This is a genomic window from Bradyrhizobium sp. AZCC 1719, from assembly GCF_036924525.1.
Lineage (GTDB): Bacteria > Pseudomonadota > Alphaproteobacteria > Rhizobiales > Xanthobacteraceae > Bradyrhizobium.
Genome location: NZ_JAZHRU010000001.1, coordinates 6,299,973 through 6,530,658 on the forward strand (window position 1 = coordinate 6,299,973; position 230,686 = coordinate 6,530,658).

Sequence of the window (230,686 nt, forward strand, 5' to 3'; positions counted from 1 at the left end):
CGAGGCGGTATGTCCGATCTCGCAGGTGCCGTTCTGCACAGCATCCAGAACCTGCAGACCCGGCACGATCTCACCGCCTGCAAAGGTCTGGATCTGAAACTTGTTGTCAGTAGCTTCGCCGACCAGCTTGGCCATCAATTCGGCACCGCCATAGAGCGTGTCCAAGGACTTCGGCCAGCTCGTCGGCATGCGCCACTTGATTTCGGGCAAGCCCTGCGCAATCGCGGGCGCTGCGATCGTTGCAGCACCTGCCGCACCCAAGCCGGTTACTTTGAGAAAATCTCTTCGCTTCATATTTCATCCCTTTTGGTTGTGCCGGTCAGCCTTCGTGTCGAGGCTTGGAACTAAGCATGAAGCATCCGGCCGCCAATTTCCATAAGTAATTGGATGGAAACGCGAAAAAGCCCGACCTTCCTAACGAAGGCCGGGCTTTGCCGTATCAATTTGGGATAGGTATCCGGCTCCGATCAGCCGCGCGTGCGCGAACGGATCATGAAGCTGTCATAGGTATACTCGGCGACCTGCCACCACAGATACTGATCGGAGCGATAGGCCTGCATCGCGTCGATGGCCTTCTTGAAGTCCGCGTTCTTGCCGGAGATTTCGGCCCACAATTCGTTGGTCGACTTCAGGCAAGCCTCCAGCACTTCATTGGTAAAGGGACGAAGCTGCGTGCCGCTGGCGACCAGACGCTTCAGTGCCGATGGGTTCAGCATGTCGTAGCGCTGATTCATCCAGGCGTTGGTGTTCGCCGCCGCGTTGGTGAGAATGCCCTGGTAGCTCTTCGGCAGTTCATTCCACTTCTCCAGATTGGCGAAGGCGTGGACCGTCGGGCCGCCCTCCCAGAAGCCGGGGTAGTAGTAGAACTTCGCAACCTTCTGGAAGCCGAGCTTCTCGTCGTCATACGGACCGACCCACTCGGCGGCGTCGATGGTGCCCTTTTCGAGCGCTGGATAGATATCGCCGCCGGCGATCTGCTGCGGCACTACGCCAACCTTCTGCAGCACTTGGCCGGCGATGCCGCCGATGCGCATCTTGAGGCCCGACAGATCAGCAACGGTCTTGATCTCCTTTCGGAACCAGCCGCCCATCTGCGTGCCGGTATTGCCGCAGGGAAAGCCGATCACACCGGACTTCTTGAAGAACTCGTTGGCGAGGTCGTTACCGCCGCCCTGCGCCAGCCAAGAGTTCTGCTGGCGCGCATTGAGACCGAACGGCACGGCCGAAAAGATCGCAAAGGTCGGATCCTTGCCGACGTAGTAGTACGACACAGTATGACACATCTCGACGGTGTTCTTGGAGGTCGCGTCGAGTGCCTGCAGACCCGGAACCAGCTCGCCGGCCTGGAAGACCTGGATCTGGAATTTGTTGTCGGTCATTTCGGCGACCTGCTTCGCCAGGTGCTCGGCACCGCCATAGATGGTGTCGAGCGACTTCGGGAAGCTCGATGTCAGGCGCCATTTGATCTCAGGCGACGATTGCGCGATCGCCGGCGAGGCAACGGCTGTCGCGGCAGCACCGGCCGCTGAAACCTTCAAAAAATCACGACGCTTCATTCAAGCTCTCCTTCGGGTCGTTCCCCAAATTTCCTCGAGCGTTCCTCCGGCGGGACGAATTCCACGGCATCCGGGGCGCTCTGGCGGGGGCGCTTTAACACGGAAGTTCGCGTTCGAAAACGCGACAAAGGCATGACTGCACTGATTAAACGAAAGTCGTATGGGCGAGGACAAGGCAGCTTCAGGCCGCGGCAATCGCGCCCTGAAGCTGGTCGCGAACCTTGGTCCCAATGGCCCGGTAGATCGCGGCATGCGGGCCATCAGGCTCGCTCGCGACCACTGGATTACCTTCGTCCGAGGTGGTCCGGATCGACATGTGCAGCGGGATTTCGCCCAGGAATGGGACACCCAACCGCTCCGCCTCATGGCGCGCGCCGCCATGGCCGAAAATGTCCGAGCGCGTGCCGCACTTGGGGCACTGGAAGTAGCTCATGTTCTCGACAATGCCGAGCACCGGCACGTTGACCTTCTTGAACATCGCAAGGCCCCTGCGCGCGTCGATCAGCGAGAGATCCTGCGGGGTTGAGATGATCACCGCCCCCTTCAGCGGGACGTTCTGCGCCAGCGTCAGTTGCGCGTCCCCCGTACCGGGCGGCATGTCGACGACGAGAATATCGAGCGTGCCCCACGCCACGTCGCGCAGCATCTGGGTGATCGCCGACATCACCATCGGCCCGCGCCAGATCATCGCGGTGTCTTCCTCGACCAGGAAGCCGATCGACATGATCGAAAGCCCGAAACGCTTGATCGGAATCATCTTGCGCTCGTCGTTGAGCTGCGGCTTCTCGTTGATGCCGGTGAGCCGCGGCACCGAGGGGCCGTAAATGTCGGCATCGAGCAGCCCGACGCGCAGGCCGAGGTCGCGCAGGCCAAGCGCCAGATTGAGCGCGGTGGTCGACTTGCCGACACCGCCCTTGCCCGAGGCCACAGCGATGACCGCGGCGACGCCAGGAATCTCTGCCTGCTTCGACATCGGCGACGCCGCGCCCTGCGGCGGGCGGTGGGCGGAAGCGGGTTGCACGCCATGCGCATGCCGATGTGCCGCCGGCGCAGCCTGCGGAGCACCGGGCTTGCGCTCGGCCGTGAGCGCGATCATCGCCGTGCCGACACCGGGGATCGCGCGCACTGCAGCTTCGGCTTGCGCGCGCACGCTTTCCCAGGCTCGAGCCTCGGCGGCGTCGACATTGATGGAGAAGAACACCTTGCCGTCGGTGACCGAGATCGCCGACAGGACGTTGGCATTGGTCAGTGGCACGCCGCGCGGCGAGGCCACCCGGCCAAGGGCATCGAGAACCTGTTGCTGTGTTACGCTCACTCGCGCATCTCCTGAAGCCCTTGCGGTTCCGAGGGAGAACCGGGCTCTACTCGCTTGTTTTGACGCGCATTCTTGACGCGAACCCGACCCGCTCCGGACCAAGTCCGAAAGCGGAGCCTCGTTCCAATACGCTATGCCAGTCTGATGCGACCCATAGAGCGGTTCGGCGCAAAAGGCTATCTCGCTCCTACGTCATCCTGCCGCTCCGCGGGGGCGGCAGCCGCCTGCTCCTTGGCCGCCTCGTAATTCAGTTCGATCATGACGCCATTGGGGTCATTGACGAAGATCTGCCAGAGGTCACCGCCCGGAACCTGCCGGGAGTCGTACGCCATACCCTTCTGCTCCAGCCGCCGCTTCATGCCGTCAAAGCCGTAGCTGGCAAACGCAACATGGTGGACAACGCCGGAATCGGGCTTTTGCGGTTCGTCGGTCTTGGAAATATCGACGAGGTGCACCACCGCCTTGCCTTCGCTGTACATCCAGGCCCCGGGAAATGCGAAGTTCGGCCGGGCGCCCTTTTCCAGGCCCAGAATGTCCTCATAGAACCGGACCGTATCGGCAAGGTTGCGGGTCCGGATGTTGAAATGGTCGAGCACGCCCACGCTGACGCCCATACGATGTCACTCCCTTTTTTGTGAGGCTCTTGAGGAACCTATCCTAGCACGAATCCGGCCCCGCCCATCAATGAAGGCGTTGCCCTCCCCTGCGCAGCGGTTATGGTGCGGCTCCTCCAAAAACACCGTCCGGCCGGCCCAACGTCGCCGGCGAAAACTCCAAGGTAACACACATGGCTAAAGTCGCTTTTCTCGGTCTCGGCGTAATGGGCTTCCCCATGGCAGGACATCTGGCGAAAAAAGGCGGCCACGAGGTCACCGTGTACAACCGGACCGGGGCCAAGGCGAAGGAGTGGGCGGACAAATTCGGCGGGCGCACCGCGCCGACGCCGAAGGCCGCGGCCGAAGGTCAGGATTTCGTGATGTGCTGCGTCGGCAACGACAATGACCTGCGCGCGGTCACGATCGGGACCGATGGCGCCTTCGCCGGCATGAAAAAGGGCGCGGTATTCGTCGACCACACGACCGCCTCCGCCGAAGTCGCCCGCGAGCTTGATGCTGCCGCCGTCAAGGCCGGCTTCAAGTTCATCGACGCGCCGGTGTCCGGCGGCCAGGCGGGTGCGGAAAACGGCGTACTGACGGTGATGTGCGGCGGCAAGGAAGACGCCTATGCCGCTGCCGAGCCAATCATTTCCGGCGCTTATGCGAGAATGTGCAAACTTCTCGGGCCCGCCGGCGCCGGACAGCTCACCAAGATGGTCAACCAGATCTGCATTGCAGGTCTCGTCCAGGGACTGTCCGAGGGCATTCATTTCGCCAAGAAGTCAGGGCTAGACGTCGCGGCCGTGATCGAGACCATCTCCAAGGGCGCGGCGCAGTCCTGGCAGATGGAGAACCGCTACAAGACCATGAATGACGGCAAGTTCGACTTCGGCTTCGCCGTCGAATGGATGCGCAAGGACCTCTCGATCTGCATCAGTGAGGCCCGCCGCAACGGCGCCAACCTGCCGGTGACGGCACTCGTCGATCAGTTCTACGCCGAGGTCGAGAAGATGGGCGGCAAGCGTTGGGATACGTCGAGCCTTTTGGCCCGACTGGAGCGGTGAGTTAAAGAAACAGGTTAAGACAAAGCGCAAGGCCCCCGCTTCTTATCCAGTCAGAAGCGGGGGTTCCGTCTGCCCGACAGGTTAATTTTAACTTCCTGTTTACGAGAATTTTTAGCTCTTTAAGTCATCGCTTAATGATTTAGCGGCACAGATAGACAATGCAAAAGCCCGCGCAGTTCGCGGGCAGGATTTTGTGTTGTTCAATGAGTAAGCCCGCAGAGAAGCCCGAGGTTGTCCAGCTTCCGGCAGAAGCGCCGGTCGCATCAGCGGTCAACACCCGGCGCGTGGCGGCGCAGCGGGTGCGCGAGGCGCGGGATCGGTTAACGTCGACCAGCGGAACCCGCCCCGCCTTCGATACCGAATTGCTCCGACAATACGCCCAGACCCGGGTATCGGCTTCCTTCGTGGTCATGCTGCTGGTGGTTGCGACCGGCGTGCTGTTCGGCCTGTGGAAGTACGCCGTGCCGGCCGCGGTTTGGACCGTCGGCATGCTCTGCATCCATGCCGCCATCATTCGCAACTGCAAGCGCTTCCTCAGCGAGCCGCCTACGCTCGCCGCCACGCGCAAATGGCAAACCCGCTTCGTGCTGCTCGACCTGCTCTACGGCCTGAGCTGGACGGCGATCCTGATCCACCCCGCCGGCCTCGACGTCGTCTCGAACACGATGATGATGTTCCTGATGCTGCTGGTGATCGCGGTATCAAGCATGCTGGCCGCGACGCTGCCCATTGCGGCGGTGGCGGCAACCGCTCCGGTGACGGCTGCGATCGCGCTCAACTTCGTGATGGGCGGAACCTTCGACAATTACGCGCTCGCGCTGCTGGCGGTTGCCGCCGAATGCTATTTTGCGCTGCTTGCGCACCAGCTTCATTCGACGACGCTGGATACGATCGAAGCGCGCGCCGAAAAGGACGCGCTGATCGGCGAGCTCGAACAGGCCAAGGCGATCTCGGACGAAGCGCGGCACCGTGCCGAATCCGCCAACGTCGCCAAGTCGCGCTTTCTGGCGCAGATGAGCCACGAGCTGCGTACGCCGCTGAACGCGATCCTCGGCTTCTCCGAGGTGATGAAGAGCGAAATTTTCGGCGCGCATGCGGTGCCGGTCTACAAGGAATATTCCGCCGACATCCACAATTCGGGCGTCCACCTGCTCAATCTCATCAACGAGATTCTCGATCTCTCGCGGATCGAGGCCGGCCGCTACGAACTCAACGAGGAAGCGGTGTCGCTCGTGCATGTCGTCGCCGACTGTCATCATCTGCTGAAGCTGCGCGCCACCAGCCGCGGCATCACCATTCACGAGGTGTTCGAGCACGGCATGCCGAGAATCTGGGGCGACGAGCGCGCCACGCGCCAGGTCGTGCTGAACCTCATATCCAACTCGATCAAGTTCACCCCGCCGGGCGGCGATATCTGGCTCAAGGTCGGCTGGACCGCGTCCGGTGGACAATATCTCAGCGTCAAGGACACCGGCTCCGGCATTGCCGAGGATGAAATCCCGATCGTGCTGGCGTCGTTCGGCCAGGGCTCCAACTCGATCAAATCGGCCGAACAGGGCGCGGGCCTGGGCTTGCCGATCGCCAAGAGCCTGATCGACATGCACGGCGGCACCTTCACGCTGAAATCGAAATTGCGTATCGGCACCGAAGTCATCGTCACCTTCCCGCCCGAGCGCGTGATGAGCGCGCTGGCGCCGATGGCCGAGGAGGCTCCGCCCCTACAGCCGGATCCCATTGTCACCGCAGCCGTCGAGGACAAGCGGCGGCCGCGTCACAAACCGATCATGAGTGCCGGCACGGGGTTGTAGCCGCAAGCGCTTGCGCAAAGGACACAAAGCACCTCACTATCAAGGAATGAGCAAAGAAACGCCGTGTATCGCAGTCTGTATGATGGATCCCAAAACCAAACTCTGCTTCGGCTGCGGACGAACGTTGCCGGAGATCGCGCGCTGGCACCGCATGGAAACGGCGGAACGATTGGCCGTGATGGAAGGGCTTGCGGCGCGCATGGTGGATGCGGGCCTGGTTCCGATGCCGCCGCGCACCGAACGCGGCTGATCACCGGAGGAAACGGCGGAGGCGCCCAGTGATCCGCATCATGCTCGTTCTGGCGATGCTCGCCGCCACCGCCGGCGCCGTCGTCGCCTATGGCGATCCGAACCAGATCGCGCGCGCCGGCAACTCGGTATCGAAAATGCTGTGGCAACGCAGCCTGGAGCCGGCGCCCGCCGTGGAGATCGCGCGCGGCAAGGCCGGCGAATTCGCACTGCACGCCAAGATCAACGGCGTCAAGGCGCCGATGGTGATCGACACCGGCGCGACGTCGGTGGTGCTGACCTGGGAGACGGCGAAGGCGATCGGCCTGCCAATCGAGATGCTCGAATACAATGTCGATGTCGAAACCGCCGGCGGCCACACCAAGGCAGCACGGCTGACGCTCGATCGCCTCGCCGTCGGCGGGCTCGTCGAGAAATCTATCCCGGCGCTGGTGGTGCCGCGGGGGCAGTTGAAGACCAACCTGCTCGGCATGAGCTTTCTGGACCGGCTAGAGAGCTGGGGCGTGCAGGCCGACAAGCTGAAGCTGCACGGCTATCCCGAGGTGGCGACGTCCAATCGCAAACGCACCCGGTCGGCTGCGAATTAGGGCGTGGATTCTGGTCCGCTTAGCCTCCAATCACGACGCAAAAGCGGATATGCCGATATCGGCGCGCTGGGCCAAAGCTGATATGGGCGGCAGTTTCTGATTCCGAGAAGAGTCGGAAGCTGACACCGGCCGCGACCTCAGCCTTGCCCGCTAGGGCCATTCGTGAATTTCGGCTAGGACCAACCAATAGCCAACACGGTACTGCCGCTGGCGCTCTACTTTCTTGTCCGGCTAGCGATATCCTAATCGCGATCAATCGCGAGATGCCAATTGGCCGGCGCCGCGGGCAGTACTCCGCCTCTCGAGGGCTTCGGCCCGGAAAACAGTACTATTGACAATAGGCCAGGAGCGGAACCACAATCCGTCGTTGTTTCAGTCAGTACCATTTAGTTTTTGAGTTTTAGTATATGGCTTCGGAGCCGCCACAGGCATTCCCCCATGTGCCTCCCTCGTCGAGTATTCGCGAGAAATATAGGCACCTATTCCTCCATTTTGACCTGACGGATCGACCATCCAAGGATGCATTCGATCTGGCTGTTGGCCTTATCGCGCTCTTGGCAGTCTCTCCTCTACTTCTCGCCATAGCGATTGCCCACGGCGTTATTTCGATGATTTCGCCTCGCGAACGCGGTCCTCTTTTGGTGAGCTACAAGGCGGTGAGCAGAGGGGTGATCTTTCCAAAATACAAGCTTCGGGTGGTGAGAAGAGCTCACATCAACACTGCCGCGGCGTTAGATGGCGACTGGCATGCATATGCGGCAGAGTGGGATCCAGCCTGCCGCACTCTCCTCGGCAATTTCCTGAAAAAATTCTATCTGGATGAAATCCCGCAACTCATCAATGTCGCTCTAGGACACATGAGTTTGGTAGGGCCGCGGCCGCTTGCGCTGCATCATTATCAGCGCGATTCGGCACAAGGTAACATCCAGCGACGAATGATCAAAGCCGGCTTGTTCGGCCCATCACAAGCCCTCAAGGGCACCGCCCAGTATGGCCAGCAGGATGACGAATACGAATACCTCGATGCAGTCCTGCGGATGCCAGCCGGCCAACTGCTGCTCTATGACCTGAAACTAATCTGCCTGGGTTTGTTCCGCGTAGCACAAGGCAAGGGTCTTTGATCGTCCCATGTCCCCACCGGTCCACATTCTGACATTCGATATCGAGGATTGGTTTCATGTGCTTGAGCACCGGGATACAGCCTCGGAAAGCGACTGGTGTCGTTTTGAATCCCGCGTTGAAAGGAACACCGATCGTATTCTGGAGTGTCTCGATGAAGCCAACATAAGAGCTACTTTCTTTTGCCTTGGTTGGATCGCTCGGACCCATCCGCAAGTTGTCAAGGCGATAAGCGCTGCAGGACACGAAATCGGATCGCATTCTGATCGTCATTTGCTCGTGAACCAAATGACGCAGCGGCAATTCAGGGACGATCTCCGCACTTCCATTGCATCCTTGGAAGACCTCACCGGCCATCGGGTTCGTGCTTTCCGCTCTCCCGGATTCTCCATTTCGCACCAAAGCATTTGGGCGTTTTCGGTACTGGCCGAGAACGGGGTGGAATGGGATTCTTCAGTTTTCGCGTCTCCTCACTCCCACAGCAGGGAGCCAGCCCTCGACATCACCGGTCCTGTAACCCTTGAATGGCGCGGCGTCCGGCTCAAGCAATTTCCGGTGGTGCCTGGCTGCGTACTCGGCCGGCGCATCAGCTTTTCGGGAGGGGGATACTTTCGGCTGCTGCCCTACGGTCTCATCCGGCACCTGATGAGCAAGTCGAACTACGCAATGACATACTTTCATCCGCGCGATTTCGATCCCGATCAGCCGCTGATACCGAATCTTCCGCTTCACCGCGCCTTTCGATCATATGTCGGCTTGAAATCGGCGCTTGCGAAATTCAAAGCCCTTCTCGGGCACTTTCACTTTATCGATATCAGCGAAGCGAACAAGCTGCTGGATTGGGACGCGCTTCCAAAGCTTGAGCTTGATAGCACTTCATTATCTATCCCGAATGGGAGGAAAATTTGCTTGCCAGCCTGATCAGACATGGATCTGCTCGCGTTGAACGAAGCGTCCGGGAACGAATGTTCCGCCGCTTTGGTTGGGATGTTACCAAACCAGCCTTTGTCCAGTGTATTCTCACAGAACGCTGCAACTATAAATGCCAATACTGCTCACATTGGCGCATGGAGAAATATTCTGACGAAATGTCGTTCGATGAATGGCGAGCAGCCATCAGCAGTCTCACAAAGCTGGCGAGCCCGCTGGTAATCGACTTTACAGGCGGAGAACCTACCATCCACCCGCACTTTCTTGAGATCGTCGAGTACTGCCGATCCAAGCGCGTTGACTGGTTCATGACTACCAATGGATCGACGCTTTCGAAAACCCGATTCGTAGAGCGGCTAGTTGCAACGCAGCCGCTCAAGATTGACGTTTCGGTGGATAGTGGATCGAGCATCGTGCATGACAATGCCCGTGGCGTTGCAGGGTCTTTGGCGCGAATTGAACATGGACTGCGGCATCTCGTCTCCGAGCAGGAGAGAGCAGGCCACAGATTCCCAATCAGGATCAAGGTAACCGTTCATCGACTTAACGCGCACGAGTTGACGCCTGTGGTGAGATGGGCTGAGGCCGTCGGCGCGACTTCGATCGACTTCAATCCCGTCAGCGGACTGTGGCGCAAAGAGCAGATGGAACACCTATCTATTTGCGACACGGACCTTGATGAATTGAAAAGCGAGATTCACAAACTGATTCATATGAAATCGGAAGGTGCGCCGATCGAGACCAGCAACGAGCGCCTTCTCGGGATGATCGATCATTTCTCTGGGACCACCGAGTTCGGTACCGCGCCGTGTCGGGATCCTGTTCGTAACTTCATAATCAAGGCCTGCGGTGACGTGATCGCATGCGGCTGCTCCCCTCCTATCGGAAACGTGCGCGAGCAGCCCGCAAGACAGATTTGGCGCGGGAAAGCGGCCACAAGTGCTCGCGTCAAATCCCTGGATTGTTCCCTGAAAGTCGCGAAGGCCAAGGGCGCCAGCTCTTGCATGGCGCAGAAGACAATAGGAGACGATCTCCGCCGGGCACTGCTCATTGTCGGATTTGGGTCAAGGCGTGCTCACTAGCTCGAAATCCATTTATCACAAGCTCAAATGGAGCTTGCTGCCCATCTTTCGCGCGAAGCGGATGGACCGATTTTTCCAAATTATGCGCCCGCGGCCCGGCGCCAAAATCCTAGACGTCGGCGGATTGCCGGCGCTGAACGGCGTGCCTGGACTCTGGAATGATCATACGACGACTTATAAGATTACTTTGCTTAATCTTCCGGGCTCGTTTGATAGGTTCAGCGCGAGTCAACTTGCACAGTACGAACTGATTGAGGCGGACGCCTGCAATTTCAGGTTATCACAGTCCTACGACCTCGTTTTTAGCAACGCGCTTATCGAGCACGTGGGAAACTTCCAGCGACAGAAGCTACTCGCCAACTTCATCCTTTCGGCTGGCAACAACCACTGGGTACAGACGCCATCGCCGCTCTTTCCTTTGGAAGCGCACTGTGATGTGCCGTTCTGGTGGTTCCTAACACTGTCCCAGCGGAAGAGAATGATTTCGAAATGGTATCACGGAGAAAATCCCTTCACGGCCCGACAAATGGCATCGACGAGGCCAATATGGGCTAGCCAGCTTCGTCAACTTTTTCCGGACTCGCGGCTGACAGTCGAGTACTTCCTCGGTTTCCCGAAGTCTCAGATTGTGTATCGGCGGCGGAACGACGTAGGCTAAGCCGCTCGCACCGCCCGCTGGGCTTTTGTACATTAGCCGCCGCCGTCTTTGCCCTGATCGCACTGCACTTCTGCAGTTGATCCGGATTGTGATGGGATGGTCTGTCACCTTGAATGGCGTCGATGTGCCGTTCTGGACGAGCTGGATCGCGGTCATCGTGGCCGGCGCGTTGAGCTTCGTCGGCTTTCGCGCCGCCATGCGCAGCTAAAGGCTGGTGCCGCCCGCCGCGTACTATCCGCAAGCGTCACGCTTTCGACTTCGCCGCCTTGCGTGCCTTGTTGGCTTCCTCAATTTCGGGCTCGATCGAATTCAGGCTCTCGTAGATTTCAGCGAGGACAGTCTTCAGATCCAAAACGTTCTTCGACGGAAAATTGCGGACCGCCACCTCCTCGAAATGGATGGCGATCGGGATCAGCTCCTCGACCAGCGTCCGCCCCTTCGGCGTGAGATTGATCGCAACTGTGCGCGCGTTGTCCTTCAGCCGCGTCCGCGTGACGAGACCTCGCCGCTTCATTTCCCCGATCAGGCGCGACAGCGTCGATATCTCGATCGTCGTCATGTCGGCGAGATCGCCGAGGCGCTGATCGCCTTTCTCCCAGAGCGCGGCCATCACGCGGTACATCGGTAGCGTCACGCCATAGCCCGCGATGCGCCGGGAAAACAGGTCGCCCATCCGCACGCCGACGCGGTTGAGCATGTAGGGCAAGGAATTCGTCAGCCGGTACAAGATCTTGCATCCCGCTTTGGTGCAACTTTTGCACTCATCCAATAGCCCGACGGCGATCACTTTTCAAGGCAATTGTTGCATTTGAAAGTTTCCGATTGACTTATCATTTGCAAATGCAATTATTGTTCACGAAAATTAAGCCGCCGATCAAGAGCGGATTGTTCAGTGGAGGAAACCATGTCGCTGGATTCGGCATCCGACGAATTGCGTGAAACGTTCAAGCGCGCGTTGCGGCGATTTCCCGCAGCGGTGTCGGTGATCACGTCTGCGGACCAGAACCGCCGCCACGGAATGACGGCGACCGCGGTGACGTCGCTATCGCTCGACCCGCCCTCGCTGATCGTCTGTGTCAACCAACAAACGCTGCTGCACGACATCATGCTGCTGGCGCGCCGGTTTTGCGTCAACGTGCTGCGCCGCGACCAGATCTCCCTTTCATCGGCGTTCAGCGGCGCGGTCCCCGCCGAGGAACGGTTCGGGCTCGGCCAATGGATGACCTCGCCCGAGGGCGTCACCTATCTCGCCGACGCACAGATCAACATCTTCTGCAAGAAGGCGGCCGCGATGCCGTACGGCACGCACACGATCTTCATCGGCGAAGCCGAGACCGTGAACGTCCGCGATCCGATCGAGCCCCTGATTTACCAGGACGCCACTTATTGCTTTTCGGTGCCCCACGACAGCCAGGCTGCGTGATCTGCCAAGGCGCGCCGCCTTCCAGCCCATCGAAGATACGGAGCTAACCAATGGTATCAGTCGCCCAGTTGAAGGATATACCTGCGCCGCCGGCCCCTCGTCCCGACCTTGCCGAGTTGCGGAGCCGCGTGGCGCAGATCGCGCCGCAGATCAAGGCGCGCGCCCACACCACGGAAAAGGCCGGGCGCGTGCCGGAAGAGAACATCACGGCGCTGCGCAACATCGGCTATTTCGATATCGTCAAGCCGGCAATGTTCGGCGGCTACGAGCACGAGTTCGACGTGCTGGTCGAACTGAACATTGAGCTCGCGAAAAGCTGCGCCTCGACGGCGTGGGTCGGCGGCCTGCTCGCAGCCCATCAATGGCTGATCGCGGGATTTCCGGAAATCGCCCAGCGCGACGTCTGGGATGATAATGCCGATGCACTCGCGTGTGGTTCCTACGCGCCGGCCGCCAAGGCGATCGAGGTCGTGGGCGGCTATCGCCTCACCGGGCGCTGGTCGTTTGCGAGCGGCTGCGACAACGCGCAATGGTCGTTGTGCGCAGCGCTCTTGCCGTCGAAGACGGAAGCCGGCCAGTTTGCGCCGGCCTTCCTGCTGGTTCCGGCCTCCGACTACGTCATTGACGACACCTGGAATGTCGTCGGCCTCAGCGGCACCGGCAGCAAGACGCTGGTCCTGAATGACGTATTCGTGCCGGCGCACCGCCTGCTGTCGTTCGCCGACACCACGTCCGGCAAGACGCCGGGCGCCGCGCTGTATGCCGCCAACCCCACCTTCTCGATTCCGATGCTCTCGAACATTCCTTCCTGCCTGGCGTCCACCGCAGTCGGCGCCGCCGCCGGCGCGCTGGAGGACTATCTTGCCGTTACCTCGAGGCGAATTACGCGCGGCGCGGTGGCCGGCCACAACAACCGCATGGCGGATTTCCCGACCATCCAGTTACGTGTTGCGGAAGCGACCGCTTCCGTCGATGCGGCGCGCGAAGTACTGTTGCGCGATCTCAGGGACCGTGCGGCGACGATCCGCGACGGCAGGCCCGTCTCGATCGAGGACCGCATCGTCAGCCGCCGTGGCCAGGCGTTTTCGGTTGCGCTGGCCATCCGCGCCAGTGAAGCGCTGAACGCCTCGACCGGCGGGCTCGGCCTCGATCTTTCCAATCCGGTGCAGCGCGCCTGGCGCGATGCCAATGCCGTCGGCCGCCACATCAGCATGAACTGGGACGCCGTCGGCACCATGTACGGCCAGCTCGCACTCGGGCTGACGCCCCAAGGTCAATACTAAGGGACAGTACTAACCAACATCAGACATCAGCGAGGACGACATGCAGGGCAAGATCGCATTAGAGGAACATTTCGCCATCCCGGACACGCTGATGGACTCAGCGGGCTTCGTTCCGGACTCCTATTGGCCGGAGTTGAAGAACCGCCTGCTTGATATCCAGGACAAGCGGCTGGCGCAGATGGACCGCCACGGCGTCGAGATGATGATCCTGTCGCTGAACGCGCCGGCGGTTCAGGCAATTCCCGACGTCGCCCGTGCCAACGAGATTGCGATCCGCGCCAACGATTTCCTCGCCGAACAGGTGGCAAAACGGCCGTCGCGATTCCAGGCCTTTGCCGCACTGCCGATGCAGGACCCCGATCTCGCGATCGCCGAACTCGAGCGCTGCATCAAGACGCTCGGCTTCCGTGGCGCGCTGGTCAACGGCTTCTCGCAAATCGGCGACGGCAAGCGGCCGGTCTACTATGACCTGCCGCAATACTGGCCGTTCTGGGCGGCGGTGGAGCAGACCGGCCTGCCCTTCTATCTGCATCCGCGCAATCCGCTGCCGGAAGACTGCGCGATCTATGAAGGGCATCCCTGGTTGATGGGCCCGACTTGGGCCTTTGGGCAGGAGACCGCGGTTCATGCGTTGCGGCTGATGGGATCGGGGCTGTTCGATGCCTATCCAAAACTGAAGATCATCCTCGGCCATATGGGCGAAGGCCTGCCCTACAGCATGTGGCGCGTCGATCATCGCAACGGCTGGGTCAAGGCGCCGCCGAAACACAAGGCAAAGAGGAAGATCTGCGACTACTTCAATGCCAACTTTTTCCTGACCACGTCGGGTAATTTCCGCACACAAACGCTGATCGATTCCATTCTCGAGATCGGAGCCGATCGCATCCTGTTCTCGGTCGACTGGCCGTTCGAGAACGTGGACCACGCCTCCGACTGGTTCAACAGCGCCAGCATCAGCGAGAACGATCGCCTGAAGATCGGACGGCGCAACGCCATCGACCTGTTCAAGCTCGATCTCGGCGAGCATGCCGTCGCCGAGCACGGCATTCATCAAGCCGCGGAATAGGCGGCCTCAAACGACATAATCATCATCTGGGAGGGATACGGCCATGGCCGCGCAGGCAATCGATCTTCACGAAGAACTCGCCGAAGCAAAGGTAGGAAAATTTCACTGGCGCCTCGGCGCCATCATGGGACTGCTAACGCTGTTTGACGGATATGACACGTTCAACCCGGCTTACGTCATTCACTACGTCGCCAAGCCCTGGGGCCTGCAGGCTGGCCAGGCGGGACTATTGATTTCCAGCGGCCTGGTTGGATTCCTCCTCGGGGCCGCCATCCACGGCATCATTGCCGACCGACTCGGCCGCCGCGGCACCCTGCTCGGCGGCCTGTGGATCACCAGTATCTTTACGCTGCTCACCGCGACCTCGGCGGACTCGTTCCTCTCCTTCTGCATCCTGCGGCTCCTGACCGGCATCGGCCTCGGCGTGCTGCTGCCGCTCGCGACCACCTACATCAACGAGCTGGCGCCGCGGCGCGTGGCGAACACGTTTGCGCTGTGGGGCGTCGCGCTTGGCTGGGCGCTCGGCGGCACCCTCGCCGGTGTCGCTGGCGTATTCGCGACGCCGCTATTCGGCTGGACGTCGCTGTACTGGATCGGCTCGCTGTCGTTCCTGCTGCTTCCCTTCATGCACATGATGCTGCCGGAATCGCCAAAGTTTCTTGCACTTCAGGGCCGCATCGATGAAATCCGCGACATGCTGACAAAGCTCCGGCCGGAGCGCGCCAGCGTTTACGCGTCAGCCGAAATTGCCGTCGGGCAGACCGAGAAGCCGGTCAATTCGGTGGCGGCTCTGCTGCAGTCCAAATATCGCCGGACTACGTTCGCGATCTGGGCATCGGCCTTCCTCAGCCTGTTCTGCATCTTCGGCCTGTCAGGGTGGATTCCGACCGTGATGATGCAGCGTGGAGAAACCTTTGCTGCAAGCTTCGGCTTCGGCGCGCTGATGCAGATCATGTCGTTCGTCGGCGCTCTCGTGCTTGGGCATCTCGTCGACAAGTCCGGCAGCAGCCGTGGGCTGATCGCGACCTGGTGGGCGATTGGCGGCCTCGCCGTGCTCTCGCTCGTGGTGATGAACGACCACATCGTCAACATCACATCGGTCGCCGCCGCCGGCTTCTTCATCATCGGCGCGCAGTTCGTGCTGAACAATTTCACCGCAGCTTCCTATGAGACCGGCGTGCGCGCCACCGCGGTCGGAATGGAGCTCGGGGTCGCCCGCGTCGGCGCCATTCTCGGACCGTTCGTCGCCGGCGCGCTGCAGCAATATTACCAGAGCCCGACGCCGATGTTCCTGTCGATCGGCGTCTCCGCGATCGCCGCCGGGATGATTATCTTGCTGGCCCGCCGGCCCGTGAGCGCACCATCTGGTAGCCTTGAAGAGGCTGCCGGCTTGCGCAAGGTTGCACAGCCCGCCTCTTGAGCCGGAAGACCGGCTCCGGGGCGGCCTGATCCTGGAGCCGGCCCTTTCGTCCGCAAGGAGCAACCATGCAAGACTTCACCTACCAGAGCGCGCCGATGCGGGTGGTGTTCGGCACCGGCACGCTGCGTCAGTTGCCCGATGAATTGTCCCGCCTCGGCGTTACCCGCGCCCTCGTGCTGGCGACCCCGCGGCAGAAGGATCTCGTCGCCGGCATCCGGGAGATGATCGGCGAACGCTTCGCCGGCGTCTTCACCGGAGCGGTCATGCATACGCCCGTCGAGGTGACGGAACGGGCTATGGAAGTGATGCGCGAGATTCAGGCCGATGGCGTCGTCGCGATCGGCGGCGGTTCGACAACCGGCCTCGGCAAGGCGATCGCTTTGCGCACCGATCTGCCGCAGATCGTGCTGCCGACCAGTTACGCCGGCTCGGAGATGACGCCGGTGGTCGGCCAGACCAGCGGCGGGATCAAGACCACGCAATCGAGCCCGAAAATTCTCCCCGAGATCGTGATCTATGACGTCGACCTCACCATGACGATGCCGGCAAAACTATCGGCGACATCGGGCGTCAACGCCATCGCGCACGCGGTCGAGGCGCTCTACGCGCGGGACCGCAACCCCATCATATCGCTGATGGCGCAGGAAGGCATCGGCACGCTGGCGCGGGCGCTGCCGAAAATCTGCGCTGAGCCAAGCAACAAGACGGCGCGCACCGACGCGCTCTATGGCGCCTGGCTCTGCGGCGTCTGTCTCGGCGCGGTCGGCATGGCGCTGCACCACAAGCTCTGCCATACGCTGGGCGGGCTGTTCAATCTGCCGCATGCCGAGACCCACACCGTCATTCTCCCGCACGCCCTCGCCTACAATGAGCCTGCCGCACCTGAGGCGATGACACGCATCGCCACAGCGCTTGGCGTGAGCGACCCGGCGCTCGGCCTCCACGATCTGGCGCGAAAGCTTGCCGCGCCGCTGTCGCTGCGCGAGATCGGCATGCCCGAGAGCGGCATCGATCAGGCCGCCGACCTCGCCGCGCAGAATCCGTACTGGAATCCGCGCCCGATCGAGCGAGAGGCGATCCGCGAATTGATCTCGCGCGCCTGGCGCGGAGACGCTCCGCAAACCGCCCAATGATCCATCTGAGCTACGATTTCAGCCTGAAGGCGGATTCCGAAACGCGCCGCGCCGCCGAGCGCGCCGCCTAAGCTTTACGCCGCGACCGGCTCCGCCGCGCGCTCCTCGACCAGTGCGATCGCATCGCGCAGCACGTCGACGCCGGCGCCCGGCCTGACGCCCTTCTCCGCGAGATGGCGGCGAAAGGCGCGCGCGCCGGGCACGCCGTGAAACGCGCCGACAAAGTGCCGCGCCATCGCATGCAGCTTTGTGCCTTGCGCCAACTGGCCCTCGATGTAAGGCAACATCGCTTCGAAGACGTCCTTCATCGTCGCGTGAGGTGCCACCTCGCCGAACAATTCCGGATCAACATCGAGTAGGCGCCACGGCTCCTGATAGGCCGCCCGCCCCAGCATCACGCCGTCGACATGGTCGAGGTGCCGCTTCGCCTCGGCAATACTGCCGATGCCGCCATTGATGATAATGGGCACATCCGGCAGCACGGTCTTCAGCCGGTAAACCCTGTCGTAATCGAGCGGCGGGATGTCGCGGTTTTCCTTCGGCGACAATCCGTTGAGCCAAGCCTTCCGGGCATGCACGATCAGCGCGTCGGCACCGGCCGCGACCACGCTGCGCGCCAGCACGTCGAGCGCCAGTTCGGGGTCCTGGTCGTCGATGCCGATCCGGCATTTGACTGTAACCGGAATCTTGACCGCGCGCTTCATCGCAGCGACGCCCTCGGCGACCAGCGCCGGCTCCGCCATCAGGCAGGCGCCGAAGCGGCCATCCTTCACGCGGTCGGATGGACAGCCGACATTGAGATTGATTTCGTCGTAGCCAAAATCCTCGCCGATGCTCGCAGCGGTCGCGAGATCATCCGGAACGGAACCGCCGAGCTGCAGCGCCACCGGATGCTCGCTTGGATCGAAGCCGAGCAGCCGTCTCCGGTCGCCATGAATAATGGCGCCGGTAGTCAGCATCTCCGTATAAAGCCGCGCACGCCGGCTCATCAGACGGTGGAACACGCGGCACTGCCGGTCGGTCCAATCCATCATGGGGGCAATGCAAAATCGATGCGTTAACATGTTGATGTTATTTCGCTTTATCGCCTCATCTGGAATAGCTGATTTTTGGGCCGACACAAATTAAAAGCTGACTATTGTGGCATTTTCCTTTCGTTTCAAGTGCTTGGGTCGATCGCCCGTTCGTCCTTCGATGATGCCGCACCTCGCCCGGTACAGCATTGCAGTACCGGAGGACCGCGTGCAGTACCGCGCTAGTTTGTACCCTCCTGATCAATCCCATCTACTTCGGCCACAAAGTAGCGTGCCGCTCTCCCCAGGCCCAGCGCTTCAGGACCGCGGTCGTAGTTTTGGCGATGGTAGAGTAAGAGAACTTGCGCGCTGCGGTCGCTATGACAACCGAGGTCGAGCAAATCGGCGTGTCAGCATATCCACCGGCCTGGCCGTCGCGCTTGGGGGATCTACGGAGCTAACCCCGCCCCAATCAAGCGTTGCTCGATTGATAACCGCACGACGCTCGGTTTCGTCTCAGTGTCGGGGGACCTTAGCGCAGGGTGTGCCGCTGAACGGTGAAGTTGTCCTTCACGACGAACTTCTGAGGTCGGGCAGCCCCTGACGCGTGGGACGTCAGATCGCGTCGTCGACGATCAAATGTGGCTTGCCCTGCGAGCAGGATTCGACGCGTGCCCTAATGCGAAAGGTTGCGGCAAGGTTTTCCGGCGTCAGGACGCTAGCCGCCGTGCCGAAATCGTGCAACGTTCCATCACAGAGGAGAGCGACCTTGTCGGCGAATTTCAGTGCCAGGTCGAGATGGTGCAGCGCGATCAGCACGAGCATACCGTCATCATGCGCAAGGCTGCGCACCTGCCGCATCGCCTCCAACTGGCGGCGAAAACGCTATACTGACCCATCCGAGCCGTGCGACGGACGCGGTCACAGCAGCACGCCAAATCCTGCTTGCTCTCCCTCAATCGGCTCGCCCATTGTGATTGTAGGCTCGGCGCAATGTCGATCTCGCGTCTCCTCATCATCTTCGGCTTGTCGCTCGTTGTGCTTGGGCTGCTATGGCCCGTGATCAACAAGATCGGCTTAGGCCGGTTGCCCGGCGACATCGTCATCGAGCGCGACAACCTCCGCGTTTATATCCCGCTCGCAACATCGCTGCTGGTCAGCGTGATCCTTTCCCTGATCCTTTGGCTCGCTAACCGTTAGCCGTCGGCGCCTCTTGCTCAGGGTGGACGACGCTCGGGAGCGTTCGCGGCCGGCCTGCCGGCAGCATCATCGTCTGCGCCGTGAGCAGCCACGGCATCCACATAAATCGCGTGGCCTGCGCCCAAAACGTGAAAGGGTTGGCCGCCTCGAACGAGGACCCGAGCGCTTCGAACGATGGCGTTGCCCGGAGGTTGATTGATATCTGCTCCCAATCACCAGTCGGCGATTGCCGGTGAATGATGTCGATGTCGAGGCCGGCCAAACGAGCGCTTGCTCTCGTGGCATCGATATCGCTGCCTCGACTGTACGTTCGCTCAGGCATCGGCCTTTACCATCTTCGTGCACCGATTCCGTCCGCTTGGCACTTGCCGCCGCGGCCGGCTTATTGATTATCGCTCATTATTTTCGGCAATGAAAGCTCGGAAGGTTGCTGCCACGAACCATGGCTGCACCTTGCGGGACGATGGAACCCCGCCTCCTTGAGGCGCGCGAGGAGCTACATCTGGATCGGTTGAAAGCCGGTTAGCCTAGTCGCTTCCGCGGTGGGCTACGATCGCTGGAATCCGCAGTCGAGCCTTCACCATGCCACGCGCCTTGCGTATCTTGCCGCCTTCATGTTTGCAAGTTACCGGAAGTCCCCGAAAAGGCTCGTTGGTTAAATCAGCATCACTGGATTTTCGTTCGCAGACCGGTGCGCTCGTGGCGGATACATTGCGGCCGGGCGGGCGCGTTCAGCGCGTTCTTCACCATCTGACCAAGCGCCAGGAAATCGACCTTGCGTGGAGACGTCCGGCGCCACGCCAGCCCGATACTGCGGCCGGGTTGCGGTTCGACAAAACGGAGGAGCTTCACTCGGTCGTCCCGCAACTCGGCATCGGCCGCGACTTCCGGAACTAGCGTGGCGCCGTATCCGCTTGCCACCATTTGCATGACCGTTGCAAGGCTCGTTGCACTGAGGCTCGAGGCCACGGTCCAACGCCCCTTGGCACAATAATCGAGCGCCTGATCCCGCAGACAATGGCCTTCTTCCAGCAGAATGAGCTTACGCTTCTTCACCTCGCCGGGCGTCACGCGCGCCGTTTCCGGAAGAGGGTCGTCGGCGGGTACAGCAAAGAGGAAGCGGTCTCTCATGAGATGGAAAACTTCAACCGCGGCCGCCTTGAGCGGCAACGCCAACAACAATACTTCGAGAGCGCCACGCTCGAGATCAGCGAGCAGCACCTTAGTTTGTGCTTCCACCAAATCAAGGCGCAGGTCGGGATACCCGAGCTCCAGTTGCGGCAGCAACCGCGGCAATATATACGGCGCCAGCGTGGGGATGACACCAAGACGCAACGTTCCGCTCAGCACCTTGGCTCTGTGTTGAGCCAGGTCTGTCAGATCGCGCACCGCACCAAGGATCACTCCGGCGCGTTGCGCAATCTCGATGCCAAGTTCGGTGAACATCGGCGCGCCCGGGCGCCGCTCGATCAACTCTATGCCGAGAAGCCCTTCCAGTTCGTGGATCTGCATTGAAAGAGCGGGCTGGCTGACACAACACTCCGCCGCGGCTCGTCCGAAATGCTGATGACGGGCAAGCGCATCAAGATAACATAGCTGCCGGGTCGTGATCACCCCGATAAGATATTCTTAATGCCGCGGCAAAGCAATTTGATTGGCTTTTTGGCTGCTAGCTTAAAACATTAGACTGCCTGAAATCGTGTGGGTTGAAATCAACAGCGCAAGCGCGCCGCACGTGCACGCTCCGAGGGTCGTTGTTGTACCGACAAGCAAAGGGAGGACCGCAAATTCGGACTTATACGCCCGCGAGGTCACCTGATCAAATCGGGAACCATCCATGGTAGGCAAGCAGATCGCATTTTCCGGCAGGGCGCGTGAAAGCATGCTGCGCGGTGTCGACATTCTCGCCAACGCGGTGCAGGTGACGCTCGGGCCCAAGGGCCGCAACGTGGTAATGGAAAAGTCGTTTGGCGCACCCCGCATTACAAAGGACGGTGTGACGGTCGCCGGAGATATCGAGCTCGAGAACAAATTCGAGAACATGGGGGCGCGCCTCGTGCGCGAGGTCGCGAGCAAGACCTCCTATGTCGCCGGTGACGGCACGACCACTGCAATCGTGCTGGCGGCTTCCCTCGTTCGCGAAGGCACCAAGGCAGTCGCCGCCGGCATGAATCCGATGGACCTGAAGCGCGGCATCGAACTTGCGGCCGAGGCTGTCGTCGAGGATATCAAGAGGAACTCGAAGAAGATCACTTCCAACGATGAAATCGCGCAGGTCGGCACCATCTCCGCCAATGGCGATGCCGAAATCGGCAAGTTGCTCGCCGAGGCCGTGAAGAAGGTCGGCAACGAGGGCGTGATTACGGTCGATGAGGCGAAGTCGCTCGGAACCGAGCTCGACGTGGTCGAGGGCATGCAGTTCGATCGCGGCTATGTCTCGCCCTACTTCATCACCAATTCCGACAAGATGCGAGTGGAGATGGAGAATCCCTACGTCCTTGTGTATGAGAAGAAGCTTTCAGACTTGCGTGAACTGCTGCCACTGCTGGAAGCCCTGGCGCAGACGGGCAAGCCGCTGCTTGTTATCGCCGAAGAAGTCGAAGGAGAAGCACTCGCCACCCTCGTGGTCAACAAGCTGCGCGGCAGCCTCAAGGTCGCGGCGGTGAAAGCGCCCGGCTTTGGCGATCGCCGCAAGGCGATGCTGCAAGACGTCGCCATCCTTACCGGTGGTACTGCCATCTTGGAAGATCTCGGCATGAAGCTTGAGAACGCCACGCTCGACATGCTCGGCCGCGCCAGAAAGGTAATGGTCGACAAGGAGAGCACCACGATCGTCGGCGGCGCCGGCAAGAAGGCGGACATCGAGGCCCGCATCAACCAGATCAAGCAGCACATCGCGGAGACGACCTCCGACTATGACCGCGAGAAGCTGGAGGAGCGGCTCGCCAAGCTCGCCGGCGGCGTGGCGGTGATCCATGTCGGAGGGGCCACAGAGATCGATGCGAGGGAGCGCAAGGACCGCGTCGACGACGCGATGCATGCGACGCGCGCCGCGGTTGAGGAAGGTATTTTGCCGGGCGGCGGCGTCGCGCTGCTGCGCGCCGCCACGGTGCTCGACCGGGTGAAGCCAGCGAACGAGGACCAGAAGCACGGCGTTGAGATCGTCAGGAAGGCAATCAGCTGGCCGGCGCGCCAGATAGCACTGAACGCCGGCGACGACGGATCGGTGGTGATCGGCAATATCCTGGAGAAGGAGCAGTACAACTGGGGTTATGATGCCCAGACCTGCGAGTACGGCGATCTGGTCTCCAAGGGCATCATCGATCCAACAAAGGTGGTGCGCACCGCGCTGCAGGACGCGGTCTCGGTCGCCGGCCTGCTCATCACCACTGAGGCCATGGTTGCCGAGCTACCGACGCCGCCGCCTCCACCTTTACCGGGCCATGACCACGACCACCGTCTCGGCGACATGGAGTTCTGATCTATCGCGAGGCGCACACGGCCGCCTGCAGCGCGCCTCTTCGGTTGTGACCGTCAATAGGATTAATGTCGAGCTGCGCCAATGGTCGCCGGGCCCCCGCGAGGAGCAGTCGTCTTGTGCGAGCATCCATGGTAGAATTTCGACGCACAAAGATATCGAGAACGTCGAGCGCTCGCTTCGAGAGTTCCGCCTGCCGATAGGAGGGATCTCGCGTTGGAGAAGACGAGGCTAACTGGCGTTACGCGCCGAACCGTCTTGACCGCCGCCGTTGCGGGGAGCGCCGGATTTGCGAGCGCCGCTCTCGCCTCGACACAGCCGCCCAGCGATGACGCGGTGGATATCGTTAAGCGACTGACTGGAAAAACCCCGACCGCGTCGGATCGTCTGCATCTGGTGATGCCGCGGACCTTTCCGAATGGATACACGGTGCCGCTTACGCTCGCGATCGATAGTCCCATGACGGAAGCCGATCACGTCAGGCACGTTTCTGTGCTGGCGCCACGAAACCCGCTAATTGAGGTCGCCACCTTTCATTTCCTCCCGCAACGCAGCGAGCCCCGCGTATCGACGCGCATTCGCCTTGCCGAACCGCAACATGTTCTGGCCGTTGCGGAGATGAACGACGGTACATTGCTGATGACCGAAAGCTGGGTCGAGGTCGCAACCAACGGATGCAAGTGACGGAAGGAGGTGCGGAATGTTCACTCCGGCACCCCGTGTGCAAGTGCCAAGAACCGCCGCGACCGGTGAAGTGTTTCCGGTCAAGACTCTGATCAGCCATCAGATGGAGACCGGGCTGCGGCACGATGACCGCGGCAACGCCATCCCGCGCAAGATCATCAACAAGTTTACCTGTCGCCACAATGGCGTCGTCGTATTCAGCGTCGATCTCCACGAAGCCATGGCGGCGAATCCTTTTATCGAATTCTACTTGCGCGCGACGGAGAGCGGCCGGCTCGAGTTCATTTGGGAAGAGGATGGCACCGGCCTTTACGTGTTGGAGCAACAGCTCACTGTCGCCTAATGTCGGAGTCAAGTTGCTATGCCCCTTCGCGCCATGAGCAAGGGGATCGGCGATCGCAAATACCGGGATGGAGCCGGTCTCAGCATGCGCAAAATCATCGCCGCTTCGATTGCTGCAGGTTCGTTCACTATTCTCGCCGATCGCAGCTATGCAGCGGACCGCGATGCTGGAGCCCAACTCGCCGCGATGTGCGCGTCCTGCCATCGTCTGGATGTCGGCAATGGTGGAATTCCGACGATCCTCGGCATGAGTCCGGAGATGCTCACCCGCGCGATGCTTGCGTACAGATCGCGTGAGCGCCCGAGCCATATCATGCGCGCCATCGCCCTGTCGCTCAGTGATGAAGAAATCGCGACGGTGGCGCGCTATCTTGCCGCGCTGAACAGGCAGGTTAGGCCATGAAGTCCCGGACGCGTCGAGAGTTCGGCTGCTTGACGGGAGCAATGGTCCTCGCAGGGCTCGCTCCTCGATTAGCTGCAGGTGAGGCCAAGGCGAAGGTTGTCGTCGTCGGTGGCGGCATCGGCGGTGCCACGGCCGCCAAGTACTTGGCCGCCAGCACGCGAACGATCGAGATCACGCTAGTTGAGCCAAAGCTGAACTATACGACCTGCTTTTTCAGCAACCTTTATCTCGCCGGGCTATGCTCGCTCGAGTCGCTTACGCATGGCTATAAGACGCTGGCGCAACGATATGGCATCAATGTTATTCATGACTCCGTGGCAGCGGTTGATCCGGTCGCAAAAACCGTCGGGCTCAAGAGTGGTCCAAAGTTACCTTACGACCGCGTCGTCGTTGCCCCTGGCATCGCTTTCAACTACGAGGCCCTCGCAGGGTATGACGAGGCAGCAACTCAGATCATCCCGCACGCCTGGAACGCAGGCCCACAGACGCAGCTTCTGAGACGGCAACTCGAAAGCATGGAGGACGGCGGCGTCTTCGTGCTCGTTGCGCCCCCTAACCCGTTTCGCTGCCCGCCAGCCCCATACGAACGTGCCTCTCTGGTTGCTTATTATTTCAAACAACATAAACCGCGCTCGAGGATCCTGATCCTCGATGCGAAAGATAGCTTCAATTCACAGGATCTATTTCTGGATGCCTGGGAGCGACACTATCGGGGTATGATCGAATGGTTGCCTGCCCAATTCACCGGTGGAATAAAGGCCATCGACGTGAAGGGGCGATCCGTCAAGACTGCGAGCGAGACATTCAAGGCCGCGGTCGCAAATGTCATACCCCCGCAGATTGCCGGCCAGTTCGCGCAGCAAAACGGGCTCGTAGATCAATCTGGCTGGTGCCCAGTCGATCCCATAACGTTCGAATCGAAGCTGCAGCCCGGAATCCACGTCGTGGGCGATGCGACCAGTGCCGGGGACATGCCGAAATCGGCGTTCGTTGCGAATAGCCAGGCCAAGGCTTGCGCGTTTGCCATAGCCGCGGCGCTGACCGGGTCCGAGCGCCAATCGCCTCATTTGTTCAACACTTGCTATACTTTTCTTAGTCCCGACGATGCGGTGAGCAATGCTGTCAGCTTCAAGCCCGTGGCCGGAACGATCAAGATCATCGACAACTTCGTCAGCCAGGTGCAGGAAAGCGTCGAAACCCGCCACCAGGCCGCACGCGAGGCGCAAAGCTGGTACGCTGCCTTTACGCGCGACACGTTCCGCTAGCGCTCGCCGCAACTGTGCAGAAATCGGCTGCACTATACAGGCGGGTCAACCCGCGTGGAGAACTTCACTACTGACCGGAACGGCCGTGCTGCGAGGTGCAGGAGCGCTCTCCGCCGCGGCGCATGGAACTGGTTCGGGCAGCCGCTCCAACCGCAGCGAATTCAGCACGACGACAATGCTTGAGCCGGCCATCACTGCCGCTGCCCACACCGGCAGCAGTAATCCGGCCATCGCCAGCCCCACGGCGATGAGATTATAACCGAACGCCCACGCCAGGTTGGTGAGGATGGTCGCGCGAACGGCGCGAGCGACGTCAATCACCCACGGAAGCATCCATAGCCCTCCCGGAGGGAGCACGACCGCGGCAGCCTCGCGGGCGAGGTCAGTCGCCGAACCAACCGCAATCCCCACGTCGGCGCCGGCCAACACCGGCGCGTCATTAAGGCCATCACCGACCATCGCGGCCATGCCACGGTTCCGCCGTCGCCGTTCCAGCGCCGCGCGCTTGGCCACAGGCAAAAGGCCTGCCTCAATGTCGTCGCTCGCGATCCCGACTGCTGCGGCAATTCGCTGCGCGGCCGCCGGAAGGTCGCCAGTCAACAGTATCGCGCGCACTTTGCGGCAACGCAAAGCTTCGACCGTCGCGCGCGCCTCTGGGAGCGGCGTATCGTCAAGCGACAGCACGGCACGCACCCGCTCGCCCCAGCCGACATAGATCACTGAGTGGCCGGTCGCTTCGCGCAATCGCCCGCGCTCGGCCAGATCGGACGCCAGCCACCAATTCAACTCGCGCATCAAGATCGCGCTGCCGGCCACCACGGTCTGCCCGTCCGAGTTGCCGCGGATGCCGCGCCCCGGCACGACCCGAACGTCGCGGCTGGCTACTTGCTCGAGTCCACGCGCCTCGGCCGCTGCAACGACGGCGCGGGCCAAGCCGTGCTCGGAATGGCGTTCCAGTCCCGCGGCATGCGCGAGCACTACGTCGGCGCTGGTGCCGTCGGTATCAATGGCGACAACGCGGGTCTCGCCTGAGGTAAGCGTGCCGGTCTTGTCGAAGGCGATCAATTGCATGCGCGCGAGCGCCTCGAGCGCGGCAGGGTCGCGCACGAGGCAGCCGCGCCGCGCCAGTCGTCCGATGCCCAGGGACGTGGCCATTGGCGCCGCAAGCCCCACCGCGCACGGACAGGCCACCACCAGTACCGCGAGGCCGATCAAGAAGGCGCGGTCAAACGCCAGGCGCTGTGCCCAGTACACCGACGCTCCAACCCCCAGCATGAGAATGATCGGTACGAATACGGCGACGATGCTGTCGGCAAGGCGCTGGCTTGGGCTGCGGCAGGTGAGCGCATCGCGCACCGATCGACAGATCTGCGCCCAGCGGGTCGCATTTGCCGCGCCGCTGCTTTCGATGAGGAGCGGGCCGTCAAGATTGAGACTACCGGCGATCACTTGCGATCCGACGTCCTTGGTGATCTGCCGGCTTTCGCCTGTGATCAGGGCCTCGTCGGTGTGCGATTCGCCCTCTTTGACCACGCCATCAACGGGGATGCGCTCCCCCGGCCGAATCCGCACCAACGTACCGGCGCCGACCTCGCGCACCGGCCGGCGATACTCTCCGTCGCCATCAACGACGGTTGCCCACTCGCTCTCCGCCGCCATTAGCGGCTGCAGGTCACGCGCCGCCCGTGCGCGCGCGACGGCATCGAGATAGTAGCCCACGGTGAACAGCATCAGCACCATGGTGGCTGTATCGAAGTAAACCTGCGGGCTGCCCTCGATGGTGGCAAAAGCGGAATAAAGGTAGGCGGCGCCGACGCCGAGCACGATGAGTGCCGAGGATGTCAGGCGCCCCTCCATGCCGTGGAGCCACGCCTCGCGGAGAAACGGTCCGCCGAGAATGATCATCGCGGGTGTTGCGAACAGCCAGAGCAGAAGATGAATCCAGGGAAGCATCTCGGCATCCGCGCCGCTGAAGGCGTCGCTGTACAGGAGCAGGCTGAACAGCATGATGTTCATGGAGAGAAAGCCGCCGACACCGAGCCGAATCAGCAGCCAGGCGGCCTCCCATTCCTCGGTTTTGCCGTGCTTGACCTGGTAGGCGATACGGCAGCCGTAGCAGCAGAATGCGCAAGCCTCACCGTTCACCGTGAGTCGCATCGCCCGCCGCCCGATGGGTAACAGGCAGTGGCTGCACAGCGCATGGTCCTGGGCCGTCATGCTGGTTCTGTCCAGCCATGCGCGAAGTGCACGGCGAAAGGGAGGACGCCGCGGCCGAGGGTGACGAGACCGAGCAGCAAAATGCAGCTGCCGGCCAGCAAGACGCCACGCTGCCGCCATGCCGGCGCCAGTGCCTGGCCGACGCCTCCCGTCAGCAGCAGCGCGGGGAAGGTCCCGAGCCCGAACGCGGCCATGGTAAGAAAGCCGTGCAATGCTCCGGCCGTGCTCGCCGCCTGGGCGGCAAAGGCGTAAACCAGCGGGCAAGGCAGGAAGCCGTTGAATACGCCAAACGCAAGCGGGGCGGCGCGCCCCGGCGCCGTCAACAGACTGCGTAGGGATGCCGCGAGGGTACCCGGACCCGAGTTGGTCGTGATGCGATGCAGGCGCGGCAGCAGGCCAAAGAACTGCAGCGCCATGGCGATCATCAGCAACCCGGCGAGGATCGCGAGAATCCGCTGACCGGTGTCAAGCGGACCGCTCAGCAGCGGGACCGTCGTTCCCTGCGGCGTGCATATGACCTGGCCGAGGGCGCCCGCAAGTCCGCCGAGAAAGCAGTAGGTTGTCAAACGACCTGTATTGTAGAGCAAATGGCGCAGAACTGTCGCGCCGCCTCCCTTCGGATCGCGGCCCAGCGCGCAAGCGAACCCGCCGCACATACCGATGCAGTGAAAACTGCCGGCGAACCCCGCGAAGAAGATTATCAGATAGGCGCTCATCGGCAGATTGCCCTGCCCGTCCAACGCTTGTGCAGCGACGGCACCGCTTCGCCGCCGCTACCCACGCACGAGATAGGCGACCCAAACGAAGAAGGCGACGGTGGCTATCGCGAAGCCGACTAACGCGATGATCTGGATCGCACTCGCATCGGCGAGCGAAAAAACCGGATTCTCGATCATGCGCGCCCTCCTGGTCAGCCGAAATAGACACGGACTACGTTTATGGCTAACTCGATGAACAGGAACAGCAGATTCAAGGCCACGAGGGCGAGAATGATCCTGGCTACCAGCACCTTCTGCTCCTTCAGAACCGGCAATTCCTGCTCCTTTATTTCGAATCGGAATCAGTCAGTCATCAGCTTGCACGTGGGTCGGAATCGCTAGACACGTCCCGGTCCCAGCCCACCCCAATAGACGACGAGATAATACAGCGCCCAGATGAAGAGGACGGCATAGACAACCAGCAGCCACATGGGAATGTAGCCGTGGCGGGACTGAATAGTGCCGCCGGCATACTCCTCCATCTCCTCCCTATCGGCCGGTGAGCTGTTATTCGCCGTCGTGTTTGGCGTTCGCGTCGGATCCGTCATCGCCGATCTCCCTCTGCAGGAAACGTATAGATGCATCGTTGGCGCCGCTGAAGGCGCCCGAGAGCACGCCCCAAATGAAGACGCAAAGTGCACCGAGACTCATCATCAAAGCTGCAATGTAGGGGCCGACGATCTCGAAATAGATGGTCATCGCTCATTACTCCTTGGCGGCCCGTTGTTCGGCCGCACCGTTCCCGCTGCGACCGGCAAGGACGCTGGCGCGGCTCGCGGCACGGCCGCTTGGAACGTAAGCTTTGTCGGGCGTACCGGCCTCGAGCGCGGGATCGTTGAGCGCCCTGCGATCACTGGGGGCGATCGGCAGCGGTTCACCCGACAGCGGATCCTTGTAGGCCGACAGCGCAAGCACGTAGTAGGAGAGCGCCCAACGGTCCTCTTCCGACAGCGGATCCCGGTAGGATGGCATCGGTGTGCCGCTCAACCCGGTCGTCATGGTGCGGAAGATGTCCTCAACTGTAGGACCTGACTTGAATTGGCCAGCGGTAAGGTCCGCCGGAGGGCTCGGAAAGCCCAGATCGTCCTTCAGCCCGGGAGCCTTTTCGCCATCACCCTTCCCGGTCTGACCATGACACTCCCAACACTTTGCACTCTGCCACACATCCTTGGCGCGAGTGAGCATCTGCTCAGACGGAACAGGCGGCCGCCCGATGTACAGGGGCGCGCCTGGCGGTTCTTCCTTGAAATACGCATAGGGCTTTGCGGGGTCGGAACGGTCGACCGCCAGCTCAAACTTGATGTACTGAATGACGGCGAGGCGGTCGATTATATGCAGCTCGTGCCAGGCCGGCATCGCCGTGCCCCGAACGCCGCGTGTAATGGTGCGCAGAAGGTCGCCGTCGGTTGGCAACGGCTCCTTGGTCAGCCTGAACTTGAAAACCGCCGCAGCGAAGCTTCGCGGGCGCTGCTTGTACATAAAGGTTGCAGCTGGTCCATTGCCGTCACCGCTCTCCCCGTGGCAGCCGAGGCATCGCCGCTGATAGACCTCTTTGCCGTAGGCGATCCATTCGCTCGATCGCGGCACCGTAGCATCCGTAACGTCGAGCTTTTGCGGCTCAAACAGGTCCCGCCACTTGCCGCGATTCATGCCAAGTTTTTGAAGATAAGCGATGAGCCCCTGCAGCGCTTCTGTCTCGGCGGCGATGTTGACGGTGTCGCCGGTATATTCCTTGTTCGGTGTCCAAATAATCGGAGCTTTGCCGCGCGCCGCCATGGGCACAAACAGAAGTCCATCGGCGTTCGGCGTGAGCTTAACCTGCTCCTTGCTTTCGAATGCGAAGAGCTTCTCAGTAGCTGGCGTTCGTTCCAGGCTACGATTACCAGCTCCGTCATCGACGATCTTGACTCGTTCCGCGGACGTCTCGAACAGTCCCCGAAAAGGCGCCATATTCGAATCCGGCGAGAGCATTCGGGGATTCCAGAAATGCGCGAGATGCCATTCGTCGCTGAACTTGAGCCCGACCCGCGTCAGATCCGGCCCGATACGCCGGGTGCCCCATAGGTGCGGCACGTCGAAGGTGTATTCGCCTGCTTCGGAGACCGGACCCCAACGGCGCGTCTCGCCGGTCACCGGACGCACATATTGCGAATGGCAGTACCAACACCCCTCGCGCAGATACACTTGGCGACCGAGCTGCTGCAGCGGCGTATAATCAGTGGCATCGGTCACCATCCATTTGAGCTGGCCAAAGTCGGTGCGGACCACGGCGGTCACGTCGGTCGTCCGCGCCGTTGGCTCAATAAAGGGTAGGATGCCCTGGGTGACCACGGCGAGAAAGAAGAAGAAAACCCCGGCTACCAGAGCGACAAAGCGCGCACTCATTCAGCTGGCCCTCCGGCGGGAATCGGGGCTGCACCTGGGGCTGCGATGGGCTCTCTTTCCTCGGCCGGTCGACTGAGCGCGGTCATCATAAGATTGAAGACGAGCAGAGACATCCCGATGTCCATGGTGATGCCGCTGAGCGTACGCACCAGCCAATAGGCTTTCATCCGGACCACCGTGTCGAGCCACTCGGTGCCATTCATCCATTCGAAGCCTTGCTGCAGACCTCCAGCGGTCAGCACCAGACCCATGGTCGTAATACCGACGGTGATCAGCCAGAACGACCAGTTGCCAAGGGTCCATGACCAAAGCTCGCGTTTGAACGCGCGCGGCCACACGTAGATCAGACCGCCCATCGCCCAGACCACGAACGTGCCGAAAACCGTGAGGTGCGAGTGCGAGATGACGAAGTCGGTGAAATGGGTGGGCTGCTGGATCGAGCGCAACGCCTCGGTCGAGCCCTGGAAGCAACCCGCCAGATACATCAGCGAGCCCATGATCAGGAACTTCGCGGGGAGATTCTTCCCGAAACCGTCCCAACGCCCCTTCACTGTGCCGAAGAAGTTCACCAGCACCGTCCACACGGGAATGATCAGCAACATGGAGGTGATAATCGCGAGAGTCTCGGTCCAATCGGCGATCGGGCTATACAGATAATGGTGGATGCCAACGAAGGGATAGAACAGCGCGAGCGACCAGAAGCCCACCAGCGACAACTGGTGTGCATAGAGCGGATTGCGCACACTGACCGGCAGGAAATAATAGATGAGCACGTAGCCTGCCGGCGTGATCCACAGTCCGACAATGTAATGGATATAGAGACCGTGAAACGCAGCGCTGTTAATGCCTGGAATGGTGTATGGGAGGATAAAGCTGCCCAACAGGAGATTCATCGTCGTCCATACGAAGGCCCCAATGAGATACCAGAGCGCCACATAGAGCGGTGCCTCGAGACGTTGCGCGATGGTGAAAAGGAACTGTGCCGTCGTTGCCGCGATGACGATGAAGATGGGAATCTCGGCGAAGAGCGGGAGCTCGCCCGCCTCCAGACCATGGTTCTGCGCAAAAGGCAGCGAGATCAGCCCCGCCGCCAAGCTGATGTTATACAGCCATGCCAGCGGTACGCCCCATTGTGCCCATGGTACCCGCACGCCGCAGAGGCGCGGGACCAGATAGTGACATTCGCCGATGAAGAGGGCGGAAAAGGCGCCGAAGATGACGCCGTTGACATGAACCGGCCGCAGCCGGCCAAAGGTCAGCCCTAGATTACTGGTCCCGAGATAATCCGGATAGTTGAAGAGACCCGAGATCGCCACGCCGATCGAAGGCGTAACGAGGAGCCAGAACATGCCAAAATAAAGCCAGGTTCGGACCAGCCGCCAATCGACCAGATCATCCAAGTTGACGCCGCTGAACCTGCCGCGCAGTCTCTCTGCAGGAAACACCTCCGCCATGGAGCATTCCCCCTTGCTTGTCTGTTAATGTGCTCTCTCCTGTTCTCGGATAGACGCAGCTTCGACAGCAATGATCCGCGCTAGAAGCCTTCGCTTGCAGCATCGAAATCAGAACTTGCCCGGGTTCAACACCGTGCCGCTCTGCGACCAGTAGATGTACGCTTCCAAGGCCTTCATCGCTTCCGAGTCATCGGCGATCTTCTCTCCCTGGTTGGGCTTCTCGATGCACCAGTTGATCATATCGCGCAGCGTCGCGAACTTGGCCATCTGCGCCTGGAATTTCGGGAACGTGGCGGGGTGCGTATCGGCCGTCATGGGGTGGCACATAGCGCATGCCATTCCCGTTTTGGACAACACAACACCCATCGCCTCCTCGGTTGCTGCGTCACCGTGGAACAGCAGGTCGCCTTTGCGGACCTGCTCCATGAATACTTGCTGGTAGGAGTTCAGCAGTTGCGGCGTCACCGGATCCTTGTGTGCAACCGCAGGGCCGACCAGAACGGCCAGCGCTACCGCCGGGGCAGCGCGGAACAGCGTGAAACTCCATGTAATGGGCGCGGTCATGACCATTCCTCCTAGTATGGCCAGATATTGTCGGCGATCCGAGGCCGCAAAACTTCGGGAATGCTCTTCGCATAGTCATCTGGGGACTGCGCGAATACCTGCTTGCGCCACATGACGTATTCGGCTTCGACTTTGTCCTGGGCGCCGACGTCGATCTTGGCCCAACCTACGCCGTCAAAGTGATCACCGGGGTCGACCCGTATCATCGGCTTTGTAAGCTTCGGCACTCCCTCCGGCGCGTACGGCCACGGCCATGAGGTTGCCAGCATGCCGATCGAGCGCATGGTGCCGATTTCATTGTAGAGCACCTGATGCGTGTGACCGTGGATGTTGGTGACTTTGGTGTAGGGCTTGAGTACCTCGTTCACTTCGCGCCAGTCACGCACCCAGAAGTTCCACGGCGGATAGTACTCGTAGAGCGGATTGTGACTGAAGATGACGACCGGCCGGTTCGGATCCCATGTAGCAAGCGTCTTCTGCAGCCAGTCGAGCTGATCGCGACCGACGCCCGCCCACGCGCCAGCGACCGTGCCGTCGAGCGTGGCCATGTGACCCATGCGCTCCTCGGGACTCATCTTCTTCGCCGTCCAATAGTCCGGACCCCGACTGACGGTGTCGAGCCCCACGAAGCGCACACCCTTGTGGTCGAAGGTCCAGTTGGGCTGACCGAAAAGCTCGCCCCATTTCTTGCCCATGTCGAGGTACCAGTCGTGCTCGCCCGGGATGAAGACCTTGCGGATGTTGATTTCTTTCAGGATCTCCACGCCGAGTTCGAGTTCCTCGACCTTGCCAAGCTGGGCTAGGTCGCCGCCGAAGATCAGGAAGTCGGCCGGCGGACTCATGGCCTGTACCTCCTTGGCGGCGCGCACTGTCTTCTCGACGAAGCGCGTATTGAGGGACTTCGGATAGAGATGGGTGTCGGAAATCCAGGCAAACTTAAATGGCGCCTCGGCCGCATAAGCGACGTCGAGAGTGTTGAGCAGCGGCCACCAGGCGAAGGTCTCTGCTACGGTCGCCGCCCCGACCAGACATGATTTGTGAACAAAGGTGCGCCGGGTAATCCGCAGCGAGGGGTCGGGATGCACCCCGGGCTGTTGGAGCACCGCGGCCATTTCACGCCGATCGCGCTCAAGCTCGGACATGGGTTTCCTCCCTTGCGATGGGTCGTTACAAGACGTCACTCCTCTGCCGCACGGCGAATCTGACTCTTCGCGACCTCGCTACGTTCTTATTCCTTCGGCTCGATTGTCGCGTGTCGAGCCGCGGACGTCGTTACTTACCGGAGCCACCTTGCATCGAAGCGGCACCCTTCTTCAGTTCGATGTTTAGATCGCTTGGCTTCCCCGCCGCAACGGTCACCGTCTGCTCGTTCGGGCCGGTGAAGGGGTGGTACGCGAGCAGCTTGTAGTTTCCGGCCGGAACATCGGAGATGGTGAATTTGCCGTCGGCACCGGTGATGGCGTAGTAGGGATTGTCGGCGACATAGATAAACGCTTCCATCCAGCCATGTGCGTCACAATCGATGCGCACCTCGCCCGGCCGCGGCAACTCGACGGGAATTCGCTGACCCTGGTTGGGGAGCGCGAGGTTGAACACGGTGCGCTTGCCGTAATAGCCGTGTGTGTTGTGGAGCATCGGATCACTGTTGACGACGTCCAGGCCGCCCACACGTATCACCTGGATGTTGGGTTCGAACTTGCACTTCTTGTTGTCGATCTCCGGCTTCTTGGCATCCGCCGGCCAGGCTTTTCCCTTCGCGATATCGGCCAGATACACGACGGCGTTCTGCACCGCCTTGTCCGGCCCGACCTGGATGAGCGTCTCCTCGTAGGGGCCGCCGCAGACCTCGATGTCCTTTGTCGGAATTACCTTGCGGGTGCCGGGGGGTCCGTTGAATACGACCTTGCCGGTGATCGATCCGCCGCCCGCGACCGGGCCCGCTTCGTAGGCTGGCGCCGGGAGCGGCGTTGCCACCGCCGCGACCATCGACGCCCCGATCAGCCACTTCATGGCTAAGCCAGTCATCACAGCACTCTCTTGATCTTTGATGTCCGCAGGAAATTTCGTCGAGAGCTAACCGCCATTTACAGGGACTAGGAAAATCAGAACTGCTTTGCGAGACCTTAAGCAAAGCTTATGAAGCTTGAGGGCAAAAATCGTCTAAGAAACACCTGCTGAAACGAGATGGAGATTTGTGGCGGATAAGCACCGTCGCCGGGGGGAGGCATTTGATGCGTCGCCGTCCCATATTTTCGCACCTCGGGCGGGCAATGCCTTTCGGCATTGCTGTCGCGACCGTCTTGGTGTTGAGCCAACCGCTCGTACGCGGAGCCAACTCGCCGGTAACAATCGGCGGTCCGTTCACCCTCACCTCACCTGACGGTACGACGGTCACGGATCAGACCTACCGTGGGAAATGGCTTCTGGTCTATTTCGGCTTCACTTCGTGCCCCGATAGCTGCCCGACGGCACTCCTTGAGATTGCCGCCGCGCTCGAGGAGCTCGGCCCCGACGCCGACAAGCTCCAACCGTTGTTCATCACAGTCGATCCGCAACGCGATACGTCGGCCGTCATGGGGAACTACACCCACTCATTTGATCCGAGGATCGTCGGGCTCACGGGCACGCCGCAGCAGATCGCTGCCGTTGCCCAGGAGTATGGGGTCTACTACGCACCTCATAAGAGCGGGCCGGACGCTAAGAACGTCCTCATGGACCACAGCACCTATCTCTACCTGATGGACCCTGAAGGCAAATTCGCGCGCGGGTTCGACGCCAACACGCCAGGCGACCGCATCGCCGAGGCGGTGCGCGGCGCGATGGCAAAGGCTCGCGAGAATGCAAGTCATCGGGGACGATCAACGCAATGAGAGCGTGTTTTGACCAAAGGGGTTGCGCGGGGCTCTTGAGACTGTCGCAGCCAGGGAGGCTGTCATGAATTACGACGGCTATTTCCTTGATGCCCTCGCGCGGTTACGGGACGAACGACGCTACCGCGTCTTTGCTGATCTTGAGCGCATCGCTGGGCGTTATCCCCGCGCCATCTGGAACTCGCCTGCGGGCCCGCGCAGCGTCGTGATCTGGTGCTCCAACGACTACCTTGCCATGGGGCAGCACCCGAAGGTGATCGGCGCTATGGTTGAAACCGCGACCCGCATGGGCACCGGAGCCGGCGGCACGCGTAACATCGCCGGCACCAGTCATCCGCTGGTCGAGCTTGAGCACGAGCTGGCGGACTTGCACGGCAAGGAGGCGGCGCTCGTATTTACATCCGGCTACATCTCGAACCAGACCGGTATTGCTACGATTGCCCGGCTGATGTCAGGCTGTGTAATCCTGTCCGACGAGCTCAACCACAACTCGATGATCGAGGGCGTGCGCCAGTCCGGGACGGAAAAGCATATCTGGCGCCACAACGATCTCGGACACCTCGAAGAGCTGCTCAAACGGGCCGATCCCCAACGGCCGAAGCTGATCGTGTTCGAAAGCCTCTATTCCATGGATGGTGACGTTGCCCCCATCAACGGCATTTGTGATCTTGCCCAGCGTTACGATGCAATAACCTATTGCGATGAGGTGCATGCGGTTGGCCTGTACGGTTCGCACGGCGGTGGCATCACAGAACGCGATGGCGCAGCGCACCGCGTCGATGTCATCGAGGGTACACTTGCCAAGGCGTTCGGCTGTCTTGGCGGATACATTGCGGGCGATGCCGCGCTGATCGATGCGGTGCGCTCATACGCGCCTGGCTTTATTTTCACCACAGCCCTTCCGCCGGCGATTTGTGCCGCCGCAACCGCGGCGATCCGCCACCTCAAGAGCTCCAACTGGGAGCGCGAACAGCATCATTACCGCGCGGCGCGCACGAAGGCAGTGCTTACGGCGGCCGGGCTCCCGGTCATGCCGAGCGAGACGCACATCATACCCGTCCTCGTCGGCGATCCGGAGAACTGCAAGACTGCAAGCGACCTCCTGCTCAACGAACATGGCATCTACATCCAGCCGATCAACTACCCGACCGTGCCGCGCGGTACGGAGCGGCTGCGCATCACGCCTTCGCCCCATCACGACGACGACATGATCGAAGCGCTCGCCAGGGCGCTGATCGATGTCTGGGAGCGGCTCGACCTGCCGCGCGAGGACCGGGCGCTCGTGCAGATGAGCGCGTAGATCTGGACGGCATCCTGAAGGCGCGAGTTGCCGCGAAGGATCGATCGCGAGTGGGCACAGGAAGAGTTGGCTTGTCACCTTCAAGGACTGTGATTTCGGGCATTTTCGACGATGAGGCATGTAGGCTCGCACTCCTCATCGTAGAACTGAGTAGCGGGGGAGCGACTCGAGCTCCCGTCATTAGAATTCGTCGCTCTAACGCTGAACCAGCCACCCCCTTGCCCGCCGGCAAAGACGAAGGTCGGTCCCGTTCTCCATTCCAGATGAGTGAGTTCAGCTTCTCGATCGAAAGCGGAGCATTCTGCTCCAATCAATCCGATCCGTCCGCGTCGCACGCACCCCGACGTCTACAACACGCCTCGGAGAGAGCTGCTCAGACTTGCACACGCCGCCTTCTAACTGATTGAAGAATTTGAACTCTCGCTCCCATCCATCATGGGTGCAATGCAAAATTGATGCGCTAACATACTGATGTTATTTCGCTTTATCGTCCGATCGGGAATAGCTGATTTTTGGGCCGACACAAATTCAAAGCTGACTATTGTGGCATTTTCCTTTTCGTTTCAAGTGCTTAAGTCGATCGCCTATGCGTCCCTCGAAGATGCCGCGCCTTCTCCGGTACAGCATTGCAGTACCGGATGAGCTCGTGCAGTACCGCGCTAGTTTCGACCCCTCTCTACCAATCCGTTTGCCTCGACCGCAAAGTAACGTGCTGGTCTGGCTACGCCTAGGAGAGAACAAGCACCATCGTAGTTTTGGCGGTGATAGAGCAAGGAAACCTGCGGGCGGCGATTCCGGGGTTGGCGTTTGCGCTATCAGACCGCAGGCTTGCGAAAGCTTCGGCCCATATTGGGCTCGAAGAATGAGCATCACCCTCCGAAGGCAAGGTGGCACGTTCGAATCGTGTTGGATGCGCCAAATCTCTTTGCTCTGCAGATCGATGCGTATCACCAAGGCGAAACTGCAGCTTTGACTTGTTCGCGCGAGCACGCGACCACGCTCTCAAAACCGATTTTTGAGGCATGCACGCCATAGCTGCTGTCAACTCGCCTTCGCTTTCACATATCGCCCGGGCGCAGATTCGCCGGGCGGATAGAGGTTGCTGCCGAGTTGCGTGCGCGCCGGCAGTTGCTCCTCCGCCCACGGCTTGAGCCAACCGATCCAGTCGTTCCACCAACTGCCTGGCTTCTCATCCGCACCTGCGAGCCACGTTGCCGGGTCGTCGCATCGATCGGCAGATACCCAGTAGCTTCGCTTGTTTTTCGACGCCGGATTGATCACCCCCGCAATGTGCCCGCTCGCACCGAGGACAAAGCGAATGTCGCCGCTGAACAGGCCTGTCGTGCGATAGGCGGATCGCCAGGGCACGATGTGATCCTCGACGGTAGCCAGGACATAGGCAGGTAGATCGACCCGCCCCAGATCGACTGATGTGCCGCACATCGTCAGCCGGTTCGGCTCCCGGAGATTGTTCTCCAGGTACATGTTCCTGATGTACCAGCAATACATCGGTCCCGGCAGATTGGTGACGTCGGCGTTCCAGAACAGAAGATCGAAACGCTCCGGCGGCTTTCCCTTGAGATAATTGTTGATCACGTTCGGCCATATCAGCTCTTTCGAACGTAGGGTCTGGAAGACGAAACCCAGTTCGGCGCCGCGGTAGATGCCGCCGTTTCCGATCGTCTGCTCGCGCTGCCGCACGCTCTCCTCGTCCACGAACACGCCGAGATCGCCAGGCTCTCGGAAATCCAGCATGGTCGTCAGCAACGTCACGCTAGCGACCGATTCATCGCCTCGCGTCCGGAGAATGGCGAGTGCCGATGACAGGATGGTTCCTCCGACGCACCAGCCGACCACGTTGACCTTGTCGGCGCCGGAAATCGATCGGGCGATCTCGATCGCGCGCATTGCGCCATGCTCGACATAGTCGTCCCAGCCAAAGTGCCCACAAGAAGCGTCCGGATTGCGCCAGGACACCATGAACACCGTCAAGCCGTGCTCGACCGCAAACCGGACGAACGAATTGGCCGGCTGGAGATCAAGAATGTAGAACTTGTTGATGCAGGGCGGCACGATCAGCAGAGGCCGCACAGCCACCTGCTCCGTCGCTGGTTCATACTGAATGAGCTGAAAAAGATCGTTCTCGAATACGACCGCCCCTAGGGAAGCCGCGACGTCCTTTCCAACATCGAACGCGCTCTCGTCCGTGATCGTCAGATTGCCCTTGCCCAGATCTTCGATCAGATTGTCGAAACCCGCCTTGAGGCTATGGCCTTCGCTGTCCGTCGCCAGCTTGATGACGTCGGGATTGGTGGCGACAAAGTTCGTCGGGCTCATCGCCTCGACAAGCTGGCGCGTGAAGAAGCGGAGGCGGTGTTTTTCCTTCTCCTCCAGATCCAGCGCTTCGACGAAATCGACGCAATACCGCGAGTTCAGCAGGTAGGCCTGTTTCAGCGAACTGTAGAGGGAGTTCTCCCGCCATTCCGTCGAGTTGAACCTGCGATCGCCGCGTGCGGGTTCCAGCGCGGGCTCGGCCTGAACGCCTGCGGCCAATTTGATGACGTGCTCCGTGAGTTGGTACATGCGCCTCAAATGCTCGGCCTGCAATTCGGCGATGCGTCCCGACGAACTCAAGGCCGAGTTCAACTTCGCACCTTCACTATCGGCGCCCGGTATCCACCCCAGAGACCGCCACAGGCTCGCGCCCGCCTTCATGAACCCATCAACAAATTCGTCCGGCATGTTGAATGGCCGATTCATCGGTACCCTCGCTGCAATGAGATGCTTGTTTCGTTTCCTGTCCCGGGCGCTTCTATCTGGTGCCCTTCGTCTGCTAGCCGCAATGCGCCTGGATGTCGGAGCGATCGCGTGACATCGGCCGTCAGGCCCACCGGAGTTGGTGGGCCTGGTTGGCCCATCGTCGTCAGGATCCAGAGCGAACGATTGAGCCCTCGCGGATTCCATCAACATTCACGGAGAGACGCTTGATCTTGTCGTACAATGTCTGCTTTGGGATGCCCAGGAGAGCCGCAGTTGCCTGGACGTCGCCCTGCTTGCGCCGCAACGCGTCCTCGATGATAGATCGCTCGATGTTCTCCAACTGTCGGGGCAACGACACATCCGACGTGCCAAAGCCGGATTTGTTGATCGCCTTGCCATCGAGAACGCCAAGTACGAAGCGATCGGCAACGTTGCGAAGCTCCCGCACGTTTCCTGGCCACGAATAGGCCAACAGCGCGGACATGGTCTTGTCGTCCAAAATCGGCGCGTCACGCTCGAACCTTCGGGCGGCATCCAGCGTGAAATGCTCGAACAGCAACGGAATATCCTCGCGCCGCTCCCGAAGCGGCGGCAGCTCGATAAAGGCGACGCCCAGGCGGTAGTAGAGGTCGGCGCGAAAAACCTTCTTGTCGCTCAACTCGAGCAGGTTCACCTTGCTCGCCGCTACCACGCGGCAATCCACGGCGATCGGCTTGTTCGAGCCGACGCGCTCGATAGATCGATCCTGCAGCGATCTTAACAGCTTCACCTGCACGCTCAGCGGCATGCTTTCGATTTCGTCGAGGAACAGCGTTCCGCCATTCGCGTATTCGATCTTTCCGATCCTCTGACGCGTAGCGCCGGTGAATGCGCCTACCTCGTGGCCGAACAGCTCGCTCTCGACCAGCGACTCCGGCAGACCGCCACAGTTCACCGGGACGTAGTGCCCGCCCCGTCGTGCGCTGTGATTGTGCAGGCAGCGCGCGACGACATCCTTGCCGGTTCCGGTCTCGCCATAGATCGTCACGTCAACATTCGTCGAAGCCAGCGTGGAAACCAACCTGCGCACTTCCTGTATCTGCGGCGACCGGCCCAGCAAGCTCGCCTCGATTCCCTGGCGGTCCGCCAGGACAGACCGCAACGAGCGTACTTCCAGGGTGAGCCGCCTCTTTTCGACTGCCCTGCGCACCACCGAGACAAGTTGCTCGGACGAGCATGGCTTCTCGATGAAGTCATAGGCACCGTTCCGCATCGCCTGTACGGCCATTGAAATATCGCCATGCCCGGTGATCAGGATCACTGGAAGATCCTGGTCCAGTCGGCGCAGATCGGATAGCCACTCAAGGCCGCTCTTGCCGCGCAGGCGCACGTCGCAGACCACGACGAACGGCATTTCGGAACGGACGGCTCCATTAGCGGCTTCAACCGAGACGAATCCTGAAACGGAAAATCCTGCAAGCTCGAGCGCCTGAACGCCGCCGATCCGGACATCGTCATCGTCCTCGACGTAGATCACGCCAATTGATTGGTCATCGCCCATGCGAAGCCCCTGCTACGTCGGCTAGTGGAAGGATCACAATGAATTCGGCTCCGGATGGCCCGAGGTTTCGCGCGCGCAATTCGCCGCCGAAAGAGCGCGCGATGTGGTTGGAGAGCATCAGTCCAAGGCCGAGCCCTTTTCCTGCAGGCTTGGTCGTCACAAAGGGTTCGAACATGCGCTGGAGAACATCGGGCGCAATTGCCGGACCGCTGTTACTGATGGCGATGCGGCATCGGGCGGGCTGTCCGTCTTCCCGCCTCGCCCGGATCAGGATGGTCTTCTGCTCTACACTCTCCACCGCGTCCAGCGCATTCGCCACGATGTTGCACAACAGTTGCTCAAGCCGCGTCTGATCGGCGAGGACGCAGAGACTCGCCTCGATGTCCGTCACAACTTCGACTGCTCCCTCTTTGACACGCCCGGCCAGTATCTTGAGACATTCAGCCAGCGCATGTTCGACGGAGACCGTATCGAGCGGGCTGCTCGACTTGTAGGCGAAGACCCGCAGTTGGCTGGTCAAGCGCCCGAGCCGACGCACCAATTCGCCAATCCGGGTGAGATTGCCACGGGCATCGCCGATGGAACCGCGGTCGACGTACGAGATCGCGTTGTCAGCGGCAGTCTGCAGGGCCGCCAATGGCTGGTTCAATTCATGCACGATGCCGGCGGACATCTGGCCGAGCGCAGCCAGCTTGCCGGCATGGACAAGTTCATCCTGTGCAGCCCGCAGTTCGGCGGTTCTCTCCAGCACCCTGGTCTCAAGCATGTCGTGCGCGGCCTGCAACGCAGCCTGATTGGCCAGGCGTTGCCTGATCTCTCTCCGGCGTTGCAGCACGAGCCCAGTTGCCAGCAACGCAACCATGGAGGCGAGGCCCGACATCGCACCGATGACCAGCGCGGTCTGCCGTATCGGCGCCTCGTCGTCGAGAAGGACGAGCTTCCAGAGACCTCGGTTAGTTGGAAGCTCGCTGACCGCATAAGCGGTTCCGCTCTCGGTCGTGACACGCGCGCCGCCTTTGGATTGCGCGACCACGGTCCATCCGAGCGGCGTCAGGTCGTGGTTGCCGTAAGGTTTGGATCGAGAAATGTCATCACGCATCTGAACCGACAGCGCCGCCATTGGCCGATAGCGCCACTCGTCACGGGAGGCGAGTATAGGGACCTGACGCTCGTCGAGCAGAAGAATGTCGCCTTCAGCATTGCGCCACTCACGCTCGAACGAATCCAGATTGACCTTGACTGTGGCGACCCCGCGGGTCGCCCCGCCATCCTTTAGGGCATAAGAAAGATAATAGCCGGCGCGCGCGCTCGTAATACCGATACCGAAGAACGCCCCTCGGCCGCTGGCGAGAGCTTCGCTCACATATGGGCGGTACGAAAGGTTTCGGCCAACCGGCGTGCCTGGCTGCTCGAAATCGGCCGCCGCCAAGGTGTCGCCCGAAACACCTAAAACGTAAAGGTTGTCGGCTCCTGCAAGCAGGTTGATCGATTTCAAGTGCAGGCTGACCGATTGCTGCAGCGCGGCATCTTGGGGAGTGCCGAGCAATTGGAAGACGCTCGGAGACGTCTCCAGCAATGACGGCAAATATTCAAATCTTGAGAGATGACCGTCGAGCCTGGCTGCTTCCATGGCCAGCCGCTGCTGAGCGGCAGAGTGCAAATAGTCCAGTCCACGCTGGAAAGACACTGCATATCCGACCCACGAAGCGGCCACGACCAGCGCGAGGGCGGCTGTTCCGCGAACAAGCCAACGCGTGGACTTGGGTGTCGCCGACCTGACTTCGGGCTTCCCCTTGACGTCCACCAGGGATGGAAGGTCCGTCATGCTGTGAACCAAACAAATCCGGGGAGTGTCGGCTACAACAGACGACCACTCAGGCATAGTCCAACTCTATGGTTTTGCCTCGGAATACGCGATAGGAAAATCCCGTGTAGGCGATAATGACGGGCAGCGTGATGCAAACCCCGACCAGGATGATCTTGAGCGATTCGGGGCTACTGGCGGCCTGCCAGACGGTGAGCCGGTCGATCACGATGAAGGGATAGATGCTGTAGCTGAGGCCGAGGAAGCTCAGGAAGAAGACGAGCACCAGCAGCGCGAAAGGCAGCCAGCACAGGCTGCCACTCACGGCTTGCGAGCCGAGCAGGAGCCGCACCGTCAACAGCGCAATTGCGGCCGTGATCGGGATCGACGCCACCGCAATCATCGCCGGCAGGGTGAACCACCTGACGCGAACGGTCTCGCTGATCCACGGTGTTGCCATCGAAATCAGGATCAGACCCAGCACCATGGGCGGCCAGGCGATCTTGCTCCATTGGATCGCCTTGTCCTGGAGCTGCCCATCTGTCTTCATCACCAGCCATGTGGCACCGAGCAGCGCGTAGGCCATCGGCAGCGCCACCGCGATTGCACCGGCAAAGACCGGATAATTCCAGCCTTCGCCGAAGCCGCTGATATAGCGGCCGAGCATCCATCCCTGACACACCGATGCCAGCATCGACCCGGCAATGAACAGGCGATCCCACATCGCTTTCCGGTTGGTCTTTGCCTTGACCCTGAAGTCAAAGGCCGCACCGCGCAAGATCAAGCCAACCAGCATGAGAGCGGTCGGTAGATAAAGTTCCGACAGCACCAGCCCATGCGCCTTCGGAAAGGCAACCAAAAGGAGGCCGACGCCGAGCACCAGCCAGGTTTCATTGGCGTCCCAGAACGGGCCGATGGAGGCGATCATGGTATCTCGCTCGTCAGGCGTCGCTCGATGCATCAACATGCCGACCCCAAGGTCGTATCCGTCGCTCACGACGTAGACGAGCAGCGAGACGCCCATCAGCCCGATGAAGATCAGCGGAAGCAGTTCGTCGAAAGACATCGAGGTCATGCGAATTCTCCCTCGCGCTGACACTGGCGCGGGCCGCCAGCGAGGTCCTCCGAACCGATCACGCCCTTCGGTTTGTCCGCCGTCTCCGCCATGTATTTCAGAACGCCGACATAGGCGACGAGCAAGGCGACATAGAGCGCAATATAGATACCGAGCGTCAGGGCAATGCTCGACGACGGGACACGCGAGGCGACGTCGCTCGTTCGAATGAGGCCGGAAACGATGAAGGGTTGGCGTCCGATCTCCGTGACGTACCATCCGGCAATGGTCGCGACCCAGCCGGCAAAGGTCATCGCGGCGAACAACTTGAGCATGGGCCGCGGCATCCGGCCAAAATCCCAGCCATCTCGCCAATGTCTCCACAGGCCGATCCAGCTTACCAGCAGCATCAGGATGCCGATCCCCACCATGATCCGGAAGCACCAGAACACCGGAAAGACCGGCGGATGGGCCGATGGAAACTCGTTCAGTCCCTTGAGCTCGCCATCAGTGTCATGTCGAAGGATCAGGCTGGCGAGCTTCGGCACCCCCACTTCGAAATGGTTCGCTCTCGCCGCATCATCGGGGAGCGCGAACAGCAGCAGCGGCGCGCCACGCGTTGTTTCCCAAACACCTTCCATCGCCGCGATCTTCTGCGGCTGATGCTTGAGTGTATTCAGCCCGTGAAGGTCACCGGCCACCATCTGGGCCGGCGCGGCCAGTGCCGCGAAAACCAGCCCGGTGCGCAGCACGCGTGACGCGCTGTCCGTCGCAACTCCCTTCAGGAGCTGCCAGGCGCTGATCCCGATCAGCAGGAACGCGCACGTCAGGGCAGATGCCAGCACCATGTGGACCAGACGATACGGGAAGGACGGATTGAAGATGATCTCCAGCCAGCTCCGCGCGTGAAACTGGCCATCCACGATTTCGTACCCTGCCGGCGTCTGCATCCATGAATTGAGGGCAAGGATCCAGAATGCGCTCATCAGCGTACCGAACGCGACGAGAAAGGTCGCCCCCAGGTGAACCATCTCCCCAACCCGGCGGTGGCCGAACAGCATCACGCCGAGAAAGCCCGCCTCCAGAAAGAATGCGGTCAGCACCTCATATCCGAGCAGCGGGCCGGCGATATTCCCGACGCGTTCCATGTAGCCCGGCCAGTTGGTGCCGAATTGAAAACTCATGGTGACGCCGCTGACGACCCCAAGCGCAAATGTCAGCGCGAACACCTTGGTCCACAGGCGGTAGGCGCGAAGCCAATCGAGCGTTTGCTGTGGATCAACTGCACGCAGATGCTTCAACCTGAAAAACAGCAGCACCCAGCCCAACGCGATCGAGATCGACGGAAACAGGATGTGAAACGTGATGTTGGCGGCGAACTGAATGCGCGCAAGGAACACGGCGTCCATCAACATCCCTCCAGGTTCACGCGACACCTCCTGCGTGAATCAAATGCGCGTCAATGCAGCTTCACATGCGGCTCGGTCCGCCGGGTGATCAGACGGACCAGCGTGTCGAGCGCAACCTTCACCGAGCCGTGCAGTGCGTGTTCGTGCATCTTGTAGAGAGACAGGTACATCATCCTTGCGAAGATGCCCGCAAAGACAAGGTTGCCTCCCACCAGCGCTCCCATCATCGAACCGACGGTGCTGAATTCGCCGAGCGACACCAGAGAGCCGAAGTCTTTATACTTGTAGTCCTTGATCGGCTCGCCTTGCAGATAGCGCGGAATCTGGGAATAAAGATGCGAGGCCTGCTGGTGAGCCGCCTGCGCCCGCGGCGGCACATTACCGCGCTCGCCCCATGAGCAGGCCGAGCAATCGCCGATGGCAAAAATGCCGTCGTCGCGCGTCGTCTGCAGTGTCGGCCGGACGACGAGCTGATTGATGCGATTGGTTTCGAGGCCGGCGATGTCTTTCAGGAAATCGGGCGCCTTCACCCCCGCTGCCCAGACGATCAGTTCGGCGGGGATCGTGCGGCCGTCCGTGAGGCTCACGTGGTCGGAGCCGACTTCCGAGACCTTGGCGCCGACAAGCACATTGACGCCCAGCCTGCCGAGCAACTTGTCCGTCTCTTTCGACACCCGTTCGGGCAATGCGGGAAGCACGCGGTCGGCAGCTTCGATCAGCGTGATCCTGATGTCGTTCTGAGGATCGACCTGATCGAGGCCGTACGCCACCACTTCGCGTGTCGTCCGGTGCAGCTCGGCCGCAAGTTCGACACCGGTCGCGCCGGCCCCGATGATTGCGACTTTCAACTGGTGCGCTCCCAGAGGCGCCGATTGGGCATGCGCGCGGATGCACGCATTGACCATTCGTTCGTGGAACCGCCTCGCGTCCGCCTGCGATTCAAGCTTGATCGCGTGGTCCGCGACGCCGGGCGTGCCAAAGTCGTTGTTCTGGCTGCCGACGGCGACGACCAGCACGTCGTAATCAAAGGTCCGTCTCGGCGTGACCTCGCGGCCTTCGGCATCGAAATACGCCGCCACCTGCACCTGACGGCGGTCCCGATCGATCCCGATCATGTCCCCGATGCGGTAGCGAAAGCCATGCCAGTAAGACTGAGCGAGATAGTCGACCTCGTGGGCCGAGAGATCCATGCTGCCGGCGGCAATTTCGTGCAGCTTTGGCTTCCACACATGCGTGCGGTTGCGTTCGATCAGCGTGACATCGAGCTTGCCCTTGCGTCCGTACTTGTCGCCGAGACGGGTCGCAAGCTCCAGTCCGCCGGCTCCGCCGCCGACGATCACAATCCGGGGTTTTCCCAACTGCGGCTTACCCATGATGGCCTCGATCGATCGAGTTCACTACCCGCCCAAATGCGCCTCCCGATCAGGCTCGATCGGAGACTGCGTCTGCGACCGCGACGGCCGCCATGTTCACGATCCGCCGCACAGTGGACGATGGCGTGAGAATGTGGGCCGGCTTTGCCGCTCCGAGCAGAATGCCGCCAACCGTCAGCCCCTGGCCCGCCGCCATCCTGAGCAGATTGTAGGAGATATTGGCGGCATCGAGATTAGGCATCACCAGCACGTTCGCTGGTCCCTCGAAACCGGAATCCGGAAACTCGTGGTGGAGCACGGACGGCGAAAGCGCCGCATCTCCGCGCATCTCGCCCTCGACGGCCAACTCGGGCGATCGCTCGCGAATGATCGCCCGCGCCTCCCGCATCTTGTTCGCTTCCGGCGCAGCCGAACTGCCGAAGCTCGAATGCGACAGCAAGGCCACCCTCGGCATAATGCCGAACCGCCTGACCTCCGCTGCCGCCAGCAAGGCGATGTCGGCGACCTGCTCTGCGGTCGGATTAAGGTGGCAATGGGTGTCGCAAATGAATAGCTGATGCTGTTGCAGAATGAGCATCTGCATCACCGCAAGGGTCCGCGCATCATCGCGGGTGCCGATCACATTGCGGATGGCGGTCAGATGGTCGGATGTCCTGCCGATGACACCGCACAACATCGCATCGCCAACTCCCCTTGCAAGAAGGAGCGAGGCGAGCACGGTCGCATTGCTTCGGGTCTCCGAGAGAGCGAGACCAGCCGATACGCCGTCGCGCTTTCTGCGCGCGTGGTACACTTCCGCGCATTTGGAGTAGATCTCCGCATCATGCGGATCGATGATGTCACAGTCCATGCTTGGCCTCAGCCGGAGATCGAACGACTTGATCCGCTCCTCGATCGTTGACGGCCGGCCAACCAGCAAGGGCCGCGCGATCCTCTCGTCAACGACAACCTGCGCTGCGCGCAGCACGCGCTCATCCTCGCCCTCCGCCAGAAGCAGCGACTTGCCGCTTCCCTTCGCCACCGAGAAGACCGGCTGCATCGCGTTGCCGGACTGATAGACGAAACGGCTGAGCTGCTGGCGATAGGCTTCCATGTCAGCGATCGGACGCCTGGCGACTCCGCTGTTGGCCGCAGCCTTGGCCACTGCTGGCGCGACGACCTCGATGAGTCGCGGGTCGAGGGGTTTTGGAATGAGATAGTCGCGACCAAAGCGAAGCTTCTCCCCCTTGTACGCAGCAGCGACCACCTCGGGCACTTCCGTCATCGCCAGATCCGCCAGCGCACGGACGGTCGCAAGCTTCATGTCCTCGTTGATCGTTGTAGCGCCGCAGTCGAGCGCGCCTCTGAAGATGAACGGGAAGCACAGGACGTTATTGATCTGGTTGGGGTAGTCCGACCGCCCCGTGCCGATGATCGCATCTGGACGGACCGCCAACGCGTCTTCCGGCATGATTTCCGGGATCGGGTTGGCCATGGCGAAGATCAGGGGATCCCGCGCCATCTTCTTGACCATGTCTGATGTCAGCACGTTGCCGGCCGACAGGCCGAGGAAGATATCCGCGTCCTGAATGATCTCGTCCAGCTTTCGCGCATCCGTTTTCACCGCATAGCGCGCCTTGTTGTCGTCCATACCCTCGGTGCGGCCCGCATAGACGACGCCTTTTGCGTCGGTCACGATGATACGGTCGTGCCGCAGGCCAAGGCTGACAATGAGATCAAGACAGGCCAGCGCCGCTGCGCCAGCGCCGGAGCAAACCAGCTTGACCTCGGCAATGTCCTTCTTGACCAGCTTCAGACCGTTAAGGATTGCCGCGGCGGCGATAATCGCGGTGCCGTGCTGGTCGTCGTGAAACACCGGAATCTTCATTCGGGTGCGGAGCTTCTGCTCGATGTAGAAGCATTCCGGCGCCTTGATGTCCTCCAGGTTGATGCCGCCGAAGGTCGGCTCCATCCTGGCGATGGTTTCGATCAGCGCGTCAGGATCCTCTTCGGCAAGTTCGATGTCGAATACGTCGATTCCGGCGAACTTCTTGAACAGGCACGCCTTGCCTTCCATGACCGGCTTGCCGGCCAGCGCGCCGATATTGCCGAGACCAAGCACGGCGGTGCCGTTGGTGACGACAGCCACGAGATTGCTGCGTGCGGTCAGCACATCGGCCTGCAAGGGGTCCTTGGCGATGACCAGGCAAGGCTCCGCCACGCCCGGTGAATACGCGAGCGACAGATCGCGCTGTGTCGCCATGGCCGTGGTCGGCACCACGGAAATCTTTCCCGGCCTCGGCAGGCGGTGATATTCGAGTGCGGCTTCCCTCAGATCCTGGTTCATCGTACTCCCCGATTTTACTTCTTTGTGTGGGAGGCGGATGCAACCGCCCCTCTCCTACTCTTGTGCGGTCGGCAGGCCTCAGGCACTTCCGTCACGTGTGCGCATGCTCGCCATTCCGTCCTCGAAACGCCGGCGCAATATTTCGAGCGTTTGTTTCTGTGACTCCGTCGACGCCTCGACGAGCTGGCGCATGTTGGCGATCGCTTTTTCGAACCCTTGCCTAGCGATTTCATCGCGTCGTCCCGCAACAGATTCGTCGTTCACCTCGACAGCGATGGCCTTCATGGTCTCCTGGAACACCTCGGCTTGTCGCGCCATCAGATTTCGCCAACTGTCGTATGCCGAGCGATTGACCTCGACGAGAGCGTCGATGCACTTCTTCTCCATGTCCATCGACGGCATCATGTCGATGCCGCTGATGCGGCAGGATTCGATGAGCTTGGCGAAGTCGAACTCGGCGAGGCCCCAATCAAGGTCGTTTGGCTTCGATCTGTTGTCGGACATTTCTCTCTCCTGTATTGATCGCTGCTGCGGTCTGGGGTTTGAAATTGCGATGCTTCCACTTGTCGAGCGGAGGCGATCGGTGCCGGCCGCCCCTCGGCATCCAGTGCGACGAACGTGAAGATGCCTTCGGTCACCTTGACGCGATCGCCGAGCCGTCGGCGCAGCGCCCAGGCCTCGAGGCGGATCGCCACCGAGGTACGCCCGACACGCTCGGACGCCGCGTAGACGCACAAGACATCCCCGACATGCACCGGCTTGATGAAATGCATCGCTTCGATCGCCACCGTCGCAACGCGCCGTTGCGCGCGTTGACCGGCATGGATGCCACCGGCGATGTCCATCTGCGAAAGAACCCAGCCGCCGAAGATATCGCCGCTCGGATTTGCATCCGCGGGCATGGCCAGCGTCCGTGTCGTAAGGTCCCCCTCGTGGCTGGATCGACATGGCGCGGCTCAGTTCATGTGCTGGCCGCCATTGGCTGAAATCGTCGAGCCCGTGATGAAGCCGGCATCGTCAGATGCCAGGAACACGACGGCTCGCGCGATCTCGTGCGGTTCGCCCAAACGGCCGACCGGGATCTGCGGCAGGATATTCTTGGCCACGACGTCCGGGTTGATCGCCTTGACCATTTCGGTCGCAATATAGCCGGGACAAATCGTGTTGACGGTGATGCCGGCGCGTGCCCCCTCCTGTGCCAGCGCTTTCACGAAGCCGATGTCTCCCGCCTTGGCGGCGGAATAATTGACCTGGCCCATCTGGCCTTTTTGGCCGTTGATCGAGGAGATGCAGATCACGCGGCCGAATTTGCGCTCGCGCATGCCTTCCCACACCGGCCGCGTCATGTTGAACAGCGAATTCAGGTTGGTGTTGATGACGCCGTACCACTGCTCCGGAGTCATCTTGTGGAACATGCCGTCCTTGGTGATGCCGGCGTTGTTGACCAGCACCTCCACCGGCCCCAGTTCGGCTTCGACCTGCTTCAATCCCGCGACGCAGGCGTCGTAGCTCGACACGTCCCATTTGTAGACGTTGATGCCGGTCTCCTTCTTGAACTTCGCCGCCGCCTCGTCATTGCCGGCATAGCTCGCTGCCACCTTGTAGCCGGCCGCCTTGAGCCCAACCGAGATTGCCTCACCTATGCCGCGCGTACCGCCGGTAACCACCGCAACCCTGGACATCGTTCCCTCCTGATCCTGATTGGTTCGTGTTGTATTCGCCGGCTCTTGCGAGCCTCGGTCCTCCGCGGACGGTTGGTGCCATCCGCGTTTGCTTTGTTTGGAGCCCGTAAAACGGCTGCCGGCCTAGCGCTCGACTGTCAGGGCGACACCCATGCCGCCGCCGATGCACAGCGTCGCAAGGCCCTTCTTCGCGTCACGCTTCTGCATCTCGAACAGAAGCGTCGTCAGAACGCGTGCGCCGGACGCACCGATCGGATGGCCGATGGCGATGGCGCCGCCGTTCACATTCACGATCGCGGAATCCCAGCCCATGTCCTTGTTGACGGCGATCGCCTGCGCCGCGAAGGCTTCATTGGCCTCGACGAGATCGAGATCCCTGACTTTCCAGCCGGCCTTCTCGAGCGCCTTGCGCGAAGCCGGGATTGGCCCCGACCCCATCACTGCTGGATCGACTCCCGCGGTCGCCCAGGAGACAATCTTTGCCAGCGGCGTGAGCCCGCGCTTTTTGGCTTCGTCAGCGCTCATCAGCACCAGCGCAGCCGCACCGTCGTTCAAACCGGACGCATTGCCCGCGGTCACCGAGCCTTCCTTGTTGAAGGCGGGCTTCAGCTTCGCGAGCGCGTCGAGCGTTGTGCCCGCGCGGATATACTCATCCTGGTCGACGACAACGTCGCCCTTTCTGGTTTTGACAGTGACGGAAACGATCTCGTCCTTGAACCTACCGGCCTTCTGCGCATCTTCGGCCTTGTTCTGCGAGCTGGTGGCGAACGCGTCCTGCTCCTCACGAGATATCTGCCACTTGGTGGCAATATTCTCGGCCGTCACTCCCATGTGATAGCCGTGGAATGCATCCATCAAGCCGTCCTTCAGCATGGAGTCGACGAACTTGACGTCGCCCATCTTGGTGCCGCCCCGCATGTGCGACAGATGCGGCGCCATCGACATCGATTCCATGCCGCCGGCGACGATGACCTTGGCATCGCCGTTGGCAATCTGCTGCAAGCCGAGCGCGACCGAGCGCAGGCCCGAACCGCAAAGCTGGTTCATGCCCCACGCGGTCTTCTCCTGCGGAATGCCGGCCGCCATGGCGGCCTGCCGAGCGGGATTCTGTCCCTCGCCGCCGGTCAGCACCTGGCCGAGGATCACTTCATCGACTTCTGCCGGCGAGACCTTGGCACGTTCGAGCGCTCCCTTGATCGCCACGGCCCCGAGTTCGTGGGCAGACAGCGACCCAAACGCTCCGTTGAAGGAGCCAACCGGCGTTCGCGCGGCAGACACAATTACCACTTCAGTCATGATCAACTCCTCGTTTAGCGTTCCCTGCACTTCGGTTTTCAACGTCAAGCAATGACTGGACGGGGCGCGCCCGCCTCGATCTCGTCATCCGCAATCTTCACTGACTCCGGATCATCAGCTTCGACATCGCTCTCCTGGTTCAGACGCCGATGAAGCATTTTTTCATCGAGCGCCCCTTCCCATTTGGCGACGACGACTGTCGCAACGCCATTTCCGATGAGGTTGGTGAGCGCGCGCGCCTCCGACATGAAACGGTCAATGCCAAGGATCAAGGCGATGCTCGCGACCGGAATCGTCCCGACGGATGCAAGTGTTGCGGCCAGAACGATGAAGCCGGATCCCGTGACGCCGGCGGCGCCCTTGGATGTCAGAAGCAGAACGCCAATGATGCCGAGCTCTTGCCAGATCGTCAGGGGCGTGTTGGTCGCCTGCGCCAGGAAGATCGCGGCCATTGTCAGGTAAATACAGGTGCCATCGAGGTTGAACGAGTAGCCGGTAGGAATCACTAGACCGACGACCGACTTTTCGCAGCCAAGATTTTCAGTCTTGGCGATCATGCGCGGCAGCACTGATTCCGACGACGAAGTGCCGAGCACGATCAAAAGTTCTTCCTTGATGTAACGGATGAACTTGAAGATCGAAAAGCCGCTAAGGGCAGCAACGGCGCCGAGCACGACGAAGACGAACAACAAGCACGTGACGTAAAACGCCAGCATGAAGTTGGCCAGCGAAACCAGCGTCGCCACGCCATACTTGCCGATCGTGAACGCCATTGCGCCAAACGCTCCGATCGGGGCCACTTTCATGATGTAGCCCACGATCCTGAAGAACACGTGGCTCACGACATCAATCAGCCGCAGCACGCCCTCACCGTGCTGACCGAGAGCTTGCAAGCCAAATGCAAACAGGATTGCAAAGAACAACACCTGCAAGATTTCACCTTGGGCAAAAGCGCCGACGACCGTCGACGGAATAATGTCCATCAGGAACTGGACCGTGCCCTGCTCCTTCGCTTTTGCGGTGAAGGCCGCGATCGATTTTGTGTCGACGGTCGACAGGTCGACGTTCATGCCGGCGCCGGGCTTCCACAGATTGATAACGATGAGTCCGATTATCAGCGCAGCTGTCGTCAGCACTTCGAAATAGATCAATGCCTTCAAACCAACACGTCCGACCTTCTTCATGTCGCGCATGCTGGCAATACCGTGCACAACCGTGAAGAAGATGATCGGGGCGATGATCATCTTGATGCATTTGATGAACGCGTCACCGAGCGGCTTCATCTGCTCGCCAAGATGAGGATAGAAATGGCCCAACAGTATGCCGGCCGTGATTGCAGCCAGAACCTGCACATAGAGGTGCTGATACCATTTTCCGGAATGGTGACCTTCTGTCGTTGCTGCCGCTGTTGCCATGCCTCATTCCTTCTCTGAAGATTGTTTCTCAGTCCGAATGCACAACCCCGGGCGTAAGCCTGCTGCGATACCAACTGACCGCGCCGCCATGCAGCGGAATGAAATTGTTGCGCGTGATGTTGGAGGGGATCGTTTCCGCCGCCGCCGGATGAAATTCGATCATCTGGCCGTTATGGGCGAACACCGTGTTGACGATGGCTGTGACCAGATCGTCCGGCAGATCCTTGTGCGCTACGGCAAAATTGAACAGGCCGACCGTGTCGTAACGGCGCCGCAAGGTAGGATACGAACCCGCCGCGACAACGGATGCGGAGAGTTCGGGCATCGCCAGGCGCAGCGTTGCGATCTCCTGTCGCGTGAGAGGGAGGTAGCGCACCTTCGCCCTTCGCTCGATATCAATAAGGAATGGAGCCGGTACGCCGGCGCCAACCGCGAGCGCATCGATGCTTCGCGCCACCGATTTCTCGGCGAGCACCGCCCAATCGCCGGAAACCAAGGTGGCCTCTACCTTCAGCGCCCTGAGGAACTCGGGAAAGTAGGTGGCGGTGGTGCCGCCCTCGGGCCCGACACCGATACGTTTGCCGGCGAAATCGGCAAACGATTGAATCGGCGAGTCACTTAGCACCTGAAACTGAAAAGGCGTATCGTACATCGCGAACATGGCGCGCATGTTTCGGTATTGCCGCCCACCGGTCCAGGCAGCGTTGGCGTTCCAGGCTTGCAACGCCACGCCTTGTGTGACGAAGGCCAGTTGAATTTCACCCGTCTCAAGCAGCTTGATATTATCAACCGGGCCACCCGTCGGTCGCGCCACCACCGCGATGCCGAGTTCTCGCGAGAGCAATCGAGCCAACCCTTCGCCATAGACGTAGTAAGTGCCGCCTTCCGACGCGGTGCCGAGAGTAAGCACCTGGGGCCAATGCGCCTCCGCCGCCGACGCCAGTTTGGGCGGAAGCAGAACCAATGCGAGAAGGACAAGAACTCGCCACGCTCTTGAAACCATGACTGTCTCCAGCGTCACTTTTTCTTCTGCGGCGGAAGATCCGTGCAGTGGCCCTCGAACACCTCAGCCGCCATGCCGATAGATTCTCCAAGTGTCGGATGCGGATGGATGGTCTTGCCGATATCTGCGGGCTCGCAGCCCATCTCAATCGCAAGGCAGATCTCGCTGATGAGATCGCCGGCATGCGTCCCGACGATGCCGCCGCCGATGACGCGGTGCGTCGTCGTGTCGAACAGCAGCTTGGTAAAACCCTCGTCGCGACCATTGGCGATGGCGCGGCCGGAGGCTGCCCATGGGAAGACCGCCTTGCCGACCTTGATGCCCTCAGCCTTGCACTGCTCCTCGGTCTTGCCGGCCCAGGCCACTTCGGGATCGGTGTAGGCCACCGAAGGAATCTGCCGCGCGTCGAAGAATGATTTTTCGCCGTGCGCCACTTCGGCGGCGACATGACCTTCATGCACGGCCTTGTGCGCCAGCATCGGCTGGCCAACGATGTCGCCGATCGCGAAGATGTGCGCCACATTGGTGCGCATCTGCTTGTCGACGTCGATGAAACCTCGCTCGGTCACGGCAACGCCGGCCTTCTCAGCGCCGATCTTCCTCCCGTTCGGGCTTCGGCCGACCGCCACGAGAACGAGGTCATAGATCTGCGGCTCGGCGGGCGCCTGCTCGCACTCGAACCTCACCTCGATCCCGGCCTCGGTTGCTTTCGCGCCCGCCGTCCTGGTCTTCAGCATGACTTTCTCGAAGCGGCCCGCGTTCGCCTTCTCCCAGACCTTGACCAGATCGCGGTCGGCCCCCTGCATCAGACCGTCGAGCATCTCGACCACATCTATCCGGGCACCAAGGGTCGAATAGACCGTCGCCATTTCGAGCCCAATGATGCCGCCACCGATCACCAGCATGCGCCTGGGGATCGACTTCAGCTCCAGCGCGCCGGTCGAATCGACGATGCGGGGATCGTCAGGCAGGAACGGCAGTTTCACGGCCTCGCTGCCGGCGGCGATGATCGCCTTGGCGAATTTGATCGTCTTCTTGCCGCCCGACGAGACGACTTCCAGATGATGCGGATCGAGGAAGGCTCCGACACCGGTCACGACTTCGACCTTGCGGGCCTTTGCCATGCCGGCAAGGCCACCCGTCAGCTTCTTGATAACGCCGTCTTTGAATCCGCGCAGCTTGCCAAGGTCGATCTGCGGCGCGCCAAAGGAGATGCCATGGTCAGGGAGATGACTGACCTCGTCGATCACGGACGCCGTATGCAGCAGCGCCTTGCTCGGAATACAGCCGACATTAAGACACACGCCACCGAGCGTATCGTAGCGCTCGACCAGCACAGTCTTCATGCCGAGATCGGCGGCGCGGAAGGCGGCCGAGTAGCCGCCAGGACCGGCGCCCAGCACCAGCATATCGCATTCGATATCCACCTTGCCGGAATAGGGTGCCGCGGAAGGCGCAACCTGCGGCGGAGCTGCGGCAGCCGGCTGCGATGCCGGCGCGGGCTTCGGCACAGTCGCGGCCCCTGCTGCCTCAAGCACCAGGATGGCCGACCCCTCGCTCACCTTGTCGCCGGTCTTGACCTTCACTTCCTTGACGACGCCGGCGTGCGAAGATGGGATCTCCATCGACGCCTTGTCGGATTCGACCATGATGAGGCTGGTGTCGATCGCGACGGTCTCGCCCGGCTTCACCATGACCTCGATGACAGCGACGTCCTTGAAGTCGCCGATGTCAGGAACCTTGACCTCGATCTGAGCCATGCTGCGCTCCCCAACCTCAGAACAGCACGCGCCGCAAATCGGCGAGCACATTGGCGAAATAGACGTTGAAGCGTGCGGCCGCAGCGCCATCGATGACGCGGTGATCCCAGGACAGGGACAGCGGCAGCGTCAGCCGCCAGTTGGCCGTCTTGCCGTCGGAGGAGTGCTGCTTCCAGTACCCCTTGCAGACGCCCATGATCGCAACTTCGGGCGCGTTGATGATCGGCGTGAAATAGATGCCGCCGATACCGCCGAGCGAGGAGATCGAGAACGTGCCGCCCTGCATCTGGTCGGGCTTGATCTTGCCTTCGCGCGCGAGCTTGGCGAGGGCGTTCATCTCCTTGGCGATTTCAGGCACCGATTTCTTGTCCGCGTCGCGGATCACAGGCACCATCAGGCCATTCGGCGTATCAGCGGCAAAACCGATGTGCCAGTAGTTCTTGAAGACAAGCGCGTCGCCGTCGAGGCTTGCATTGAACTCCGGGAATTTTTGCAGCGTTGCTACCGCTGCCTTCACCATGAACGGCAGGAGCGAGAGTTTTACGCCGCTCTTCTCCAACTCCTTGTTCATCTGGACCCGGAATTGTTCGAGATCGGTGATGTCGGCCTCGTCGTGCGTGGTGACGTGTGGGATGACGACCCAGTTGCGGTGCAAGTTGGCTGCGGAAATCTTCTTGATGCGGCCGAGCTCCTTGCGCTCGACCGGTCCGAACTTGGCGAAATCAATCTTCGGCCAGGGCAGAAGGTCGATGCCGCCAACGCCGCCTCCGCTTGCGGCTGCTGCTTGCGGCCTGGCAGAGGGTGCCTCGCCTTTGCCGAAGGCCTCGACGTCTTCACGCAGAATACGGCCGTGATTCCCCGAGCCCTTGACCTTGCCGAGATCGACACCCAGTTCACGCGCCAGCTTGCGCACGGCCGGACCGGCATAGGCGAGCGCGAAGCTTTTTTCGTCAAGGCCGCCGACCACCGCCGTTCCTGCGGCGGTGGCCGGCGAGGACGCAGGCAGCGACACGGGAGGGATGTCGGCCTGCAGAGGTGCCGCCCCGGTTGCGAGCGATAGGATGATCGAGCCTTCGCTGACCTTGTCACCGGTCTTGACCTTGATCTCGCGCACGGTGCCCGCGAGCGGCGCCGGCACTTCCATCGTCGCCTTGTCCGACTCGAGCGCGATCAGCGGATCCTCCGCCTTCACGCTGTCGCCGGGCTTCACGAATATCTCGATGACGGGAACATCCTTGAAGTCGCCGATATCGGGAACTCGGACTTCCGCGACACCCGCTGGTGCGCTGACAGGCGACGGCGGAGCGCTGACGACCGGGCGCGCCTCGGCCTGCTCCGCGCCCGCACCCACGAACTGCACGATCACGGTACCTTCGCTGACCTTGTCGCCAACTTTCACGACCACCGACCTCACCACGCCTTCGCGAGGCGACGGCACCTCCATGGTCGCCTTGTCGGACTCCAGCGCGACCAGCGGATCTTCGGCCTTCACCTTGTCGCCGGGCTTGACGAAGACCTCGATCACGGGGACTTCCTTGAAGTCACCAATGTCGGGCACCTTGATATCGATCAGACCACTCATCGCTCTGTCCTCGGCTCCGCTCACACGGTCCAGGGCGCAGCACGCCCGGAGTCGATTTGATATTTGGCGATGGCCTCGGCCACGAGCGCCGGCTTGATCGCGCCATCGTCGGCAAGCGCCTTGAGCGCCGCGACGGCGACGTAATGCCGGTCGACCTCGAAGAATTTTCGGAGCTTCACGCGATAGTCGCTGCGGCCAAAACCGTCCGTGCCCAGCACGACGTAGCGACGGCCGGCGGCCTGTACGTATTCCCGGATCTGGTCGGGATAGTTGCGCATGTAGTCGGTCGACGCCACGACCGGACCGGGATGTCCCTCGAGCTGCGTCTCCACCCAACTCTTGCGGCGCGGCTCGGTCGGATGCAGCAGATTCCAGCGCTCCGCGGCCATGCCGTCACGGCGCAGTTCGTTGAAGCTGGTCGCGCTCCAGACGTCGGCGGTGACGCCGAAATCGGCCTTGAGCAGGTCGGCGGCCGCGATCACCTCGCGCAGGATCGTGCCCGAGCCGACGAGCTGGACGCGCAGTCCTTTCTTCGGCGTCTCTCCGCCAATCTTCAGGAGATACAGCCCCTTGAGAATTCCCTCCTCCGCGCCCTTGCCTGCCTCGGCGAGCGAGGGATGCGGATAGTTCTCGTTCATCAGGGTGATGTAGTAGTAGACGTCCTCCTGCGCCTCATACATGCGGCGCATGCCTTCGCGCACGATCGTAACGACCTCGTAGGCAAAAGTCGGATCGTAGGAGATGCAGTTCGGGATGGTGCCGGCAAGCACGTGGCTGTGGCCGTCCTCATGCTGCAAGCCTTCGCCGTTGAGCGTGGTGCGGCCGGCGGTGCCGCCGAGCAGGAACCCGCGCGCCCGCATATCGCCCGCGAGCCAGGCGAGATCGCCGACGCGCTGCAGGCCGAACATCGAGTAGTAGATATAGAACGGGATCATCGGCACATTGTTCGTGCTGTAGGACGTCGCGGCGACGATCCAACTCGACATCGCGCCGCCTTCGTTGATGCCCTCCTGCAAAACCTGCCCGCTCTTGTCCTCGCGGTAGTACATCAACTGGTCAGCGTCCTGCGGACGGTAGAGCTGGCCGACCGATGAATAGATGCCGAGCTGCCGGAACATGCCCTCCATACCGAAGGTACGGGATTCGTCCGGCACGATCGGCACGATGTGCTTGCCGATCGCCTTGTCGCGCACGAGGGTGCCAAGCATCTGCACGAACGCCATCGTGGTCGAAATTTCACGCTCGCCCGTAGCGTCGAGCAGCCGCTGGAACGTCGACAGCGGCGGAATTTGCAAGGAAGCCGACTTGCGCCTGCGCTGCGGCAGGCTACCACCAAGCTTTTCGCGCTGGGCGCGTAGATACTTCATCTCCGGACTGTCTTCCGCCGGACGGATGAAGGGCACCTTGGTCAGTTCACCGTCGGCGACCGGCACCTGGAAGCGGTCGCGGAAGCCGCGCAGCGCGTCCTGGGTCATCTTCTTGGCCTGATGCGCGATCATCTGGCCTTCGCCTGATTCCCCCATGCCGTAGCCCTTGACGGTCTTGGGCAGAATGACCGTCGGCTGCCCCTTGTGGTTCACCGCCGCGGTATAGGCCGCAAACACCTTTTCCGGATCGTGGCCGCCTCGGGCAAGCTTCCAGATCTCGTCGTCGCTCATGTCGGCGACGAGCTGTTTCAGTTCATCGTACTTGCCGAAGAAGTGTTCGCGGATATAGGCGCCGCTCTTGCTCTTGAAATCCTGGTACTCGCCATCGACGCACTCTTCCATGCGCTTCAGCAGCAATCCGCTCTTGTCCTTTTCGAGCAGCCGATCCCAGCCCGAGCCCCACAGCACCTTGATGACGTTCCACCCGGCACCCCGGAAAACGCTTTCGAGCTCCTGGACGATCTTGCCGTTGCCGCGGACGGGCCCGTCGAGCCGCTGGAGGTTGCAGTTGATGACGAAGATCAGATTGTCGAGATTTTCGCGTCCAGCGAGCGCAATCGCGCCGAGCGATTCCGGCTCGTCCGTCTCGCCGTCGCCCATGAAGGCCCAAACTTTGCGGTTCGATGTCTCGGCCAGCTTGTGGTTCTGAAGGTACTTCAGGAACCGCGCCTGATAGATCGCCAGCAGCGGTCCCAGCCCCATCGACACCGTCGGGAACTGCCAGAAGTCCGGCATGAGCCATGGGTGCGGATAGCTCGACAAGCCCTTGCCGCCGGTCTCCTGCCTGAAGCCGAGGAGCTGCTCCTCACTCAACCGTCCCTCGAGGAAGGCGCGCGCGTAGATTCCGGGCGAGCAATGACCCTGAACAAAAATCAGATCGCCGCCATGCGCGTCCGTCGGCGCGTGCCAGAAATGGCCGAATCCGATGTCGTAGAGTGTGGCCGCTGATTGAAAGCTCGCGATATGACCGCCAAGCTCTGAGCTTTCCTTGTTGGCGCGCAGAACGATGGCGAGAGCATTCCACCGGATGATCGAGCGAAGCTTGTGCTCGATCGCGCGATCACCCGGCAGCGCCGGCTGCTGATGCGGCGGGATCGTGTTGCAGTAGGGCGTTGTCAGCGACTGCTCCACCTGAAGCCCGCCACGGCGTGCGGCGTCGAGCATCGTATTGACGACGAACTCGGCTCGTTCATTGCCGCGATGTCCTCGGACTGCCGACAAGGCATCCAGCCACTCCCGGGTCTCCTGCGGATCCAGATCTTGCGCGTCCGCGACCTTCATTACCCTCTCCCTTTGCATGCCAAGCCGAAGTCAAGCGTCAACCTCATTGCGTTCCGCATACGTGCGGAAGAGCAACGCCACACAGGCGGTACCGCCTGTCGCTCTAGGTGATGAGTTGAATACTGGCTGGCATCTGAACGCTCCCTCGCATCGTTTGTTCTTGAGCTTTTGCTTCTTTTGCAGATACCCAAGCAGCATTCGTGCCAGACCACGCAATGCGCAGCCAATCGCGCGCATGCCTTTCAATTTGCTTGAGATTGCGATGCAAGCCGTCGCATCCTCGGATGCGATCGGCCCGGATCTGTCCGAAGCTCCGGAAAACCGGGCGGAAGGATCACCCGAAATGTCGGACCGCCGCGGCGACGGGTTCCAAAATGCAAGGCTCGAAGTCGGAAACCGGCCTGCGCGCTCGAAGCCGGAGGGCCTGCGCAACGCAGCTCCGGTCACGACACGGCCGCTCGTGGAAGACAAAGAATCGAATTGACGAAGTTCGCTTAGATAGCTGAATGTCCGCGACCGCGCATTCACGGGGCTGACCAAATGACAGTCTTACTCGATCTCCTCAAGAACGATCCGCGAGAGAGGATGCAGAGGCAACGCCACCCTGAAAAGGCTAACCGACCCGACACGCCCATACAGAGCAAGCCTGCGTGGATCCGCGTGAAGGCTCCCGGCTCCGCCGAATGGGCCGAGACGAAGCGCATCGTGCGCGAGAACAAACTCGTGACCGTCTGCGAGGAAGCCAGTTGTCCCAACATTGGCGAGTGCTGGGCGAAGAAGCACGCGACCTTCATGATCATGGGCGATACGTGCACGCGCGCGTGCGCGTTCTGCAACGTGCGCACCGGCCTGCCCGGTCCGCTCGACGCCGATGAGCCGGATAAGGTCGCCGAAGCGGTGGCCAAGCTGGGACTGGAACATGTCGTCGTCACCTCGGTCGATCGCGACGACCTTGCCGACGGAGGTGCCGCGCATTTCGCTGCGACGATTGCGGCCATCCGCGTAGCAAGCCCGGGTACGACGGTCGAAATCCTGACTCCGGATTTTCTCCGCAAGAAGGGCGCGCTCGAAACCGTCGTTGCGGCGAAACCCGACGTGTTCAACCACAATCTGGAGACGGTGCCGTCGAAATATCTGACGGTGCGGCCAGGCGCACGCTATTTCCATTCGGTCCGGCTGTTGCAGCGCGTGAAGGAACTCGACCCACAGATCTTCACCAAGTCCGGGATCATGGTCGGGCTCGGCGAAGAGCGGAGCGAGGTGCTGCAATTGATGGACGATCTGCGTTCTGCCGACGTCGATTTCCTGACCATCGGCCAGTACCTCCAGCCCACGCGCAAGCACCACGCCGTCGTACGCTTCGTGCCTCCTGAAGAATTCGAAGCCTACGAGAAGGTCGCCTATGCCAAGGGCTTTCTGCTGGTATCGGCCACGCCGCTGACACGCTCCTCGCACCACGCTGATGATGACTTCCGCAGGCTGCGCGAACGCCGGCGGCAACAAGCAGCCACTGCGATCGAACCCGCTGCTCTGCCCGAGGATCGGAACTGATCCGAAGCCGAAATTATCCTTCCCCTCGCCACAGTTTGTTGCAGCGACCGCGATTACAGGAAATCGCCATTTAGCGGAGAAAATCGCAGAACTGGTAGCGGCGGAGCGCGCTACCAACAACATCTTCTCCAACCTTTGTCGTGAAGTTCACGGCAAGATCGACCGCTCAGATTCGCGGACGCGACTACAAGTCTCTGTGGCCGCCGTACGCCGCCTAACGCAGAATTGTGTCCGCTAAAGAGAAATCGTCAGTCGGACGGTACAGCATTTGGTACAGCATGACTTGCAACGCGCGTGCTTAAGTGCTGATCGCGCTTCGCTTTTTGAGATGCCCCGGTCCAATCCATCATGGGTGCAATGCAAAATCGATGCGCTAACATACTGATGTTATTTCGCTTTATCATCTCGTGCGGTGTAGCTGATTTTTTGGGCCGACAAATAGTTCAAGCTGAAAGGTGAAGCATTTTCCTTTCGTTTCAAGTGTTTAGACCAGTCCGCGTTCGTCATTTTGCGTTGCTGCGCTTCGCCCGGTACAGCTTTGCAGTACCGAATGAGGTCGTGCAGTACCGCGCTGGTTCGAACTCTCCTGACGAAATCCCATCTAGTTCGGCCGCAAAGTAGCTTGCCCCTTTCCCAAAGCCCAGTGCTTCAGGAGCGCCGTCGTAGTTTTGGCGATTATAGAGTAAGAAAACTTGCCCGCTGCGGGGCGGACGTTTGCATTCTCGCTATGACAACCGGCGTCGAATGAATCAACGTGTCAGCAAAGCCGCCAGCCTAACCATCGCTTTTGGAATTCTACAGAGGCAACCCCGTCCCATTCGAGCGTTGCGCGATTGGCGCACAGCTAGACGCAGGCGATATCGGCGCGATGCTCGGTTTCGTTTGAGTGTCGGGGGTTCGAGGCGGTGGAGTGCTACCAACCCACGCCAACATCTTCGCCAACGCTTCTCGTGAAGTTCACGGCAAGATCATGGGACGGTGCCAGCGCACCGAGCCGACGGCTTTCGTTCACCCGGCAGCGGCGCTCAGTTGCGTTCTATCAATTGCTCCCGAGCCGGAATTTTCTCGGTCTATCAAGTAGTTCACCGTCAAAAGCGGATTGACTGCAGTGCTTTCCAGCCCACTGTTGAGGTGATAAATTGGTTCTTCTTGGCTTCAAAGGGGCGAGCCAAAAATGGGACCCTCTAGCAGAGGCGACCGTGATCCTCCTTCTGTATCCGTGACGGAAGGTAACGGACGCAATCACGTAAGCGCGCCAGTCGAACTTACTTTCTCGTTTGGCCCATTCCGCCTTGTCCCGCGGCAGCAACTATTCCTTCAAGGCGATAATCCGGTTCCGCTTGGAAGTCGGGCCTTCGAAATTCTCATAGCTTTGGTTGAGCACGCCGGCGAAGTAGTCGACAAAGATGACCTCATTGCGCGCGTGTGGCCTGGCCTCACTGTCGAAGAATCGAACCTTCGAGCTCAAATCAATGCTGTGCGGCGTGCACTCGCGGAGGGTAGGACCGGCGAGAACTACATCGTCACGGTGCCTGGTCGGGGATATCGCTTCGTTGCGACGGTTTCACGGTCCATGGGCGATACAGCCCAAGCCTTCCCCGCCCCCCATAAAGGGCACAATTTGCCGGACCGTCTCACCCGACCGATCGGCCGCGCTGATATCGTTGCCATGGTGAGCAGCAGGCTACAGCGAGGCCGCTTCGTCACGATCGTCGGACCGGGCGGAATCGGCAAGACCACAGTTGCTCTGGCGGTCGCCGACCAGTTGATAGCCTCTTACAAAGATGGTGGACGGTTTGTCGATCTTGCTCCGCTCAACGATCCCCAGCTTGTGCCGAGCGCGCTCGCTTCTGTGCTTGGTGTTCCGATCCGCTCGGAGAATCCATATCCCGCATTGACGTCCTTTCTGAAGGACAAACAGATGCTGCTCCTGCTCGACAACTGCGAGCATGTCTTGCTGGCGGCCGCGGAGTTGGCTGAAGAACTTTTGAAAGGCGCACCGGCTGTTCACATCCTTGCCACCAGTCGAGAACCTCTACGTGCCGAAGATGAGCGCGTGCAGCGCCTACCCCCGCTGGAAACTGCTCCTGTCGAGGCAGGATTAACAGTCATGGAAGCGCTTAGCTACCCGGCCGTACAACTCTTTGTCGAGCGCGCGTCAGCGAGCGCCGGCGGATACGAACTCAGGGATGAAGATGTCCCAGTTGTCGCGCAAATCTGCCGTCGGCTCGATGGAATTGCGCTGGCCATCGAGCTTGCTGCGTGTCGCGTTGACGCCTTTGGGGTTCGCGGAGTGGCCAGTCGCCTGGACGATCGATTTCATCTGTTGACACGCGGTCGGCGCACTGCGCTGCCACGGCATCAGACGCTTCGTGCAGCGTTCGATTGGAGCTACGATCTGCTCTCCGAAGTCGAACGCGTCGTCATGCGCCGGTTGGGTGTTTTTGCCGGACGCTTCACGATGGAGGCTGCCAGCGCCATCGCCGGAGACGACAAAGTAATCGCGTCCGACGTCGACGGGATCGTTGCCGACCTTGTCGAGAAGTCGCTGGTCATAGCGGATGTGGCAGGCGCGACCGTATACTATCGCTTGACTGATACAGCGCGAGCCTACGCTCAGAAACGGCTGAGTGAAGAAGCTGAAACGCAAGCTGTGAGGGGGCGACACGCGCTCTACCAACTTGACCTGTTCGAGCGCGCCCTTGCCGAGTGGGAGACGTGGCCCACCACCGAATGGTTGTCCGCGTATGCTCCACAGATCGACGACCTTCGCGGCGCACTTGATTGGGCATTTTCGCCGGGCGGCGATCCTGGCGTCGGTGTAGAGCTGACGGTCGCGGCAGTGCCTGTTTGGTTCGAGATGTCGCTGATGGAGGAATGTCGCACCCGGGCCGAGCGTGCGCTGACTACGCTCGGCGAAAGCACAAAGGACGAACGCCGCCGGATGCATCTCTATGCTGCGGTTGCCTGGTCGCAGATGTACACGACAGCATCGGCCCGAGACACGGGAGCGGCGTGGGCGACCGCGTTCGAAATCGCGGACGGCCTGGACGACACTGATTACCGCTTACGAGCGCTCTGGGGAATGTGGGCTTCGCGAGTCAACCGCGGAGAGTTCGTCAAAGCTCTGGAGCTCGCGAAGCGTTTTTCTTCGGTTGCCGAGAAGACGGCGGATATCAACGATCGATTGCTCGGCGATCGATTGACAGGTGCGTCGCTGCACTTCCTGGGCAACCAATCGAGTGCAAGACAGCACATTGAGCGGATGCTTGCGCACTATGTGGCTCCCGTCCGTCGATCACATGCGGTGCGCTTCCAGTTCGACCAAGGGGTGACAGCACGCATCACGCTCGCACGAGTGCTATGGCTGCAGGGGTTCGCGACTGAGGCGCTACGCTGTGTCGAGAATAACGTCAGCGACGCTCTTTCGATCAATCACAGGCTCTCGCTCTGCAACGCGCTTGCTCAAGCAGCGTGTCCGATTGCCCTCATGGCTGGCGATCTGTTGGCCGCGGAACGCTACACAAAGATGCTGCTCGATCAGACCGCCAACGATGAGCTTGATATCTGGCGCGCTTATGGGCGCTGCTTCGAAGGAGAATTGCAGGTCAAGCGCGGCAATCTCGCCGCCGGCTTGCAGCAGCTAAAAGTTGGTATCGACGAACTTCGCCGAGCCAGATTCGTCCAGTATCTCACGACCTTCCTGGGCGCCCTGGCCGAGGGGCTGGCGATCGCCGGAGACGCCCTACTGGCAAAGACCGCGATCGATGAAGCGATCGGACGAAACGAGCAGAGCGAGGAGCGCTGGTGCAGTCCGGAACTGTTGCGGATCAAGGGTGTAGTTGCTTTGCAGCGAGACGCCAGCCAGGCCGAGGAAGATTTTCTGGCGTCGATTGAGGTGGCCCGAACGCAGGAGGCTCTCGCATGGGAGCTGCGCACCACGACTAGCCTGGCGCGACTGCGGAGGGATCAAGGGAGGGTCGGCGAAGCGTACGAGCTGCTCGCTCCGCTCTATAGCCGTTTCAGCGAGGGCTACGAAACCAACGATCTTAAGATCGCGAAGGGTCTGCTGGATGAACTCTCGGGCCAGCGCTAGCCCAGATCAACGCAGGCCGTTTCACATCCGCTGCTGAGATTTCACGGAAATTCACAATGCTTCATGGGGAGGTTTCACGCCTCCTTGCCGGATTTTGCGAGAATTCACAACGTTTGTTTAGGGTTTTATCGCACGGGCGCGCATGATGCCTGTCGAGCGGCCCCGTTCGGATGGATATCGATGCTTGAGAAAGCTGCACCAGCAAATATTCGCGACGTAGCGTTGCTTGAGCCCTTGACGCAGCAGTTTGTCGACGCGATCGCAAACGGCCCGATGATGGGTAAACTGTCTCCCGAAGACGCACGAAGATTTCTTGCGGATATCCAATCAGGCATCATCGGCAAGCCAGCCGTGCGTTTTGAGGACATGATAGCCCCTACCGGCCCTACCGGAGCGGTGCCAGTTCGCATCGTTCGACCGGAGAGGGCAAGTGAAACGCTGCCTGCATTGGTATATGTCCATGGCGGCTGGACCGTCGGCGACAAAGAGACACACGACCGCTTGATTCGCGAAATCGCGGTCGGTGCGCACGTTGCGTTGTTTTTCGTGGATTACGATCGCTCGCTGGAGGCCAAGTATCCGGTAGCAATCGAACAAGTCTATGCCGTCGCCAAGTACCTGGTAGAGCATGCGGAACGTCTAGGGATCGATTCCGCGCGCCTGGCCATCGCTGGTGACGGCGTCGGCGGCAACATGGCCGCCGCTGTCACGCTCATGGCGAAGGAACGGCGCGGCCCCAAGATCGATGCGCAGGTGCTGTTCTATCCCGCCGTCAGCTCGATGTTCGACACCGAGTCTTATGCCTCGTTCGCAAATGGCCCTTGGCTGACAAAGCGGGCGATGGAATCGTTCTGGAACGCTTATCTTCCGGACGCCGCCGCGCGCAAGCAGATCACCGCGGCACCACTCAATGCCTCGATTGACCAACTGACTGGCCTTCCGGATACGCTTATCATCGTCGCCGAGAACGACGTGCTCCGTGATGAGGGTGAGTGCTACGCGCGCAAACTGGTTCGTGCGGGGGTGCGCGTCACGTCCACAAGATACAACGGTACCATTCATGATTTCGTCATGCTCAACGCACTGGCTGATACCCCTGCGGCCAGAGGCGCTATCGCGCAGACAAACGCCCTTCTCCGGTCCATTCTTGAATGACGGATTTTGCCACGCAGGCGACAAACTTGTCAGAGGCCCATGGACCCAGGCGAACGACCGCGACAGACAACGGAGCAGAAGCGATCAGAAGGAGGCTAGCAATGGTTGGTACAACTGGCTTCGCCGGCTTATTTGCTTTACCACCCTCACCCCGCTTTCCCATGAATGTAGCTGCCGGTAATACGGACCGCCCTCTCGTCTTGATCGTGGACGATGACGAGGAGGTGCGATCCGCACTTGAAGAACTTCTTCTGTCGGTGGGGATCGACGCGTGCTGTTTTGGGTCTACGCAAGACCTATTGCACGCCAACCTTCCGGATCGCCCGGGGTGCCTCATCCTCGATGTTCGCATGCCGGGAGCAAGCGGGCTGGATCTGCAGCAGCATCTCGCCTCGAACGGCAATACCCGGCCGATCATCTTCCTTACCGGCCACGGCGACATCGCCATGACGGTGCAGGCGATGAAGGCGGGAGCCGCCGATTTCCTGACAAAGCCGGTAAGAGACCAGACGCTCCTTGATGCGGTTACGGCGGCAATCGAGAAAGATATTTCGCTGAGAACCGCAGCCCGGCATATCAAGCAGCATGTCGACCGTTACGCCAAATTGACGCCGCGCGAACGCGAGGTCCTGCGCGAAGTGGCAAAGGGCCGCCTCAACAAGCAGATCGCCTTCGATCTCGGCATCAGCGAGATCACCGTCAAGCTGCACCGCGGCAGCGTGACGAAGAAGATGCAGGCGGCGTCCGTCGGTCAGCTCATCCGCATCTGGGAATTGCTGCCTGCGGAGATCCGACAGGAAAACTCAGCCTAGACCAAAGGATGGTTACGATACGGCCGGCATTGGGTCAGATCAGGGAGATGGCCATCCGGCCATGCTAGCGAGAGTCATCGGTTTGTCCAAAGCGCCTTTAGTCGCGATCGTAGATGACGATGAAGCTGTGCGAGAAGCCCTTTCCGATCTCCTTCTGGTGCTGGAACTGTCGTGTCGCACTTTCGATCGAGCGGAGGCCTTCATGGCGGAGTACGTCCCGGGCAGGTTCGACTGCCTGATCACCGATGTGAGCATGCCGGGCCATAGCGGGCTCGACCTGTTGCAGCGGCTGCGGACCATCGGCTCCCCAATGCCGGTGATCATCGTCACGGCCGACACCACTCCGGCGACCCGATTGCGTGCCATGCGATGCGGCGCTTATGCCTTTCTGACCAAGCCGGTGAGCAGCGAAGCACTCCTTCGTCATCTGCGGTCCGCCCTGAGACACGCGGGCTCCTGCCCTGGCGCAGATGGACGGGAGACGCCCAGCGATGGCTAGCCCCGTCCACAAGACCGTGACGCGTGGACACGAACACCCCTCCGTGTCTCCTCCCGGAATGGAGTTGTCCGATTTCGCATCCGAAAGCGTGATTGTCAGCGACGAGCACGGCGTCGTGAAATACTGGAATGCGGCTTCGGAAGCCCTTTATGGATGGCCCGCCATGGCCATGATCGGGCAGAATCTTGCCGCGCTCCGCACACCCGGCCAGCACGACCCCGAACCCACTAGCGTGCTACTGCGGGAAGGCCGATGGGAGGGTTTAGTCCGCCGGCGCAACCAGGCTGGAGCAGAAGTTACAGCCACCATCAGAAAAATCGTAAGGCGGGATGCAGCCGGCATACCTCTCGATATCGTTGAATTCGGACGAGACGCTGGAGGGATGTCCGAAGCGGCAACCATACGCGTGGATGCCGAGCTGCAGGGCTATCTGGCCGCTTGCTGGGAACTCGATACCTCAGCCGCCCGCCCTGTGCTCCAAACAATCGCCGAGCTCAGAAGTCGTAGCGTAATCGACGATCTCGATGAACACCCGGAATGGGTTGAAAAGCTTCTGACCGCCACCCGCATCTCGGCCGTCAATGATCGCGCGGTACGGATGTTCGGCGCCCATGCCGGTCTGGAGCAGATGATCGGCAAGCCCGTCGGCGCATTCTGGCCGGCCGAGAGCCGCTCGGCGCTCGCTGCCCTCCTCGAAAAGGTGGCAACCGATCCCTCGCGCCTCGAGATGCGCAAAATTGTCTCCAGTGGAACCATACGCAACCCCATCATCAGGGCATGGCACTCCGCGGAGCCGAAGCCCCCCGGAACGGTGTTCGTAACCATCAACGGCGAGGCGAATGACGATCGCACGTCCTGGGAACTGCAGGCCAGCGAGGAACGCTATCGTAAACTGATCCAGTATCTGCCGACCGCACTCTGGCAGGTCGATTCCCGTCGCGCGGGCGAAGTGTTTGATCAGCTCAAGGCAAACGGCATCCGCGATATCGGAGCCTACCTTGACCGGAATCCGGACCTCATCGAACATGCCAAGGACTTTGTAAGGGTCACGGAAGTCAACCGGGATGCGGTGTTGCTGTTTCGGGCCAAGAATGCCGCTGATCTCATAAATCCGGTTCGATACATTTTTGCCGCCGCCCCCGGGCTCGCGAAGCGGGTCATGGTTGCTCACTTCGAAGGCCGGCGAAATTTCTTTGAAGAAACGAAGATCCTCGCCTTCGATGGCACGATTATCGATGTTCTGTTCACGGTCACATATCCGGTATTGCCCGAGCAACTGGATACGACCTTCATCACCATGCAGGACATCAGCGAACGATTGAATACGGAACAGCAGCTTCGAAAGCTGCAGGCCGACTTCACGCATGCAGGACGCATCGCAACGCTCGGCGAGCTCGCAACCTCGATCGCGCATGAGGTCAACCAGCCGCTTTCGGCAATCGTCACCAATGCAGAGACGAGCCTGAGGTGGCTGGCGCGCGCCGATCAAAACACTGAAAAAGTCACGCAGCTCATCTCCAGGATCGCATCAAGCGCGCGCCGCGCGGGTGAAATCATTCACCGCATTCGAGGCATGGCGGCGAAGAATGAGCCGGAGAAACGTCTCATCGACCTCAATGAAGTCGTTGAGGAGGCTCTCCTGTTTATCCGCCATGAGATCGACTCGAAGTCGATTGCTTTGTCGTCGGTATTAGAAACCGGACTTCCGCAGGTGATGGGCGATCGGATCCAGTTGCAGCAAGTAATCATCAATTTGCTGGTCAACAGCGTCCAGGCAGTCGCGCAATCGGGACAGCCAACGCGCCGGATCGACATCCAGACGTCGATCGATGACAGCGGCTCGGTCGCCTTTTCCGCCTTCGATAATGGTCCAGGCATCACCGACGGCAACATGAAGCACATTTTCGAAAGCTTCTTCAGCACCAAGGACGCGGGGATCGGTATCGGGCTGGCCATTTGCCAGTCGATCATTTCCGCGCATGGCGGCCGCATCGCGGGTTCAAACCGCCCGAACGGCGGCGCACACTTTCGCTTCACACTGCCAGTGCCAACGGCTGCCGAAATCGATTCCGCGGTCGTCGGCTTTATTCGGCCCGCTCAATGAGCTTCGTTTCATGGCGCGAATATCTGCGCGATTGCACCCATCGCGTCCACCTATCCCAAAGTGCAGGTTGATCTATCCACCGAACCAGCGCCACTAGACTCGCTGCACGATACCGTCGCGCGGCGTTTGCCATCATTGTTGTGAGCACACAGGAAGCAGCGCTCCGACTCTTTGGCCCAGCGCGGTCTGCGGAGCGCGCGCATGACCTCTCCAATGCGAGCACAACCCATGAGCAAACCGGTCTTGCACAATTCTTCGGCAGATCTGCCGGCCGCAACCGAGGCACCACGCCCGAACGATCAACCAAATGCCGATCGGCGTCTGGCCGAAGAGGAAATGGAGCGCGTGCTCGGGACCAGACCATTTCACATGGCTTTGGATCGCTCCGGCGGCGGGATCGCCCACTGGAAGCATGACCCATTGCACGACGTCGTCGCGCCCATGACCCATCACGTCATCATGGCTTACAACGGTATAATGCAGCGCATGGAGCGGCGGTCAGGAAGATCGGTTGCGATTGGAACGTTTCGTCGCGGGGCTGTGATAATCATTCCGGAAGGATCAAGCTCCCGATGGGACATTCCGAAACCTGTTGATGTCGTTCAGCTCTATCTTCCTCACACAACGCTCAAGCGCGTTGCCGACGAAGCCGAAACCGGCACACCGATCGATCTCCTGGAACGAACGGCGTATCCCGACCCCATTACATCCCGATTGCTGTTGAGCGCGGCCGACGTGCTGGAGGGCAATGGGGCCCTGGATACGCTGTTCAGGCAGCAACTGACAGACCTCCTGGCCACGCGCCTCCTGGCTGCGCACAGCGGCTCGCCAGCCCCGTTCCAGCCAACCCTCGGCGGCCTCCCGCCGATGACGCTGCGCCGCGCCATCGAACGCCTCCGTTCGGACAGCGATGCGGACGTCTCGCTCGCGGCGCTGGCTTCCGATGCCGGCCTGTCGCGCTTCCACTTCTGCCGTGCCTTCAAGCACAGCACCGGGCTTTCACCTCATGCCTGGCTGCGCCAGCACCGGCTCGAGCAGGCCATGAACATGCTGCGCGACACCGACGCCTCGGTCGTCTCGGTCGCAGCGGAGCTTGGCTATGCCTCCCAGACCGCCTTCGCCGCGGCGTTCAGGAAGCTGACCGGCGAAACGCCGAGCGATTGGCGGCGACGCATGCGCTAGCAGCAATCTCTCTACAGGTACGGCAATCGCTCTGGGGCAGTCGCAAATCAGGTTCGTTATCGTGGTGCCTACGTTGATAATGGAGGAGACAGCGATGACCTGGAAGAAATTCGTCATCCCCCTGGCAATCGCACCGCGACGAAGAGCAGTTGCGACCGCGCTCATATACGGACTTTCGCTGGCCGTTCGCTTTACTTCGGCGGCAGGCGAGGAAACGGAGGTTCCGGCACCGGCCGCTCGAAGCGCTAATCCCATGGCTTCCTTCATGATCAACGATGGCGCCCAGCTCTTGCACAGGAATTGGCCGCCAAAGCCCGTTCTGCCGATTGGCCTTAACCGCGGCTGGCCGCTGGGCCCCAGAAGCTGCCATGCGGCATGTGAAAGCCGCGTGCCGATCTCGGCAATGCCGAGCTGCCCACCATAGGTCAGCCCGTCTTCGTTTCACATCCTCGCATCCTCGTCGATCTCAGGAGGCCTTGCCGCCAATGAACAGCGGCGGCGGTGACCTTTGCCTGAACAACTCAACCCACAGGAGATAATCACATGCGACTCATCATCATTGGCGCCGGCTTCGCCGGCATGTACGCCGCACTTTCCGCTGCCCGCCTGCGCGACATCCAGGGCGTTTCTCCCGAGGAACTCGATATCGCGCTGGTCGCGCCGGAGCCGACGCTGGTGGTTCGCCCGCGGCTGTACGAACAGAAGCCCGAGACCCTGACGGCGCCCCTGCTGGATGTCCTTAACGCAATCGACGTCGTCTACGTGCAAGGCAGCGCCGAGACCATCGACACCAAATCCCGCGTGGTGCAGGTCGCGACCGCGAAGGGCACGCGAAAGACGCTGTCCTACGACCGGCTGGTCGTGGCGACCGGCAGTAGGCTGTTCCGCCCCAACATTCCCGGCCTTGCCGAGCACGGCTTCAGCGTCGACCAGCTCGACGATGCGATTGCTCTCGACCGGCACCTGCACAGCCTTCCCGACCGGCCGGCAATGAACGGGCGCGATACGGTCGTCGTTGCCGGCGGCGGCTTCACCGGCATCGAGGCGGCGACGGAAATGCCGGCGCGGCTTCGCAAAATCCTCGGCAAGGATGCCAGGCCCCGCGTCATCATCGTCGACCGGAACAGCGCGATCGCCCCCGACATGGGCGAAGGTCCTCGCCCCGTCATTGAGGAGGCCCTGCGCAAGGTCGGTGTGGAGACCAGGCTCGGCGCCGGCGTCGCCTCGCTGGACAAATCCGGCGTCACTCTCTCCAATGGCGATCACATCGAAACCGAAACCGTGATCTGGGCGGCGGGTATTCGCGCCGCGCCGTTGACCCAGCAGATCCCAGCCGAACGCGACAATTTCGGGCGGCTGCTCGTCGACCGCGACTTGCGCGTGCCGGGGGTGGCCGGCGTCTTCGCCACCGGCGATGCGGCTCGCGCGGCATGCGACGATGTCGGCAACTACGCGCTGATGTCGTGCCAACACGCCACGCGGATGGGCGCCTTCGCCGGCAACAATGCCGCGGCCGAACTGCTGGGCGTACCAACCAAGCCCTATCACCAGAAGGGATACGTCACCTGCCTCGATCTCGGCGAAGCCGGCGCGCTGTTCACCGTTGGCTGGGAACGCCAGGTCAAGATGGTCGGCGACGTCGGCAAGAAGACCAAGCAGGAGATCAACACCGTCTGGATCTATCCGCCGCAGGCCGAACGTGCTGCCGCGCTGGCCTCGGCCGATCCGGAGCGTGTGACTGACGTGAGTGGCTTCTTCTAGACCTTCACGCGAAACGGGCCGCGCTTCTCGCTGGCTGCGCGGCCTGCTTTCCGAGACCAGCCAGTAGCCTTGAACATGAAACAGGAGACAAACATGAACCTAGACACAAGCCTGGCCAACACCTCACACCCCGGTGGACCGGGCCCCAACGAGTTGGTTCCGTCGCGCTACGCGGTGCAGGTCGGCGACATTGACGTGCTGGTGGTTAGCGATGGCGTGCTACCGCTCCCAACCGCAATGTTGGCACACAACATCGACCCGGCCGTCCGGGCGACCTGGCTGAAAGACATGTTCCTGCCGCCGGACGCTTACGATTGGGCGCTGAACGTGGTCGTGGTGCGTAGCGGCGGCCGGACCATACTCGTCGATGCTGGGCTTGGGCTCGACCCGGACTTGCACTTGCCGCGGGCCGGGCAATTGATCAAGCGACTGGAGGCCGCCGGCATCGATCTTGCGTCCGTGACCGACGTGGTGCTGACCCACATGCACATGGACCACATTGGCGGGCTGCTCGTCGACGGGGTCAAGGAACGGCTACGTCCGGACCTGCGGATCCACGTGGCGGCCGCCGAGGTCAAGTTCTGGGAGGCGCCCGATTTCTCCCACGTCTCTATGCCGCCGGGGTTCCCGGACGCGCTTCGATCGACCGCCAAGCGGTTCGTGAAAGAGTACCGCAGCCAGCTGCGGCCGTTCGAGGAGGAGTACGAGGTGGCGCCGGGAGTGGTCGTCACTCGCACCGGCGGCCACACCCCCGGGCACAGCGTGGTCCGCGTGGCGTCCGGCGGCGACCGGCTGACGTTCGCCGGCGACCTCGTGTTCGCGGTCGGGTTCGAGCACCCCGAGTGGTACAACGGCTTCGAACACGACCCCGAGGAGTCGGCCCGCGTTCGTATCAGTCTTTTGCGGGAACTGGCTGAGACCGGTGGGCTGCTGGTGGCCACTCACCTGCCGTTCCCGTCCGTCGGCCATGTGGCAGTCGACGGCCACGCCTTTCGTTGGGTGCCGGTCTTCTGGGACTACTGATCGCGCTTCCCATCCGGGAAGCGCGGCCCAACCAAGATTGAGCACCAAGATCGAACGCTAACGTCGAGCACAGGAGCTTTCAAATGAATCAGATGATCCGCAACATTCGGCAAAGGACAATCAAGAGCCTCGACAACACCTCGCACTCCGGCAGAGCGGCGCCCGACGAGTTGGTTCCGTCGCGCTACGCGTTGCGGGTTGGTGATATTGATGTGTTGGTGATCAGCGATGGGGTGCTAACGCCGCCAGCCGAGTCGATGGCCACCAATGCCGACCCGGCAGCCCGGACGGCTTGGCTGGACGACATGTTCCTGTCGCGGGACGCGTTCGATTGGGCGCTGAACGAGGTCGTGGTACGTAGCGGCGACCAGACCATACTCATCGACAGTGGGCTAGGGCTGGAGTACCCGGACTTTCCACGGGCCGGGCAGTTGGGCCTGCGACTGGAGACCGCCGGCATCGATCTTGCGTCCGTGACCGATGTCGTGCTGACCCACATGCACTTTGACCATGTTGGCGGGCTGCTCGTCGACGGGGTGAAGGACCGCCTACGCCCGGACCTGCGAATCCACGTGGCCGCCGCCGAGGTCAAGTTCTGGGCGTCGCCCGATTTCTCCCGCACCGCCATGCCGCCGGCGCTCGCGGAGGTGGCCCGGTCGGCCGCCACGCGGTTCTTGAACGAGTACCACAGCCAACTGCGGCCGTTCGAGGAGGAGTACGAGGTGGCGCCGGGAGTGGTCGTCAGTCGCACCGGCGGTCACACCCCTGGACACAGTGTGGTACGCTTGGCGTCCGGCGGCGACCGGCTGATGTTCGCCGGCGATGCCATATTCCCGGTCTCGTTCGACCACCCCGACTGGCACAACGGCTTCGAACACGACCCTGAGGAAGCGACGCGTGTCCGGCTCCGACTCTTGCGGGAGCTGGCGACGACCGGCGCGTGGCTGGTAGCCACGCACATGCCGTTCCCGTCCATCGGCCGGGTGGCGGTCGCCGGCGACGTCTTTCGTTGGGTACCGGCCTGGTGGGACTACTGATCGCGGTCCGAACGAGGGCGCGTAACAAGCGCTCCGATACGGGCCGCGTTTCCAGCTCGGGAGCGCGGCCCGCTCACCCAAAACCCTCAACCTCTCGCTCGTCTTCGCCTCGCCGGCGCAACTTGGCGGCACCGTCGCTTTTCTGTGCTCGGCTGCGGCGGACGAGATCACGGGCACGGCAACCTCGGTCGACGGCGGCTGGACCGCACGTAGGCCCCGGGTGAGTGAGCGGTCGCTTCAGCGAGACAACTGTTGCAGGAGGATATCGTGGTGCATCTTACTAAGAAGAAGGTGGTCGGCTTGTCGCTGTGCCTCGGCGCCGTCGTCGTTGTAGCTGGCGGCTGGGCCTATGCCCGCACAAACGAGACGTTCACCGACAACGCCTACATTCGTGGCGACATGACGTCGCTCGCGCCGAAGGTTGCAGGCTACGTCACGGCCGTTGAGGTTCAGGATAACCAGTCCGTTCGTGCAGGCGATGTCCTGTTCCGGATTGACGACCGGGACTACCGCGCGCGGCTTGCGCAAGCAGAGGCTAACGTCGAAGCCGCCCAAGCCCGCCTCACCAATGTCGATGCGGAGACCCAGCTCCAGCACGCCCTGATACGCCAGGCCGAAGCGCAAAGACTTGCGAGCGTGGCCGAGATGAATCTGGCCCGCAAGGCCTCCGACCGTCGCCGCGAGCTGATCCGCACCAACGCCGTCAGCCAGGCCCAGGTCGATGAAAGCGATGCGGCGCTATCGAGAACCGAGGCGGGCGTGTCGGCGGCGTCGGCAACGGTAGAGGCTCAGCGGCAACGCATCGCCGTTCTTGCCAGCCAGCGCGAAGCTGCCGTTGCTGCCGTGGCGCAGGCGCACGCCGCCCGCGACCTCGCCCAGATCGATCTCGACCACACCGTGGTGCATGCGCCGGTCGACGGCGTCGTCGGCAACCGCCAGGTTCGGGTCGGCCGGCTTGTCGCACCGGGTACCTCCTTGCTCGACATCGTTCCGGTCAAGGACGTGTGGGTGGTGGCGAACTTCAAGGAAAGCCAGATCGAACATATCCGGCCAGGACAGCGTGCCCGCATCACCGTGGACGGCTATCCGAACCAGACGATTGAAGGCGTGGTGGACAGCTTTGCGCCCGGCAGCGGGTCTGCGTTCACCCTGCTCCCCACCGACAATGCGACGGGAAATTTCATTCGTGTCGTTCAACGCGTGCCTGTGAAAATCCGGTTCACCAGAAATCCATTGCCCGGCCGCGTCGTGCCCGGCCTGTCCGCGCGTGTCGAGATCGATCGAGGAAGCGGCACATGACCGCGATCGCCGACGCCACGCCAGGCTACGACAGGCGCGCGGCAGGAATCATTCTTGTCGCAGGCATCGTGCTCGCCACTCTGACGGAGGCGATCGCGAGTACCGTCCTGTCGCTCGGACGCAACGATATCATCGGCGATACCCATGCAACCCCGGATGAGTTCGCCTGGCTGGACGTCGGATACACCGCTACGAAGCTTATCGGGTTCATGGCCGCCTCCTGGCTCATGACGCGCACCAATCCGCGCAGCCTGATCATCGGCTCGACTCTGGTCATGGGCACGGCCTGCGGCATTGCCGCCATCACATATCGGCTGGACCTACTGATTGTACTCCGCATGATACAGGGTTTCTCCGGCGGCACCTTGCTTGTCGCTGGGCAGGCCATCATTTTTCTAGCCTATCCGCGATCCTGTCAGCCGATCCTGCAAGCGCTGTTTGCGATGGGATCCGTCGTCGCCCCCGCGACGATCGCTCCGGCGCTCCAGGGATGGTTGATCGACAGCCAGTCGTGGGCATGGATTTTCTTCGGCGTCGTTCCGGTGGCCCTCGCCGCTATCGGACTTTTGTTGATCGCCGACGGCCCGAGACCCGTTACGACCGCGCGCCTTCCGTTCGACTGGGCCGGCTTCTTGCTGATATCAGTCGCATTTTTCTGCCTCACCTACGTTCTCAATCAGGGCAGCCGATGGCGGTGGTTCGAGGAGCCTCGCATCGTGTGGCTGACCGTGATCGGCGCAGCCGCTTTGCTGGCGTTTCTCGGCCAACAGGTGATAGCCAAAAGCCAAGGCCTGCTGGATTTCACCCTGTTCCGGTCGAGCGATTTTTCATTCGCATTCATCGTCAGTTTTGTCGCTGGTGCCGCCTTGTTCGGCAGCGCGTATCTGATCCCGTCCTTTGCCGTTTCCGTTCTCGCGTTCACGCCTACCGATGCAGGCCAGCTCCTGTTGCCAAGCGGCGCGCTTTTCGTCGGCGCCCTCCTCGTGGCCGCCTTCCTCATGCAGGTCCGCGGCGCTCCGCCGATCGTCACCGTGCCGTTCGGCATCCTGATGATCATGGCGGCGATGTGGTTGCTGTCCGGCTCGACCAGCGAGAGTGGCGCCGACGACATGATGGCAGCCATCCTGCTGCGCGGATTTGGACTTGGCTTCCTCTTCCTGTCGATCACTCTCATCGCCTTCAGCGAGCTGAACAACCGCAATCGTGCGTCTGGCATCGGCCTCTTCAATGCGGGCCGCCAGATCGGTGGCCTCATGGGGGGAGCCGGGCTCCAGACCATGATCGACCACAATGTTACCTCCAACGCTGCAGTGCTTGGCGCCAGCGTCACCGCAGGCGTCCCTGCGGTCAGCGAGCGGCTGGCGACGGTAAGCGCCATGCTCGCGGCACGAGGGATGGACGGCGTGGCGGCCGGCCGGGCCGCGATGGGCCTGTTGGGTCGAACCGTTACCGGTCAGTCCACCGTGATCGCTTTCGATACGGCGTTCGCTGCGGTCGCTCTCCTTTTCGTCATCGCCGCGCCCGTGCTGGTCACCATCAAGATCGCGTTCGCCCTGCACGCAAAGATGCGCGGGGCGCATTTATCCCGGACCGAGGAGCCGTACATGAGACATCCCGCGCCGACGCCCGCTCGACAAGACAATGCTGCACCGACGCCAGACGCTCGCGCCGACATCGTGCTGGCTATGAGCGAGGCTCTCGCTCATCCGAGCGGCACGCCCGCTGGTCTCAACGGTATCTTGGATCGAAGCGGATACTCGAAAGAAGATATTCTTTCGGCGTTCGAGAGCGTCGACGATCTCATCGTCGCGATCGCCGAACACAAAGCCTCCCTCATATCGCAGCCATTGGTGAGAAGAGCGCGCCCTGGCACCGTAGACGATGCACGCGAAACCCTCATCGCGTTCGGACGCGTTGCCTGGAAAGAATATTCGACCACCCTGGTCGGGTTTATTCGAATGGTGATGACCGAAAGTGCACGCAACCCTGCGCTCAAGAAGCGGGTGCACGAGGCGGGCCAGGCGATTGTCACGCTCAGGCTGCGGGAGTTTCTGGCGGCGGCAAATGAAAGGGGAATCCTGTCGATATCGGACGCTCAGCTATACGCCGAGCAATTGATGGGACTGCTAAGGGAACCACTCTACCAGGCACTCATGCTGAGTCCAGCAACGAGACAGGAGGCAGCAACCGCCGACCGCGTCAGAGCCAGCATCGAAAGGTTCATTCATGGATGCGCGAGCGCGAGGAGCATTACCCAATGAGCGCGGCTAACGATATTGCCCGGTCGAGACGGTTTTGGCTGAAGCGAAACAGCGAGAGCCCTTCAAGACTGGAAGTCGTCGGCGATGTCCCGCCAGACCTGGCAAACAACATCGACGAGAATGGATCCCTGGTGACAGTCGACCCCGCCGACTGGATCGTCTGTTTCGTACCCGGGCTTCGCCGGCAATGGTGGCATCGGTTCGTCCATCACAGGCATAAGCATGTCTTTGCCATGCGACCCACGGGGACGGGGAGCTGGCTGCTTGTGGAGCCGTGGTGGACGCGAATGATGGTGACCATCCTGCCGCCGGCCGATGCCGTCAGATTTCTCCGGTGGGGTGCGACGGGCGATATTCTTCGCGTCCGCGAAGCGGTCCCGGGCAAAGCGAGCCAGCTTCGCGGTTGGTCTAACTGCGCGGTTCTCTCGGCGTTCTTGCTGGGCCGACCGAGCTGGACATGGACGCCGCACGGTCTCTACCGGCAGCTACTCCGCGAAAGATCAACGCGGCGCGAGAACGTGCAGCAACTTCTCGTCGACCAGTTCACCAAAGTCGTCAGCCATTACTCGTCTAACGCACTGAGTGTCGGTGCCGACCAGCTTTCCCTGCCGCTGAGGGAATTGCTCATCATCATTGGACGCAACCTTCTCGAGACGATGATGACGCCGTCGTTGCTGGAAGTTTGCTACACAGCCATCCTCGAAGCGGACCGCTACCCCGATGCGACGCGGGCCTACGCGCAACATGGCCCTGCGCCGGCCATCGCGGTCCTTACGAAAATTCTGGCAAAAGCGAAGCAGGCCGGAGAAATCGATCTTGCGGATTGCGAAGCCGGTGCCCGCCAGTTCCTTGGAATGCTGCACGGAAACGTCCATCTGGAGGCCGTGCTTCAGCTCGGCGACATACCAACGCTTTCCGAAATCGATTTGCGCGCCCGCACCACCGTGAAAGCCTTTCTCGACGGTGCCGCGCCTGTCGAGACGGCGCCAATCGTTGCACGAGCAGCATTAATGGCATGAGAAGAGAATCGAACATGCTCTGACGTTTTTCCATTTGGCCCGCTTTCGGAGCCGAGCTCCACTGCATCCGTCTCCAAATTGTACATCGCGCCAGTCATCTTGACGCCTTGCTTCCATTTCAGCAAGCACGGGCCGTCGCTCAGGCGCTCCCCCTCCCGAAACATCAACCCTCTAGTGACAGCGCAGCATGTTCAGTTCGGCTCCGCATACCGGATGTTGCTCGAGTTTTTTTTCTCTCGGTGCACACATCATGCACGCCGCCCTCTAGTCGCGTTCCACTCAAGCGTTGCTCGGTTGGCGCACGCTAAGCGCAAGTGACATTCGCGCGACGCTCGGTCTCGTCTCAGTATTGGGGTTCGAATCGAGGGAGCGCTACCAACCCACGCCAACACTCCTCCAAGCTTTATCGTGAAGTTCAGGGCAAGATCGACCGCTTAGATTCCGGACGCGCCTACTACTCTCTGTGGCCGCCTACGCCGCCTGACGCAAAATTTTTTTGTTCGCTAAAGAGAAATCGTCAGTCGGACGGTACAGCATTTGGTACAGCATGGCTGGCAACGACCGTGCTTAAGCGCTGATCGCGCTTCACATTTTAAGATGTCCCGGTCCAATCCATCATCGGAGCGACGGAAAATTTCCATTCCATGTCAATTGCTTACCCGCAACGCCGGTTCAATGCAACATGATGCTTTTGATAACCTTGCCCGTCTGGTCCAACTAAAATATCGAAAACAACCCCATGCAAAGTAGCACCGCAGTGCTTGCTTCAAAGCTCAGACTTCGCGATTTCACTGCACCCGGTATTTGCTCATGTAGTGTTTGCGCAGGATCTTGCGGACCTGCTCGGCAAGCCGCCTGTTAGCGCTAGCCTGCGGTTTGTCGCGGCGCTCCGGCGGCTTCGGCCGATGCGGATGTGGGCGCTGCTTGGTGGAATGTTGCCTTCGGGTCAAAACGGCAAGCCTTTGTTCATGCGACGATCTCGACCGGACTGCCGATGGCAAGACCGAGATCGCGGTCCGCCCGCCCCTGATTGACGGCAATTTCGGCAAGCCCGTTGGAGTTCTCATACCAGAAAGCCGCGCCTGGCGGCAGATCACTGAAGGTCCTGGCGCGGTCCAGAACCCGCCCCGCCGCGGTGAGCCTTGCGCCGGGCGGCAGCGTAGCCGCCCTCAGTCCGGTCATCGCATTGCCGTAGTGATCGACGTAAACGATCTCGCAGAGGTCATCCGGCCAGTCTGCCCGGCGATCTGCGCCGTCGTGACGTGGCTGGCCGGGGGGTGGATCACCGCGCGCCAGCATGGCTGCCACCGGAGCGAAGAGGTCGCGCCCGTGAAAGCTGGCCGAGAGATGCTTCGGCTTCCAGTCGATGTCCCAGCTGCGCGTCTCTTGGGCTCTGCGCTGGATCAGCTCAAGCAAGCCGTTGCCGGGACCGATATACCAGCGGCCATCGGCTTCCACAAAAATGGATGGCCGCGTCCCGCCGACGCCGGGATCGACAACGCAAAGAAAGACGGTTCGTACCGGAAACCATGCAGCATAGGCGGCCAACAGATACGCCGATGCCTTGGGATTGCTGACTGGCGCATCGGCGAAGAGGTCGACAACGGGAATGCGCGGCGCCATCTGGTGCAGCACCGCCTTCATCTGACCCGTATACGGGCCGTGCAACCCAAAATCCGTGAACAGGGCAATCATGGTGTCAGCCTGCCCAACTGTGTGTCCGCTTCGCTCGAAAACGCTATACTGACCCATCCGAGCCGTGCGACGGACCGCGGTCACAGCAGCACGCCAAATCCTGCTTGCTCTCCCTCAATCGGCTCGCCCACTGTGATCGTAGGCTCGGCGCAATGTCGATCTCGCGTCTGCTCATCATCTTCGGCTTGTCGCTCGTTGCGCTTGGGCTGCTATGGCCCGTGATCAACAAGATCGGCTTAGGCCGGTTGCCCGGCGACATCGTCATCGAGCGCGACAACTTCCGCGTTTATATCCCGCTCGCAACATCGCTGCTGGTCAGCGTGATCCTTTCCCTGATCCTTTGGCTCGCTAACCGTTAGCCGTCGGCGCCTCTTGCTCAGGGTGGACGACGCTCGGGAGCGTTCGCGGCCGGCCTGCCGGCAGCATCATCGTCTGCGCCGTGAGCAGCCACGGCATCCACATAAATCGCGTGGCCTGCGCCCAAAACGTGAAAGGGTTGGCCGCCTCGAACGAGGACCCGAGCGCTTCGAACGATGGCGTTGCCCGGAGGTTGATTGATATCTGCTCCCAATCACCAGTCGGCGATTGCCGGTGAATGATGTCGATGTCGAGGCCGGCCAAACGAGCGCTTGCTCTCGTGGCATCGATATCGCTGCCTCGACTGTACGTTCGCTCAGGCATCGGCCTTTACCATCTTCGTGCACCGATTCCGTCCGCTTGGCACTTGCCGCCGCGGCCGGCCTATTGATTATCGCTCATTATTTTCGGCAATGAAAGCTCGGAAGGTTGCCGCCACGAACCATGGCTGCACCTTGCGGAACGATGGAACCCCGCCTCCTTGAGGCGCGCGAGGAGCTACATCTGCTGAATTGGCCAAGCTTTCGGAACTCATGGCCTGCTCGCGTGCAGACCTCGCTGCTATCCATGATCGCGACGAGCAGCATCTACCGAATATTTGCCGGCACCATAATAAGCGACCAGGGCAAGTCCGCCAATCAACCCGAATGTTCAACAATACTGCTGCGCCGGCCTGAACGTAGCGTGGCGGTCCAATACATCGCCCGCGGATTCGTTAGGCCTCCTCAAAACATTGGTGGGTAGTGGTTCTGTCAACGCTTGCACTGATCCGACACCTCAGCGGCAAACGTCAGCGAGCGTGACGGGCTCCGCTGGATGCAGGACCGTGCCGTAGCCGGGATTGATCGGCGATACCTGCCCGGAGTGCCCGCCGGCCTGAGTGCGGGCCGCGCGAACCGGGTCTTCCGATTGAGGTGTTCTTCTATTGAAAGTCCGTCGGGTCGGTCCGATACTGGGTGCGGTCCTTTGGCTATCATCAATCCGAGGAGGACGATCATGGCAATCCAGATCGTGATGGACCGCACCGGCGACAGCCGTCACCCTTTCAACCCCGAAGACGTACAGGGCGTGGCGAAGGCGGAGCAGCGGTTCAATGAGCTGACGAAGGCCGGTTTCACCGCCGCGGTCCGGACGAGTTCCGGTCAGACCTCACAGATCCGAATGTTCGACCCCACTGCGGAACAAACCCTCTTCTTCCCCAGGTTGGTCGGCGGTTAGTCGCTATGTTTGGTTTTCGACCGTTACTGCCGGGCGCCCGCTCCCGCCTGAGAGCGACGCGAAGGCTCTTCATCAGGCACGGCGCCGAGGGCACGCCGGAGGGCAGGTCGCTGCTGCTATTGCAAAAATGGCTGTCGCCGAGCCAGCGGGAGCAGTTCGGCAGAAGGGGCTACTTCGAGGTCGTCGGAAGCGACAGTGGAAAGCGGTACAGGATTCACGCCGGAGCCTCGGTGAACGTGTGTGAGATTGACGAAAGAGGCCGCTTGCAGGAGGGTTTGTGTTTCATGCCGATCGGCGCGCTGCCGATCGGAGATGTCATGCTCGCCCAGAAGATCGCGCTGGAGACCTGCGAGGACAAGGCGCGCGCCGTGGCCCGCAGGTTCACTCCGAACGGCTTCCAGTTCAGACAAACCCGACCTCTCGGCTGATACCGCCGACCTCATCGCCGCTGCGGCGGAGCCGTTCTATGCCGACTTCCGCTGCGGCTTCGGCGTCGTCTTCTTTGCGGCGTTCTCCTTCGCCGGCTTCTCACGTGAGATCGCGAGCAACATCTCGCCAGATGCCAACACACACGATCACTCGAGTCCGATACGTAGGAGGGCTCGTGCCACCTCGAGCTCGCTGATGGCTGCACGTAGTGCTTTTCGCGCTGCTGTCTTGTCGCCATTTTCGCAGGCCGCAGACAACTCTTTGAGATGGTCGGCCGCCGATTCCGCGTGCGCGACAAGCTCCGCAGCACCAGCAAAACTGCTTCGGCGTTTTGTGTCCATCATAGTATCCAATTCCGATCTCGTCTGCCCGCCGTATTGGCGGCATTCGCCAACGTGCTATGCGCGCAGCATTCGTCACAGGCTGCCCGGGCCCTCGGTCCGCCTCGTTCGGTCGGCGACTTATGTTCCCCTTATCGGGTTCGCGATGGTCGGTTGCCGCAGCTCCCGTCCCGTCGATCCGCAGGAAGACACTCCGTCGCGTGCGTGGTCCGCGAGCACGCCGCGCTCCCGCTCAACTGAATGCTCGCCAGCATTACACTTATGAGCACCCCTCGACGCATTTCAAGAAGGCATCGTTCTGGCAATGAGCGTTCTGCAAAGCAGCTCAGCGAAGATCAACCGACTGGCTCATCGGTGACTGCAATGAAAGCGGTACGACCGCATCCCTTCGGTGGTTCCGAAACGGCTGCGGCCCCGACGAAGTTCCGATGCTCTCAGCCACACGGCGACGCTCAACTGAACAAAGACGGCCGAGGTGAACGATTCTGGCGCGAGCGCATTTCAATTTCGCCGCGCGTTCCAAGAAATGTCCGTTTCATGTCACCAGGCCCTGCCCTGGGCAGCGGCAATCGATCGTAGGATTGGTACGAAACTCAACGCTCGGCGACCTCAGTCCGTTCGAAAATCTGCGGCGCGCCACACAGGGGTCTCAACATCGGCTCGACGCTCGGCAGCCGCTCATGCGCTCCAATGACGAGATAGCCGTGCGGCGCAAGGCGATCCATGATGCCCCTCAGCACATGACGTTGCAGCGGTTCCGCGAAGTAGGTGAACGCGATGTTGCGGCAAAGAACGAGATCAAACGTCCATGCTGGCCCTCCTCTCCGCAAGTCCTGAGGCAGGAATTCAATCCCTTCCCGATGTTTCGGCTTGATGCAGTAGAGGTGCCCGACCAGGTCGAATGCCTGGTCAATCAACCGTGTCGGGAATTCGCCGAGGCTGGTTGGCTCAAAGCACCCTCGCCGCGCCCTTGCGAGAACGGTCTCATCGATATCGGTCGCCACGATTGACACCGATGCATCGGGATACTCACGCGCTACATCGTAGTCCCAGATGACTTTCAACGTGTATGGCTCTTCGCCAGACGCGCAGCCGGCAGACCAGATGCGGACCATTCTTCCTTCGCGAACGGCGCGCGCCGCGATCTCAGGAAGCACGCGTTCGCGCAAGGTCTCGTACACGCTCCTGTCGCGATAGAAACGGGAAATGGTCACCACGCAGCAATTATCAAAGGCCATCCACTCGGCAGGATCGGCCTCGAGGCGGCGGCGGTAGGCCGCAAAATCAGCAAGTCCGAGTTCGCGGACTCGCCGGTTCAGGCGCTTGCAGACTTGGCGGCGCACCTTACGAAAACCGGGCCAGCGGAAATCGCGCTGCGCGAGCGCCCACTGGAGAAAGCCGGTGCAATCTCGATCGTCCATGGAACTGCCGATCAAGCGTGCTCAAACTCCTTGGCGGACCGGAGCGAAGATGACCGGGGTATCCATCAGGGCCCCGCAGCGATGCGAATGCCCAGGACCAGAAGAATGCAGCCCACAAGACCGGCTATGAAAACCACACGCATCCACGGCTTGCGCAGAATGATCTCGCCCTGACGTGCCCACTCGCCGGGATAGTTCCGCGGACCATCCGAATGCAGACGTGTTGGATTTTGCTTTTCAGGCATTGGCGTATCGCCCTGACAAAGACCCGCCGGATGGTCCACGAAGCAGTTCCTGACGGAACGTCGCCCCGCGTCATCGCGTTGCGGATAAAGCTAGTGGAATAACTATCCATGCCACGATTTGATCCCCGAATCCGTATTGGTTTCGCGGTCAAAAGCTGCCGTGACGCCCTCGCGATGACCAGCACGCTCCACGTGTCCGTTCAGATCGCCACGATTACTTATCGTCGAGAGCCACCTATTGTTGAGAAAGTCGCAGCGCGTTCGTTAGTGCAGAAAGCGCGGCCGGTTGATGCTGACGACTGGGGTAATACATGAAGAAACCGGGAATTGGCGGCGTCCAGTCCTCTAACACACGAATAAGGCGCCGCTTCGCGAGATACTCTGAGACTTGCTCTTCATATGCGAGTCCTAGGCCGGCGCCAGTGAGTGCGGCCTGGATCACCAGGTGGGTATCATCGATTATGAGTGGGCCGTTCACGCCGATCGTAACCGCCTTTCGTCCTTTCTCGAATTCCCACCGATATGGACCGCCCGGAAGACGCAAACCTATGCATCGATGATCGTTTAGATCCTTGGGCTTCCGAGGAATGTTTCGTGATGCAAAATAACCAGGCGATCCGACCACCGCCAATCGCAGCTCCTTCGTGACCCGCACCGCGATCATGTCCTTTTGAATATATTCGCCGAGTTGAATACCGGCATCGAACTCGCCCGCAACGAGGTCTACAGGGCCAGTGACAGTAACAACGTCAAGAACGATGTCGGGGTAGGCCTCGGCGAATGCCGTGAGCCGGGGTAACAATACCATCACAGCAGCCGACCGGGACATTACAATTCGAAGGCGTCCGGCAGGCCGGTGCCGAACGCTTCGGGCATTGTTGATAGCACGCGTAATTTGGTCGAGTGCCGGAGACAATTCTTTCAAAAGAGCAGCCCCTGCAGCGGTTGGCGCGACGCTCTTGGTCGTCCGAGCAAGAAGCTGCAACCCGAGCCGTTGCTCAAGTCCCCGAATCGTGTGGCTCAGGGCAGACTGAGATACACCTATCTTTGCCGCAGCCCGCGTAAAGCTTCGTTCACTGGCGACGGTTGCAAACGCAGCGAGGTCGTTCAGTTCGTTTTTCATGATTTATGAATATTGCTCATAACCCCATCCTATATAACACGACTAGCTTCATAAATCACTTTGTCCTAGTTTTGGCCAACAACGAGAAGCGGCAACTTTCCGCACCTTTGTGGCTGGCTTGACGTTCGGCACAGGTAACCGGGCCTGAAAGTTTCGTTGTAACAACCTGAGCGCCTGTAGCCGGCGATTTCAGTCTTCATCTGAAGAACGCAACTTGGATTAACGCGGCTTTTAGGAGAGCAGAATGTTCAAAATGGATCGACGAGCATTTTTGAGTCGATCTGCCAGCGTAGCTTTTGGAGCTGCGCTCGTCAGCACTTCCGGTTTGATGCTTGGAGATCGAACGATCGGCCATGCACAATCTCCTACCGTTCCAAATAACAACCTTATGGATAACAACCTTATGGATACCGATGTTCGTGCCTTGCGCGCTCTAGCGCAGACGTATTTCGACGGTGCCTATGAAATGGATGCCGACAAATTTGCGTCCATATTTCACCCATCCAGTTCCGTGACCAAGGTCGGCGACGATGGCAATGTGAGCGTGACGCCAATTGCGACGTGGCTAGCAGCCGTCCGGACCCTGAAAGCTCCGAAACAACAGGGCTTGGAGCGCCACGATCAGATCCTATCGATAGACGTTGAAGGAGAGCTCGCACTCGTGAAGTTGAAATTGCAGATTCCGCCACGTTACTTCACCGACATCTTGTCATGCCTAAAGGTCAACGGAACCTGGATGATCGCTCAGAAAGTGATGACGTCGAAAACCTAACGGCTTCGGTGCCGTTTTGAAAACATGACCCGCACGCTTGGCAGGTGTCCATGGAATTTCTGTCACAAAGCGCCAACGCCTTGGGCTGCGCCTCTGGATCATGGAGGATTTGGTCACTCTCTGATGGATATGTCGACCTGCCCGCCGAATCCCTCAGATATCCCAACAAAAAAATATGTAAGCAGACCGAGGCGCCTCAGCGGGACGATTCGCTAGTTCGATTGTCGGTCAACTGCTTCCTATTTGATCGCTCTGGCATGGACCGCGTTTTGATTGATTGTGGAGCTGGCGGGAGTTGGGACCCGTCCATGGGTCACCTCATGGAGGCGATGGCGGAGGCAGGCATCGACAGGTCATCGATCACTATGATCGCCTTCACTCATGCTCATGGCGACCACATCAATGGTCTCCTAATGCCTGACGGTCGACGAGCATTTAACGGCCTGAGGAAGATTGTGATAGGGCAAGACGCGGTTGAGGAGTTTCTTGCGGAGCCAGAGCTAGAGCAGTTTCGTCCACTCCTTGCCCCAATCAACGGAGGAGACCGGCTGGCCGATCATTTACTGGCAGTGGCGATACCTGGGCATGCTCGAGGCCATATGGGTTATCTCCTCAACACTGACGAGGACGATATCCTATTCTGCGGCGACCTTATCCACGTTCCCGCTGCACAGTTTTCCTGTCCCGAGCTTACCTGGGCCTATGACGATGACGAAGGCATGGCGAGGGCTAGCCGGATCACGTTGCTCAAGGACGCAGTCAATACACATACGTGGCTAGCCGGCGCTCACCTGGGTCGGCCAGGCATCGGTAGAGTAGCCGAAGAAGGGCAAGGATATGTATTCATTCCGGCCGCGTAGCCGCCGGTGAGCCCGCCGTCGCCTTATGCAGGCTCGACAACGGCGGCCGTGGCCGCCACTGCGAGCGATCCTTCTAGGTTGGCTCTCAACCTGTTGAAGCAGCTGATACCACCAAAGAAGACGATACGGTTGTTCGGAATCTCCGTTTCGGGATTCGAGGGACCCGAAGCCGGAGACGCGGATCAATTGTCCCTCATGTAGATAGTCGTCACCTCGATCACTCGTCCAGAAGGTCGAGGAACTCTTCGACCTTCCTAAGCGGTCCCTCGCGTCCGTTGCTGATGTAGACCACCCGATCGCCATCACGTTGCAGGGATCGCGCCCTGGATTTCCGAAGTCGTCCCGGCAGGAACGTCGCGGCTACGGCATCCGTGCCGACATCAAGTCTTATGATTCCTCTTCGCCTGCACTCGATCCTGAGCCTTGCTGCGGCAAAGAAATCGCGGGCCGCCGGAGGCAATCTGCCGAAGCGACGGAAAGTCTCCTCCTCGAGATCGTTCAGTTCATCTTCACTTCGGCATCTGGCGACGCGGCCATAGATTTCCAGCCGAACCGCCTCCGATTGCACGTAACCCGCGGGCAACATATCCCCTACCGGCAGATTCAGGTCAGGCACCCACAGGTCGGCCGTTCTATCGTCAGCTTTCTCCGAGGCCAATTTCAGAAGGTGGCTGTAGAGCACGGGTCCGAACACCTGCACATGGCCTGACTGCCGTTCGGAAAGCAGGTCGCCCGCTCCCCTGAGGTCCAGATCCCGCGCACTGATCGCGAAACCCGCGCCCGGTCTGTTAAACTCCTCCAGAACGGCCAATCGCTTCTCAGATCGCTCCGAGCCCGAATCGGTCAGCAAATGCGCAAACGCGCGTATCCCGCTGCGCCCCACCCTTCCTCTGAGTTGATGAAGTTGCGCAAGACCGAACTTTTCGGGCCAACAGACCACGATCGTGTTTGCTCGTGGAATATCTAGACCGCTCTCCACGATGTTGGTGGCCAGCAGCACGTCCGCCGCGCCTTCGACGAAGCTCATCATTCGGTCGTCTATGTCGTCGGCAGGCAACTTGCCATGCAGACAGACGATGCGGAGATCCGGGGCCATCGATTGAACGCGCGCCAGCATCGGATCGAGATCCTGAATTCGCGGACAGATCAAGAAGCTTTGCCCGTGGCGCCTTTGCTCGCGCAGCAATGCCGAGGCAATAGCAGCATCCGAAAGCGGAGCGACCTTGGTGACAACCGGGAGTCGATGAATGGGCGGAGAGGCAATCACGCTGAGATCCCTGAAGCCAGCAAGACCGCCCGCGAGAGTCCGTGGAATCGGCGTGGCGCTCATCCAAAGGGCATGAATACTCTTGGCCAGCCCGGAAAGTCTCGCCTTCTCCGTCGCCCCAAAATGCTGTTCCTCATCGATGACGACAAGGCCGAGGCCGGCGAACTTCACGTCCTTCGAGGCAAGAGCCTGCGTTCCGACTACAACCTTCAATTTTCCACTCTTCAGCCCCTCCTTTACCTCTCTTGTCTCCGCGCCCGAATCGGTCCGCGACAAACTTCCCACTTCGATACCAAACGGAGCGAAGCGCTTTCGGAAAGTCGCGACATGCTGTCTTGCCAGGACCGTCGTCGGCACCGCGATCGCCACCTGCTTCCCTGACAACACGACGGCGGCCGTGGCTCGCAACGCCACCTCGGTCTTGCCGAACCCAACGTCGCCGCAAACGACCCTGTCCATGGGGTGGCCGGACGCAAGATCATCCAGGACGTCCCGAACGGCCTTCGCTTGATCGACCGTCGTGAAATACGGAAAACGCGCGACGAACCTCTCATAGGCGGGACCAGGGGGTAGAAGTTTCGGAGCTCGTCGGCGGCGTCGCTGGCTGATATGTTTGGAGAGCTGCTTGCCGGCCACTTGGATTTCGCGCTCCGCCTCGGTACGCCGAGCCCACCATGTACTTCCATCCGCTTTGTCCAGCGTCAGCTCGCCGCGCTCCGACGCGTATGGCCAGATCAGGGCGAGGTCAGCGGGCGGAGCGAGAACGGCATCATCTCCCGCAAATACCAGCCTGATCATTTCGCGCGACGACCCGCCCCCCGTTGCCACGGTCTGCAAGCCGTCGAGCAAGGCCAGTCCCCGCTGCAGATGAACGACCGCGGTGCCCTGCTCCGGCACATCTGCGTGGTCGAAAGCCGCATTCCAGCTTCTGGCCAGGGGTTGCGGATGATGAGCCCTGCTGCCGAGCACATCGGAAGCCGTCACGACGACAAGAGGTTTCCGGCCAGGTAAGACAAACCCTCTATCAAAGTCGGCCAGAAGCGCCCCTTCCCGATTACGTCCGGTCGCCGCCTCGTTCCAATCCGTAAAGCGATCCACCTTGAGCCCGCTCATCCGCTCGATCACGCGCAGGTCGTCCTCCTGCGCTGCGACGAAAACCAGTCGCGAACCGGCGCGTTGCGTCTCGTCGACGAATTCGCGGAGCGCCTTCCTCGGTGATGCGACCTGCGAAAAGTCCGGTGTGGGAGCGAAAGATGCCCTTTGCGACAGCACGTTCATATGCCTGGTCGCCTGCTTCCATTCGCGCCTCCCAAGGTACTCGCGCTCTCCGTCCGTGCGACCGGCCGCCTCCTCGATCGTGCTAAGCCAGCTATCAGCGTGCGCTGAAACTCCTGCATCCGCAATCCACTTGGATCGGCCACAATAGTCGAACAGAGTCGAGCGCTTTCCGCGTATGTTCCCGAACGCCAGCCGCTCCGACATCGGGTCGATGAGAAGCTCTTTCGTCTCAAAAACGATGTCATGTTCTATCGGATCGAACGCCACGATCCGACGTAGCACCCCACCGGAATGCTCTACTCTGAACGGACCAAGTGCGCCGGCAGGAAAAATCTCGAATGTCTTCCCGTGAAACAGCGCGCCACCGGGATAGTCCGCCTCCTCACCGAGGTCGTATCCGAGGGCCTCAAGCCGCGCCCGGAGATCTTGTTCAGAAAACGCGGCGCCCACTTTCAAACGGAGGATTACGCGGAACCAACTCGCCGGCTTCGGGAGGCGCTCCATCACGGCCTCTGCCGTGGACACGAGCAGGATCGGCTTCTCGGGCTTGGCAAGGCGCCTCAAGACCGAGCTTCGCCTGCCCGCGATCTCGTGCGACGGCTCCAGCTGATCGAACGGCAACGTATTCAGTCTTGGAAAAACAAGCACATCGCACGAAGGATCGAGGGCATGAATGACGGCACCGAGCCGCTCGGCCCTATTCTCGCTTTCAGCAAGAAAGACGACGCCTTTGCGGCCCGACTTCTTCCACTGCGTGAGCAGATGGAGAGCCATCATGCCCAGCGGGGATGAAGAAGATATTGCAGTCCGCGATGAAGATTTCTTTCGCTTCGTTGCCCTACTGGCAACGCGCGCTTTGCTAGAACGGCCCACCTTGAACCCGTCATTGATTCGCGACCAGCTGAGGCTGATGGCGAGTGTTGCTTCGAACAGGCCCGCTCCGATGTGGGAGCTGCGCCTGGGGCTGTGTACATATGCGAATTTCGTAGGAGACGCACGTTTCCAATCTAATCGTCCCGTGAAACATCGCTTGCGAGCGGAGGCGCCTCGATCATCCCCCCTTCTCCGCTCGACAGATCGCGGTCCTCAGCATCGGTTCATTTCGGTTCGCCTTTCAGATCGCCTTCGGTGGGCGCCTGTCTTCCCCTGGCCCTGGCTGAACTTTGGCTTGTGGCCGCTCTGCGCCAATATGGGCAAAACTATTGGGGATGAAGTCGGCGCATCCGGTCAAAAACTTGAGATCATTTCGATTTCATAGCAAGTCCCACCCCGGACGCAGCTGCAGGGGCCCAAATCAAGCTATGTGCGCCGATACACCGGCCCTTCCAAGAAAGGTACTCGTTGCTGCAAACTGTACGGCATGTCTGCGATTCGAGAGACGTTTTGAGGACCCATGAACGAGACTCTGATATCTGCCTGCACGATGTTTCTCGTTCCGGCAACGCTTTTGTTCGGCGCCTTAGGCGTCGCGAACTCGTCCTTCCTCAAGGTATTGGTCTGCTTGCTTGGCGTGGCCACGACGGGAATATGGCTTTACCGGGTATGGTGGTGGACAAGTCTGTCTTTGATTGATCGAAGAACGGCTCTTGGTCTTGCGGGCATGTATGTTTGCGCGTGGCTAATAACGTTCCTGGTGCAGTTGAAGAATGTGTTCTCGCCGCGCTGACTGACTCCGTTTTGCTGAATTGACTATAACAGTTGGCAGGGGTTGCTTCAGCCTTTGAGCGCGGTAACCACCACCTCAATGAGGGCACTGCCGCCAAGATCGGCGACGCCGACCGTTGCACGAGTCGGCAGGCTGTCGCCGAAAATCTTAGGCTGGCGTGCTAAATCAGCCTGACAGACACGTCCGCATTTACCTGATCCGAACCCAGGCGCCATTGCTTGCGGATGAGTTCACTGCAGCTTCAATGAACTTCACGCCGGCGAGGCCGTCCTCGACGGTCGGGAAAATCACCGCCGGATCGGGCGGTTTGCCGGCCTGTGCTGCGCGGATAGCGCGCGCTGCCTCAGTATAGATTGTTGCGAACCCCTCAAGGTAACCCTCGGGATGCCCCGATGGCACGCGGGTGAGACGACCCGCCTCGACCAAGGCGCCGGCACCGCCGCGGGTCAGGAGTTGCTTGGGCTGCCCATAGCGGGTGAACCAGAGATGGTTCGGATTTTCCTGTACCCATTCGAGACCGCCCCTGGTCCCATAGACGCGCAGCGTCAGGCCGTTCTCATTGCCGACCGCGACCTGGCTCGCCCAAAGCATGCCTCTGGCGCCTCCCTTCCACTTGAGGAGAATCTGGACGTCGTCATCGAGACGCCGGCCGCCGACGAAGGTCGAGAGCTGGGCGAGCAGTTCGTCAAGCTGAAGTCCAGTGACGAAGCAGGCGAGATTGTACGCGTGGGTGCCGATGTCGCCGATGCATCCGCCAGGGCCGGATCGGGTCGGGTCCGTGCGCCACGCGGCCTGCTTATGTCCGCTTGCTTCTAACCGCTCCGTCAGCCAATCCTGCAGGTATTCGGCCTGCACCAGTCGGATCTCGCCGAGATCGCCGTTCGCGATCATGGCGCGGGCCTGTCGGACCATGGGATAGCCCGTGTAGTTGTGGGTCACGACGAAGATCTTGCCCGTCTTCCTGACCAGTTCCACCAATTCCTCCGCCTCGGCGACAGTCGTCGTCAGCGGTTTGTCGCAGATGACGTGGATGCCGGCTTCAAGGAAGGCCCTGGCGACCGGGCCGTGCAGGTGGTTGGGGGTCACGATCGAAACCACCTCGATCCCATCGGGACGCGCGGCTTCCGCCTTCGCCATCTCTTCGAAGGAGCTATAGGCGCGGTCGTTGGCGATACCGAGCTCCCTCGCCGAGGCCTTGGCTCGGGCCGGATCCGACGCCAACGCGCCGGCTGTCAACTCGAACTGGTCGTCGATACGCGCGGCAATGCGGTGGACGGCGCCAATGAAAGATGCCTGGCCGCCGCCAACCATGCCTAGCCGGATACGACCATGACCGCCGGCTTCGCTGCTTGCCTCAATAGCCATTCTTCTTCCTCGCTCAGGAGATACCAAGCATCTTGCGGTTCATCTGATCGTCGGTGCCGGAACCTGCGAAATCGTCGAAGGCCTTCTCCGTCACCCGAATGATATGTTTTTTGATAAATTCGGCGCCCTCGCGCGCGCCTTGCTCAGGATGCTTCAGCGCGCATTCCCATTCCATCACCGCCCAACTGCCGTAATCGTACTGCGTGAGCTTGGAGAAGATCGCGCCGAAATTGACTTGACCATCGCCCAGTGAGCGGAATCGGCCAGCACGATCGACCCAACTCTGGAACCCGCCGTAGACGCCCTGGCGGCCCGTCGGGTTGAACTCCGCGTCCTTGACGTGGAAGGCCTTGATGCGTTCGTGATAGATATCGATGTAGTCGAGATAGTCGAGCTGCTGTAGCACGAAGTGCGACGGGTCGTAGAGCAGGTTCGCGCGCATGTGGCCATTCACTCGCTCGAGAAACATCTCATAAGAGACACCGTCGTGCAGGTCCTCGCCTGGATGGATTTCATAAGCGAGATCAACGCCGTGCTCCTCCGCATAATCAAGGATCGGCAGCCAGCGCCTGGCGAGCTCGTCGAAGGCGGCCTCGACGAGGCCGACCGGACGCTGCGGCCAGGGATAGACATAGGGCCACGCCAATGCGCCGGAGAAGGTCGCCTGCGCCGTAAGCCCGAGGCGCCGTGAGGCGCGGATCGCGCGCTTGACCTGGTCGACGGCCCACTCGGTGCGCGCCTTCGGATTGTCCCGCACCTCCGGCACGGCGAAGCCGTCGAATGCTGCGTCATAGGCCGGATGAACCGCGACGAGCTGCCCCTGGAGATGGGTCGAGAGTTCGGTGATGGAAAGGCCGTGACCGGCTGCGATCCCCTTCACTTCATCGACATAGTCCTGGGACTCCGAGGCCCTGCGGAGGTCGAAGAGCCGCCCATCCCAGCTCGGGATCTGAATCCCGTCGTAGCCGAGCGAGGCGGCCCATTCGCAGATCGCGTCGAAGGAGTTGAACGGCGCGGCGTCGGCGGTGAACTGAGCGAGGAATATCCCTGGTCCCTTGATCATCTTCATGAAATGCTCCTTCTCCTCTGGATGCTCCAGAGCGCTCGATATCTTACCAAAACTCTGCAGCGCTCGCATTTCGGGAGGAAATCGAGGAGATTGACCCCTGAGCCACCTTGCAGCAAGGCCCCGAGCACTTCTGATTCCTCGTGGGCTGTGCGGGCCAAACGCAGAAAGCGGGTGGAGCCTCGTTTGACCAAAAGAACGCGGAATAACGGACCAGCGATCGCGTTATTCCCGCGTGGTCATGCTTATGAGGAGCCGCCGATGCTATTCCGTTCCAATCGCCGCACGCCGGAACTCGACACCGGATCCCGCCCGCAAACAGAGGCCGAGCTGCGGGTCAACAAAGGCAGCTCGATCGAATTTCTATGCCAGGCGGACGACTTCGGCGTTATTGCCGAGCCTGCGCCGGCCAAGGCAGCGCTGCCAGAGTGGTTTCGACGCATTCCACCTGTCGATCAATCGGTGCTTTCGGCTACGAACAACGGCCTGACCATCAAGCGATGCATGCCTTTTCTCGATGCAATGACGCTTGGCTTTGTTCTGCCGATCGCTGCGACAGTACGTCTGCAAATCAGCGAGCAAGGCCGCAAGGTTGATGCCGGCTGGGAGTTCGACCGGGTGATGGTGAGCAATCACGGCAGCTACCAGATCGCCGGACACCCCCTCGCAGACAGACCGCCCATGAAATTTCATAACTACTGGACCATCAAGACGCCGCCGGGCTGGAGCTGCCTGTTCACCGCACCGCTCAACCGGCATAACCTTCCCGTCGAGATCCTGGCCGGCGTCGTCGATACCGACACCTATGCTTCGCTGATCAACTTTCCCTTCATCGCGACCGGACCCGATGGGATCCACGTCATTGAGAAGGGTACGCCGCTGGTGCAGGTCATTCCATTCAAGCGTAGTGAGGCCGACCTCGAACTACGCAAGGAAAGTGCCTCACACGAGCGCCTCGGGCCTGTCGTTGCGGCAGAGACCGCAGCCGAGGGACGCGAGCGCCAGCAGATTCTGCGGAACACCCAGGCCTCCGAGGGATGGTATCGAAAGTTTGCACGCGCGAGGCGATGAGGCGATGGCGACACTGCAGACGAGGCGCCGGAACTTTGGCGGCATTCGGAATAAGCTCTCGTCGCGCCTCGTTTCATTCTGGGGTCGAAAAGAAATCGGCCCCGTATCGCAACCAAGGAAAGAGGATCTTGCCATGAAACGAGAAGCTATCTTCACCGCCAGTGCGATTGTCCTGGCGCTCGGGACGACCGGCACGCAGGCTGCCGTCGGCGCACCGTTCGACACTGCGGTGCAAGCCGTGAAGGCCGAGCGGGGCCAGATCATTCTGGCCGGCAACAGTTCGTCGAACTCGAGCTCCAACAGTTCATCGAACTCCAGCTCCAACAGCTCTTCGAACTCAAGCTCGAACAGCTCTTCGAATTCCAACTCGAACAGCTCGTCGAACTCAAGCTCCAACAGCTCTCGCTAAGCGAGTCTTGGCCAGGTTCGGCCAGTCGACGCCAACGGAAAGGGCCCGGGCTTCCGGGCCCTTTCTGCGTGTCTCATTGCGTGCAGGCAGCCATCGACCGGCAACATGACGAGCCGCCCCTGGCCCCTCGGCGCGGCAACGTACGACTACTCGCGGGACAACGCTTCAATCGGGTCAAGCTGCGCAGCCCGCGCAGCCGGCATGTAACTGAACGCCAGTCCGATCGCGCACGATGCGGCCACCGCGATGACGACGGTTGCGGGATCCACGACGAGCGGGATCCGAAGCCAAAGGCGCGCGGCCGCTGCGAGAGCCAGCCCGGCAACAATGCCGGCCAGCCCGCCTCCAACTGCCAGCAGAACCCCTTCGGCAAGCACTTCCGCCTTGATCTGGCGCGGCAGCGCCCCGATTGCGAGGCGGATTCCGATTTCTGCAGTCCTGTCCGCGACCGAGACCAGCATGATGTTCATGATCCCTATGCCGCCCACCAGCAGGCTGATCGCTGCGATAGCGGTCAGCAACGCGGTCAGCGTCCGCGACGTGCTCGCCATAGCCTCAGCGACCTGGCGCATCTCGAGCAGATGGAAGTTATCGGCCTGCCCGGGCGCAATACCGCGACGTTCGCGCATCAGTTCCTCGATCCGCTCCTTCATGTGCGAGGTATCGACGTCATGCCGGACCAAGACATTGACTGACTGGATATCCGTGGTGCCCTGAATTCTGCGTTGATAACCGGTGAGAGGCATGACCACGATGTTGTCGTCGTCCTGCGACAGCCCCGACTGCCCTCGCCCTCGAAGCACTCCGATCACTTCGCAGGGCAACGTCTTGACGCGAATGGTTTCGCCAACTGCAGCACTGCCGCCGAACAGCCGCTCATGGATGGTCGCTCCAACAATGCAGACATTCTTGCCGGCCTGAATTTCGTGACCGGAGAAAAGCCTTCCCGCGGCGAGGCCCCATCGCTTGGCGATAAAAAAATCGTTGTCTGCACCAGTGATACTGGCGACCCAGTTTGCCTGTCGCAAAACGACGCGAACCGGTTGCGAAGCGACGGGCGCGACCGCCTGAAGTGCGCTGCGAAACTGACGGATCGCGTCAACGTCGGCGTGGGTGAATGGCTTCGCCTCGATCTGCGCGCCCTTGCCGCCGCGAGTATCCTGGCCAATGCGGAGCGACAGCAACTGCATGCCGAGTTGGTCGATCTGTTCCTTCACCTTGGCATTGCTCCCGCGCCCGATCGTCACCATCCCGACCACGGCGCTCACGCCGATAACGATACCGAGCGCGGCCAGCGTCGAACGCAGGACATTGCGCTGCAAAGCGGAAACGGCCAAGCGCAGAATCTCATGGGCCATCACTGCACTCTCCATCGAAGTGTCTTCGCCGGATGCGGCCGTCGGCGAAGCGAATGGTGCGGCGCGCATGCGCGGCGATCGAGGGGTCATGCGTCACCATGACAATCGTGGTGCCTGCTTCGCGATTGAGTTGTTTCAGCAGTTTCATGATTTCGGCACCTGTCGTGCTGTCGAGCGCGCCTGTCGGCTCGTCGGCGATCAGCAGGTCGGGCCGGACAACCAGGGCGCGGGCGATCGCGACGCGTTGCTGTTGGCCGCCGGAGAGTTGGTCCGGAGTGTGGTGCTGGTGTCCGGACAGGCCGACCGAGATCAGGGCCGCTGCGGCAGCCTCGCGGCGCACGCGCCGCGAAACGCCCTGGTACAGCAGCGGCAGTTCGACATTGTCCAAAGCGCTGGTGCGCTTGATGAGATTGAACCGCTGAAACACGAATCCCATGCTGCTTCGCCGCAGCAGCGCCCGGCGCGCGGCGTCGAGCGCGCCGGTATCGATCCCCTTGAAATGATAGCGTCCGCTGGATGGTGTATCGAGACAGCCGATGATGTTGAGAAACGTCGACTTGCCGGAACCGCTAGGCCCAACAACCGCGACGAACTCGCCCGGTGCGATCGAGAGATCAACACCTGCGAGGGCGGTCACCGAAGCAGGTCCACGACCGTGAATGCGGGCAACATTCTCCAACAGTATCAGGGGCTCGATGCCGCCATTTGAGGCGTGCTCTCTCGCCTTGCTTTCGACAGCGCCGGAGCTCATGGCTGAACCGCAGCCGTGTCGATGACGACGCTATCGCCTGCTGCAATGTCGCCATCGAGGATTTCGCTGTGCGTGCCGTCGGTCTCGCCAATCCGCACTTGAACGGATGTGAGCATGCCGCGAACCAGCTTGTAGATCTGCCGACGCCCGGGCAGAGAAGAATCAGCGGCGCGCGCCGTTGCGGGCGCCGCGGCGATGGCCGGTTGGGGCCGGGACGCCGCATTCATCGCCTGAGCGATCGCTCCAGGCACGCTCTGCGGAGCAGGCACCTGGGCCGGCGGCACGAACCGCAGCGCAGCGTTTGGCACCAGCAGCACGTTGCGGCGCTGTGCGACCGTGAGGTCCGTTGTGGTCGTCATGCCGGGCTTGAGCTGAAGCTCGTCATTGTCGAAGCCGAGAATCGCCTTGTAGGTAACGACGCCCTGCACGACCTCGGGACCAAGATAGATTTTTTCGACAACAGCCGGGATGGTTCGATCGCGCAAGGCTTGGCCCTTGAACACGGCAGGCTGTCCCGGTCGCACGGCGAGAGCATCGGCTTCATCGACATCGACCTTGACCTGCATGTGCTTGAGGTCGGCTGCAATACGAAACAACACCGGCGACTGGAACGAGGCTGCGATCACCTGGCCACGCTCGACGTTGCGCCGAAGCACCACGCCGTCGACGGGTGCGACGATCCGCGTCTTGTCGAGATTCGAAGCCGCGAGATCGACCTCCGCGGCAGCGATCCTGAGTTCTGCCTCAAATATCTCGACCTGGGCTGTTGCCCTCATGAAGGCGCCGACCGCCGCCTCCAGTTCGCGTTCGCTGACGGCTTGCCGCTCCGCGAGCCGCTGCTTGCGGTTTCGTTCGCTCTCGGCAAGCGCGAGATTGATGCGTCCTTCACGCAACCGCGCTTCGGCAAGACCGTGTGCGGCACGGGCTCGGGTGAGCTGCCTTGCGGGCACGGCGTCGTCGAGCGTCGCCAGGAGTTGCCCGGCCTTGACCCTGTCGTTGTAGTCGACAGCGATGTCCCCGATGGTCCCGGACAGTTCGGTCGAGACTTCCACGATCCTGACCGGCTCCACGGTCCCGGTTGCAGAAACCTTGGCCTCAAGATCTCCGCGAAAGGCTGCCTGTACCACGAACTGTGTGTCGATCGCCTGAGACCCATCTCCCTTGCTGAAGCCAATCACGATCGCGGCCGAAACAATGGCGATCCCCGCCAGCCCGGTTGCGATACTGCGCCTTCTGCTGCGAAGCTGCAGCTCGGCGAGGCTCCATTCGGCGACCGCGCGTCGAGAGCCGGTCCAGGCCGAGTGAAGCTGGTTGAGTTTTGGAGTTTGCCACATCAGCGCTGCTCCGTCGGGCGTTCCAGGTGAACCTCAACGCCTTCAACGAACGTCTTGGCAGCTTATTCCGGCCTTTGCTTCGCCAAGGTCTTTCACTTGCCGCGCCTTCGCCTGTAAAAGCGGATGATTCCCCGCCTCACGGACCCGCGGATGCAGGAAGCAGGGATAACCGTGCTTCCTGTCCGAGGCAGACTCAGACGATAAGGAAGTCGTTGACGCTGAGAGTCTGAACACCCTGTAGCGTTGCAATCCACTGGGCACTCTGGTCGCCGGCGCCATCGGCATCCCAGCTCAGCGTGCCGTTGTCGGTGTCAAACAGAAACGTCCCGACTCCGGAACTTGTCGCGACAGGTGCTGAAGATGCGACGAGCTGGCTTGCGTCGAGCGAACTACCACTGCGAATCCCGCCGCCGAACATGGCCGCTTCGATCTGCAGTTCGTCGCTACCGATCAGGAAATCAGTGATCGTGTCGCGGTTCGCGGCGATGTTCGACAACACGAACGAGTCCTGATCGGCTCCGCCGGTCAGGATATCGCCGCCCAGCCCGCCGATCAGCACGTCGCTGCCGATGCCGCCGATGAGATTGTCGGTTCCGATACCGCCGTCAAGCCGATCGTTGCCGCTATCGCCGATGAGCTGGTCGTTTCCGGCATCGCCGATCAGCCAGTCGCTGTCTTCGCCGCCGAACAGACGGTCGTTACCGGATCCACCCGCGACCAGGTCGTCGCCCGAACCTCCGGAAACGATGTCGACGCCGTCACCGCCGTATAGCCGATCGGCGTCCTTGCCGCCGTCGAGACGGTCGTCACCGAGACCGCCGTACATTTCGTCCTCGCCCTCCTCTCCACAAAGGATGTCGTTCGCGTCGCCGCCTTCGACCAGATCGGCGTCCTCCCCGCCATAGAGCGTATCGGCTCCGCTGCCGCCAAAGACGAAGTCCTGACCCTTGCCGCCAAGCAGGACGTCATTGCCATCGCCGCCAAACAGTTCGTCGTTGTCTTCACCGCCGTCCAGTCTATCGCCGCCGATGCCGCCATAGAGAGTGTCCTCGCCCTTGCCTGCGGCCAGCGTATCGTCTCCGTCCTCGCCTTCGAGCAAATCGTTGCCTTCGCCGCCATCAAGGACGTCATTTCCGGCCCCACCGAACAGCTCGTCATTGTCCTTGTCGCCGTAGAGCCGATCGTCACCGCCGTCGCCGTACAAAATGTCGGTGCCTTCTCCGCCATTCAACGTATCGTTGCCGTTGAATCCTTCCAGAATGTCGTTGCCCTTGAAGCCGAAAATCGTGTCGGCCAGATTCGTGCCGCGCAGCCGATCGTCAAAGTCAGTTCCATTGATCTGCATGGACCACTCCCGTTGTTCGGCCGCGATGCGGCCTATTCGTACGGCTCCAACAGGAGACGGTTCGATCCGCTCCTGCGCCACGCGAAGCTAAACGGAAGCCCGCAGTGCTTATTCCCGGATGAACCGAAAGGGCTTGCACGGCTCAGGCCATCCTGAGATGATCTCCAGGATGTTGCTGTTACCGGAACATAAATAAAGATGGTAGCTTTCGGAATATGCGAGAGAGCGCCGCGTTATTCCTTTACGACTACGGCCCCTCGACGTCGAGACGTGAGGAATGAGTTATGCCGTCGACGTCGAGACATGAAGAATGAGCGGCTTCGGTGACGAACTTGTGAGCTTGCTGCCTCGTCTGCGCCGATTCGCGCGCTCGCTGACCGGGCGAGCCGACGAGGCTGACGATCTTGTACAGGCTACGTTTGAGCGCGCGCTGCGCGCCCAAGCGCTGTGGGAGCCGGGCACACGGCTGGACGCATGGCTGTTCAGAATCATGAAGAATCTCTGGATCGATCAGATCCGGCGCCGGAAGATCGAGGGAGCTCAGACGGCGCTTGAGGATGCGGAGCACCTTTCCGGTTCCGATGGTCGAGCCGTGGCTGAAAGCCGCATTGTGCTTGCGGACGTCAAGGCGTTGCTCGCGTCGCTGCCGAGTGACCAGCAGGCCGTTGTTCAGTCCGTTTGCGTTGAGGAATTGAGTTATCGAGAGACCGCCCAACGCCTCAAAACTCCAATCGGAACGGTGATGAGCCGTCTGGCTCGCGCCAGGCTTGCTCTGTCGGCCGGACTCGATTTCGATCAACTCGCCGAAGCCCGCCACAACGCGAATAAACCCTGATGACCGCGATCACCGACGAAACCCTGATGGCTCTGGCGGACGGCGAACTTGAACCCGCAGAGGCGGCCCGCGTGCGCGAGGCGCTTGGCCGCGACAACGATCTTGCTGCGCGATTTGCATCATTCGCAGAATCGCGGGCGCTTTTTTCTGGAGCAGCCAGTCGCGCCGACGATGACGCAGTGCCCGAACATCTTGTCGGCATGGCCCGCAGGCTCGGGAATGCATTGTCGGAATTTGGCCGAGGCACCCAGCACGGCTCCACCGATGTTCCGCGGCCTGAAACGGGCGCAACCAACGAAGCCGACGACCGTGCCCGAAAAGACGATATCATCACGCCCGCCAACGCATGGCGCGAACAAGCCTCGCGCAACTTGCGTCGGTCCGATCGCTTCAAGGCCATGGCTTTGGCCGCCTCAATCGCACTTTTTGCCGGAGGCGTGCTTGGCTTTGCACTCAGCGCGCTTCGACAGCCCGACAACACGTTCGCGAACAAAGCGCCGCTGAACAGCATTGCTGTATCGCCTGCAGAAGCGGAGTTGCTGTTCCAACTCGCGAGCGGCGAGTCGCGGCAAGTCCCAAGCAGCTCGGGAACGGCGACGGCCGACATCACCATGGTATCCACGCATCGGATGGAAGACGGCTCCATCTGTCGCGAATTCACGACGGCGATCGTCGGCACGCAGCAGACACGGGTCGCCTGCCTACGGGAGCGAGCGTGGTATGTTCATCTCGTCGTGGTTTCGTCGTCGAGCGGCAGCTTCACGCCAGCGAGCGGCCACGAGACGGCGGATCAGTTCATCGAAGCGCTCGGGAGCAAGGAAATCCTGACCGGCGACGCGGAGCGCAAGGCTCTCGTGCAGCCCTAGCGCCGAGCCTGTAATTCGGCGGCCTCCTGGCGCGCTTTCAGGCATGGTGCAGGCCCGATGATGCGCCGGCTCCTGCAATCTCGGGACCGCCGCGCAGCCGTTATGGATCGCGGCCGTTGGACGCACCGTCGTCCAACGTCCTCAGATGATAGATGAAAGCCGAAGTTGTTTGTGCGCAACCGGACGCCACTGGAACTCATCCGTTCCATGAACGTTAAGCTCCTTGCCGATCAGCTGACGTGAAGTGCTTTCGTTTCCGATCGCTCCGGCGCTTTTTTACGCCGGGCGGGAATAGGCGGGCAGCATCCTCCGTTGTTGTAAGGCGACGAAGACGCAGTCAGTGTATCACCACGGATAGCGAATGTGACAAGAGGAAGCCGCCCGTATGGCCACGAGCGGGCGCGCTCCTAGCGCGCACACCCAGAGCAACAATTCTAGTGATCCGCCCATGAGAACCGTGATTGCCTGCCATTCATTCGCGACTGTCGTCGGCCTATTTCTGGGCTTCGCCGTGGTCGGTCAGTCCCCAACATACCCTGCACTGTTCCCGCCCGCATTCGCTGATGACGGTGGCGGTGATGGCGGTGGTGGTGGTGGCGGCGGTGGCGATGGTGGTGGCGGTGGAGGCCCCCCCGTCGGGAGCAATTGGAGCCCTGTCGGAAGAGGTGGACACTTCTCGCTGTTTCGCGGCTTTCGGTTGCCGTGGGATGCAAGACCGCGTCGTGCCATGAGGGCGCGTGCGAATGCACCTGAATATGTACTGTCCGGAATCGAGGCTACTCAAGCCCAGACACTGCGCGACCGCGGGTTTCGCGTCATAGCGGAACGCTCGCTGAGCGGCGGCAGGGGTTTGTTGCTGCGCGTCGCAGCGCCGGGCCGGCCATCGAAACAACGCGCGCTCGCATCATTGCGTGAGATCGCGCCGGGACGGCCTGTCGATGAGAACAGCTTATATCGCCAGCGATTTCAGATGCAGGGCAGCCGGTCAACGCTGCGCAACGCGTTCCTCAATCCATTGGAGACCGTGGGCTGGCGTTCGCTGGAAAATTGCGGTGACCTGGGTGCGGTCGGGCTGGTGGATACGGGCATCGATGCGGACCACACAGGGCTGGCGAGCAAGCGACTAGAGGTGATTACGCAACGCTCGCCCGACCGACAGGCGTCAAGCAAACGCCACGGAACAGCGATCGCGACGCTCTTGCTTGGCGACGGCGTATTCCCTGGACTGACGCCGAAGGCCCAGATTGTAGCAGTCGACGCGTTCCATTCGCAAAACGGCACGGACCAGATCGACACGTTCGATCTGGTGTCCGCGATGGACACTTTGGTGGAGCGCGGCGTTGCGGTCATCAATCTGAGTCTGGCGGGATCGTCAAACGAGGTTCTGGACGCGGAGGGAAAGCGTGCGCAAGCCCGAGGCGTCATCGTGGTCGCCGCGAGCGGCAATGACGGCGCCGCCGTCAAACCGCGTTATCCCGCAGCTTATCCATGGGCGATCGCGGCAACGGCGGTTGACAGGAATCTCGTCGTCTACAAGCGAGCGGTTCGTGGACCGCATATCCGACTTGCCGCTCCCGGCGTCGATCTTGCGCTTCGTGATGGCGACGGGAAGCTGCGACAGCACACCGGCACCTCCTTCGCCGCGCCGTTCGTCGCCGCGCGGCTGGCGATGGTTCACTTGGGAAAACAGACCCGGCGCGCCGACGCAGCAGGCCCACCCCCACCCGCCGACGATCTCGATTCCGCGCGCACTGCGGAAGCCAGCGTCGCGGCACTTAGCAGCCAGGCGATCGATCTCGGCGAACCCGGAAAGGACACCGTCTACGGAGATGGCCTCGTCCAGTTTGGCTCCGCATGTCGCTCCGCGACGAGTGCGACACGATGAACGTGTCGACACAGGTTGCAACAACAACTGCAATCATCGAGCTAGAAACGACGCGATGCTATGATCGCGCCAACTGATGAACTTGCCCAAGTAAGCGCGGGGCCGAGTTGAACCAACCATTAAAGTGGTTCTAATGTGGCCAGATGCCTTCGCTCAGGACAACGCGTTCAGGTTCTTGGTAAGAGCGTGCAACCCCGCAAGATCTGCCATGCTCGGCATCCTGTGGGCTCTGAAGATGAATAGCCCCTGATAACATCGTCGGCGGCGCTACAGTGTCCGACGAGATGAGCGGACGGCTTCGAGCTGCGTCGAGACCCGTGACGACCGTGCGCAAGCGGTGGCTATGGCAGCCCGCGGGATCAAGCAGGCGCATGCCGACCAGGACCATGCGAATCGTATCTTCGGTCGCGTGGCGGAGCAGATGAGACGCCGACGCCATCGCCTCGTCGAGCGTCCAGGGCCGCATCTGGATGCTCGCGAACGCGTCGATACCGCAATCTAGATTAGCTTTGGCGCCTTCGCCGATTGAACCGGCAAGGGCGATCACTGGAAGGCCGCGTGCCTTCGCGCGCCGCGCGACTTCCGCCGGCACCTTGCCGAACGGGGTTTGGTTATCGAGAGTGCCCTCTCCGGTGAGCACGAGATCGGTCTCGGCCAACAGGGCGTCGAAGTTGGTGTAGTGCATGACCATGTCGAAGCGCGGACGCAGCACCGCGCCGAGGAGCGCATGCAACCCCGCGCCAATGCCCCCGGACGCTCCGCCGCCCGCCACCGTCTTGACATCGACGCCGGTTGCGACGCGCACGCACGCTGCATAGTTCCCAAGCGCCGCCTCAAGCATCACAATCTGTGCGGGCGTCGCACCCTTCTGCGGACCGTAAACGCGCGTCACGCCATGTTCGCCGAGCAACACATTGTGCCAATTGACCGCCGCTTCAATCTGCACGCTGTCGAGGCGCGGATCTCGATTCGACAGGTCGATGGAGGCAAGCCGCGCCAGCGCGCCGCCGCCGCAGCCGATCGCCTTGTCGTCCGTGTCAAGTAAACGGATGCCGAGCGCTTCCGCCATGCCGGCGCCGCCGTCGTTGACGCCGCTGTCCCCACATCCGACCAGAATGTGCTCGGCTCCGGCATCGAGCGCCGCGCGGATGAGTTCGCCGACGCCGCGGCTCGTCGTCACCGCCGGATCGCGCGCTCCGCGCGGCACTAGCCGCAGGCCGGCCGCCGCCGCAATCTCGATCACGGCCGTCTTAGGCCCGGAACCGCCAAGGAAGCCGATCGGCGCGCGCACCGGCGCGTTGACGGGACCACTGACCGTCACCTGTTCAAGCGTGCCGTTCGTCGCCGCTACCAGCGCCGCCGTGAAGCCTTCGCCGCCGTCGATCATCGGCGTGGAGAGCACCCGAGCATCGGGCAGCGTGCGCCGTACGCCCGCTGCCATGGCTCCGGCTACTTCGGTGGCGCTCAGGCATTCCTTGAAACCCGAGGGAGCGATCAGAACGGTAAGGGCCATCTTGTCCTCCGTTGTGGGGCGGCAGAAGAGCGTGCGAGGATAACGGATGGGATCCAGGATTATTCCCATGCATGGAAGAGCACACTTCTGATCGCCATGTGGTGCGGCCGATGATCATGGTTGTAGCGAGATACCGAGAAGCGGCCAGACGACCAGCGCGAACGCCACCAACAGAAGGAGGTGTATCGGCAAGAGCACAGCTGAAAGGAGCATCAGATCCTTCGGCGCATAGGTCGGCTGCGTTAGCGTGGCGTAGAGTGCCACCGCTTTCGCGCTCACTGGCAGCGTCTGGCAGAAGCCAGTTCCGACTGCGACGAGCAGAATAAGTGCGGCCGGATCGTATCCGAACCCGGCGAGCGGCAACGCGAGTATCGGAATGAGAACGACCGCTCGTGCGGTCCGCGACGTCACGACCAGATGCGCGCAAAGTGCGGTCGCGGAGACAATTGTGGCGACCGCGAGCGGGCTGCCGAATGCCTGCCAGTCGATCCTCGTCACAAGATCCGCCGCAACCACGCGCGCGGCGCCGGAGACGATCAGCGCGTCGCCCATCAGCATGGTAGCAGCCAGGAACGCCAACAGCTTCCATTCGATCGTTTTCAGGGCCGTGGCCGGCAAGAGCGCGGGGGATGGTCCGATCACGAGCAGTGTGGCCGCCACCAAAACGACAAGAGCAGGCTCGATTCCGACGGCCGTCGCGCTGAGAAGCGCGACCAGCATGACGGCGACGATCATTGCGACCGCGCGCTGCCGTGGATTGAGCGGGTCTCGCGGAATGCTTGGCAGCTTGGGCGCCGCCATGCGCGTCTCGCGGTCGAGGAATAGCCAAAGGATCACACTCGTTGCCACAAAACTGCTCGCGACCGCGAACGGAAAACACAGCACGGTCCAGCGCGCGTAATCGAGGAGCGCTCCGCCGGACCGCGTGATGAACTCGGCGGCGACCAGATGCGCGCCCGCGCCAGTAAGCGAAGCGCATGCCGAGAGCAGAACGATACTCGGGATAAGAAGCGCGAGTGCACGCACGACCTGTAAATCCCGGATCGAAGCGGCGAGCGTCAGAAACACCGGCAGGAACAACACAGCGCGACCGGTCGTCGAGGGAATGACAAAAGCGGTTGCCAAGATCAAGAAGGCGAGCCGATGGAACAGGCGCGTGACCGATCGGACATTGCCAATCGTGGCGATCACCACGCGCTCCGCGAGTCCCGATCGCGTAAGTGCGGTGGCGATCACGAAGGCTCCGACCAAGAGTCCGATTAGTGGGTTTTTCAGCGTCGTCGCGATGGTGGAGAGGGGAACGGCGCCACCGACAAGCAGCGCGGCCACGGCTGCGAGCGCGACTACTGTGTCGTCGATTTTGAACAGGGTCCATCCTAGGATCGCGAGCGCAAACACGACCAGCACGAAGCGTGCCTCGGCCGGATAAGGCAACCCCACCCCGATGACAGCCACCGCGGCGAACGCGACCAAGATAGCTATCACCGACCGCGGGCTTGAGCCGCCAGCCGCAGCTGTCGGCTCCAGGGCAATTTTCTTACTGACCGACACGGTTTGTTCATGGGCCATGCCACGACAACGGATGGCGTAGGGGATTATTCCCGGATTGACATCCCGTCGCTCAGCAAAATGCGATAGGCCAGCACTATTCCTCGCGGAACGCGCGGTTGATCTGATCCCGCAGCGGCTTGACCAGATAGGAGATGACCGTTCGATCGCCGGTCTGAATAAATGCCTCGGCCGGCATCCCCGGCACCAACACGAGCTTGCCGAGACGCGCAAGCTCCCGCGGCGGCACGGCAATGCGAACGACATAGTAGGATAGTCCGCTCTTTTGATCTTGCGTCAGATCGGCGGCAATGCGGCTGACCTCGCCGTTCAACTCCGGTGTGGTTCGCTGATTGAAGGCCGACATGCGCAAAACCGCTTTCTGGCCCAGCCGAATCTGGTCGATATCCTGCGGCTGTATCTGTGCTTCCAACGCCAGCCTGTCGCTATCAGGCACTATCAGCATGATCGTATCGGCCGGTGAAATTACGCCACCAACGGTATGAACTGCGAGCTCGTGCACCAGACCGCTTTGCGGCGCGACGAGATCGATGCGTTTCAGTTGATCCTCAGCCGAAACCTTGCGTTCGACGTACTCGGCCGTTTGCGCTTCGATCTCACGCAGGCTGTTGGCCACTTCGCTGCGAAGGTCCTGATCGATCTGGATGATCTGAAGCTGTGTCTCTGCGATCTTGCCGCCGGACTGGGCCTGCGCCGCCGCAAGCCGGCCGCGCTCACCGTCCAGATTGGTGCCTTCGCGCTCCAGCGCCATCATGCGCTGGATCGGCACGAGACCCTTCTCCCAGAGCTCACGCACACCCGTGAGCTCACGCTCAATCAGCGCGATTCCCCGCACCTTCGCTTCTTCCTGGGAGACCAGGCCACGCACCTCCTTCTCGTATTGAAGGATGCGTTCGCGCAACTGCGCTTTCTGACCAAGTCGAGCTTCACGGCGAAGCTCGAAAAGCTTGCGTTCCCCTGCCAATAGCTGCGCGACATCGCTGTCGACTGCGCGCATCATCAGCGCCGCAGGGAATGAGATCGCCGGCGCCTCATCGCGCTCTGCTTCCAGCCGCGCGCGCCGCACGGCGAATTCATCCAGCCGCTTGGTGACGATGGCGAGGTTGGAACGCGTTTGCGTCGCATCCAGTCGCATTACGACGTCACCCACGGTGACGCGCTGGCCCTCGCGCACCCGGATTTCGCCGACCACACCGCCGGTTGGATGCTGCACCTTCTTCACATAGGAATCGACGACGAAATGTCCGGTCGCGACCACGGCGCCGGCCAGATTTGTCGCCGCCGCCCATCCGCCGATCCCTGCCACGAGAAACAGGCTTGCGAGGCCACCGACGAGGAGATGGCGCCGGATCGAACGCGCGAGGGCGACGTGATCAGCGTTCGGCATCGACTTCATCCGCATATTGGTCGGGCGATCTGCCTGTACCCGGGTCGGTGGCCGTCGCGACGACGCGGAACGGAGCGGCGGCGCGAAAACCGGTCAAATAGCCGGCAGCCGTCGTCATCGTAGCCGGCGGAGGATTTGCAGCTTTCAGGGCGCGAGACAGCACCTCGTCGCGTGGTCCAAAGGCCTTCATTCTTCCTGCTTCGATGACGGCCACGAGGTCCACCACGCTGAGCGCGCTGGGGCGATGAGCAACGACAACGACGATCCCCTTCCGCTCGCGCACAGACATCATTGCCTTGACGACGGCCTTCTCGCCTTCCGCATCGAGGTTCGCGTTGGGCTCGTCGAGCACGACGAGAAACGGATCTCCGTAAAGCGCGCGAGCCAGACCGATGCACTGCCGTTGCCCGGCCGACAGGGCCGAGCCCGCCTCCCCGATACGGGTCTCATAGCCGTTGTCAAAGCGAAGGATGAGATCGTGTGCGCCCGCCGCCTGGGCCGCGGCGACAATGACGCCAGCATCGGCATTCGCTTCAAAGCGGGAGATGTTCTCGGCGATGGTACCGTCGAACAGTTCGACACCCTGCGGCAGATAGCCGACGTGGCGACCCAACTCTTCCCGGTCCCATTGATCGAATCCGGCGCCATCGACGCGCACCTTGCCGCTTGCCGGCGTCCAAACGCCGACCAGCGCACGCGCGAGTGTGGACTTTCCACTGCCGCTCGGGCCGATGATGCCAAGCGCGCTTCCCGCCGGCAGCACAAAATTGACCCCTGTAAGGCTTGGCTTCCTCTCGCCGGGAGGCGTGACGCTGATCGATTCCGCGCGCAACTCGCGCTCCGGCTTCGGCAGCGCCATGATCGCCCGCGCCTCAGGCATCAGTGCGAACATCTCCTCGAGTCTGCCCCAACTCTGCCGCGCCATCAGGAACGGCTTCCAAGCGGCAATCGCGAGATCGACCGGCGCCAGCGCACGGCCCATCATGATCGAACTCGCGATCATGACGCCGGCGCTCGTCTCCTGCCTGATGACCAAATAAGCGCCGACCGCCAGCATGCCCGATTGCAGGATCATACGCAGCGATCTGGACACACCGCCGAGGCCGCCGACGATGTCGCCGGTGCGCCGGTTTGCGGCGAGATATTCCGTATTCGCCTTCTGCCAGCGTTTCGCCACTCGACCGCCCATCCCCATGGCGCAAACCACTTCGGCATTGCGCCGGCCGGCCTCCATCAGCGCGTTGCGCGCCATGCCGTGCTGCATCGCAGCACGCGTCGGCCCGCGCGACAGCGCATCTGTGACAACCGTGAGCGACACCAGGACGATCGCGCCCACAAGCGCGGTGATGCCGATCCAGAAATGGAACAGGAAGCAAATAGCGAGATAGAGCGGCATCCATGGCAGATCGAACAGTGCCGTCGGTCCCTGCCCCGACAGGAAGCTGCGAACATTGTCGAGATCGCGCAGCGGCTGCAGGCCGTCTCCCGGCATCCGGGCTTCAAGTGGCAACCGGACGATCGCCTCATGCACGCGACCGGACAGTTTACGATCGACGCTCTCACCGATCCGCAGCAATACGCGACCGCGGATCACATCCAGCATCGATTGAAACGCGAACAGAACCGCAGCCAGCACCGCAAGCCCGACCAACGTGGACAGACTGCGGCTCGCCAACACGCGATCATAGACCTGGAGCATGAACAGCGGCGACGTCAGCGCCAGGATATTGACTACGCCGCTGACCACCGCAATTCCGGCAAGCGCCGGCGCCAGAGGCGACACGACCGCCGCAGCCAAAGGCTGCGACGGCTTGCGATGCGGGATTTTGAGCACAGGCGGCTCTCAGACCAAAATATTGCCGCAGAGAATCAGGTTGGCAATGTCGGTTCCGACATAGCCGTCCAACTGAAGCGTGTTCGTGCCGTAGGTGATGGTAAGAACGCCGGTGTCGTCCCACCAGTTGCTGTGGTTGAGGAACAGATCGGCATAGCTCGAAATGCCCGTCACCGCCTGCAGATCGATAACGTCGTCATTTCCAGTATCGGTGCCGAAATCAGCGATGACGTCGTCTGCCCAACCATCGGCAAAAGTGAAGGTATCATCGCCAAGATTGCCGGTGAGCGTATCATTGCCGGCAAAACTCAGCATGACGTCGTTGCCAACGGTGCCGTTCTGGATGGTGCCCTGCTCGGCGAAATAGCCATAGAGCGCATCCAGGCTGCCGTTCTGCGACAGATCGGCAATTGCAGCATCGAAAGCCGGCGTCAGCGCTGCACCGCTGAAATCGACCGACAGGCCTTCATCTTGCACCCACTGATCGGTGGACGAGACGTAAGCGAGATTGCTGCCAAGCGTCAACGTGGTGACCGTGCCATCGACCACACCGGGCGTATAGCTGAAATCAGTTCCGTTCACGATCACGGACGACTTGTCGTTGTCCACACCGCCCACGATGCGCGTTCCAGCATACCACTGGTCCGACACGTTCCTGACGGCGTTGAAGCCGCCCGTTCCGCGATACTCGAAACTGTCGATCCAGTTGTCCAGGAAGACCGGAAGGTCGCTGCTCGCGCTCGTGTAGTTCAGTACCAATGCCATTCCTTAACTCCTTAGATTTTCTTGATGACGATAATTGGAATCATTGCCGGCTTCCGCCGCGTTCACGGATGAACGCGGCGTTGCCCCTTGCAGAATTCGGGATGTCTCTCACGCAAACTCGAAGTTCGCGGCCGTCAACCCCGTTACGCCGGCAATCGTGATGCCGTCGGTGAAATCGGAGCTGCTGATGACAGTGTCGGCTCCGATCGTGGAAATAAACAGGTCCCCCAATCCCGTTGCCCCCCACGCCGAGACATCGAGGATGTCCACAGCAAGATCGAAGCTGTTGACGGTGTCGAACGAGGACCCGTCCTGGAATACGAAAGTATCCTGGCCGCCGAAACCGAGCAGCGTATCGTCGAGACCCAGATTCCCGACCTGCATTGTGCCTTGCTCGGCAAAGTAGTCCGTCAGACCCGGGAAGGTCCCCAGACCGTCAACGGCTCCGCCGTGCGACAGGCTGTAGATCGCATAGGCGAACGTGGTCGTATCCGGCATGTAGCCGCTCACGTTCGTGATGATGAGCTCTTCATCCTGCACCCACAGATCCTGGCCGGCATCATATTCGAGGTTCCGGCCGAGCGTGAGCGAAGTGACATCGCCGTTGAACAGGCCCGGCGAATAGCTGTAGTCGTCGATCCCCATGATGACCGAGGGGATGTTGTTGTCGACGCCTTCGGTATCGACACCGGCGGACCACTGATCCTGACCGGTAGAGAATGACCGGGAGAACCAGCCGTTGTCGTTGTAGGAGAAGTTCGCGTCATAGGCTGCGAGGTAGGATGGAAGATTGCTGCTCGCTGCGGTCAGCTCAATCAACAGTGTCATTTCTTGTTTCCCTTTGCCTGTTTCATCTGTTCGTCCCAGGACGAACCTCGCATCCAGAGCCTGCGGCCGTGGAATTCCTAGAATTTGTAGTTGAGCGATACAGTTGCGGTTCGTCCGGGCGCGGCGAAGAAGTTGGCGCCAAGGGCCGGAGCGTAAGCAACGTCGGTGAGATTGGTGACCGCAAAGCGCAGCTTCGTCATCGGATCGAAGGCATAGGATCCGTAGATGTCGTAAACCCGGTAGCCAGCCATCTCGTAGCCGGTCCGAAGCGAGCCCAGCACCGGCTCCGTCTTCGAGACGTCGGTAACGCGTCCGCCCAACGTCAGCTTTTCGTCGAACAGGCGTACACCCGCATCAAGTGTGACCCGCAGCTTCGGTTGTTCGAAGATCACGGCGGCGCCCCTGCCGCTATTGATCGGGATGCTGTTTCCTGAAGGCGAGGTAAAGCTGTCGGCAAGTTCGGTATCGATGCGCGTCAGCGTGCCCCCGATGTAGATCACCCGGGCATCGTAGTTGCCCTCGATCTCGAGACCCTTCATGCGCGTCACGCCATCGAGATTCACGTATGAAGCATACTGCCGCTGGGCTTCCGAATTATAGATGTAGCCGAAACTGATATAGTCCGTGATCTCGCGATAGAAGCCGACAGCCTTGAAGCGGAAGGTGTCGCGCTCCGAAAATATTCCATTGCGAAAGATGTTCGCGCCGAGCTCATAAGTGTCGCCACGCTCCGGCCTGAGATACGGATTGGGCGCATAGCCATTGACGGCGGGCCCGTCGTGCCCGCCGTTGAGAAACGACTCCATGATGGTCGGCGGCCGGTAGCTCTTCGAGTATTTGACGAACGGCTGAAGCCAATCGACCGGCTTCACTGCGATGGTCATTGTCGGCAATAACGCTCCGCCGGAATTATCGACCTTGACGTCATGTCTCTTGTAGTATTTCGGCCCGTATATCGGCTCGGTTCGAGCGGGAATCCCAGGAGTGGGTCCAGTGCATCGGAAATTGGGCGGGAACGGCGGTGAAGGCCAGCAGACCCGCGGCGTAGGAGGTACACCAGGGATAACGACGTAACCTATGATGTCCTGCGTCTCGTTGCCGTAGATCGTCGTTGTTCCCTCCGCATGGTACCAGTCGTAACGCAAGCCACCTGAAACGGTCAGCCAATCGGTGGGCTCATATTTTGCATTGCCAAAACCACTGACGATGTCGCGCTTGCCACTCGGCGTGCCGCCCGAGAGCGTGCTTGAGTAGTCAGTGCCGTCGGCGGCTACAAAGCCACGTGTGAGAGTGGTCTTGCCGTCGTCGTTGAAAGCTTCCATGCCGTAGTTGAGAGCCAGGGCCCCCAAACCCGTGTCGAAGCGGCTGGTATTCTCGACGCTGCCGCCGAGCGTCCCCATGACGTAGTTCGACGGCCCGGTCGACAGGAGCGAGCCTTGCTCGACCTTGTTGTTCCTGAGGTTGTTGTAGTAGAGGCGAGCCTTCAGATCGATCAGCTCGCTATCGGGCTTCCAATCGAGCGCAGAGGTGAAGGTGTTATTGACAACCCCTTCCGTCGCCTTCTGCAGGTTGCCAATGCTCCCCGCGGAATCATAGTTTCCGGTGTTGAACCTGGAATCGTTCCGCACCCAGCCAAGCGTGACCTTGACGTCTTCCGTGACCTGCCCCTCGGCTTTCAGAATGCTGGAGCGGACCTCCTGACCGGAGAACAGCAACACATCCCCGGCATAGGTCGCCGCGCTACTGATGGTGCCGTTCTTGCCGATGTCATAGGCGCCGATATTCTTGTAGCTGATGCCGCCGAGAACGGAAAAGCGATCGGACAGGCGCACCGCAGCGGCCGTCGAACCGTCGAAATTGAACTGGTTGGTCCCGGTGGTGAGGTTGACCTGGCCACCGTACTGCTTGCCCGGCGCGATCAGGTCTTCCGCGAGAAGGGTTCGGAAGTTGACAGAACCGCCCAGCGCGCCGGCGCTGCCGACGCCGGATGTCGTGCTTTTCTCGATGTCGACGGCACGGATAAAGGCCGTATCGACGTAAGTGCGCTGCGTGGCGCCATGTGCGCTGCGCTGAAAGCTTTGCCGCGCGCCATCGATCATGGTGGCGATGCGATCCTGGTCCTGAAGGCCGCGGATATTGATGCTGATGCCCGGGTTCTGCGCTTCAGAGCGGTTGGCATAGACGCCGGCGACATTGTCGAGCAGGTCGCGAGCGTTGCGGGTTGGACTGCTCTCGATCGCCTCGCGCGAGATCACGCTGACGGCGGCCGGCGCCTGATAGACCCAGTCCGGCGTCCCCTGATAGCCGGACCCCGAAATGGCATTTCGGCCACCCGATATAACCAGTGGATCGAGCTGGGTTGCGCCGGGGATATATACCTCCGCCGCCGCCGACGACGTCGTCGCCCCGATAACGGCGGTGCGATCGGCCGTGACGCGAAACGTGATGCCCGTGTTTCGCAACATGAGCGCCAGCGCTTGCTCCGGTGTAAAGCTGCCGTTGACGGCATTCGATGTCAGCCCGCGCGACGTTGCGGCGGACAACGTCACCTGAAGGCCGGACTGGCGGCCAAAGGCATTGAGAGCAGCACCGAGTGGCTGCGCAGGAATGTTGAAGTTTCGTGGCGCTGCCGCGTCGCCACCCTGGACTTGAACTATTCCAGAATCGGGCGACGCCTGTGCGAATGCGCGCGAGGCGCTGTCCGCAGCAACTATCGCCGCAAGAAGACACGCAATACGCCTAGCGTTCGCAGAACTTTCATTGATTTTGTTGAAAATACTCGACTTAGAAACGCAAGCCACAACCCATACCTCAGCCCGTTGCTACGCATTCTTCTTTCGAAATGCGCTTCCCGACTAAAGACGATCGGCTCGATTATTTTTTTCAGGATTTGCCGCGCATTCGGCGCGAGAAACGACTTCGCAGTTTAGATTCGACTTAAAGTCGTGAAACGATGCGAGCGAAGCGGGAGACCTCGTGAACCTTGCCACCGTGCGGTTGCACCAGCGCACGCAGCGCACGGTCGGGATCGCGCAGGTCATACAGGCCGGTGACCGTCTGCTGCGCCAGCGTGATATCGGGAATTGCGATCCAGGCAGCGTGATAGCGCTGTATCTGTTCGACGACGGCGCCGATCGTTGCGTCGTTGACGAACAGCCTGCCCTCGCGCCATGCGCCAATATCCTCCGGTGCGATATCGCTCCTTGTCATCGCACCCGATTTGCGATCGATGACCAGCATCTGTCCCGGGGCCAGCACGGCGGGGGGCGTGCGTTGGGTCGCATTGGAGGAGACACCGACTGCCCCCCGTGCGAGCTCCACTTGCGTCGCCGATGATGAGAGACGAACATCGAAGGCCGTGCCCGTTACCTCGACCCTCACACCACTCGCCTCGACGACGAACGGCCGTCCCGGATTGCGAATCACATCGAAGAATGCTTCCCCCGCGAGCAAACGGACCTGACGCCGGTTGGCCGAAAAGTCCGTCTTTATGGCGCTGTCAGCAGCGAGATAGACGGTCGTACCATCTTCGAGTGTCACCAGCCGGCTTTGTGCAGTCGTGGTGAGATGGTCTGCCTCCAGCCGCACGAGAAGCGAGGGGACGGCAACGACAAGCAGACAGGCAGCCAGACCAATGGCTGAAACAGGCGCCGCCCACCGCCATCGCCGCCGCGGAACGCGGGACGCCTTGCCGACGCCAGAGGATGGCGCCTGCAACGATTGAGGCCGCCAGACATGCTCATATATCGGCTTCCCCTCGCCCAGCAGATGCCAGCTTTCCCGGACCCGGTGCCACGCAGCTCGGTGCTCGCTGGAGCGTGAAAGCCAGGCGTTGAAATCGTCCCGCACGCGCAAGTCGTCCGCCGCTTCCCGAAGACGCAACAGCCAATCGGCCGCTTCGTCCAGCAGGGCTTCGGGCTTGCCCCCATTCTTATTCAGCGACATCCCGTGATCCTCGTCCCGGAACCTCATCCCCAGAGCATGCGATCATGTCTCGCCTGCTCTGAATAGACGAATAGGTCGGAGCTCTTTTTCACACCGGGAGAATTATGTCACGTATGATCGCGACCAGTCCGCTTCGCGATATCCACCAGAGCCGCATGGATCATCCGGTGCACCGTTGCGACGGAGAGACCGAGATGCGCCGCAATGTCCTGAAGCTTATGCCCTCCAAAACGGTGCATTTCGACGGCAATCCTGGTTTCCGTCGGCATTTCAGCGAGCATCGCAGCGATCTGGCGGATGTCGTCGCGCAACAAGGCGCTCTGTTCCGGCGAGGCCTCAGGGCGCGGCATCGCCCAATAGGACGTCTCGTCGAGTGGATCCCGGCTTTCGAGCTTTTTGCGCCGCAGGAGATCGAGCGAGAGATTGCGGACGATGCGGTAGAGATAGGCTGCGGGTTGCTCGGGCACGTCGGCTGCTGGCCGTGGCGGCACGAATTTGAGGAACGCTTCCTGCACGATGTCCTCGGCGGTCTCGCGGGAGCCGAGAATTGGTGTCGCGTATTCGATCAGAGCTGCACGATGTGCGAGAAAGATTACGCTGCGGGTATCGCTCCCCTTCACGTCAAGCGCTCCACCGGAGGATTGGCGCAGGCCGATCGCGGGATTGCCAAAAGGTCGCGCAAATCACACCCCCACCTGCGATGTTCGTCGCATGCACGGTCGTCACACTAAGTGCTGGTCCCTCTCATCCCTGCCCGGACGTCAAAGCCTGGAATGCTCCACAGGCAGCTATCGCGAGGCCCCAACCCGCTTTCTCTCTAATGGTGCCTCAGGCGTTTCACAACTACGGATGTTTAGATAGGCTCCAAGCAGCAGATTTGGCTCGTCCTAAGATCGATCTATTGAATCTACGGGTATCGTCCCACTTCAGGGGTCGTATCGGATGGGAACGGTGAGCGTGAGGGCACTGTCTGCGACATCCGGCGGGGGTGCCGGCACGGGACTGGCACTGCGGGGCGTCGAAACAGCCTTCGCGTCCAGCACCGGATTTCCGGAGCTTCGGACGAGACGCGAACTCAATACGCCGCCCGAGCGGTTGATGACGAAAGCCACCACGGCCGTGCCCAATGCCCCGTTCGGGCTTCCACCTTTATGCCGAAGGAGGTGAGCGTTGACGCTGCTCCGCCATGTGGCGGGTGATGTCGAGGGACTGAAGGCCGAACTCGACGACGGCGCGGCCGCCCGATCCGCCCGCGGATTTGACGTCGCCAACGGCGCCGTGGTGCGATCTATCTTGCGGTCGTCCGGCTTCTTGCGCTCGGCCATCTTTTTTGGCGGTGGCTTCCTGGCGGCCTTCGGCTGCGGCGGTGGCGGCGTCAAGGTGGCTTCCGCATTCGCCACTTCCGGCAGCTTTGGCGCCTCGATTTCCGGCGGCGGTGTTGGCGGCAGCGGGACGTCCTCAACTGGCTTCTTCACCTCCATGACGACCGGCTCGGGCTTTTCCTCCGGCAGTTCGGCAGGCTTGTCGCTCTTTTCCTCCATCGGGGAAGGTTGCGCTTCAGTCATCCGTTCATCGGGCGGCAGTTGATCCGGCGGCGCTTCGGGCGCAACGGCCAGTGGCGCCAACTCCATCATCACAGCGGCTGGCGGTTCGCCCGCAGCCGAGGCTTCTTTCCGGTTGAGCACCAGCCATATCGCCCCCGCATGCAGCCCTACAACTGCGGCACCCGCCAGCGTCCATCGCAGCACGGAATGCAATGCGACACCATCTGGCCGCGCGTCGGGATCACGCCAGCCGAATCTCATGGCCGCTGCGCCGGCGCGGCCTGTTGCGCAGGGGATGACGCGCCGGACAACTGTCCGCCGATTGCGCGGCTCTGCCCGCTATCTTCCAGCCCAACCAGCGCGACCTTGAGATAGCCCGCATCGCGCAGCAGATTCATCACCCCCATCAAGTCGCGATAGGCGATCACGCCGTCGGCGCGCAGGAATATCCGCTGCTGGCGATCACTGCCCGTCTGCCTGTCGAGCGTCGCCTGCAACGCGCCACGCGGCACATCCTCGTTGCCGAGCGCCAGGGTGAGGTCCGGCTTGACGCTGAGAAAGATCGGCTTGTCCGGCCGGGCCTGCGGCGGCGCGCTGGAGACCGGCAACTCGACCGCCACATCGACGGTCGACAAGGGAGCGGCCACCATAAAGATGATAAGGAGGACAAGCATGACGTCGATAAAGGGCGTGACGTTGATCTCCGAGAGTTCGGCGAGGTCGCCGTCCTGCGGGTCCCTGAGCGAGACTGCCATGATCGCTCACTCCGCCGCCGATGCGATAGTGCTCATCTTCGGAACGGCATGGATGATCTTTGCGGGCGCAATGCCCTTCTCCTGCCGTTCCAGGTCGCGCGACATGTGCTGCAGGACTTCGCCCGAAGCGTCTGACAGCAATGCGCGGTAGCCGGCTATGGCGCGGGCAAAGACGTTATAGATGATCACCGCCGGAATAGCCGCGACAAGGCCGATGGCGGTCGCGAGCAATGCTTCGGCGATTCCGGGCGCAACGACGGCGAGGTTCGTCGTCTTCGATTGCGAGATGCCGATGAACGAATTCATGATACCCCACACCGTGCCGAACAGGCCGACGAACGGCGCCGTTGCGCCGATCGTCGCGAGAAGTCCGGTGCCCCGCGCCATGTCTCGGCTCGCTTTTGCCTCGATGCGGGACAGCGCTATCGCGAGACGCTCCTTGATCCCTTCGGCGGACAGATCGGTCGAGCGCTGCAGTTCCTGAAGCGCAGCATTGACCAGATCGGCGACGCGGCCATTCTTCGTCCATCCGGCATTGATCTCTCGTGATGCGTCTGCGAGGCTTTCGGCGCCACTCAGCTTGCGCGTGGCGCTACGGGCGTTGCGTTTGGCGCCTGTGAGTTCGACGCCCTTGGCCAACCACACCGTCCAGGTCAATAGCGATGCAAAGGCAAGGCCGACCATCACCACCTTCACGACCATGTCCGCCTGCATGAACATGCTCCACGGCGACAGATCGTGCGGAAGCGTCGCGGAGCCGGCTGCCGGGGCGACGACTGGCGCATTCGATGGTACCGGCGCAGCGGCCGGGGGTTCGGCCATTGCCGGTGACACCTGCGGCAGCGGCGCCGCCGATATCGCGGCGTCAGCGCCGACAGATGTCGCTGATGATGGCGATGTCACTGGCCGCTCCACACCGGGCGCGGGAGATGCAGGAGACGACGGCAGCGGCGATGCGGGTTGCGCCTGGGCCGTCGGCTCCCCTTCCTGGGCCGCCACTGGGCCGACAACACCGGCCGACACGACAAGCGCCATCAACGCCATCCGCCCAAACCTGCACCCTGTCTGCAGCGCTTCGGCCAGTTTCGTCATCTCGCCCATCATCGTTCAATCTTCCATTCTCGTTCAACCGCGCACGTCATGAGGCGCGTAAGCGCCTTTCACCGGCAGGGCCTGTATCAATATTATCGTCACGCCAGCCGCGGCCTTGCGGCTCCTCCAAGGTAAGACGTTTAAGGATGATGTTTTTCCCAGCGGTCGGGGTACTATTTTCGCGCAGCCGCCATTTGCCGACGGCACGCCTGCGTCAATTCTAGGCGCTGCGTACACTTATGCTTCGCACCAGCGAAATTTTAGAAACGCTCAAAATCGAGAAGGCGACCGACCGCGCCGAGATGGATTATTCCGGCAGCGGAACCGCTGCAGTATTGATCGTTCGGCCGTGAACATGAAAGGGACTTCCGGAGCGGGCCGTGGGCTCAACGTAGACGTCGAACCCCACCGATATGTACGAGATCGGCAGGGCTCGCGCGCATCATGGCTTATGCACGTCCGACAGCCTGCATGATACGCAGATCAGCAGATGGGATGGCTTCTATTGACGCGGCCAATGTCGCCTGCAGAACCGCGATATCGGTACGCGGATTTGGCTTCCAGCCGCAGGGACAACCGCCATCGGTGCCATGCTGATCGGCAACTTCCTTGTAGATTGCTCCGAGGGCGGACGCGGCGAGGTTCATCACCGTCATGGGCGGAAGCTGACTGGTACGAAGAACGTCGCAGAAGGCGGCCATCATGGACCGATGCATCTCTGCGCCTGCAGACTCGTTGTCGGGGCCTGACTGCGTCACTGCTCGCCTCCTCTTCTTTGTCTCGTCATGACGGGCAGCCGCGGCAATCCCGATGCGCTGAGAAGAGCTCCGCGCATCGACCCCATCAATGCCGAGGACCGTTACGCCCTGTTGTAGTCGCCATCAAGCCATCGGGCGTCTAATAGCAATTTGAAACATTCGAAATCTGGAAGCGCGGGCGCCTTGCCGTTGCATGTCAATCGCTTAGACAACTTCTAAGTCCGATTCTGTTTTGCTGGACGGACGGCGCCTCCGCCGCCGGCGTCCGAGCCGCACGATCATGCGATGGGAATTGTAGTAACGGGAAGACTAACGCGTAGCGACCGCGGGCATTGGAGGCGTCGGGCCGCCGCGGTTGGCGCATTGACAGAGCAACAAGCTAGGCGCGTTTTCGTGTAGCGGCCGGGGAATAGAGCGCCTCCTGCTCGCGTCGGATACGCACTGCGGGCAGCGTCTCGTCGATCGCTACATCGGCCCAGGTGATGCAGGAGTCTTTGGCCACTGGCCGGATCAGTCGCACATTGTGAGCAAGGCCCAGCGGCAGATATCCCTTCGCCAGCGATGTGCTGGCAGGCGTTAGCTTTCCGAAGACGGTGTAACCTCCTTCCCCATCGAGCATATCCCCCGGACGCAAATCCTTCTTCGCGGTAGCGGCAACATCGGCATTGAAGCTAGTTGCAACACCCGTCGGTTCGCCGCGAAGTGCGATGGCTGCAACCGAAATTCCGAGTTCCAGACCGATGAGGTGCCATTTCTTGTAGGAGCTCATGTAACGGCCAGTCGGATCCGTGACGACCTTGTACTCCTCGAAGCAATTGCGGATGTATTCACTGTCGCCTTCGAAGCAAACCCAAACGCCCTTTCGAATATCGTTGGGGATCAGAGCGCCGTCGGCCGTGAGGCAGGACACGACCTCGACTTGACCCTTGGCCTCCAACACTCCTCCTTCAGAGCGGGGGCGCATCAGCGTAGGAATGTCGTCGACTGATCCCGGAGGGAACGCAAGCCCCTGCGACGGCGCCTCTAGGCCGGTCGCGTTCGCTATCGCAGCGGATTCGATCGCCGGCTTCGATCCGTCAAGGAAAGCGTTGAACATCTTCGGGTTCATGCCACCGCGTGCAGCCTGCTCGGCGGTCAGCCCCCAGTGATCCCAGACCGTTTCAGGCGTCGATTCCCGATATTGCGGCAGCCATTTGTGACCGCGACCAGCCGCGACCACTGGGAAGCCGCATGCCCTCGCCCAGTCAACGAGATCACAAGCCAAAGCCGGTTGATCGCCATAGGCAAGGCTGTAAATCACACCTGCCTGCCTGGCTTTATGCGCCAGGATCGGTCCGCAGAACGCATCAGCTTCGACCGTCACGTTGATGATCGGCTTGCCGGCCGAAAATGCTGCCAGACAATGTTCGACGGCAGCCACCGGGTTACCGGTGCATTCGGCAATCAGGTCAATGCCGTGGTAATTGACAAGCGCTTCCCAGTTGTCGGTCAGGAAGGTCGAGCCATTCTCAAGGGCATCATCAAGAGAGACTGCGCCATACCGCTCCTCGGTCCATCCGACGCGCTTCAGGTTCTCGATCGCACGAGATGGCGATAGATCGGCGATGCCGACGAGGTGCACACCGGGCGTACGCAGAACCTGATGAAGGTACATCGCCCCGAACTTTCCCGCACCGATCAACCCGACCTTGATCGGGCGTCGCACTGCTTCGCGCTCGAGGAGTTTTGCGTAGAGGTTCACGATGTCTCTCCAGTCATTAAGTAGCGCTGCCTTGTTTCAGATCTTTGGCGGAGGCAGGCTCAACTCCTGCGTCAGCCAGTGCGTGAACATCCGAACCGATCGGCGGGCCTTGGCCACACGTGGAAAGACGAGGTAGTGCCCGACATAGCCCACGTCCTTCGCCCGCCCAGCGAGCGGAGCGACGAGCTGGCCGGCCGCAATCTCACGCTCCGCTAGACGCGTCGATTCCAGGGCGACGCCGAGTCCGTCGACGGCTGCGGCGATGGCCATGAAGGACCGGTCGAAGCGCGAGCCACGGGGAGCCGGAGGAGCGATCTCGTTCGCATCGAACCAGCTATTCCACCGCACGCGCTTGTTGTCGCTTTCGATGAGCTTCGCGTCGAGGAGATCCTTCGCTGAGGTGATCTGCGCGGCAAGATCCGGCGCGCAGAGAGGAGTGACGGTCTCCTCGCCGAGCGGGATGACGATCAATCCCTCCTGCCGCGGTGGCCCGTAGCAGATGTCGGCGTCGAACTCGTCGTGCTCAAACCGCGGATAGTCGACCCCGGCCGCAAGCCGCACCTCGAGCCCGGGTTGCTTGGCCAAAAGATCTCGCAGGCGCGGCATGAGCCATTGCGCGGCCATGGACGGCGCGCAGTGCAACCGCAGCAGGTTGCCGGAGCGCGAGCCGACGGTCTCGATGCCTTGCCGCATCTCGTCGAAGCCAGACGCGACGTGGCGCATCAGCGCTTCGCCCGCCGTGTTGAGATGGACGGCACGGTTTTGCCTGTCGAACAGCACCGCACCCATCAGGCTTTCCAGCTTGCGAACCGCGTGGCTGACCGCGCTCGGCGAAATGCCGAGCTCTTCGCCGGCTGCCCGAAAGGAGCCCGTCCGGGCTGCGGCCTCGAAGGCCTGGAGCGCGGAAAGCGGCAAGCGTCTCATGTCTTCCTCAGGAACTCGAATCCCCGACGTTTTGATGATTGCGGATACCGGCCGACCATCGTGAGGAGGCCGGCAGGATGAATTCAGTTCATCAAATAGCGCAATTTTTGCGTCTTTCCCATAGGAAAAGGCGAGTCAATATCACGCAACAAAAATCACACCAGTTCGAGGGATGAAATGCTGCTTCAAAACAAGACTGCCGCGATTTCAGGCGCCGCCAGCGCTCGAGGCATCGGCTTGGCCACGGCGAAGCTTTTCGCGAGTCATGGCGCGCGCATCGCCATCCTCGATATCGACGAGACGGCCGCGCAAAGGGCCGCCGCCGAGCTCGGCCCGCAGCATATCGGCCTCGGCTGCGATGTCGCGAACAAGGCGTCCTGTCAGGCCGCCGCCGACAAGGTCATCAAGGCCTTCGGTCAGCTCGATATCCTGATTAACAATGCGGGCGTCACCCAACCGGTGAAGACGCTGGAGATCGACGAGGCGAGCTGGGATCGCATACAGGACATCAATTGCAAGGGTGTGCTTTTCCTGAGCCAGGTCTTCATCCCGCATATGCAGGCGCGCAAGCAGGGTTCGATCGCCTGCATGTCCTCCGTCTCGGCGCAACGCGGCGGCGGCATCTTCGGCGGTCCGCACTATTCCTCGGCGAAGGCGGGCGTACTCGGACTCGCCAAGGCGATGGCGCGCGAATTCGGGCCGGACGGCATCCGCGTGAACTGCGTGACGCCGGGCCTGATCCAGACCGACATCACCGGCGGCAAGCTGACCGACGAGATGCGCAGGGAGATTATCAAGGGGATCCCGCTCAACCGGCTCGGCGACGCGAGCGACGTGGCGGGCATCTACCTGTTCCTCGCCTCCGATCTCTCGGCCTACGTCACGGGCGCGGTGATCGACGTCAATGGCGGCATGCTGATCCACGGCTGAGCGGCAGCCACCGGCTCCGGCCGGCAATCCTCGCCACTGTCGCCAATGCTTACCTTCAAGAAGGCTCAGTACTCATGAGAACCGCTCCACTCGGCCACAACGTTTCGCTTGAACGCCGTGCCTGGAATATCCGGCGCCATGCCGTCCTGATGGGCGAGGTGCAAGGGCAAGGATACATCGCGCAGGCGCTGGATGTCGCCGACATCCTGGCCACCGCCTATTTCCACGCTATGCGCTACCGGCCCAACGATCCCGGCTGGGAGGAGCGCGATCGTTTCCTTCTCTCCAACGGCCATTACGCAATTGCCCTGTACGCAGCGTTGATCGAGGCCAGGATCATTCCGGAGGACGAGCTAGAAACCTATGGCTCCGACGAAAGCCGCCTGCCGATGTCCGGCATGGCGAGCTACACGCCCGGCATGGAGATGTCGGGCGGCTCGCTCGGACTCGGGCTGTCCATCGCGGTCGGCAAATGCCTCGGCCTCAAGCGGAAGGGTTCCGACAGCCGCGTCTATACGCTGTTCTCCGATGGCGAACTGGACGAAGGCTCGGTCTGGGAGGCGATCATGTCCGCCGCCCATTACAAGCTCGACAACCTGATCGCCATCGTCGACGTCAACAACCAGCAGGCCGACGGCCCCTCGACCGCCGTCATGGGCTTCGAGCCGCTGAAGGAGAAGCTCGAGGCCTTCGGCTGGTTTGTCCAGCGCATCGACGGCAACGATCTTGCGGCGGTGCGCACTGCCTTCGATGCAGCCAAGGCGCAGCACGGCCAGGGCAAGCCCAGCATGATCATCGCCGACACGCTGATGGGCAAAGGCGTGCCCTTCCTCGAGGCGCGCGAGAAGAACCATTTCATCCGCGTGGAAGCCCATGAATGGCGGCTTGCGCTCGACGCACTCGACGAGAGGAAGCCTTCATGAAGCCCGCAGCTCCGAAGACCGACGCCGGCAAGCCGCGCCTCACCACCTCCGCGATGATCGCCTCGATCGCGGGCGAAGGGCAGCGAACGAAGCCAGCTCCATTCGGCCACGCGCTCGCCGAGTTGGCGAAAGAGGACGGCTCGATCCTCGGCATGACCGCCGATCTTGGCAAGTACACCGACTTGCACATCTTCGCGCAGGCCTTTCCCGATCGCTACTACCAGATGGGGATGGCGGAGCAGTTGCTGTTCGGTGCCGCCTCCGGACTGGCAGCGGAAGGCTTCACGCCCATCGCGACGACCTATGCCGTGTTCGCCTCGCGCCGCGCCTACGACTTCATCCACCAGACGATCGCGGAGGAAGACCGCAATGTGAAGATCGCCTGCGCGCTGCCGGGACTCACCTCAGGCTACGGTCCCTCCCATCAGGCGACCGAAGACCTCGCCCTGTTCCGCGCCATGCCGAATATGGTGGTGATCGATCCTTGCGACGCGCACGAGATCGAGCAGGTCGTGCCGGCAATGGTGCGCCACAAGGGACCGGTCTACATGCGCCTCCTGCGTGGGCAGGTTCCGCTCGTGCTCGACGAGTACGGCTACAGCTTCGAACTCGGGAAGGCCAAGCTGCTGCGGGACGGGTACGAGGTCCTCTTCATCTCCTCGGGCATCATGACGATGCGTGCGCTGGAAGCCGCGAAGGCGCTGATGAGCGACCGGATCGATGCCGGTGTCCTGCACGTGCCGACAATCAAGCCGCTCGATGCCGCAACGATCTTGGCCTGCTGCGCAAAGCCCGGCCGACTCGTCGTGGTTGCCGAGAACCACACGGTCAATGGCGGCCTGGGCGAGGCTGTCGCCGGCCTGCTGATGCGCGAAGGGGTGCATCCGGCCTTTCGCATGGTCGGTCTGCCGGACGAATTCCTCGCGGCGGGCGCGTTGCCAACGCTGCACGACCGCTACGGCATATCGACGGAAGCGCTCTGCGCCAGGGTCAAAGGGTGGCTGAAATAGCCTGAGAAACGCTGCAGCTCCCGGCAAGTGGAGCGCAGGATCGGAAGGGCGGCCCGCTTTCGACGACCGTCATACTCGCTCAACTTGAAAACCAAACGTATTACGCCGTCACTGACTATTGTGCACGCTGGCCCGCGCGCCAGCCCATCTCCCAGAAGTCCGACTCGAGTCGGGTCGCTTCCTTGAAGATCGCGATCAGCTCGGCCTCGCGGGCGGGCGTGGCGTAAAGATCGGCGAGATTCTCCAAGTGAGCCCGCGCTTTCGCCGCGACGTCCTGGTATGGCGCGCCGGCATATTCGGTGATCCAAACGCGATATGGGTTCGTTGCAGCGAGCGCATCTGGTCGCGACGCAAGCCGCGTCGCAATCTCCGCGTAGCCGATCACGCAGGGAGCAAGCGCCACCTTGAGTGCCAACAGATCGCTGCGCATTCCGGCGTCAAGTACGTAGCGTGTGTAGGCCAGCATCTCGACGGCAGGCGGGGCCTGTTCGAGATCGCCGGGCGACAGGCCCCAGCCGGCGCACAGCTTCACATGCAGGTTCATCTCGACGTCGAGGATGGCCGAGAGGCCGGCGGCCGCTTCACGCATGTCGGCAAGCTTGGGCGACTTGTAGACGGCGAGCGCGTAGGCGCGGGCAAACTCGATGAGGAAAAGGTAGTCCTGGACGAGGTAGTGGCGAAACGCCGCCTCGGCGAGCGAACCGTCCGCCAACCCGTTCGTGAAGGGATGCTCGGTGTAGGCCCGCCACTCGGCGGATGCTGCCGTCTTTAGGCGCTCGAAGAAACTCATGATCTCTTACCGGGTTTGCTTTCCAGGAATGTCTTGTCGCTACTGCTGACGCGCCGTGGGCCGGGAAGGTTCCCTTACCAAGCCTCCCCAAGGCGGGTCCAAGATACTACGTTAGGGTCATGAAGAATCACGGCCGTCCCCAAGCCATCGGGCCAATAGCCACGCCAGAGCCCTTCGTGCGGCAAAGCTTCGACGACGCACGCAAGGCGGTCGCGGCTTTGCGATCACTTTATGCCCGAAACACCCAGTTCCTGCGCGATTCCTTCGCCGCGCTCGCGGCTGGCAGCGACAGTAACCGGCGATACCGGGCGTTCTACCCGGAAATCAGCGTCACCACGAGCTCATACACCCAGGTCGATGCCCGTCAGTCCTATGGCCACATGCCGACGCCCGGGCACTACTCGACCACGATCACCCAGCCGGACCTGTTCGAAACCTATCTCATCGAGCAGCTCGATTTGATCATGCGCAACCATGGCGTTCCGGTCGTCGTATCGGAATCGGAAACCCCCATCCCGCTGCATTTTGCTTTTCAGGAAGGCACCTACGTTGACGGCGCCGCCGCCAGGAACATCAAGCGACCGATCCGAGACCTGTTCGACGTTCCAGATCTTGATGGAACCGACGATCAGATCGCCAATGGCACATACGAATCACCGGCCGGCCAGCCAAGGCCGCTGGCGCAATTCACCGCGCAGCGCGTCGACTATTCCCTGCATCGCCTGCAGCACTACACGGCCACCAGCCCAAACCACTTTCAGAACTTCGTGTTGTTCACCAACTACCAATTCTACATCGACGAATTCTGTGCTCGCGCCAGGGACCTGATGGCGAATGGCGATACCGGCTATACTGAATTCGTCGAGCCCGGCAACGTCATCATCAGGCGCGGCGAACAGCGACCGGCCGCCGGCGTCACAACGGCGCGCCTGCCGCAAATGCCGGCATATCATCTGAAGAGGCCGGACTACGCAGGCATCACCATGGTCAATATCGGTGTCGGGCCCGCGAACGCCAAGACGATCACCGACCATATCGCCGTGCTCAGGCCGCATGCGTGGCTCATGCTCGGGCACTGTGCCGGATTGCGCGATACCCAGGCGCTGGGCGACTACGTGCTGGCGCATGCTTACATGCGGGAGGATCATGTTCTCGACGACGATCTCCCGCTATGGGTGCCCCTTCCCGCGCTGGCTGAAATCCAGGTCGCGCTCGAGGAGGCCGTGGCGGAAGTGACCGGGCTATCGGGATATGACTTAAAGCGCGTCATGCGCACCGGCACCGTTGCTTCCATCGATAATCGCAATTGGGAATTGCGCGACCGGCGTGGTCCGATCCAGCGGCTCTCGCAGTCGCGCGCCATTGCGCTCGACATGGAATCGGCGACCATCGCCGCCAACGGGTTCCGCTTCCGCGTACCCTACGGCACCTTGCTGTGCGTGTCCGACAAGCCGTTGCACGGAGAACTGAAGCTGCCCGGCATGGCCACCGAATTCTACAAGCGGCAGGTCGCCCAGCATCTGACCATCGGCATCCGCACGATGGAGAAGTTGGCGGACATGCCGTTGGAGCGGCTGCACTCGCGCAAGCTCAGAAACTTCTCGGAAACGGCCTTCCAGTAAGGCGCGCCGAGAGCTGTTCGGGGCCTTATCGCGTCCCGTAGGCGCGGTCGCCCGCATCACCGAGGCCTGGCAGGATAAAGGCGTTTGCATCGAGCCCCTCGTCGATACCGGCCGTCCACAACCGCACATCGGGATGCAGGCCTCGGAAGCGCTCCACACCTTCCGGCGCGGCAAGCAGGCATACCAGCCGAATATCCTTCGCGCCGCGTTCCTTCAGCCGATCCACCGCCGCCACAGCCGTGTTCGCCGTCGCAAGTACCGGTGACACCACGATTGCCAGCCGCTCGTGAAGATCGGACGGCGATTTGAAGAAATATTCGACCGCCACGAACGAATGCGGTTCGCGGTAGAGCCCGATATGCGCGACGCGGGCGGTCGGAACGAGGTCCAGCATTCCGTCGACAAAGGTCACCCCTGCCCGCAACACCGGCACGAAAACCAGTTTCTTACCCGCGATCTTGGCGGAGTGCATTCGTGCAAGCGGAGTCTCGACCTCCACATCGGTTAGCGGCAGGTCGCGCGTCACCTCGTAACAAAGCAGCATCCCGATCTCCTTGAGGAGCTCGCGAAAAGACTTGGTCGAAATCGTCTTGTCGCGGATCAGCGTAAGCTTGTGCTGGACCAACGGGTGATCCACGATCGTAACGCCTTCCATGCTTTGCTCCCAGAAATCGCCAAAACAAGCCCTAGAAAACCGTACCGTCGCTACTGACCTTGAGGGGTGGCGAACCGTCGGGCCGGCGTGCGAACGCCAGCGCCCTGCCCGCCGCCCAGGTGCCGCCTTCCAGAATCTTCGCCAGTGGAAGAGAGACCGCGTCAAGACCAACGCGTTGCCGCAACAGATCCGCCAGCCGGTCCAGCAGCGCGACGGTCAGCGCCCTCCACTCGACCACAAGCGTCGAGGCGACATCATGTTCGCGTTGCGCGTCCGTGGGGTCGCGAAGCACCAGCACCCCGGCGTCGACGAACAATCCGCCGTTGCGGTATTCCGCGAGGCCCGTCAGGCCGTCGATATCCCTTACCTGCAGCCCCGCCCGCTGTATCGGCTCGATCAGCGAATACGACAGCCACTGCGAGAGCTTGTGCAGCGGCACCAGTTCGCTGGTCGCATCCTCGGTCTTGAGCGCCGGATGATGCCAGCAATCTCCTAACGGAATTCCGCCCAGCGTTATACGCGACGGCCAGATCGGCCCCAGTTGGCGCAAAAGTTCTGACAAAATCGTCGAGGCAGCGATCACCCCCGCGTCGGCCGTCCCTGTGAGGTGATCGAACAATCCACCCGGCCGAGCCGTGTCGTCGCGGGCGAAAATCTGCGGCAACGCCGATGCTTCTTCGCCGAGCCGGCGAAGAAGGTTGATGCGGCCCTCGAGGCCAACCAATGGATTGTCGTCCGCAACCTGAAAGCCAGCCTGCAGATCGGCAACGGTCAGCCGCTGAAGCACAGCGGCATCCGCTCGCAAAGGTTCGTCAGCCTTCGCTGAGAAGACGCCGCGCGCAAACATGTCCAGACTGGCAAGCGCCAGCCCCTCCGACCGGCCGATACTTTCCCCCGTCAAGGGATCGCGATAGCGCCACGACGGGCCTGCTCCGGCGTCAAGCAGCACGCTGATTATGGCAAGGTCAAACTCGGCGCGGGCGCGCTCTTTGCTATCGCGCCAGTTCCTGGCGTCGGCAAGCGCCGCCCAGCGATCGATGCCGCCGACGACAAAATGGCGCCAGCGCGAATGAAAGGGAACATCGAACGTCGGATAGGCTTTGCGCGTTGTCGCAAGCACGAGATCAACCGCCTCGTCGAGCCGGCCGAGATCGACTTTGAAATGCTGAAGCTGGTCGTTCAAGCCGATTTCCAGCATCCGGTGCGCGCGACTGCGCACCGCTTCCGCACTTAAAAGAGATAAGCCGCCTGCCCTCACGTCTGCTGTCACGATCAATGGCCCTGGCTCGCCCTAGTATTTTTCGAGCGGCCGACCGGAGGCAATCAGATCCTCAGGCTTCGTGTCAGGTGAAAAATATCCCGCGGCTTTCTTGGCGGCCATTTCCACATGGGCGTCGGCGGGAATCATGTAATCGGGAATAGCGACGCGCTCGACAATGTCGATACCCTGCCCCGTAAGCGCATCATACTTCATGTCGCTCATCGAGATGAAGCGATCGATGCGCTTCAATCCCAGCCAGTGAATGACATCCGGCATCAGTTGCTGGAAACGCGCATCCTGCACCCCGGCAACGCATTCCGTTCGTTCGAAATAGGCGGATGCATCGTCGCCATCTTCCTGACGCTTGCGCGCATTGTAGACCAGAAATTTCGTGACCTCGCCGAGCGCCCGGCCTTCCTTGCGGTTGTAGACGATAACGCCCAGACCACCCGATTGTCCGGCGCGCGCGCATTCCTCGATGCCCTGAATGAGATATGGACGGCAGGTGCAAATGTCCGAGCCGAAAACATCCGAACCGTTGCACTCGTCATGGACGCGACAGGTGATTTTGGTCCGATGGTCCGGAAGCTTCGTGACGTCGCCGAACAGATAGACGGTCGTTCCGCCGATCGGCGGAAGAAAGACTTGCAAATCGGGGCGCGTGACAAGCTCGGGAAACATGCCCGCAGTCTGTTCGAACAGCGCACGCCGCAGATTGGTCACGCTCGTGCCGAAGCGCCGCGCGATCCCGGGCAAGTGCCAGACCGGATCGATCGCTATCTTGACAACGGAGACAGAGCCGCTGGCGTGAACGAACTCGCCGTCGGGCACCAACCGCTTGGCGGCCAGAGCCGCCTGAATTTCCGGCAGGTCGAGCCGGGCCCGCGTGATCGCGATGCTCGGCCGGATATCGATGCCTTCCGTGATTTCGGCGCGAAAGTTCTCCGCGACGAGATGTCCCCACGGATCGAGCGCAACGATGCGTTCCGGATCCATCCATTGCGAGAACGGCCCAACGGTCGCGGCTGGGTGTGTATTGGTCAGATCGGGGCGACGGATCGGATCCAGCGCACCCGAAGAAACGGCAAGTGCGCGGTAGACCGCATAGGAGCCCCCGTGACTGCCAATCACGTTACGATCCTGCGGACGCGATACCGTTCCGATGATCGGACCGCGTTCACGCGCGGTCGGCGCTCCCCATACGATCGGGAATTCATGCGTCGCACCGGGCACCGGATGCGATGTCAGGCGAATATGGTCAATACGATTGGAACTGCTCATCGTTCGGTAGTCCTAAAACGGCAACGGCCCGCCTGAATGACGGGCCTGACCGGAGAACCAAATGAAGTATACGGGTCAGTGACCCCTGCACTACTATATAGGTAAACTGCGTGCATTTACAACAAGGAAGGAAATCCTCCCCTCTGGAAACACCGGCGCAAGAAAGTCCGGAGCGCTAAAACGTCAGGCCGGGCAGATCGAGCCCGTTGGCGCGGGCACATGCAATCGCGCTTTCATAGCCGGCGTCGGCATGACGCATGACGCCCGATGCCGGATCGTTCCACAACACGCGTTCAAGTCGACGCGCCGCCTCCTGCGTTCCGTCGGCGACAATGACCATGCCGGCGTGCTGCGAATAGCCGATCCCGACGCCGCCGCCATGATGTATCGAGACCCAGGTGGCCCCGCTGGCACAATTGAGCAGCGCATTGAGCAGCGGCCAGTCCGACACTGCATCCGAGCCGTCGCGCATCGCTTCGGTTTCGCGGTTCGGGCTCGCAACCGAGCCGCTGTCGAGATGATCGCGGCCGATGACGATCGGCGCCTTCAGTTCGCCGCGTGCCACCATGTGATTGAACGCCATGCCGAGCCGGTGGCGATCACCGAGACCGACCCAGCAGATTCGTGCCGGCAGCCCCTGGAACTTGATCCGTGCTTTCGCCATATCGAGCCAGTTATGGAGATGCTTATCGTCCGGCATCAGCTCCTTGACCTTGGCGTCGGTCCGAAAAATATCTTCGGGATCTCCTGATAGCGCCGCCCACCGGAACGGGCCGACGCCGCGGCAAAACAGCGGACGGATGTAAGCCGGTACGAAGCCGGGGAAATCGAACGCGTTCTTCAGTCCCATGTCCTTCGCCATCTGGCGAATGTTGTTGCCATAGTCGAGCGTGGGAATACCTTGCGCGTGGAAATCCAACATGGCCTGGACGTGGCCGACCATGGAAGTCTTCGCCGCGACTTCAACTGCTTTCGGGTCGGCCTCGCGTTTCGATTCCCACTCGGCAAGTGTCCATCCCTTCGGCAAATAGCCGTTGATCGGATCGTGCGCGCTGGTCTGGTCGGTAACGATGTCGGGCCTGACGCCGCGGCGCACAAGCTCGGGAAAAACTTCGGCGGCATTGCCGAGAAGGCCGACGGAGACCGGCTTCTTGTTCTGCGCCGCCTCCGTCATGATCGCGAGCGCCTCGTCAAGCGAACTTGCCTGCCGGTCGAGGTAACCCGTGCGCAGCCGCATCTCGATGCGGCTCGCTTGGCATTCGATCGCGAGCATCGACGCCCCGGCCATGGTCGCGGCGAGCGGCTGCGCGCCGCCCATGCCGCCGAGACCCGCCGTCAAGATCCACTTGCCCGCGAGGTTGCCGCCGTAATGACGCCGCCCGACCTCGACAAACGTTTCATACGTCCCCTGCACGATGCCCTGGCTGCCGATGTAGATCCACGAGCCGGCCGTCATCTGGCCGAACATCATCAGCCCTTGCTTGTCGAGCTCATTGAAGTGATCGAGCGTCGCCCAGTGGGGCACCAGATTCGAGTTCGCGATCAGCACGCGCGGCGCATCGGCATGGGTGCGGAAAATTCCGACCGGCTTGCCCGACTGCACCGCCAGCGTCTGGTCGCCTTCGAGCTTGCGCAGCGAGGCGACGATCCGATCAAAGCTGTCCCAGTCGCGGGCAGCACGGCCGATTCCGCCATAGACGACGAGTTCGCTCGGCCGTTCGGCAACATCAGGATCGAGATTGTTCATCAGCATTCGAAGCGGCGCTTCCGTCAGCCAGCTCTTGGCGCTGATCTCGGGCCCGTGGGGCGCCCGGATGATGCGGTCGTTGTCCAGTCGGCGGTTCATGACAAAGAGCCTCTCTCGGCAAGGATTGGAAACGGGTTACTTTCAAGCACCGACATAGCCGCCGTCGGCAACGCGCCGGATTCAACCAGCGCCGTTGCCTTCGCGAGGTCATCGGCCATGTAGCGATCGCTGCCGAGCGCCGGCACCTGCTCGCGCAATACAGCAATCACAGCAGCCAGCGCGGGACTGGTCGCATGCGGTGCGCGCAGCCCAATGCCTTGCGCCGCAACCAATAGCTCGATGCCGAGGATGGTGGCGAGATTGTCCGCCATGTCAGACAACCGCCGCGCGGCGTGTGCGGCCATCGACACGTGATCTTCCTGGTTTGCGCTGGTCGGCGTCGAGTCGATCGAGCAGGCCGAGGCGCGCTGTTTATTCTCCGCATAGAGCGCGGCTGCCGTCACTTCGGCGATCATGAAGCCGGAGTTGAGGCCGGGATCGGGAGTCAGAAACGGCGGCAGGCCGAAGTTGAGCGCGGGATCGACGAGGGTCGCGATGCGTCGCTCGCTGATCGCCCCGATCTCGGAGAGTGCCAGCGCAATCTGGTCGGCGGCAAAAGCGACCGGCTCGGCGTGAAAATTGCCACCCGAGACGATCTCTCCGGTCTCGACCAGGACCAGCGGGTTATCGGTGACGGCGTTCGCTTCGATCGTCAGCGTGCGGGCGGCTTGCGTCAGCAAATCGAGCGCGGCGCCGGCGACCTGGGGCTGGCAGCGCAGGCAATAGGGATCCTGCACGCGCTCGTCGCCTTCGAGATGCGAGTTCCTGATGTCGCTGCCGTCAAGCAGTGCCGTTAGCGCAGCGCCGGCGGCGATTTGCCCGGCATGCCCGCGCAGTTGCTGGATCTCGGGACGAAACGGCGCCGTCGACGCCATCGCCGCATCGACCGACAACGCGCCCGTCACTAACGCCGCACTGGCCAGGCCATGGGCGCGCAGCAATCCGGAAATGGCGTAGGCGGTCGAAAATTGCGTGCCATTGATCAGCGCGAGACCTTCCTTCGGACCGAGCGCCACCGGCGCAAGACCGGCGGCGGCCAGTGCATCGCGGGCCGGCACAACGCTTCCGCCGACCAGCGCCTGCCCCTCGCCGATCATGACCGCCGTCATATGCGCAAGCGGCGCGAGATCGCCGGACGCTCCGACCGATCCCTGCTGCGGCACCAGCGGACAAATGCCCTTCGCCAACATGGCCTGGAGCTGCTCGATGATTTCGCGGCGCACGCCCGATGCGCCTCGCCCCAGCGAGACGATCTTGAGCGCCATCATCAGGCGAACGATCGGCTCCGGCGTCGGCGGCCCCACTCCGCAGCAATGCGACACAATGAGATTGTGCTGCAGCAGCGCCGTCTGGTCGGCAGCAATCCGCTTCGACGCCAGTTTTCCAAATCCGGTATTGATGCCGTACGCCGGGGCTTCCGCGCGCGCGGCCGCCGCAACAATCGAAGATGCCGCTTCAACGCGCGGCCAGAACGATGGATCGAGCACGACCGGAGCGCCGGCAAGGACTTGCGCCAGATCGTCGAGGTTGACCCTTCCAGGCGAAACCACAATGGGGGCATCGGGGCGGCTCACTGTCCCCTCCACACCCGGCTATGCAACGGATTAAAACCGATCCGGTAAACAAGCTCGGCCGGCCGCTCGATCTCCCAGATCGCAAGATCACACCATTTGCCCGCCTGGAGCGTTCCTGTCTCGCCGAGAATTCCGAGCGCGCGCGCACCTTCCCGCGTTACGCCAGCGAGGCATTCGGCAACGGTCATCCGGAACAGCGTTGCGCCCATGTTCATGGCCAAGAGAAGCGACGTCAGCGGCGAACTGCCGGGATTGCAGTCGGTCGCAAGTGCCATGTTGACGCCGTGGGCGCGGAATAGTTCGACCGGCGGCTTCGTCGTCTCGCGAATAAAATAGAATGCGCCCGGCAGCAGTACCGCCACCGTCCCTGCCCGCGCCATCGCAGCGGCGCCGGCGTCATCGGTGTGCTCCAGATGATCGGCCGACAAGGCCGCGAATTCCGCCGCAAGCGCGGCGCCGCCGAGATTCGAGAGCTGATCCGCATGCAGCTTGACCGGCAATCCAAGCGCCGTTGCCGCGCGGAACACCCGTGCCGTTTGCTCTCCCGAAAACGCAATACCTTCCATGAAGGCATCGACGGCGTCGGCCAATCCGGCCTGCGCCACCGCCGGCAACATCTCGCGGCAGACAAGGTCGATATACCGATCCTTGTCACCGTCAGCTTCCGGTGGCGTCGCGTGCGCGCCGAGAAACGTCGTCTTGATGGCGACCGGCCGCTTATCACCCAGCACACGCGCCGCCGACAGCTGACGCATCTCGGTTTCGGTATCGAGGCCGTAGCCGGATTTGATCTCCAGCGTCGTCACGCCCTCGCCGATCAGGGCGTCGAGCCTTGGCAGCGCGCAGGCAACAAGCTCGGCCTCGCTGGACGCCCGCGTCGCCGCGACGGTGGCGACAATGCCGCCGCCGGCGCGCGCGATCTCTTCGTAGCTCGCTCCCTGCAGCCGCAGCTCGAACTCATGCGCGCGGTTTCCGCCAAAAACCAGATGGGTATGACAATCCACCAATCCCGGCGTGATCCAGCGCCCCGCGCAATCGATCCGTTCGACCGCATCGGCGTCCGATGGAAAGTCGGAACGGCTACCGGCGAACGCGATGCGGCCGTCGCGCGCGGCGATCAGGCCGTCCTCGATCACACCGAGCCCCGGCAGATCCTCGCGGACCGTGGCGAGCCGGGAGTTGAGCCAGATTCGATCGAAGCGCTCGGCCATGCAGATCTCCTCACAGGCAGGAGCTTGACGTCTCTATATGTCTATACATAAAATCGCGTGGGTGTTCTGTCCAGCCGGTTTCGAAACATGTCGACACTGCATTTCGCATCAGCGCTGCTCCCCTCGGGGTGGGCCGATGACGTGCAGGTGGTGGTGACGGACCAGACCATCACCGAGGTTACGGCCGGCGTGGCGCCGGGACGGCATGACGAACGCCACAAGCTCGCAATTCCCGGCATAGCGAGCCTGCATAGCCATGCGTTCCAGCGTGGCATGGCGGGGCTCGCCGAAACGCGCGGCAATTCGGCGGATACGTTCTGGACATGGCGCGAGACGATGTATCGCTTCGCGCTCGAAATGACGCCGGAAGACGTCGAAGCCGTCGCCACGCTGCTCTATGTCGAGATGCTCGAGCAAGGCTATACGCGCGTCGGCGAATTCCACTATCTCCATCACGACCACGACGGCGCGCCCTACGCCAACCCCGCCGAGATGGCGACGCGAATTGCGCGCGCCGCCGAAATCTCCGGCATCGGGCTGACGCTGCTGCCGAGTTTCTATGCACACAGCTCGTTCGGCGGAGCGGCACCACATGCCGGCCAGCGCCGGTTCATCTGCTCGGTCGATCAGTTTGCCAACCTAACTGATGCCACGCGGGCAGCCGTCCGCGCGGTGCCCGGAGCCAATGTCGGCATCGCGCCGCACAGCCTGCGCGCCGTAACGCCTGACGAATTGGCGGCCCTCGCGCCATTGGCCGAAGCCGGGCCGATGCATATCCATGCCGCCGAACAGACCAGGGAAGTCGAGGAATGCATCGCCTGGTCGGGCCGGCGGCCGGTTGAGTGGCTGCTCGAACATGCGCCCGTCGATCAGCGCTGGTGCCTGATCCATGCGACCCATATGACCGAAGCGGAAACCACCGCGCTTGCAAGAAGCGGTGCGGTCGCCGGACTCTGCCCGGTCACCGAAGCCAGTCTTGGCGACGGCATTTTTTCGGCCCGCGAATTCCTCGATGCCGGCGGGCGGTTCGGCATCGGGACGGACTCCAACGTGCTGGTCGGCGTCACCGACGAACTGCGTCAGCTCGAATACGGCCAGCGCTTGAAACACCGCGAGCGCAATGTGCTGTCCGGCGGTCCCGGCCTATCGACCGGCCGCGCGCTGTTCGACGCCGCGCTCGCCGGCGGGACGCAGGCGCTCGCACAGCCAACTGCCAGCCTGCAGGCCGGTGCACGCGCCGACATCGTGACTCTCGACACCACCCATCCCTCGCTCGCCGGGCGTCGCGGAGACGCTGTCCTCGACGGCTGGATTTTTGCCGCAGGCGCAAGTGCCGTCGACACGGTCTGGGCCGGCGGCGCCAAAGTCGTTGAGAAAGGACGTCACAGGCTCCGCGAGAGCGCACGTGAGACGTTCAACGCGGCGGTGCGGAGGCTCGTGGCATGAGCCTCGCCACCGATCGCGGCAAACTCCAATCGGCCGACAAGCCGACGCTGTACAAGCAGATCCGGATCGACATCGAGCGCCGCATCCTGACCGGAGAATGGCCGCCCGGGCACCGCATCCCGTTCGAGCACGAGTTGATGTTGCGCTATGGCTGCTCGCGCATGACGGTGAGCAAGGCGCTGTCGGAACTTGCGCAAGCCGATCTCATCGAGCGGCGGCGCAAGGCCGGCAGCTTTGTCCGCCGTCCCACATTTCTGTCAGCGGTGCTCAAGATCGTCGATATCCGCGCAGAGATAGGCGCGCTCGGCCGCAGTTACGGCTATGAGTTGATCCAGTGCTCGCGGCGCACCGCAAACGCCGCCGACCGCGCCCGCCTTGGCGCAGGGAAAACCGGAAAGGTGATCGCGATTGCATGCCGTCACAGCGCCGATGGCGTGCCGTTCGCCATCGAGGACAGGCTGATCGATCTCGACGCCGTGCCCGAAGCGGCTGCGGCGGATTTTGCGGCCGAGCCGCCCGGCTCGTGGCTGCTGCACCATGTGCCATGGACGGAAGCCGAGCATTCGATCAGTGCCATCGTGGCTGACGAACAGGCCGCGGCGGCACTGGATATCGCGATCGGCGCCCCCTGCCTCGTGATCGACCGGCATACCTGGCGCAGCGCCCGGCCGCTGACGGCCGTGCGCCTGCTCTATCCGGGCGAGTCCCATAAACTGATTGCTCGCTTCAAAGGCGGCTTGGAGGGATAGCAATGCACGCACGATCTGGCACAAGCTATGCAGCAGTTTTGGTAACAGCTTTGCCGCAACCAGTCTGAAGACCAGTCGATGAACCAGCAAAGGGATACAGCCATGCGTAGTTTTGGAATTTTCGCGGCAACGGCCGCTCTCCTGGTGGCCGCACCGGCCGCCGCCCAGGACGTGAAGGTCGGCATCGGCATTTCCGGATGGACCGGTTTCGCGCCGCTCACGCTCGCCAATCAGGCGGGCATCTTCAAGAAGAACGGCCTCGATGTGACGATCAAGAAGATCCCGCAGAAAGACCGCCATCTAGCTATCGCGTCGGGCGACATCCAATGCGCGGCGACCACGGTCGAGACCTGGATATCCTGGAATGCCAATGGCGTCGCCACCAAGCAGATCTTCCAGCTCGACAAGAGCTACGGCGCCGACGGCATGGCAACGCGAAACACTATCGCCTCGATCAAGGACCTCAAGGGCAAGACGGTTGCCGCATCCGCGCCCGGCACCTCACCGTATTTTGCTTTGGCTTGGATGCTCAAGAAGAACGGCCTTTCGGTCAAGGATGTCACGATCGTGAATCTGGAGCCGGCGGCGGCGGCACAGGCATTCGTCTCGGGCCAGAACGATGCGGCCATGACCTATGAGCCTTACCTCTCGACGGTGCGCGCAGCGCCGGACAAGGGCAAGATCATCGCCACCACGCTCGACTATCCGATGGTGATGGACACGTTCGGCTGCACGCCGAAATTCCTCACTGAAAACCCGAAAGCCGCCAAGGCGCTGGCCGACAGCTATTTCGAGGCGATCGCCTTGATCGAAAAGGATCAGGCCAAGTCGTACGAGATCATGGGAGCCGACGTAAAGCAGTCCGGCGAGCAATTCGGCAACTCGGCCAAATTCCTGCGCTGGCAGGACAAAGCCGCGAACCAGAAATTCTTCGCGGGCGAATTCCTGACCTTCAACAAGGAAGCTGCAGAGCTGTTGCTCGAGATCGGCGTCATCAAATCGGTTCCGAAGATCGACGACCTCTTCGACGCAAGCTTCATCAAGTAGTTTTGCGTGTACCACGCCAGTCCCGCTCTCGGTCATGAGAGCGGGACGACGGCGATCACCGCACAGCTTTTTAGGATATGCCTGTGATACGTCCCCTGGATCCCGTGACATCGAGGCAGCGCGCGGCCTATGGCCTGGCGTTCTTCGTGCTTTTCGTTGCCGTGTGGGCTTGGGCGACCTTTGGCGGTTACGTCTCCAAGACGTTTCTCGCCAACCCGCTGACGATGCTGCAGGAGGGTTGGGAGCTGCTGACAAAGCACGGCTTCCTGTTCGACATCGGCATGACGGTCTGGCGTGTCGTCGGCGGCTTTGTGCTGGCGGCCATCATCGCCGTGCCGCTCGGCGTTCTGATGGGAGCCTACAAGCCGATCGAAGCTTTCCTGGAGCCGTTCGTCTCGTTTGCCCGCTACCTGCCCGCCTCGGCTTTCATCCCCCTGTTGATCCTGTGGGCGGGCATCGGCGAGCTGCAGAAGCTCCTGGTCATTTTCATCGGCTCGGTCTTCCAGATCATCCTGATGGTCACCGTGACGGTCGGAAACACCAGGCGCGACCTCGTTGAAGCCGCCTACACGCTGGGCGCCAGCGACCGCGGCATCATCAACCGTGTGCTGCTGCCATCCTCTGCCCCCGAGGTCGCGGAGATCCTTCGGCTCGTTCTCGGCTGGGCGTGGACCTATGTCATCGTCGCCGAGTTGATCGGTTCATCGTCGGGCATCGGCCACATGATCACCGACAGCCAGGCCCTGCTCAACACCGGCCAGATTATCTTCGGCATCATCGTGATCGGGCTGATCGGGCTGGTGTCGGACTTCCTGTTCAAGGCCTTCAACGCCTGGCTGTTTCCGTGGAAACTGGCATGACCGAACTGAAAATCGATCAGGTCGCCCGCACCTTCCCCGCGCGCCAGGGGCATGCGCCGACACGCGCGCTGGAGCCGATCGACCTCAACGTCCGCAATAATGACTTCGTCACCATCCTCGGCCCTTCGGGTTGCGGAAAATCGACGTTGCTGCGCATCGTCGCCGGGCTTGACCGGCCGACCAGCGGCCGGGTCATTCTTGATGGGCAAGAGGTCGTTGGCCCCGGCGCGGATCGCGGCATGGTGTTTCAGTCCTACACCCTGTTTCCATGGCTGACCGTGCGCGAAAACATCGCGTTTGGCCTGCGCGAGCGCGGGATTTCCGAAGCTGATCGCGGCAAGATCGCCGACGGCTTCATCCAACGGGTCGGCTTATCGGGCTTTGAAAATCATTGGCCAAAGCAACTCTCCGGCGGCATGCAGCAGCGCACGGCGATCGCGCGGGCGCTCGCCAACGATCCAAAGATCCTGCTGCTCGACGAGCCGTTCGGCGCGCTGGATAACCAAACCCGCGTGCTGATGCAGGAAATGCTGCTCGGCATCTGGGAACGCGAGCAGAAAACCGTGCTGTTCGTCACCCATGATATCGAGGAAGCGATCTTTCTCGGCAGCCGCGTCATCGTCATGAGCGCGCGTCCCGGCCGCATCAAGGCCGAGATCGCGGTCGATCTACCCCACCCGCGATCCTACAAAATCAAGACCACGCCCGAATTCGTCAGCCTGAAGGAACGGCTCGTCGAAGAGATCCGCGCCGAGGCATTGAAGGTCGCGGTTCATGCCTGACGATCGAGCACTGCGAAATCCGCTCCGGATGCGGTGAAATCAGTCCCGAATTTTGCTACGCTGATCCCCGCTTAACAACGTCAACTGGAGCCGCTGGATGCCGTCGCATCCATCACTCCTGATCGCCTCGCGATTGCGCACCTCCAACGCAGTGCGGCGTTCCGCATCCCGACAGGGAGACAGCCCATGGTGAAACCGTTTCCGTCGAAGACCCACATCGGCAACCACATGCTGCATCCGGAAACGCTGATGCTGAACTACGGCTACGATCCGCAACTGTCGGAAGGAGCCGTCAAACCACCGGTCTTCCTGACCTCGACCTTCGTCTTCAGGACTGCCGAAGATGGACAGGACTTCTTCGATTACGTTGCGGGCCGGCGCGAGCCGCCCGAGGGGATGGGCGCAGGTCTGGTTTACTCGCGGTTCAATCACCCCAATAGCGAGATCGTCGAGGACAGGCTGTCGGTGTACGAGCGCGCCGAGAATTGCGCACTGTTCTCTTCGGGCATGGCCGCGATTTCGACGACAATCCTGGCCTTCGTCCGCCCTGGCGACGTCATCCTGCACTCCCAGCCGCTGTATGGCGGGACGGAGACTCTGTTTGCGAAGACGCTTGCGAACCTCTCCATCGGTGCGGTGGGCTTCTCCGACGGCATTGACGAAGCGGCGGTCAGAGCGGCAGCGGGTGACGCCATGCGCAAAGGCCGGCTTGCGATGATTTTCATTGAGACACCGGCCAATCCCACCAATGGTCTGGTCGACATAGCGATGGTCCGCCGGATCGCCGAGATGATCGGCCAAACCCAGGGGAGTACGCCGATCATCGCATGCGATAATACGTTGCTCGGACCGGTGTTTCAGAGACCGATCGAACACGGTGCAGATCTTTCGCTGTACTCGCTGACCAAGTATATCGGCGGTCATTCCGACTTGATCGCAGGCGCTGCGCTCGGCTCAAAGGCGCTGATGAAAGAAGTCAAAGCGTTGCGAGGCGCGATTGGCACCCAACTGGACCCCCATTCCTGCTGGATGATCAGCCGGTCGCTCGAAACACTGGGCATCCGCATGGAGAAGGCTGACGCAAACGCGCGCCTCGTCGCAGATTACCTGCGCGACCACCCAAAAGTGGCAAAGGTCCATTACCTTGGTCACCACGATGAGGCATCTCCCGCCGGCCGCCTGTTTGCGAGGCAATGCACCGGTGCGGGCTCCACATTCTCGTTCGACATCGTCGGCGGCCAAGCCGCCGCGTTCAAATTCCTGAATGCCCTGCAGATCTTCAAGCTGGCCGTGAGCCTGGGCGGTACTGAATCGCTTGCCAGCCTGCCCGCAAGCATGACCCACTCCGGCGTTCCGGCTGACATCCGCCAAAAAATAGGCGTTCTCGACTGCACGATCCGGCTGTCGATCGGCATCGAGCACCCATCCGATCTGATCGCTGATATCGCGCAGGCCTTGAACGCGACTTAGCAGCACGTTGGGAGGTCGTTCCCGTCTGAGGGCCGCAGGCAATTGCTCTGCCGACAAGATCGATTTAGCGTGCAATGAAAAGACCGGGTGGAAACACAATGGCGCTTATCAAGACAACCGAGGCCGGACTCTACCGGATCCCCCTGCCCGTTACCCTCTCCGACAGCACGCACGGCGAACTCAACGCTTTCGAACTGGTGACATGCCGTGTCCGCGATTCCGACGGGGCCGAAGGTGTCGGCTATACATACACCGTCGGCCGCAATGGCGGCGCGATTGCCGACATTCTCCGGCGGGAGATCCCCGAACTGATCGAGGGCCGCGAGGCCGACGACACCGAAGCCATCTGGCATCACGTCTGGTGGAGCTTGCATTACGGCGGGCGTGGCGGACCGCCGGTGCTTGCGCTCTCGGCGCTCGATATCGCCCTGTGGGACCTGAAGTCGCGCCGCGCCAATCTGCCGCTGTTTCGCATGTTGGGCGGCTTCGACGCCCGCGTGCCCTGCTACGCCGGCGGCATCGACCTCGATTTGTCCATCGAGCAGCTTTTGAAGCAAACCGACGACAATCTCGCCAGGGGCTTTCGCGCCATCAAGATGAAGGTGGGCCGCGCCGATCTCGCATCCGACGTCGCACGCGTGCAGGCGATGCGCCAACATCTCGGCAACGGCTTTCCCCTGATGGCGGATGCCAACATGAAATGGACGGTCGAGGAAGCCATTCGCGCGGCACGCGCGCTGCAACCCTACGACCTCACCTGGCTCGAAGAACCGATCATTCCCGACGATATTGCCGGTCACGCCCGCATCATGGCTGCCGGCGGCGTCCCGATCGCGGCCGGCGAAAACCTGCGAACGCTCTGGGAATTCAAGAACTATATCGCGGCCGGCGCTGTGTCCTATCCGGAGCCCGACGTCACCAATTGCGGCGGGGTTACAGCTTTCATGAAGATCGCGCGGCTGGCGGAAGCGTTCAATCTACCGGTGACCAGCCACGGCGCACATGACGTTACCGTGCATTTGCTCGCGGCGTGTCCGAACCGCTCCTATCTCGAAGCGCACGGATTTGGGCTCGAAAGTTACATCGAGCACCCGCTTGTCCTCCAGGAAGGCATGGCATTGGCGCCGACGCGGCCCGGCCATGGAATTACATTCGACTGGAAAGGGTTGGCGCAGCTCGCAAAGTAACAACGGGACAGGCTAGTCCGCGACGCTGTGCTGATCGCACCGGTCTGTCCGCGAACCCCTGCAAGGCGGGTTCTGCGGCCGGCAGGAAAAATTGGCAGTCCGTGAGGAGCGGCCCCGCTTTCGTCCAAAATTGAGTGCAAAGACAACACGTTGTGAATTCGATCCGGCGCGCTTTCTGATAGCGTCCGCTAGGCGCCTGTCTCCCGCCGCGCCGTCCTGTAAACACGATGAATGTTTAAGCAGGAGGATGGCCGCACACGGAAAATTCAAAGCAAATCGTACGATTCAGCCAGGGATTGCCAAGCATGGCCGGCGCCGGCCATTGCGATCAAACTCGTCAAGCCACGGCGTTGAGCGGTTAGGAAAAATATTCTCGCCCACGTCGAAGAGACATCAGCAGCTTATGAAGAGCGAGGAACGATCATGATCAAGGTGAAGATCAATAGCCAGGAGCATAGCTGGGACGGCGACCCGGACCTTCCATTACTCTGGTTTCTGCGCGATGAGGTCGGCTTGACGGGCACGAAATATGGCTGCGGCCAGGCCTTGTGCGGTGCATGCACGGTGATCGTCGACAAACAGGCCGTCCGCGCCTGTATCACCTCGGTGTCCGACGTGGTCGGCCGGGAAGTCACCACCATCGAAGGCCTTCATCCGACCGGCGATCACGCGGTCCAGAAGGCCTGGCGTCAGGTCAATGTTCCGCAATGCGGCTTTTGCCAGGCCGGCCAGATCATGCAGGCGGCCGCACTGCTGATGGAAAATCCGAAACCCACGCACGACCAGATACGCGAGGCGATGGCGGGCAATATCTGCCGTTGCGGCACTTACCAGCGCATCGCAAACGCCGTGCATCTGGCATCGACGGGGGTGTGATCATGAATATCCTCACCAATCCCAAAAAGCTCCGTGGTTTTGAACGCCATATCAAGGTCGATAACGTCTCCCGTCGCAGTATCCTCAAGGGCCTCGGGCTGGCCGGCGGCTTTGTACTCGCCGCGCCGGTGATGTCACGCCCAGGCTTTGCCGCGTACCAGACCGGCGCGGACAAGATGCCGCACGGTACCGTGGTGGACCCGCGCGTATTCGTTTCTATCGCCTCCGACGGAACAGTGACGATCGTCGCGCACCGCGCCGAGATGGGAACGGGTGTCCGCACCAGCCTGCCGATGATCGTCGCCGAAGAGATGGAAGCCGACTGGTCGCGTGTTCGCGTCCAGCAGGCGCCTGGCGACGAGGTCAAGTTCGGCAACCAGGATACCGACGGATCGCGCAGCACGCGGCATTACCTCATGCCAATGCGCCAGATCGGCGCCTCGGCCCGCACAATGCTCGAAACAGCCGCGGCGAAACGCTGGGGCGTGCCAGCGACCGAAGTGAAGGCGATCAATCACGAGGTCGTTCACAATGCGAGCGGACGCCGCATCGGTTTCGGCGAGCTAGCAGCCGATGCCGCCAAGGAGTCGGTGCCGAGTGTCGAAGGCTTGAGGCTCAAGGACCCGAAGGACTTCCGCTATCTCGGCAAGGGCGCGATCGGCATCGTCGACGGTCGCGACATCACGGTGGGCGCCGCGCGCTACGGCGCCGACGTCCGGCTAGCAGGCATGAAATATGCCGTCATCGCCCGGCCGCCGGTGACCGGCGGCAAGGTCGCGTCGTTCGATGGGGCGGAAGCGATGAAGGTTTCCGGCGTCGAGAAGGTCATGGAAGTCAGGGGCTGGCCGTGGCCTTCAAAATTCCAGCCGCTCGGCGGGATCGCTGTGATCGCGCGCAACACCGGCGCGGCTATCAAGGGCCGCAACGCGTTGAAGATCGTCTGGGACGATGGCGCCAACGGCAAATACGAGTCGGTCGCCTACCGCGCCGAACTGGAGCAAGCCGCACGGAAACCCGGCCTGGTGGTACGCAAGGAGGGCGACGTCGAGGCCGCCTTGAAGGGCGCCGACAAGGTGATCGTCGGTGAGTACTACGTGCCGCATCATGCCCATGCCAGCATGGAACCGCCGGTCGCGGTCGCGGACGTCAAGGGCGACAAGGCGGAGATCTGGGCACCAGTGCAAAGCGCGGGCGGAACGCGCGAAGACGTCGCCACAACGCTCGGCATTCCCCAGGAGAATGTCACCGTCAACGTCACGCTGCTCGGCGGCGGCTTCGGGCGCAAGTCGAAGTGCGATTTCGCCCTCGAGGCGGCACTGCTTTCAAAGGAGCTCGGGGCCCCCGTCAAGGTGCAATGGACGCGGGAAGACGACGTTCGCAACGGCTTCCTGCACACCGTCTCGGTGGAACGCATTGAGGCTGGCCTCGACAAGAACGGCAAGGTGACGGCTTGGCGGCATCGCAGCGTCGCGCCGAGTATCGCCTCGACATTTGCCGCCGGTGCGGTGCATCAGGCGCCGTTCGAACTCGGCATGGGGCTGGTCGATATGCCCTTTGAGATCGCCAACGTCCAGTGCGAGAATCCGGAAGCGGCCGCGCGTACCCGGATCGGCTGGTTCCGCTCGGTGTCGAATATCCCGCGCGCCTTTGCGGTGCAATCGATGGTGGGCGAACTCGCCCATGCCACCAACCGCGATCAAAAGACCATGCTGCTGGAGCTGATCGGCTCTCCCCGGATCCTCAAGCTAGATTCCGTGAAGGACCTCTGGAACTATGGTGAGCCCTATGACAGCTATCCGATCGACACCGCGCGCCTTCGCAAGGTCGTCGAGCTGGTCGCGGACAAGGGCGGTTGGGGACGGTCCGTCCCCAAGGGCCACGGGCTCGGCATTGCCGCGCACCGCAGCTTCGTCAGCTACATCGCGACCATTATCGAGGTAGCTTTCGACGACAAGGGCAAGCTCACCGTGCCTCGGGTGGATACCGCGATCGATTGCGGAACCCACGTCAATCCGGAGCGAATCCAGGCGCAGATGGAAGGCGCTGTAATCATGGGCATGAGCTTCGCCAAGTATGGCGAGATCACCTTCAAGGACGGCAAGGTGGAACAGGGCAATTTCGACGATTTCCCGGTAATTCGCATCGACGAATCCCCTGCTGTGACCAACGTCTATATCGCGCCTGCCGGCCCCGACACGCCGCCCAGTGGCGTTGGCGAGCCAGGGCTGCCGCCCGTTGCGCCGGCGCTGATCAACGCGATCTTCGCCGCGACCGGCAAGCGCATCCGCGCCTTGCCGATCGGCAAGCAATTGGAGGCGTAAGGGGAACGTTGGGCCGCACCGGCCAGAACAAGGGCGGCGAACGTTCGTTCGCCGCCCTTCTCTCATCTCTGATCAATACCTAGCAAACCTGATGTCTGCCGATCACTTCTTGACGGCGAACACCCAAACGACGCCGCCCTGCGGCACGTTGTTCTCGACGCCGACATCATTCTGGGTCGCCAAAGCGTCCTGGATGCGTTGCGCGTCAACGCCCCACCCGGACTGCACCGCGATATACTGCGTGCCGTCCACTTCGTACGCGACCGGCATGCCCACGATGCCGGAGTTGGTCTTTTGCTCCCACAGCAGTTCGCCGGTCTTTGCGTGAAAGGCGCGGAACATCCGATCATTGGTGCCGCCAACCAGGACCAGATCGCCAGCGGTCACCGTCACCGAGCCGAACAGATGCGATTTCGGGAAATTATGCGACCACACCTTCTTTCCCGTCGCCGGGTCCCACGCCTGCAACTCACCAAAATGCGTGGCACCCCACCGAACCTTCAGACCGATATCTTCAGGCTTGGTCCCAAGCCAGAGCTGACCCGGCACCAACGGCAGCTTTTCGCCGGTGAAGCCGCCGCAGAAATTCTCGTTGGCGGGAACATAGACCAGGCGGGTATTCTGGCTATAGGCCGCTGACGGCCAATCCTTGCCGCCCCACAACGAAGGACAGAATTCGACCCGCTTGCCAATGCCCGGCTTGTGAGCGGGATCGACGATCGGCTTGCCGTTCGGCTCGATGCCCTTCCAGACGTCGGTATGAACGAACGGCCAGCCAGCCACGTATTTGATGCCCTCCGGCTTGCGCTCGAGCACCCAGAAGATCGCGTTGCGTCCCGGATGGATAAGGCTCTTGATGGTGCGGCCGTCCCTCTGCAGGTCGACCAGCATCGGCGCGTCCACCTCGTCCCAGTCCCAGGAATCGTTTTGATGATACTGGAAGTATGATTTGATCTTTCCGTTGTCCGGGTCGAGCGCGAGCACCGAGGTCGCGTAGAGATTGTCACCGGGATGCGTTTCCCCGGGCCAGGGTGCGGCATTGCCGGTGCCCCAGTAGATTGTCCTGGTCTCGATATCGTAGTTGCCAGTCATCCAGGCGGGCGCACCACCGGACTTCCAGTCGTCACCGCTCCATGTTTCGTGACCCGGCTCGCCTGGCCCCGGTATGGTAAAAGTCCGCCACAGCTCCTTGCCGGTATCGGCGTCGTACGCGACGACATAGCCGCGAATGCCGAACTCGCCGCCCGAGCCGCCGACGATAATCTTGCCGTCGACCACCAGGGGCATCAGGGTCAGGTACTGACCCTTCTTGTAGTCCTGAACCTTGGTATCCCAGAGCACCTTACCGGTCTTCGCGTCGAGGGCCACCACGTGATCGTCCGTCGTGGCCAGATACAGCTTGTCCTGCCACAAGCCTACGCCGCGGTTCGTTGGATGCAGTTGGAAGAGGTCGTCGGGAAGCTGCCGTTTGTATCGCCAGTACTCATCACCCGTCTTGGCGTTGAGGGCGATTACCTGACCTTGCGGGGTCGTGACGAACATGACGCCATTGTTGACGACTGGGGGCGACTGGTGCCCTTCCACCACGCCGGTCGAGAAAGTCCACACCGGCACCAGGTCTTTGACGTTCGAAGTATTGATCTGGTTAAGCGGGCTATATCCCTGCCCGTCGTAGGTCCGCCGATAGAGCATCCAATTGCCGGGTTCCGGGTTCTTGAGGCGATCGGCGGTCACCGGACTGTACTTCTCGATCGGGCCAGCACCGGCGGCGATTGAGAACAGGCATGTTGACGCGAACAAGCTCGGCAACAGCCATTGCTTCATGGTCATAGACGCTACCTCCCTGTTTGTTTTCTTTATCTCTTGTCGGTCGTGCGCATCTGATGCAGGCCGCCGTCACCCTCCTTGCTGTGCTCCTGCCTTTCCAACGAATGTTCCAGCTACCGTGAGCGAGCCGTCTGCGATCGCCAAGGGAAGTGCTGCGAGGCGCCGCGGCGCCGGACCGAACACCACTTGCGCGCTTTGTCGAGGGTCGAACTCGGAATTATGGCAAACGCATTTAAGGACGTCCTTTTCGCCCTGCGCTGCCTTTCCCCAGGCCGTGATCGGGCACCCGGCGTGGGAACAAATCGCAGAATACGCAACGACGCCGTCGGCCGACCGCGGGCGCGTGCTGTCATCAAGTTCGGCAGGATCAAGCTTTACGACCACCACCTCATTCAATCGCGAGCCTTTGCGGACCACCGAGGTCTTGGGATCCTTTGGCCAGGCGCGCACGGCTGGTCCGCCGGGATTTAGATCCTGTGGCGTGATCACTTCACCCGCATGATCTCCTTCGGCGAAGACCAGGACGTCGGCTTTTTGAGGTCGCAGGTCGCTGCCAGGGGCGTCCTCCTCGGCAGCGACCGATCGAGGCGCCGATGCGTGCACCGCAGTTGCGAGGGCGGTCAGGATGATTGTGCGCCGAGTCTGATCTGAAGGCGATGACATTTTCGTCTCGCTTTCTGCGCTGATGCCATGGAGTGATGGCGGATGCGCGATGATTGACAAACTGAAGGGCTGAACTCGGCCAAAAAGAGGCAACGGACAAATTTTGTCAGTACAGCGTTCCTGTTTTCAACACCACTCGGTTTGCCTTATCCAATCGTAACAAATCGCATTTTGCCGCGTTCCAGGCGCTGCGCGAGATTCGGCAAGCCTTCACCGCCCGAAAGCGGGCAGTCAGTTCGAACGCAACTTCGGTCAGTCCACCGTGATCGCCTTCGACATGGCGTTCAATGCAGTCGCCCTTCAATGCAGTCGCCCTGCTCTCGGTGATCGCTGCGCCCGTGCTCATCATCATCAAGATCGGATTCTCCCGATACACGAAAATGCGCGCGTCGCGGTCTTCTTGCTCCACACCCCTTCCTTTACCAGACTTTGGTCGGTGAGCCCTGCCCTCGCGCCCGCCCGACCACACGTTTGCGCTGCGATAGCGCCCCATGGCGAGCATGCGCGCAGGTTGACTTCTCGCCGCATTCTCCAAATACTTGACTGAAAACCCGGAAGAACCAGTCCCGGTGATAATAATAATTCAGTGGGAGGAGACGATGCCGACTTCACGCAGAACACTGCTGAAGACTTCTGCGGCGGCCGCCGCTGCATTCAGCTTCGATTGGACCCGCGCGCAGGCACAAGCAGAGACGGTGCGCATCGGCCTGATCTACGACTTGACCGGCCCCTTTGCCGCCGGCGGGTCGGTCGCCTCCTCGATCGGCGCGCAGATTGCCATCGATCTCGTCAACGAGAAGGGCGGCATCGGCGGCAAGTACAAGGTTGTCCCTGTCGCTGCCGATTCCCAGAGCAAGCCAGATGTGGCGATCAATGAGGCCAATCGCCTGATCGACCAGGAGAAGATCGACATCATCAACGGCGTCTATGCGAGTTCGCACGCGGTTCCGCTCTCGGCCAAGGTCGAACAGCAGAAAAAGATTCTCTGGATCACGACTGCGGTTTCGACCGCCGTGTTCAAGGACAAGAATCTGCAATACGTCTTCCGCGCACAGATTCATTCCGACCAGTATGGCCAGGCCTTTGCGAGCTTCATCACCGAGCACGCCAAAACCAAGCTCGGCATGGAGCCCAAGGACGTCAAGGTCGCACTGATACACGAGGATGGCCCTTACGGGGTCGGTGTTGCCGTGGCCGACGAAGCCTATGCGAAGGAGGCCGGCCTGCAAGTCGTGCTCAAGGAAGGCTATTCTGCATCCGCCCCCGACCTGTCGGTGCTGGTGACCAAGATCAAGCGCGCCAGAGCTGACGTGATTTCCCATGCCGGATACAATCCGGATATCACTCTTTTCCTGCGCCAGGCGCGCGAGAACGGCCTCAAGTTCAAGATGCTGTTCGGCGCCGGCGCAGGCTACAGCCAGCTCGACAAATTGCGCGCGACCTTCGGCGCGGACATTGACAATTTCTGCAACATCGATCCGGTGCCGGCGCAATTGCTTGATGCCGCGAAACTCGCGCCCGGCATCGGCGATCTCACCAAGGTCATGGTCGCCCGCTACAAGGAAAAAACCAGCGCGACCGACGTTCCGCCGCACTGCTCGATGGGCTTCAACCAGACCTGGATCCTGCTTAACAACGTGCTGCCCGTGGCCAAGGAGAAATACGGCGGCTTCGATCCCGAAGCGGTTCGCAAGGCGGCACTCGACGTGGACATCCCGCCGGGCGGCACTATCCAGGGCTACGGCGTGAAATTCTATCGGCCCGGCACGCCGCTCTCCGGGCAGAACGAGCGCTCGACGCCGGTCGTGATGCAAAATGCCGGCGAGCATATCTCGGTGGTCTGGCCCACCAACATCAGGACGCGGGATCCGGTGTTCCCGCTGCCGAAGTCATCGGTCTACGCGGCGTAAGTCATCTTTCACCCTCTCCCCTTGTGGGAGAGGGTGGCTTCGATGCTTCGCATCGAAGCCGGGTGAGGGGTCTCTCTCCGCGAGTGAACCTCTCGCAATTGAGTCAGCGGATAGCACCCCTCATCCGCCGCGCTGCGCGCGCCACCTTCTCCCACAAGGGGAGAAGGAAGAGAGGGTTCGCCACTAAAACGTGACGCGCCGTCCCTCCTCAGCCGCCCAATAGCCGGCGTAGTTGACCTTGATCGTCTCAAAGGCCAGCGCCAGATCGGAGAGCGGCTGCCGGCCGCTGGCGACGCACTCCATGAAGTCCTGGATTTCTTGCGTATAGCCGCGCGTCCATTCCTCCTCGAGGCAGACATATTGCCAGCCGGTCTTGCGGTCGACCTTTTCGGTGATGTAGACGCCGGCGAGCTTCTCCTCGCTGGTCTGGTAGCTCATCATCTGCGTGTTCGGCGTGATGTTGGCAAACAGCGAGCCGCCGCTGGTATAGGTCTCGATCAGGTTGCGGACGCCGCCCATGATCATGTCGCCGGAAAATACCGTCGCCTTGGTGCCGTCGGAGAAGGTCACCGTGAGCATGCCCCAATCCTCGACGTCGACCGGATTGGCCTTGATGTAGGTGCGCTCCTCCGGTTTGAGGATAGCCGTGACATTGCCGACGTCACACGTCACGCTCGCAACCCCGATCGTCTCGCCGCGAGCCTTTGCCTCAACCTGCTTGAGATAAAGCACCGCCGAGAGCGGATGACATCCCATCCGGATCAGCGAGCCGCCGCCGGTCATCGCCCATTGCGCGGCGTGCGCCGCGTGCGAGCCGGAGTGGCTCTCCTCCCCCTTCATGAACAGGATTTTGTCTTTCGTGGCCTTGAGGATCTCGACCGTCTTGGTCACCGCCGGCGCGTAAATCCAGTCCTCCGCATACATGAAAAGCTTGCCGGTCCTGTTGATCGCCGCGCGGGTCTCCGCCATTTCGTCCAGCACGCGCTCATACATCAACGCCTTCGGCACGTGCTTGCCGATCGGCGCCTTGTCGCCATTCCGGCCGAAATAGCCGGCGAACGGCTTTTCGCAGATAACGTGTTTGCCGGCCTGCATCGCATCGACAATCATTGAGGTGTGCAAGTTGGGCGGCGTGCAGATGTCGATCACATCGATCTCGCTGTCGGCGATGAGATCGCCAAAGCTGCGGTGCACCGCCGGGATCTGGTGACGATTGGCAAACTCGAGGACATAACTGCCCCTCGCTGCAACAGCCCTGACCTCGACATCCACGCCATAAACGCGCCGATAGGCATGCATGTGCAGCTCGGACACGAAGCCGCAGCCGGCCAGACCGATCCTGATTTTCGCCATTGCGGATACATCCCAGGTTGTCGTTGATCGGGATCGTACAACAGGGAATCAGGGCACGTCACTCTCGCCGAGAGCGATGCCGCTCACATGAGCCGGCCCGCGGCTGGGTGCGGCCGCCCGACGGTGGGCTCAGCTATGCAGACGCTCCAGCTTCCGTACAAAGCCGGAGTCCGTATGACGACCTTCATACTCGTCATCGATTTCCTTCAGGAGGCTGTCGCCTTTCTTCGGCTCCACAGCAAGCAATATAGCGTCGATCTTGGCCTCTATCCGGTCCTCACCCTCCTTGGATTGCGGCGAGCCGACGTGCAACAAAATGGCCAGACCGGCGACCTGCCAAAGCAACTGCAAAAACTCAGATTGCCAGTTCTCCAGCATGTCACGCATCATCTGCATGGTGTAGTCGCTGATTTCAACTGGCTGCTTGAGTGCAAGCTGCTCGTTCGCGTAGGAGTACCAACCGAATATCCAGTGACCGGTCAGCGTGATCAGAAATAAAGCCCCAGTAACCCAAGCGAAACCGTACCGCGTCCAGATCGATCTCCGAGCCATATCATGCTCCTGCTTCGCGTCTGCGAGCCATGAACGCCGCATCCTTCAATGCCGGTTTGTTCCGTAAGTTCCTTTAGGTTGCCGCTGCTGCTGCTGCTGCTGCGCCAAGCGCCGCCGCGCGAAGGGGAACATCTTTGGGAACTTAGACTTGATGCTTTGATGCCCGTTGAGGGCGATAAGCCAGACGGTTGAACGTCCGGATGACCAGTCCCGCCATCGCGAGCGCTACTGCCGTTCTCTTGACTGGGGCGGCGGTGCTTTTGGTTTACGATCTTGGTCATTTCTCGACCCATATGATGCTGCATATCGCGTCGATGAATATCATCGCGCCATCGGTCGCCGCGCTGATCGTTACTCGCCGACACATCAGCGGCACCCGACCAATCTGGCTCTGGACTGCGACTTTCCTTCAGATCGTTCTGCTCTGGACGTGGCATTCCCCCGCGGTCCATGACCTCCTCCTTCGGTCTACGGCGGCTGGGTTGATGCTCCACACAGCTCTATTGCTAGCTGCGCTGTTCTTCTGGTTGTCCCTGCTGACAACTTCCACCGCATCGCGGTGGCAGACAATTCCGGCGCTCCTGCTTACTGGAAAACTGACATGTCTGCTTGCGGCGCTGCTCATCTTCGCGCCGAGAACACTTTATGGCTTCGCGGGCCATCTTGCTGGCGCTGCTGAACATTTCTCATTGCATCACGCGCTGGAGGATCAACATCTAGCCGGCCTGCTGATGATCACAGCCTGTCCACTCAGCTATCTGGTTGCGGCCGTGATCATCACCGTGCAGTTAATAACACGCGCGGAAATATCGGCAGCTCCCATGCCGGACGGCAGGCTCCCCATCGGCCGTTAGCGATGTCCCTGCTTTCACGCCCACGCCTGATACGAAGCATCCGTTTCATTCTCTATGGCCTCATCGCAATCGCGCTCGGCGGCTTTCTCTTCGCATGGTCCGGTCTTTACAGCGTTGCGGCAAGTCGTGGCCACTTCGCACTGACCAACGCCATTCTTACATTCGGAATGCGTAATTCCGTAAAGACTCATGCGCTTGGCATCGAGGCCCCGCAAACCTACAGCGACGATCTTTCGGCACTCGGCGCCGCCCATTTCCACGATGGATGCGCCTATTGCCACGGCGCACCAGGCGTTCCGACCGATCCAATCGCGCAAAGCATGTTGCCTTCCCCACCTGAGCTTTCGAAGGTGGTGCGGGACTGGCGCGACCGGGAGCTGTTCTGGATTGTCAAACATGGCATCAAGTACACCGGCATGCCCGCCTGGGTCGCGCCGCAGCGCGACGATGAAGTATGGGCGATAGTCGCATTTCTCAGGAAACTTACCACCCTTGATGCGGCGGGCTATCGCGAATTGGCGCTTGGCGGCTTGTCAATTCGGCCGCAGATTGGGAGAGAGATCGCCACCACTGAAGATACGTCGGGCGCGATGAGCGCCTGCGCGCGTTGTCATGGTGCGGACCGCCGCGGACCGAAGAGCCACCTGGTACCGGTGCTGCACGGCCAGCCCGCCGAGTTTCTGATTGCAGCGCTGGAAGACTTCGCCGCGGGCCGCCGTGCGAGCGGCATCATGCAGCCGGTGGCGAGCGGGCTCTCTCCCGCCGAACGCGAGCTGGTGGCACGCTACTATGCAGGGCTTGCGCGGCCAGCCGCGCCGAACCGATTGGAGAACGCTGCGGCCGTCGAGCGTGGGCGCGAACTCGCGACGCGGGGGGATCCGAATGCGAAAATTCCCGCATGTATGGATTGTCACAGCGCGTCAGCGCTCAACGCCTATCCGCGTCTCTCGGAACAGCATGCCTCCTACATCGTCAACAGGCTGCGGAATTGGAGGAAGGGAATCACATCCTCCTCTGCAACCGATCCGATCATGGCGCCTATCGCCCGGTCTCTAAACGAGCAGCAGATCGACGATGTCGCGGCCTATTTTGCGTCGACAAGCGCGTCAGCTTCGAAAGAAGAGAAGCGATGATACGGGCCCGACCATTCTGGTACCTGTTCGGCGCCTCTATACTCCTCGGCGGCTGTACCAGCGATGTTCAATCGGTGATGAATCCGAGCAGTCTCCAGGCAGTGCAGATTGTCGAAGTAGCCTGGTTTCTGTTCGGGTTCGGAACATTCGTGCTCGTCCTCGTGATCGTGACGTTATTGCTCGCCATCCGCGGGCCATTGCGAATACGCCAAGCGCTGGCGCGAGAGAGCACCGTGATCTGGCTCGGCATCGCATTTCCTGCCGTGACGCTGACGGTGCTTCTGGTCTATGGCGTTTGGGTGACGCGTTCGTACCTCAACCTGCCCCGCGGTGGCAGCAACGTCAGCATCGAGGTGGTCGGAGAGCAATGGTGGTGGCGCGTCATGTACCACGCCCCTACTGGTCCACAGATTGCCAGCGCCAATGAAATTCGTATTCCGGTTGGATCTCCGGTCACATTGAAACTCAGGGCGGCTGACGTCATTCACAGTTTCTGGGTGCCGAGCCTTGGGGGAAAGGTCGACATGATCCCGGGGCGCATGACCCAATTGCAGCTCACAGTCGATCGCCCGGGGGTCTATCGCGGACAATGCGCCGAATACTGCGGCGGGCCTCATGCCCTCATGGCCGTGGACGTTATCGCCATGTCCTCATCCGATTATGCGGCCTGGCTCGAGCGCGCGGCGACGGTGCCCGCGACGCCCGAGACCGACATCGGCTTGCACGGAAGATCGATCTTCCTCGCGGCCGGCTGCGGCGCATGTCACACTGTGCGCGGCACAGCTGCCGAAGGCTCGGTTGGTCCGGATCTGACGCACATCGGCGCGAGACGCTCAGTCGGCATCGATACCCTGCCGCTGACCCGCGAAAACCTGATGCGCTTCATTGTCGATGGCCAGCACGTCAAGCCCGGAAATTTGATGCCTGAGTTTCGCGCCCTGCAGCCACAGCAATTGGAGGCGCTAGCTTCCTACCTTTTGAGCCTCAAGGCAGCAGACTAGATGGTTGACGCAGCCTCCTACCCAAACACATTACCCCGGCCAAGCGAGGAACTGGCTCAGCTCGAAGCAGTATGGGCCATGCCTAGAGGCTGGCGTATTGTCACTGACGTCAACAACACGGTGGTCGGCCTTTTTTATGCCGCTACTGCGGTTCTGTTCTTCCTGCTGGCCGGCATTCTCGCCCTGCTGATGCGCCTTCAGCTCGCGGTGCCCAGCAATACCTTTCTCAGTCAGGAAGCCTACAATCAGATCTTCACGATGCATGGCACCGTGATGATGTTTCTGTTCGCCGTTCCCGTCGTCGAGGCAATGGGTATACTTTTGCTTCCCCAGATGCTCGGTGCGCGCGACCTGCCTTTTCCGCGACTCGGCGCTTACGCGTTCTGGGCCTATCTGGTCGGCGGACTGATCTTCTTCAGCACGTTGTTCTTCGACCTCGCGCCATCGGGCGGCTGGTTCATGTATCCGCCGCTGACCAGTTTGCGGTTCTCGCCCGGACCGGGGGCGGACTTCTGGCTCCTCGGTATTGGTTTTATCGAGATCTCAGCGATCGCCGGTGCGATAGAAATCATCGTCGGCGTGCTGCGCACCCGGGCGCCCGGCATGACCCTCGACCAGATGCCGATGTTTGCGTGGACGATGCTGATCTTCGCCGGCATGATCGTCTTCGCATTTCCGGCCGTGATCCTGGCCACGCTGCTGCTCGAGCTGGAACGCGCGTTCGACTGGCCTTTCTTCATCGCCGCGAGGGGCGGCGATGCGTTGCTCTGGCAGCATCTTTTCTGGTTCTTCGGACATCCGGAAGTATACATCATTTTCCTGCCGGCGGCCGGCATGGTGTCGATGATCGTGCCGACCATGTGCGCGACACCACTTGTGGGCTATCGGCTTATCGTCGTGGCGCTGATCGCAACCGGCTTTTTCAGCTTCGGCCTGTGGGTCCACCACATGTTCACCACCGGAATTCCGGCGCTGTCGCTTAGTTTCTTTTCGGCCGCCAGCATGGCGGTGGCGCTGCCCAGTGGAATTCAGGTTTTTGCGTGGATCGCGACAATCGCGTCAGGCCGCTTACGGTGGACAACGCCGTCCCTGTTCGTGCTGGGCTTCCTCTTGATTTTCAGCCTCGGCGGCCTCACTGGCGTAATGGTCGCGATGGTCCCGTTCGACTGGCAGGCGCACGACACCTATTTCGTTGTCGCGCATTTCCATTACGTGTTGGTCGGCGGAATGGTGTTTCCGCTGTTCGGCGCATTTTACTACTGGGCGCCGGCATTTAGCCGTGTGGCACTGTCCGAGCGACTTGGAAAGTGGATCTTCTGGCTGATGTTCGCGGGCTTCAACGTCGCGTTCTTTCCGATGCACCTCACCGGCCTGATGGGGATGCCGCGGCGCGTCTATACCTATCCGGCAGTTATGCAATGGGACGTGCTGAACATGATCTCCACGATCGGCGCCTTTCTGCTTGCCGCCGGCATTGCCATGTTTCTGGTCGACATGATTCGAAGCCTGCGTCCCGCCATGTCGAAAACAGCCGGCAATATTTGGGGAGCAGCAACCCTCGAGTGGCTGCCCAATAATGTCTATGGTCTGCGCAGCATTCCGGCCGTTACCAGTGCATATCCGCTGTGGCAGCATCCGCAGCTAGCCAGGGAGATCGAAGACGGACGGCATTTCTTGCCCGGCTCTATCACCGGTCTGCGCGAAACCATCGTCACCTCGCCTTTCGATGCGACGCCGCAATACCTGCTCCGCCTTCCCGGCCCGGGCTGGCCGCCGCTTTTGGCGGCGGTACTCACGGCTGCCTTCTTCATGCTGCTCACCGTCAAGGCGGTGGTGCTCGCGCTGATCTGCGGGCTGCTCGGAATTGCGATGACGGTCGTGTGGATGTGGGGTAGCGACTTGAAGCCGCTGCCGTCAGTCGATATCGGAGCGGACCTCAAACTCCCAACCTATGCAACCAGTTCATTGTCGCATGCCTGGTGGGCCATGATCGTCCTGTTATTGGTCGCCGGTTCGCTCTACCTCTCCTATGTGTTTTCCTACCTCTATTTGTGGACTGTCTCACCGCAGGTTTGGCCGAGGCTTTCAGCGCTTGCGCCTCTCGCATACCCTGTCGTATCGGCTTTGCTGCTTGTTTTTGGCAGCGCAATCCTCGAAATCGCCCGACGTGTTCTGCCCGGAAGGTCTCGCAGCAATGGCGCTTTCGTGGGACTTGCCGGGCTCGCCGCGGTCGCGTTGACCTGCGCACTGGTGATCGACGTGCTCGCGCAATGGCTGGCCGGGCTGCGCCCGGAATCCGATGCGCATGGTGCGATGGTCTATATGGCCGCCTTCCTGCAGGGGCAGTTGACCCTTGCGGTTCTGGCCATGACGGGATTTGCGATTGCGCGGAGCTTCGCTGGCCGCCTTGATCGGAAACGACGCGTGGTCTTCGACAATCTGGGCCTGCTATATCACTACACGGTCGGCCAAGGCCTGCTGGGGCTTCTCCTCGTGCACGGATTTCCGAGGCTTGCAGGATGAGCGACACTTTCAAGCCATCCCTTGGCAATCTTCTGCCGGTGCTTGCTCCGCCCCTTATCTGGTTTCTGCATCCGACGACCGTCTATGCCGCCGAAGCGCTGATCTGCATTGGACCAGCGGCCGCAGCGGCTACCATGATGGCCTGGACGATTGCTCTTGCCACGGCCGCAGCCTTAACCGCCCTCCTCCTGACGGCATGGACGCTCTATCGTGGTGGTAATGCCCGGCACACCCAGAGCCTCGGCAGCTCTCGGTTCCTGCATGGCGTATCGCACCTTCTGATCCTGCTTTCGCTTCTTGGGATCGGGTGGACGATCCTGCCGGCTATCTTTCTGCCCACTTGCGCATAGATTCCCAACCCGTTTCTATCTGCTATTGCTGCTTCGGCCGACGCCCTTACGGCGCATCAATGCGGCGAAGAGATCGGCCAAGCCGAACTGCCAGGGCTCGCAATCGCCGCTGTGGCGCATCCGGTTGGTCAGCCGGCCAAGTTTCGGCGTGGCGACCGTCACCAAATCGCCTTCGACATGCGTGAACCCCTGCCCCTTCGCGACACGATCCTGGATCGGCGCGAACATCGTGCCGAGGAACAGCACAAAGCCGTCGGGATATTGATGGTTCTCGTTAATCGTCTGCCCCACGATGTCGGCCGGGTCGCGGCTGATCTGGGTCAGCGAGGATGCGCCGTGCAGGACGAAGCCTTCCGGCCCCTTCACCTCCAGCGAGATCTCCATGCTCCGCACATCATCGAGCGTGAAGCTCGCGTCGAAGAATCGCACGAACGGCCCGATCGCACAGGAGGCGTTGTTGTCCTTTGCCTTGGACAGGAGCAGCGCCGAACGCCCCTCGAAGTCGCGCAAATTGACATCGTTGCCGAGCGTGGCGCCAACGATGCGCCCATCGCTCGCCACCACCAGCACGACCTCCGGCTCCGGATTATTCCAGGTCGATTTCGGATGCAGGCCTGCATCCACGCATGTACCGACCGCCGACAGCACGGGCGCCTTGGTAAACACCTCGGCGTCGGGCCCGATGCCGACCTCGAGATACTGGCTCCAGGCGTTCTGGGAAACCAGCACGTCCTTCACATGCTGCGCTTCGGCCGAGCCCGGCTTCAGTTGCGAAAGGTCGGTGCCGACGATCCGCGTCACCTCGGCTCGGATCGCCTCGGCCGAATCCGGATTGCCGCGCGCCCGCTCCTCGATCACCCGCTCCAGCATCGACACGGCGAACGTGACGCCGGCAGCCTTGATCACCTGCAAATCGATCGGGGCGAGCAGCCATGGTCTGGTCGGATCGCGGGTGTCGGGCGGCGTGTTGTCTAGGAGATCCTGCAGTGCGCCGACGCGCTCGCCACGCGCGGCGCGCAGCGCTCCGGCCGGATCGGCAGCGGCGGCAAGCTGGCTGGCCGTGGGGAAGTCCTCGGTGATGTCGAACACGCCGTCCTGGCGGATCGCGACCACCGACGGGCCGGCAAGATCGGGCCGCCAGACGCGCCCCATCAGCGCGGCACCGGCGAAATCGTCGGGCAGAATGAAGGCGGCGTCTGTGACGATCGGCATCGTGGGAATCCTCGCGAGCATCTATGCGGTCAGCACCGTCCATAGAAGGGAACCGCTCAATGGGTCAACACCTCCCGGGAATGTCCTTCTCCGGCATCGCGGCCCCATGGCAGACCACCGCACCGCAGCATGCAAATCGGACGATCGGTCAAATGCAGCCGATTGCACGCCCTGCAACGACCATGGCGGCATGGCGACTGCGCGAAGACTTCGAAGGGCTTCGATGTCTGGGAATTGGGCGCGGGACGCACCGCCGGCCCGATCGCTGAATACTAGAGGCCGGCAGGCCTGCTCACCTGTCGGTCCAACGGAAAGGCATGGGACCGCCTCGCCGTACGCTCGGAGCGCGGTTGCGCTGACGGCGGCCGCCATCAGCGCAACTTTGGTATCGCGCGAACTCAGGCCAGCGACCGCTCCAAGCCGCCTTGTTCAAGTTCAAGCAGCCTTGGCCTTGGACTTGGCCACGTGGCTTGAGATCGCATCCATCAAGGGCGGCGACAGGCAATCATACGGCTCCAGTCCGAGTTCCTTCAGCCGGGCCCGGATGCCATCCATCTCACCCGGCTGAACACCGGACTCCAGCACCGACGACACGAACGCGGCAAACCCCGGAGCTGCCCATCCGCCTTCCTGGAACAGTTCAGGATGGATGAAGTCGAGCCCGTAGAACGGATGCCCCGTGTTCTCGATCCGGCCATACATATGCGTACCGCAGGCCTTGCAAGCGTAACGCTGAATTGCCGCCGCCGAGTCGACGATCTGCAGCTTGTCGCCGTTCTCGGCTACTTTCACATTGTCGCGCGGGACGACGGCGACGACAGAGAAGATCGCCCCTTCGGGCTTCCAGCATTTGGTACAGCCACAGGCGTGGTTGTGGGCCACGTCGCCCTTGATGGCGACCTTGACCGGCTTGTCTTTGCATTTGCAGACCAAGGTGCCGCCGGCGAAGCTGCCAGTGCCCTGCTTGACGCCGCTGTCAATCGATGGGTGGATATGAACAGTCATAGGCCTATCCTCCTTGTGTTTGAAGTTCCCCGACTCAGAACACGACAACCGAACGGATCGACTTGCCTTCGTGCATGAGGTCGAAACCCTTATTGATCTCCTCCAGCTTGAGGACGTGGGTGATCATCGGATCGATCTCGATCTTCCCGTTCATGTACCAGTCGACGATTTTCGGCACATCCGTACGGCCCCGCGCGCCGCCAAACGCCGTGCCCTTCCAGACGCGGCCGGTCACGAGTTGGAACGGCCGGGTGGCGATTTCCTTGCCGGACTCAGCGACCCCGATCACGACCGAGACGCCCCAGCCGCGATGGCACGCTTCGAGCGCCTGCCGCATCACGGTGGTGTTGCCGGTGCAGTCGAAGGTGTAGTCGGCGCCGCCGTCGGTGAGCCCGACCAGATGCTGAACGATGTCACTGACCTTGGTCGGATTGACGAAATGCGTCATGCCGAAGCGGCGGCCCCAATCCTCCTTGGAATCGTTGATGTCGACGCCGACGATCTTGTCGGCGCCCACCATCTTCGCGCCCTGGATGACGTTGAGCCCGATGCCGCCGAGACCGAAAACGACGACGTTGGCGCCCGGTGTCACCTTTGCGGTATTCACCACAGCGCCAACGCCCGTCGTCACCCCGCAACCGATGTAGCAGCTCTTGTCGAAGGGCGCGTCCTCGCGGATCTTTGCCACCGCGATTTCCGGCAGAACGGTAAAGTTCGAAAACGTCGAGCAGCCCATGTAGTGATAGATCGGCTTGCCCTGGTAGCTGAAGCGCGAGGTGCCGTCCGGCATCACGCCCTTCCCCTGCGTTGCGCGGATAGCCGTGCAAAGGTTGGTCTTGCCGCTCAGGCAGCTTTTGCACTGGCGACATTCCGGCGTGTAGAGCGGAATCACGTGATCGCCGGCCTTGAGCGACGTCACGCCCGCCCCGACTTCGCGGACGATGCCTGCGCCCTCATGACCGAGTATCGAAGGAAAGATTCCTTCGCTGTCGAATCCGTCGAGCGTGTAGGCGTCGGTGTGGCAGATTCCGGTCGCCTTTATCTCAACGAGGACTTCACCGGCCTTCGGGCCTTCCAGATCGACCTCGACGATTTCAAGAGGCTTCTTGGCCTCGAATGCGACAGCAGCGCGGGTCTTCATTGTAAACTCCACATTGGCTTTTCAAGTCGCCGCACGGATGTACCAGGACGCGCCCCTCGCATGTTCGGCATGATCATTTGGCTCCCATGCAGGACTTTTCCGTCTCGGTGTACGCGTCGGGCTTGTCTTCCTTCTTGGCAGGGCGGACGCGCCCGACAGCGTCATGGGCGCGGGCGCGCAGATACACATAAAGGTCGTCCATGTAGCAGGCGACATTGGGATTATCGCCGAGGGCTGGCATGACGGAGTTGCCGCTCTTGCGGCCGCTCGCGACGACTGAGACGAAGTCGCCATAGCTCATCGTCTTCAGCGAATCCTGTAACGCCGGCGCATAGGTCGATCCCATCCCATCAGGGCCATGGCAGACATGGCATTCGGAATGATAGCGACGGTATCCGGAGTAGGTGTACCAATCGACCGTGCCATCGGCCCCGACTTTGTAGGTCGGGTTTCCTTCCTTGTCGAAATATTTACCGTCCTCCGTCTTGACCGCGGCAGCATCATCCGCAGCGAAGGCAATCGTTCCCGGCGCCACCAGCGTGAGAGTGGCCGCAATCAACCAGATTTTACGCAAGTGTTCATCCTTGATATCAGATGCAGACCAACCGGCGCGGGGAACGAGCCACGCGCCGGACGTAGTGGTCCTGCTTTACTGCGGCAGCGCGAACACGGTGAGCGTGCCGCCCAGCGCGGTGTAGTTGCTCAGCGCGGCATAGCCACCGACGGCACCGAGGCCCGCAGTCGGATCGGTCAGACCCGCGGCAAGGCCGATACCCGCCCAGCCGCCGACGCCGGACAGCACGGCCACATACTGCCTGCCGCCCTGCTCATAGGTGTTGATGTTGCCGATGATGCCGGACGGGGTCTTGAACTTGTAGAGTTCCTTACCCGTCTTGGCGTCGACCGCCTTCAGGTGGCCTTCCAGCGTTCCGTAGAACACCACGCCGCCTGCCGTTGCGAGAGCGCCCGACCAGACCGAGAACTGCTCCTTGTTCGACCAGACGATCTTGCCGGTCTTGTTGTCCCAGGCGATGAAGTTGCCCATATGGCTTTCGCCTTGAGGCGGATACATCGAGAGCGTCGCGCCGACGTAGGGCTGACCCGCGGTGTAGCTCACCTTGAACGGCTCATAGTCCATGCAGACGTGGTTGGTCGGGACATAGAACAGTTGCGTATCAGGCGAATAGGCTGCCGGCTGTTGGTCCTTGGTGCCGAGCGCGGCCGGGCAGATACCTTTGGTGTTCTTGTCCTCGCCACCCTTCTCCGTCGAATACTGATCGACGACCTTGGGACGACCATAAGTCGGCGAGCTCTTGTTCATGTCGACGCCGGTGGTCCAGTTCACTTTGGGATCGTACTTCTCGGCGACCAGAAGTTCACCGGTGGCACGGTCCATCGTGTAGGCCAAACCGTTGCGGTCGAAATGGGTCAGCAGCTTACGCTCCTGGCCGTTGACGTTCTGGTCGCTGAGGATCATTTCGTTGACGCCGTCATAGTCCCATTCGTCATGGGGCGTCATCTGGTAGACCCAGCGCGCCACGCCGGTATCTGCATTGCGCGCGAAAACGGTCATCGACCACTTGTTGTCGCCCGGACGCTGCTTCGGGTTCCAGGTCGAGGGGTTGCCCGAACCGTAATAGACAAGGTTCAGACTGGGGTCATAGGACATCCAGCCCCATGTGCAGCCGCCACCGATCTTCCACTGATCGCCCTGCCAGGTCTTGATGCTCGAATCCTTTCCGACCGGCTTGCCGTGCTCGGTGGTCTTCTCATCGAACATGATCTGATCGTCCGGCCCCTCAGAGAAGGCGCGCCATACCTGCTTGCCGCTCTTGAGGTCATAGGCAGTAACGTGACACTGCACGCCAAACTCGCCACCGGAAATGCCGATCAGAACCTTGTCCTTGACGACCAGCGGCGAGGAGGTGCCGGTAGCGCCCTTACCCGGATCACCATTTTTGACGCTCCACGCGACCTGCCCGGTCTTGGCATCAAGCGCGACCAAGGTGGTGTCGGCTTGATGCAGGAAGATCTTGCCGTCGCCATAGGCTACGCCGCGATTCACCGTGTCGCAGCACATCACCGGAATGACGTTCGGATCCTGCTTCGGCTCGTACTTCCAGACGATTTTGTTGTCCTGCGAAAGGTCAAGCGCATAGACCTTGTTCGGGAACGGCGTATGGACGTACATCATGTTGCCGATGATGAGCGGGCCGCCTTCGTGGCCGCGCAGCACTCCGGTCGAGAAGGTCCAGGCGACCTGAAGCTTGCCGACGTTGGATGCGTTGATCTGGTTAAGCTTCGAGTAGCGTGTATTGGCGTAGTCGCCGGCCGGCTGCACCCAGTCCTTTGGGTTCTGCGACATCTTGATCAGTTCTTCGTTGGCGTATGCGACGCCGACAACGAATGTCGCCATAGCGCCAAGACAGGCTGCGGATAGCACCTTGCGCATAGTGGTTTCCTCCAAGATACGAGTTTTGGGTTTCCGCCGAAACGGCCCATTCTTCCATTATTGGTCCCTATTCCTATCCCGCCCGGAGATGGGAAACTTGCCCAAGAGCGAAGCGCGTTTGCTCAATAGCGAAACCCAACTGAATTTTTTAATTTCGCGCCGGCACGCTGTTTCGGCTCTGCCGTGATGCTGCGAAGCATCATTGCCGTGGGCGTGTTCCCACGGCCTTCCCTGCGCGACTCCCGGTCTAGGTTTCCCTTGACGCCGCCGAAACTAAGTTGGAGGATTGTCAAAGGGATATTGGGAAGAATCTGCGCGCTTTCCTGACGACTGCCTAAATTGGGGCCAAATGTCGCGACCATCTGACCGACGCCTCGGCGGAGGTTGCAGTCTGTTCTCAAATCGGTGGCTGGGCAATGCCTGATACAGTTCGTTCACTCAGCACTTCCGGGTTAGCGCCGAAGAAGCAGATCCAAACTTGGTCAGATGCACTGACCGATCTATGTGGCCAGTTTGATGTCGATCCGCTGGAAGGTTCCTCGCTGGAGGGGCGGATAAATTACACGACCGTTTCGCAGCTCAAACTCTGTCAGATCGAGGCGAGCCAGCATCGGATAAATTACACGACCGTTTCGCAGCTCAAACTCTGTCAGATCGAGGCGAGCCAGCATCGTATCGCGCACACGACACAAAGCTAAGCGAACATCCCTACGTCAAGATACTGTTCCAGACTTATGGCATCTCGCATTTCGAACAGAACGGCCGCCGCATCGATATCATGCCTGGCGATTGTCTTGCCTATGACGTCTCCTGTCCGCACACGATCGTCAGCCCCTCGCTGACGCGGCACGAGGTCGTGATCGTCCCGAAGGAGCTGCTTCACGAGCGAGGCTTCCGCACGGCGAAGATGTTGCCTTGCAAGCTCTCCGCGCGCAACGGCACCGGCCGCATCGCCTACGACTTCGTGCACACCGCCTTTGATGAAGCAAAGAGACTGTCGCCTCACAACGCCATCGGCGTCGCCGATTCGCTCATCGATCTCTTGCTGCTACCGCTGCGCGAAGCTGACACGATGTTCGATCGCGTCGGTCCCGAAGCGATGTACATTCGCGCGCAAGCCTTCATCCGCGAACATTTGCGCGACCCGGATCTTTGCATCGACCAGATATCCGCGGCATTGGGCTGCACCAAGCGCTATCTGCACATGCTGTTCAGCGACAAGGGCATGACCGTCAGCGATTACATCTGGCGGGCGAGACTGCTGCACTGCCGGCAGGAGCTGGAAACCCAGCACGGAAAGACGATCACGGATGTCGCATTTTCGTGGGGCTTTTCGAGTTCGTCGCACTTCAGCCGCGTGTTCCGGAAGCATTTTGGCTTCGTTCCGTCCGCGATCCACAAGGCGCACTGCGTCGATCCGTCGCCGGATGTTTCCTGACGAGAACATCCCGGTGGCGCGGCAAGCTGAATACCCTGCCGCACATCATCGCTGAGCCGCCTTTACGCCCCCCATTCTCTAGAAAGTTGCCTTCAGGCCAGCGTAAAAGGCGCGCGGCCGCGCCGGACTGACCGAGCGGGCGTCGGTAAATTCCAAGCCGCCGTTGGTGAAGTTGGGGATGTCATCTTTCTCGAAGAACGTCCCGTAGACCGCATAGCGGTTGTCGAAGACGTTGTCGACGCGGCCGTAGAGCTGGAACGTTTTGTTGATCTGATACGAGGCGTGCAGGTTGAAAACGGAATAGCCCGGCAGCCTCGGCGTCTGATTGGATTCGTCACCGACAAAATACTGACTGCCGACGAACAGCGCGTCGCCGCCGATCTTGAAGGCATCAGTTACCGAATAATCGATGCCAACCTTGAACCGGTTGCGGGGTATCGCCGGAATTCGATTGCCTGGCAGGACCTGGATTAGGTCGTCAACGGCGAGCGGGCTGTTGGAGGTGAGCGTCAGGGGGTCGAGGAAGCGCGCATCCACGAGGGCATAGCTGGCATAAAGTTGCAGCGTCTTCGACGTCAGATTGACCTGGGCCTCGATACCCTGGCGGCGCGTCCGGCCGACGTTCTGGAAATAACCAAATCCCTGCAACTCCGGGCTTGGGATCGCCAGGATGTCATCGGCATTGGTTGCGCGGAACGCGCCGACCTTCCACCCGAGCGTTCCGATATTCAGCTCCTGCGTTCCGCGGAAACCTGCCTCTATGGTGCGGGAGACGACCTGTTTCAGCGGCGGGTCCGCAATCAGGAATGCCGCAGCGATACAGGGGCGCAGAGGGTCGGCGCATGCGAGTTCCAGCGGCGTCGGTGCGCGATTAGCTTCGGAATATCCCGCATAGGCCGTCAAGCCCGGGGTGATCTTGTAGGTGCCGCCGATCATCGGATTGAAGCGACTGAATGTGTGATTGCCGTTGAGGTCGGTGCCAATCAGATCCTGAAGGACGATGTTTGCATAGTTGAACCGGCCGCCGCCCGAGATAGAGAACGCGTCCGTCACGTCGAATGTGTCGAGCGCATAGAGGCCGGTGTACCGGTTGGTGGCGCGGAGCGAGACCGGGCCGATGGATACAGGCTCGCCAGACCGCCCGAGAAATATGCCGCTGCCGCTGACGACGTAGTTTGAGTCGATCGTGCCCAGTTCCGCGCTGGCTCCGAAGCGGGTAACGCCGGAGTCGAAACTGGCGCCAACCATGAACTGGTTGTTATGTCCGAACAACTGGTCGGTGTTGGTTGCCTGCAGGGTCGCGCCAGTCGTCGTCGAACGGGTAGTCGTCCGGTCGATCTGCCCCAGCACCGCGGTGTCTGGGAACGGATTTACGATCGGCACTCCGTTGACGCCATTTGCAAACGAGGTGTCGTCGTTGAAGCAAAGCAAGGTGTCGTTGGGGTCCGCACATGGCTCCGTCTCGGTCGGGTTTCCGTCCACCGTCTTCTGCCGGAATGCCCGGACGCGCGCCGAGCCTTCGATCGTCCAGGTCGGCGTCACCTCGACCTTTCCGGTCAGATTGGCGTAGGCAACGCGGTTGTCGTGGGTCTGCGGCGTCGTATAAGTCGCCCCCCAATATTTCTGGAGCAGTTCGACCGGAACAGCCGCCGCCGCGCCGAAATTGTTCTTCGCGACGCCCACGTTGAGGTGAAATTCGCTGCTGTCGGTCCGGTAGCCGACGTCGCCGTAAAATCGGCGAATCGCCGACTCCGAAAAATTGCGATAGCCATTGTCACGCACGCCTTCGAGCGCGCCATAGACGGAAAAATTGTCGATCTGCTTGCCATACTGTGCCGAGCTCTGGATCCGTCCGAAAGATCCACCCATCGTATTGATTTCAGCGCCTTGATAGTTGAAACCATCCTTCATCAGTACGTTGACAGCTCCGCCAAGCGCGTTGAGGCCGAACGCGGGGTTGTTGGTTACGACGGTGACCGATCTGATTGCGGCGGTCGGGATCAAGTCCCAATGGACGGTGTCGCCGAACGCTTCGTTGATACGCATCCCGTTCTGGTAAACCGCCAGTCCCTGGGGAGTCCCTGAGACCGGAGATGCAACGAACCCTCGAAATTGTACGTCAGGCATGAAGGGATTTCCGGTCGTATCACTGAGGACGATACCCGGCACCTGTTGCTGCAATGCGTCCGCGATGTTCGGTGAGCCGGTGCGCGCGATTTGCCCCGCACCAACGGCATTGATCGCTGCCGGCACCTTATCGACATCCATTCCCGATCGCGCCGTCGGCGTAGGCGCGGTCGGGTAAACATAGACCCTGCGCACATTTCGGGTGGCTCGAGGTGCGGTACTGCCGCGGGCTGGTCTGGCCGCTGGTCTGGCTGATGTCGGCGGGGCGACTACCTCGATGGCGGGCAAGACCTCGCTCTCGCCAGATGCGGTTTGGGCCTCAGCACGGTCGATCCCGGGAACCAGGCATAGTGAGATTGTCCCGATCACCAGTACGCGTACGCCCATGTCCCCACCCCACTGCATTCCGGCACATTGGCGATGCCGGTTCGATGCGGACGATACTAGTGAGAAGACATCGACACGCGCTAGCCGCAAAAGGTCGGGCTTCCCAGATGTCCTCATTCCCGAAGAAACCGGGAAAAATTCCCGCCCATCTTCGCCGCCTCAGTGCGATCCGTGGGGAACGACCGCCTCTACCGTGAGGCCCCCGTTGCCGGAGACGACATTCAGCGTACCGCCCAGCGCCAGTATTCTCTCGCGCATGCCGATCAAGCCGAAACCGAGCTTGTGATCCGGCGCCAAACCGCGGCCGTTGTCGCTGACGCGCACCAAGGCGCAGGCGCGACTTCCATGCATTCCTGCAGCGTGTTCCACCGTGACGCTGACGGCGGTCGCCTCAGCGTGGCGGAAGGCGTTCGTCAGGGCTTCCTGGACGGTACGATAGATCGTTAAGTCCGCGACTTCTCCGGTCTCGCCCGGCGCGCATGCAATGTTCGCCTCAATGGCAACGTCGGGACGGGACTCACGCCACAAACGCAAGAGCACGCCGAGTGCCTCGCGAAGTCCAAGCTCTGCAAGTCCAACAGGCCGCAGCTTTTCCAGTATCCTGCGGTTGAATTGCTGGAGCGCGTTGATCTGCTCCATGATTGCGGTGCCATGCTTGCGCAACGCATCCGCGCTCGGCGCGCGCCCGTCTTCCGCTAGCCGCATCAGGGCGCCGGCGTGGGCACGCAGCGTAAAGAGATAGGGCCCAAACTCATCATGCAGCTCGCGCGCAATTTCCTTGCGTTCCATATCCTGCAGCGAGACCGTCCGCTCGGCGAGCCGCCGCTTGTCCTCGATGGCTTCGCCAAGGGCACCCGCGAGGTGATTCAGCTTGGCGCAGATTGCCGCCAGTTCGGGCGTGCCGCCGGGCTCGACGCGTGATCCATAGTGCCCGGCCTCGATGTTTGCCATGGTCTGCGAAAGCGCCTGCAGCGGCGTCAGCGCGCGGTCGACCACAACTATCGTAACCAGAAAGAGCGCGATGGCGAGCGCGGAACTAACTGCTAGCTGGGTAACGATTCCGTCCCAGATTTCGGCCATTTCGTCGTTCGGATGCGAGGTGATCAGGAGCGACTGCGGCTTTCCGTGGATCGTGATCGGTACGCTTACGGTCGTCGTTTCGGGATGCACGAGCGCGATAAACCATGCCGGCGGAGATCGTTCGTCGCCGCCATCGCCCGAGTGCTCGGCCACGGTTGCATCGCCCTGCCGCGTGATACTGACGTGACGGAGCCTGCTGAGGTCGTGGACGATCTGGTTCAGCCGCGCTTCCGGATCTGCCGCCTCATTCAGGCCGGGAACGATCGTCTCCACGAATTCGCGCGCCAGCCGGATGACGCTTTGATCTTCGGCCCGGACACGGGGCGCCGCTTCGACCACCAGCCGCGCGATATTGATGGCCAGGCCAAGCGTGAGCCCCAGCGCCAGCAGCAAATTGATCCGCCCGCGCAACGATAATTTCTGCCACATGACGTCTGCCCCAATCGCGTCGCAATCTGTTCCTCGTCGAGAGGACCGTTGACAGTCGAAAAACCGACGATCAGATTGAAGCGTACAGCAATCCTGTCGGCGTTGCATGATCGGCCTTGCGCCGAGGCCAGCGCAGCCTGACGCGATGCAGCAACGCGACCGAAGCAGATATCGGGGATCGATGCCATGCGAGTACTGATCGTCGACGATCACCCTATCGTTGCTTCGGGCTGCCGCACCGTATTTGCGGACGAACCGGAGGTCGTGCTGCTGGAGGCCGCCGACGCGGAGAGCGGCGAACGCGTATTCGTCGCCGAACGCCCCGACATCTGCGTGATCGATATCAACCTTCCGACCGTCTCGGGGTTTGAACTGGCGCGGCGCATTCTTGCGCGCACTGCGTCGGCACGAATCATCATGTTCAGCATGAACGACGATCCGGTCTTCGCCGCACGCGCCATCGAGATAGGCGCCAAGGGCTATGTCGCGAAGACGGGCGATCCGCAGGATCTGGTCGAGGCCATCCGTGAAGTCGGCAAGGGCGGAGTGTATCTGCCCTCCGCGATCGCGCGAAGCATCGCATTCGCCGGACCCGCTTTCGCTCGCAGCCCGCTTGCAAAACTGACCTCGCGGGAGATGGAGATCCTGCGCCTGCTCAGCGCGGGCAAGAGTCTTTCCGAGATCGCGTGGCTGGTTCATTCCTCGTACAAAACAGTTGCCAACACATCCTCGATCATGCGCCAAAAGCTCGGCGTGCGAACTTCCGCAGAACTGGTGCGGCTGGCAATCGAAAGTGGCATTGGCGTAAGCGTGCCGCACGGCGCCGGAGTAGCAAGGCTATGAGCATGCAGACAGTTTCACTGAACAAGGCATATGGCGGAACGCAAGGCGTCTACCGGCACGCCAGCCGCGAAACGCGAACCGACATGACCTTCTCGGTGTATGTGCCCCCGCACGCCGCCGGCACCAGGCTGCCGGTCGTCTGGTATCTCTCAGGCCTGACCTGCACCCACGCCAACGTGACGGAAAAGGGTGAATTCCGCAGCGCCTGCGCCGAACTCGGCCTGGTCTTCGTCGCGCCCGACACCAGTCCGCGTGGCGAAGGCGTGCCGGGCGATCCTGCCAATGCCTACGATTTCGGGCTTGGCGCCGGCTTCTATGTCGATGCGACGCAGGAGCCGTTCGCCCGCAATTACCGCATGTGGAGCTATATCACGGAGGAACTGGCCAAACTGGTCGCCGAAAACTTTCCTGTCGACGCAAGCCGGCAATCCATTCTTGGCCATTCCATGGGCGGCCACGGCGCACTGACGATCGCGCTGCGCCATCCCGGCCGCTACCGCGCTGCCAGTGCCTTTGCGCCGATTGTCGCTCCCTCGCAGGTGCCATGGGGCATCAAGGCGCTCGGCGGTTATCTCGGCAGCGACCGGCAAGCATGGCGCAAGCACGATGCGGTAGCCCTGATTGAGGACGGCGCCAGATTACCCGATCTGCTGGTCGACTATGGCGATGCCGACCAGTTTCTGACCGAACAGCTCCGCCCGGAGCTGCTGCAAGGCACCTGCGAGAGAGCCAAAATCCCCCTCACCTTGCGCCGACAGCCCGGCTACGACCACAGCTACTACTTCATCTCCTCGTTCATGGCCGATCATCTGCGTTGGCACGCTGCGCGCATGAAGGGCTGAAACGACACGAAGTCGGCGCAACAGAATTGAGTTGCAAGCCCATACAATTCGGTCATGGTTCAAACTAAAGGTCTTCCATACCAAGTCGAGAAGACCTGTCAGGGAGAAGCCATGATCCGATGCCTGGTCGCTGCGATCGGCTTGAGCATTGCAGCTACCTCCGTGCTCGCTGCCGCCCCTATCGAGATCGGCGTCGGCTATCTTGGCCGCGCCGGCATCAAGGCGAAATTGTCCCTCGTCGAACTGCCGGCGGAGAACGACGGGCTTGCCGGCGCACGCCTTGCCATCGAGGACAACAACACCACGGGCAAGTTCCTCAATCAGCGGTTCACGCTGGAAGAGGTCCGTCTCAAGGACGACGAGGACGTCGCGAAGGCGGCGGCGGCGCTTGCCGAGCGCACCGGCTTCATCATTGCCGACCTTCCGGCAGACGACCTGCTGAAGGCCGCCAACGCGCTTCGCGAACGTGGGACGTTGCTATTGAACGCCGGAGCGATCGACGATCGCCTGCGCGAGCAGGATTGCCGCGGCAACGTGATCCATGTCGCGCCCACTCGCTCGATGCTTGCGGATGCGCTCGCGCAATATCTGGTGTGGAAGCAATGGAAGCGCTGGTTGCTCGTGGTCGGCTCGCATGACCAGGACAAGCTCTACGCCGACGCACTGCGGCGCGCGGCCACGCGCTTTGGCGTCAAGATCGTTCAGGAGCGAACCTTTGAAGATACGGGCGGCGCGCGCCGCACAGACAGTGGCGTCACCCTGATCCAGCGGCAAATTCCGGTATTCACCCAGCAAGCACCGGCCTATGACGTCCTCGTGGCAGCCGACGAAAGCGAGGTGTTCGCGTCCTACCTGCCCTACCGCACCTGGGATCCGCGCCCGGTTGCCGGCTCGGCGGGTCTCGTTCCGACCAGTTGGCACGCCGCGCAGGATCAGTGGGGCGCGATCCAGATTCAGAACCGATTTGCCAAACTGAACTCGCGACACATGACCGCATTGGACATGCAGGCCTGGACGGCAGCACGCATGATCGGTGAAGCTGCGTCGCGCACGAAGTCCGGCGACCCAAAGGCGGTGTCGGATTTTCTTAGAGGGAAAGACTTTTCCGTTGCTGCGTTCAAAGGCCGGCGGTTGACGCTGCGGGACTGGAATTTGCAGCTTCGCCAGCCGATTCTGCTGGTCGATGGACGCATGGTGGTCTCGGTTTCGCCGCAGGAGGGTTTCCTGCATCAGGTGTCGGAGCTCGACACGCTTGGCGCCGATCGACCGGAAACCAAATGCAAGCTGAATTGAAGGAGGATGGATTGCATATGTGGCGTCATTGCCTGCTTTTCGGGGTGGCTGCATGGCTCGCGGCGGCGACGCCCGCATCGGCCTTCATCGCCTATGTGTCCAACGAGAAGAGCAACACCGTATCGGTGATCGATACGAACAGTTGGACCGTCATCAAGACCATCAAGGTCGGCCAGCGGCCACGCGGCATCGAGTTCACCAGGGACGGCAAGTTTGTGTTCGTCGCGGTCGGCGACGACGACAGCATTCAGGTCATCGACGTCGCGAAGCAGGAGGTCGTCGATTCCCTACCCTCCGGCCCGGATCCCGAGCTGTTCGCCTTGGATGCAGACGGCAAGATCCTTTACGTCGCTAACGAAAACGACAACACGGTAACCATCATCGACGTCGAGAAGCGCGCCCGTCTCGGCGAAATCCAGGTCGGCGTCGAGCCGGAAGGCATGGCCATCAGCCCGGACGGCAAAATCCTGATCAATACGTCCGAGACGACCAACATGGCGCATTTCATCGACACCACGACGCGCGAGATCGTCGCCAACGTTCTGGTCGATGCGCGCCCGCGCTTCGCCGAGTTCAAACGTGACAATTCCGAGGTGTGGGTATCGTCGGAGATTGGCGGCACCGTTTCGGTGATCGACCCGGCCAAGCGGGAGGTGACGAAAAAGATTTCGTTCGAAATTCCCGGCCTGCGAAGCGAAGCCATCCAGCCGGTCGGCATCGGCATGACCAAGGACGGCAAGACCGCTTTCGTCGCACTCGGCCCGGCCAATCGCGTAGCCGTCGTCGATGCCGTCAGCCACAAGGTCACCAAATATCTGCTGGTGGGCCAGCGTGTCTGGCACATGGCATTCACGCCCGACGAGAAATATCTGCTGACCACCAACGGCGTGTCGAACGACGTCTCGGTGATCGACGTCGCAGCCCAGAAGGTCATCAAGACGATCCAGGTCGGCGAACTGCCCTGGGGTATGACGATTGCACAACCATGACGGCCACTGACGCCTTTTCCGCCGGTCAGAGCACGCAAGATTTCCCTCCCCGGCCCGATGCCGTGGCGATGCCTGCGCTGTCGATCGAAGGCGTCAGCCATGCCTATGGCACCCGGCGCGCGCTGATCGAGATCGGCTTTTCCGTCGCCCCGGCAAGTTTCACCGCGTTGCTCGGCCTGAACGGCGCCGGCAAGAGCACCCTGTTCTCGCTGATCACACGGCTGTTCGGAATTCAGCACGGACGTATCGGGATCTTCGGCCATGACGTCGCGCAGGCACCCGGCGAAGCCTTGCGGCTGCTCGGCGTGGTGTTTCAGCCCCGCACGCTCGATCTCGATCTCTCGGTGACGCAAAATCTGCTTTATCACGCCGCCTTGCACGGCATCGGCAGGCGCGATGCCCGCGCGCGCAGCGGCGAGGTGCTGGCGCGCATCAGCCTTGCCGACCGCGCCGGCAGCAAGGTGCGCGATCTTTCCGGCGGCCAGATGCGACGATTGGAAATTGCGCGGGCGCTGCTGCATCGCCCGCGCCTGCTCCTGCTTGACGAGGCAACCGTCGGCCTCGACGTCAAAGCGCGCGCCGACATCCTCAACCACGTTCGGCAGCTCGTTGCCGAACAGGGAATAAGCGTGCTTTGGGCGACGCATCTGTTCGACGAGATCGGTTCGAACGACGATCTCGTCGTGCTGCATCAGGGCCGCGTATTGGCCAACGGCAAAGTGGCGCGGGTGATCGCCGATGCGGGCGGCAGCGATATCAACACTGCGTTCATGCGGCTGACCGGCTCCACCGCTCAGAGCGGGAGTTCCACGTCATGACATCGGCAGCCATGACGCCAATCCAGCGCGGCTTCTCGGCGGCCGAATATCTGATCTGCCTGAACGGCATCGTGTGGCGCGAGGCGCTTCGCTTCCTGCACCAGCGCGAACGCTTCATCTCCGCGCTCGTGCGCCCCCTGGTGTGGCTGTTCATCTTCGCCGCCGGCTTCCGTCAGGTGCTCGGCCTCTCCATCATCCCCCCATATGAGACCTACATTCTTTACGAGGTCTATATCGCGCCCGGGCTGATGGCGATGATTCAGCTCTTCAACGGCATGCAGTCCTCGCTTTCCATGGTCTACGACCGCGAAATGGGCAATATGCGGACCTTGCTGGTGAGCCCGCTGCCGCGATGGTTCCTATTGTCCTGCAAGCTTCTGGCGGGAACCGCGGTTTCGCTGCTTCAGGTCTATGCCTTCCTGCTGATCGCCTGGTTTTGGGATATCTCAGCACCCCCGACCGGCTATCTTACGGTGCTGCCTGCGCTGGTCCTCTCAGGCCTGATGCTCGGCGCATTGGGGATGCTGATCTCGTCCGGCATCAAGCAGCTCGAGAACTTTGCGGGCGTGATGAACTTTGTCATCTTTCCGATGTTCTTTGCTTCCTCGGCGCTTTATCCGCTATGGCGCATCCTGGAGAGCAGCCCGATGCTCTACTATGTCTGCTTGTTCAATCCGTTCACGCATGCGGTGGAGCTGATACGTTTTGCGCTGTATGGGCAAATGAACTGGATCGCGCTTGCGGTCGTCGGAGGCTGTACGATCGCCTTCATGATCGGCGCCATCCTCGCCTACGATCCATCGCGCGGCCTGATCCGCCGCGGGCCGGCCGGAGGCGAGACATGAGATACCGGACCGCGATCTCCGTACTCCTTGCCGTTGCGGCCATGAGCGGGTACGGCCATGCCGCCGATCCACGCTATCCGGACTGGCCGTGCACGCAGGCCAAGGTACCCGAGATCTCCGTCGCCGCGGTGTGGGCAGGCCCGCCACTCGACGACGTCTCCAGCAAGTGGAAGGACGATGCCAAGGTCAGCGCGCTGATTGCAAAACTCGCGGCAAGGCGGACCCCGCTCGAGGAGGCGCAAAAGGCAATCACGGAGTATCTGAACAGTGCAGCCGACAAGACCGCAAGCGGGAAACTGCTGTTTGCCGGCCTGTTTGAATCCCTCAATGCCCAACGCTCCCAGGTTATGAACGGCCTGGAGCGTGTCACCCGCAAGCAGCGCGAGGCAGCGGACAAAATCCGCACCGACACGCTGGCCTTGCAGGCGCTGCAGGGCGAAACGCCGCCCAACCAGGCGAAGATCGACGAACTCGGCAATCAGCTTGTCTGGCAGACGCGCATCTTCGAAGACCGGCGGAACGTCATCAAATTCGTCTGCGAGGTGCCGACGGCGATCGACCAGCGGCTGTTCGCTCTCGGACGGACGATTCAGCAGGAGATCGAATAGTCGCTAACGCGGCGATGCGATCTCCTCGCCTGTCCGCGGCTCAGGTTGCGACTCCACCAGCGCCAGACCGGCCCGTTCCCAGCCATCGGTTCCGTCAGGGTACCATGCCACGTTGGAATAGCCGTAAGTGAGGATGCGCTTGGCCGCGTTCCATGACATCCAGCAATCGGCAAGGCAGTAGACCACCACCAGCGCAGCATTGTTGCCTGCTGTCGCGCGGACAAGCCCGCGCTGCAGATAGTCTTCCGTTACAGCCGCGAGCTTGCCGTAGCCGGTGTCCGGCAGCCACACGCTACCGGGAATGTTGAGCCGCGGCTTGTCGCGCCAGATGGTGCCTTCTGGAAGATTTTGCGGCTTCGGCGCGCGAGGCATCACGTCGATGAATGCGCCGGCCTTGGCGCGCCAGATCGCCTCGGCCTCTGCGGTGGTCAGCACGCGTACACCGGCAAGGGTCGCGGGAACCGGCGTACGGTAGTCCTCCATGCGATACCCGTCGGGCTCGGGAGGCCTCTCCTGCGCGAGGGTCGAGACGATGAATGGGAATGCCGCAAGGATCAGGCCTGCGAGCGTTTCTCTCATGGCGTTTTGGTTGCCGTCTCCGCGCCGATCGGTCGGTCATTCTCGTCGAGCAAGGGAACGCCGAAGTCCAGCAGTATCTTGTTGACGGCCGGCTGGTTTTCCTGGATCAGGCGATTGAGCTGCCGCTTCCAGTTCTGGTCGGCCGCCCGCACTCCCATGCCGATACGGTACGCCAATCGAGGGCCTGTCTTTTCCTTCACGAGGGGCGTGACATGGAGCGGCGGGTCCGCCTTCTTCGCATAGAAGCCCGCCATCGGCCCCCAGAGAATGCCGGCGTCGATCTTACCGGACTTTAGGTCGGCTATCATGGCCTCCGCTGACGAATCCAAACGGGTATCGACCATCAACTGATACGGCTTGGCATTCGCCATCAGGCCGTTGACCGCCATATTCGTGGCAGGCGGCGTTCCGGCCACGATGCCGATATGCTTGCCCTTGAGACGCTCGTCTTCCAGCGTTGTCACTTCGTCGAGGCCGCCGCCCTTCTTAGCAACCAGCGCGTAGGCGGTGCGGTAATAGGGATTGGTGCCCTGGACCAGGTCATCTCCCTGGGGGAAGCCCATGATGACATCGCAACGATGGGCGCCAAGCGTCATCCGGACGAAGCCCGTCGCCTGCGGGAAGTACATGTAGTCCAGCTTCTTGTTCAGCTTCTCGGCGAACAGTTCGGCGAGCTTGTTCTCGAATCCCTCGCCCTTGTCGTTGGAAAACGGCAAATTGTGCGGGTCGGCGCAGACGCGCAGCACCTTGGGATCGACGAGCTCGATCGACAGATCGCCGCCCTCCTTGATCTGCGCGCACGCAACATCGCGCCCGAAAAACACCGCGAGCACCACCAAGGTTGAAATCGCCAGCCAGCGCTTGTGTCTGGCACATGTCATCGAAAGCTGCAGCACTTCCGGCTCGCTATTGTTGCCAACTCGCAAAAGATATCGGCCACCTCGACGAACGAAGTTCCGTTGAAGCCGCAGACAAGCAAAAATGCTATGCTTGTCAATTGGGGCGCGCAACAGGAATAATCCTGGCGAACTCGCCGCCCGTGCTGCGATGCAAACGCAGCCGCAATGAAACGTTGAATTGCCGGCTGCGCTTCGTGGAGAGACGAAGGCCGAATTATGGCTCATCCCGCATGGATCCTTGCCGCGCTCGCGATGATCGCGACGATCACAGCTTCTTTCGCGCAGCAACAGGAGCTGCCCGTCAACTCCATTGCGGACGGCGTATTCGTACACAACGGCCAAACCGCGCAGATGACGCGCGAGAACGCGGGCGCGATCGCCAATGTCGGGTTCATCGTTGGCCAGGATGCCGTCGCGGTGATCGATACCGGCGGCAGCCTTCGCGAGGGACGGCAATTGCTGGCGGCGATTCGCGCCCGGACCGACAAGCCGATACGCTACGTCATCAATACGCACGGCCACCCCGATCACATCTTCGGTAACGGCGCTTTCGTGCAGGACGGAACGACGTTTGTCGGCCACGCGAACCTGCCGCGCGCGCTGGCGGCGCGCGGTCAATTCTATCTCGACGCATTTCGCCGCACGATGGGCGATCAATTGATCGACGAAATACGCATCGTGCCGCCGACGCTGCTCGTCAGCGGCACGCTCCAGCTCGATCTCGGCGGACGAACTCTTGCCGTGCGGGCGTGGCCTGCCGCGCACAGCGATTGCGATCTCACGGTGATAGATGAAAGGACCGGCACCCTGTTCGCGGGCGACCTCGTGTTTCTCGCCCACACGCCCGTGCTGGACGGCAGCATCCGCGGCTGGCTGTCCGTCATCGGTGAGCTCGGCGCCTTGCCTGCGGAGCGTGTGGTTCCCGGTCACGGTCCCGTGAGCGGATGGCCGGCCGCCCTCGCCGACCAGCGTCGTTATCTCGAAACGCTGGCCTCCGATATACGCGGGCTCATCGCCCGCGGCGAACCGATAGGGGCAGCGGCGGGTACTGCAGCAAGCTCCGAGCGATCCCGGTGGGAATTGTTCGACGACTTCAACGCCCGCAACGCAACCGCAGCATTCTCGGAAATTGAATGGGAATAGCGCGCGCATTGCCCTATATTGCGCGCGTTGCTTCCATCGGCGTGAAGGTCGTGACCATGTCCGGATATCTGTTCCGCCTCTTCGGCGTCGTTGGCTTGCTACTCTGCGGCGCACCGATGGCGCTCGCGGCAGAGACAAGCGACCTCTGGCCCGGCCTGGTGCAGGACATCTTCAACAATCGTCCGATGAACGACGGAAGTGACGTGATCGGCATCGAAATGCCGTCGCGTGCCGAGGATGCCGCAATCGTCCCGGTCACCTTGCGAACGAAGCTCTCGCCCGGCGATAGCCGGCAGGTGCTGAGCATTACGCTGGTCATCGACCAAAATCCCGCGCCGATGGCGGCGAAGTTCCAGCTTGGACCGGACGCCAACGTCTCGGAAATCGCCACCCGCGTCCGCGTCAACAATTACACCGATGTCCATGCGGTGGCCGAACTCAGCGACGGCAAACTTTACATGACTAAAACCTATGTGAAGGCCTCCGGCGGTTGTTCGGCGCCTGCCGCCAAAAACGCCGACGAGGCCAAGGCCAGGCTGGGCCAGATGCGCTATCGGCAGTTCGCGAAGGCCGGCGAAAGCCCGGCCAGTGGCGCGCGCGAAGCCCAGATCATGATCGGCCATCCCAACAATTCCGGCTTGCAGATGGACCAGGTCACGCACCTGTATGTCCCGGCTTTCTTCGTCAATGAACTCCGGCTCTGGCAGGACGACAGCCTGGTGTTGACGATGGAAGGCGGCATTTCCATTTCAGAAGACCCCAATATCAGGTTCACCTACGTCTCCAATGGCGCGAAACGTTTCCGCGCCGAGGCAAAGGACACCGAGGGGCACGTCTTCCAGCGCGAATGGAAGGTGGATGATTCGGGGACCTGATTCGACTGTCAGGCGTCGGCCATTTCTCTCGTGCCCCGGACGCAGCGCAGCACCACAAGCGCGTTTACGCGCGTCTTCGACCCGCTATGGTGATGCGCTGCAGAGCCGGGGCCCATGTCAGCAGCGCGTACAATGTCGGCAATAGGTCCCGGCTCTGCGGAGCAGCGCTGTCGCGCTGCACCGCGTCCGGGACACGGATGCTACTCTGCCCCTGGACGCGCTTTCGAAACGGCGGTCCGCCTTCAGAAGCAGCGCACCTCCGCTTCGGCCTGCGCTCGCCTAAGATCGTTGAGCGCGCTCGCCGCTTGTTCGGAGGTACGGAACGGGCCGCCCAGATCGCTCCGGACCTGCGACATGCTGAGCACGGTTTCGGCCGTGACATAGCGCTCGTAGGGCAAGAGTGAAGCCACGACGTCGACCGAACAGGAACATTGCTCGATCGCCTGCCGCGTCTCGCCATTCGCCTTGAGGCACCCGAAAACATATTCGACGCGCGCCGACGTCGGATAATCATTGATGTCCTGGGCGTGCGCGACCACCGCAATCGTCATCAGCGCTGTCAACGTGGCGACAATACGTCGTACCCATCCGACAAGCGTCATAGTCTTCCTCCCGCTGTTAACCGTGGAAGCTATGCTATGACTGGCCTGCTGAAAAGCAGACGTTCAAGGATACGGCTCACGGCACCATGACGCATTTTGTTCGCACGCTGCTTGCTACGATTGTCTTGGTCTCGCTCGGCACGTGCTGCAGCGCCGAGGCTTTACGCGTTGCGGTGCAGAAGACCGGAACATTCGCCTGGGAACTTGCAGTGATCCGCGCGCACGGCCTCGACAAGCAGGCCAACCTTTCAGTCCAGGTTCTCGAGCTGGCGAGCCCCGAGGCGGGCAAGATTGCGCTTCGTGCCGGGAATGCCGACATTGTGGTCACCGACTGGCTTTGGGTGTCGCGCGAACGCGGGCTTGGCGCCAAACTGACATTCTATCCCTATTCGAGCGCGCTCGGCGCCGTGGTGGTCCCTGCCTCATCACCGATCCAGACCTTGGCCGATCTTAAGGGCCGCAAGCTTGCCGTCGCGGGCGGGCCGATCGACAAGAACTGGCTGCTGCTTTTGGCATGGTTGAAACAGGGCGGCATCGACCTGAAGTCGGACGCGACAATCGCTTACGGCGCGCCGCCGCTGCTGGCAGCCAAGACGCTCAGCGGCGAAATGGATGCGACCGTGAACTACTGGAATTTCTGTGCGGCACTGGAAGCAAAGGGCTTCCGCCGCATCGCCGGCATCGAGGACCTGCTGCCGAAACTAGGCGCCAAAGGCCGCACCGCGATGCTCGGCTACGTCTTCGACGAAACATGGGCGAACGCAAACCAAGATAAAATTGCCCGCTTCATCGCCATGACCCGGGCGGCGAAGGAGATTCTGTCGACCTCGGATGCCGAGTGGGAGAAAATTGCGCCACTGACAGGCGCTCCAGACGCCGCAACGTTGCGCGCCTATCGTGATCGCTATCGAGAGGGAATTCCGCGACGTCCGATCGCCGACGAAGAAGCCGACGCACGCATTCTCTACCGCGTGCTGGCTGAAATCGGCGGTCGCGAACTTGTCGGGCCAGCGCCTGAACTGGATGCCGGAACATTCTATCACGCGATCCCGGGAGATTGAGGTGGCACGCCTGCTGTCATTCGCCATGTTCGTCGCAATCTGGTGGATCGCCTCGCTGTTTGCCGGTGACGCGAAGCTGCCGCCTCCGCCCGCCGTTCTCACGGCCATGATCGCGGAAGCCAGGTCGGGCAACCTGTTCTTTCATCTTGGCGCGACATTGGCGCGCGTTACGCTCGCCTTCACGCTGGCGATGGCGCTGGGCGCGGCCATCGGATACCTGATGGGCCGGGTACGGCTTGCCGATCGGCTTGGCGACCCCTGGCTGATCCTGCTGCTCAATCTGCCGGCGCTCGTGGTCATCGTGCTCGCCTATATCTGGGCCGGATTGACTGAAGTCGCTGCAATTGCGGCAATCGCCATCAACAAGCTCCCGACCGCCGTCGTGACGCTACGTGAGGGCACGCGTGCCCTCGACGCGGCGCTCGACGAAATGGCGACGGTGTTCGCGTTGCCCCGCTGGAGCAGGTTTCGACACGTCATTTTGCCGCAACTGTCGCCCTACATCGCAGCCGCGGCACGGTCAGGACTTTCCCTGGTCTGGAAGATCGTACTTGTTGCGGAATTGCTTGGACGTCCGAACGGTGTTGGTTTCGAGATTGGCGTGGCGTTCCAGCTATTCGACATTCCTTTGTTGCTTGCCTACTCGCTGAGCTTCGCCGCGGTCGTGCTCCTCATTGAAACCTTGTTGGTGCAGCCATTTGAGGCCCGGTCATCCCGGTGGCGTCCCCGTGCGGCTTGAGGTCGAAATCGCCAGCAAGACGTTCAAGAGCGCGGCGGGCGAACAGCACGACGTGATCGCTGGCGTCGCCTTTGCGCTTAATGCAGGAGAGGTTGGTGTATTGGTCGGCCCATCCGGCTGCGGCAAGAGTACGATGCTTCGGATCCTCGCCGGCCTCGACCCCGACTTTCAAGGGCGCGTCTCGCGACCCGCCGGCGCGCGGATCGGCTTCGTATTCCAGGAGCCGCGGCTGTTGCCGTGGCGGTCGGTCGAGGAAAATGTGCGACTTGCCGCGCCTCTTGCCGATGAACCAAAGCTCTCAGCACTCTTCGAAATTCTGGAGCTGAAGGCACATCGCAACCATTTTCCCGGCGAGTTATCGCTCGGCCTCGCGCGGCGCGTTGCGCTTGCCCGCGCGTTCGCCGTCGAGCCGGAGTTGCTCATTCTCGACGAACCGCTCGCCTCGCTAGATGCCGCCCTTGCGAGCCGCCTGCGCGATGAGATCGCCATGTTGATGGACGGTCGCTCCGTGATAACGCTGCTGGTCACCCATGACGTAGACGATGCGGTTCGTCTCGGCGATCGCGTAATCCTGCTGTCGCCGCGCCCGGCCCGGGTTCTCGCGGACCTGCCTATCCGCACGCCGCGAAGCGCACGCGGAGAGGTCGAGATCGCGGCAATCAAATCGGAAATCATGCGGCGGATTGATGGCTGTCCCACCAAGCAGGATGGGTCATAGGCAGTACCTTAGGCCGGTGCTAGGATGCGTGATCGGTTGGGGTTGACGATGAAACGCTCGATCGGAACTGCAGCGCTCGGTCTTGCTCTTGTGGCGATGACGGCAACGGCCCAGGACATGATGCGTCATGTTGACCTGTCGTCGCCCGATATGGTCTCGGCCGAATTGACCCGCGGCGAGGTCGAGGCCGCGCTCGCCGCAGCGACCATCGCCGCGCCCGCCGATTTCACCGGGAAGAGATTATCCGGCCTCGACCTGTCGGGACTCAACCTGTCCGGCGCAACTTTCCGCGCGGCCCGGCTCAACAAGACAAAGCTCGCCGGGGCCAGACTCGACGGGGCAATCCTCGACCAGGCATGGCTAGTCGAAGCCGACCTGACCGGCGCAAGCCTCAGGAACGCAAATCTGTTCGCTTCGCAGATGGCTCGCGCCCGTCTCGACGGCGCCGATCTTTCGGGAGCACGCGTCGCTGCCGATCTCACCGGTGCGAGCCTCGTCGGCGCTTCGATCGCGGGCGCAAATCTCGGTGCCGACATGCGCAACCAATCGATGGGTTTGATGCGCGCGGTGCTGAAATCGGCCAATCTGGAACGTCTGAACGCGCGCGGCGCCGATCTGTCTCGCGTCGATCTCGAATTTGCGGTGCTGAAGAGCGGCGACCTCACCGGCGCCTCTCTCAAGAATGCCCAACTGGGCGGAGCCGACCTGACCGGCATCACCGTCGTCGATACCGATTTCGACGGTGCCGATCTCGATACGGCCCGGTTGATCGCCCCGATCGGTCTCGATCGGGCAAGAAACTTCGATAAAATCAAAAATCGAGACCGTCTGATCAGGCAATGACGGCTCCAGGCGCCCCACGACGAAAGGATGACCGATGCGATGGATACTGGCTTTGGCGGCACTGCTGTCAACGAGCGCCAACGAGGTGGCCGCGCAGGGAAAAGGCATCCGATTGTGGAATCTTACCACGGCGACCATTTCCGAGTTTCAGCTTTCCCCGCCCGGCAAGAACGATTGGGGTCCCAACCTCACCCTGAACGACAAGGACAAAGAAGTCGACCACGACGAACGCCTGCGCATCACAGGCGTGGAGCCGGGGCGTTATGATGCCAAGGTCGGCTATCGCGGCTCAAGGCACTGCTTCGTTCGCGACGTCGAAATCAAGGCTGACGCCGTGTTTTCGATCGCGGACAAAGATCTAAAGGACTGTAACAAATAGCCGCCGCTGGACGACCATTCAGCCTGTCGACCACACGGCGTCGCCGGATGCCTTTCGATTGGTGCCTGGATATTCGCAGCGCCATTTGACCGCGGTCCATTTCGGGTGTTCGCTAACCCACTGCGCGATGTAGGGCTGCGCGTTCATGGCACATTGCTGCAACGAAGCATTTGAAGAAAAGACCAAATGGGTTTCCTCGCAAGTGGTGGGCGAGAGAACCGCACAAACGGTCACGACCAAATCTATTGGGGTCATATCTGATATCCCTTGCATTGTTCCCGAACAGATTAACGCAAAGAGTTACGGCAATGGGCGGCCCGACGTTTCACTACCTCGTGAAAAAGTCGGAACTCGGGGCCGCGGGCAGCCTCCAGCCCTAAAAGTTGACGCCAAATACCAGTCGCGCCTGGTGACGTTCGAAATTGACGAGATCAAGGCCGGCCGTCGAGCCCGCCGGACGCCCCCACGCTTGCAAGCTCCAGCTTGCGGTCAGCCGCGAGCTTTTCGACAACTGGAAATATGCGGTCGGACCGACAAACAACGCTTGCCCTGTGAGTTTGTCCAGACTGATCCCCTCATATTTTCGCAGGTAACGCGCCTCTCCGCCTAGCAAGAAACCGGGATACAACTGCGCCATGACCCCAAGCGCCGTGCCGGCGGTGGACTCCCGCTCCATCGCGCCACTGCCGATCAATCGTGTCCACTCTGGTTCGTAGATCAGGTTGAACGCGGCGACGACGCGATTCGGTACGAGCTCGCGATCGAACGCCAGCCTGAATTCAGTCCCGAAACTCCGGACCGCTTCAGCGGTCGTCTCCTCGACACGATGCGCGTGCGCTTCCGTCGCGAACGTAACTCCGAATGGTGCCGTTTCCCGATCGAGAAAGCGGTAGCGCAGATCGATCGACCCGCCCTGCCATGACAGCCGGCGCTGGTCGTCAAGGCCTGGCCCGCCACTGATCAGATGCGACGCAAACGTGCTTCCCACCTCGATTCGAAAATTCCGGACCGGCACAAATTCCAGTTCAAACTCCTGGCCAACCGCCCGATAAGTACCCCCGTTCCTGCCGAAGCGCCCGGTCGTCTCGCTCTGAAACTCCCGTTCCCCGACATTGCCGACATTGGTGCCGATCATAAAGCCGAACAGATGCTCGGTATCGATGCCCTCGGCATAGCCACAAGCCGGCAGCAGCGCAGCAAAGGACACGACCGCCGCCTGGAAGGTCCTTGCACGCATAGACATTCGCATTCAGCGGGTCATGGGGTTGAACGGGTGATTCCCGGCGGTGCCGGCCGGGCATACCCTAGCATGATGCGGCGACCATCCGCGAGCCATGGGAAGACACGGAATGCAGGTGGAGCAGCGCAGAAACTGGACTGGATCGGCACCATCGACCGCCTACCGAAGATCCCGCTGGCTTTGGCAGGATCCGCGGGCTCACTCGTGGTGCAAGCAATGGAGGACTGACTTCGTGGCAATTGAACAGCCTGCCCGGCCCACAGCAACATGCTGTTGCCGGAGCCGGGCAGACCGCTTCGACGCGTCTATTTACGCGCCGCGCAGGCGTACATGTTGATTTCCATGCCCACCGACACTTCCACGATCTTCGGAGTTTTCCAACTCATCAGGGTCTCCCAAGCAGTGCTGGCACGACATTCGTGCCCGGACGAAAACTAGGGTCACCGTGAACAGAGCGCAAGTACGGAAGGTCGAAGGTCGCACTATGCGCACCATCTCCGAAGGAAGAAGTTCGCTCCTGGACAAACCTACTTCCCTCTTGGACAAACCTGCGGATGAGGGCGCCGCATCGACGCATGCACCGCGAGGGTTCGTCCAATCACAGTTCGAACGACCTTCTATTGTGCATCCGCGCTTGTCTGCCGAACCAGTATGGCGACCAGGATCGATACGTAGCTTCAGCAGTCCTTGTCTGCCTCTGTGACCTTGTCGCCCTTGGCGCCTTCAGCCTGCTGTGCCGCCGTCGGTTCGCCTTGCATCTGCCGCTGCGTATCTTGTGAAGATGCAGCAGTGTCTCCCGCCGCTCGATTCATCTTATCGGTCGGCGGATGTTGATCGGTGCTGCCAGCCATACCCGTTGTCTGGCTGTCGCCCATCTTGGCCGGTCCGGAGCCAGCATCCTTCAGGTTGGCCGCGCGTCCCGTCTCGCAAGGACCCGCAAGTGCTGCGCCGGTGCTCAAGACCAGGATCGAGCAACCAGCCAGAATGAGCCGTTTCATTTTCATCTGTCTCTCCTTCCTTTTCTTGTGAAGCGCGCGCAACACGATGAGAGGCAACCGACCCGCTGTCCGCAGGTTCCGGGTGGCTACGCGAATATCGACACGTTTAATCTGACGCGTGCGTTACTAGTGAGGACAATCCGATGGAACCGATTCACAGAGGGTTGATCAGTTTTCTTTTCGCGCTGTGCTTTGCATCGGCGGTGCTTGCGCAGGAAAGGCAGCCTGGCCAAACCGCACCGAATACGGAAACCGCCCTGCCCGCTGACGGGTCATCGCTGACCGGAAAAGAGCGCCTGGGAAAAAAGTGGATGGACGAGCAACGGATCGACAATTGCAACGTGCCCATCGACAAGCGCGGCAGCAAGCCGCGATCCATGACCTGCCCGCATGTTCCGGCAGGATGATCAGCGGCGACGATCAGCGCATCACCACATCGTCTGCCGCGCGCGCTCTGGCCATTCCCGATCGTATTTCTCGCCACCGACGGCGTTGTCGCTCATTCCGGCAAGGATCTGGCCGGGCGTCGGCAAGCTTCTCGGGTCGACGCGCTTGTCGGGATTCCAGAGATCGGAACGCACGATGGCGCGCGCGCACTGGAAGTAAACCTCCTCGACTGTCATGACGATGACGGTGCGCGGCGCCTTGCCTTCCATCTTGAACGACGCGAGCAGTTCCGGATCGGCGGAGACGTGGGCGCGACCGTTGATGCGCAGCGTGCTGCCGGATCCGGGGATGAGAAACAGGAGCGCCACCCGCGGATCGCGCACGATATTACGCAGCGAATCGCAACGGTTGTTGCCGCGGCGATCCGGCATCATCAGCGTTTTCTCATCGCGGATGCGAACGAAGCCCGGCAGGTCGCCGCGCGGCGAGCAGTCCAGCCCCTCGGGTCCGCAGGTCGCGAGCGCTGCGAACGGCGATTTGTCCATCAACGCCCGATAGGCTGGCGTGACGCGGTCGGCGACTTTGACCGTCGAGGCATCGTTGGGAAAGCCGTAGATGGCCTCGAGCTGCTCGATGGTAGCGATAACAGTCACTTTAGCTCTCCCGTCGATCGTCCCATTTCTCGCCCTTGATGACGCGGACGAGCTGGCGGGCATGGTATTCGGCGCTGCCGGTATTGACGATGGTGACGTCGGGCGCGGCCGCCGCATCCTCCACCGTGCGACCCAAGCGGGCTTCGAGCCTGCCGTCGCTGCTCCGCCGCCGCATCGCCAGCCGCTCGGCCAAAACGTTTGGCGGGGCCGTGATCGAGACCACCACCACGTCGGCATAGGCGCGGCGCATCGCGCCGATCACGGTGCGCGATACGTTGGCAACGATGGTTCGCCCGGCGCGGATTTCGTCGTCGATCGCGCACGACAGTGCATAGCAGTGGCCGTGGGCTTCCCAATGCATGGCGTATTCGCCACGCGCCAGCGCCTCCCGGAACGTTCTGGAGCTGACCTGTTCGTTTTCTTCCGACGCCGACGCCTCGCGCGTAATCACGCGACGTGGAAACACAATTTTGCTGTCATCGGTGCAGGTGGCCTTGGCGAGGCCGAGCAGCGTGTCTTTGCCGGCGCCGCTTGGGCCAACCACCAGGATCAAACGGCCCGGCCCGATTGCGACGGCCTGGCCTGGCGCTGTGGTTGTCAAGATTTCGGTCATGCCACGCGCCGCCCTTCCCGCCAGACGCTGCGCACCACCGGAATGTTGCGGGCGACATGCACCCGGATGACATCGGCCCGCTTGCCGGCTGCGATCTCGCCACGGTCCGCAAGGCCCACGGCCTCGGCTGGTGTCTTGGTGACGGTGCGGACGGCGGAGGCCAGATCAATCGCCGGCACATGCTGCGGCAATTGCAGGGCTGCCATCAAAAGACTCGAAGGGATGTAGTCGGACGACAGGATGTCCAACAGTCCCTCGCGGGCGAGATCGATGGCGGCGATGTTGCCGGAATGCGAACCGCCGCGGACCACGTTCGGCGCGCCCATCAGGATGCCGATGCCGGCCTGATGCAGGCCGCGCGCGGCTTCCATTGTGGTCGGAAACTCAGCGACCGAAACGCGATCCTGGATCGCATCGGCGACATTTTCCTCGGTCGTGTCGTCGTGGCTGGCGAGCGGGATTTCATATCGATGCGCAAGCGCCACGATTTCGCGCAGATTGGTCGCGGCATAGGCCTTCTGATAGGCAAAGCGCTTCTCGAACAGTGCATCGAGCTCGGCGTCGGTCTTGCCGCCGCCCTTGCCGCGGTAATAGTCGCGGAGCTTGACCTCGTCGCGAAACTGGCGTTGGCCCGGCGTGTGGTCCATCAGCGACATCAGCCGCACGTCTGGCCGATCGATCAGCTCCCTGGCCTCCTCGACCACGCTGGGCATCGGGATTTCGCAGCGCAGATGCAGGAAGTGGTCGGCACGCAGCAGGTTCGCCTCGCGCGCGGATGTGATCGCCTCCGCCAGCACGCCTGCCCTGCCGTCAACCTCCTCGGCGCCGTCCTCGCGCCAGACCCGGAGCGAATCCAGAACCGTGGTGATGCCCGAGGTTGCCAACTGTCCGTCGTAGGAAACCACCGCCGCGATTGGATCCCAGAACACCTTCGGGCGCGGCACATAGTGCATTTCGAGATGGTCGGTGTGGAGCTCGATCAGGCCTGGCATGATCAGGTCGCCGCCGGCATCCTCGCTGCCGGACGGCGCAGTGCCCTCGCCGTATTCAGCAATACGGCCATCTGCGAAAGCGACCCAACCGTGCTCGATCACGCGATCGGCCAGTACAAGGCGCGCGTTGCCGAGGATGGTTTCGTGCTTCGAAGTCATCTCACATCTTCCTTCATGCCGCGGCGGCAAACGATGTCACGTCGACGATGCGGTCGGCGATCAGATGGCGAATTTCATCGTCATGGACGATCGCCACCATCGCGACGCGCTGTCGCTTCTTCTGTTCGATCAACTCAACGACAACGGTGCGATTGGCCGCATCGAGCGAGGCGGTCGGCTCGTCCAGCAGCAGAATCGGCAGCTCGGAAATGAAGCCACGCGCGATATTGACGCGCTGCTGCTCGCCACCGGAGAACGTCGATGGCGGCAGCGCCCACAGGCGCTCGGGAATGTTGAGGCGACGCAGCAGCGCGCCCGCCTTCTCGCGGGCTTCCGCGCGTGCAATTCCGTTCGCAATCAGCGGCTCCGCCACCACATCGATGGTAGCGACCCGCGGCACCGCCCGCAAGAACTGGCTGACATAGCCGATTGTCGAGCGGCGCACGCTAAGCACCTGCCGCGGCTCGGCCGTGGCAAGGTCGATCACCGTGCCTTGATGCCGGATGCCGATCCGGCCGCCATCACAGCGGTAATTTCCAAAGATCATTTTCAGGATCGAGGATTTGCCGGCGCCGGAAGGGCCCGACAGCACCACGCATTCACCCGGCTCGACCTGAAACGAGACGCCGCGCACCACGGGCAGCTCGACGCCGCCCTGCAGATGCATGGTAAAGGTCTTTTCGGCGCTGGTGATGTCGATCATCGCAGTCATTGGCGTGCTCATGCCGGCAAAATCGAGGAAACGAGCAATTGGGTATAGGGCTCGCGGGGATCGTCGAGCACCTGGTCGGTCAGGCCGGTTTCGATGACGCGACCACCCTTCATCACCATCACGCGGTGCGACAACAGCCGCGCCACGGCGAGGTCATGGGTGACGACGATGGCGGCAAGGCCGAGCTCGCTGACGAGATTGCGCATCAGATCGAGTAGCCGCGCCTGCACCGACACGTCGAGCCCGCCGGTCGGCTCGTCCATGAACACCAGCCGCGGTTCGGTGACCAGGTTGCGCGCGATCTGCAACCGCTGCCGCATGCCGCCGGAATAGGTGCGCGGCGCGTCGTCGATACGCGCTGTATCGATCTCGACGCGCTCCAGCCAGGACGAGGCGGTATCGCGGATGCGGCCGTAATGATTCCAGCCCACCGCCATCAGCCTTTCGCCGACATTGGCGCCGGCGGAGACCGCCATCCGCAGGCCCTGCGCGGCGTCCTGGTGCACATAGCCCCAATCCGTACGGAACAAGAAGCGGCGCTCGGCCTCCCCAAGGCTGGCGAGATCGCGCAACACGCCATCCCGCATCCGATATGACACCCGCCCGGCGCTCGGCGCGAGCTGCGCGGACAATAGTTGCAGCAGCGTAGACTTGCCCGAGCCGGACTCGCCGACGATAGCCAGCACCTCGCCGGGATAGAGCGCAAAGGATACGTCGCGGCAGGCGGTCAACCGGCCGTAATTCTTGCCGACATGTTCGGCGACCAACAGCGGCTGGTCGTCCTGCATGGGGTCTTGCGGCTCAGCCATGCGCCCTCTCCTTGTGCGGCGCCGCGCTCTCGCTGCCGCGATGGCCGGCCAACTGGCGAGACTCGCAATAATCGGTATCCGAGCAGACGAACATCCGGCCGCCCTTATCGTCGGTGACGATCTCGTCGAGATAGGAATCGCCGGCGCCGCACAGCGCGCAAGGCGCGTCGAACCGGTAGCGCGCGAACGGGTGATCCTCGAAGTCGAGCGATACCACGTCCGTGTGAGGCGGGATCGCGTAGATGCGCTTTTCGCGCCCTGCGCCGAACAGTTGCAGCGCTGGGCAATTGTCCATCTTCGGATTGTCGAATTTCGGCGTCGGCGACGGATCCATCACATAGCGCGCATTCACCTTCACCGGATAGGCGTAGGAGGTCGCGATATGGCCGAAGCGCGCGATGTCTTCGTACAGCTTGACGTGCATCAGGCCATATTCGCCTAGCGCATGCATGCGCCGCGTCTCGGTCTCGCGCGGCTCCAGGAACCGCAGCGGCTCGGGGATCGGCACCTGATAGACCAGCACCTGCCCGGCATGCAGCGGTGCTTCGGGAATCCGGTGCCGGGTCTGAATGACGGTGGCATCCGACGTAGCGGTCGTCGTTGCGACGCCCGCGGTCTTGCCGAAGAATTTCCGGATCGAGATCGCGTTGGTGGTGTCGTCCGAACCCTGGTCGATCACCTTCAGCACGTCGTCGGGCCCGAGGATCGCCGCCGTCACCTGCACGCCGCCGGTGCCCCAGCCATAGGGCATTGGCATCTCGCGGCTGGCGAACGGCACCTGATAGCCGGGAATAGCGATCGCCTTCAGGATCGCGCGGCGGATCATCCGCTTTGTTTGTTCGTCGAGATAGGCGAAATTGTAAGCTGGCGCGTTCATTCCGCGGCCTCCTGCATGTCCGGCGCCTCATTGGCCTCGGTGAACTCCTTGCGCAGCTTGCGCAACAGACCGAGCTCAGACTGAAAGTCGACGTAGTGCGGCAGCTTGAGATGCTCGACGAAGCCGGTCGCCTGAACATTGTCCGAGTGCGACATCACGAATTCCTCGTCCTGGGCCGGAGCGATCACTTCCTCGCCCAGCTCGCGGGCGCGCAGGCTGCGATCGACCAACGCCATCGACATGGTCTTGCGCTCGCTTTGCCCGAAGGCAAGGCCATAGCCGCGCGTAAAGCACGGCGCTTCCGTCGCCGATCCCTTGAACTGGTTGACCATCTGGCACTCGGTCAGCTCAATTGAGCCGAGCGGGACGGCAAAGCCCGCATCCTCGGCGAAGAACTCCACCTCCACCTCGCCGAAGCGGATTTCGCCGGCAAAGGGATGATTGCGGCCATAGCCGCGCTGTGAGGAATAGCCGAGCGCCAGCAGGAATCCCTCGTCGGCACGCGCAAGATTTTGCAGCCGCAGATCGCGGTCGGCCGGAAAACTCAGCGGCTCGCGCGTGAGATCGCCGACCGGCGCGTCGGCATCCGCTGCCGGCGAAGGTTCGATCAAGCCATCGCGACCGAGAATGTCGGTGACGCGTGGCGTTGCCGCCTGCGTTGCTTCCGACGTCGCCGGCTGCTCCGGCACAAAGCCGTCCGCAAGCTGCGGGTCCAGCAAGCGATGGGTGTAATCGAAAGTCGGCCCCAGGATCTGGCCACCCGGAATATCCTTGAACGTCGAGGAGACACGCCGGCGGACCTGCATCTCGCCGGTGTTGACCGGCTCGGTCGCGCCAAAACGAGGCAGCGTGGCGCGGAAGGCACGGACCAGGAAGATCGCCTCGATCAGGTCGCCGCGCGCCTGCTTGATGGCGAGTGCCGCCAGCTCGCGGTCGTAGAGCGAGCCTTCGGTCATGACGCGGTCGACGCCGAGCGAGAGCTGCTCGGCAATTTGCTCCAGCGAGAGTTCGGGCACATCACGGTCGCCACGCCGCTCGTGCGCCAGCAGGCGATGGGCGTTCTCAATGGCGCGTTCGCCTCCTTTGACGGCTACATACATGGGCTACGCTCCGCTTGCGACCAGCCGCGTGGTTCGGGGGATCGCGACAATCAAGTCGTCATGGACCAGCACGACATCGATGCCGCGCGGGAACAGGGCTTCGTTGATGGTGAGCCGCTGAAAGAGGTCGCGCGGCTGGAGCATCGCCTGCAGCAGCGCTGTACCGTCGATGCCCGGCCCCCTCATCTCGAAGGTGGGTCCCTGCGTCAGGCTCTCGGCCTGCAAGATCAGCGTCGTCGACCTGTCAGGATATTCGTTGCTGCCGAACGCGAAGCGATCGAGCGCCGGCAGGTTCTTGGCGTCGCCGACCAGGGCGAAGCTGGCGATCGATGAATCCGCGACCACCGGCGCGCTGGTATGGAACTTGAGCCACTTCGCCACATCAGGCGTGGCCGACATCGCGGCATCGAGCCAGATCGGCGTATCGTGATCGAACAACGTCAGCGCGATCGCCGCCGCGCCGCGCATCGTCCCGGCCGGCGCGCCGACAGCCGCCGTGACCCGTTGCACGCTGCCGGGACGCGCCATCGCATCCATCACGGAGCGGAAGGTCGACTGCGCCGACAATACCTTGTCGGCAAAGCCTGCAGGCAATTCTGCAACCGTCGTCATCGCATCACCCCTCGCCGCGCACCATGGTGTAGAACTCGACCCGCGTCGCCGCAGCCTCTGCCGCCTTGCGGCTGCGATCGGCGATCATGGCGGCGCGCAAAGGCCCGATCACCTTGGTCTCGACCTCACCCGAAAGCTCCGTCGACTGCACCATGGCATCGCATAGCGCGATCATCTGCGCCTTCTGCCTGTCGCGGCCGAGCACGTAGCCGAAGCCGATCTCGCCGGTCGCAAGACGCACCGCCGCGCGCGACACCGTGGCCTCGCCGAGATTGAACGGCGCACCGTCGCCGCCGATGCGGCCGCGCACCATCACGAGGCCATTCTCAGGCTCGCGCAGGTTTTCGTGCGCGGGTACCGCGATCGCCGCAAGATGGCCCGCAATGTCGCCAGCCTCGGAATGCGCCAGCACCGCCATCGCGTCCTTGCGCTGCGCTTCTCTGCTGTTCCGCCCGGTCAATCCCATGAGCAACCTTGCCTGAATCAAGTTGTCTATGATAATAGACAACTTGATAGCGGAACGCCATGACTGTTTCGTGACAAACGGATAATTTCTGGTATCACCACGCCATGAGCCTGCAGGAGAGTTCCGGCGTCGCCTTGTGGCGGCAGGTTGCCGACGGTATTGAGCGCGGCATTGCCGACGGCCGCTTTGCTGCGGGCGAAAAGCTGCCGGGCGAGATCGAGATCGCCGATACCTATCGGGTCAACCGCCACACCGTGCGGCGTGCCCTGGCTGCGCTTGCCGAACGCGGCCTGGTGCGCGCCGAACGCGGCAGCGGCACCTATGTCGAGGCGCAACGCCTCGCCTATCCCTTGCGCTCGCGGACGCGATTTTCCGAAATCGTCGGCGCCGGCGGCCGCGAGCCGCGCGGCCAATTGATAGATGCCTCCGAAGAGCCCGCGACGCGCGAACTGGCCCGTGAGCTTGGACTGAAGACCGGTGCGCCCCTGATCCGGATCGAATCGGTGCGGCTCGCTGACCGCACGCCGATCTGCGTCAGCACCAATTGGCTTTCCGCCGATCGCTTCCCGGGCGCCGGAGCGGTCTTCGCCAACGCACGCTCAATGACCAAACTGCTGGCGCATTACGGCGTTCGCGATTACCGCCGCGCCTCAACCCGCGTCACCGCCGGGATTGTGGACGCCCCCGACGCGGCAAGGCTCGATCTCGCGCTCGGGCGCCCCGTTCTCGTGGTCGACAGTACCGATGTCGATACCGACGGCAAACCGCTGGTAACCAAACGCGCGCGCTTCGCCGCGGAGCGTGTCGAGTTTCTGGTAGAGAGCAGCTAACGAGTTACCCGACGGCGCGTCGCCCGATGATCGCGAAGCGGAGACGCGATGAAATGGCGTCAATGATCGCCACAGTGATCAGGATCATGATGATCAGAAAAGCAACGCGATCCCAGTTCTGCTGGCTGATCTCGTTGGAAAGATAAAGACCAATCCCGCCTGCCCCAACGATGCCGATCACCGTCGCGGAACGCGTATTTGACTCGAAGTAATAAAGCACCTGGCTCAGGATCACCGGAAGCACCTGAGGGACGATGCCAAATCGTATTTTATGAAGGCTCGACCCGCCGGCCGCGGTTATACCGTCGACGGGTTTGGTGTCAGCCGTTTCGATCGCCTCGGAGAACAGTTTGCCGAAGGTTCCGAGATCAGACATGGCGATCGCCAGGATCCCGGCAAAGGGACCGAGCCCCACCACGTTGATGAAGATGAGCGCCCAGATCAGCGTGTCGACTCCGCGGATCGTGTCGAGCGCACGACGTGAAAGAAAATGAATGATGCGTTGGCCGACGACATTCCGGGCCGCAACGAATGCCACGGGATAGGCAACAATCGCCGCCAGGAGGGTTCCCAGAAAGGCGATGGCAAGCGTTTCCGCCAGGCCCTTCAGATAGAGGTGAAGCAGGCTACCGGGGTTCGGCGGAAACATCAGGCCGACGATCACACCAAGGCGGCCGATCCCGGTCGCCAGCTTTTCGAACGAGAAGCCGAGCCATATCATGCCGAAGATAAACAGCCCGACGAGCGCAGCAACCACTGACAGGGTCTGCATTCGTTTCAGAAGCGATGGCCTGAAGATCTCCGGATAGGTCTGGACAAGGCGGGTCCGATCGGTCTCGGTGAGGCTCGAAAGGTTCGACATCACGCACGCCCTTCCATGCCAATGAGACGGAAGCGCAGACGCTCGGTCAAGAGATCGATTGCAAAAACGGTTACAATGATCATCAACAGGATCGCGCTGACATCGGAATAGTAGAATTGTCGAATCGAGCTCAGCAACTCCTTGCCAATACCGCCGGCGCCGACAAACCCCATGACAGAGGCCCCGCGCACGTTGATCTCGAAGCGCAACAGCGTATAGCTCACGAAATTCGACAACACCTGCGGCAGGACCGCGAAGCGAACCTGTTCAAACCAGTTCGCGCCTCCCGCCTTGACGCCGTCGATCGGGTTCATGTCGATATTCTCGACGACCTCGGCAAACTGCTTGCCTAGTGCGCCGACGGTATGGATCGCAATCGCCAGGACGCCTGGCACCGGGCCGAGGCCCAGCGCATACACAAACAGCAGCGCAAACACGATGTCGGGAACGGTTCGACAAAATTCAAGCGAGCGCCGCACCAGCGTCCGTGCGACCACGCTCTTGACGAGGTTGGCGCTAGCGAAAAAGCAAAGACAAAATCCGATTCCCGCACCGAGGAACGTGCCGACATAGGCGACCAGAAGCGTCTCGCCCAATAGCGCGAGCCAGCCGTCCCAGTTCCAGAACCACTCTGCGAGGTCAGTGGTGAGATTGGCGGGCCGCAGCTTCGGCAGAATATCGTAAAGGTAGCTCCAAAACCTTGGCAGCCCTTCCGCGAATTTGTGCAGATTGACCTCGCCACCCCAGGCGGCAAGCGCCGCACAGAGCGCGACCGCAATTGCAAGGAGCCAGGAGCGGCGGCGCTTCGCAGCCGTTGCCGCAGCATATTGCTGCAGGAGCACCGCGGCTCGTGGCTCCGAAATGCGATAAAGATGACTGCTCAACGAGCTAACTCTTCCGGGCGATGCGCCCTGAGGATGAAACGATTTTCGCGGATCGGTGGCGAACGCCTCCGATCCGCTACGAATACGATGGTTTCGAGCTATGAAGCCTTTTTCTTGCGCTGCTCATCAAGCCAAAGGTTCATCTTGACCGACTCTTCGTAGTCCTTGGCGGTCACCTCTACGAAACCCAAATCCTTGCCATCCGAAAGCTTTGCGAATGCATCCTTATCTTTCTGGGGCGCCTCGACGAACGCCTTGGCGATTGCCTTTTTCAAGTCTTCCGGCATGTCGGCAAGATATGCGAACGGTGAACCGGGCAAGAGCGGCGACTTCCATGCGATGCGGAAATCAGCCTTGGTCATCGGCGATCCGTCTGCTTTCTTCACCATGCCCTTGTTCAGCATACGGGTGAGGTTCGAATCGTCCTCCGAATTCCACCAGTTCACGGCGGCATCCACGGTGCCGGCGGCGAGTGCCAGCACTGCGTTTTCGTGACTTCCGGTCGTTTGCCCGACCTTGAAATACTTGTCGATCGGGAAGCCCTGCTGCGTCAGGAAGAAGTTGGGCGCCTTGAAACCGGACGTCGATTCGACATCGACGAAGCCCAGCGTCGTTCCTTTCAGATCCTCGATCGATTTGTACTTGCTGTCAGCACGGACATACATAACCGAATAGTAGCCGATCGAGCCATCGCTGTTCTTTGTCGTCACGAACGGCACGACCTTGCCGCCCGAGACGGTATTTGCGCGCGCATACGAGCCCGGCCCATAGAAGCCGATATGAATTTGCTTGTTCTTCTGCCCCTCGATCACCGCGGTGTAGTCGCTTGCCACGCGCAACGTAACCTTCACGCCCAACTCCTTCGAAAGGTAATTTGCGAAGGGCGTGTAACGTTCAAGCGTCCCGGTCGCGTTTTCTGCGGGAACCAGCGCCATCACCAGTTCGGGGTACTTCTCTTTCCACGACTGGGCGAAGGCGGGCGTTGCAACGATAGCCAGGCCGGACGCCAACAACAGCAATGCACGTCGGTTCAACATTTCTCTCTCCTCTGATTTTCTGAAATGGCCGCAAGCTGAAAGACGACGACCCGAACAAGATCAGTTTGTAGGTTTGCGTTTGCGTTGCTCATCAAGCCACAGGTTCATCTTGACCGACTCGACGTAGTCTTCCTTCGAAACGCGCGCAAAATTCTCAACCTTGCCGTCGGTCAATGCGTCGAAGGCAGCCTTGTTCTTTTTGGGCGCAGCCAGGAAGGCCTGAATGATCGCGGACTTGAGGTCCTCGGGCATGTCAGCAAGCAGCGCAAAGGGTGACCCCGGCAGCAGCGGTGATTTCCAGATGACGCGGAAATCGGCCTTCGTCATCGGCGTGCCGTCGGGCTTCTTGAGCATGCCCTTGGTGAGCATTCGGACCAGATTCGAGTCGTCCTCGCCGTTCCACCAGTTGGCCGCCGCGTCGACCGTTCCGTTCGCCAACGCGAAGATAGCGTTTTCGTGGCTGCCGGTTGGCTGAGCCAACTTGAAATGCTTTTCGATTGGGAAGCCCTGGTCGGCCAAAAAGAAAGTCGGAGCTTTGGAACCGGAAGTCGATTCGACATCGACCAGCCCCAACGTCCTTCCTTTGAGATCATCGATGGATTTGTATGGGCTGTCGGCGCGCACATAGATCACGGAGTAGTATCCAATCACGCCACCCGAACTGCGCAGGGTCGCGAACGGGACAACGTTGCCGCCAGATACGGTGTTGGCTCGCGCATAGGAGCCGGGCCCATACTGGCCGATATGGATTTGCCGGGTCTTCTGGCCCTCGATCACCGCCGTATAGTCGTTGGCGACACGCAACGTGACTTTCACGCCGAGTTCATCCGTTAGATACTCAGCAAAAGGTCCAACGCGCGCCAGGACCCCGGTTGCGTTCTCGGCCGGCACCAACGCCATCACCAATTCGGGATACTTCGCTTTCCATTCCTGCGCCGAAGCCACGGAAGCTATTGCGGCCAGCGCAGCGGCGAGAACAAACCGACGATTGAACATCATGAGCTGGTCCTATTACGAGTTCGAGGTCACATGGATCGACGGTCGAAACGGATGCCAGCTTCAGGCCGCAGCAGCGGTGCCGAGTTCCGGAACGGCTACTCCATCGGGCGCCGGCGCAGGCTCGATGCCCATGACGTCATTGGCTTCGAGGTCATAGAGCTCGCGCGCGATGCGGTCGGTCAACGTCTCCGGCGCGCCGTCGAACACCACCCGCCCGGCCGCCATGCCGATCAGGCGATCGCAATAGGTCCGCGCCAGGTCGAGCGAATGCAGGTTGCAGATCACGGTGATGCCGAAATGCTTGTTGATGCGCAGCAGCGCGTCCATCACGATCCGCGTGTTGCGGGGATCAAGCGAGGCGATCGGCTCATCGGCGAGAATGATGTCGGGCTCCTGCACCAGTGCGCGCGCGATCGCCACGCGCTGCTGCTGGCCGCCGGAAAGCTGGTCGGCACGCTGGGCGGCGATCGCCGCCATATCGAACTGCTCCAGTGCCGACATTGCCAGCGCCCTGTCTTCTTCGGGCCAAAGCTGGGTCAGCGAGCGCCAGGACGGAATTTCAGCCAGTCGCCCCATCAGTACATTGGTGAGGACATCGAGCCGGCCGACCAGATTGAACTGCTGGAAGATCATCGCGGAGCGCGCGCGCCATTGCCGCAAATCCTTGCCGCGCAGCGCGGTCACGTCGACGCCTTCGAACAGGATGCGTCCCTCGGAAGGCTCGGCGAGGCGGTTGATCATCCGCAGCAGCGTCGACTTGCCGGCGCCGGAGCGGCCGATCACGCCGACGAAGCTGCCGGGCTGGATCGAAAATGACGCATTGTCCACCGCGGCCTTGGTGCCAAACCGGCACGTCAAACCCTCTACCACCAGCATGCACTGCTCCAGAATTCCGATCGTGAAGCATCGCTAGCGGCTCGATCTTACAGTTGTGTGACACGAGTGCTGCGCTGCGGCGTTCGTCCACAGCAGCGGCTGGCGTCATGTGTCCGTCATGATCCTGTCATCAAGCGCATCGAAGACGAGCGGGTGCCCCTTTCCCCGATTGTTGATGGACGTTACCGATGGCCGGCAAGATGCTTTCCACTGAACCATTGGTCGACCCCACCGCGTCAGTGCGCGACTGCCAGCTTGGCGCCTACACCGAGGTCGGCGCCCGGACCATTCTGCTCGAAGTCACGATGGCCGATTATTCCTACGTCGTGAACGACTCGCAGATCACCTATACGACGATCGGGAAATTCTGTTCGATCGCGGCGATGACGCGCATCAACCCGGGCAATCATCCGATGCACCGGGCCTCGCAGGCGCATTTCACCTACCGCGCCTCCAGCTACTTTTCGGGCGAGAGCGACGATGCCGAGTTTTTTGCGTGGCGCCGCAAGCATCACGTCCATATCGGCCATGACGCCTGGATCGGCCACGGCGCGGTTATTCTGCCTGGCCGATCGATCGGCACCGGCGCGGTGGTCGCGGCCGGCGCCATCGTGACCAAGGATGTCCCCGCCTATACGAACGTTGCAGGCAATCCGGCACGGCCGATCAAGCGGCGTTTTCCGGAATCCATTGCCGGGCGGCTTGCGGAACTCGCGTGGTGGGATTGGGGCCATGAGACGCTGCGCCACGCCCTGCCCGATTTCCGCAAGCTCGATGTAGAGGGCTTTCTCGAAAAGTACGAAGCCGCCGCAGCAGCTACTCGCCGTCCATTCAACCAGAGTGCCGCATCGTGACCGAACTGTTCATCGAAGGTGGCCGGGCCCTGCTCGGCCACGAAATCGTCGAAACCTCATTGCGGATCGCTGGCCGCGAGATCGCAGCCGTAGGTGCGTACAGCAACCACAGCATCGGCGGCGTCAATGCCGATGGCCTCCTGGTATTGCCGGGCATTGTCGATCTGCATGGCGATGCCTTCGAGCGGCAGATGATGCCGCGCCCCGGGGTCGACTTCCCGATCGATGTGGCGCTTGTTGACAGCGACCGGCAGGCGATCAGCAACGGGATCACGACCGTCTACCATGCCACGACCTGGTCGTGGGAGCCCGGCCTGCGCAGCGCCGACAATGCCAGGCGCTTGCTGGAGGCGATCGAGCAGATGCGGCCGCAGCTCGCCGCCGACACTCGCTTCCACTTGCGTCACGAGACCTACAATCTCGACGCAGAAAGCGAAATCATCGACTGGCTGTCGGAAGGACGCGTCGACCTGTTCGCCTTCAACGACCATATGGACTCGACGGTCGCCAGCCTCGCCAAGCCGCAAAAGCGCAGCCGAATGGTCGAGCGCACAGGCCTCAGCAATGAGGCGTTCGATCGCCTGGTGGAACGTGTGGTCTCCCGCGGCCACGACGTGCCGGCTTCGATCGCCCGGCTGGCGCAGGCAGCGCGCGCGGCGGGTGTCCGGATGCTCTCGCATGACGACGAGAGCCCGGCGATGCGGCAGGCCTTTCGTGCGCAGGGCGTTGCAATCGCCGAATTTCCGGTCAACGAGGAAACCGCACGCGATGCTGCCGAGGCCGGTGACTTCATCGTGTTTGGCGCGCCCAATGTGGTGCGCGGCGGCAGCCATACCGGCTGGACCAGGGCCTCCGACATGATCGCCAAGGGCCTCTGTTCGGTGCTTGCGTCGGACTATTATTATCCGGCGCCGCTATTGGCGGCATTCCGGCTTGCGACCGACGCCGTTCTGCCGCTGGCCGCGGCATGGCAATTGATCTCAGCGGCACCGGCGCGCGCCGCCGGCCTCGCCGATCGCGGCACGCTCGCCGCGGGGCAGCGTGCCGACATCCTTCTCGTCGATGACACGGTGCCGCTGCGGCCGCGGGTAGTCGCAGTCATTGCCGCGGGGCATCTCGTACATCTGACGGAGGCGAACCGTCTCGTCCATTCGTCCACAGCACCACGCAAGGCGGTTGCAGCCGCGTGAAGCGGCCCTATTCTGGCGCAATGGCAAATTACCCCCGTTACGCAATCTATTATACCGCCACGCCCGGCGGCGCGCTCGACCGGTTCGGCGGCTCGCTGCTCGGCTACGACACCCAGAGCGGCGAAGACCTGCCCTTTCCGGACGGACTCCCATCGGACTGGCGCGAGCTGACGCGCGATCCGCGCAAATACGGCTTTCACGCCACGTTGAAGGCGCCGATGGCGCTGGCCGACGGCAAGGCCGAGGCGCAGCTTGCTGCGGCCTGCGAATTATTCGCCGATCTGGCCCGGCCAGTGCCCGTGATCCAACCGGTCGTCGATTCGATCAGCGGTTTCATTGCGGTCATTCCCGCCGAACCGTCGGCAGATCTCGACCTGCTTGCCGCCCAGGCGACCAGGGCATTCGATCCGTTCCGCGCTCCCCTCAGCCCGGAAGATCGCGCGCGGCGAAGTCCGGAGGCGCTGACGCCACGGCAGCGCGACTATCTCGACCGCTGGGGCTACCCTTACGTCTTCGAAGAATTTCGCTTCCACATGACGCTGACGGGACGGCTTCCCGCCGAACGGCGCGAGCCGGTTGTGGCAATGCTACGCAGCAGGTTTTCGACAACCGGCATCGGCCCGCTCGCGATCGACGCCATCGCGCTGTGCCGTCAGGACAATCCGAATTCGCACTTTCGGGTCATCGGTCGCTGGCAATTGCGCGACTAGAGCCCTTTCGGTTCTGATTGAATCAGAACCGGGCTCTAGATTCTTGTTTTGACGCGTTTTCTTGACGCGAACCGGTGTCCACTTCGCTGGAAAACGCTCTGACGCCCACACCGCTCATTCCGCCAGCGCCTCTTTCCGCGTTCTCAGAATTGCCGGCGAAAGCATTGCCAGCAACAAGGCGGCGACGACTGCGAGGATGACCGCGCTGATCGGCCGCGACAGAAAGACGGTGAAATCGCCGTCCGCGATCAACATCGCGCGCCGGAAGTTTTCCTCCAATTGCGGACCGAGCACGAGGCCGAGCAGGAGCGGCGCGGGCTCGACGCCGATCTTGATGAAGAAATAGCCGATCAAGGCGCAACCCATCATCAGCCAGACATTGAACAGGCTGTTGGCGATCCCGTAAGTGCCGATGCAGCAGAACAGCACGATGGCGGGAAACAGCAGGCGGTAGGGAATCTTCAGCATCGAGACCCACAGGCCAACGAGCGGCAGGTTGATGATCAGCAGCATCAGGTTGCCGACCCACATGCTGGCGATGACGCCCCAGACCAGCTTGGGCTGCTCGGTCATGATCTGCGGGCCGGGCTGGATGCCCTGCATCATCAGCGCGCCGATCATCAGCGCCATCAGGGCGTTGGCGGGAATGCCGAGCGTCAGCAGCGGAATGAAGCTGGTCTGGGCGCCGGCATTGTTGGCGGCCTCCGGACCGGCAACGCCCTCGATGGCGCCCTTGCCGAAGCGCGAGGGATCGCGGGCGAGCTTCTTCTCCAGCGCGTAGGAGGAGAACGGCGGAAGCGCGGCACCGCCGCCGGGCAACACCCCCAGCACAGAGCCCAGCGCCGTGCCGCGCACCACGGCCGGAAAAGCCGCCCGCAAATCCTGCCAGCTCGGGATAAGGCTGCGGATCGACTGGCTGACGACGCGGCGCTCGGCGGGTCTCTCCAGATTGGCGATGATTTCACCCAGCCCGAACAGGCCCATCGCGATCGGCACGAAATCAAGACCATCCGATAGAGCGGCGATGCCGAAGGTCATGCGCGCGACGCCCGAGGAGACATCGATCCCGACGAGGCCGAGCAACAGCCCCAGCAGCACCATTGCCAGCGATTTGGCGACCGAGCCATGCGCGAGCACGACCGCGGCAATCAGGCCGAGCACGAGGAGACTGAAATATTCAACCGCGGTGAATTTGAGCGCCAGCACCGACAACGGCACGCTGAGTACCGCGATCACGATCGTCGCCATCGTGCCGGCAAAGAACGAGGCAATCGCGGCAATGGCGAGCGCGGTTCCGGCCCTGCCCTGCTTGGCCATCTCGTGACCGTCGATACAGGTGACGACCGACGACGTCTCGCCCGGCACATTGACCAGGATGGCGGTGGTCGAACCGCCATATTGCGCGCCGTAAAAGATGCCAGCCAGCATGATCATGGCGCTCGCAGGCGACAGACCGAAGGTGAAGGGCAACAGCAACGCCACCGTTGGAATCGGACCGATGCCGGGCAGCACGCCGATCGCGGTCCCGATGACCACGCCGATCAGGCAGAAAATCAAATTGTTGAGTTGAAGGGCCGTCGAAAGCCCCATCAGCAGATTGTCAAAGAGTTCCATATGCGTCTGCCTGCGAAGCGTGCCGCCCTAGCGGGGCCAGATCGGGATCGGCAAGCCCAGCAACTTGACGAACAGAAGAACGGCGGCGCCCGAAAGCACGATGGCAAACGCCACGGTCTCGACAAGCCGGCCTTCTCGCGTGGCGAAGCTGGCGAGCATCACGGCGGCGACGGAGGCGACCGCGAGGCCCAACCGCTCCGCCGTCAGCGCGAAGACGCCGACAGAAGCCAGAATCGCCAGGAGCGGCCGCAACTGAACGGGTGCGATGCCGCGACCCGCGCGCCAGAGCCCACGCCCAGTAAAGAAGACGCCGAACGCCATCAGCGCGAGTGCGACGACGCGGGGCATGTAGCCGGGCCCCATATCCGCGGCATGACCGACCGTCAGATTGCGCGTGGCGACGAGCGTACCCGTCGCCACCGCCAGGAGGAACAGGCCAAACAGCAGGTCCTGCAGGTCGGTCCGGGAACGCGTCATCGGCCCGCCCTTAGCTGCCCTTGATGCCGGCCTCGCGAATGATCGTGCCCCAGCGCGTCGTCGCGTCCTTGAGCCAGTTGCGGAATTCCTCCGGCGATTGGCCGCGCACCACGCCACCCTGCTCGGCGATCTTCTGCTGAATCTCGGGCAGCTCCAGGATCTTGCGGATTTCGGCGTTCAATCGCGCGACCATGGCGGGCGGCGTCCCACCCGTGGTCAGGATGCCCTGCCAGGTCCCGGCGTCGCCGCCGGGCAGCCCGGCCTCCTTGAAAGTCGGCAGATCGGGAGCCGAGGCAATCCGCTGCTCGCCGGTGACAGCAAGTCCGACAAGCTGCTTGTTTGTTACAAAGGGCATCGTCGCCGCAGCGCCGTTGATGATCACGCCGCTCTCCCCGGACACGACGGCGCGCGAGGCGGCGGCCCCGCCCTTGTAGGGAACATTCTTCCACTGAATTCCGAGCTCCTTCGCCATCACCACGGCGGTGATATGATTGGCACCGCCGACGCCGGAATTGGCGACGGTCAGCTTGTTCGGATTGGCCTTGGCGTATTCGATCAGCTCCTTGGACGTCTTCGCCGGGACCGATTCATGGACGGCCAGGACGTAGGGGCCGAACATCACCATGGAAATGGGCGCAAGATCCTTCTGAACGTCGAAAGTGAGATCGGAGAACAGGCTGGGCGCCGTTGCCAGCGATCCGACATCCATCAGCAACAGGGTGTGGCCGTCGGGCTGCGCCTTGGCGACGGCGTCGGCCCCGAGATTGCCGGCTGCGCCCGGCTTGTTCTCGACCACGACCGACTGACCGATGGCGGCGGATAGTTTTGGGCTGATCAGGCGCGCCAAAATATCCGAGGTGCCGCCGGGAGCGAACGGCACGATCAGCCGCACGGGCCGCTCAAAATTCTGAGCGCCGGCTCCGCTTGGCGCCAAGGCACACACTGTAAGGACAGCGGCGGCAATCGCCCGGGCGAGAGATGGCATAGACATCGGTCGTTCCTCCGTTTCAAAGCGCAATTCAGCGCGATCCCGCCGTTTGGCAGGCTGCAGACCTTCGAGGCAGCGTTGGGGAGGAATGATAGGTCATGGGCAGGGTGGCCTATGAATTAGTCTGCGGATAGGTCGATACCTTTTTTGGATGGATCGGCCGCGCATCAGCCGGTAGAAGTCGGACATCCGGCCGGTCACCGGCCCTTCGTCTCAGGTTGAAAATACAGATTTCATGTTTGAGTTGAGCCAGTTGCGCTGCTTCGTTGCAGTTGCGGAAGAACTGCATTTCGGGCGCGCGGCGCTGCGGCTGAACATGACGCAGCCGCCGCTCAGCCGTCAGATCCAGATTCTCGAACGCGTCCTTGACGTGACACTGCTGGAGCGCAGCAACCGAGCCGTCCGGCTGACGCCGGCGGGGCAGCGTTTTCTGGTCGATGCGCGGCACCTCCTCAAGCTCGCGGAAAGCGCGGCCGTGCTGGCCCGGCGGATGGCAAGCGGCAAGGCCGGATCGATCAATATCGGCTTCACGGCCACATCCGCCTACAGCTACGTGCCGGCGCTGGTCGCGGCCTGCCGGCGTGAACTTCCCGATATCGAGATCTCGCTGAAGGAAATGGTCTCCAGCGATCAGCTCAAGCGGCTCGATTCCGGCGAGATCGATATCGGCTTGCTCCGCCCGCCGATACCGCGCGGTGGTCTTGACGCCTTCCGCGTGACGGCGGAACCGCTGGTCGCGGCACTGCCGAGCGACCATCCGCTGGCTCGGGCGGAGGAGTTACGCCTGGAGGATCTGGCAAGCGAGCCCTTCATTATGTACGAGCCCTATGAAGCCCGCTATTTCCACGATCTCCTGGTCGAGCTGTTCTCACGCGCAAATCTAGTGCCGAATTACGCGCAGCATCTTGCGCAGATCCATTCGATCCTCGCCATGGTGCATTCGGGTGTCGGCGTGGCGTTAGTCCCCGAGACCGCGGCCAATCTGCGCTTCAGCGGCGTCGTGCTGCGGTCCGTACTGATGCCGTGGCAGCGGCCGGCTGAATTGTTCTTTGTCCGGCGCAGCGACAATGACAATCCGCTTCTCCCTGTCATTGCCGGCATTGCCCGAGACCTTGCCGGCCAACCCGGCTCGATCCAATCAATGGATCGATCGATACAGTGATTGGGTCTCCGTCCGTGGGCATCTTGCATTAATCCTTTGGCGTAAGCTGCTGAAGGATTAGAGCATGAGCAGGATGACCCCCAAGGAGATGGCCAGCCGGATCGGCGATGGCCTGCTGTCGTTCCCCGTCACACCATTTCGGGCCGACAACACGTTCAACGAGACCCGCTACCGCTCCAATCTCGACTGGCTGTGCGGGTATGAGGTGGCGGGTCTGTTTGCCGCCGGCGGCACCGGCGAATTCTTCTCGCTGAGCCCGGCCGAGGTCGCGAAGGTCGTGGCAACGGCTGTGGACGAGACCAAGGGACGCGTGCCGGTGCTCGCCGGGATCGGCCATGGCACCGCGATGGCGACGCAACTTGCCCTTGGGGTCGAGGCGGCCGGCGCCGACGGCTTGCTGCTGCTGCCGCCCTATCTGGTCTTTTCGGAACAGGAAGGACTGGCTGCCCATATCGAAGCGGTGTGCAACGCGACCAAGCTCGGTGTCATCGTCTACAACCGCGATAATGCGATCCTGAACGAGGATACCCTCGAGGGACTGTGCCAGCGCTGCCCCAACCTGGTCGGCTATAAAGATGGTATCGGCGACATCGAGCTGATGACCCGCATCCACCTGCGCATGGGCGACCGGCTGACCTATATCGGTGGATTGCCGACGGCCGAGACTTTTGCACTGCCTTATCTGGAAATGGGCGTAACCACTTATTCCTCCGCGGTATTCAACTTCGTCCCGGAGTTCTCGACCAAGTTCTACGCGGCCGTGCGGCGCCGCGACCGCGAGACGGTGCAGGCGGGGCTGCGCGATTTCATCCTCCCCCTGATCGCGATCCGCAATCGCAAACGCGGCTATGCCGTCTCGATCATCAAGGCCGGCATGAAGGTGATCGGCCGTGACAGCGGCCATGTCCGTTCGCCACTGACGGACCTGACGCCCGCCGAGATCGAGGAAGTGGCGGCACTCGTCGCGCGTCTCAAGACCAGCGAGTTCGCGAAGCGGGAGCTGGCGGCCGCTTAGTCCCGCTGCGTCACACCCGTTCAAACCCTCATCCTGAGGAGCCCGCAGAGCGGGCGTCTCGAAGGATGTAGGCCACAGACGGGGCCTCATGGTTCGAGATGCGCTTCGCGCTCGTCACCATGAGGGGCTTATGACGCAGTTGACCTAGCCGCCACTACCCTATCGTCGCTGGTTGTAGACGTCCAGGCAGACGGCGCCGAGCAGCACCAGGCCCTTGATCACCTGCTGATAGTCGATGCCGATGCCGAGGATCGACATGCCGTTGTTCATGACACCCATGATCATGGCGCCGATCACGGCGCCACCGACCTTGCCCACGCCGCCATAGGCGGACGCGCCGCCGATGAAACAGGCCGCGATGACGTCGAGCTCGAAGCCGGCGCCGGCCTTCGGCGTCGCCGTATTGAGCCGCGCGGCAAATACGAGACCCGCGAGAGCCGCCAGCACCCCCATGTTGACAAAGGTCAGAAACGTCAGCCGTTCGGTCTTGATGCCGGACAGGCTGGCGGCCCTGGCGTTGCCGCCGATGGCATAGATGTGGCGGCCGATCACGGTGCGGGTGGTGACGAAGCCATAGAGCGCGATCAGCGCCGTCATGATCACCAGTACATTGGGAAGGCCGCGGTGCGAGGCGATCAGGCCGGCGAAGAACACGATCACGGCGAACAGCACCGCGCTCTTGGCGACGAAGAAACCAAACGGCTCGACCTCAATGCCGTGCGAGGCCTGGCGCGCCCGGCTCTTGGCGCTGGTATAGACCAGGGCCACCGCCAATACCGCACCGATCAACAGCGACGTCGGATAAAGCGTGCCGGCGCCGGGAAACAGTTCGGGGATGAAGCCCGAGGACAGTTTCTGGAAAGTCGGCGGAAATGGCCCGACCGACTGACCCGCCAGGATGGCAAGCGCAAGCCCCTTGAACACCAGCATGCCGGCCAGCGTCACGATAAAGGACGGGATCTTGAAGTAGGCAACCCAATAGCCTTGCGCGGCGCCGATCAGGGCGCCCACCAGCAGGCAGGCGATGAAGGCCAGCGGATAGGCGACGTGATAGCGCACCATCAGCACGGCTGCGACGGCGCCGACAAAGCCCGCCACCGAGCCGACCGACAGGTCGATGTGACCGGTGACGATGATCAAGAGCATGCCGAGCGCCATGATCACGATGTAGCTGTTCTGCAGCACCAGATTGGTCAGGTTCAGCGGCTGCAGCAGCGTGCCGTCGGTCATGACCTGGAAGAACAGCATGATCGCAAACAGCGACAGCAGCATGCCGTAGTTGCGCAAATTGTTCTTGATGAAGCCGGCGTGCCCGGGCAGCGCAACCGTCTTGTCGGTCATGGCCGCAAGTCTCCCTGAAGTACCTTCTTGTGGATTTCCTTGTTGCGCATGATGGCGCGCATGATCCTTTCCTGGGTGGCTTCCGCAGCGGCGAATTCTCCGACGAAGGCGCCGTCATTCATCACGCAGATGCGGTCGCAAACCCCGAGCAGCTCCGGCATTTCCGACGAGATCATCACCACGCCCTTGCCCGCCTCGGCAAGCTCGTTGATGATACAATAGATTTCGTACTTTGCCCCGACATCGATGCCGCGCGTAGGCTCGTCGAGGATTAATACTTTCGGATCGGTCATCAGCCATTTCGATAGTACGACCTTCTGCTGATTGCCGCCGGAGAGCTGCCCGGTCTCCTGATAGACGTCGGAACAGCGAATCCGCATCCGGTTGCGGTATTCGCTCGCGACACGCAGCTCGGCCATGTCATCGATCCTGCCCTGGCGCGCCACCCGGCTCAGGCTCGCCAGCGTGATGTTCTTGCGGACATCGGCATCCAGGATCAGGCCGAGCTCCTTGCGATCCTCGGTGACGTAAGCAAGGCCGGCGTCGATCGCCGCAGCCACGCTTGACAGGTTGACCTCCCTTCCGTCGAGCCAGACACGCCCGCTGATCCGCTCGCCCCAGGCTCGGCCGAACAGGCTCATGGCGAATTCGGTACGGCCGGCGCCCATCAGCCCGGCGATCCCGACCACCTCGCCGCGCCGGACTTCGAAATCGACGCCCTTGATAGCCCTGCGGTCCCTGTGCAGCGGGTGATGCACCGTCCAGTCCTGCACCGCGAAGACCGGTGCGCCGATGGTGGCGGTGCGTTGCGGAAAGCGATGCGCCAGGTCGCGATTGACCATGCTTTTGATGATCCGGTCCTCCTCCACCGGCTCGGCCCGGCAATCGATACTGTCGACGGTGCGACCGTCGCGCAGCACCGTGATCCGGTCGGCGACGCGCGCTACCTCCGACAATTTATGCGAGATCAGGATCGAAGCGATGCCCTGGGCGCGGAAGGCAAGCAGACGGTCCAGCAATGCAGCGCTGTCGTTCTCGTTCAGGCTGGCGGTCGGCTCGTCGAGGATCAGCAGTCGCACCCTCTTGGACAAGGCCTTGGCGATCTCCACCAGTTGCTGCTTGCCGACGCCGAGGTCCGTCACCAGCGTATCGGGCATCTCTGTGAGGCCGACCTGGGCCAGCAGTTCCTGGGTGCGGCGATAAACCGTGTCGCGGTCGATCACACCGAGCCGTGAGGGCGGATGCGACAGGAAGATGTTCTCCGCGATCGACATCAGCGGAATTAGCGCCAGCTCCTGATGGATGATGATGATGCCGAGAGCCTCGGAATCATTGACGTCGCGAAAGCGTCGCTCCTCGCCGTCGAATATGATGCTGCCTTCGTAATCGCCATGGGGATAAACGCCGCTGAGGACCTTCATCAGGGTCGACTTGCCGGCGCCATTCTCGCCGACCAGCGCATGGATCTGCCCCGTCTCTACCGTGAAGTTGACGTCGCGCAGGGCCTGCACGCCGGCAAAGCTCTTGCTTACGCCGCGCATTTCGAGAATTGCGGTCATCGCACCATCACGTCCTTATCTGCGGTCGGATGCAGGCAAGTGGCGGCGCCGGCGATGACCGGCGCTGCCCTCCCTTTAGTCGATCTGCGATTTCTTGTAGTAGCCGCTGTCGATCAGCACCTTCTCCCAGTTGCTCTTGTCGACGACGACGGGCTTCAGGAGATAGGACGGCACCACCTTGACGCCGTTGTTGTAGGTCTTGGTATCGTTGACGGTGACTTCCTTGCCGCTGAGGGCCGCGTCCACCATGTCGGCAGTGACGCGGGCGAGATCGCGGGTGTCCTTGAAGATGGTCGAATATTGCTCGCCGCGCAGCATCGACTTGATCGACGGCACCTCGGCATCCTGGCCACTGACGATCGGCATCGGCATGTTGCCGCTGCCGTAGCCGACGCCCTTCAGCGACGAGAGAATGCCGATGGAAAGGCCGTCATAGGGCGAGAGCACTGCATCGACCCGCTTGCGGCCGTAGAACGCGCTCAGGAGGTTATCCATCCGCGCCTGGGCGGTGGCGCCGTCCCAGCGCAGCGTCGAGACCTTGTCCATGCCCTTCTGACCGCTGCCAATGACCAGCTTGCCGCTATCGATATAGGGCTGCAGCACTGACATCGAGCCGTTGTAGAAGAAGTAGGCGTTGTTGTCGTCCGGCGAGCCGCCAAACAGTTCGATGTTGAACGGGCCCTTGCCTTCCTTCAGTCCCAGCTTCTGCTCGATCGATTGGGCCTGCAGCACACCGACCTGGAAATTGTCGAAGGTGGCGTAGTAATCGACATTTGGCGTGTCGCGGATCAGGCGGTCATAAGCGATCACGCTGATCCCCTTGGCCTTGGCTTGCTTCAGCACGTCGGACAGTGTGGTGCCGTCGATCGCCGCGATCACCAGCACCTTGGCGCCCTTGGTCACCATATTCTCGACCTGCGAGAGCTGGTTCGGAATGTCGTCCTCGGCATATTGCAGGTCGGTGCCGTAGCCGCGCTCTTTAAGGATCTTGACGATGTTGTTGCCATCGTCGATCCAGCGCGCCGACGATTTGGTTGGCATCGCGATGCCGACGGTCCCCTTGCTTTGCGCAAACGCGCCGGTCACCGCCGTCGTGGCCATGGTCGCTGCCAGCGCCAAGGCCGACAATGTGGTTTTCAGACTAATCATGCTTCTCTCCCTTGATCACCGAGGATCTGTGATTCCTGGATTGTCGGACCGCTGGCTGCGGTTTCTTGAAACTCAGTCGCTCCCGCGCGTTTGTGCCGCGCCTCGTCTTCCTCCATCAAGCCGTTGCAAGTTTGACGTCCGGTTCAGGGCGGCCACGCGCTGCAACGTCGAGCACGAAGGTGCGGCCATGATCAGGATCGGCGCGTTTCGCGTCCTCCCCCATTCCCTGCCAGGCCGAGGTAACGAGCAGGCGCGAAAGATCCTGCCCGATGAAAGCGGGACAGCTCGATTGCCGTGCCGGAACGCCGAGGCTGCGCAGATGCTCGCCTTGCGGACTGTAGACGTCAACGCAGCCGCCACCCCAGCGCGCGTTCCAGATCAGCCCGTCGGCATCGACCACCGCACCGTCGATGCCGCCGCCGCCTCGCCTGGCGATCAACGGGGCGGGCGCGCCGCGCGGCAGGCCGGTCGCCGCATCGAGCTCGACGCGGACCAGCACGTTCTCCCCGGTGTCTGCGAAATAGCCGATGGTTCCATCCGCCGAGAAGCAGATCGCGTTGGGAATCGTGATGTGATCATAAAGGCGCGATAGCTCGCCGCCATGCAGCGCATAGATGGCGCCCAGTCCGCGCTCGGCCTGGCGGCCCATGGTGCCGATCCAGAAGGTGCCGGACGGGTGCACCCGTGCATCGTTCGAACGCGTCGCGGCATTGTCGGCTTCCAGCGGACGGTACAGCGTCATCCGTCCCTCCGCGGTATCGCGGATATAGAGGCCGTCATCAGCGACGAGCAACTGCCGATGCGCGTCGATCCGCCCAAGCGCGCTGCCCATCACGCCGAGGGAATGGATCGTGGTCCGCCCGGTATCGAGCTGCGCCTCGAACAGCCGGCGCCCGATGATATCGAACCACCAGGCGGTATCGGTGGCGATGTCGTAGGTCGGCCCCTCGCCAAGATGGCACCGCTCGCTGCAGAGAACGGTCGTCGGCACCTCTTCCTTCTTGCAACCACCAATCATCGCCCGCTCTCCCCGGGCAACTCTACCACGGATTGTGTCCCGATTGCGCCTTGGATCGCATGCGTGAAGCGATACAGCGTGGAGTGGCGATAGACCTCGCCCGGCGAAAGCCGCGCCGTCGGGAAGTCCGGCCGGTTGGGCGTATTAGGCCAGGCGTGCGGCTCCAGGCAAATGGCGTCGGACTGGCGGTAGAGACGGCCGCCCTTTCCGGCGGTGGTGCCGTCCAGGAAGTTTCCGGAATAGACCTGCAGGCCTGGCTGGTTGGTGAACAGTTCGAGCACGCGGCCCGATATTGGCGCGGCCAGCCGCGCAGCGAAGCGAGGCTCGCCACCCACCGGCGCAAGACAGAAATTGTGATCGTAACCGCGTCCCACGCGCAATTGCGGATGGTCGTTGCGGATGCGCGCGCCGACCTCGATGCCGGCACGGAAGTCGAACGGCGTGCCCGCGACCTCGCTGGGCGGCTGCGGCAGCGGGATCGCAGCGGCGTCAATGGCGAGGAAATGATCCGCCGCCACGGTGAGGTGATGATCGAGAATGTCGCGGCCCGAGCGCGCACCGGAAAGATTGAAGAAACTGTGGTTGGTGAGATTGACGACGGTGGGGCGATCGGTCCGCGCCGTCATCTCGAGCAATAGTTCCATTGGCCCGACAAGACGCCAGGTCACCTCCACATCCAGCTTGCCAGGATACCCCTCCTCGCGATCGGCGCTGGTATAGGCGAGCGCCACGGCCGGACGATCTCCATCATCGATCCGGACGATGCGCCAGTTACGGCGATCGAAGCCCTCCAGCCCACCATGCAACGCATTGGCCCCGTTATTGGCCGCGAGTTGCACCTTGGCGCCATCGAGCACAAAGCGCGCACCGGCGATGCGGTTGGCATAGCGCCCGACGGTCGCACCGAAGAACTGGCGACGAGCGAGATATCCCTCGAACGCGTCGTGGCCAAGCACGACGTCGTCGCGACGTCCGGCGGCATCCGGCACCAGCAACGCCTGCAAGCTCGCGCCATAGGTGATGATGCGCGCCTCCAATCCGTCTGCGCCTTGCAGGACGATGCGCTCGACTTCGCTGCCGTCAGGCAGGACACCGAAGCGGGAGCGCTCCACGCGAGGGATGGACGGCGTGTTCATGTCTCGTCCTCGAATGGCTCAACCGTGCGGCGTCGCCCCAGCAGAAACGCGTCGGCGACGAGTTGCAGCGGCGCAAGATCGACGTCGCTGTCGCCGGTTGCGGCGAGTTCGCGAAAGCGGCGATAGAGCCCGGCATACTCGGCCTCAGCGGCATCGACGAGCTCGATGCCCCCTGCCCTCAACCTCGCGCCACCCAAGGAAAGTGTGACCGGGCCGCCGTCGGTATCGAGATCAATGTCCCAGCTCTGCGGACCGGTCTGGCGGAAGTCGAACTCGGCCGTGATCTTCAGCCCCTGCGCGTCACTGAGTGCAAGGGTCGCGGCGATCGGCGCGTCGCGATTGGCGGGGAACGCGAGATCGGCCGAGGTCACAAACAATGGCTGCGGCAAAATCCGCGTTAAAATCGAAAGCGCGTTGATGCCGGGGTCGAACACGCCGAGCCCGCCCGGCTCAAAGATCCAGACCTGTCCGGGATGCCAGACCCGCACATCTTCCTTCCAGGTAATTTTGACAGCCGTGACCTTCCGGCCGGCCAGCAGTTGCCGCGCAGGCTCGACAGCCGGAGCGAAGCGCGAGTGCCATGTGGCGAACAGCGTGCGTCGCGCGGTCCTGGCAGCGATCACGAGCGGATTGATCTCAGCCACCGTGGCGCCGGGCGGCTTTTCCAGCATCACGTGCTTGCCGGCGGCAAGCGCCATCGTCGCCTGCGCCTGGCGAACCTGCGGCGGAGTGCACAGCGCCACTGCGTCGATCGGTGGACCGTCGCGCAGGAGTTCATCGAGCGTCGCCGCATGCGACACGCCGGGAAGCGAGGCATTGCGGCTCGCGACGGCAACCAGCTCCACGCCGTCGGTCGCAGCGATCGCCGGCACGTGCTGGTCGCGCGCGATCTTGCCGAAACCGACGATGGCGACGCGAAGCGGGTTCATGATTGCTCTCCAGGTTCGACCACCGTGGAGACCGCAGGCGCGGCGCCGGACGATGGCGAAACGTCCTCATGACGGCGCAATCCATTGTGGATCACCTCGATCATGGCCGCGGTGGCTGCCTCCGCGTCGCCGCTGGCGATCGCATCGACGATGCGCTGATGCCACAGCAGCACGGTCTCGCGGTCCTGCGTTTCAACCGGGGCGCTGAGCAGGAACGAAGCGCGCAACGCCGCCTCGATGACGTTGCCGATCGAGCGCATGAACAAATTGCCGGAGGCATTGGCGACGGCGAGATGCAGGGCAAGATCTCCGTCGGCAAAACCGACGGAGTCGGAAGCCTCACGCCGCATCCGCTCCATGCTCCGATTGAGTTCGGCGATGTCGGCCTCCGAGCGGCGGCTGGCGGCGAGCGCAGCCGCCCGCGGTTCAACCGCAAGCCGGATTTCGGCGAGATCGTTGAGAAAACGCCGGTCGATGCCGGCATCAAGATGCCAGGCCAGCACGTCGGCATCGAACATGTTCCAGGCGCCGCGCTCGCGCACCACGGTGCCGACCCGCGCCTTGGTGGTGAGCAGGCCCTTGGCAACCAGGGTTTTGACGCTCTCGCGCAACACCGGCCGCGACACGCCGAACATCGCCGTGAGTTCGGCGTCGCCCGGAAGGCGGACGCCTTCGGCGTAACGGCCGGCGATGATGTCGACGCCGATGCTGCGGGCGACCTCGGCGTGGTTAGAATGCGCGCGCCGCGTCGGGATGACGACAAGCCGGGAGGTCATGATTTGAGAACTCCTGCCTTACGGGGGCCGGCGCGGCGGGCGATGCCGAGCATGGCCTGCTGCAGGGCGATGAAAGCGAAAAGCAGGATACCGGTCACGATCTTGGTCCACCAGCTCGACAAGGTTCCATCAAAATTGATGTAGGTCTGGATCAGGCCCTGGATCAGCACGCCGAGCAACGTGCCGACCACCGAGCCCTGCCCGCCGGTCAGCAAGGTGCCGCCGATCACCACGGCCGCGATCGAATCGAGTTCGACGCCGACCGCGGACAAGGAGTAGCCCGCCGCAGTGTAGAAGGAGAACACAATGCCGGCGAGCCCCGCAAGCACGCTCGACAGCATGTAGATGCGCACCGTCATCGATCCGACCGGTATGCCCATCAGTGCGGTCGTCGCGCGGCTGCCGCCGAGCGCATAGACGTTGGCCCCGAAGCGGGTGAAATGCAGCAGCACGGCGCCCGCCGCGACCACCGCGAGCATGATCAGGGCAATGGCGGTGAGCCGGCCTCCCCCGGGCAGCCGCAGCGCGAAATCCGATACCGTCGAATAGAGCGGCGCGCTGATCGGCGTCGATTCCGTCGACATCAGAAAGCTGGCGCCGCGGGCGAGGAACATGCCGGCCAGCGTGACGATGAAGGGCGGCATGTCGAAGACGTGGATGATGGCGCCCATGGCCGCGCCAAACGCGGCGCATAGCAAGAGGATCGCCGCGAAGGCGACCAGCGGCGGCACGCCGAGGCGCTCGATCGCCAGCGCGACGAAGACGGTGGTAAAGCCGATCACCGAGCCGACCGACAGGTCGATGCCGCCCGAAATGATCACGAAGGTCATGCCGGTAGCGACAATGCCGAGAAAGGCATTGTCGGTCAGCAGATTGGCCGCCACGCGGGTGGAAGCGAAATTGGGGAATTGCGCCGTGCAGAGCGCAAATCCGACGACAAAAACGATGGCCGTTATCGCGATCGGCGGCAGCCGCCTCATTGTCGCGCCCTCCCCAGCACGGCCCCGGCGCTGGCGAAGCGCGGCGACTGCAGCAGCAGGACGATCAACACGACAGCCGCCTTGACCAGGAGATTGAACTCCGGCGGATAGCCCGACAGCAAAATGCCGGTGTTCATGGCCTGGATGATTAACGCGCCGACCATCGCCAGCACGAGGCTAAAGCGTCCGCCGAACAGCGAAGTGCCGCCGATCACGACGGCCAGAATGGCATCGAGTTCGAGCCAGAGCCCGGCATTGTTGGCGTCCGCGCCCATGATGTCGGCGGCGGCGATAACGCCGGCGAGCGCCGCGCACAGGCCGCACCAGACATAGACCGCGAGGATCATGGTGCGGGTGCCGATCCCCGCCAGTTCGCTCGCCCTTGCGTTGCCGCCGGTCGCCTCGATCAACAGGCCGAGCGCCGAGCCGCGGACCACCGCGCCGGTGACAACCAGCATGCCGAGAACGACCACGACCGGCGTCGGCACGCCGAACACAGCGCCGTTACCGAGCCAGACCAGGTCGGACGCGGTGAAGGTGACGATCCGGCCCTCGGTAATGAGCTGCGCAACGCCGCGGCCCGCCACCATCAGGATCAGAGTGGCGACGATCGGCTGGATGCCGAGCACCGCAACAAGGAAGCCGTTCCACAACCCGCACAGCAACCCGGCGCCGAGCGCGGCGGCAAGCGCCAGCGGCAATCCGTAGGCGTCGGCCAGGCTCGCGGCAATGGCGCCAGCAATCGCCATGACCGCCCCCACCGACAGATCGATGCCCCGCGTGGCGATGACCAGCACCATGCCGAGCGCAAGCAGCGCGACCGGCGCGCCGCGGTTCAAGACGTCGATCAGGCTGCCGAACAGGCGTCCATCCTGCATCCGCAGATCGAAGAATTGCGGCGAGACCGCGCGGTCGATCGCAAGGATCACCAGCAAGGCGACAATCTGAGCGAGGCCACGGCTTTGCAGCAGTCTTTGCATCATGGTTGGCATCATGGTTGGCATCATGCTTGCCCGGCTTCCGCGCCAATGGTGCTGCTAGCGGCAATCGCCGAAAGAATATTGGAGATGTCGATGGCCTCCCCTTCCAGCTCGTCGATGTGGCTGCGATCGCGCAGCACGATCACCCGGTCGGAATAGGTCACGATCTCGTCGAGCTCGGAAGAAATCACCAGGAGCGCCAGGCCGTCGTCGCACAGTTCGCGGATCAGGCGGATGATCTCGGCATGCGCACCGACATCGATGCCGCGGGTCGGCTCGTCCAGCACCAGAACGCGCGGCGCCGTGGCGAGCCAGCGGGCGAGCAGCACCTTCTGCTGGTTGCCGCCGGACAATAGCCCGATCGGCCGCTCCGGCTCCGGCGGGCGAATGTCGAGCAGGCGGATGAACCGCGTCGCGATCTCGTCCTGTTCGGAACGAGACAGCGGTTTTGCGAGGCCGCGCTTGGCCTGCAGCGCCAGCACGATGTTTTCGCGCACGGTCAGGTCAGCAATGATGCCCTCGGTCTTGCGCTCTTCGGGGCAATAGCCGAAGCCATGGGCAACCGCATCGCGCGGCGATTGCAGCCGGACCGGCTTGCCGTCGACAGTGGCGCTGCCGCTGTCGGCGCGCTCGGCGCCAAACACCAGCCGCGCGGTTTCGGTGCGCCCCGATCCGAGCAGGCCGGCCAGGCCAACCACCTCGCCGCGGCGAAGCTCGAGATCGAACGGCGCAACGTAGCCGGCCTTGCCGTAGCCCTCGAAGCGCGCGCAGAGCTCCCCCGCCTGCCGTATTTGCGCTGCCGCGCGCTCACTCGTCGTCTCGGCGAGTTCGCGGCCGAGCATCATGCGGATCAACTCGATCCGCGGCAGTTCGGCAGTTTTCCGCTCGCCGATCAACCGGCCGTTGCGCAGGACCGTGATGCGGTCGCAGATCTCATAGACCTGATCGAGGAAATGCGTGACGAAGACGACGCCGATCCCGCGCGTGGCCAGCTTGCGCATCACCGCGAACAGGATCTCGACTTCGTGGCGATCGAGGCTCGCGGTCGGCTCGTCGAGGATCAGCACGCGCGCCGACTGGTCGACGGCGCGGGCGATCGCCGTGATGTGCTGCACCGCGACCGAATAAGTTCCGAGCGGCTCGGCGACGTCGATATGCAGATCGAACTCGGCCAGCAGCGCGGTGGCGTTCCGGCGCATCTCGGCCTCGCGCACCAGACCGAACCGCGTCGGCTGCCTGCCGAGATAGAGGTTTTGCGCCACCGACAGGTTCAGGAGCAGATTGACCTCCTGATAGACGGTCGCAATCCCCGCATCGACCGCTGCCTTGGCCGAGCGCAGCGCAACCTCGGTGCCACTGAGCCTGACAATGCCGGCATCGCGCGGGAAGACACCGGTCACCGCCTTGATCAGCGTCGACTTACCTGCGCCGTTCTCGCCGAGCAGCGCGTGGATTTCACCGGCCCGCAAGGTGAAATCCACCTCCTGCAGAGCCCGCAGCGTGCCAAAACTCTTGCTCAGGCCCCGCACTTCCAGCAGAGCCGTGCCCGGGTCGGAAACTGCATTCATGCCGGCATTACTCCCACCGACGTTCGCGTCGAACGCGAACGCCTGGCATGTGCGCCTCATGAGGCGGATTCGTCGAGAAGGCTTTTGCCGCCGGGACCGGGGCTGGCTTGGGACCCGGCGGCATAGCGTCGGCCGATCAGTAGCCGAGGCCTTTCTTGCTGTCGTAGATCTTCTGCGGATCGTCGGCCGCCGTGTAGAGCTTCGATTCTGTCTGGATCCAGTTCGGCGGCACCGTTCCCTTCGCCTTGTAGGCCATGATGGCGTCGAGCGCCGGGCCTGCCATGTTCGGCGTCAGCTCCACGGTGGCATTGGCCTCGCCGGCCGCGATGGCCTTGAAGATATCAGGCACCGCATCGATCGAGACCGTCAGGATGTCCTTGCCGGGCTTGAGGCCGGCCTCCTTCATCGCCTGGATCGCGCCGACCATCATGTCGTCGTTGTGCGCATAGACCGCGCAGATATTCTTGCCGCTGCCTTCGGCCTTGATGAAGCTTTCCATCACCTCCTTGCCCTTGGCGCGGGTGAAGTCGCCGGTCTGGCTGCGCACCACCTTGAGGTTGGCGTTCTTGGCGACGACGCTGTCAAAACCCTTCTTGCGGTTGGTCGCGACGCTCGCGCCGACCGTGCCCTGCAGTTCGACGACGTTGCATGCTTTCCCGGCTACCGTCTTCGCCAGCCATTCGCCGGCGACCGCACCTTCATGCACGCTGTCCGAGGTGACGGCAGTGAGATACAGCTCCTTGCCCGACGGATCGATGTCGCGGTCGAGCAGCACGACCGGAATCTTGGCTTCCTTCGCCTCCTTCAACACCGCATCCCAGCCGCTCGACACGACCGGCGCGAGGAAGATCGCGTCCACGCCCTGGGCGATGAAGGAACGGATCGCCTTGATCTGGTTCTCCTGCTTCTGCTGGGCGTCGGCGATCTTGAGCGTGACCTTGCGCTTGGCTGCCTCCGATTTGGAGACCGAAGTCTCCGCCGCCCGCCAGCCCGATTCGGATCCGATCTGGGAGAAGCCGACGGTCAATTCAGCGGCGGTTGCCGGGAGCGAGAGGGTGATGGCGGCCAGAGCGGTGGCCGCAAGGAGGGCTTTGGAGGTCATGAGGCGCATTCTCCCAAAAATGTTGTCAGGGTGCCTGGCATCACCGAAATCCGGTATCTAAGCACCTTTAGCGCTGTCCATGGCGGCAGCGCGGGAAATATTTCACGGAAGATTAGCGCTGACTAGTCATATTATTTGACTATTTGGTTCCAAACCCGCGCCCCGTCAGCCGAGCATTTGCTTCCCACAGGAGGCAGGTGCCCTCACCGCCCGGCGTTTTGCCCGGCGGCTGCTTGATCACGCGCGCGGTTTGACCTTGATTGCCTCACTCACACAGCGCAGCTACGCGTTGTCTGATACCGCCCGCGAACAAGGATTCGATATGCAGCCCGTCACCGCGAAACCGCTCTACATCCGCATGCACGCGGACGATAATGTCGCGATCGTCGCGAACCGCGGAGGTCTGCATCCGGGCGCTGAGTTCTCGTGCGGTTTGCGGCTGATCGAACAAATCCCGCAAGGCCACAAGGTTGCCCTCGCCGATATCGGAGAAGGCGAAGCCATTCGCCGCTACGGCGAGGTCATCGGCCATGCCGCAGCGCCGATCGCCAAAGGTAGCTGGGTCAAGGAATCGCTGGTGCAAATGCCCGACGCGCCCTCGTTCGATAATCTGCCAAGACCGAACGGCGGCGCGATCAGGCTGCCGCCGCTGGAAGGCTACACGTTCGAAGGCTATCGCAATGCCGACGGTTCGGTCGGCACCCGCAACATCCTCGCGATCTCGACCAGCGTGCAATGCGTCGCCGGCACGGTCGAATTCGCACTGGAGCGGATTCGCAAGGAGCTATTGCCGAAATATCCCAACGTCGACGACGTCGTTGCGGTCACGCATGCCTATGGCTGCGGCGTTGCGATCAACGCACCGGGCGCCGCGGTCCCGATCCGCACGCTGCAGAACCTGGCGCGCAATCCCAATTTCGGCGGCGAGGTGATGATCGTTGGCCTCGGCTGCGAGAAGCTGCAGCCCGAACTGCTGTTGCCCGAGGGCATGAGCGCCGATGACGAAATCATGCGCATGCAGGACGAAGGCCTCACAGGCTTCGGCGAGATCGTCGAGGATATCGTGCAGATGGCCGATGCGCGCCTCAAGATTTTGAACCAGCGCCGCCGTGAAACCTGCCCGGCTTCGGCGCTGGTGGTCGGCATGCAATGCGGCGGCAGCGATGCCTTCTCGGGTGTCACTGCCAATCCTGCACTGGGTTTTGCTGCGGATTTGCTGGTGCGCGCCGGCGCCACTGTGATGTTCTCTGAAGTGACGGAGGTGCGCGACGCGATCCATCTTTTGACGCCGCGCGCGGCGACCCAGGACGTTGCCGACGCGCTGGTGCGCGAGATGGCCTGGTATGACCGCTATCTCGCCGGCGGCGAAGCCGACCGCAGCGCCAACACCACGCCGGGCAACAAGAAGGGAGGCCTCTCCAACATCGTCGAGAAGGCGATGGGCTCTGTGATCAAGTCCGGCACCAGCCCGATCGCGGGCGTGCTGGCGCCGGGCGAACGCGCCAGCCAAAAAGGGCTGATTTTTGCGGCGACTCCGGCAAGCGATTTTGTCTGCGGTACGTTGCAATTGGCCTCCGGCATGACGCTGCATGTCTTCACCACCGGCCGCGGCACGCCCTATGGACTTGCCGCCGTGCCGGTTATCAAGGTCTCGACCCGCAGCGAGCTGAAGCAACGCTGGCACGACTTGATCGACGTCGACGCCGGCAGCATTGCAACCGGCGATGCGACGATCGAGGACGTCGGCTGGGAGATATTCCGCCTGATCCTCGACGTGGCGAGCGGCCGCGAGACCTGGGCCGAACACTGGAAGCTGACCAACGCGCTCGCGCTGTTCAATCCCGGTCCGGTGACCTGACCGGGAGCAAGATACCTGAACTGCGGCCGCCGCGAGATACGGTGGCCGTAAGCGGCTAAGCCGCCATCAGCCTTTCGATATCGGGTATCGGATGGGAAGTTAGTTGCTTCGGAATCTCGCCCACGACCCGCTCTGCCACTTCGGCATGAAAGGCCTGTCGAAGGTTGCCCAGAACTTTCGCCGGTGCGACCACAACCAATTTGTCGAAATGATTGCCATGGGCCAGCCGATAGAGCGCGTCGGCAATGGTACCAGCGAAGCGCTCTTCGGCGATATAATGCCAGTCGGCTTGCTCCATTGCGCTTCGGGCTGCGCCGACGCTCTGGACGGACCGCCCGGGGCGATCGGTTCCCTGTTCGCGCGTCGCCGGATTTTCCTGCTCGAGCACGTGCTCGACTTCCAGATTGAGCTGCTGCGGGGTGCCTTTGTTACGGAGAAAGAGGGCCTTTTGGCCATCGCCGATGAGAACAAGTGCGTTGTGAGAAATGCGGGGTTTCGCTTCAGAGGTCATATTCGGTGCTCCATGTGGCCCAACGCGCGAATTTCTGGCTGGTTGCGTCTACCGGAACTTTCTCCTCCATTGACTTAGCTCCCGGAACCAAAGTGGGTGCGACGCTTTGTGCCCGCGGGCAGCATTCGAACGAGGAGGAACTTATGAGGAAGATCGCAATCGGCCTTCTGGCCGGCACGGGTCTGCTCCTGACAGGCAGTGCAAATGCGTCTGACATCTACACCGACAGCGAATACAAAAACTCCGACCTGATACAGCAGGTCCGCATGGTCTGTGACGATAGCGGACGCTGTTATCGCACCCGCGGCAGCAGCCGCGTCATCGTCCGCGATTCATACGCCTATGCACCACGCGAGCGATATATCGAGCGTCGATACTATCGCGACCGCGATTGGGACGACGGGCCGCGAGCCGGCGTTGGCTTCCGGGCACCTGGCGTAAGCGTGGGCGTCGGCGTGGACAGCAACCGCTGGTAGGACAATCGAGGAGAGACTTCGGGCTCGTCTGAGGTCTCTCCACCAGTGTCGGATTATTTCATTGCCCACTGGAACAGCGATCCGACGTGCCTGTTAGCGGGTGAAGAACCGGCAAGCGGAGAGACTCACATGAAAGTTTCCGATGCGATGACACCCGAGGTTCAACTCTGCACTCCCGATGACACGTTAAGAGACGCCTCGCAGGCCATGGCGGCGCTCGGTGTCGGGTTGCTCCCGGTAACGGACAATGAACGCCTGGTCGGCATGATTTCCGACCGCGATATCGCGATCCGCGGGATCGGCATGGGCCGGGGCCCGGAGGCGCGGGTCGGCGACGTGATGACGGCCGACGTCAAGTACTGTTACGAAGACCAGGATCTCGACGAGGTGTGCGCCAACATGGGTGACATCCAGGTCCGTCGCCTGCCCGTGCTCAATCGCGACAAGCGGCTCGTCGGCATCATTGCGCTGGGCGACATCGCGCTGGTGCAAAGCGGCAATGGGACGGGTGCGGCGTTGAGCCGAATTTCACGTCCCGGCGGGCAGCATGCGCAGGTTTGATCTGCGGAAAAGCCGGTAGAAACGTCCCCGTTCATTTTGCGCGGGATGACAGGAACCCTGGTCAACCGCTCGCCGTTCTAATGGTCGTCCTGCGGACGGGGGCGCCGAAGGAGCGGCGTAGACCGATGACACGAAAGCCAACGTTCCCCCGAAGCCGAAAAATGTCGCCGTCCCGAAATCCCGAGCGCTATCGGCCTCGTGCGCTCGACGATTTCGGGGATGAATTGCTTGACGATTGGATGGTAGCGTATCCCGCCGCTGATCTGGCCCGATCGGACTAAGACTTCTTCTTCGAACGCTTCTTGGGCACCTTGGCGCCCCTTTTCCGGGCTTCGGACAGGCCGATTGCGATCGCCTGTTTCCTGCTCTTTACCTTCTTGCCGGATCGACCGCTCTTCAGCGTGCCGGCTTTGCGCTTCTTCATGGCGCGGCCTACCTTCTTTGCCGCGCCCTTTGAGTATTTGCGCTTCTTCGCTTTCTTCGCCATCTCTGCTAGTCCGCAACAGCTCCGTATCAATCAGCGATACTCCCTATGGTTCCTTTGCACCTCGCTTTCGATCCCGGCGGTTCGGCCGCCTTTCGCACTGCAGGAAATTCTCCTGCGTTTCGCTCCGCGTCGCAGCAAGGACATATGTCAGGGATCAGACAGACGACAGCTCGTCGGGGGGTTAGTCTCGCGACGAGGTAAGCCAGATGTTCGCCGCCCTCTTACCCATCGAATGTCCGCGTTGCGTCAGATGTCTGACTCGAATGCGATTGGCCAACGTTGTCTTGGGTGCCGACCGTTCCGAAAAGCGAACCTTCGAATGCGCAAAATGTAACGCTACCGAAATCAGGTTCGTTGCAGATCCGCTCGATTCAAAAGAACTCAACCGCCTGACAGACAACATCAGGCCACCGGCATGAACCTGACGCGAATTGCGATGCAGATCGGAATCTCCTGCGCACGTGTGGCCTTCAGCGCCGTCGGCCCCTTCATCAGACATATGGCTTGACTTGGATGACGTTGCTGCCCGCGATTTTTACCCTGGATATCGGCGGAAGACCCACCCTCGCTTTCGAAGCCAAGAACTTGCGGGAATCCCAGCAGCTTTGTCACGAGCATTGGCTGCGTCAGGACATCGCCGGCTTGACCTCGAACGGTGCACCTCTCTGGGATGGCAAGGCGCGGCTCCGGGCCCGACGCTCGACCGAGAACGAAATTGCCCTGTACCGGGAAGCTGCGCGGGATGCCGCGCAGCCGCGGGAAGACCTGCTGCTGGCCTTTCTCGTGGAGCTGGACGACCTCGAAGAGGCGCCGGACCACGCCTGATGCTCACTCAGGTCGCGTTGTCGAGAAATGGCTGCAGCCACGCCGCTGCAGTCACCTCTGCCGCATGTCTGGTTGCTCACACTGATCCGATGCCGGAACAACTCAGCATCGCCGATCATTCTCATCATCAACCGATACGGAGGACTTTGGAATGAAAGCGCTGGCGTGGCATGGCAATAGCGACGCTTGCCGCGAGCACGAGAAGGACGGCTTCATCAAGGTCGTCGTGAAGCCGTGATGCCATGCCGCGGGTCCTGATCGGCACGTCGGGTTGGCACTACGATTCCTGGCGCGGGCCGTTCTTTCCCGAGGGACTGCCGCTCAAGGAGCAATTGCAATTTTATGCCGATCAATTCCCGACCACCGAACTGAACGGGGTGTTTTACCGGACGCCGACGCCGGAAGCGGTAAAGGGCTGGCACGCGCAGACGGGGAGCAATTTCGTATTCGCCTGGAAGGCATCCAAATTCATCACGCATTGGAAGCGGCTCTCGGAGAATTCGGTCAACAGCCTCGAACTGCTCGAAAGCCGCCTCTCCCTGCTCGGCAGGAAGGCAGGACCGGTGCTGTTTCAGCTACCACCGAATTTCCAGGCCAACACCGACCGGCTTGCCTCGTTCTTCAAGCTGCTCTCGAAGAAGCGCCGGTACAGCTTCGAATTCAGACATCCGAGCTGGTACGAGCCCAGGATCATCCGGCTGCTGCGCGAGCAAAACGTCTCGCTTTGCATTTCCGACCATCATGACGCACCGGCGCCGTGGAAGCGCACCGCCGATTTCGTATACGTCCGCGGGCATGGGCCCGGCGGCCGCTATAGAGACCATTATGGCGAGGCCGCCCTTGCCGGTTGGGCCCGTCGCATCAGGGCCTGGAAACGGCAGGGCTGCGACGTGTTCGTCTATTTCGATAATGACCAGAAGAGCGCCGCGCCGGCCGATGCCCGACGCCTGATCGAGCTAATGTGACACGCCTGACGGCGTGAACCACGACGCATCTTGGCTCGCCTTGCGACGATCTGACATCGGGAGATGCTCGGACGCGGCGGATTCCGATACAAACACGCCATCAGGCCGACGCTAGCACCGGATGTTCGGACTGCTGCCGCCTGAATTGCTGATAGGCCGCGATTGCCTTGTTGGCCAGCATCAACCGCCGCCGCTCGCCACGCCGCACCATCAGTTCTATCGTGTCGCTGAGAAAGCGGCCGGCCACCATCGCATCACCCAGCTCTCCCGTACGCTCGAGATAGTCCCAGGCGATTTCAATCGAACTCTCTATCAATAGGGGCAGCGGTTCCGTCATCTTCGCGTCCAACCATTTTTTGAAAGAACGCCCGTCGACAATCTCCGTTCCTGCAGTAGCGGATGGCAGCCTGTGCGGAAACGCTCACGGTCCTCCGGCAACAGCTCCCGCAATCACCATCGTCAGATCGTCCAGATCGATCTTTCCCTTGACGACGAGGCCTTCGGAGTCATCGATGCTGAGCGCCCGCGGATCATTCGCCGCCTGCCGTTTCAGTTCAGCAACGATTGCTTCCTTCAATTTCTCTTCAAGCATTGCTGCGTCTCGATTCATCCGGCAGCGCCGGGCTAATGGGTGTTGGTCTCATGCCACTTTTCCAAGTCTACTTTCGACGACGACCGCTGCTCCTTCTCCGGCTTCTCTTTCCACGGCTTGTCAGTCTGCTTGTGCGATCCCCAGTCGGTCTGCTGGCGCGGATCATCGGTGGGCTTTTCCTTGCTCATTTGGACACCTCCAGAATTGGAAGCGGAATGCACGGGATTTAGTTCCGATAAATCGGTGGATCAGGGTTCCAACGTCTAGAATCGTACAGACAGGCGATGTTCCCGCCTCCTAATCTTTCCGAATGGACAAGAAAAAGGTCGAAGATCGGCCCCAGCGGGACCTGCATTCCGAAGCGCTGGCGGCGCTGGAGAAGGCGCGGGCCATGCCTCATGGTCCTGCACGAAGCGAAGCTTTGAAGCGCGCAGGTCTTCTACAGAACGCGGCCGACATGCAGGGACTGACATTTGCCAAGCGTGGACGTCCCCCGAAAACCTGACCGTCCCCTGCAGGATGTCCCCGGAGCCCGGCACAGCGCGCGTAACGCCCTGCCAAAGCGGTCACGCGATCGGAACCCGGCAACCGTCTCGACGTTGGCCTTGCGAACAGCAAGGGAGGCTCCGATGGGATTGGCCGAATACATGATCGTCTCCGAGCCGGACGGCTGGACGGTCCTCCATGACGGGAATGCGCAGAATAGATATGACACGAAGGAAGCAGCCTTCGAGGCGGCCGTCGCCGCCGCGTCGCTGGCGATGCGCCAAGGGCACGAGATTCATATTAGCGTCCCCGGTCGCGACGGCGGTTACAAGACCCCACTCGGCGCCGAGGACGCGCAAGGCGTGCTGTGATGCCCGCAATCCAGCGAAGTCGGATGTAGATCGTCGTAGTCGGATGTGGAGTCATAACCCGGATGAGCGAAGCGTCATCCGGGTGTCTCGGGCACCTGTCTGTCGCTTCGCTCATCCGGGTTACGAAGATGCTCCCTTAGAGAATCGAATTTTTCCCGGCCTCAGCCCTGGTTCTCCCGATACCGCTGCTTCACGATTTCATCGCCGGCCTGCGTCGCGGCCCTGTTGCGATAACGATAGCTCAGCGTCCCATAGATCAGCGCGGTAAGAAGCACGAACGCTCCGATAAAGTAGACTGCTTCGAGTCCCATCACGTTCTCCCAAAATCTTGTTGTGTGCGACTACGCTTTTACTTCGTCGCGGCCATGCACTTGCGCGGGCGGCGCGGTCGCCTCCACAGCCGTAAATGGTTCGAGAATGCGATAGCTGTGTTCGGCATGCGCAGGCACCAGCCACGAGTCGCCCGGCTCCAACTTTATTGTCTGGCCCTCGATAACAAGTTCAGCACGTCCATTCACGACATAGCCCACCGTTTCGTAATCTCTCGGCCGGGATATGTCGGTGTGCGGCTGTTCGTTTTCCCATAAGCGCATCGAGAGGTGTTTGCCGGAAACGAGATAGGTTTGACCCATCGTTCCCTTGGGTGCGGTTTTGCTGGATACCTTCTTGACGGTGCTGTCGCTCATCTGCCGCTCCATCTCGCTTCACCTGGAGTCAATTGGGCGTGGCACTGCCGGTTCCATTTAATGCTTCAATTTAACGGCGCCTCCTGACCGGACGCAGGAGGAACCTGATTCTCCGGTCCGCGTTTCTGAAGATCGATGGAAGTCGGGGAGGATTTTGTGGACGACTTCAGGGACATTCAACACGGCGTCAACGATCCCGTTGGTGGCCTCGACGTCAAGCGACGGTTCAAGGACAATCAGACTGAGCACGAACGCGCCCAATCCGCGGCGGACGTTCGCTCTATCGCCGTTGCCGCTCCGGACGAAAAGTTCTTGCCGGAAGCCTTGAGGCGCCGACCAACGGGTCCGCTCAACCCGCGAACCGGCCGTCGTCCTGCTCCGTGAGCAGGACGCGCGTTTTGTTACGCGCATGGGAACCGGCCCGATCGTCAAAAACAAGATCGTGATAGGTGACGCAGACCACATTCGCGCGTGACCGTTGGCCGTAATGCAGTGGTGCAAGCCACACTGCATATCGAGCCAACGGAGTTTTCCATGAAGCGTCTGTTGATTTCCGGATTCGTGGCAGTCGCCCTGCTCGCTGTCGCAACCACGATGCGCTCGTACTCAATTTCCAATGAACGTTCTACCGTAACCACCGGCGTGGCATTGTCGAAGAAATCTCCGGCCTCGGCGGGCGTAACCAGGCTTCCGATCGAGGAGTTCGAGGATATGTCGCTGGTCTTTTCGGCGCCTGCGAAACATACGAAGCCGGAATAGCCGCTACGCCGCGCCGCTCTATCGCCTGGTCGCCCGCTCGAGGAATTGCACCAGCGCGGCGCGGTCCTGCTCCGAGCCGATGCGCTGCTCCGGCATCTTGGTGCCGGGCGTGTAGGCCTGCGGCCCGACTTCGAACAGTTTGGAAACCGTCTCCGGCGTCCAGACGATATCGAGGCGCTTGAGCGCTTCGGAAAAATTATATCCGGGCGCGGTTGCAATTCGTCGGCCAAAGATGCCGGCGAGCGTGGGGCCTGCGCGGTTGACCTGATCGGCACCAAGCGTATGGCAGGCCACACAGGCGCGAAAGACCTCCGCGCCGCGATCGCCGGCATAGGCGGCGAGCGGATCTCCTGCCGTTTCCACGAGAAGCGGATCGACCGGCTCGCCCGTTGCGGCGTTCCAGCGCCGGATGATGTTGTCAGCGCCGCCCGTGAGCAGCGTGCGGCTGTCGGGTGCGAATACGACCGACCAGACCGGAAGGCCCGGGCCGACCAGCGTGCGCGCGAGCGTACGCGCCTTGCGGTCGATCACCGCGACCGTGCCGCCGATGCCCGCGGCGGCCACATGCGCGCCATCAGGTGAAATCGCAATCGAGATCACCGGCCTTGGCCCTGCCGCAACCTCGCCGGCGCGCGCGCCGCCGGCGGTCAGGAAGTAAACCTTGCCGTCGGCACCGCCGACCGCGATTTCACCGTCACGGCCTACGGCCACGGCGTTGAGCGGTGTCGGCATCGGAACGACGGTCGGCGGCTGCGC

Annotated in this window: 216 protein-coding genes and 5 pseudogenes (2 of these 221 only partly in view); 96 read left to right on the forward strand and 125 right to left on the reverse strand. The window is 61.6% G+C overall.

The features are described from left to right. From V1292_RS29790 to V1292_RS29805, 4 genes are all read right to left on the reverse strand, one after another. On the reverse strand, positions 1-294 hold the 5' end (the start) of the coding sequence (locus V1292_RS29790) for a TRAP transporter substrate-binding protein (RefSeq protein ID WP_334376124.1). The gene continues 795 nt to the left of window position 1, outside the view; 294 of the gene's 1,089 nt are visible here — the first part of the coding sequence; its start codon is at positions 292-294; its stop codon lies off the left edge, out of view. A 173-nt stretch (positions 295-467) separates the two neighbouring features. Next, positions 468-1,556 carry a TRAP transporter substrate-binding protein gene (locus V1292_RS29795; RefSeq protein WP_334376125.1) on the reverse strand — a complete coding sequence of 363 codons (1,089 nt, stop codon included), beginning with the start codon at positions 1,554-1,556 and terminating at the stop codon, positions 468-470. A 181-nt stretch (positions 1,557-1,737) separates the two neighbouring features. Further along, positions 1,738-2,871, reverse strand: coding sequence for an Mrp/NBP35 family ATP-binding protein (locus tag V1292_RS29800; RefSeq protein ID WP_334376126.1), 1,134 nt, complete (start codon positions 2,869-2,871; stop codon positions 1,738-1,740). A gap of 176 nt (positions 2,872-3,047) precedes the next feature. Then, positions 3,048-3,485 (reverse strand): VOC family protein, encoded by a 438-nt coding sequence (locus V1292_RS29805; RefSeq protein ID WP_213290221.1) that lies wholly within the window; start codon positions 3,483-3,485, stop codon positions 3,048-3,050. A gap of 167 nt (positions 3,486-3,652) precedes the next feature. Between V1292_RS29805 and V1292_RS29810 the strand changes: the two are divergent. From V1292_RS29810 to V1292_RS29845, 8 genes and pseudogenes are all read left to right on the forward strand, one after another. Beyond that, positions 3,653-4,531 (forward strand): annotated as a pseudogene (locus V1292_RS29810) (NAD(P)-dependent oxidoreductase); the annotation flags it as partial. 203 nt (positions 4,532-4,734) lie between these two features. Then, a complete protein-coding gene (locus tag V1292_RS29815; RefSeq protein WP_334376127.1) occupies positions 4,735-6,339 on the forward strand; it encodes a sensor histidine kinase in 1,605 nt (534 codons plus the stop codon). A 46-nt stretch (positions 6,340-6,385) separates the two neighbouring features. Continuing rightward, the gene (locus tag V1292_RS29820; protein WP_028349804.1) at positions 6,386-6,589 is read left to right on the forward strand and encodes a DUF1289 domain-containing protein; all 204 of its coding nucleotides are present in this window, start codon (positions 6,386-6,388) and stop codon (positions 6,587-6,589) included. Positions 6,590-6,617: 28 nt separating this feature from the next. Beyond that, positions 6,618-7,175: a TIGR02281 family clan AA aspartic protease gene (locus V1292_RS29825; RefSeq protein WP_334376128.1), complete on the forward strand. Its 558-nt coding sequence runs from the start codon at positions 6,618-6,620 to the stop codon at positions 7,173-7,175. A gap of 407 nt (positions 7,176-7,582) precedes the next feature. Further along, on the forward strand, positions 7,583-8,296 hold the full coding sequence (locus V1292_RS29830; RefSeq protein ID WP_334376129.1) for a sugar transferase: 714 nt from the start codon (positions 7,583-7,585) through the stop codon (positions 8,294-8,296). 7 nt (positions 8,297-8,303) lie between these two features. Continuing rightward, positions 8,304-9,215, forward strand: coding sequence for a polysaccharide deacetylase family protein (locus V1292_RS29835; protein WP_334376130.1), 912 nt, complete (start codon positions 8,304-8,306; stop codon positions 9,213-9,215). After that, positions 9,200-10,306, forward strand: a complete 1,107-nt coding sequence (locus tag V1292_RS29840; protein WP_334376131.1) for a radical SAM/SPASM domain-containing protein — start codon at positions 9,200-9,202, stop codon at positions 10,304-10,306. Before V1292_RS29835 ends, V1292_RS29840 begins: the two co-directional genes overlap by 16 nt. Before the next feature lie 61 nt (positions 10,307-10,367). Then, complete coding sequence (locus tag V1292_RS29845) at positions 10,368-10,964, forward strand: class I SAM-dependent methyltransferase (RefSeq protein WP_334376132.1); 597 nt, start codon at positions 10,368-10,370, stop codon at positions 10,962-10,964. 244 nt (positions 10,965-11,208) lie between these two features. Here V1292_RS29845 and V1292_RS29850 read toward each other — a convergent pair whose 3' ends face one another. Continuing rightward, the gene (locus V1292_RS29850; RefSeq protein ID WP_334376133.1) at positions 11,209-11,691 is read right to left on the reverse strand and encodes a MarR family winged helix-turn-helix transcriptional regulator; all 483 of its coding nucleotides are present in this window, start codon (positions 11,689-11,691) and stop codon (positions 11,209-11,211) included. Positions 11,692-11,868: 177 nt separating this feature from the next. On the opposite strand from V1292_RS29850, the gene V1292_RS29855 reads away from it, so the two are divergent. The 5 genes from V1292_RS29855 (at position 11,869) to V1292_RS29875 (ending at position 17,289) form a co-directional block, all read left to right on the forward strand. Next, positions 11,869-12,387 carry a flavin reductase family protein gene (locus V1292_RS29855; RefSeq protein WP_334376134.1) on the forward strand — a complete coding sequence of 173 codons (519 nt, stop codon included), beginning with the start codon at positions 11,869-11,871 and terminating at the stop codon, positions 12,385-12,387. A 50-nt stretch (positions 12,388-12,437) separates the two neighbouring features. Next, on the forward strand, positions 12,438-13,670 hold the full coding sequence (locus tag V1292_RS29860; RefSeq protein ID WP_334376135.1) for an acyl-CoA dehydrogenase family protein: 1,233 nt from the start codon (positions 12,438-12,440) through the stop codon (positions 13,668-13,670). Between the two features lie 40 nt (positions 13,671-13,710). Then, positions 13,711-14,736, forward strand: a complete 1,026-nt coding sequence (locus tag V1292_RS29865; protein ID WP_334376136.1) for an amidohydrolase family protein — start codon at positions 13,711-13,713, stop codon at positions 14,734-14,736. Between the two features lie 43 nt (positions 14,737-14,779). Then, on the forward strand, positions 14,780-16,156 hold the full coding sequence (locus V1292_RS29870) for an MFS transporter (RefSeq protein ID WP_334376137.1): 1,377 nt from the start codon (positions 14,780-14,782) through the stop codon (positions 16,154-16,156). Positions 16,157-16,221: 65 nt separating this feature from the next. Beyond that, complete coding sequence (locus V1292_RS29875; protein WP_334376138.1) at positions 16,222-17,289, forward strand: maleylacetate reductase; 1,068 nt, start codon at positions 16,222-16,224, stop codon at positions 17,287-17,289. 74 nt (positions 17,290-17,363) lie between these two features. Here V1292_RS29875 and dusA read toward each other — a convergent pair whose 3' ends face one another. Further along, complete coding sequence (gene dusA / locus V1292_RS29880; RefSeq protein WP_334376139.1) at positions 17,364-18,353, reverse strand: tRNA dihydrouridine(20/20a) synthase DusA; 990 nt, start codon at positions 18,351-18,353, stop codon at positions 17,364-17,366. Between the two features lie 564 nt (positions 18,354-18,917). Next, positions 18,918-19,163, reverse strand: coding sequence for an ABC transporter ATP-binding protein (locus V1292_RS29885; RefSeq protein ID WP_334376140.1), 246 nt, complete (start codon positions 19,161-19,163; stop codon positions 18,918-18,920). Positions 19,164-19,295: 132 nt separating this feature from the next. Here V1292_RS29885 and V1292_RS29890 point away from each other — a divergent pair, with 132 nt between their 5' ends. Next, positions 19,296-19,502, forward strand: a complete 207-nt coding sequence (locus V1292_RS29890; protein WP_334376141.1) for a DUF2905 domain-containing protein — start codon at positions 19,296-19,298, stop codon at positions 19,500-19,502. A gap of 666 nt (positions 19,503-20,168) precedes the next feature. Here the strand turns inward: V1292_RS29890 and V1292_RS29895 are convergent. Further along, on the reverse strand, positions 20,169-21,116 hold the full coding sequence (locus tag V1292_RS29895) for a LysR substrate-binding domain-containing protein (RefSeq protein ID WP_334376142.1): 948 nt from the start codon (positions 21,114-21,116) through the stop codon (positions 20,169-20,171). Between the two features lie 223 nt (positions 21,117-21,339). On the opposite strand from V1292_RS29895, the gene groL reads away from it, so the two are divergent. The 5 genes from groL (at position 21,340) to V1292_RS29920 (ending at position 25,674) form a co-directional block, all read left to right on the forward strand. Continuing rightward, positions 21,340-22,983 (forward strand): chaperonin GroEL, encoded by a 1,644-nt coding sequence (groL, locus tag V1292_RS29900; RefSeq protein ID WP_334376143.1) that lies wholly within the window; start codon positions 21,340-21,342, stop codon positions 22,981-22,983. A 333-nt stretch (positions 22,984-23,316) separates the two neighbouring features. Further along, entirely contained in the window at positions 23,317-23,664 is a 348-nt protein-coding gene (locus tag V1292_RS29905; protein WP_334376144.1) for a thiosulfate oxidation carrier protein SoxY, read from the forward strand. A 16-nt stretch (positions 23,665-23,680) separates the two neighbouring features. Further along, positions 23,681-24,007, forward strand: a complete 327-nt coding sequence (soxZ, locus tag V1292_RS29910) for a thiosulfate oxidation carrier complex protein SoxZ (protein WP_334376145.1) — start codon at positions 23,681-23,683, stop codon at positions 24,005-24,007. Between the two features lie 84 nt (positions 24,008-24,091). Next, positions 24,092-24,409, forward strand: coding sequence for a c-type cytochrome (locus V1292_RS29915; RefSeq protein WP_334376146.1), 318 nt, complete (start codon positions 24,092-24,094; stop codon positions 24,407-24,409). Next, positions 24,406-25,674 (forward strand): NAD(P)/FAD-dependent oxidoreductase, encoded by a 1,269-nt coding sequence (locus tag V1292_RS29920; protein ID WP_334376147.1) that lies wholly within the window; start codon positions 24,406-24,408, stop codon positions 25,672-25,674. Before V1292_RS29915 ends, V1292_RS29920 begins: the two co-directional genes overlap by 4 nt. Positions 25,675-25,719: 45 nt before the next feature. Here the strand turns inward: V1292_RS29920 and V1292_RS29925 are convergent, their stop codons facing one another. The 10 genes from V1292_RS29925 to V1292_RS29970 form a co-directional block, all read right to left on the reverse strand. Next, positions 25,720-27,891: a heavy metal translocating P-type ATPase gene (locus V1292_RS29925; RefSeq protein WP_334376148.1), complete on the reverse strand. Its 2,172-nt coding sequence runs from the start codon at positions 27,889-27,891 to the stop codon at positions 25,720-25,722. Then, on the reverse strand, positions 27,888-28,607 hold the full coding sequence (locus tag V1292_RS29930) for a sulfite exporter TauE/SafE family protein (RefSeq protein ID WP_334376149.1): 720 nt from the start codon (positions 28,605-28,607) through the stop codon (positions 27,888-27,890). The genes V1292_RS29925 and V1292_RS29930 overlap by 4 nt, the downstream gene beginning before the upstream one ends. A 57-nt stretch (positions 28,608-28,664) precedes the next feature. Continuing rightward, on the reverse strand, positions 28,665-28,787 hold the full coding sequence (locus V1292_RS29935) for a hypothetical protein (protein ID WP_334359520.1): 123 nt from the start codon (positions 28,785-28,787) through the stop codon (positions 28,665-28,667). Between the two features lie 14 nt (positions 28,788-28,801). Further along, entirely contained in the window at positions 28,802-28,924 is a 123-nt protein-coding gene (locus V1292_RS29940; RefSeq protein WP_334376150.1) for a hypothetical protein, read from the reverse strand. Positions 28,925-29,156: 232 nt separating this feature from the next. Continuing rightward, a complete protein-coding gene (locus V1292_RS29945; RefSeq protein ID WP_334376151.1) occupies positions 29,157-29,348 on the reverse strand; it encodes a hypothetical protein in 192 nt (63 codons plus the stop codon). Positions 29,349-29,354: 6 nt separating this feature from the next. Continuing rightward, the gene (locus tag V1292_RS29950; protein WP_334376152.1) at positions 29,355-31,034 is read right to left on the reverse strand and encodes a cbb3-type cytochrome c oxidase subunit II; all 1,680 of its coding nucleotides are present in this window, start codon (positions 31,032-31,034) and stop codon (positions 29,355-29,357) included. Then, positions 31,031-32,488 carry a cbb3-type cytochrome c oxidase subunit I gene (locus tag V1292_RS29955; protein WP_334376153.1) on the reverse strand — a complete coding sequence of 486 codons (1,458 nt, stop codon included), beginning with the start codon at positions 32,486-32,488 and terminating at the stop codon, positions 31,031-31,033. Before V1292_RS29955 ends, V1292_RS29950 begins: the two co-directional genes overlap by 4 nt. 108 nt (positions 32,489-32,596) lie before the next feature. Continuing rightward, positions 32,597-33,052, reverse strand: coding sequence for a c-type cytochrome (locus tag V1292_RS29960; protein WP_065747342.1), 456 nt, complete (start codon positions 33,050-33,052; stop codon positions 32,597-32,599). Positions 33,053-33,063: 11 nt separating this feature from the next. Beyond that, positions 33,064-34,194 carry a metallophosphoesterase family protein gene (locus V1292_RS29965; protein ID WP_334376155.1) on the reverse strand — a complete coding sequence of 377 codons (1,131 nt, stop codon included), beginning with the start codon at positions 34,192-34,194 and terminating at the stop codon, positions 33,064-33,066. Between the two features lie 130 nt (positions 34,195-34,324). Next, positions 34,325-35,077, reverse strand: coding sequence for a carboxypeptidase regulatory-like domain-containing protein (locus V1292_RS29970; protein WP_334376156.1), 753 nt, complete (start codon positions 35,075-35,077; stop codon positions 34,325-34,327). Between the two features lie 206 nt (positions 35,078-35,283). Between V1292_RS29970 and V1292_RS29975 the strand changes: the two genes are divergently transcribed. Together V1292_RS29975 and hemA are read left to right on the forward strand one after the other, a co-directional pair. Then, positions 35,284-35,922, forward strand: coding sequence for an SCO family protein (locus V1292_RS29975; protein WP_334376157.1), 639 nt, complete (start codon positions 35,284-35,286; stop codon positions 35,920-35,922). Positions 35,923-35,986: 64 nt separating this feature from the next. Next, positions 35,987-37,222 carry a 5-aminolevulinate synthase gene (gene hemA / locus V1292_RS29980; protein WP_334376158.1) on the forward strand — a complete coding sequence of 412 codons (1,236 nt, stop codon included), beginning with the start codon at positions 35,987-35,989 and terminating at the stop codon, positions 37,220-37,222. Between the two features lie 1,041 nt (positions 37,223-38,263). Here the strand turns inward: hemA and phaC are convergent. From phaC to aceE, 16 genes and pseudogenes are all read right to left on the reverse strand, one after another. Next, positions 38,264-39,982, reverse strand: a complete 1,719-nt coding sequence (gene phaC / locus V1292_RS29985) for a class I poly(R)-hydroxyalkanoic acid synthase (protein WP_334376159.1) — start codon at positions 39,980-39,982, stop codon at positions 38,264-38,266. Between the two features lie 163 nt (positions 39,983-40,145). Next, on the reverse strand, positions 40,146-41,522 hold the full coding sequence (locus tag V1292_RS29990) for a sigma-54-dependent transcriptional regulator (RefSeq protein ID WP_334376160.1): 1,377 nt from the start codon (positions 41,520-41,522) through the stop codon (positions 40,146-40,148). Then, the gene (locus V1292_RS29995) at positions 41,512-43,347 is read right to left on the reverse strand and encodes a sensor histidine kinase (protein ID WP_334376161.1); all 1,836 of its coding nucleotides are present in this window, start codon (positions 43,345-43,347) and stop codon (positions 41,512-41,514) included. Before V1292_RS29995 ends, V1292_RS29990 begins: the two co-directional genes overlap by 11 nt. Before the next feature lie 49 nt (positions 43,348-43,396). Then, complete coding sequence (locus V1292_RS30000) at positions 43,397-44,401, reverse strand: cytochrome d ubiquinol oxidase subunit II (RefSeq protein WP_334376162.1); 1,005 nt, start codon at positions 44,399-44,401, stop codon at positions 43,397-43,399. Continuing rightward, positions 44,398-45,789, reverse strand: coding sequence for a cytochrome ubiquinol oxidase subunit I (locus V1292_RS30005; RefSeq protein ID WP_334376163.1), 1,392 nt, complete (start codon positions 45,787-45,789; stop codon positions 44,398-44,400). Before V1292_RS30005 ends, V1292_RS30000 begins: the two co-directional genes overlap by 4 nt. A gap of 50 nt (positions 45,790-45,839) precedes the next feature. Further along, on the reverse strand, positions 45,840-47,162 hold the full coding sequence (locus V1292_RS30010) for an NAD(P)/FAD-dependent oxidoreductase (RefSeq protein WP_334376164.1): 1,323 nt from the start codon (positions 47,160-47,162) through the stop codon (positions 45,840-45,842). A 49-nt stretch (positions 47,163-47,211) separates the two neighbouring features. Next, positions 47,212-49,488, reverse strand: coding sequence for an NADP-dependent malic enzyme (locus V1292_RS30015; RefSeq protein ID WP_334376165.1), 2,277 nt, complete (start codon positions 49,486-49,488; stop codon positions 47,212-47,214). A 78-nt stretch (positions 49,489-49,566) separates the two neighbouring features. Further along, a complete protein-coding gene (gene phaP / locus V1292_RS30020) occupies positions 49,567-49,881 on the reverse strand; it encodes a TIGR01841 family phasin (RefSeq protein ID WP_334376166.1) in 315 nt (104 codons plus the stop codon). Positions 49,882-50,045: 164 nt separating this feature from the next. After that, positions 50,046-50,390, reverse strand: a pseudogene (locus tag V1292_RS30025) (acyl-CoA thioesterase); the annotation flags it as partial. 54 nt (positions 50,391-50,444) lie between these two features. Further along, complete coding sequence (gene phbB, locus V1292_RS30030; RefSeq protein ID WP_334368155.1) at positions 50,445-51,170, reverse strand: acetoacetyl-CoA reductase; 726 nt, start codon at positions 51,168-51,170, stop codon at positions 50,445-50,447. 123 nt (positions 51,171-51,293) lie between these two features. After that, positions 51,294-52,466, reverse strand: coding sequence for an acetyl-CoA C-acetyltransferase (locus V1292_RS30035; RefSeq protein ID WP_334376167.1), 1,173 nt, complete (start codon positions 52,464-52,466; stop codon positions 51,294-51,296). A 44-nt stretch (positions 52,467-52,510) separates the two neighbouring features. Continuing rightward, positions 52,511-53,881 (reverse strand): dicarboxylate/amino acid:cation symporter, encoded by a 1,371-nt coding sequence (locus V1292_RS30040; RefSeq protein ID WP_334376168.1) that lies wholly within the window; start codon positions 53,879-53,881, stop codon positions 52,511-52,513. 28 nt (positions 53,882-53,909) lie between these two features. Then, positions 53,910-54,902: a TAXI family TRAP transporter solute-binding subunit gene (locus V1292_RS30045; RefSeq protein WP_334376169.1), complete on the reverse strand. Its 993-nt coding sequence runs from the start codon at positions 54,900-54,902 to the stop codon at positions 53,910-53,912. Next, entirely contained in the window at positions 54,899-56,644 is a 1,746-nt protein-coding gene (gene lpdA, locus V1292_RS30050) for a dihydrolipoyl dehydrogenase (protein WP_334376170.1), read from the reverse strand. Before lpdA ends, V1292_RS30045 begins: the two co-directional genes overlap by 4 nt. 16 nt (positions 56,645-56,660) lie before the next feature. Continuing rightward, positions 56,661-58,226 carry a dihydrolipoyllysine-residue acetyltransferase gene (locus V1292_RS30055; protein ID WP_334376171.1) on the reverse strand — a complete coding sequence of 522 codons (1,566 nt, stop codon included), beginning with the start codon at positions 58,224-58,226 and terminating at the stop codon, positions 56,661-56,663. Between the two features lie 20 nt (positions 58,227-58,246). Next, positions 58,247-60,934, reverse strand: a complete 2,688-nt coding sequence (aceE, locus tag V1292_RS30060) for a pyruvate dehydrogenase (acetyl-transferring), homodimeric type (RefSeq protein ID WP_334376172.1) — start codon at positions 60,932-60,934, stop codon at positions 58,247-58,249. A 115-nt stretch (positions 60,935-61,049) separates the two neighbouring features. Between aceE and V1292_RS30065 the strand changes: the two genes are divergently transcribed. From V1292_RS30065 to V1292_RS30135, 15 genes and pseudogenes are all read left to right on the forward strand, one after another. Beyond that, positions 61,050-61,418, forward strand: coding sequence for a hypothetical protein (locus tag V1292_RS30065; RefSeq protein WP_334376173.1), 369 nt, complete (start codon positions 61,050-61,052; stop codon positions 61,416-61,418). A gap of 56 nt (positions 61,419-61,474) precedes the next feature. Continuing rightward, positions 61,475-62,485 carry a lipoyl synthase gene (gene lipA, locus V1292_RS30070; RefSeq protein WP_334376174.1) on the forward strand — a complete coding sequence of 337 codons (1,011 nt, stop codon included), beginning with the start codon at positions 61,475-61,477 and terminating at the stop codon, positions 62,483-62,485. Positions 62,486-63,704: 1,219 nt separating this feature from the next. Then, a complete protein-coding gene (locus V1292_RS30075) occupies positions 63,705-66,581 on the forward strand; it encodes an ATP-binding protein (protein WP_334376175.1) in 2,877 nt (958 codons plus the stop codon). Positions 66,582-66,761: 180 nt separating this feature from the next. Further along, positions 66,762-67,736, forward strand: coding sequence for an alpha/beta hydrolase (locus tag V1292_RS30080; RefSeq protein ID WP_334376176.1), 975 nt, complete (start codon positions 66,762-66,764; stop codon positions 67,734-67,736). Positions 67,737-67,897: 161 nt separating this feature from the next. Continuing rightward, entirely contained in the window at positions 67,898-68,548 is a 651-nt protein-coding gene (locus tag V1292_RS30085) for a response regulator transcription factor (protein WP_334377205.1), read from the forward strand. Positions 68,549-68,630: 82 nt separating this feature from the next. Then, positions 68,631-69,047 carry a response regulator transcription factor gene (locus V1292_RS30090; protein WP_334376177.1) on the forward strand — a complete coding sequence of 139 codons (417 nt, stop codon included), beginning with the start codon at positions 68,631-68,633 and terminating at the stop codon, positions 69,045-69,047. A 64-nt stretch (positions 69,048-69,111) separates the two neighbouring features. Further along, entirely contained in the window at positions 69,112-71,151 is a 2,040-nt protein-coding gene (locus V1292_RS30095; protein ID WP_334376178.1) for a PAS domain-containing sensor histidine kinase, read from the forward strand. A gap of 228 nt (positions 71,152-71,379) precedes the next feature. Continuing rightward, positions 71,380-72,333, forward strand: a complete 954-nt coding sequence (locus V1292_RS30100) for a helix-turn-helix transcriptional regulator (RefSeq protein ID WP_334377206.1) — start codon at positions 71,380-71,382, stop codon at positions 72,331-72,333. A 543-nt stretch (positions 72,334-72,876) separates the two neighbouring features. Continuing rightward, positions 72,877-74,094: an NAD(P)/FAD-dependent oxidoreductase gene (locus tag V1292_RS30105; protein ID WP_334376179.1), complete on the forward strand. Its 1,218-nt coding sequence runs from the start codon at positions 72,877-72,879 to the stop codon at positions 74,092-74,094. 93 nt (positions 74,095-74,187) lie between these two features. Continuing rightward, positions 74,188-75,117 carry an MBL fold metallo-hydrolase gene (locus V1292_RS30110; RefSeq protein ID WP_334376180.1) on the forward strand — a complete coding sequence of 310 codons (930 nt, stop codon included), beginning with the start codon at positions 74,188-74,190 and terminating at the stop codon, positions 75,115-75,117. Between the two features lie 83 nt (positions 75,118-75,200). Continuing rightward, positions 75,201-76,154 (forward strand): MBL fold metallo-hydrolase, encoded by a 954-nt coding sequence (locus tag V1292_RS30115; protein WP_334376181.1) that lies wholly within the window; start codon positions 75,201-75,203, stop codon positions 76,152-76,154. A gap of 267 nt (positions 76,155-76,421) precedes the next feature. Next, positions 76,422-77,453, forward strand: coding sequence for an HlyD family secretion protein (locus tag V1292_RS30120; RefSeq protein WP_334376182.1), 1,032 nt, complete (start codon positions 76,422-76,424; stop codon positions 77,451-77,453). After that, positions 77,450-79,024, forward strand: a pseudogene (locus tag V1292_RS30125) (DHA2 family efflux MFS transporter permease subunit); the annotation flags it as partial. The gene V1292_RS30120 and the pseudogene V1292_RS30125, both read left to right, overlap by 4 nt. Positions 79,025-79,138: 114 nt before the next feature. Further along, positions 79,139-79,714 carry a TetR/AcrR family transcriptional regulator C-terminal domain-containing protein gene (locus V1292_RS30130; RefSeq protein ID WP_334377207.1) on the forward strand — a complete coding sequence of 192 codons (576 nt, stop codon included), beginning with the start codon at positions 79,139-79,141 and terminating at the stop codon, positions 79,712-79,714. Beyond that, the gene (locus tag V1292_RS30135; protein WP_334376183.1) at positions 79,711-80,733 is read left to right on the forward strand and encodes a TetR/AcrR family transcriptional regulator C-terminal domain-containing protein; all 1,023 of its coding nucleotides are present in this window, start codon (positions 79,711-79,713) and stop codon (positions 80,731-80,733) included. The genes V1292_RS30130 and V1292_RS30135 overlap by 4 nt, the downstream gene beginning before the upstream one ends. A gap of 966 nt (positions 80,734-81,699) precedes the next feature. On the opposite strand, the gene V1292_RS30140 is transcribed toward V1292_RS30135, so the two are convergent. Beyond that, positions 81,700-82,428 carry an SAM hydrolase/SAM-dependent halogenase family protein gene (locus tag V1292_RS30140; protein WP_334376184.1) on the reverse strand — a complete coding sequence of 243 codons (729 nt, stop codon included), beginning with the start codon at positions 82,426-82,428 and terminating at the stop codon, positions 81,700-81,702. Between the two features lie 152 nt (positions 82,429-82,580). Between V1292_RS30140 and V1292_RS30145 the strand changes: the two genes are divergently transcribed. The 3 genes from V1292_RS30145 to V1292_RS30155 all read left to right on the forward strand — a co-directional run bounded on the left by V1292_RS30145 (position 82,581) and on the right by V1292_RS30155 (position 84,431). Beyond that, positions 82,581-82,787 carry a DUF2905 domain-containing protein gene (locus tag V1292_RS30145; RefSeq protein WP_249727198.1) on the forward strand — a complete coding sequence of 69 codons (207 nt, stop codon included), beginning with the start codon at positions 82,581-82,583 and terminating at the stop codon, positions 82,785-82,787. Positions 82,788-83,781: 994 nt separating this feature from the next. Beyond that, positions 83,782-84,003 (forward strand): hypothetical protein, encoded by a 222-nt coding sequence (locus V1292_RS30150; RefSeq protein WP_334376185.1) that lies wholly within the window; start codon positions 83,782-83,784, stop codon positions 84,001-84,003. Positions 84,004-84,008: 5 nt separating this feature from the next. Beyond that, positions 84,009-84,431 (forward strand): hypothetical protein, encoded by a 423-nt coding sequence (locus V1292_RS30155; RefSeq protein WP_334376186.1) that lies wholly within the window; start codon positions 84,009-84,011, stop codon positions 84,429-84,431. Between the two features lie 147 nt (positions 84,432-84,578). Here the strand turns inward: V1292_RS30155 and V1292_RS30160 are convergent, their stop codons facing one another. The 4 genes from V1292_RS30160 to V1292_RS30175 all read right to left on the reverse strand — a co-directional run bounded on the left by V1292_RS30160 (position 84,579) and on the right by V1292_RS30175 (position 87,562). Beyond that, positions 84,579-84,776: a hypothetical protein gene (locus V1292_RS30160; protein ID WP_334376187.1), complete on the reverse strand. Its 198-nt coding sequence runs from the start codon at positions 84,774-84,776 to the stop codon at positions 84,579-84,581. Positions 84,777-85,366: 590 nt separating this feature from the next. Continuing rightward, complete coding sequence (locus tag V1292_RS30165) at positions 85,367-86,194, reverse strand: CheR family methyltransferase (protein WP_334376188.1); 828 nt, start codon at positions 86,192-86,194, stop codon at positions 85,367-85,369. Positions 86,195-86,259: 65 nt separating this feature from the next. After that, positions 86,260-86,478, reverse strand: a complete 219-nt coding sequence (locus tag V1292_RS30170; protein WP_334376189.1) for a hypothetical protein — start codon at positions 86,476-86,478, stop codon at positions 86,260-86,262. Positions 86,479-86,674: 196 nt separating this feature from the next. Continuing rightward, on the reverse strand, positions 86,675-87,562 hold the full coding sequence (locus V1292_RS30175) for a LysR family transcriptional regulator (protein ID WP_442895572.1): 888 nt from the start codon (positions 87,560-87,562) through the stop codon (positions 86,675-86,677). A gap of 244 nt (positions 87,563-87,806) precedes the next feature. On the opposite strand from V1292_RS30175, the gene V1292_RS30180 reads away from it, so the two are divergent. Both V1292_RS30180 and V1292_RS30185 read left to right on the forward strand, forming a co-directional pair. Beyond that, complete coding sequence (locus tag V1292_RS30180; protein WP_334376190.1) at positions 87,807-88,334, forward strand: nuclear transport factor 2 family protein; 528 nt, start codon at positions 87,807-87,809, stop codon at positions 88,332-88,334. A gap of 50 nt (positions 88,335-88,384) precedes the next feature. Further along, entirely contained in the window at positions 88,385-89,194 is an 810-nt protein-coding gene (locus V1292_RS30185; RefSeq protein ID WP_334376191.1) for an MBL fold metallo-hydrolase, read from the forward strand. A 217-nt stretch (positions 89,195-89,411) separates the two neighbouring features. Here the strand turns inward: V1292_RS30185 and V1292_RS30190 are convergent, their stop codons facing one another. Beyond that, entirely contained in the window at positions 89,412-92,516 is a 3,105-nt protein-coding gene (locus V1292_RS30190; RefSeq protein WP_334376192.1) for a DEAD/DEAH box helicase, read from the reverse strand. A gap of 616 nt (positions 92,517-93,132) precedes the next feature. Between V1292_RS30190 and V1292_RS30195 the strand changes: the two genes are divergently transcribed. Further along, complete coding sequence (locus V1292_RS30195) at positions 93,133-93,405, forward strand: hypothetical protein (RefSeq protein WP_334376193.1); 273 nt, start codon at positions 93,133-93,135, stop codon at positions 93,403-93,405. 47 nt (positions 93,406-93,452) lie between these two features. Here V1292_RS30195 and V1292_RS30200 read toward each other — a convergent pair. The 3 genes and pseudogenes from V1292_RS30200 to V1292_RS30210 all read right to left on the reverse strand — a co-directional run. Next, positions 93,453-93,554: pseudogene (locus V1292_RS30200) on the reverse strand (RidA family protein); the annotation flags it as partial. Between the two features lie 40 nt (positions 93,555-93,594). Continuing rightward, positions 93,595-94,770: a Gfo/Idh/MocA family protein gene (locus V1292_RS30205; RefSeq protein WP_334376194.1), complete on the reverse strand. Its 1,176-nt coding sequence runs from the start codon at positions 94,768-94,770 to the stop codon at positions 93,595-93,597. Positions 94,771-94,783: 13 nt separating this feature from the next. Beyond that, positions 94,784-95,839, reverse strand: a complete 1,056-nt coding sequence (locus V1292_RS30210; protein WP_334376195.1) for a sugar phosphate isomerase/epimerase family protein — start codon at positions 95,837-95,839, stop codon at positions 94,784-94,786. 258 nt (positions 95,840-96,097) lie between these two features. Between V1292_RS30210 and V1292_RS30215 the strand changes: the two genes are divergently transcribed. Together V1292_RS30215 and V1292_RS30220 are read left to right on the forward strand one after the other, a co-directional pair. Continuing rightward, complete coding sequence (locus tag V1292_RS30215) at positions 96,098-96,907, forward strand: DUF6065 family protein (RefSeq protein ID WP_334376196.1); 810 nt, start codon at positions 96,098-96,100, stop codon at positions 96,905-96,907. Positions 96,908-97,040: 133 nt separating this feature from the next. Next, complete coding sequence (locus tag V1292_RS30220; protein WP_334376197.1) at positions 97,041-97,316, forward strand: hypothetical protein; 276 nt, start codon at positions 97,041-97,043, stop codon at positions 97,314-97,316. Between the two features lie 146 nt (positions 97,317-97,462). Here the strand turns inward: V1292_RS30220 and V1292_RS30225 are convergent, their stop codons facing one another. From V1292_RS30225 to V1292_RS30240, 4 genes are all read right to left on the reverse strand, one after another. Continuing rightward, a complete protein-coding gene (locus V1292_RS30225) occupies positions 97,463-98,674 on the reverse strand; it encodes an ABC transporter permease (protein ID WP_334376198.1) in 1,212 nt (403 codons plus the stop codon). Then, positions 98,664-99,425, reverse strand: coding sequence for an ABC transporter ATP-binding protein (locus V1292_RS30230; RefSeq protein ID WP_334418781.1), 762 nt, complete (start codon positions 99,423-99,425; stop codon positions 98,664-98,666). The genes V1292_RS30225 and V1292_RS30230 overlap by 11 nt, the downstream gene beginning before the upstream one ends. Continuing rightward, the gene (locus tag V1292_RS30235; protein WP_334376200.1) at positions 99,422-100,759 is read right to left on the reverse strand and encodes an efflux RND transporter periplasmic adaptor subunit; all 1,338 of its coding nucleotides are present in this window, start codon (positions 100,757-100,759) and stop codon (positions 99,422-99,424) included. Before V1292_RS30235 ends, V1292_RS30230 begins: the two co-directional genes overlap by 4 nt. A 193-nt stretch (positions 100,760-100,952) precedes the next feature. Then, on the reverse strand, positions 100,953-102,185 hold the full coding sequence (locus V1292_RS30240; RefSeq protein WP_334376201.1) for a calcium-binding protein: 1,233 nt from the start codon (positions 102,183-102,185) through the stop codon (positions 100,953-100,955). A gap of 229 nt (positions 102,186-102,414) precedes the next feature. Between V1292_RS30240 and V1292_RS30245 the strand changes: the two genes are divergently transcribed. From V1292_RS30245 to V1292_RS30260, 4 genes are all read left to right on the forward strand, one after another. Further along, complete coding sequence (locus tag V1292_RS30245; protein WP_334376202.1) at positions 102,415-102,939, forward strand: RNA polymerase sigma factor; 525 nt, start codon at positions 102,415-102,417, stop codon at positions 102,937-102,939. After that, entirely contained in the window at positions 102,939-103,805 is an 867-nt protein-coding gene (locus tag V1292_RS30250; protein ID WP_334376203.1) for an anti-sigma factor family protein, read from the forward strand. The genes V1292_RS30245 and V1292_RS30250 overlap by 1 nt, the downstream gene beginning before the upstream one ends. Positions 103,806-104,266: 461 nt before the next feature. Further along, positions 104,267-104,536, forward strand: coding sequence for a hypothetical protein (locus tag V1292_RS30255; RefSeq protein WP_334376204.1), 270 nt, complete (start codon positions 104,267-104,269; stop codon positions 104,534-104,536). Between the two features lie 239 nt (positions 104,537-104,775). Beyond that, positions 104,776-105,690, forward strand: coding sequence for a S8 family serine peptidase (locus tag V1292_RS30260; protein WP_334376205.1), 915 nt, complete (start codon positions 104,776-104,778; stop codon positions 105,688-105,690). Positions 105,691-105,820: 130 nt separating this feature from the next. Here the strand turns inward: V1292_RS30260 and V1292_RS30265 are convergent, their stop codons facing one another. The 15 genes from V1292_RS30265 to V1292_RS30335 all read right to left on the reverse strand — a co-directional run bounded on the left by V1292_RS30265 (position 105,821) and on the right by V1292_RS30335 (position 124,345). Then, positions 105,821-107,203, reverse strand: a complete 1,383-nt coding sequence (locus V1292_RS30265) for a glycerate kinase family protein (RefSeq protein WP_334376206.1) — start codon at positions 107,201-107,203, stop codon at positions 105,821-105,823. A gap of 114 nt (positions 107,204-107,317) precedes the next feature. Then, positions 107,318-108,772: an SLC13 family permease gene (locus V1292_RS30270; RefSeq protein WP_334376207.1), complete on the reverse strand. Its 1,455-nt coding sequence runs from the start codon at positions 108,770-108,772 to the stop codon at positions 107,318-107,320. Between the two features lie 76 nt (positions 108,773-108,848). Then, a complete protein-coding gene (locus tag V1292_RS30275) occupies positions 108,849-110,159 on the reverse strand; it encodes an HlyD family type I secretion periplasmic adaptor subunit (RefSeq protein WP_334376208.1) in 1,311 nt (436 codons plus the stop codon). Further along, positions 110,146-111,993, reverse strand: coding sequence for a type I secretion system permease/ATPase (locus tag V1292_RS30280; RefSeq protein ID WP_442895573.1), 1,848 nt, complete (start codon positions 111,991-111,993; stop codon positions 110,146-110,148). Before V1292_RS30280 ends, V1292_RS30275 begins: the two co-directional genes overlap by 14 nt. A 9-nt stretch (positions 111,994-112,002) precedes the next feature. After that, positions 112,003-112,758: a hypothetical protein gene (locus V1292_RS30285; RefSeq protein ID WP_334376209.1), complete on the reverse strand. Its 756-nt coding sequence runs from the start codon at positions 112,756-112,758 to the stop codon at positions 112,003-112,005. A 108-nt stretch (positions 112,759-112,866) separates the two neighbouring features. Next, a complete protein-coding gene (locus V1292_RS30290; protein ID WP_334376210.1) occupies positions 112,867-113,586 on the reverse strand; it encodes a hypothetical protein in 720 nt (239 codons plus the stop codon). A 77-nt stretch (positions 113,587-113,663) separates the two neighbouring features. Next, on the reverse strand, positions 113,664-116,129 hold the full coding sequence (locus V1292_RS30295) for a TonB-dependent hemoglobin/transferrin/lactoferrin family receptor (protein WP_442895574.1): 2,466 nt from the start codon (positions 116,127-116,129) through the stop codon (positions 113,664-113,666). A gap of 394 nt (positions 116,130-116,523) precedes the next feature. Then, on the reverse strand, positions 116,524-117,531 hold the full coding sequence (locus tag V1292_RS30300) for a FecR family protein (protein WP_334376213.1): 1,008 nt from the start codon (positions 117,529-117,531) through the stop codon (positions 116,524-116,526). 107 nt (positions 117,532-117,638) lie between these two features. Then, positions 117,639-118,151, reverse strand: coding sequence for a sigma-70 family RNA polymerase sigma factor (locus V1292_RS30305; protein WP_334376214.1), 513 nt, complete (start codon positions 118,149-118,151; stop codon positions 117,639-117,641). 306 nt (positions 118,152-118,457) lie between these two features. Then, complete coding sequence (locus tag V1292_RS30310) at positions 118,458-119,336, reverse strand: energy transducer TonB family protein (protein ID WP_334376215.1); 879 nt, start codon at positions 119,334-119,336, stop codon at positions 118,458-118,460. Next, on the reverse strand, positions 119,333-119,830 hold the full coding sequence (gene exbD, locus V1292_RS30315; RefSeq protein WP_334376216.1) for a TonB system transport protein ExbD: 498 nt from the start codon (positions 119,828-119,830) through the stop codon (positions 119,333-119,335). The genes V1292_RS30310 and exbD overlap by 4 nt, the downstream gene beginning before the upstream one ends. Positions 119,831-119,836: 6 nt before the next feature. Next, complete coding sequence (gene exbB / locus V1292_RS30320) at positions 119,837-120,922, reverse strand: tonB-system energizer ExbB (RefSeq protein ID WP_334376217.1); 1,086 nt, start codon at positions 120,920-120,922, stop codon at positions 119,837-119,839. A 449-nt stretch (positions 120,923-121,371) separates the two neighbouring features. Further along, positions 121,372-121,626 (reverse strand): hypothetical protein, encoded by a 255-nt coding sequence (locus V1292_RS30325; protein ID WP_334376218.1) that lies wholly within the window; start codon positions 121,624-121,626, stop codon positions 121,372-121,374. Positions 121,627-122,059: 433 nt separating this feature from the next. Next, entirely contained in the window at positions 122,060-123,421 is a 1,362-nt protein-coding gene (locus tag V1292_RS30330; protein ID WP_334376219.1) for an NAD(P)H-dependent oxidoreductase, read from the reverse strand. A 36-nt stretch (positions 123,422-123,457) separates the two neighbouring features. Continuing rightward, positions 123,458-124,345, reverse strand: a complete 888-nt coding sequence (locus tag V1292_RS30335; RefSeq protein WP_334376220.1) for a LysR substrate-binding domain-containing protein — start codon at positions 124,343-124,345, stop codon at positions 123,458-123,460. Between the two features lie 177 nt (positions 124,346-124,522). On the opposite strand from V1292_RS30335, the gene V1292_RS30340 reads away from it, so the two are divergent. The 3 genes from V1292_RS30340 to V1292_RS30350 all read left to right on the forward strand — a co-directional run bounded on the left by V1292_RS30340 (position 124,523) and on the right by V1292_RS30350 (position 127,208). Then, positions 124,523-125,275, forward strand: a complete 753-nt coding sequence (locus tag V1292_RS30340) for an SDR family NAD(P)-dependent oxidoreductase (RefSeq protein WP_334376221.1) — start codon at positions 124,523-124,525, stop codon at positions 125,273-125,275. A gap of 74 nt (positions 125,276-125,349) precedes the next feature. Next, positions 125,350-126,198, forward strand: a complete 849-nt coding sequence (locus V1292_RS30345; protein WP_334376222.1) for a transketolase — start codon at positions 125,350-125,352, stop codon at positions 126,196-126,198. Continuing rightward, positions 126,195-127,208, forward strand: a complete 1,014-nt coding sequence (locus V1292_RS30350; RefSeq protein ID WP_334376223.1) for a transketolase family protein — start codon at positions 126,195-126,197, stop codon at positions 127,206-127,208. Before V1292_RS30345 ends, V1292_RS30350 begins: the two co-directional genes overlap by 4 nt. Before the next feature lie 115 nt (positions 127,209-127,323). On the opposite strand, the gene tenA is transcribed toward V1292_RS30350, so the two are convergent. Next, positions 127,324-127,998 (reverse strand): thiaminase II, encoded by a 675-nt coding sequence (gene tenA, locus V1292_RS30355; RefSeq protein ID WP_334376224.1) that lies wholly within the window; start codon positions 127,996-127,998, stop codon positions 127,324-127,326. A 119-nt stretch (positions 127,999-128,117) separates the two neighbouring features. On the opposite strand from tenA, the gene V1292_RS30360 reads away from it, so the two are divergent. Next, positions 128,118-129,620 (forward strand): AMP nucleosidase, encoded by a 1,503-nt coding sequence (locus V1292_RS30360; protein ID WP_334376225.1) that lies wholly within the window; start codon positions 128,118-128,120, stop codon positions 129,618-129,620. Positions 129,621-129,645: 25 nt separating this feature from the next. On the opposite strand, the gene upp is transcribed toward V1292_RS30360, so the two are convergent. The 6 genes from upp to hutI all read right to left on the reverse strand — a co-directional run bounded on the left by upp (position 129,646) and on the right by hutI (position 137,448). After that, positions 129,646-130,275 (reverse strand): uracil phosphoribosyltransferase, encoded by a 630-nt coding sequence (gene upp, locus V1292_RS30365; RefSeq protein WP_028350870.1) that lies wholly within the window; start codon positions 130,273-130,275, stop codon positions 129,646-129,648. A 31-nt stretch (positions 130,276-130,306) separates the two neighbouring features. After that, positions 130,307-131,545 (reverse strand): URC4/urg3 family protein, encoded by a 1,239-nt coding sequence (locus V1292_RS30370; protein ID WP_334377210.1) that lies wholly within the window; start codon positions 131,543-131,545, stop codon positions 130,307-130,309. 21 nt (positions 131,546-131,566) lie between these two features. After that, positions 131,567-132,817, reverse strand: coding sequence for a GTP cyclohydrolase II (locus V1292_RS30375; protein WP_334376226.1), 1,251 nt, complete (start codon positions 132,815-132,817; stop codon positions 131,567-131,569). A 175-nt stretch (positions 132,818-132,992) separates the two neighbouring features. Next, positions 132,993-134,663, reverse strand: coding sequence for a urocanate hydratase (hutU, locus tag V1292_RS30380; RefSeq protein ID WP_334376227.1), 1,671 nt, complete (start codon positions 134,661-134,663; stop codon positions 132,993-132,995). Further along, a complete protein-coding gene (gene hutH, locus V1292_RS30385; RefSeq protein ID WP_334376228.1) occupies positions 134,660-136,237 on the reverse strand; it encodes a histidine ammonia-lyase in 1,578 nt (525 codons plus the stop codon). Before hutH ends, hutU begins: the two co-directional genes overlap by 4 nt. Next, the gene (gene hutI, locus V1292_RS30390) at positions 136,234-137,448 is read right to left on the reverse strand and encodes an imidazolonepropionase (RefSeq protein WP_334376229.1); all 1,215 of its coding nucleotides are present in this window, start codon (positions 137,446-137,448) and stop codon (positions 136,234-136,236) included. The genes hutH and hutI overlap by 4 nt, the downstream gene beginning before the upstream one ends. An 87-nt stretch (positions 137,449-137,535) precedes the next feature. Between hutI and V1292_RS30395 the strand changes: the two genes are divergently transcribed. The 9 genes from V1292_RS30395 (at position 137,536) to V1292_RS30435 (ending at position 148,186) form a co-directional block, all read left to right on the forward strand. Then, positions 137,536-138,894, forward strand: coding sequence for a formimidoylglutamate deiminase (locus V1292_RS30395; protein WP_334376230.1), 1,359 nt, complete (start codon positions 137,536-137,538; stop codon positions 138,892-138,894). Beyond that, complete coding sequence (gene hutC, locus V1292_RS30400; RefSeq protein ID WP_334376231.1) at positions 138,891-139,643, forward strand: histidine utilization repressor; 753 nt, start codon at positions 138,891-138,893, stop codon at positions 139,641-139,643. The genes V1292_RS30395 and hutC overlap by 4 nt, the downstream gene beginning before the upstream one ends. A 102-nt stretch (positions 139,644-139,745) precedes the next feature. Next, positions 139,746-140,690, forward strand: a complete 945-nt coding sequence (locus V1292_RS30405) for an ABC transporter substrate-binding protein (RefSeq protein ID WP_334376232.1) — start codon at positions 139,746-139,748, stop codon at positions 140,688-140,690. A gap of 86 nt (positions 140,691-140,776) precedes the next feature. Beyond that, positions 140,777-141,550 (forward strand): ABC transporter permease, encoded by a 774-nt coding sequence (locus V1292_RS30410; protein WP_156795989.1) that lies wholly within the window; start codon positions 140,777-140,779, stop codon positions 141,548-141,550. Continuing rightward, on the forward strand, positions 141,547-142,332 hold the full coding sequence (locus V1292_RS30415) for an ABC transporter ATP-binding protein (RefSeq protein WP_334376233.1): 786 nt from the start codon (positions 141,547-141,549) through the stop codon (positions 142,330-142,332). The genes V1292_RS30410 and V1292_RS30415 overlap by 4 nt, the downstream gene beginning before the upstream one ends. A 186-nt stretch (positions 142,333-142,518) precedes the next feature. After that, positions 142,519-143,802 (forward strand): cystathionine gamma-synthase family protein, encoded by a 1,284-nt coding sequence (locus V1292_RS30420; RefSeq protein WP_334376234.1) that lies wholly within the window; start codon positions 142,519-142,521, stop codon positions 143,800-143,802. Positions 143,803-143,900: 98 nt separating this feature from the next. Then, positions 143,901-144,989 carry a mandelate racemase/muconate lactonizing enzyme family protein gene (locus tag V1292_RS30425; protein WP_334376235.1) on the forward strand — a complete coding sequence of 363 codons (1,089 nt, stop codon included), beginning with the start codon at positions 143,901-143,903 and terminating at the stop codon, positions 144,987-144,989. Positions 144,990-145,412: 423 nt separating this feature from the next. Further along, positions 145,413-145,865 (forward strand): (2Fe-2S)-binding protein, encoded by a 453-nt coding sequence (locus tag V1292_RS30430; protein ID WP_334376236.1) that lies wholly within the window; start codon positions 145,413-145,415, stop codon positions 145,863-145,865. Between the two features lie 2 nt (positions 145,866-145,867). Next, the gene (locus tag V1292_RS30435; protein ID WP_334376237.1) at positions 145,868-148,186 is read left to right on the forward strand and encodes a xanthine dehydrogenase family protein molybdopterin-binding subunit; all 2,319 of its coding nucleotides are present in this window, start codon (positions 145,868-145,870) and stop codon (positions 148,184-148,186) included. A 102-nt stretch (positions 148,187-148,288) separates the two neighbouring features. Here V1292_RS30435 and V1292_RS30440 read toward each other — a convergent pair whose 3' ends face one another. The 3 genes from V1292_RS30440 to V1292_RS30450 form a co-directional block, all read right to left on the reverse strand. Further along, positions 148,289-150,016, reverse strand: coding sequence for a methanol/ethanol family PQQ-dependent dehydrogenase (locus V1292_RS30440; RefSeq protein WP_334376238.1), 1,728 nt, complete (start codon positions 150,014-150,016; stop codon positions 148,289-148,291). Between the two features lie 66 nt (positions 150,017-150,082). Beyond that, a complete protein-coding gene (locus V1292_RS30445; protein ID WP_334376239.1) occupies positions 150,083-150,676 on the reverse strand; it encodes a QcrA and Rieske domain-containing protein in 594 nt (197 codons plus the stop codon). A gap of 106 nt (positions 150,677-150,782) precedes the next feature. Then, positions 150,783-151,085 (reverse strand): hypothetical protein, encoded by a 303-nt coding sequence (locus tag V1292_RS30450; protein ID WP_334376240.1) that lies wholly within the window; start codon positions 151,083-151,085, stop codon positions 150,783-150,785. Between the two features lie 190 nt (positions 151,086-151,275). Between V1292_RS30450 and V1292_RS30455 the strand changes: the two genes are divergently transcribed. Beyond that, positions 151,276-152,586 carry an ABC transporter substrate-binding protein gene (locus V1292_RS30455; protein ID WP_334376241.1) on the forward strand — a complete coding sequence of 437 codons (1,311 nt, stop codon included), beginning with the start codon at positions 151,276-151,278 and terminating at the stop codon, positions 152,584-152,586. A gap of 183 nt (positions 152,587-152,769) precedes the next feature. On the opposite strand, the gene V1292_RS30460 is transcribed toward V1292_RS30455, so the two are convergent. Next, on the reverse strand, positions 152,770-153,939 hold the full coding sequence (locus tag V1292_RS30460; RefSeq protein ID WP_334376242.1) for a Gfo/Idh/MocA family protein: 1,170 nt from the start codon (positions 153,937-153,939) through the stop codon (positions 152,770-152,772). Positions 153,940-154,068: 129 nt separating this feature from the next. Beyond that, complete coding sequence (locus V1292_RS30465) at positions 154,069-154,491, reverse strand: DUF6766 family protein (RefSeq protein WP_334376243.1); 423 nt, start codon at positions 154,489-154,491, stop codon at positions 154,069-154,071. A 200-nt stretch (positions 154,492-154,691) separates the two neighbouring features. On the opposite strand from V1292_RS30465, the gene V1292_RS30470 reads away from it, so the two are divergent. The 5 genes from V1292_RS30470 to V1292_RS30490 all read left to right on the forward strand — a co-directional run bounded on the left by V1292_RS30470 (position 154,692) and on the right by V1292_RS30490 (position 160,352). After that, positions 154,692-155,345 carry a cytochrome c oxidase assembly protein gene (locus V1292_RS30470; RefSeq protein WP_334376244.1) on the forward strand — a complete coding sequence of 218 codons (654 nt, stop codon included), beginning with the start codon at positions 154,692-154,694 and terminating at the stop codon, positions 155,343-155,345. A gap of 167 nt (positions 155,346-155,512) precedes the next feature. Continuing rightward, positions 155,513-156,478, forward strand: a complete 966-nt coding sequence (locus V1292_RS30475) for a c-type cytochrome (protein ID WP_334377211.1) — start codon at positions 155,513-155,515, stop codon at positions 156,476-156,478. 77 nt (positions 156,479-156,555) lie between these two features. Beyond that, entirely contained in the window at positions 156,556-157,479 is a 924-nt protein-coding gene (gene coxB, locus V1292_RS30480; protein WP_334377212.1) for a cytochrome c oxidase subunit II, read from the forward strand. Next, positions 157,480-160,002, forward strand: coding sequence for a cytochrome c oxidase subunit I (ctaD, locus tag V1292_RS30485; protein WP_334376245.1), 2,523 nt, complete (start codon positions 157,480-157,482; stop codon positions 160,000-160,002). Then, the gene (locus V1292_RS30490) at positions 159,999-160,352 is read left to right on the forward strand and encodes a hypothetical protein (RefSeq protein WP_334376246.1); all 354 of its coding nucleotides are present in this window, start codon (positions 159,999-160,001) and stop codon (positions 160,350-160,352) included. Before ctaD ends, V1292_RS30490 begins: the two co-directional genes overlap by 4 nt. Before the next feature lie 15 nt (positions 160,353-160,367). On the opposite strand, the gene V1292_RS30495 is transcribed toward V1292_RS30490, so the two are convergent. From V1292_RS30495 to V1292_RS30520, 6 genes are all read right to left on the reverse strand, one after another. After that, complete coding sequence (locus V1292_RS30495) at positions 160,368-161,564, reverse strand: fumarylacetoacetate hydrolase family protein (protein WP_334376247.1); 1,197 nt, start codon at positions 161,562-161,564, stop codon at positions 160,368-160,370. Between the two features lie 435 nt (positions 161,565-161,999). Beyond that, entirely contained in the window at positions 162,000-162,569 is a 570-nt protein-coding gene (gene gfa / locus V1292_RS30500; protein WP_334376248.1) for an S-(hydroxymethyl)glutathione synthase, read from the reverse strand. A gap of 34 nt (positions 162,570-162,603) precedes the next feature. Further along, positions 162,604-163,710: an S-(hydroxymethyl)glutathione dehydrogenase/class III alcohol dehydrogenase gene (locus V1292_RS30505; RefSeq protein ID WP_334376249.1), complete on the reverse strand. Its 1,107-nt coding sequence runs from the start codon at positions 163,708-163,710 to the stop codon at positions 162,604-162,606. Positions 163,711-163,783: 73 nt separating this feature from the next. Then, entirely contained in the window at positions 163,784-164,245 is a 462-nt protein-coding gene (locus V1292_RS30510) for a c-type cytochrome, methanol metabolism-related (RefSeq protein WP_235782905.1), read from the reverse strand. Between the two features lie 114 nt (positions 164,246-164,359). Further along, positions 164,360-166,162 carry a lanthanide-dependent methanol dehydrogenase XoxF5 gene (xoxF5, locus tag V1292_RS30515; protein ID WP_334376250.1) on the reverse strand — a complete coding sequence of 601 codons (1,803 nt, stop codon included), beginning with the start codon at positions 166,160-166,162 and terminating at the stop codon, positions 164,360-164,362. Positions 166,163-166,284: 122 nt separating this feature from the next. Next, the gene (locus tag V1292_RS30520; protein ID WP_334376251.1) at positions 166,285-166,524 is read right to left on the reverse strand and encodes a hypothetical protein; all 240 of its coding nucleotides are present in this window, start codon (positions 166,522-166,524) and stop codon (positions 166,285-166,287) included. Between the two features lie 54 nt (positions 166,525-166,578). Between V1292_RS30520 and V1292_RS30525 the strand changes: the two are divergent. Beyond that, a pseudogene (locus V1292_RS30525) lies at positions 166,579-167,600 on the forward strand (helix-turn-helix domain-containing protein). A 78-nt stretch (positions 167,601-167,678) separates the two neighbouring features. On the opposite strand, the gene V1292_RS30530 reads toward V1292_RS30525, so the two are convergent. Both V1292_RS30530 and V1292_RS30535 read right to left on the reverse strand, forming a co-directional pair. Continuing rightward, the gene (locus V1292_RS30530) at positions 167,679-170,132 is read right to left on the reverse strand and encodes a TonB-dependent receptor (protein ID WP_442895575.1); all 2,454 of its coding nucleotides are present in this window, start codon (positions 170,130-170,132) and stop codon (positions 167,679-167,681) included. Positions 170,133-170,273: 141 nt separating this feature from the next. After that, the gene (locus V1292_RS30535; protein WP_334376253.1) at positions 170,274-171,623 is read right to left on the reverse strand and encodes a histidine kinase; all 1,350 of its coding nucleotides are present in this window, start codon (positions 171,621-171,623) and stop codon (positions 170,274-170,276) included. A gap of 186 nt (positions 171,624-171,809) precedes the next feature. Between V1292_RS30535 and V1292_RS30540 the strand changes: the two genes are divergently transcribed. From V1292_RS30540 to V1292_RS30570, 7 genes are all read left to right on the forward strand, one after another. Then, positions 171,810-172,466, forward strand: coding sequence for a response regulator transcription factor (locus tag V1292_RS30540; protein WP_334376254.1), 657 nt, complete (start codon positions 171,810-171,812; stop codon positions 172,464-172,466). Beyond that, a complete protein-coding gene (gene fghA, locus V1292_RS30545) occupies positions 172,463-173,308 on the forward strand; it encodes an S-formylglutathione hydrolase (RefSeq protein ID WP_334376255.1) in 846 nt (281 codons plus the stop codon). The genes V1292_RS30540 and fghA overlap by 4 nt, the downstream gene beginning before the upstream one ends. Before the next feature lie 111 nt (positions 173,309-173,419). After that, a complete protein-coding gene (locus V1292_RS30550) occupies positions 173,420-174,601 on the forward strand; it encodes an ABC transporter substrate-binding protein (protein WP_334376256.1) in 1,182 nt (393 codons plus the stop codon). After that, complete coding sequence (locus V1292_RS30555; RefSeq protein WP_334376257.1) at positions 174,586-175,590, forward strand: YVTN family beta-propeller repeat protein; 1,005 nt, start codon at positions 174,586-174,588, stop codon at positions 175,588-175,590. Before V1292_RS30550 ends, V1292_RS30555 begins: the two co-directional genes overlap by 16 nt. Before the next feature lie 68 nt (positions 175,591-175,658). Next, positions 175,659-176,408, forward strand: coding sequence for an ABC transporter ATP-binding protein (locus V1292_RS30560; RefSeq protein ID WP_334377213.1), 750 nt, complete (start codon positions 175,659-175,661; stop codon positions 176,406-176,408). After that, positions 176,405-177,253, forward strand: coding sequence for an ABC transporter permease (locus tag V1292_RS30565; protein ID WP_334376258.1), 849 nt, complete (start codon positions 176,405-176,407; stop codon positions 177,251-177,253). The genes V1292_RS30560 and V1292_RS30565 overlap by 4 nt, the downstream gene beginning before the upstream one ends. Continuing rightward, positions 177,250-177,861 (forward strand): hypothetical protein, encoded by a 612-nt coding sequence (locus V1292_RS30570; protein ID WP_442895576.1) that lies wholly within the window; start codon positions 177,250-177,252, stop codon positions 177,859-177,861. Before V1292_RS30565 ends, V1292_RS30570 begins: the two co-directional genes overlap by 4 nt. 3 nt (positions 177,862-177,864) lie before the next feature. Here the strand turns inward: V1292_RS30570 and V1292_RS30575 are convergent, their stop codons facing one another. Next, positions 177,865-178,440 carry a PQQ-dependent catabolism-associated CXXCW motif protein gene (locus V1292_RS30575; RefSeq protein WP_334376259.1) on the reverse strand — a complete coding sequence of 192 codons (576 nt, stop codon included), beginning with the start codon at positions 178,438-178,440 and terminating at the stop codon, positions 177,865-177,867. After that, positions 178,437-179,321 (reverse strand): substrate-binding domain-containing protein, encoded by an 885-nt coding sequence (locus V1292_RS30580; RefSeq protein ID WP_334376260.1) that lies wholly within the window; start codon positions 179,319-179,321, stop codon positions 178,437-178,439. The genes V1292_RS30575 and V1292_RS30580 overlap by 4 nt, the downstream gene beginning before the upstream one ends. Positions 179,322-179,555: 234 nt before the next feature. Here V1292_RS30580 and V1292_RS30585 point away from each other — a divergent pair, with 234 nt between their 5' ends. Beyond that, complete coding sequence (locus V1292_RS30585) at positions 179,556-180,482, forward strand: quinoprotein relay system zinc metallohydrolase 2 (protein WP_334376261.1); 927 nt, start codon at positions 179,556-179,558, stop codon at positions 180,480-180,482. A gap of 56 nt (positions 180,483-180,538) precedes the next feature. After that, positions 180,539-181,357, forward strand: a complete 819-nt coding sequence (locus tag V1292_RS30590; protein ID WP_334377215.1) for a quinoprotein dehydrogenase-associated SoxYZ-like carrier — start codon at positions 180,539-180,541, stop codon at positions 181,355-181,357. Positions 181,358-181,599: 242 nt separating this feature from the next. Here V1292_RS30590 and V1292_RS30595 read toward each other — a convergent pair whose 3' ends face one another. Then, positions 181,600-181,959, reverse strand: coding sequence for a hypothetical protein (locus V1292_RS30595; protein WP_334376262.1), 360 nt, complete (start codon positions 181,957-181,959; stop codon positions 181,600-181,602). Between the two features lie 86 nt (positions 181,960-182,045). On the opposite strand from V1292_RS30595, the gene V1292_RS30600 reads away from it, so the two are divergent. Genes V1292_RS30600 through V1292_RS30620 form a run of 5 tightly spaced genes read left to right on the forward strand, consistent with a single transcriptional unit; the run spans position 182,046 to position 185,699 of the window. Next, positions 182,046-183,020: an ABC transporter substrate-binding protein gene (locus V1292_RS30600; protein WP_334376263.1), complete on the forward strand. Its 975-nt coding sequence runs from the start codon at positions 182,046-182,048 to the stop codon at positions 183,018-183,020. Position 183,021: 1 nt separating this feature from the next. Further along, entirely contained in the window at positions 183,022-183,759 is a 738-nt protein-coding gene (locus V1292_RS30605; RefSeq protein WP_334376264.1) for an ABC transporter permease, read from the forward strand. Continuing rightward, positions 183,749-184,477 (forward strand): ABC transporter ATP-binding protein, encoded by a 729-nt coding sequence (locus V1292_RS30610; protein WP_334376265.1) that lies wholly within the window; start codon positions 183,749-183,751, stop codon positions 184,475-184,477. Before V1292_RS30605 ends, V1292_RS30610 begins: the two co-directional genes overlap by 11 nt. Positions 184,478-184,525: 48 nt before the next feature. Next, positions 184,526-185,320 carry a pentapeptide repeat-containing protein gene (locus V1292_RS30615; RefSeq protein WP_334376266.1) on the forward strand — a complete coding sequence of 265 codons (795 nt, stop codon included), beginning with the start codon at positions 184,526-184,528 and terminating at the stop codon, positions 185,318-185,320. Positions 185,321-185,354: 34 nt separating this feature from the next. Beyond that, positions 185,355-185,699 (forward strand): hypothetical protein, encoded by a 345-nt coding sequence (locus V1292_RS30620; protein WP_334376267.1) that lies wholly within the window; start codon positions 185,355-185,357, stop codon positions 185,697-185,699. Positions 185,700-185,717: 18 nt separating this feature from the next. Here the strand turns inward: V1292_RS30620 and V1292_RS30625 are convergent, their stop codons facing one another. The 4 genes from V1292_RS30625 to V1292_RS30640 form a co-directional block, all read right to left on the reverse strand. Then, the gene (locus tag V1292_RS30625; RefSeq protein WP_334376268.1) at positions 185,718-185,954 is read right to left on the reverse strand and encodes a hypothetical protein; all 237 of its coding nucleotides are present in this window, start codon (positions 185,952-185,954) and stop codon (positions 185,718-185,720) included. Positions 185,955-186,075: 121 nt separating this feature from the next. Then, complete coding sequence (locus V1292_RS30630; protein WP_334376269.1) at positions 186,076-186,834, reverse strand: hypothetical protein; 759 nt, start codon at positions 186,832-186,834, stop codon at positions 186,076-186,078. 410 nt (positions 186,835-187,244) lie between these two features. Beyond that, positions 187,245-187,325 (reverse strand): pyrroloquinoline quinone precursor peptide PqqA, encoded by an 81-nt coding sequence (gene pqqA, locus V1292_RS30635; RefSeq protein WP_035728097.1) that lies wholly within the window; start codon positions 187,323-187,325, stop codon positions 187,245-187,247. Between the two features lie 291 nt (positions 187,326-187,616). Continuing rightward, on the reverse strand, positions 187,617-187,943 hold the full coding sequence (locus V1292_RS30640; RefSeq protein WP_334376270.1) for a hypothetical protein: 327 nt from the start codon (positions 187,941-187,943) through the stop codon (positions 187,617-187,619). Positions 187,944-188,080: 137 nt separating this feature from the next. Here V1292_RS30640 and V1292_RS30645 point away from each other — a divergent pair, with 137 nt between their 5' ends. Beyond that, positions 188,081-188,344, forward strand: coding sequence for a hypothetical protein (locus tag V1292_RS30645; RefSeq protein ID WP_334376271.1), 264 nt, complete (start codon positions 188,081-188,083; stop codon positions 188,342-188,344). Between the two features lie 21 nt (positions 188,345-188,365). Here the strand turns inward: V1292_RS30645 and V1292_RS30650 are convergent, their stop codons facing one another. From V1292_RS30650 to phnG, 9 genes are read right to left on the reverse strand one after another with little or no spacing between them, the layout of a single operon-like run. Next, a complete protein-coding gene (locus V1292_RS30650; protein WP_334376272.1) occupies positions 188,366-188,977 on the reverse strand; it encodes a pyridoxamine 5'-phosphate oxidase family protein in 612 nt (203 codons plus the stop codon). 1 nt (position 188,978) lies between these two features. Then, complete coding sequence (gene phnN / locus V1292_RS30655; protein WP_334376273.1) at positions 188,979-189,590, reverse strand: phosphonate metabolism protein/1,5-bisphosphokinase (PRPP-forming) PhnN; 612 nt, start codon at positions 189,588-189,590, stop codon at positions 188,979-188,981. Continuing rightward, positions 189,587-190,741 (reverse strand): alpha-D-ribose 1-methylphosphonate 5-triphosphate diphosphatase, encoded by a 1,155-nt coding sequence (locus tag V1292_RS30660; protein ID WP_334376274.1) that lies wholly within the window; start codon positions 190,739-190,741, stop codon positions 189,587-189,589. Before V1292_RS30660 ends, phnN begins: the two co-directional genes overlap by 4 nt. A gap of 13 nt (positions 190,742-190,754) precedes the next feature. Then, entirely contained in the window at positions 190,755-191,453 is a 699-nt protein-coding gene (gene phnL / locus V1292_RS30665; RefSeq protein WP_334376275.1) for a phosphonate C-P lyase system protein PhnL, read from the reverse strand. 8 nt (positions 191,454-191,461) lie between these two features. Then, positions 191,462-192,262 carry a phosphonate C-P lyase system protein PhnK gene (phnK, locus tag V1292_RS30670; RefSeq protein WP_334376276.1) on the reverse strand — a complete coding sequence of 267 codons (801 nt, stop codon included), beginning with the start codon at positions 192,260-192,262 and terminating at the stop codon, positions 191,462-191,464. Then, entirely contained in the window at positions 192,255-193,139 is an 885-nt protein-coding gene (locus V1292_RS30675; RefSeq protein ID WP_334376277.1) for an alpha-D-ribose 1-methylphosphonate 5-phosphate C-P-lyase PhnJ, read from the reverse strand. Before V1292_RS30675 ends, phnK begins: the two co-directional genes overlap by 8 nt. Next, positions 193,136-194,239 (reverse strand): carbon-phosphorus lyase complex subunit PhnI, encoded by a 1,104-nt coding sequence (locus tag V1292_RS30680; protein ID WP_334376278.1) that lies wholly within the window; start codon positions 194,237-194,239, stop codon positions 193,136-193,138. Before V1292_RS30680 ends, V1292_RS30675 begins: the two co-directional genes overlap by 4 nt. Before the next feature lie 3 nt (positions 194,240-194,242). Beyond that, entirely contained in the window at positions 194,243-194,851 is a 609-nt protein-coding gene (gene phnH, locus V1292_RS30685; protein WP_334376279.1) for a phosphonate C-P lyase system protein PhnH, read from the reverse strand. A gap of 4 nt (positions 194,852-194,855) precedes the next feature. Next, positions 194,856-195,317, reverse strand: coding sequence for a phosphonate C-P lyase system protein PhnG (phnG, locus tag V1292_RS30690; protein WP_334376280.1), 462 nt, complete (start codon positions 195,315-195,317; stop codon positions 194,856-194,858). Positions 195,318-195,421: 104 nt separating this feature from the next. Between phnG and phnF the strand changes: the two genes are divergently transcribed. Continuing rightward, positions 195,422-196,147: a phosphonate metabolism transcriptional regulator PhnF gene (gene phnF / locus V1292_RS30695; protein ID WP_334376281.1), complete on the forward strand. Its 726-nt coding sequence runs from the start codon at positions 195,422-195,424 to the stop codon at positions 196,145-196,147. 4 nt (positions 196,148-196,151) lie between these two features. Here phnF and phnE (V1292_RS30700) read toward each other — a convergent pair whose 3' ends face one another. The 5 genes from phnE (V1292_RS30700) to phnC all read right to left on the reverse strand — a co-directional run bounded on the left by phnE (V1292_RS30700) (position 196,152) and on the right by phnC (position 200,805). After that, a complete protein-coding gene (gene phnE, locus V1292_RS30700) occupies positions 196,152-197,009 on the reverse strand; it encodes a phosphonate ABC transporter, permease protein PhnE (RefSeq protein ID WP_442895577.1) in 858 nt (285 codons plus the stop codon). After that, on the reverse strand, positions 197,009-197,893 hold the full coding sequence (phnE, locus tag V1292_RS30705; RefSeq protein WP_334376283.1) for a phosphonate ABC transporter, permease protein PhnE: 885 nt from the start codon (positions 197,891-197,893) through the stop codon (positions 197,009-197,011). Before phnE (V1292_RS30705) ends, phnE (V1292_RS30700) begins: the two co-directional genes overlap by 1 nt. A gap of 98 nt (positions 197,894-197,991) precedes the next feature. Next, on the reverse strand, positions 197,992-198,930 hold the full coding sequence (phnD, locus tag V1292_RS30710; RefSeq protein ID WP_334376284.1) for a phosphonate ABC transporter substrate-binding protein: 939 nt from the start codon (positions 198,928-198,930) through the stop codon (positions 197,992-197,994). Positions 198,931-198,990: 60 nt separating this feature from the next. Beyond that, the gene (phnD, locus tag V1292_RS30715; RefSeq protein ID WP_442895638.1) at positions 198,991-199,926 is read right to left on the reverse strand and encodes a phosphonate ABC transporter substrate-binding protein; all 936 of its coding nucleotides are present in this window, start codon (positions 199,924-199,926) and stop codon (positions 198,991-198,993) included. A gap of 63 nt (positions 199,927-199,989) precedes the next feature. Continuing rightward, on the reverse strand, positions 199,990-200,805 hold the full coding sequence (gene phnC, locus V1292_RS30720; RefSeq protein WP_334376286.1) for a phosphonate ABC transporter ATP-binding protein: 816 nt from the start codon (positions 200,803-200,805) through the stop codon (positions 199,990-199,992). A 188-nt stretch (positions 200,806-200,993) separates the two neighbouring features. Here phnC and V1292_RS30725 point away from each other — a divergent pair, with 188 nt between their 5' ends. The 3 genes from V1292_RS30725 to V1292_RS30735 are packed head-to-tail and all read left to right on the forward strand — an operon-like array spanning position 200,994 to position 203,559. Continuing rightward, entirely contained in the window at positions 200,994-201,659 is a 666-nt protein-coding gene (locus V1292_RS30725; RefSeq protein WP_334376287.1) for a DapH/DapD/GlmU-related protein, read from the forward strand. Next, positions 201,656-202,849 (forward strand): alpha-D-ribose 1-methylphosphonate 5-triphosphate diphosphatase, encoded by a 1,194-nt coding sequence (locus V1292_RS30730; RefSeq protein WP_334376288.1) that lies wholly within the window; start codon positions 201,656-201,658, stop codon positions 202,847-202,849. The genes V1292_RS30725 and V1292_RS30730 overlap by 4 nt, the downstream gene beginning before the upstream one ends. Positions 202,850-202,869: 20 nt before the next feature. Further along, positions 202,870-203,559: a DUF1045 domain-containing protein gene (locus tag V1292_RS30735; RefSeq protein ID WP_334376289.1), complete on the forward strand. Its 690-nt coding sequence runs from the start codon at positions 202,870-202,872 to the stop codon at positions 203,557-203,559. A 114-nt stretch (positions 203,560-203,673) separates the two neighbouring features. On the opposite strand, the gene V1292_RS30740 is transcribed toward V1292_RS30735, so the two are convergent. The 3 genes from V1292_RS30740 to V1292_RS30750 are packed head-to-tail and all read right to left on the reverse strand — an operon-like array spanning position 203,674 to position 206,641. Next, complete coding sequence (locus V1292_RS30740) at positions 203,674-205,173, reverse strand: tripartite tricarboxylate transporter permease (RefSeq protein ID WP_334376290.1); 1,500 nt, start codon at positions 205,171-205,173, stop codon at positions 203,674-203,676. A 27-nt stretch (positions 205,174-205,200) separates the two neighbouring features. Further along, on the reverse strand, positions 205,201-205,650 hold the full coding sequence (locus V1292_RS30745; protein ID WP_334376291.1) for a tripartite tricarboxylate transporter TctB family protein: 450 nt from the start codon (positions 205,648-205,650) through the stop codon (positions 205,201-205,203). A gap of 10 nt (positions 205,651-205,660) precedes the next feature. Next, entirely contained in the window at positions 205,661-206,641 is a 981-nt protein-coding gene (locus tag V1292_RS30750) for a Bug family tripartite tricarboxylate transporter substrate binding protein (protein WP_334376292.1), read from the reverse strand. Between the two features lie 232 nt (positions 206,642-206,873). Between V1292_RS30750 and V1292_RS30755 the strand changes: the two genes are divergently transcribed. After that, positions 206,874-207,800, forward strand: a complete 927-nt coding sequence (locus V1292_RS30755) for a LysR substrate-binding domain-containing protein (RefSeq protein WP_334376293.1) — start codon at positions 206,874-206,876, stop codon at positions 207,798-207,800. 64 nt (positions 207,801-207,864) lie between these two features. Further along, on the forward strand, positions 207,865-208,815 hold the full coding sequence (gene kdgD, locus V1292_RS30760; RefSeq protein WP_334376294.1) for a 5-dehydro-4-deoxyglucarate dehydratase: 951 nt from the start codon (positions 207,865-207,867) through the stop codon (positions 208,813-208,815). Positions 208,816-208,974: 159 nt separating this feature from the next. Here the strand turns inward: kdgD and mmsB are convergent, their stop codons facing one another. From mmsB to ytfQ, 11 genes are all read right to left on the reverse strand, one after another. After that, a complete protein-coding gene (gene mmsB, locus V1292_RS30765; RefSeq protein WP_028348791.1) occupies positions 208,975-210,156 on the reverse strand; it encodes a multiple monosaccharide ABC transporter permease in 1,182 nt (393 codons plus the stop codon). Then, the gene (mmsA, locus tag V1292_RS30770; RefSeq protein WP_334376295.1) at positions 210,153-211,715 is read right to left on the reverse strand and encodes a multiple monosaccharide ABC transporter ATP-binding protein; all 1,563 of its coding nucleotides are present in this window, start codon (positions 211,713-211,715) and stop codon (positions 210,153-210,155) included. The genes mmsB and mmsA overlap by 4 nt, the downstream gene beginning before the upstream one ends. 75 nt (positions 211,716-211,790) lie before the next feature. After that, positions 211,791-212,864, reverse strand: a complete 1,074-nt coding sequence (gene chvE / locus V1292_RS30775; protein WP_334376296.1) for a multiple monosaccharide ABC transporter substrate-binding protein — start codon at positions 212,862-212,864, stop codon at positions 211,791-211,793. Positions 212,865-212,979: 115 nt separating this feature from the next. Next, positions 212,980-213,882 carry an SMP-30/gluconolactonase/LRE family protein gene (locus V1292_RS30780; RefSeq protein ID WP_334376297.1) on the reverse strand — a complete coding sequence of 301 codons (903 nt, stop codon included), beginning with the start codon at positions 213,880-213,882 and terminating at the stop codon, positions 212,980-212,982. Continuing rightward, positions 213,879-215,018: an aldose epimerase family protein gene (locus tag V1292_RS30785; protein ID WP_334376298.1), complete on the reverse strand. Its 1,140-nt coding sequence runs from the start codon at positions 215,016-215,018 to the stop codon at positions 213,879-213,881. Before V1292_RS30785 ends, V1292_RS30780 begins: the two co-directional genes overlap by 4 nt. Next, positions 215,015-215,947, reverse strand: a complete 933-nt coding sequence (locus V1292_RS30790; protein ID WP_334376299.1) for a Gfo/Idh/MocA family protein — start codon at positions 215,945-215,947, stop codon at positions 215,015-215,017. The genes V1292_RS30785 and V1292_RS30790 overlap by 4 nt, the downstream gene beginning before the upstream one ends. Then, positions 215,944-216,723: a FadR/GntR family transcriptional regulator gene (locus V1292_RS30795; RefSeq protein ID WP_334376300.1), complete on the reverse strand. Its 780-nt coding sequence runs from the start codon at positions 216,721-216,723 to the stop codon at positions 215,944-215,946. The genes V1292_RS30790 and V1292_RS30795 overlap by 4 nt, the downstream gene beginning before the upstream one ends. After that, the gene (yjfF, locus tag V1292_RS30800; protein WP_334376301.1) at positions 216,720-217,703 is read right to left on the reverse strand and encodes a galactofuranose ABC transporter, permease protein YjfF; all 984 of its coding nucleotides are present in this window, start codon (positions 217,701-217,703) and stop codon (positions 216,720-216,722) included. The genes V1292_RS30795 and yjfF overlap by 4 nt, the downstream gene beginning before the upstream one ends. Continuing rightward, a complete protein-coding gene (locus V1292_RS30805) occupies positions 217,700-218,683 on the reverse strand; it encodes an ABC transporter permease (protein ID WP_442895639.1) in 984 nt (327 codons plus the stop codon). The genes yjfF and V1292_RS30805 overlap by 4 nt, the downstream gene beginning before the upstream one ends. A 23-nt stretch (positions 218,684-218,706) precedes the next feature. Further along, positions 218,707-220,251, reverse strand: coding sequence for a sugar ABC transporter ATP-binding protein (locus V1292_RS30810; protein ID WP_334376303.1), 1,545 nt, complete (start codon positions 220,249-220,251; stop codon positions 218,707-218,709). A gap of 136 nt (positions 220,252-220,387) precedes the next feature. Further along, a complete protein-coding gene (gene ytfQ / locus V1292_RS30815; protein WP_334376304.1) occupies positions 220,388-221,353 on the reverse strand; it encodes a galactofuranose ABC transporter, galactofuranose-binding protein YtfQ in 966 nt (321 codons plus the stop codon). Between the two features lie 322 nt (positions 221,354-221,675). Between ytfQ and garD the strand changes: the two genes are divergently transcribed. Next, on the forward strand, positions 221,676-223,211 hold the full coding sequence (gene garD / locus V1292_RS30820) for a galactarate dehydratase (RefSeq protein ID WP_334376305.1): 1,536 nt from the start codon (positions 221,676-221,678) through the stop codon (positions 223,209-223,211). 55 nt (positions 223,212-223,266) lie between these two features. Here garD and V1292_RS30825 read toward each other — a convergent pair whose 3' ends face one another. Further along, positions 223,267-223,722 (reverse strand): host attachment family protein, encoded by a 456-nt coding sequence (locus V1292_RS30825; RefSeq protein ID WP_334376306.1) that lies wholly within the window; start codon positions 223,720-223,722, stop codon positions 223,267-223,269. Positions 223,723-223,865: 143 nt separating this feature from the next. Between V1292_RS30825 and V1292_RS30830 the strand changes: the two genes are divergently transcribed. Together V1292_RS30830 and V1292_RS30835 are read left to right on the forward strand one after the other, a co-directional pair. Further along, positions 223,866-224,198: a hypothetical protein gene (locus V1292_RS30830; protein WP_334376307.1), complete on the forward strand. Its 333-nt coding sequence runs from the start codon at positions 223,866-223,868 to the stop codon at positions 224,196-224,198. A gap of 129 nt (positions 224,199-224,327) precedes the next feature. Further along, the gene (locus V1292_RS30835; RefSeq protein WP_334368021.1) at positions 224,328-224,759 is read left to right on the forward strand and encodes a CBS domain-containing protein; all 432 of its coding nucleotides are present in this window, start codon (positions 224,328-224,330) and stop codon (positions 224,757-224,759) included. A 277-nt stretch (positions 224,760-225,036) separates the two neighbouring features. Here V1292_RS30835 and V1292_RS30840 read toward each other — a convergent pair whose 3' ends face one another. Further along, positions 225,037-225,246: a DUF6496 domain-containing protein gene (locus tag V1292_RS30840; RefSeq protein WP_057847722.1), complete on the reverse strand. Its 210-nt coding sequence runs from the start codon at positions 225,244-225,246 to the stop codon at positions 225,037-225,039. Between the two features lie 513 nt (positions 225,247-225,759). Between V1292_RS30840 and V1292_RS30845 the strand changes: the two genes are divergently transcribed. Together V1292_RS30845 and V1292_RS30850 are read left to right on the forward strand one after the other, a co-directional pair. Then, positions 225,760-226,071: a hypothetical protein gene (locus V1292_RS30845; protein ID WP_334376308.1), complete on the forward strand. Its 312-nt coding sequence runs from the start codon at positions 225,760-225,762 to the stop codon at positions 226,069-226,071. 242 nt (positions 226,072-226,313) lie between these two features. Further along, positions 226,314-227,036, forward strand: coding sequence for a DUF72 domain-containing protein (locus V1292_RS30850; RefSeq protein WP_334376309.1), 723 nt, complete (start codon positions 226,314-226,316; stop codon positions 227,034-227,036). A 100-nt stretch (positions 227,037-227,136) separates the two neighbouring features. On the opposite strand, the gene V1292_RS30855 is transcribed toward V1292_RS30850, so the two are convergent. The 3 genes from V1292_RS30855 to V1292_RS30865 all read right to left on the reverse strand — a co-directional run bounded on the left by V1292_RS30855 (position 227,137) and on the right by V1292_RS30865 (position 227,816). Continuing rightward, entirely contained in the window at positions 227,137-227,373 is a 237-nt protein-coding gene (locus tag V1292_RS30855) for a hypothetical protein (RefSeq protein WP_057847844.1), read from the reverse strand. An 84-nt stretch (positions 227,374-227,457) separates the two neighbouring features. After that, the gene (locus V1292_RS30860; RefSeq protein ID WP_213285307.1) at positions 227,458-227,628 is read right to left on the reverse strand and encodes a hypothetical protein; all 171 of its coding nucleotides are present in this window, start codon (positions 227,626-227,628) and stop codon (positions 227,458-227,460) included. Positions 227,629-227,660: 32 nt separating this feature from the next. Continuing rightward, positions 227,661-227,816, reverse strand: a complete 156-nt coding sequence (locus V1292_RS30865) for a hypothetical protein (RefSeq protein ID WP_176722019.1) — start codon at positions 227,814-227,816, stop codon at positions 227,661-227,663. A 441-nt stretch (positions 227,817-228,257) separates the two neighbouring features. On the opposite strand from V1292_RS30865, the gene V1292_RS30870 reads away from it, so the two are divergent. Further along, a complete protein-coding gene (locus tag V1292_RS30870) occupies positions 228,258-228,485 on the forward strand; it encodes a DUF2188 domain-containing protein (protein WP_334376310.1) in 228 nt (75 codons plus the stop codon). A gap of 161 nt (positions 228,486-228,646) precedes the next feature. Here the strand turns inward: V1292_RS30870 and V1292_RS30875 are convergent, their stop codons facing one another. Both V1292_RS30875 and V1292_RS30880 read right to left on the reverse strand, forming a co-directional pair. Continuing rightward, positions 228,647-228,796: a hypothetical protein gene (locus V1292_RS30875; protein WP_176722018.1), complete on the reverse strand. Its 150-nt coding sequence runs from the start codon at positions 228,794-228,796 to the stop codon at positions 228,647-228,649. 30 nt (positions 228,797-228,826) lie between these two features. Then, positions 228,827-229,171, reverse strand: a complete 345-nt coding sequence (locus V1292_RS30880) for a cupin domain-containing protein (RefSeq protein ID WP_334376311.1) — start codon at positions 229,169-229,171, stop codon at positions 228,827-228,829. 534 nt (positions 229,172-229,705) lie between these two features. Between V1292_RS30880 and V1292_RS30885 the strand changes: the two genes are divergently transcribed. Next, the gene (locus tag V1292_RS30885) at positions 229,706-229,930 is read left to right on the forward strand and encodes a hypothetical protein (protein WP_334376312.1); all 225 of its coding nucleotides are present in this window, start codon (positions 229,706-229,708) and stop codon (positions 229,928-229,930) included. A gap of 18 nt (positions 229,931-229,948) precedes the next feature. Here the strand turns inward: V1292_RS30885 and V1292_RS30890 are convergent, their stop codons facing one another. Then, positions 229,949-230,686, reverse strand: partial view of a c-type cytochrome gene (locus V1292_RS30890; RefSeq protein WP_334376313.1) — the 3' portion only. Its footprint extends 597 nt past the window's final position; the window shows 738 of its 1,335 coding nt (coding positions 598-1,335); the start codon falls outside the window, past its right edge; it ends in the stop codon at positions 229,949-229,951.

Bases quoted from the DNA above. Each gene is read 5' to 3' on its own strand.
- V1292_RS29795 (WP_334376125.1), bottom strand. From the start codon at position 1,556: ATGAAGCGTCGTGATTTTTTGAAGGTTTCAGCGGCCGGTGCTGCCGCG.
- V1292_RS29805 (WP_213290221.1), bottom strand. From the start codon at position 3,485: ATGGGCGTCAGCGTGGGCGTGCTCGACCATTTCAACATCCGGACCCGC.
- V1292_RS29815 (WP_334376127.1), top strand. From the start codon at position 4,735: ATGAGTAAGCCCGCAGAGAAGCCCGAGGTTGTCCAGCTTCCGGCAGAA.
- V1292_RS29820 (WP_028349804.1), top strand. From the start codon at position 6,386: ATGAGCAAAGAAACGCCGTGTATCGCAGTCTGTATGATGGATCCCAAA.
- V1292_RS29830 (WP_334376129.1), top strand. From the start codon at position 7,583: ATGGCTTCGGAGCCGCCACAGGCATTCCCCCATGTGCCTCCCTCGTCG.
- V1292_RS29835 (WP_334376130.1), top strand. From the start codon at position 8,304: ATGTCCCCACCGGTCCACATTCTGACATTCGATATCGAGGATTGGTTT.
- V1292_RS29845 (WP_334376132.1), top strand. From the start codon at position 10,368: ATGGACCGATTTTTCCAAATTATGCGCCCGCGGCCCGGCGCCAAAATC.
- V1292_RS29855 (WP_334376134.1), top strand. From the start codon at position 11,869: ATGTCGCTGGATTCGGCATCCGACGAATTGCGTGAAACGTTCAAGCGC.
- V1292_RS29860 (WP_334376135.1), top strand. From the start codon at position 12,438: ATGGTATCAGTCGCCCAGTTGAAGGATATACCTGCGCCGCCGGCCCCT.
- V1292_RS29865 (WP_334376136.1), top strand. From the start codon at position 13,711: ATGCAGGGCAAGATCGCATTAGAGGAACATTTCGCCATCCCGGACACG.
- V1292_RS29870 (WP_334376137.1), top strand. From the start codon at position 14,780: ATGGCCGCGCAGGCAATCGATCTTCACGAAGAACTCGCCGAAGCAAAG.
- V1292_RS29875 (WP_334376138.1), top strand. From the start codon at position 16,222: ATGCAAGACTTCACCTACCAGAGCGCGCCGATGCGGGTGGTGTTCGGC.
- dusA (WP_334376139.1), bottom strand. From the start codon at position 18,353: ATGTTAACGCATCGATTTTGCATTGCCCCCATGATGGATTGGACCGAC.
- V1292_RS29885 (WP_334376140.1), bottom strand. From the start codon at position 19,163: ATGCGGCAGGTGCGCAGCCTTGCGCATGATGACGGTATGCTCGTGCTG.
- V1292_RS29890 (WP_334376141.1), top strand. From the start codon at position 19,296: ATGTCGATCTCGCGTCTCCTCATCATCTTCGGCTTGTCGCTCGTTGTG.
- groL (WP_334376143.1), top strand. From the start codon at position 21,340: ATGGTAGGCAAGCAGATCGCATTTTCCGGCAGGGCGCGTGAAAGCATG.
- soxZ (WP_334376145.1), top strand. From the start codon at position 23,681: ATGTTCACTCCGGCACCCCGTGTGCAAGTGCCAAGAACCGCCGCGACC.
- V1292_RS29915 (WP_334376146.1), top strand. From the start codon at position 24,092: ATGCGCAAAATCATCGCCGCTTCGATTGCTGCAGGTTCGTTCACTATT.
- V1292_RS29920 (WP_334376147.1), top strand. From the start codon at position 24,406: ATGAAGTCCCGGACGCGTCGAGAGTTCGGCTGCTTGACGGGAGCAATG.
- V1292_RS29925 (WP_334376148.1), bottom strand. From the start codon at position 27,891: ATGACGGCCCAGGACCATGCGCTGTGCAGCCACTGCCTGTTACCCATC.
- V1292_RS29930 (WP_334376149.1), bottom strand. From the start codon at position 28,607: ATGAGCGCCTATCTGATAATCTTCTTCGCGGGGTTCGCCGGCAGTTTT.
- V1292_RS29935 (WP_334359520.1), bottom strand. From the start codon at position 28,787: ATGATCGAGAATCCGGTTTTTTCGCTCGCCGATGCGAGTGCGATCCAG.
- V1292_RS29945 (WP_334376151.1), bottom strand. From the start codon at position 29,348: ATGACCATCTATTTCGAGATCGTCGGCCCCTACATTGCAGCTTTGATG.
- V1292_RS29950 (WP_334376152.1), bottom strand. From the start codon at position 31,034: ATGAGTGCGCGCTTTGTCGCTCTGGTAGCCGGGGTTTTCTTCTTCTTT.
- V1292_RS29955 (WP_334376153.1), bottom strand. From the start codon at position 32,488: ATGGCGGAGGTGTTTCCTGCAGAGAGACTGCGCGGCAGGTTCAGCGGC.
- V1292_RS29960 (WP_065747342.1), bottom strand. From the start codon at position 33,052: ATGACCGCGCCCATTACATGGAGTTTCACGCTGTTCCGCGCTGCCCCG.
- V1292_RS29965 (WP_334376155.1), bottom strand. From the start codon at position 34,194: ATGTCCGAGCTTGAGCGCGATCGGCGTGAAATGGCCGCGGTGCTCCAA.
- V1292_RS29970 (WP_334376156.1), bottom strand. From the start codon at position 35,077: ATGACTGGCTTAGCCATGAAGTGGCTGATCGGGGCGTCGATGGTCGCG.
- V1292_RS29975 (WP_334376157.1), top strand. From the start codon at position 35,284: ATGCGTCGCCGTCCCATATTTTCGCACCTCGGGCGGGCAATGCCTTTC.
- hemA (WP_334376158.1), top strand. From the start codon at position 35,987: ATGAATTACGACGGCTATTTCCTTGATGCCCTCGCGCGGTTACGGGAC.
- phaC (WP_334376159.1), bottom strand. From the start codon at position 39,982: ATGAATCGGCCATTCAACATGCCGGACGAATTTGTTGATGGGTTCATG.
- V1292_RS29990 (WP_334376160.1), bottom strand. From the start codon at position 41,522: ATGGGCGATGACCAATCAATTGGCGTGATCTACGTCGAGGACGATGAC.
- V1292_RS29995 (WP_334376161.1), bottom strand. From the start codon at position 43,347: ATGACGGACCTTCCATCCCTGGTGGACGTCAAGGGGAAGCCCGAAGTC.
- V1292_RS30000 (WP_334376162.1), bottom strand. From the start codon at position 44,401: ATGACCTCGATGTCTTTCGACGAACTGCTTCCGCTGATCTTCATCGGG.
- V1292_RS30005 (WP_334376163.1), bottom strand. From the start codon at position 45,789: ATGGACGCCGTGTTCCTTGCGCGCATTCAGTTCGCCGCCAACATCACG.
- V1292_RS30010 (WP_334376164.1), bottom strand. From the start codon at position 47,162: ATGGGTAAGCCGCAGTTGGGAAAACCCCGGATTGTGATCGTCGGCGGC.
- V1292_RS30015 (WP_334376165.1), bottom strand. From the start codon at position 49,488: ATGAACCAGGATCTGAGGGAAGCCGCACTCGAATATCACCGCCTGCCG.
- phaP (WP_334376166.1), bottom strand. From the start codon at position 49,881: ATGGACATGGAGAAGAAGTGCATCGACGCTCTCGTCGAGGTCAATCGC.
- phbB (WP_334368155.1), bottom strand. From the start codon at position 51,170: ATGTCCAGGGTTGCGGTGGTTACCGGCGGTACGCGCGGCATAGGTGAG.
- V1292_RS30035 (WP_334376167.1), bottom strand. From the start codon at position 52,466: ATGACTGAAGTGGTAATTGTGTCTGCCGCGCGAACGCCGGTTGGCTCC.
- V1292_RS30040 (WP_334376168.1), bottom strand. From the start codon at position 53,881: ATGGCAACAGCGGCAGCAACGACAGAAGGTCACCATTCCGGAAAATGG.
- lpdA (WP_334376170.1), bottom strand. From the start codon at position 56,644: ATGGCTCAGATCGAGGTCAAGGTTCCTGACATCGGCGACTTCAAGGAC.
- V1292_RS30055 (WP_334376171.1), bottom strand. From the start codon at position 58,226: ATGAGTGGTCTGATCGATATCAAGGTGCCCGACATTGGTGACTTCAAG.
- aceE (WP_334376172.1), bottom strand. From the start codon at position 60,934: ATGAAGGTCGCGGACGCGCAAGATCTGGATCCGCAGGAGACCCGGGAG.
- lipA (WP_334376174.1), top strand. From the start codon at position 61,475: ATGACAGTCTTACTCGATCTCCTCAAGAACGATCCGCGAGAGAGGATG.
- V1292_RS30080 (WP_334376176.1), top strand. From the start codon at position 66,762: ATGCTTGAGAAAGCTGCACCAGCAAATATTCGCGACGTAGCGTTGCTT.
- V1292_RS30085 (WP_334377205.1), top strand. From the start codon at position 67,898: ATGAATGTAGCTGCCGGTAATACGGACCGCCCTCTCGTCTTGATCGTG.
- V1292_RS30100 (WP_334377206.1), top strand. From the start codon at position 71,380: ATGAGCAAACCGGTCTTGCACAATTCTTCGGCAGATCTGCCGGCCGCA.
- V1292_RS30105 (WP_334376179.1), top strand. From the start codon at position 72,877: ATGCGACTCATCATCATTGGCGCCGGCTTCGCCGGCATGTACGCCGCA.
- V1292_RS30110 (WP_334376180.1), top strand. From the start codon at position 74,188: ATGAACCTAGACACAAGCCTGGCCAACACCTCACACCCCGGTGGACCG.
- V1292_RS30115 (WP_334376181.1), top strand. From the start codon at position 75,201: ATGAATCAGATGATCCGCAACATTCGGCAAAGGACAATCAAGAGCCTC.
- V1292_RS30130 (WP_334377207.1), top strand. From the start codon at position 79,139: ATGAGCGAGGCTCTCGCTCATCCGAGCGGCACGCCCGCTGGTCTCAAC.
- V1292_RS30135 (WP_334376183.1), top strand. From the start codon at position 79,711: ATGAGCGCGGCTAACGATATTGCCCGGTCGAGACGGTTTTGGCTGAAG.
- V1292_RS30140 (WP_334376184.1), bottom strand. From the start codon at position 82,428: ATGATTGCCCTGTTCACGGATTTTGGGTTGCACGGCCCGTATACGGGT.
- V1292_RS30145 (WP_249727198.1), top strand. From the start codon at position 82,581: ATGTCGATCTCGCGTCTGCTCATCATCTTCGGCTTGTCGCTCGTTGCG.
- V1292_RS30150 (WP_334376185.1), top strand. From the start codon at position 83,782: ATGGCAATCCAGATCGTGATGGACCGCACCGGCGACAGCCGTCACCCT.
- V1292_RS30155 (WP_334376186.1), top strand. From the start codon at position 84,009: ATGTTTGGTTTTCGACCGTTACTGCCGGGCGCCCGCTCCCGCCTGAGA.
- V1292_RS30160 (WP_334376187.1), bottom strand. From the start codon at position 84,776: ATGATGGACACAAAACGCCGAAGCAGTTTTGCTGGTGCTGCGGAGCTT.
- V1292_RS30165 (WP_334376188.1), bottom strand. From the start codon at position 86,194: ATGGACGATCGAGATTGCACCGGCTTTCTCCAGTGGGCGCTCGCGCAG.
- V1292_RS30175 (WP_442895572.1), bottom strand. From the start codon at position 87,562: ATGAAAAACGAACTGAACGACCTCGCTGCGTTTGCAACCGTCGCCAGT.
- V1292_RS30180 (WP_334376190.1), top strand. From the start codon at position 87,807: ATGTTCAAAATGGATCGACGAGCATTTTTGAGTCGATCTGCCAGCGTA.
- V1292_RS30185 (WP_334376191.1), top strand. From the start codon at position 88,385: ATGGAATTTCTGTCACAAAGCGCCAACGCCTTGGGCTGCGCCTCTGGA.
- V1292_RS30190 (WP_334376192.1), bottom strand. From the start codon at position 92,516: ATGATGGCTCTCCATCTGCTCACGCAGTGGAAGAAGTCGGGCCGCAAA.
- V1292_RS30195 (WP_334376193.1), top strand. From the start codon at position 93,133: ATGAACGAGACTCTGATATCTGCCTGCACGATGTTTCTCGTTCCGGCA.
- V1292_RS30205 (WP_334376194.1), bottom strand. From the start codon at position 94,770: ATGGCTATTGAGGCAAGCAGCGAAGCCGGCGGTCATGGTCGTATCCGG.
- V1292_RS30210 (WP_334376195.1), bottom strand. From the start codon at position 95,839: ATGAAGATGATCAAGGGACCAGGGATATTCCTCGCTCAGTTCACCGCC.
- V1292_RS30215 (WP_334376196.1), top strand. From the start codon at position 96,098: ATGCTATTCCGTTCCAATCGCCGCACGCCGGAACTCGACACCGGATCC.
- V1292_RS30220 (WP_334376197.1), top strand. From the start codon at position 97,041: ATGAAACGAGAAGCTATCTTCACCGCCAGTGCGATTGTCCTGGCGCTC.
- V1292_RS30225 (WP_334376198.1), bottom strand. From the start codon at position 98,674: ATGGCCCATGAGATTCTGCGCTTGGCCGTTTCCGCTTTGCAGCGCAAT.
- V1292_RS30230 (WP_334418781.1), bottom strand. From the start codon at position 99,425: ATGAGCTCCGGCGCTGTCGAAAGCAAGGCGAGAGAGCACGCCTCAAAT.
- V1292_RS30235 (WP_334376200.1), bottom strand. From the start codon at position 100,759: ATGTGGCAAACTCCAAAACTCAACCAGCTTCACTCGGCCTGGACCGGC.
- V1292_RS30245 (WP_334376202.1), top strand. From the start codon at position 102,415: ATGAGCGGCTTCGGTGACGAACTTGTGAGCTTGCTGCCTCGTCTGCGC.
- V1292_RS30250 (WP_334376203.1), top strand. From the start codon at position 102,939: ATGACCGCGATCACCGACGAAACCCTGATGGCTCTGGCGGACGGCGAA.
- V1292_RS30260 (WP_334376205.1), top strand. From the start codon at position 104,776: ATGCAGGGCAGCCGGTCAACGCTGCGCAACGCGTTCCTCAATCCATTG.
- V1292_RS30265 (WP_334376206.1), bottom strand. From the start codon at position 107,203: ATGGCCCTTACCGTTCTGATCGCTCCCTCGGGTTTCAAGGAATGCCTG.
- V1292_RS30270 (WP_334376207.1), bottom strand. From the start codon at position 108,772: ATGGCCCATGAACAAACCGTGTCGGTCAGTAAGAAAATTGCCCTGGAG.
- V1292_RS30275 (WP_334376208.1), bottom strand. From the start codon at position 110,159: ATGCCGAACGCTGATCACGTCGCCCTCGCGCGTTCGATCCGGCGCCAT.
- V1292_RS30285 (WP_334376209.1), bottom strand. From the start codon at position 112,758: ATGGCATTGGTACTGAACTACACGAGCGCGAGCAGCGACCTTCCGGTC.
- V1292_RS30290 (WP_334376210.1), bottom strand. From the start codon at position 113,586: ATGACACTGTTGATTGAGCTGACCGCAGCGAGCAGCAATCTTCCATCC.
- V1292_RS30300 (WP_334376213.1), bottom strand. From the start codon at position 117,531: ATGTCGCTGAATAAGAATGGGGGCAAGCCCGAAGCCCTGCTGGACGAA.
- V1292_RS30310 (WP_334376215.1), bottom strand. From the start codon at position 119,336: ATGAGATTCGGCTGGCGTGATCCCGACGCGCGGCCAGATGGTGTCGCA.
- exbD (WP_334376216.1), bottom strand. From the start codon at position 119,830: ATGGCAGTCTCGCTCAGGGACCCGCAGGACGGCGACCTCGCCGAACTC.
- exbB (WP_334376217.1), bottom strand. From the start codon at position 120,922: ATGACGAAACTGGCCGAAGCGCTGCAGACAGGGTGCAGGTTTGGGCGG.
- V1292_RS30325 (WP_334376218.1), bottom strand. From the start codon at position 121,626: ATGATGGCCGCCTTCTGCGACGTTCTTCGTACCAGTCAGCTTCCGCCC.
- V1292_RS30335 (WP_334376220.1), bottom strand. From the start codon at position 124,345: ATGAGACGCTTGCCGCTTTCCGCGCTCCAGGCCTTCGAGGCCGCAGCC.
- V1292_RS30340 (WP_334376221.1), top strand. From the start codon at position 124,523: ATGCTGCTTCAAAACAAGACTGCCGCGATTTCAGGCGCCGCCAGCGCT.
- V1292_RS30345 (WP_334376222.1), top strand. From the start codon at position 125,350: ATGAGAACCGCTCCACTCGGCCACAACGTTTCGCTTGAACGCCGTGCC.
- V1292_RS30350 (WP_334376223.1), top strand. From the start codon at position 126,195: ATGAAGCCCGCAGCTCCGAAGACCGACGCCGGCAAGCCGCGCCTCACC.
- tenA (WP_334376224.1), bottom strand. From the start codon at position 127,998: ATGAGTTTCTTCGAGCGCCTAAAGACGGCAGCATCCGCCGAGTGGCGG.
- V1292_RS30360 (WP_334376225.1), top strand. From the start codon at position 128,118: ATGAAGAATCACGGCCGTCCCCAAGCCATCGGGCCAATAGCCACGCCA.
- upp (WP_028350870.1), bottom strand. From the start codon at position 130,275: ATGGAAGGCGTTACGATCGTGGATCACCCGTTGGTCCAGCACAAGCTT.
- V1292_RS30375 (WP_334376226.1), bottom strand. From the start codon at position 132,817: ATGAGCAGTTCCAATCGTATTGACCATATTCGCCTGACATCGCATCCG.
- hutU (WP_334376227.1), bottom strand. From the start codon at position 134,663: ATGAACCGCCGACTGGACAACGACCGCATCATCCGGGCGCCCCACGGG.
- hutI (WP_334376229.1), bottom strand. From the start codon at position 137,448: ATGGCCGAGCGCTTCGATCGAATCTGGCTCAACTCCCGGCTCGCCACG.
- V1292_RS30395 (WP_334376230.1), top strand. From the start codon at position 137,536: ATGTCGACACTGCATTTCGCATCAGCGCTGCTCCCCTCGGGGTGGGCC.
- hutC (WP_334376231.1), top strand. From the start codon at position 138,891: ATGAGCCTCGCCACCGATCGCGGCAAACTCCAATCGGCCGACAAGCCG.
- V1292_RS30405 (WP_334376232.1), top strand. From the start codon at position 139,746: ATGCGTAGTTTTGGAATTTTCGCGGCAACGGCCGCTCTCCTGGTGGCC.
- V1292_RS30415 (WP_334376233.1), top strand. From the start codon at position 141,547: ATGACCGAACTGAAAATCGATCAGGTCGCCCGCACCTTCCCCGCGCGC.
- V1292_RS30420 (WP_334376234.1), top strand. From the start codon at position 142,519: ATGGTGAAACCGTTTCCGTCGAAGACCCACATCGGCAACCACATGCTG.
- V1292_RS30425 (WP_334376235.1), top strand. From the start codon at position 143,901: ATGGCGCTTATCAAGACAACCGAGGCCGGACTCTACCGGATCCCCCTG.
- V1292_RS30430 (WP_334376236.1), top strand. From the start codon at position 145,413: ATGATCAAGGTGAAGATCAATAGCCAGGAGCATAGCTGGGACGGCGAC.
- V1292_RS30435 (WP_334376237.1), top strand. From the start codon at position 145,868: ATGAATATCCTCACCAATCCCAAAAAGCTCCGTGGTTTTGAACGCCAT.
- V1292_RS30440 (WP_334376238.1), bottom strand. From the start codon at position 150,016: ATGACCATGAAGCAATGGCTGTTGCCGAGCTTGTTCGCGTCAACATGC.
- V1292_RS30445 (WP_334376239.1), bottom strand. From the start codon at position 150,676: ATGTCATCGCCTTCAGATCAGACTCGGCGCACAATCATCCTGACCGCC.
- V1292_RS30455 (WP_334376241.1), top strand. From the start codon at position 151,276: ATGCCGACTTCACGCAGAACACTGCTGAAGACTTCTGCGGCGGCCGCC.
- V1292_RS30460 (WP_334376242.1), bottom strand. From the start codon at position 153,939: ATGGCGAAAATCAGGATCGGTCTGGCCGGCTGCGGCTTCGTGTCCGAG.
- V1292_RS30465 (WP_334376243.1), bottom strand. From the start codon at position 154,491: ATGGCTCGGAGATCGATCTGGACGCGGTACGGTTTCGCTTGGGTTACT.
- V1292_RS30470 (WP_334376244.1), top strand. From the start codon at position 154,692: ATGACCAGTCCCGCCATCGCGAGCGCTACTGCCGTTCTCTTGACTGGG.
- V1292_RS30475 (WP_334377211.1), top strand. From the start codon at position 155,513: ATGCGTAATTCCGTAAAGACTCATGCGCTTGGCATCGAGGCCCCGCAA.
- coxB (WP_334377212.1), top strand. From the start codon at position 156,556: ATGAATCCGAGCAGTCTCCAGGCAGTGCAGATTGTCGAAGTAGCCTGG.
- ctaD (WP_334376245.1), top strand. From the start codon at position 157,480: ATGGTTGACGCAGCCTCCTACCCAAACACATTACCCCGGCCAAGCGAG.
- V1292_RS30490 (WP_334376246.1), top strand. From the start codon at position 159,999: ATGAGCGACACTTTCAAGCCATCCCTTGGCAATCTTCTGCCGGTGCTT.
- V1292_RS30495 (WP_334376247.1), bottom strand. From the start codon at position 161,564: ATGCCGATCGTCACAGACGCCGCCTTCATTCTGCCCGACGATTTCGCC.
- gfa (WP_334376248.1), bottom strand. From the start codon at position 162,569: ATGACTGTTCATATCCACCCATCGATTGACAGCGGCGTCAAGCAGGGC.
- V1292_RS30505 (WP_334376249.1), bottom strand. From the start codon at position 163,710: ATGAAGACCCGCGCTGCTGTCGCATTCGAGGCCAAGAAGCCTCTTGAA.
- xoxF5 (WP_334376250.1), bottom strand. From the start codon at position 166,162: ATGCGCAAGGTGCTATCCGCAGCCTGTCTTGGCGCTATGGCGACATTC.
- V1292_RS30520 (WP_334376251.1), bottom strand. From the start codon at position 166,524: ATGGTCGCGACATTTGGCCCCAATTTAGGCAGTCGTCAGGAAAGCGCG.
- V1292_RS30530 (WP_442895575.1), bottom strand. From the start codon at position 170,132: ATGCAGTGGGGTGGGGACATGGGCGTACGCGTACTGGTGATCGGGACA.
- V1292_RS30535 (WP_334376253.1), bottom strand. From the start codon at position 171,623: ATGTGGCAGAAATTATCGTTGCGCGGGCGGATCAATTTGCTGCTGGCG.
- V1292_RS30540 (WP_334376254.1), top strand. From the start codon at position 171,810: ATGCGAGTACTGATCGTCGACGATCACCCTATCGTTGCTTCGGGCTGC.
- fghA (WP_334376255.1), top strand. From the start codon at position 172,463: ATGAGCATGCAGACAGTTTCACTGAACAAGGCATATGGCGGAACGCAA.
- V1292_RS30550 (WP_334376256.1), top strand. From the start codon at position 173,420: ATGATCCGATGCCTGGTCGCTGCGATCGGCTTGAGCATTGCAGCTACC.
- V1292_RS30555 (WP_334376257.1), top strand. From the start codon at position 174,586: ATGCAAGCTGAATTGAAGGAGGATGGATTGCATATGTGGCGTCATTGC.
- V1292_RS30560 (WP_334377213.1), top strand. From the start codon at position 175,659: ATGCCTGCGCTGTCGATCGAAGGCGTCAGCCATGCCTATGGCACCCGG.
- V1292_RS30565 (WP_334376258.1), top strand. From the start codon at position 176,405: ATGACATCGGCAGCCATGACGCCAATCCAGCGCGGCTTCTCGGCGGCC.
- V1292_RS30570 (WP_442895576.1), top strand. From the start codon at position 177,250: ATGAGATACCGGACCGCGATCTCCGTACTCCTTGCCGTTGCGGCCATG.
- V1292_RS30575 (WP_334376259.1), bottom strand. From the start codon at position 178,440: ATGAGAGAAACGCTCGCAGGCCTGATCCTTGCGGCATTCCCATTCATC.
- V1292_RS30580 (WP_334376260.1), bottom strand. From the start codon at position 179,321: ATGACATGTGCCAGACACAAGCGCTGGCTGGCGATTTCAACCTTGGTG.
- V1292_RS30585 (WP_334376261.1), top strand. From the start codon at position 179,556: ATGGCTCATCCCGCATGGATCCTTGCCGCGCTCGCGATGATCGCGACG.
- V1292_RS30590 (WP_334377215.1), top strand. From the start codon at position 180,539: ATGTCCGGATATCTGTTCCGCCTCTTCGGCGTCGTTGGCTTGCTACTC.
- V1292_RS30595 (WP_334376262.1), bottom strand. From the start codon at position 181,959: ATGACGCTTGTCGGATGGGTACGACGTATTGTCGCCACGTTGACAGCG.
- V1292_RS30600 (WP_334376263.1), top strand. From the start codon at position 182,046: ATGACGCATTTTGTTCGCACGCTGCTTGCTACGATTGTCTTGGTCTCG.
- V1292_RS30615 (WP_334376266.1), top strand. From the start codon at position 184,526: ATGAAACGCTCGATCGGAACTGCAGCGCTCGGTCTTGCTCTTGTGGCG.
- V1292_RS30620 (WP_334376267.1), top strand. From the start codon at position 185,355: ATGCGATGGATACTGGCTTTGGCGGCACTGCTGTCAACGAGCGCCAAC.
- V1292_RS30625 (WP_334376268.1), bottom strand. From the start codon at position 185,954: ATGACCCCAATAGATTTGGTCGTGACCGTTTGTGCGGTTCTCTCGCCC.
- V1292_RS30630 (WP_334376269.1), bottom strand. From the start codon at position 186,834: ATGATCGGCACCAATGTCGGCAATGTCGGGGAACGGGAGTTTCAGAGC.
- pqqA (WP_035728097.1), bottom strand. From the start codon at position 187,325: ATGAGTTGGAAAACTCCGAAGATCGTGGAAGTGTCGGTGGGCATGGAA.
- V1292_RS30640 (WP_334376270.1), bottom strand. From the start codon at position 187,943: ATGAAAATGAAACGGCTCATTCTGGCTGGTTGCTCGATCCTGGTCTTG.
- V1292_RS30645 (WP_334376271.1), top strand. From the start codon at position 188,081: ATGGAACCGATTCACAGAGGGTTGATCAGTTTTCTTTTCGCGCTGTGC.
- phnN (WP_334376273.1), bottom strand. From the start codon at position 189,590: ATGACCGAAATCTTGACAACCACAGCGCCAGGCCAGGCCGTCGCAATC.
- V1292_RS30660 (WP_334376274.1), bottom strand. From the start codon at position 190,741: ATGACTTCGAAGCACGAAACCATCCTCGGCAACGCGCGCCTTGTACTG.
- phnL (WP_334376275.1), bottom strand. From the start codon at position 191,453: ATGACTGCGATGATCGACATCACCAGCGCCGAAAAGACCTTTACCATG.
- phnK (WP_334376276.1), bottom strand. From the start codon at position 192,262: ATGGCTGAGCCGCAAGACCCCATGCAGGACGACCAGCCGCTGTTGGTC.
- V1292_RS30675 (WP_334376277.1), bottom strand. From the start codon at position 193,139: ATGAACGCGCCAGCTTACAATTTCGCCTATCTCGACGAACAAACAAAG.
- V1292_RS30680 (WP_334376278.1), bottom strand. From the start codon at position 194,239: ATGTATGTAGCCGTCAAAGGAGGCGAACGCGCCATTGAGAACGCCCAT.
- phnH (WP_334376279.1), bottom strand. From the start codon at position 194,851: ATGACGACGGTTGCAGAATTGCCTGCAGGCTTTGCCGACAAGGTATTG.
- phnG (WP_334376280.1), bottom strand. From the start codon at position 195,317: ATGGGATTGACCGGGCGGAACAGCAGAGAAGCGCAGCGCAAGGACGCG.
- phnF (WP_334376281.1), top strand. From the start codon at position 195,422: ATGAGCCTGCAGGAGAGTTCCGGCGTCGCCTTGTGGCGGCAGGTTGCC.
- phnE (WP_442895577.1), bottom strand. From the start codon at position 197,009: ATGTCGAACCTTTCGAGCCTCACCGAGACCGATCGGACCCGCCTTGTC.
- phnD (WP_334376284.1), bottom strand. From the start codon at position 198,930: ATGTTGAACCGACGTGCATTGCTGTTGTTGGCGTCCGGCCTGGCTATC.
- phnD (WP_442895638.1), bottom strand. From the start codon at position 199,926: ATGTTCAATCGTCGGTTTGTTCTCGCCGCTGCGCTGGCCGCAATAGCT.
- phnC (WP_334376286.1), bottom strand. From the start codon at position 200,805: ATGCTGGTGGTAGAGGGTTTGACGTGCCGGTTTGGCACCAAGGCCGCG.
- V1292_RS30725 (WP_334376287.1), top strand. From the start codon at position 200,994: ATGGCCGGCAAGATGCTTTCCACTGAACCATTGGTCGACCCCACCGCG.
- V1292_RS30735 (WP_334376289.1), top strand. From the start codon at position 202,870: ATGGCAAATTACCCCCGTTACGCAATCTATTATACCGCCACGCCCGGC.
- V1292_RS30740 (WP_334376290.1), bottom strand. From the start codon at position 205,173: ATGGAACTCTTTGACAATCTGCTGATGGGGCTTTCGACGGCCCTTCAA.
- V1292_RS30745 (WP_334376291.1), bottom strand. From the start codon at position 205,650: ATGACGCGTTCCCGGACCGACCTGCAGGACCTGCTGTTTGGCCTGTTC.
- V1292_RS30750 (WP_334376292.1), bottom strand. From the start codon at position 206,641: ATGTCTATGCCATCTCTCGCCCGGGCGATTGCCGCCGCTGTCCTTACA.
- V1292_RS30755 (WP_334376293.1), top strand. From the start codon at position 206,874: ATGTTTGAGTTGAGCCAGTTGCGCTGCTTCGTTGCAGTTGCGGAAGAA.
- kdgD (WP_334376294.1), top strand. From the start codon at position 207,865: ATGAGCAGGATGACCCCCAAGGAGATGGCCAGCCGGATCGGCGATGGC.
- mmsB (WP_028348791.1), bottom strand. From the start codon at position 210,156: ATGACCGACAAGACGGTTGCGCTGCCCGGGCACGCCGGCTTCATCAAG.
- mmsA (WP_334376295.1), bottom strand. From the start codon at position 211,715: ATGACCGCAATTCTCGAAATGCGCGGCGTAAGCAAGAGCTTTGCCGGC.
- chvE (WP_334376296.1), bottom strand. From the start codon at position 212,864: ATGATTAGTCTGAAAACCACATTGTCGGCCTTGGCGCTGGCAGCGACC.
- V1292_RS30780 (WP_334376297.1), bottom strand. From the start codon at position 213,882: ATGATTGGTGGTTGCAAGAAGGAAGAGGTGCCGACGACCGTTCTCTGC.
- V1292_RS30785 (WP_334376298.1), bottom strand. From the start codon at position 215,018: ATGAACACGCCGTCCATCCCTCGCGTGGAGCGCTCCCGCTTCGGTGTC.
- V1292_RS30790 (WP_334376299.1), bottom strand. From the start codon at position 215,947: ATGAACCCGCTTCGCGTCGCCATCGTCGGTTTCGGCAAGATCGCGCGC.
- V1292_RS30795 (WP_334376300.1), bottom strand. From the start codon at position 216,723: ATGACCTCCCGGCTTGTCGTCATCCCGACGCGGCGCGCGCATTCTAAC.
- yjfF (WP_334376301.1), bottom strand. From the start codon at position 217,703: ATGAGGCGGCTGCCGCCGATCGCGATAACGGCCATCGTTTTTGTCGTC.
- V1292_RS30805 (WP_442895639.1), bottom strand. From the start codon at position 218,683: ATGCAAAGACTGCTGCAAAGCCGTGGCCTCGCTCAGATTGTCGCCTTG.
- V1292_RS30810 (WP_334376303.1), bottom strand. From the start codon at position 220,251: ATGAATGCAGTTTCCGACCCGGGCACGGCTCTGCTGGAAGTGCGGGGC.
- ytfQ (WP_334376304.1), bottom strand. From the start codon at position 221,353: ATGACCTCCAAAGCCCTCCTTGCGGCCACCGCTCTGGCCGCCATCACC.
- garD (WP_334376305.1), top strand. From the start codon at position 221,676: ATGCAGCCCGTCACCGCGAAACCGCTCTACATCCGCATGCACGCGGAC.
- V1292_RS30825 (WP_334376306.1), bottom strand. From the start codon at position 223,722: ATGACCTCTGAAGCGAAACCCCGCATTTCTCACAACGCACTTGTTCTC.
- V1292_RS30830 (WP_334376307.1), top strand. From the start codon at position 223,866: ATGAGGAAGATCGCAATCGGCCTTCTGGCCGGCACGGGTCTGCTCCTG.
- V1292_RS30835 (WP_334368021.1), top strand. From the start codon at position 224,328: ATGAAAGTTTCCGATGCGATGACACCCGAGGTTCAACTCTGCACTCCC.
- V1292_RS30840 (WP_057847722.1), bottom strand. From the start codon at position 225,246: ATGGCGAAGAAAGCGAAGAAGCGCAAATACTCAAAGGGCGCGGCAAAG.
- V1292_RS30845 (WP_334376308.1), top strand. From the start codon at position 225,760: ATGACGTTGCTGCCCGCGATTTTTACCCTGGATATCGGCGGAAGACCC.
- V1292_RS30850 (WP_334376309.1), top strand. From the start codon at position 226,314: ATGCCGCGGGTCCTGATCGGCACGTCGGGTTGGCACTACGATTCCTGG.
- V1292_RS30855 (WP_057847844.1), bottom strand. From the start codon at position 227,373: ATGACGGAACCGCTGCCCCTATTGATAGAGAGTTCGATTGAAATCGCC.
- V1292_RS30860 (WP_213285307.1), bottom strand. From the start codon at position 227,628: ATGCTTGAAGAGAAATTGAAGGAAGCAATCGTTGCTGAACTGAAACGG.
- V1292_RS30865 (WP_176722019.1), bottom strand. From the start codon at position 227,816: ATGAGCAAGGAAAAGCCCACCGATGATCCGCGCCAGCAGACCGACTGG.
- V1292_RS30870 (WP_334376310.1), top strand. From the start codon at position 228,258: ATGGGATTGGCCGAATACATGATCGTCTCCGAGCCGGACGGCTGGACG.
- V1292_RS30875 (WP_176722018.1), bottom strand. From the start codon at position 228,796: ATGGGACTCGAAGCAGTCTACTTTATCGGAGCGTTCGTGCTTCTTACC.
- V1292_RS30880 (WP_334376311.1), bottom strand. From the start codon at position 229,171: ATGAGCGACAGCACCGTCAAGAAGGTATCCAGCAAAACCGCACCCAAG.
- V1292_RS30885 (WP_334376312.1), top strand. From the start codon at position 229,706: ATGAAGCGTCTGTTGATTTCCGGATTCGTGGCAGTCGCCCTGCTCGCT.